The organism is Bradyrhizobium sp. 4, assembly GCF_023100905.1.
Lineage (GTDB): Bacteria > Pseudomonadota > Alphaproteobacteria > Rhizobiales > Xanthobacteraceae > Bradyrhizobium.
Genome location: NZ_CP064686.1, coordinates 3,536,457 through 3,758,317 on the forward strand (window position 1 = coordinate 3,536,457; position 221,861 = coordinate 3,758,317).

218 protein-coding genes and 6 pseudogenes (2 of these 224 cut by a window edge) are annotated in these 221,861 nt (G+C 64.0%); 117 read left to right on the top strand and 107 right to left on the bottom strand.

Going from position 1 to position 221,861, the window contains the following annotated elements; all coding sequences use genetic code 11:
• The 6 genes from IVB45_RS16225 to IVB45_RS16250 all read left to right on the top strand — a co-directional run.
• On the top strand, positions 1-345 hold the 3' end of the coding sequence (locus IVB45_RS16225) for an ArgE/DapE family deacylase (RefSeq protein WP_247360648.1). It extends 933 nt beyond the left edge of the window; 345 of the gene's 1,278 nt are visible here — the last part of the coding sequence; the start codon falls outside the window, past its left edge; it ends in the stop codon at positions 343-345.
• A 253-nt stretch (positions 346-598) separates the two neighbouring features.
• Positions 599-1,408: an alpha/beta hydrolase gene (locus IVB45_RS16230; protein WP_247360651.1), complete on the top strand. Its 810-nt coding sequence runs from the start codon at positions 599-601 to the stop codon at positions 1,406-1,408.
• 33 nt (positions 1,409-1,441) lie between these two features.
• On the top strand, positions 1,442-2,281 hold the full coding sequence (gene kynA / locus IVB45_RS16235; protein ID WP_247360654.1) for a tryptophan 2,3-dioxygenase: 840 nt from the start codon (positions 1,442-1,444) through the stop codon (positions 2,279-2,281).
• 8 nt (positions 2,282-2,289) lie between these two features.
• Positions 2,290-3,492, top strand: coding sequence for a kynureninase (gene kynU / locus IVB45_RS16240; protein ID WP_247360657.1), 1,203 nt, complete (start codon positions 2,290-2,292; stop codon positions 3,490-3,492).
• Between the two features lie 172 nt (positions 3,493-3,664).
• Positions 3,665-4,066 (top strand): PaaI family thioesterase, encoded by a 402-nt coding sequence (locus IVB45_RS16245; protein WP_027569725.1) that lies wholly within the window; start codon positions 3,665-3,667, stop codon positions 4,064-4,066.
• Positions 4,067-4,216: 150 nt separating this feature from the next.
• Positions 4,217-4,846 (top strand): GNAT family N-acetyltransferase, encoded by a 630-nt coding sequence (locus IVB45_RS16250; RefSeq protein WP_007609461.1) that lies wholly within the window; start codon positions 4,217-4,219, stop codon positions 4,844-4,846.
• Between the two features lie 73 nt (positions 4,847-4,919).
• Here the strand turns inward: IVB45_RS16250 and IVB45_RS16255 are convergent, their stop codons facing one another.
• From IVB45_RS16255 to IVB45_RS16285, 6 genes are all read right to left on the bottom strand, one after another.
• Positions 4,920-5,225 (bottom strand): hypothetical protein, encoded by a 306-nt coding sequence (locus IVB45_RS16255; RefSeq protein WP_007591844.1) that lies wholly within the window; start codon positions 5,223-5,225, stop codon positions 4,920-4,922.
• A 95-nt stretch (positions 5,226-5,320) separates the two neighbouring features.
• Complete coding sequence (locus IVB45_RS16260; protein WP_247360661.1) at positions 5,321-6,007, bottom strand: DUF2161 family putative PD-(D/E)XK-type phosphodiesterase; 687 nt, start codon at positions 6,005-6,007, stop codon at positions 5,321-5,323.
• A 440-nt stretch (positions 6,008-6,447) separates the two neighbouring features.
• The gene (locus IVB45_RS16270; RefSeq protein ID WP_027569729.1) at positions 6,448-6,645 is read right to left on the bottom strand and encodes a hypothetical protein; all 198 of its coding nucleotides are present in this window, start codon (positions 6,643-6,645) and stop codon (positions 6,448-6,450) included.
• A 53-nt stretch (positions 6,646-6,698) separates the two neighbouring features.
• Entirely contained in the window at positions 6,699-7,379 is a 681-nt protein-coding gene (locus IVB45_RS16275; RefSeq protein WP_247360708.1) for an SDR family oxidoreductase, read from the bottom strand.
• 40 nt (positions 7,380-7,419) lie between these two features.
• Positions 7,420-8,163, bottom strand: coding sequence for a tyrosine-protein phosphatase (locus IVB45_RS16280; RefSeq protein WP_247360664.1), 744 nt, complete (start codon positions 8,161-8,163; stop codon positions 7,420-7,422).
• A 167-nt stretch (positions 8,164-8,330) separates the two neighbouring features.
• Positions 8,331-8,534: a DUF2735 domain-containing protein gene (locus tag IVB45_RS16285; protein WP_007591835.1), complete on the bottom strand. Its 204-nt coding sequence runs from the start codon at positions 8,532-8,534 to the stop codon at positions 8,331-8,333.
• Positions 8,535-9,071: 537 nt separating this feature from the next.
• Here IVB45_RS16285 and IVB45_RS16290 point away from each other — a divergent pair.
• The 4 genes from IVB45_RS16290 (at position 9,072) to IVB45_RS16305 (ending at position 12,559) form a co-directional block, all read left to right on the top strand.
• Complete coding sequence (locus tag IVB45_RS16290; RefSeq protein WP_007591833.1) at positions 9,072-10,106, top strand: glutamine synthetase beta-grasp domain-containing protein; 1,035 nt, start codon at positions 9,072-9,074, stop codon at positions 10,104-10,106.
• A gap of 195 nt (positions 10,107-10,301) precedes the next feature.
• On the top strand, positions 10,302-11,003 hold the full coding sequence (locus IVB45_RS16295) for a GrlR family regulatory protein (protein ID WP_247360668.1): 702 nt from the start codon (positions 10,302-10,304) through the stop codon (positions 11,001-11,003).
• An 18-nt stretch (positions 11,004-11,021) separates the two neighbouring features.
• Positions 11,022-11,705 (top strand): substrate-binding domain-containing protein, encoded by a 684-nt coding sequence (locus IVB45_RS16300; RefSeq protein WP_247360671.1) that lies wholly within the window; start codon positions 11,022-11,024, stop codon positions 11,703-11,705.
• Between the two features lie 32 nt (positions 11,706-11,737).
• Entirely contained in the window at positions 11,738-12,559 is an 822-nt protein-coding gene (locus IVB45_RS16305) for a tetratricopeptide repeat protein (protein WP_027569734.1), read from the top strand.
• A gap of 105 nt (positions 12,560-12,664) precedes the next feature.
• On the opposite strand, the gene IVB45_RS16310 is transcribed toward IVB45_RS16305, so the two are convergent.
• Entirely contained in the window at positions 12,665-13,123 is a 459-nt protein-coding gene (locus IVB45_RS16310; protein ID WP_247360674.1) for a hypothetical protein, read from the bottom strand.
• Between the two features lie 329 nt (positions 13,124-13,452).
• On the opposite strand from IVB45_RS16310, the gene IVB45_RS16315 reads away from it, so the two are divergent.
• Positions 13,453-14,157, top strand: coding sequence for a GrlR family regulatory protein (locus tag IVB45_RS16315; protein WP_247286332.1), 705 nt, complete (start codon positions 13,453-13,455; stop codon positions 14,155-14,157).
• A 379-nt stretch (positions 14,158-14,536) separates the two neighbouring features.
• Complete coding sequence (locus tag IVB45_RS16320) at positions 14,537-16,300, top strand: HAMP domain-containing methyl-accepting chemotaxis protein (RefSeq protein WP_027569737.1); 1,764 nt, start codon at positions 14,537-14,539, stop codon at positions 16,298-16,300.
• 1,134 nt (positions 16,301-17,434) lie between these two features.
• On the opposite strand, the gene IVB45_RS16325 is transcribed toward IVB45_RS16320, so the two are convergent.
• Positions 17,435-18,298 (bottom strand): helix-turn-helix transcriptional regulator, encoded by an 864-nt coding sequence (locus IVB45_RS16325; protein WP_245287859.1) that lies wholly within the window; start codon positions 18,296-18,298, stop codon positions 17,435-17,437.
• Between the two features lie 306 nt (positions 18,299-18,604).
• Between IVB45_RS16325 and IVB45_RS16330 the strand changes: the two genes are divergently transcribed.
• Together IVB45_RS16330 and IVB45_RS16335 are read left to right on the top strand one after the other, a co-directional pair.
• The gene (locus tag IVB45_RS16330; RefSeq protein ID WP_247501289.1) at positions 18,605-21,703 is read left to right on the top strand and encodes an autotransporter domain-containing protein; all 3,099 of its coding nucleotides are present in this window, start codon (positions 18,605-18,607) and stop codon (positions 21,701-21,703) included.
• A gap of 318 nt (positions 21,704-22,021) precedes the next feature.
• A complete protein-coding gene (locus IVB45_RS16335) occupies positions 22,022-22,708 on the top strand; it encodes an outer membrane protein (protein WP_247361382.1) in 687 nt (228 codons plus the stop codon).
• Between the two features lie 198 nt (positions 22,709-22,906).
• Here the strand turns inward: IVB45_RS16335 and IVB45_RS16340 are convergent, their stop codons facing one another.
• The 3 genes from IVB45_RS16340 to IVB45_RS16350 are packed head-to-tail and all read right to left on the bottom strand — an operon-like array spanning position 22,907 to position 26,825.
• Positions 22,907-23,524, bottom strand: a complete 618-nt coding sequence (locus IVB45_RS16340; protein ID WP_247361380.1) for an Isoquinoline 1-oxidoreductase subunit — start codon at positions 23,522-23,524, stop codon at positions 22,907-22,909.
• An 8-nt stretch (positions 23,525-23,532) separates the two neighbouring features.
• Positions 23,533-24,057: a 2Fe-2S iron-sulfur cluster-binding protein gene (locus tag IVB45_RS16345; protein ID WP_247361378.1), complete on the bottom strand. Its 525-nt coding sequence runs from the start codon at positions 24,055-24,057 to the stop codon at positions 23,533-23,535.
• The gene (locus IVB45_RS16350; RefSeq protein ID WP_247361376.1) at positions 24,054-26,825 is read right to left on the bottom strand and encodes a molybdopterin cofactor-binding domain-containing protein; all 2,772 of its coding nucleotides are present in this window, start codon (positions 26,823-26,825) and stop codon (positions 24,054-24,056) included. Before IVB45_RS16350 ends, IVB45_RS16345 begins: the two co-directional genes overlap by 4 nt.
• Positions 26,826-27,060: 235 nt before the next feature.
• On the opposite strand from IVB45_RS16350, the gene IVB45_RS16355 reads away from it, so the two are divergent.
• Together IVB45_RS16355 and IVB45_RS16360 are read left to right on the top strand one after the other, a co-directional pair.
• A complete protein-coding gene (locus IVB45_RS16355) occupies positions 27,061-28,668 on the top strand; it encodes a multicopper oxidase family protein (protein ID WP_247361372.1) in 1,608 nt (535 codons plus the stop codon).
• A gap of 121 nt (positions 28,669-28,789) precedes the next feature.
• Positions 28,790-30,412: an ABC-F family ATP-binding cassette domain-containing protein gene (locus tag IVB45_RS16360; protein ID WP_247501291.1), complete on the top strand. Its 1,623-nt coding sequence runs from the start codon at positions 28,790-28,792 to the stop codon at positions 30,410-30,412.
• Here the strand turns inward: IVB45_RS16360 and IVB45_RS16365 are convergent.
• Positions 30,409-31,377, bottom strand: coding sequence for a glycerophosphodiester phosphodiesterase family protein (locus IVB45_RS16365; protein ID WP_247361405.1), 969 nt, complete (start codon positions 31,375-31,377; stop codon positions 30,409-30,411). The genes IVB45_RS16360 and IVB45_RS16365 overlap by 4 nt on opposite strands.
• Positions 31,378-31,559: 182 nt before the next feature.
• On the opposite strand from IVB45_RS16365, the pseudogene IVB45_RS39075 reads away from it, so the two are divergent.
• Positions 31,560-32,434 (top strand): annotated as a pseudogene (locus IVB45_RS39075) (MBL fold metallo-hydrolase).
• A gap of 14 nt (positions 32,435-32,448) precedes the next feature.
• Here IVB45_RS39075 and IVB45_RS16380 read toward each other — a convergent pair.
• Together IVB45_RS16380 and IVB45_RS16385 are read right to left on the bottom strand one after the other, a co-directional pair.
• The gene (locus IVB45_RS16380) at positions 32,449-33,501 is read right to left on the bottom strand and encodes a type II asparaginase (protein WP_051462938.1); all 1,053 of its coding nucleotides are present in this window, start codon (positions 33,499-33,501) and stop codon (positions 32,449-32,451) included.
• 286 nt (positions 33,502-33,787) lie between these two features.
• Positions 33,788-34,036, bottom strand: coding sequence for a hypothetical protein (locus IVB45_RS16385; protein WP_035962662.1), 249 nt, complete (start codon positions 34,034-34,036; stop codon positions 33,788-33,790).
• 204 nt (positions 34,037-34,240) lie between these two features.
• On the opposite strand from IVB45_RS16385, the gene IVB45_RS16390 reads away from it, so the two are divergent.
• Positions 34,241-34,705: a cupin domain-containing protein gene (locus IVB45_RS16390; protein ID WP_247361365.1), complete on the top strand. Its 465-nt coding sequence runs from the start codon at positions 34,241-34,243 to the stop codon at positions 34,703-34,705.
• Positions 34,706-34,720: 15 nt separating this feature from the next.
• Here the strand turns inward: IVB45_RS16390 and IVB45_RS16395 are convergent, their stop codons facing one another.
• On the bottom strand, positions 34,721-35,284 hold the full coding sequence (locus tag IVB45_RS16395) for a TetR/AcrR family transcriptional regulator (protein ID WP_256469465.1): 564 nt from the start codon (positions 35,282-35,284) through the stop codon (positions 34,721-34,723).
• A 101-nt stretch (positions 35,285-35,385) separates the two neighbouring features.
• Between IVB45_RS16395 and IVB45_RS16400 the strand changes: the two genes are divergently transcribed.
• Positions 35,386-35,757: a nuclear transport factor 2 family protein gene (locus IVB45_RS16400; RefSeq protein WP_247286317.1), complete on the top strand. Its 372-nt coding sequence runs from the start codon at positions 35,386-35,388 to the stop codon at positions 35,755-35,757.
• 46 nt (positions 35,758-35,803) lie between these two features.
• On the opposite strand, the gene IVB45_RS16405 is transcribed toward IVB45_RS16400, so the two are convergent.
• Complete coding sequence (locus IVB45_RS16405; protein ID WP_247286316.1) at positions 35,804-36,778, bottom strand: alpha/beta hydrolase; 975 nt, start codon at positions 36,776-36,778, stop codon at positions 35,804-35,806.
• 116 nt (positions 36,779-36,894) lie between these two features.
• On the opposite strand from IVB45_RS16405, the gene IVB45_RS16410 reads away from it, so the two are divergent.
• The gene (locus IVB45_RS16410) at positions 36,895-37,572 is read left to right on the top strand and encodes a nitroreductase (protein WP_247286315.1); all 678 of its coding nucleotides are present in this window, start codon (positions 36,895-36,897) and stop codon (positions 37,570-37,572) included.
• Positions 37,573-37,704: 132 nt separating this feature from the next.
• Positions 37,705-37,908 carry a hypothetical protein gene (locus IVB45_RS16415; protein WP_018456356.1) on the top strand — a complete coding sequence of 68 codons (204 nt, stop codon included), beginning with the start codon at positions 37,705-37,707 and terminating at the stop codon, positions 37,906-37,908.
• Positions 37,909-37,934: 26 nt separating this feature from the next.
• Here the strand turns inward: IVB45_RS16415 and IVB45_RS16420 are convergent, their stop codons facing one another.
• From IVB45_RS16420 to IVB45_RS16430, 3 genes are read right to left on the bottom strand one after another with little or no spacing between them, the layout of a single operon-like run.
• Positions 37,935-39,056, bottom strand: a complete 1,122-nt coding sequence (locus IVB45_RS16420; RefSeq protein ID WP_247361361.1) for an HD domain-containing phosphohydrolase — start codon at positions 39,054-39,056, stop codon at positions 37,935-37,937.
• A 50-nt stretch (positions 39,057-39,106) separates the two neighbouring features.
• Positions 39,107-39,427 carry a PilZ domain-containing protein gene (locus IVB45_RS16425; RefSeq protein WP_007591767.1) on the bottom strand — a complete coding sequence of 107 codons (321 nt, stop codon included), beginning with the start codon at positions 39,425-39,427 and terminating at the stop codon, positions 39,107-39,109.
• On the bottom strand, positions 39,424-40,530 hold the full coding sequence (locus IVB45_RS16430) for a DUF2336 domain-containing protein (RefSeq protein WP_247361359.1): 1,107 nt from the start codon (positions 40,528-40,530) through the stop codon (positions 39,424-39,426). The genes IVB45_RS16425 and IVB45_RS16430 overlap by 4 nt, the downstream gene beginning before the upstream one ends.
• A 300-nt stretch (positions 40,531-40,830) precedes the next feature.
• Here IVB45_RS16430 and IVB45_RS16435 point away from each other — a divergent pair, with 300 nt between their 5' ends.
• On the top strand, positions 40,831-41,778 hold the full coding sequence (locus tag IVB45_RS16435) for a helix-turn-helix domain-containing protein (RefSeq protein WP_247361402.1): 948 nt from the start codon (positions 40,831-40,833) through the stop codon (positions 41,776-41,778).
• A gap of 50 nt (positions 41,779-41,828) precedes the next feature.
• On the top strand, positions 41,829-42,419 hold the full coding sequence (locus tag IVB45_RS16440) for an NADPH-dependent FMN reductase (protein ID WP_247361356.1): 591 nt from the start codon (positions 41,829-41,831) through the stop codon (positions 42,417-42,419).
• A 35-nt stretch (positions 42,420-42,454) separates the two neighbouring features.
• Here the strand turns inward: IVB45_RS16440 and IVB45_RS16445 are convergent, their stop codons facing one another.
• The 3 genes from IVB45_RS16445 to IVB45_RS16455 all read right to left on the bottom strand — a co-directional run bounded on the left by IVB45_RS16445 (position 42,455) and on the right by IVB45_RS16455 (position 46,058).
• Positions 42,455-44,536: a methyl-accepting chemotaxis protein gene (locus tag IVB45_RS16445; protein ID WP_247361354.1), complete on the bottom strand. Its 2,082-nt coding sequence runs from the start codon at positions 44,534-44,536 to the stop codon at positions 42,455-42,457.
• A gap of 112 nt (positions 44,537-44,648) precedes the next feature.
• Complete coding sequence (locus IVB45_RS16450; RefSeq protein WP_247361352.1) at positions 44,649-45,434, bottom strand: fumarylacetoacetate hydrolase family protein; 786 nt, start codon at positions 45,432-45,434, stop codon at positions 44,649-44,651.
• Between the two features lie 15 nt (positions 45,435-45,449).
• A complete protein-coding gene (locus tag IVB45_RS16455; protein ID WP_247361350.1) occupies positions 45,450-46,058 on the bottom strand; it encodes a helix-turn-helix domain-containing protein in 609 nt (202 codons plus the stop codon).
• 102 nt (positions 46,059-46,160) lie between these two features.
• Between IVB45_RS16455 and IVB45_RS16460 the strand changes: the two genes are divergently transcribed.
• Both IVB45_RS16460 and IVB45_RS16465 read left to right on the top strand, forming a co-directional pair.
• Positions 46,161-46,643 carry a tautomerase enzyme gene (locus IVB45_RS16460; RefSeq protein WP_247361349.1) on the top strand — a complete coding sequence of 161 codons (483 nt, stop codon included), beginning with the start codon at positions 46,161-46,163 and terminating at the stop codon, positions 46,641-46,643.
• 31 nt (positions 46,644-46,674) lie between these two features.
• Positions 46,675-47,451, top strand: coding sequence for a crotonase/enoyl-CoA hydratase family protein (locus tag IVB45_RS16465; RefSeq protein WP_027569762.1), 777 nt, complete (start codon positions 46,675-46,677; stop codon positions 47,449-47,451).
• Between the two features lie 9 nt (positions 47,452-47,460).
• Here the strand turns inward: IVB45_RS16465 and IVB45_RS16470 are convergent, their stop codons facing one another.
• Positions 47,461-47,898 carry a DUF1810 domain-containing protein gene (locus IVB45_RS16470; protein WP_247361347.1) on the bottom strand — a complete coding sequence of 146 codons (438 nt, stop codon included), beginning with the start codon at positions 47,896-47,898 and terminating at the stop codon, positions 47,461-47,463.
• A gap of 211 nt (positions 47,899-48,109) precedes the next feature.
• Between IVB45_RS16470 and IVB45_RS16475 the strand changes: the two genes are divergently transcribed.
• The 3 genes from IVB45_RS16475 (at position 48,110) to IVB45_RS16485 (ending at position 50,644) form a co-directional block, all read left to right on the top strand.
• The gene (locus IVB45_RS16475; RefSeq protein ID WP_247361345.1) at positions 48,110-49,060 is read left to right on the top strand and encodes a DUF2778 domain-containing protein; all 951 of its coding nucleotides are present in this window, start codon (positions 48,110-48,112) and stop codon (positions 49,058-49,060) included.
• 79 nt (positions 49,061-49,139) lie between these two features.
• Entirely contained in the window at positions 49,140-49,397 is a 258-nt protein-coding gene (locus tag IVB45_RS16480; RefSeq protein WP_007609546.1) for a hypothetical protein, read from the top strand.
• Between the two features lie 155 nt (positions 49,398-49,552).
• Positions 49,553-50,644 carry a substrate-binding domain-containing protein gene (locus IVB45_RS16485; RefSeq protein ID WP_247361342.1) on the top strand — a complete coding sequence of 364 codons (1,092 nt, stop codon included), beginning with the start codon at positions 49,553-49,555 and terminating at the stop codon, positions 50,642-50,644.
• Between the two features lie 122 nt (positions 50,645-50,766).
• On the opposite strand, the gene IVB45_RS16490 is transcribed toward IVB45_RS16485, so the two are convergent.
• The 6 genes from IVB45_RS16490 to IVB45_RS16515 form a co-directional block, all read right to left on the bottom strand.
• On the bottom strand, positions 50,767-51,549 hold the full coding sequence (locus IVB45_RS16490; protein WP_247361340.1) for an ABC transporter ATP-binding protein: 783 nt from the start codon (positions 51,547-51,549) through the stop codon (positions 50,767-50,769).
• Positions 51,537-52,592 (bottom strand): dihydrodipicolinate synthase family protein, encoded by a 1,056-nt coding sequence (locus IVB45_RS16495; protein ID WP_247361338.1) that lies wholly within the window; start codon positions 52,590-52,592, stop codon positions 51,537-51,539. Before IVB45_RS16495 ends, IVB45_RS16490 begins: the two co-directional genes overlap by 13 nt.
• Positions 52,593-52,598: 6 nt before the next feature.
• Entirely contained in the window at positions 52,599-53,420 is an 822-nt protein-coding gene (locus IVB45_RS16500) for a GNAT family N-acetyltransferase (RefSeq protein WP_247361336.1), read from the bottom strand.
• Positions 53,407-54,444, bottom strand: coding sequence for an NAD(P)-dependent oxidoreductase (locus IVB45_RS16505; RefSeq protein ID WP_247361334.1), 1,038 nt, complete (start codon positions 54,442-54,444; stop codon positions 53,407-53,409). The genes IVB45_RS16500 and IVB45_RS16505 overlap by 14 nt, the downstream gene beginning before the upstream one ends.
• 30 nt (positions 54,445-54,474) lie before the next feature.
• Positions 54,475-55,245, bottom strand: coding sequence for an ABC transporter permease (locus IVB45_RS16510; RefSeq protein ID WP_007609553.1), 771 nt, complete (start codon positions 55,243-55,245; stop codon positions 54,475-54,477).
• Positions 55,246-55,330: 85 nt separating this feature from the next.
• Positions 55,331-55,978 carry a TetR/AcrR family transcriptional regulator gene (locus IVB45_RS16515; RefSeq protein ID WP_027569770.1) on the bottom strand — a complete coding sequence of 216 codons (648 nt, stop codon included), beginning with the start codon at positions 55,976-55,978 and terminating at the stop codon, positions 55,331-55,333.
• 100 nt (positions 55,979-56,078) lie between these two features.
• On the opposite strand from IVB45_RS16515, the gene IVB45_RS16520 reads away from it, so the two are divergent.
• The 5 genes from IVB45_RS16520 (at position 56,079) to IVB45_RS16540 (ending at position 59,553) form a co-directional block, all read left to right on the top strand.
• Complete coding sequence (locus tag IVB45_RS16520; RefSeq protein ID WP_027569771.1) at positions 56,079-57,095, top strand: ABC transporter substrate-binding protein; 1,017 nt, start codon at positions 56,079-56,081, stop codon at positions 57,093-57,095.
• 286 nt (positions 57,096-57,381) lie between these two features.
• Entirely contained in the window at positions 57,382-58,080 is a 699-nt protein-coding gene (minC, locus tag IVB45_RS16525; RefSeq protein WP_027569772.1) for a septum site-determining protein MinC, read from the top strand.
• Positions 58,081-58,099: 19 nt separating this feature from the next.
• Entirely contained in the window at positions 58,100-58,915 is an 816-nt protein-coding gene (gene minD / locus IVB45_RS16530) for a septum site-determining protein MinD (protein WP_007591740.1), read from the top strand.
• Positions 58,912-59,193 carry a cell division topological specificity factor MinE gene (gene minE / locus IVB45_RS16535; RefSeq protein WP_247361332.1) on the top strand — a complete coding sequence of 94 codons (282 nt, stop codon included), beginning with the start codon at positions 58,912-58,914 and terminating at the stop codon, positions 59,191-59,193. The genes minD and minE overlap by 4 nt, the downstream gene beginning before the upstream one ends.
• A 174-nt stretch (positions 59,194-59,367) precedes the next feature.
• Positions 59,368-59,553: a hypothetical protein gene (locus IVB45_RS16540; RefSeq protein ID WP_027517632.1), complete on the top strand. Its 186-nt coding sequence runs from the start codon at positions 59,368-59,370 to the stop codon at positions 59,551-59,553.
• Positions 59,554-59,566: 13 nt separating this feature from the next.
• Here the strand turns inward: IVB45_RS16540 and IVB45_RS16545 are convergent, their stop codons facing one another.
• The 4 genes from IVB45_RS16545 to IVB45_RS16560 all read right to left on the bottom strand — a co-directional run bounded on the left by IVB45_RS16545 (position 59,567) and on the right by IVB45_RS16560 (position 62,039).
• Positions 59,567-59,818, bottom strand: a complete 252-nt coding sequence (locus IVB45_RS16545) for a hypothetical protein (RefSeq protein WP_027517633.1) — start codon at positions 59,816-59,818, stop codon at positions 59,567-59,569.
• Between the two features lie 109 nt (positions 59,819-59,927).
• The gene (locus tag IVB45_RS16550; protein WP_247361330.1) at positions 59,928-60,317 is read right to left on the bottom strand and encodes a hypothetical protein; all 390 of its coding nucleotides are present in this window, start codon (positions 60,315-60,317) and stop codon (positions 59,928-59,930) included.
• A 92-nt stretch (positions 60,318-60,409) separates the two neighbouring features.
• On the bottom strand, positions 60,410-60,640 hold the full coding sequence (locus IVB45_RS16555) for a hypothetical protein (RefSeq protein ID WP_007591727.1): 231 nt from the start codon (positions 60,638-60,640) through the stop codon (positions 60,410-60,412).
• Between the two features lie 379 nt (positions 60,641-61,019).
• Positions 61,020-62,039 carry a hypothetical protein gene (locus IVB45_RS16560; protein ID WP_247361328.1) on the bottom strand — a complete coding sequence of 340 codons (1,020 nt, stop codon included), beginning with the start codon at positions 62,037-62,039 and terminating at the stop codon, positions 61,020-61,022.
• Positions 62,040-62,394: 355 nt separating this feature from the next.
• Here IVB45_RS16560 and IVB45_RS16565 point away from each other — a divergent pair, with 355 nt between their 5' ends.
• The gene (locus IVB45_RS16565; protein ID WP_063628391.1) at positions 62,395-63,012 is read left to right on the top strand and encodes a L,D-transpeptidase; all 618 of its coding nucleotides are present in this window, start codon (positions 62,395-62,397) and stop codon (positions 63,010-63,012) included.
• Positions 63,013-63,019: 7 nt separating this feature from the next.
• Here IVB45_RS16565 and IVB45_RS16570 read toward each other — a convergent pair whose 3' ends face one another.
• Together IVB45_RS16570 and IVB45_RS16575 are read right to left on the bottom strand one after the other, a co-directional pair.
• The gene (locus IVB45_RS16570; RefSeq protein WP_247286284.1) at positions 63,020-63,448 is read right to left on the bottom strand and encodes a hypothetical protein; all 429 of its coding nucleotides are present in this window, start codon (positions 63,446-63,448) and stop codon (positions 63,020-63,022) included.
• A 178-nt stretch (positions 63,449-63,626) separates the two neighbouring features.
• Positions 63,627-64,091: a MarR family winged helix-turn-helix transcriptional regulator gene (locus tag IVB45_RS16575; RefSeq protein ID WP_027569777.1), complete on the bottom strand. Its 465-nt coding sequence runs from the start codon at positions 64,089-64,091 to the stop codon at positions 63,627-63,629.
• Between the two features lie 103 nt (positions 64,092-64,194).
• Between IVB45_RS16575 and IVB45_RS16580 the strand changes: the two genes are divergently transcribed.
• From IVB45_RS16580 to IVB45_RS16590, 3 genes and pseudogenes are all read left to right on the top strand, one after another.
• Entirely contained in the window at positions 64,195-66,117 is a 1,923-nt protein-coding gene (locus IVB45_RS16580; RefSeq protein ID WP_247361326.1) for an FAD-binding monooxygenase, read from the top strand.
• Positions 66,118-66,282: 165 nt separating this feature from the next.
• Positions 66,283-67,279 (top strand): annotated as a pseudogene (locus IVB45_RS16585) (SH3 domain-containing protein).
• A gap of 174 nt (positions 67,280-67,453) precedes the next feature.
• Positions 67,454-67,732: a hypothetical protein gene (locus IVB45_RS16590; RefSeq protein ID WP_027517641.1), complete on the top strand. Its 279-nt coding sequence runs from the start codon at positions 67,454-67,456 to the stop codon at positions 67,730-67,732.
• Between the two features lie 19 nt (positions 67,733-67,751).
• Here IVB45_RS16590 and IVB45_RS16595 read toward each other — a convergent pair whose 3' ends face one another.
• Complete coding sequence (locus tag IVB45_RS16595; protein WP_027569780.1) at positions 67,752-68,030, bottom strand: DUF3551 domain-containing protein; 279 nt, start codon at positions 68,028-68,030, stop codon at positions 67,752-67,754.
• 109 nt (positions 68,031-68,139) lie between these two features.
• Between IVB45_RS16595 and IVB45_RS16600 the strand changes: the two genes are divergently transcribed.
• On the top strand, positions 68,140-68,346 hold the full coding sequence (locus IVB45_RS16600) for a hypothetical protein (RefSeq protein WP_027569781.1): 207 nt from the start codon (positions 68,140-68,142) through the stop codon (positions 68,344-68,346).
• Positions 68,347-68,430: 84 nt separating this feature from the next.
• Positions 68,431-68,745 carry a hypothetical protein gene (locus IVB45_RS16605; protein ID WP_027569782.1) on the top strand — a complete coding sequence of 105 codons (315 nt, stop codon included), beginning with the start codon at positions 68,431-68,433 and terminating at the stop codon, positions 68,743-68,745.
• 70 nt (positions 68,746-68,815) lie between these two features.
• Here the strand turns inward: IVB45_RS16605 and IVB45_RS16610 are convergent.
• Together IVB45_RS16610 and IVB45_RS16615 are read right to left on the bottom strand one after the other, a co-directional pair.
• Positions 68,816-69,161: pseudogene (locus IVB45_RS16610) on the bottom strand (multidrug efflux SMR transporter).
• 164 nt (positions 69,162-69,325) lie between these two features.
• Positions 69,326-69,991 (bottom strand): class I SAM-dependent methyltransferase, encoded by a 666-nt coding sequence (locus tag IVB45_RS16615; protein WP_247361324.1) that lies wholly within the window; start codon positions 69,989-69,991, stop codon positions 69,326-69,328.
• A gap of 96 nt (positions 69,992-70,087) precedes the next feature.
• On the opposite strand from IVB45_RS16615, the gene IVB45_RS16620 reads away from it, so the two are divergent.
• The 3 genes and pseudogenes from IVB45_RS16620 to pdxY all read left to right on the top strand — a co-directional run bounded on the left by IVB45_RS16620 (position 70,088) and on the right by pdxY (position 72,327).
• Positions 70,088-70,732, top strand: coding sequence for a TetR family transcriptional regulator (locus IVB45_RS16620; protein ID WP_247361322.1), 645 nt, complete (start codon positions 70,088-70,090; stop codon positions 70,730-70,732).
• A gap of 92 nt (positions 70,733-70,824) precedes the next feature.
• Positions 70,825-71,465: pseudogene (locus IVB45_RS16625) on the top strand (FMN-binding negative transcriptional regulator).
• Positions 71,466-71,514: 49 nt separating this feature from the next.
• Positions 71,515-72,327 carry a pyridoxal kinase gene (gene pdxY / locus IVB45_RS16630; protein WP_247361320.1) on the top strand — a complete coding sequence of 271 codons (813 nt, stop codon included), beginning with the start codon at positions 71,515-71,517 and terminating at the stop codon, positions 72,325-72,327.
• Between the two features lie 10 nt (positions 72,328-72,337).
• Here the strand turns inward: pdxY and IVB45_RS16635 are convergent, their stop codons facing one another.
• Positions 72,338-73,648, bottom strand: a complete 1,311-nt coding sequence (locus IVB45_RS16635) for a hypothetical protein (RefSeq protein ID WP_247361319.1) — start codon at positions 73,646-73,648, stop codon at positions 72,338-72,340.
• A gap of 346 nt (positions 73,649-73,994) precedes the next feature.
• Between IVB45_RS16635 and IVB45_RS16640 the strand changes: the two genes are divergently transcribed.
• The 5 genes from IVB45_RS16640 (at position 73,995) to IVB45_RS16660 (ending at position 76,261) form a co-directional block, all read left to right on the top strand.
• Positions 73,995-74,165 carry a Flp family type IVb pilin gene (locus tag IVB45_RS16640; RefSeq protein ID WP_007609602.1) on the top strand — a complete coding sequence of 57 codons (171 nt, stop codon included), beginning with the start codon at positions 73,995-73,997 and terminating at the stop codon, positions 74,163-74,165.
• 60 nt (positions 74,166-74,225) lie between these two features.
• A complete protein-coding gene (locus IVB45_RS16645; protein ID WP_247286273.1) occupies positions 74,226-74,429 on the top strand; it encodes a hypothetical protein in 204 nt (67 codons plus the stop codon).
• Positions 74,430-74,600: 171 nt separating this feature from the next.
• Positions 74,601-74,855: a hypothetical protein gene (locus IVB45_RS16650; RefSeq protein WP_247361316.1), complete on the top strand. Its 255-nt coding sequence runs from the start codon at positions 74,601-74,603 to the stop codon at positions 74,853-74,855.
• 247 nt (positions 74,856-75,102) lie between these two features.
• Positions 75,103-75,249: a hypothetical protein gene (locus IVB45_RS16655; RefSeq protein ID WP_167552239.1), complete on the top strand. Its 147-nt coding sequence runs from the start codon at positions 75,103-75,105 to the stop codon at positions 75,247-75,249.
• 91 nt (positions 75,250-75,340) lie between these two features.
• Positions 75,341-76,261 carry a DMT family transporter gene (locus IVB45_RS16660; protein ID WP_247361313.1) on the top strand — a complete coding sequence of 307 codons (921 nt, stop codon included), beginning with the start codon at positions 75,341-75,343 and terminating at the stop codon, positions 76,259-76,261.
• Positions 76,262-76,283: 22 nt separating this feature from the next.
• Here IVB45_RS16660 and IVB45_RS16665 read toward each other — a convergent pair whose 3' ends face one another.
• On the bottom strand, positions 76,284-76,469 hold the full coding sequence (locus IVB45_RS16665; protein WP_035962695.1) for a hypothetical protein: 186 nt from the start codon (positions 76,467-76,469) through the stop codon (positions 76,284-76,286).
• Positions 76,470-76,626: 157 nt separating this feature from the next.
• Positions 76,627-76,977 carry a zinc ribbon domain-containing protein YjdM gene (locus IVB45_RS16670; protein ID WP_027569793.1) on the bottom strand — a complete coding sequence of 117 codons (351 nt, stop codon included), beginning with the start codon at positions 76,975-76,977 and terminating at the stop codon, positions 76,627-76,629.
• 200 nt (positions 76,978-77,177) lie between these two features.
• On the opposite strand from IVB45_RS16670, the gene IVB45_RS16675 reads away from it, so the two are divergent.
• The 4 genes from IVB45_RS16675 (at position 77,178) to IVB45_RS16690 (ending at position 79,447) form a co-directional block, all read left to right on the top strand.
• Complete coding sequence (locus tag IVB45_RS16675; RefSeq protein WP_027569794.1) at positions 77,178-77,714, top strand: helix-turn-helix domain-containing protein; 537 nt, start codon at positions 77,178-77,180, stop codon at positions 77,712-77,714.
• 248 nt (positions 77,715-77,962) lie between these two features.
• Positions 77,963-78,616: a cell envelope biogenesis protein TolA gene (locus IVB45_RS16680; RefSeq protein ID WP_247286265.1), complete on the top strand. Its 654-nt coding sequence runs from the start codon at positions 77,963-77,965 to the stop codon at positions 78,614-78,616.
• A gap of 136 nt (positions 78,617-78,752) precedes the next feature.
• Positions 78,753-79,046 (top strand): (2Fe-2S) ferredoxin domain-containing protein, encoded by a 294-nt coding sequence (locus IVB45_RS16685; protein ID WP_035962697.1) that lies wholly within the window; start codon positions 78,753-78,755, stop codon positions 79,044-79,046.
• Positions 79,043-79,447 (top strand): hypothetical protein, encoded by a 405-nt coding sequence (locus tag IVB45_RS16690; protein WP_245287861.1) that lies wholly within the window; start codon positions 79,043-79,045, stop codon positions 79,445-79,447. Before IVB45_RS16685 ends, IVB45_RS16690 begins: the two co-directional genes overlap by 4 nt.
• A gap of 12 nt (positions 79,448-79,459) precedes the next feature.
• Here IVB45_RS16690 and IVB45_RS16695 read toward each other — a convergent pair whose 3' ends face one another.
• Positions 79,460-80,257 (bottom strand): transglycosylase SLT domain-containing protein, encoded by a 798-nt coding sequence (locus IVB45_RS16695; RefSeq protein ID WP_247361310.1) that lies wholly within the window; start codon positions 80,255-80,257, stop codon positions 79,460-79,462.
• Positions 80,258-80,462: 205 nt separating this feature from the next.
• On the opposite strand from IVB45_RS16695, the gene IVB45_RS16700 reads away from it, so the two are divergent.
• From IVB45_RS16700 to IVB45_RS16710, 3 genes are all read left to right on the top strand, one after another.
• Positions 80,463-81,470 carry an acyl-CoA desaturase gene (locus tag IVB45_RS16700; protein ID WP_247361309.1) on the top strand — a complete coding sequence of 336 codons (1,008 nt, stop codon included), beginning with the start codon at positions 80,463-80,465 and terminating at the stop codon, positions 81,468-81,470.
• A gap of 320 nt (positions 81,471-81,790) precedes the next feature.
• Positions 81,791-82,009, top strand: a complete 219-nt coding sequence (locus IVB45_RS16705; RefSeq protein WP_247361305.1) for a hypothetical protein — start codon at positions 81,791-81,793, stop codon at positions 82,007-82,009.
• Complete coding sequence (locus tag IVB45_RS16710; RefSeq protein WP_247286259.1) at positions 82,003-82,221, top strand: hypothetical protein; 219 nt, start codon at positions 82,003-82,005, stop codon at positions 82,219-82,221. Before IVB45_RS16705 ends, IVB45_RS16710 begins: the two co-directional genes overlap by 7 nt.
• A gap of 574 nt (positions 82,222-82,795) precedes the next feature.
• Here the strand turns inward: IVB45_RS16710 and IVB45_RS16715 are convergent.
• Positions 82,796-83,728, bottom strand: coding sequence for a hypothetical protein (locus IVB45_RS16715; protein ID WP_247361302.1), 933 nt, complete (start codon positions 83,726-83,728; stop codon positions 82,796-82,798).
• Between the two features lie 213 nt (positions 83,729-83,941).
• Here IVB45_RS16715 and IVB45_RS16720 point away from each other — a divergent pair, with 213 nt between their 5' ends.
• Both IVB45_RS16720 and IVB45_RS16725 read left to right on the top strand, forming a co-directional pair.
• Positions 83,942-84,238 carry an HdeA/HdeB family chaperone gene (locus IVB45_RS16720; RefSeq protein ID WP_247361296.1) on the top strand — a complete coding sequence of 99 codons (297 nt, stop codon included), beginning with the start codon at positions 83,942-83,944 and terminating at the stop codon, positions 84,236-84,238.
• A 107-nt stretch (positions 84,239-84,345) separates the two neighbouring features.
• On the top strand, positions 84,346-84,909 hold the full coding sequence (locus tag IVB45_RS16725) for a type 1 glutamine amidotransferase domain-containing protein (protein ID WP_247361293.1): 564 nt from the start codon (positions 84,346-84,348) through the stop codon (positions 84,907-84,909).
• Positions 84,910-85,088: 179 nt separating this feature from the next.
• Here the strand turns inward: IVB45_RS16725 and IVB45_RS16730 are convergent, their stop codons facing one another.
• The 3 genes from IVB45_RS16730 to IVB45_RS16740 all read right to left on the bottom strand — a co-directional run bounded on the left by IVB45_RS16730 (position 85,089) and on the right by IVB45_RS16740 (position 91,356).
• Complete coding sequence (locus IVB45_RS16730) at positions 85,089-85,604, bottom strand: ParB N-terminal domain-containing protein (RefSeq protein ID WP_247361290.1); 516 nt, start codon at positions 85,602-85,604, stop codon at positions 85,089-85,091.
• Positions 85,605-85,797: 193 nt separating this feature from the next.
• Positions 85,798-86,694 (bottom strand): hypothetical protein, encoded by an 897-nt coding sequence (locus IVB45_RS16735; RefSeq protein ID WP_247361287.1) that lies wholly within the window; start codon positions 86,692-86,694, stop codon positions 85,798-85,800.
• A gap of 897 nt (positions 86,695-87,591) precedes the next feature.
• Positions 87,592-91,356 (bottom strand): vitamin B12-dependent ribonucleotide reductase, encoded by a 3,765-nt coding sequence (locus tag IVB45_RS16740; protein ID WP_247361285.1) that lies wholly within the window; start codon positions 91,354-91,356, stop codon positions 87,592-87,594.
• A 776-nt stretch (positions 91,357-92,132) separates the two neighbouring features.
• Between IVB45_RS16740 and IVB45_RS16745 the strand changes: the two genes are divergently transcribed.
• Positions 92,133-93,029, top strand: a complete 897-nt coding sequence (locus tag IVB45_RS16745; protein ID WP_247361283.1) for a DMT family transporter — start codon at positions 92,133-92,135, stop codon at positions 93,027-93,029.
• A gap of 161 nt (positions 93,030-93,190) precedes the next feature.
• Here IVB45_RS16745 and IVB45_RS16750 read toward each other — a convergent pair whose 3' ends face one another.
• Entirely contained in the window at positions 93,191-93,970 is a 780-nt protein-coding gene (locus IVB45_RS16750) for an outer membrane beta-barrel protein (protein WP_247286250.1), read from the bottom strand.
• 299 nt (positions 93,971-94,269) lie between these two features.
• Between IVB45_RS16750 and IVB45_RS16755 the strand changes: the two genes are divergently transcribed.
• Positions 94,270-94,608 (top strand): arginase family protein, encoded by a 339-nt coding sequence (locus tag IVB45_RS16755; RefSeq protein ID WP_247361281.1) that lies wholly within the window; start codon positions 94,270-94,272, stop codon positions 94,606-94,608.
• Here the strand turns inward: IVB45_RS16755 and IVB45_RS16760 are convergent.
• The 3 genes from IVB45_RS16760 to IVB45_RS16770 all read right to left on the bottom strand — a co-directional run bounded on the left by IVB45_RS16760 (position 94,605) and on the right by IVB45_RS16770 (position 98,146).
• Positions 94,605-96,857, bottom strand: coding sequence for a CHASE3 domain-containing protein (locus tag IVB45_RS16760; RefSeq protein WP_247361280.1), 2,253 nt, complete (start codon positions 96,855-96,857; stop codon positions 94,605-94,607). The genes IVB45_RS16755 and IVB45_RS16760 overlap by 4 nt on opposite strands.
• Positions 96,854-97,276 (bottom strand): response regulator, encoded by a 423-nt coding sequence (locus tag IVB45_RS16765; protein WP_027569815.1) that lies wholly within the window; start codon positions 97,274-97,276, stop codon positions 96,854-96,856. The genes IVB45_RS16760 and IVB45_RS16765 overlap by 4 nt, the downstream gene beginning before the upstream one ends.
• Before the next feature lie 240 nt (positions 97,277-97,516).
• Positions 97,517-98,146: a BA14K family protein gene (locus IVB45_RS16770; protein ID WP_247361278.1), complete on the bottom strand. Its 630-nt coding sequence runs from the start codon at positions 98,144-98,146 to the stop codon at positions 97,517-97,519.
• Between the two features lie 248 nt (positions 98,147-98,394).
• On the opposite strand from IVB45_RS16770, the gene IVB45_RS16775 reads away from it, so the two are divergent.
• Positions 98,395-98,802, top strand: coding sequence for an NADH:ubiquinone oxidoreductase subunit NDUFA12 (locus tag IVB45_RS16775; RefSeq protein WP_027569817.1), 408 nt, complete (start codon positions 98,395-98,397; stop codon positions 98,800-98,802).
• 413 nt (positions 98,803-99,215) lie between these two features.
• Here IVB45_RS16775 and IVB45_RS16780 read toward each other — a convergent pair whose 3' ends face one another.
• A complete protein-coding gene (locus IVB45_RS16780) occupies positions 99,216-99,902 on the bottom strand; it encodes a DJ-1/PfpI family protein (RefSeq protein WP_247361276.1) in 687 nt (228 codons plus the stop codon).
• A gap of 91 nt (positions 99,903-99,993) precedes the next feature.
• Here IVB45_RS16780 and IVB45_RS16785 point away from each other — a divergent pair, with 91 nt between their 5' ends.
• Complete coding sequence (locus IVB45_RS16785) at positions 99,994-100,935, top strand: GlxA family transcriptional regulator (protein WP_247361275.1); 942 nt, start codon at positions 99,994-99,996, stop codon at positions 100,933-100,935.
• Between the two features lie 184 nt (positions 100,936-101,119).
• Positions 101,120-101,296, top strand: coding sequence for a hypothetical protein (locus tag IVB45_RS16790; protein ID WP_008137831.1), 177 nt, complete (start codon positions 101,120-101,122; stop codon positions 101,294-101,296).
• A gap of 41 nt (positions 101,297-101,337) precedes the next feature.
• On the opposite strand, the gene IVB45_RS16795 is transcribed toward IVB45_RS16790, so the two are convergent.
• Together IVB45_RS16795 and IVB45_RS16800 are read right to left on the bottom strand one after the other, a co-directional pair.
• Positions 101,338-102,354 carry a Na+-dependent transporter gene (locus IVB45_RS16795; protein WP_247361273.1) on the bottom strand — a complete coding sequence of 339 codons (1,017 nt, stop codon included), beginning with the start codon at positions 102,352-102,354 and terminating at the stop codon, positions 101,338-101,340.
• A gap of 13 nt (positions 102,355-102,367) precedes the next feature.
• Positions 102,368-103,315 carry an alpha/beta hydrolase gene (locus IVB45_RS16800; protein WP_247361271.1) on the bottom strand — a complete coding sequence of 316 codons (948 nt, stop codon included), beginning with the start codon at positions 103,313-103,315 and terminating at the stop codon, positions 102,368-102,370.
• A 207-nt stretch (positions 103,316-103,522) separates the two neighbouring features.
• Between IVB45_RS16800 and IVB45_RS16805 the strand changes: the two genes are divergently transcribed.
• Entirely contained in the window at positions 103,523-104,557 is a 1,035-nt protein-coding gene (locus IVB45_RS16805) for a DUF2155 domain-containing protein (RefSeq protein WP_247286243.1), read from the top strand.
• Between the two features lie 33 nt (positions 104,558-104,590).
• On the opposite strand, the gene aat is transcribed toward IVB45_RS16805, so the two are convergent.
• The 10 genes from aat to IVB45_RS16855 form a co-directional block, all read right to left on the bottom strand.
• Entirely contained in the window at positions 104,591-105,271 is a 681-nt protein-coding gene (gene aat / locus IVB45_RS16810) for a leucyl/phenylalanyl-tRNA--protein transferase (RefSeq protein WP_247361269.1), read from the bottom strand.
• A 50-nt stretch (positions 105,272-105,321) separates the two neighbouring features.
• Positions 105,322-106,437 (bottom strand): histidine kinase dimerization/phosphoacceptor domain -containing protein, encoded by a 1,116-nt coding sequence (locus IVB45_RS16815; protein WP_027569824.1) that lies wholly within the window; start codon positions 106,435-106,437, stop codon positions 105,322-105,324.
• The gene (locus IVB45_RS16820) at positions 106,434-106,874 is read right to left on the bottom strand and encodes a response regulator (RefSeq protein WP_027569825.1); all 441 of its coding nucleotides are present in this window, start codon (positions 106,872-106,874) and stop codon (positions 106,434-106,436) included. The genes IVB45_RS16815 and IVB45_RS16820 overlap by 4 nt, the downstream gene beginning before the upstream one ends.
• Positions 106,871-108,388, bottom strand: a complete 1,518-nt coding sequence (locus tag IVB45_RS16825) for an ATP-binding protein (RefSeq protein ID WP_247361267.1) — start codon at positions 108,386-108,388, stop codon at positions 106,871-106,873. The genes IVB45_RS16820 and IVB45_RS16825 overlap by 4 nt, the downstream gene beginning before the upstream one ends.
• 106 nt (positions 108,389-108,494) lie before the next feature.
• Positions 108,495-109,853, bottom strand: coding sequence for an acetyl-CoA carboxylase biotin carboxylase subunit (gene accC, locus IVB45_RS16830; RefSeq protein WP_007609734.1), 1,359 nt, complete (start codon positions 109,851-109,853; stop codon positions 108,495-108,497).
• Positions 109,854-109,913: 60 nt separating this feature from the next.
• Positions 109,914-110,402 (bottom strand): acetyl-CoA carboxylase biotin carboxyl carrier protein, encoded by a 489-nt coding sequence (gene accB, locus IVB45_RS16835; RefSeq protein ID WP_247361265.1) that lies wholly within the window; start codon positions 110,400-110,402, stop codon positions 109,914-109,916.
• A 37-nt stretch (positions 110,403-110,439) separates the two neighbouring features.
• Positions 110,440-110,907: a type II 3-dehydroquinate dehydratase gene (gene aroQ / locus IVB45_RS16840; RefSeq protein ID WP_027569828.1), complete on the bottom strand. Its 468-nt coding sequence runs from the start codon at positions 110,905-110,907 to the stop codon at positions 110,440-110,442.
• Between the two features lie 263 nt (positions 110,908-111,170).
• Positions 111,171-111,980: a DUF1236 domain-containing protein gene (locus IVB45_RS16845; protein ID WP_247361263.1), complete on the bottom strand. Its 810-nt coding sequence runs from the start codon at positions 111,978-111,980 to the stop codon at positions 111,171-111,173.
• 216 nt (positions 111,981-112,196) lie between these two features.
• Positions 112,197-112,964 (bottom strand): DsbA family protein, encoded by a 768-nt coding sequence (locus IVB45_RS16850; RefSeq protein WP_247361262.1) that lies wholly within the window; start codon positions 112,962-112,964, stop codon positions 112,197-112,199.
• Between the two features lie 126 nt (positions 112,965-113,090).
• Positions 113,091-114,494 carry a M48 family metalloprotease gene (locus tag IVB45_RS16855; RefSeq protein WP_027517691.1) on the bottom strand — a complete coding sequence of 468 codons (1,404 nt, stop codon included), beginning with the start codon at positions 114,492-114,494 and terminating at the stop codon, positions 113,091-113,093.
• Positions 114,495-114,714: 220 nt separating this feature from the next.
• On the opposite strand from IVB45_RS16855, the gene IVB45_RS16860 reads away from it, so the two are divergent.
• The 3 genes from IVB45_RS16860 (at position 114,715) to IVB45_RS16870 (ending at position 117,963) form a co-directional block, all read left to right on the top strand.
• The gene (locus IVB45_RS16860) at positions 114,715-115,902 is read left to right on the top strand and encodes an aminotransferase class I/II-fold pyridoxal phosphate-dependent enzyme (protein WP_247361260.1); all 1,188 of its coding nucleotides are present in this window, start codon (positions 114,715-114,717) and stop codon (positions 115,900-115,902) included.
• A gap of 87 nt (positions 115,903-115,989) precedes the next feature.
• A complete protein-coding gene (locus IVB45_RS16865; RefSeq protein WP_027569832.1) occupies positions 115,990-116,544 on the top strand; it encodes a biotin transporter BioY in 555 nt (184 codons plus the stop codon).
• A gap of 84 nt (positions 116,545-116,628) precedes the next feature.
• Positions 116,629-117,963, top strand: a complete 1,335-nt coding sequence (locus tag IVB45_RS16870; protein ID WP_027569833.1) for a dicarboxylate/amino acid:cation symporter — start codon at positions 116,629-116,631, stop codon at positions 117,961-117,963.
• 26 nt (positions 117,964-117,989) lie between these two features.
• Here the strand turns inward: IVB45_RS16870 and IVB45_RS16875 are convergent, their stop codons facing one another.
• The gene (locus IVB45_RS16875; RefSeq protein ID WP_247361258.1) at positions 117,990-118,868 is read right to left on the bottom strand and encodes an SDR family oxidoreductase; all 879 of its coding nucleotides are present in this window, start codon (positions 118,866-118,868) and stop codon (positions 117,990-117,992) included.
• Positions 118,869-118,970: 102 nt separating this feature from the next.
• Between IVB45_RS16875 and IVB45_RS16880 the strand changes: the two genes are divergently transcribed.
• On the top strand, positions 118,971-119,807 hold the full coding sequence (locus tag IVB45_RS16880; RefSeq protein WP_247361256.1) for a helix-turn-helix transcriptional regulator: 837 nt from the start codon (positions 118,971-118,973) through the stop codon (positions 119,805-119,807).
• A gap of 71 nt (positions 119,808-119,878) precedes the next feature.
• Here the strand turns inward: IVB45_RS16880 and IVB45_RS16885 are convergent, their stop codons facing one another.
• Both IVB45_RS16885 and IVB45_RS16890 read right to left on the bottom strand, forming a co-directional pair.
• Complete coding sequence (locus IVB45_RS16885) at positions 119,879-121,111, bottom strand: FAD-dependent oxidoreductase (protein ID WP_247286231.1); 1,233 nt, start codon at positions 121,109-121,111, stop codon at positions 119,879-119,881.
• Between the two features lie 64 nt (positions 121,112-121,175).
• A complete protein-coding gene (locus tag IVB45_RS16890) occupies positions 121,176-124,274 on the bottom strand; it encodes a ribonuclease E/G (protein ID WP_247361254.1) in 3,099 nt (1,032 codons plus the stop codon).
• Positions 124,275-124,976: 702 nt separating this feature from the next.
• On the opposite strand from IVB45_RS16890, the gene IVB45_RS16895 reads away from it, so the two are divergent.
• From IVB45_RS16895 to IVB45_RS16910, 4 genes are all read left to right on the top strand, one after another.
• Complete coding sequence (locus IVB45_RS16895; protein WP_027569837.1) at positions 124,977-126,269, top strand: N-acetylmuramoyl-L-alanine amidase; 1,293 nt, start codon at positions 124,977-124,979, stop codon at positions 126,267-126,269.
• Between the two features lie 273 nt (positions 126,270-126,542).
• Complete coding sequence (locus IVB45_RS16900) at positions 126,543-129,044, top strand: penicillin-binding protein 1A (protein ID WP_247286227.1); 2,502 nt, start codon at positions 126,543-126,545, stop codon at positions 129,042-129,044.
• A 111-nt stretch (positions 129,045-129,155) separates the two neighbouring features.
• Positions 129,156-130,287, top strand: a protein-coding gene (gene prfB, locus IVB45_RS16905; protein ID WP_155809971.1) for a peptide chain release factor 2 whose coding sequence is annotated in 2 segments (ribosomal slippage) — positions 129,156-129,224 and positions 129,226-130,287 — 1,131 coding nt in all. Because the reading frame shifts where the segments join, the coding sequence is not laid out codon by codon here.
• Complete coding sequence (locus IVB45_RS16910; protein WP_247361253.1) at positions 130,287-131,168, top strand: NAD(P)-dependent oxidoreductase; 882 nt, start codon at positions 130,287-130,289, stop codon at positions 131,166-131,168. The genes prfB and IVB45_RS16910 overlap by 1 nt, the downstream gene beginning before the upstream one ends.
• Before the next feature lie 112 nt (positions 131,169-131,280).
• Here the strand turns inward: IVB45_RS16910 and IVB45_RS16915 are convergent, their stop codons facing one another.
• Positions 131,281-132,285: a hypothetical protein gene (locus tag IVB45_RS16915; RefSeq protein ID WP_247361251.1), complete on the bottom strand. Its 1,005-nt coding sequence runs from the start codon at positions 132,283-132,285 to the stop codon at positions 131,281-131,283.
• A gap of 477 nt (positions 132,286-132,762) precedes the next feature.
• Here IVB45_RS16915 and IVB45_RS16920 point away from each other — a divergent pair, with 477 nt between their 5' ends.
• The 3 genes and pseudogenes from IVB45_RS16920 to IVB45_RS16930 all read left to right on the top strand — a co-directional run bounded on the left by IVB45_RS16920 (position 132,763) and on the right by IVB45_RS16930 (position 135,741).
• On the top strand, positions 132,763-133,134 hold the full coding sequence (locus IVB45_RS16920; protein ID WP_197031197.1) for a T6SS immunity protein Tdi1 domain-containing protein: 372 nt from the start codon (positions 132,763-132,765) through the stop codon (positions 133,132-133,134).
• Positions 133,135-133,495: 361 nt separating this feature from the next.
• A pseudogene (locus tag IVB45_RS16925) lies at positions 133,496-134,397 on the top strand (DMT family transporter).
• Between the two features lie 108 nt (positions 134,398-134,505).
• Positions 134,506-135,741, top strand: coding sequence for an ABC transporter substrate-binding protein (locus tag IVB45_RS16930; protein ID WP_247361249.1), 1,236 nt, complete (start codon positions 134,506-134,508; stop codon positions 135,739-135,741).
• A 27-nt stretch (positions 135,742-135,768) separates the two neighbouring features.
• On the opposite strand, the gene IVB45_RS16935 is transcribed toward IVB45_RS16930, so the two are convergent.
• The 3 genes from IVB45_RS16935 to IVB45_RS16945 form a co-directional block, all read right to left on the bottom strand.
• Positions 135,769-136,254 (bottom strand): low affinity iron permease family protein, encoded by a 486-nt coding sequence (locus tag IVB45_RS16935; protein WP_247286222.1) that lies wholly within the window; start codon positions 136,252-136,254, stop codon positions 135,769-135,771.
• 99 nt (positions 136,255-136,353) lie between these two features.
• Positions 136,354-137,712 (bottom strand): peptidoglycan DD-metalloendopeptidase family protein, encoded by a 1,359-nt coding sequence (locus IVB45_RS16940; RefSeq protein ID WP_247361248.1) that lies wholly within the window; start codon positions 137,710-137,712, stop codon positions 136,354-136,356.
• A gap of 110 nt (positions 137,713-137,822) precedes the next feature.
• A complete protein-coding gene (locus tag IVB45_RS16945) occupies positions 137,823-138,515 on the bottom strand; it encodes a peroxiredoxin (RefSeq protein ID WP_247361400.1) in 693 nt (230 codons plus the stop codon).
• A 204-nt stretch (positions 138,516-138,719) separates the two neighbouring features.
• Here IVB45_RS16945 and IVB45_RS16950 point away from each other — a divergent pair, with 204 nt between their 5' ends.
• Positions 138,720-142,517, top strand: coding sequence for a DUF3971 domain-containing protein (locus IVB45_RS16950; protein ID WP_247361247.1), 3,798 nt, complete (start codon positions 138,720-138,722; stop codon positions 142,515-142,517).
• A gap of 96 nt (positions 142,518-142,613) precedes the next feature.
• Here IVB45_RS16950 and IVB45_RS16955 read toward each other — a convergent pair whose 3' ends face one another.
• The 4 genes from IVB45_RS16955 to tyrS all read right to left on the bottom strand — a co-directional run bounded on the left by IVB45_RS16955 (position 142,614) and on the right by tyrS (position 147,891).
• A complete protein-coding gene (locus IVB45_RS16955) occupies positions 142,614-144,308 on the bottom strand; it encodes a methyl-accepting chemotaxis protein (protein WP_247361245.1) in 1,695 nt (564 codons plus the stop codon).
• Between the two features lie 395 nt (positions 144,309-144,703).
• Positions 144,704-145,108 (bottom strand): DoxX family protein, encoded by a 405-nt coding sequence (locus IVB45_RS16960; RefSeq protein WP_027569850.1) that lies wholly within the window; start codon positions 145,106-145,108, stop codon positions 144,704-144,706.
• A 221-nt stretch (positions 145,109-145,329) separates the two neighbouring features.
• A complete protein-coding gene (locus IVB45_RS16965) occupies positions 145,330-146,580 on the bottom strand; it encodes an MFS transporter (RefSeq protein ID WP_247361243.1) in 1,251 nt (416 codons plus the stop codon).
• Positions 146,581-146,637: 57 nt separating this feature from the next.
• The gene (tyrS, locus tag IVB45_RS16970; protein ID WP_247361241.1) at positions 146,638-147,891 is read right to left on the bottom strand and encodes a tyrosine--tRNA ligase; all 1,254 of its coding nucleotides are present in this window, start codon (positions 147,889-147,891) and stop codon (positions 146,638-146,640) included.
• Positions 147,892-148,055: 164 nt separating this feature from the next.
• Here tyrS and IVB45_RS16975 point away from each other — a divergent pair, with 164 nt between their 5' ends.
• The 3 genes from IVB45_RS16975 to IVB45_RS16985 all read left to right on the top strand — a co-directional run bounded on the left by IVB45_RS16975 (position 148,056) and on the right by IVB45_RS16985 (position 150,277).
• Entirely contained in the window at positions 148,056-149,159 is a 1,104-nt protein-coding gene (locus IVB45_RS16975; RefSeq protein WP_247361239.1) for an anhydro-N-acetylmuramic acid kinase, read from the top strand.
• A 106-nt stretch (positions 149,160-149,265) separates the two neighbouring features.
• Positions 149,266-149,943, top strand: a complete 678-nt coding sequence (locus IVB45_RS16980) for a glutathione S-transferase family protein (protein ID WP_247361236.1) — start codon at positions 149,266-149,268, stop codon at positions 149,941-149,943.
• Positions 149,944-149,953: 10 nt separating this feature from the next.
• Positions 149,954-150,277: a multidrug efflux SMR transporter gene (locus IVB45_RS16985; RefSeq protein WP_247361234.1), complete on the top strand. Its 324-nt coding sequence runs from the start codon at positions 149,954-149,956 to the stop codon at positions 150,275-150,277.
• A gap of 121 nt (positions 150,278-150,398) precedes the next feature.
• On the opposite strand, the gene IVB45_RS16990 is transcribed toward IVB45_RS16985, so the two are convergent.
• Positions 150,399-151,046: an alpha/beta hydrolase gene (locus tag IVB45_RS16990; protein ID WP_007591562.1), complete on the bottom strand. Its 648-nt coding sequence runs from the start codon at positions 151,044-151,046 to the stop codon at positions 150,399-150,401.
• Between the two features lie 349 nt (positions 151,047-151,395).
• Positions 151,396-152,400: a LytTR family DNA-binding domain-containing protein gene (locus tag IVB45_RS16995; protein WP_247361232.1), complete on the bottom strand. Its 1,005-nt coding sequence runs from the start codon at positions 152,398-152,400 to the stop codon at positions 151,396-151,398.
• Here IVB45_RS16995 and IVB45_RS17000 point away from each other — a divergent pair.
• The 9 genes from IVB45_RS17000 to IVB45_RS17040 all read left to right on the top strand — a co-directional run bounded on the left by IVB45_RS17000 (position 152,391) and on the right by IVB45_RS17040 (position 161,249).
• Positions 152,391-153,584 (top strand): acyltransferase family protein, encoded by a 1,194-nt coding sequence (locus IVB45_RS17000; RefSeq protein ID WP_247361230.1) that lies wholly within the window; start codon positions 152,391-152,393, stop codon positions 153,582-153,584. The genes IVB45_RS16995 and IVB45_RS17000 overlap by 10 nt on opposite strands.
• Positions 153,585-153,635: 51 nt before the next feature.
• On the top strand, positions 153,636-154,775 hold the full coding sequence (locus IVB45_RS17005) for a cysteine desulfurase family protein (protein ID WP_247361228.1): 1,140 nt from the start codon (positions 153,636-153,638) through the stop codon (positions 154,773-154,775).
• A 116-nt stretch (positions 154,776-154,891) separates the two neighbouring features.
• On the top strand, positions 154,892-156,388 hold the full coding sequence (gene sufB, locus IVB45_RS17010; protein WP_027569858.1) for a Fe-S cluster assembly protein SufB: 1,497 nt from the start codon (positions 154,892-154,894) through the stop codon (positions 156,386-156,388).
• Positions 156,389-156,519: 131 nt separating this feature from the next.
• Positions 156,520-157,269 carry a Fe-S cluster assembly ATPase SufC gene (sufC, locus tag IVB45_RS17015; RefSeq protein WP_247286209.1) on the top strand — a complete coding sequence of 250 codons (750 nt, stop codon included), beginning with the start codon at positions 156,520-156,522 and terminating at the stop codon, positions 157,267-157,269.
• Between the two features lie 11 nt (positions 157,270-157,280).
• Complete coding sequence (gene sufD, locus IVB45_RS17020) at positions 157,281-158,585, top strand: Fe-S cluster assembly protein SufD (RefSeq protein ID WP_247361226.1); 1,305 nt, start codon at positions 157,281-157,283, stop codon at positions 158,583-158,585.
• Positions 158,582-159,829, top strand: a complete 1,248-nt coding sequence (locus IVB45_RS17025) for a cysteine desulfurase (protein ID WP_247361223.1) — start codon at positions 158,582-158,584, stop codon at positions 159,827-159,829. The genes sufD and IVB45_RS17025 overlap by 4 nt, the downstream gene beginning before the upstream one ends.
• Entirely contained in the window at positions 159,826-160,197 is a 372-nt protein-coding gene (locus IVB45_RS17030; RefSeq protein WP_007591551.1) for an SUF system Fe-S cluster assembly protein, read from the top strand. Before IVB45_RS17025 ends, IVB45_RS17030 begins: the two co-directional genes overlap by 4 nt.
• Positions 160,198-160,271: 74 nt before the next feature.
• Positions 160,272-160,682 (top strand): iron-sulfur cluster assembly accessory protein, encoded by a 411-nt coding sequence (locus IVB45_RS17035; protein WP_081747958.1) that lies wholly within the window; start codon positions 160,272-160,274, stop codon positions 160,680-160,682.
• Positions 160,683-160,817: 135 nt separating this feature from the next.
• A complete protein-coding gene (locus IVB45_RS17040) occupies positions 160,818-161,249 on the top strand; it encodes a TfoX/Sxy family protein (protein ID WP_247286203.1) in 432 nt (143 codons plus the stop codon).
• 2 nt (positions 161,250-161,251) lie between these two features.
• Here IVB45_RS17040 and fabA read toward each other — a convergent pair whose 3' ends face one another.
• The 4 genes from fabA to IVB45_RS17060 all read right to left on the bottom strand — a co-directional run bounded on the left by fabA (position 161,252) and on the right by IVB45_RS17060 (position 165,969).
• Positions 161,252-161,782, bottom strand: a complete 531-nt coding sequence (gene fabA / locus IVB45_RS17045; RefSeq protein WP_027569864.1) for a bifunctional 3-hydroxydecanoyl-ACP dehydratase/trans-2-decenoyl-ACP isomerase — start codon at positions 161,780-161,782, stop codon at positions 161,252-161,254.
• A 108-nt stretch (positions 161,783-161,890) separates the two neighbouring features.
• Positions 161,891-162,958, bottom strand: a complete 1,068-nt coding sequence (locus IVB45_RS17050) for a GGDEF domain-containing protein (RefSeq protein WP_247361221.1) — start codon at positions 162,956-162,958, stop codon at positions 161,891-161,893.
• Between the two features lie 166 nt (positions 162,959-163,124).
• Positions 163,125-164,705, bottom strand: a complete 1,581-nt coding sequence (locus tag IVB45_RS17055; RefSeq protein WP_247361219.1) for a DEAD/DEAH box helicase — start codon at positions 164,703-164,705, stop codon at positions 163,125-163,127.
• Between the two features lie 298 nt (positions 164,706-165,003).
• A complete protein-coding gene (locus IVB45_RS17060; protein WP_247361216.1) occupies positions 165,004-165,969 on the bottom strand; it encodes an AraC family transcriptional regulator in 966 nt (321 codons plus the stop codon).
• A 210-nt stretch (positions 165,970-166,179) separates the two neighbouring features.
• Between IVB45_RS17060 and IVB45_RS17065 the strand changes: the two genes are divergently transcribed.
• On the top strand, positions 166,180-167,694 hold the full coding sequence (locus IVB45_RS17065) for a caspase family protein (protein WP_247361213.1): 1,515 nt from the start codon (positions 166,180-166,182) through the stop codon (positions 167,692-167,694).
• Positions 167,695-167,766: 72 nt separating this feature from the next.
• Here the strand turns inward: IVB45_RS17065 and IVB45_RS38915 are convergent, their stop codons facing one another.
• Complete coding sequence (locus IVB45_RS38915) at positions 167,767-167,901, bottom strand: hypothetical protein (RefSeq protein ID WP_256379190.1); 135 nt, start codon at positions 167,899-167,901, stop codon at positions 167,767-167,769.
• A 119-nt stretch (positions 167,902-168,020) separates the two neighbouring features.
• On the opposite strand from IVB45_RS38915, the gene IVB45_RS17070 reads away from it, so the two are divergent.
• Positions 168,021-169,277, top strand: coding sequence for an FAD-dependent oxidoreductase (locus IVB45_RS17070; RefSeq protein ID WP_081747959.1), 1,257 nt, complete (start codon positions 168,021-168,023; stop codon positions 169,275-169,277).
• Positions 169,278-169,456: 179 nt separating this feature from the next.
• The gene (locus tag IVB45_RS17075) at positions 169,457-170,224 is read left to right on the top strand and encodes an outer membrane beta-barrel protein (protein ID WP_027569870.1); all 768 of its coding nucleotides are present in this window, start codon (positions 169,457-169,459) and stop codon (positions 170,222-170,224) included.
• Positions 170,225-170,333: 109 nt separating this feature from the next.
• On the opposite strand, the gene IVB45_RS17080 is transcribed toward IVB45_RS17075, so the two are convergent.
• The 4 genes from IVB45_RS17080 to parE all read right to left on the bottom strand — a co-directional run bounded on the left by IVB45_RS17080 (position 170,334) and on the right by parE (position 174,824).
• Positions 170,334-171,104, bottom strand: a complete 771-nt coding sequence (locus IVB45_RS17080) for a glucose 1-dehydrogenase (RefSeq protein ID WP_027569871.1) — start codon at positions 171,102-171,104, stop codon at positions 170,334-170,336.
• 21 nt (positions 171,105-171,125) lie between these two features.
• Entirely contained in the window at positions 171,126-171,311 is a 186-nt protein-coding gene (locus tag IVB45_RS17085; RefSeq protein ID WP_007591540.1) for a hypothetical protein, read from the bottom strand.
• Between the two features lie 221 nt (positions 171,312-171,532).
• Positions 171,533-172,315, bottom strand: coding sequence for an outer membrane beta-barrel protein (locus IVB45_RS17090; protein WP_247361210.1), 783 nt, complete (start codon positions 172,313-172,315; stop codon positions 171,533-171,535).
• A 466-nt stretch (positions 172,316-172,781) separates the two neighbouring features.
• Complete coding sequence (gene parE / locus IVB45_RS17095) at positions 172,782-174,824, bottom strand: DNA topoisomerase IV subunit B (protein WP_027569873.1); 2,043 nt, start codon at positions 174,822-174,824, stop codon at positions 172,782-172,784.
• 274 nt (positions 174,825-175,098) lie between these two features.
• Between parE and IVB45_RS17100 the strand changes: the two genes are divergently transcribed.
• From IVB45_RS17100 to IVB45_RS17120, 5 genes are all read left to right on the top strand, one after another.
• On the top strand, positions 175,099-175,629 hold the full coding sequence (locus IVB45_RS17100; protein ID WP_027569874.1) for a DedA family protein: 531 nt from the start codon (positions 175,099-175,101) through the stop codon (positions 175,627-175,629).
• A gap of 224 nt (positions 175,630-175,853) precedes the next feature.
• Entirely contained in the window at positions 175,854-176,522 is a 669-nt protein-coding gene (locus IVB45_RS17105) for an FMN-binding negative transcriptional regulator (RefSeq protein ID WP_247361208.1), read from the top strand.
• Positions 176,519-177,517, top strand: a complete 999-nt coding sequence (gene argC, locus IVB45_RS17110; protein WP_247361206.1) for an N-acetyl-gamma-glutamyl-phosphate reductase — start codon at positions 176,519-176,521, stop codon at positions 177,515-177,517. The genes IVB45_RS17105 and argC (IVB45_RS17110) overlap by 4 nt, the downstream gene beginning before the upstream one ends.
• 99 nt (positions 177,518-177,616) lie before the next feature.
• Positions 177,617-178,663, top strand: a complete 1,047-nt coding sequence (gene argC, locus IVB45_RS17115) for an N-acetyl-gamma-glutamyl-phosphate reductase (RefSeq protein WP_247361204.1) — start codon at positions 177,617-177,619, stop codon at positions 178,661-178,663.
• A 14-nt stretch (positions 178,664-178,677) separates the two neighbouring features.
• Positions 178,678-179,265, top strand: coding sequence for a class I SAM-dependent methyltransferase (locus tag IVB45_RS17120; RefSeq protein ID WP_247361202.1), 588 nt, complete (start codon positions 178,678-178,680; stop codon positions 179,263-179,265).
• Positions 179,266-179,267: 2 nt separating this feature from the next.
• Here the strand turns inward: IVB45_RS17120 and IVB45_RS17125 are convergent.
• From IVB45_RS17125 to phaC, 4 genes and pseudogenes are all read right to left on the bottom strand, one after another.
• A pseudogene (locus IVB45_RS17125) lies at positions 179,268-179,369 on the bottom strand (MAPEG family protein); the annotation flags it as partial.
• 83 nt (positions 179,370-179,452) lie between these two features.
• Positions 179,453-180,220 (bottom strand): outer membrane beta-barrel protein, encoded by a 768-nt coding sequence (locus IVB45_RS17130; RefSeq protein WP_247361200.1) that lies wholly within the window; start codon positions 180,218-180,220, stop codon positions 179,453-179,455.
• Between the two features lie 182 nt (positions 180,221-180,402).
• A complete protein-coding gene (locus tag IVB45_RS17135; RefSeq protein WP_027569880.1) occupies positions 180,403-180,801 on the bottom strand; it encodes an MAPEG family protein in 399 nt (132 codons plus the stop codon).
• A 65-nt stretch (positions 180,802-180,866) separates the two neighbouring features.
• The gene (gene phaC, locus IVB45_RS17140) at positions 180,867-182,675 is read right to left on the bottom strand and encodes a class I poly(R)-hydroxyalkanoic acid synthase (protein WP_247361198.1); all 1,809 of its coding nucleotides are present in this window, start codon (positions 182,673-182,675) and stop codon (positions 180,867-180,869) included.
• A gap of 253 nt (positions 182,676-182,928) precedes the next feature.
• On the opposite strand from phaC, the gene IVB45_RS17145 reads away from it, so the two are divergent.
• From IVB45_RS17145 to IVB45_RS17165, 5 genes are all read left to right on the top strand, one after another.
• Complete coding sequence (locus IVB45_RS17145; protein WP_027517741.1) at positions 182,929-183,204, top strand: hypothetical protein; 276 nt, start codon at positions 182,929-182,931, stop codon at positions 183,202-183,204.
• Positions 183,205-183,420: 216 nt separating this feature from the next.
• On the top strand, positions 183,421-184,641 hold the full coding sequence (locus IVB45_RS17150) for an LL-diaminopimelate aminotransferase (RefSeq protein ID WP_027569882.1): 1,221 nt from the start codon (positions 183,421-183,423) through the stop codon (positions 184,639-184,641).
• Positions 184,642-184,670: 29 nt separating this feature from the next.
• Positions 184,671-185,987 (top strand): homoserine dehydrogenase, encoded by a 1,317-nt coding sequence (locus IVB45_RS17155; RefSeq protein ID WP_247286182.1) that lies wholly within the window; start codon positions 184,671-184,673, stop codon positions 185,985-185,987.
• 97 nt (positions 185,988-186,084) lie between these two features.
• Positions 186,085-187,086: a class II fructose-bisphosphatase gene (gene glpX, locus IVB45_RS17160; RefSeq protein WP_007609885.1), complete on the top strand. Its 1,002-nt coding sequence runs from the start codon at positions 186,085-186,087 to the stop codon at positions 187,084-187,086.
• A 124-nt stretch (positions 187,087-187,210) separates the two neighbouring features.
• Positions 187,211-187,930, top strand: coding sequence for a haloacid dehalogenase type II (locus IVB45_RS17165; protein ID WP_247361197.1), 720 nt, complete (start codon positions 187,211-187,213; stop codon positions 187,928-187,930).
• Between the two features lie 30 nt (positions 187,931-187,960).
• Here the strand turns inward: IVB45_RS17165 and IVB45_RS17170 are convergent, their stop codons facing one another.
• The 3 genes from IVB45_RS17170 to IVB45_RS17180 all read right to left on the bottom strand — a co-directional run bounded on the left by IVB45_RS17170 (position 187,961) and on the right by IVB45_RS17180 (position 191,818).
• A complete protein-coding gene (locus IVB45_RS17170) occupies positions 187,961-189,742 on the bottom strand; it encodes a peroxidase family protein (RefSeq protein WP_247501294.1) in 1,782 nt (593 codons plus the stop codon).
• 232 nt (positions 189,743-189,974) lie between these two features.
• On the bottom strand, positions 189,975-190,946 hold the full coding sequence (locus IVB45_RS17175) for an MBL fold metallo-hydrolase (protein WP_247361195.1): 972 nt from the start codon (positions 190,944-190,946) through the stop codon (positions 189,975-189,977).
• Between the two features lie 191 nt (positions 190,947-191,137).
• Positions 191,138-191,818, bottom strand: a complete 681-nt coding sequence (locus IVB45_RS17180) for a GntR family transcriptional regulator (RefSeq protein WP_247361396.1) — start codon at positions 191,816-191,818, stop codon at positions 191,138-191,140.
• Positions 191,819-191,920: 102 nt separating this feature from the next.
• Here IVB45_RS17180 and IVB45_RS17185 point away from each other — a divergent pair, with 102 nt between their 5' ends.
• The 6 genes from IVB45_RS17185 (at position 191,921) to IVB45_RS17210 (ending at position 198,214) form a co-directional block, all read left to right on the top strand.
• On the top strand, positions 191,921-192,715 hold the full coding sequence (locus IVB45_RS17185) for an enoyl-CoA hydratase/isomerase family protein (protein WP_247361193.1): 795 nt from the start codon (positions 191,921-191,923) through the stop codon (positions 192,713-192,715).
• Positions 192,716-192,724: 9 nt separating this feature from the next.
• Entirely contained in the window at positions 192,725-193,984 is a 1,260-nt protein-coding gene (locus tag IVB45_RS17190; RefSeq protein WP_247361191.1) for a CoA transferase, read from the top strand.
• A 46-nt stretch (positions 193,985-194,030) separates the two neighbouring features.
• Entirely contained in the window at positions 194,031-195,023 is a 993-nt protein-coding gene (locus IVB45_RS17195) for a tripartite tricarboxylate transporter substrate-binding protein (RefSeq protein ID WP_247286177.1), read from the top strand.
• 133 nt (positions 195,024-195,156) lie between these two features.
• Positions 195,157-195,639, top strand: coding sequence for a tripartite tricarboxylate transporter TctB family protein (locus IVB45_RS17200; protein ID WP_247434487.1), 483 nt, complete (start codon positions 195,157-195,159; stop codon positions 195,637-195,639).
• 11 nt (positions 195,640-195,650) lie between these two features.
• On the top strand, positions 195,651-197,213 hold the full coding sequence (locus IVB45_RS17205) for a tripartite tricarboxylate transporter permease (RefSeq protein ID WP_247361185.1): 1,563 nt from the start codon (positions 195,651-195,653) through the stop codon (positions 197,211-197,213).
• Positions 197,210-198,214 carry a 4-hydroxythreonine-4-phosphate dehydrogenase PdxA gene (locus tag IVB45_RS17210; protein ID WP_247361182.1) on the top strand — a complete coding sequence of 335 codons (1,005 nt, stop codon included), beginning with the start codon at positions 197,210-197,212 and terminating at the stop codon, positions 198,212-198,214. The genes IVB45_RS17205 and IVB45_RS17210 overlap by 4 nt, the downstream gene beginning before the upstream one ends.
• 20 nt (positions 198,215-198,234) lie before the next feature.
• Here IVB45_RS17210 and IVB45_RS17215 read toward each other — a convergent pair whose 3' ends face one another.
• The 3 genes from IVB45_RS17215 to IVB45_RS17225 all read right to left on the bottom strand — a co-directional run bounded on the left by IVB45_RS17215 (position 198,235) and on the right by IVB45_RS17225 (position 200,653).
• Positions 198,235-198,651, bottom strand: a complete 417-nt coding sequence (locus tag IVB45_RS17215) for a cupin domain-containing protein (protein WP_027569894.1) — start codon at positions 198,649-198,651, stop codon at positions 198,235-198,237.
• 10 nt (positions 198,652-198,661) lie between these two features.
• Complete coding sequence (locus IVB45_RS17220) at positions 198,662-199,405, bottom strand: SDR family oxidoreductase (protein WP_247286172.1); 744 nt, start codon at positions 199,403-199,405, stop codon at positions 198,662-198,664.
• A gap of 237 nt (positions 199,406-199,642) precedes the next feature.
• Positions 199,643-200,653, bottom strand: coding sequence for a formylglycine-generating enzyme family protein (locus tag IVB45_RS17225; RefSeq protein ID WP_247286170.1), 1,011 nt, complete (start codon positions 200,651-200,653; stop codon positions 199,643-199,645).
• 500 nt (positions 200,654-201,153) lie between these two features.
• Here IVB45_RS17225 and IVB45_RS17230 point away from each other — a divergent pair, with 500 nt between their 5' ends.
• Positions 201,154-202,140, top strand: a complete 987-nt coding sequence (locus tag IVB45_RS17230) for a helix-turn-helix domain-containing protein (protein WP_247361180.1) — start codon at positions 201,154-201,156, stop codon at positions 202,138-202,140.
• A gap of 159 nt (positions 202,141-202,299) precedes the next feature.
• Here IVB45_RS17230 and IVB45_RS17235 read toward each other — a convergent pair whose 3' ends face one another.
• Positions 202,300-203,376 (bottom strand): methyl-accepting chemotaxis protein, encoded by a 1,077-nt coding sequence (locus IVB45_RS17235; RefSeq protein WP_247361178.1) that lies wholly within the window; start codon positions 203,374-203,376, stop codon positions 202,300-202,302.
• Positions 203,377-203,654: 278 nt separating this feature from the next.
• On the opposite strand from IVB45_RS17235, the gene recJ reads away from it, so the two are divergent.
• The 3 genes from recJ (at position 203,655) to IVB45_RS17250 (ending at position 207,257) form a co-directional block, all read left to right on the top strand.
• Positions 203,655-205,496 (top strand): single-stranded-DNA-specific exonuclease RecJ, encoded by a 1,842-nt coding sequence (gene recJ / locus IVB45_RS17240; protein WP_247361176.1) that lies wholly within the window; start codon positions 203,655-203,657, stop codon positions 205,494-205,496.
• A 44-nt stretch (positions 205,497-205,540) separates the two neighbouring features.
• Complete coding sequence (locus IVB45_RS17245; protein WP_247361174.1) at positions 205,541-206,350, top strand: glucose 1-dehydrogenase; 810 nt, start codon at positions 205,541-205,543, stop codon at positions 206,348-206,350.
• A gap of 109 nt (positions 206,351-206,459) precedes the next feature.
• A complete protein-coding gene (locus tag IVB45_RS17250) occupies positions 206,460-207,257 on the top strand; it encodes an aldolase (RefSeq protein ID WP_247361171.1) in 798 nt (265 codons plus the stop codon).
• Between the two features lie 6 nt (positions 207,258-207,263).
• On the opposite strand, the gene IVB45_RS17255 is transcribed toward IVB45_RS17250, so the two are convergent.
• Entirely contained in the window at positions 207,264-208,493 is a 1,230-nt protein-coding gene (locus IVB45_RS17255) for a lytic murein transglycosylase (protein ID WP_247361168.1), read from the bottom strand.
• Positions 208,494-208,626: 133 nt separating this feature from the next.
• Here IVB45_RS17255 and IVB45_RS17260 point away from each other — a divergent pair, with 133 nt between their 5' ends.
• The 3 genes from IVB45_RS17260 to IVB45_RS17270 all read left to right on the top strand — a co-directional run bounded on the left by IVB45_RS17260 (position 208,627) and on the right by IVB45_RS17270 (position 209,473).
• Positions 208,627-208,887 carry a hypothetical protein gene (locus IVB45_RS17260; protein WP_027517762.1) on the top strand — a complete coding sequence of 87 codons (261 nt, stop codon included), beginning with the start codon at positions 208,627-208,629 and terminating at the stop codon, positions 208,885-208,887.
• Between the two features lie 72 nt (positions 208,888-208,959).
• On the top strand, positions 208,960-209,211 hold the full coding sequence (locus IVB45_RS17265; RefSeq protein WP_018454404.1) for a hypothetical protein: 252 nt from the start codon (positions 208,960-208,962) through the stop codon (positions 209,209-209,211).
• Between the two features lie 85 nt (positions 209,212-209,296).
• The gene (locus IVB45_RS17270; protein ID WP_247361166.1) at positions 209,297-209,473 is read left to right on the top strand and encodes a hypothetical protein; all 177 of its coding nucleotides are present in this window, start codon (positions 209,297-209,299) and stop codon (positions 209,471-209,473) included.
• A 28-nt stretch (positions 209,474-209,501) separates the two neighbouring features.
• Here IVB45_RS17270 and IVB45_RS17275 read toward each other — a convergent pair whose 3' ends face one another.
• Positions 209,502-210,023 carry a MarR family winged helix-turn-helix transcriptional regulator gene (locus IVB45_RS17275; protein WP_247361164.1) on the bottom strand — a complete coding sequence of 174 codons (522 nt, stop codon included), beginning with the start codon at positions 210,021-210,023 and terminating at the stop codon, positions 209,502-209,504.
• Between the two features lie 54 nt (positions 210,024-210,077).
• Between IVB45_RS17275 and IVB45_RS17280 the strand changes: the two genes are divergently transcribed.
• Both IVB45_RS17280 and IVB45_RS17285 read left to right on the top strand, forming a co-directional pair.
• The gene (locus tag IVB45_RS17280; protein WP_027569905.1) at positions 210,078-210,557 is read left to right on the top strand and encodes a carboxymuconolactone decarboxylase family protein; all 480 of its coding nucleotides are present in this window, start codon (positions 210,078-210,080) and stop codon (positions 210,555-210,557) included.
• A gap of 21 nt (positions 210,558-210,578) precedes the next feature.
• Positions 210,579-211,082 carry a cupin domain-containing protein gene (locus IVB45_RS17285; RefSeq protein WP_247361394.1) on the top strand — a complete coding sequence of 168 codons (504 nt, stop codon included), beginning with the start codon at positions 210,579-210,581 and terminating at the stop codon, positions 211,080-211,082.
• A 30-nt stretch (positions 211,083-211,112) separates the two neighbouring features.
• Here IVB45_RS17285 and IVB45_RS17290 read toward each other — a convergent pair whose 3' ends face one another.
• The 3 genes from IVB45_RS17290 to efp form a co-directional block, all read right to left on the bottom strand.
• The gene (locus IVB45_RS17290) at positions 211,113-212,099 is read right to left on the bottom strand and encodes a DUF808 domain-containing protein (protein WP_027569907.1); all 987 of its coding nucleotides are present in this window, start codon (positions 212,097-212,099) and stop codon (positions 211,113-211,115) included.
• 83 nt (positions 212,100-212,182) lie between these two features.
• On the bottom strand, positions 212,183-213,805 hold the full coding sequence (locus tag IVB45_RS17295) for a M23 family peptidase (RefSeq protein WP_247361162.1): 1,623 nt from the start codon (positions 213,803-213,805) through the stop codon (positions 212,183-212,185).
• Between the two features lie 23 nt (positions 213,806-213,828).
• Positions 213,829-214,395 carry an elongation factor P gene (gene efp, locus IVB45_RS17300; RefSeq protein WP_027569909.1) on the bottom strand — a complete coding sequence of 189 codons (567 nt, stop codon included), beginning with the start codon at positions 214,393-214,395 and terminating at the stop codon, positions 213,829-213,831.
• 162 nt (positions 214,396-214,557) lie between these two features.
• Here efp and epmA point away from each other — a divergent pair, with 162 nt between their 5' ends.
• The 3 genes from epmA to IVB45_RS17315 are packed head-to-tail and all read left to right on the top strand — an operon-like array spanning position 214,558 to position 216,994.
• Entirely contained in the window at positions 214,558-215,622 is a 1,065-nt protein-coding gene (epmA, locus tag IVB45_RS17305) for an EF-P lysine aminoacylase EpmA (RefSeq protein WP_247361160.1), read from the top strand.
• Complete coding sequence (locus IVB45_RS17310; RefSeq protein WP_247361158.1) at positions 215,619-216,746, top strand: lysine-2,3-aminomutase-like protein; 1,128 nt, start codon at positions 215,619-215,621, stop codon at positions 216,744-216,746. The genes epmA and IVB45_RS17310 overlap by 4 nt, the downstream gene beginning before the upstream one ends.
• Complete coding sequence (locus IVB45_RS17315; RefSeq protein ID WP_027569912.1) at positions 216,743-216,994, top strand: hypothetical protein; 252 nt, start codon at positions 216,743-216,745, stop codon at positions 216,992-216,994. The genes IVB45_RS17310 and IVB45_RS17315 overlap by 4 nt, the downstream gene beginning before the upstream one ends.
• A 55-nt stretch (positions 216,995-217,049) precedes the next feature.
• On the opposite strand, the gene IVB45_RS17320 is transcribed toward IVB45_RS17315, so the two are convergent.
• From IVB45_RS17320 to IVB45_RS17345, 6 genes are all read right to left on the bottom strand, one after another.
• A complete protein-coding gene (locus IVB45_RS17320) occupies positions 217,050-218,135 on the bottom strand; it encodes a 3-deoxy-7-phosphoheptulonate synthase (RefSeq protein WP_256469511.1) in 1,086 nt (361 codons plus the stop codon).
• A gap of 235 nt (positions 218,136-218,370) precedes the next feature.
• On the bottom strand, positions 218,371-218,949 hold the full coding sequence (locus IVB45_RS17325) for an HdeD family acid-resistance protein (RefSeq protein WP_247361156.1): 579 nt from the start codon (positions 218,947-218,949) through the stop codon (positions 218,371-218,373).
• 74 nt (positions 218,950-219,023) lie between these two features.
• A complete protein-coding gene (locus IVB45_RS17330) occupies positions 219,024-220,064 on the bottom strand; it encodes a PrsW family glutamic-type intramembrane protease (RefSeq protein ID WP_027569915.1) in 1,041 nt (346 codons plus the stop codon).
• A 578-nt stretch (positions 220,065-220,642) separates the two neighbouring features.
• The gene (locus tag IVB45_RS17335; protein WP_247361155.1) at positions 220,643-220,900 is read right to left on the bottom strand and encodes a hypothetical protein; all 258 of its coding nucleotides are present in this window, start codon (positions 220,898-220,900) and stop codon (positions 220,643-220,645) included.
• A gap of 104 nt (positions 220,901-221,004) precedes the next feature.
• A complete protein-coding gene (locus IVB45_RS17340) occupies positions 221,005-221,631 on the bottom strand; it encodes a pilus assembly protein PilZ (RefSeq protein ID WP_027569917.1) in 627 nt (208 codons plus the stop codon).
• A 165-nt stretch (positions 221,632-221,796) separates the two neighbouring features.
• Positions 221,797-221,861: the 3' end of a hypothetical protein gene (locus tag IVB45_RS17345; protein ID WP_247361153.1), read on the bottom strand. The gene runs 583 nt beyond the window's last position; the window shows 65 of its 648 coding nt (coding positions 584-648); its start codon lies off the right edge, out of view — the gene reads right to left on this strand; the stop codon is at positions 221,797-221,799.

Consider the following 221,861-nt stretch of genomic DNA (forward strand, 5'->3'; position numbering starts at 1 on the left):
GCTGCCGCGCGCAACCATCGTTTCCTCGCCAATAATCCCCCGGAGGTCGAATGGTCGGGCTTCTTGTCGGAAGGCTATGAGCTGACCGACGCCGCCGCGCCGGAAGCCGCGTTCGGCAAGGCCTTCAGCGCCGTCTATGGCGGCCAAATCGAAGACCTCGTCTTCACCGCGCTCACCGACACGCGCTTCTACGGCCTCAATCACGGTATCCCGAGCCTGTGCTTCGGCGCGAGTGGCGCCGAGATGCACGGCTTCAATGAATATGTCGATCTGCAATCGCTGAAGAAGACGACCAAGGCCATGGCGCTGTTCATCGCGGATTGGTGCGGGGTGGAGAAGGGGTAGGGGCCTTCCGTCGTCATTGCGAGGAGCCCTTGCGACGAAGCAATCCGGACTGCCACCGCGGAGGCAGACTGGATTGCTTCCGCCTTCGCTAAAGCTTCGGCGGACAAGTCGCTGCCCTCGCAATGACGGGAGCTGCCCAATCCACCGGCGTTCCAAAATCCTTTAAGCTTAAACTAAAGACTAGGACGCCGCCCGCGCTGGTGGCAGACTGGCGCCAGGTCCACAAGGTCTTGAGTCCGTCGAGGAAGTCACGATGCGCGATTGGGATGACGCTTACGCCAATTCGGCCCATATCCCGGGCTCGGACAAGATACCGGCGCTGTGGGCGGAGCGCGCGGCGGCTTATCGCGCCGGACTGAAGGAGTTTCGCGCCGACATCGCCTATGGCCCCGGCGAGCGCCAGCGCCTCGACCTGATCTTGCCCGACGGCGACAGCAAGGGCCTCGTCGTCTTTGTCCACGGCGGCTATTGGATGCGCTTCGACAAATCGGCGTGGACTGATCTCGCCGAAGGCGCGCGGCATCACGGCTGGACGGTGGCACTGCCAAGCTACACGCTGACGCCGGCCGCGCGCATCTCCGACATTACGGCGGAAATCACCGCAGCGATCGCCAAGGCCGCCGCGCTCGTCGCGGGACCGATCCGGCTCGCCGGCCATTCGGCGGGCGGGCATCTCGTTACGCGCATGCTGTGCGACGACAGCCGGCTGGAGCCCGCCGTCTTCAACCGCATCGCCGGGACGCTGTCCATCAGCGGCCTGCATGATCTGCGTCCGCTGCTCAAGACCAGGATGAACGACACCCTGCGCATGACGATGGAGGAGGCGACGCTGGAAAGCGCGGCGCTGCATCTGCCGCGCGGGCCTTCACCCGTGACCGCCTGGGTCGGTGGCAACGAGCGGCCCGAATTCATCCGCCAGTCCGATCTGATGGCCAATGTCTGGACTGGCTTCGACGTGCCGACGCGTCTTGTCGTCGATCCCGGGCTGAACCATTTCACCGTGATCGACGCCCTCAAGGACCCGTCGTCGCCAATCACCGCGCGCCTGATCGGCCTCGACTGACGAGGCCTTAAAGATCGATCGAAAGGGCATGCCATGACGTCCAGCGAATACGATCCCGCAAGCGAAGGCGCCGAGACCGATTTCGCCCGGCGCATGTCCTACGGCAACTATCTGGCGCTGGACGCGATCCTCGGTGCGCAGCATCCGCTGTCGGAAGCGCATGACGAGATGCTGTTCATCATCCAGCATCAGACCACCGAACTCTGGATGCGGCTCGCCATCCACGAGCTCAGCGCCGCACGTCGTTCGATCGCGAAGGATGAAGTGCAGCCTGCGATGAAGATGCTGGCACGGATGTCGCGTATCTTCGAGCAGCTCAACGGCGCCTGGGACGTGCTGCGCACCATGACGCCCAGCGAGTATACGCGCTTCCGCTCGCAGCTTGGCCAATCCTCAGGCTTCCAGTCGCGGCAATACCGGTTGATCGAATTCCTGCTGGGCAACCGCAACCACGCCATGCTCAAGCCGCACGCGCACGATCTGGAAACCACGCAGCTGCTCGAAGCCGAGCTCGCGACGCCAAGCCTCTATGACGAGGTACTGCGGCTCGCCGACCGCAACGGGCTCAAGATGCCTGCGGCCGCGCTGGCGCGCGATGTTCGCGAGACCCATAGCTTCAACGAAGGTGTGCTGCAGGCCTGGCGTATCGTCTACGAAGCGCCGGAAACGCACTGGATGCTCTACGAGCTGGCCGAGAAGCTGGTCGATTTCGAGGATTATTTCCGGCGCTGGCGCTTCAACCATGTGACGACAGTCGAGCGCGTCATCGGCTTCAAGCGCGGTACCGGCGGCACCGGCGGCGTCAGCTATCTCAAGCGTATGCTGGAGGTCGAGCTGTTTCCCGAGCTCTGGCGCGTGCGCACGATCCTGTAGAGATTTTCATGACCATGCTTCGCGTTTACGACGACACCAAAGCGCTGTTCCATATGCCCGACGGTGTCATCTATCTCGACGGCAATTCGCTCGGCGCGCTGCCGCTTGGCGTGGCCGAGCGCGTCAGTCGCGTCATCACCGCCGAGTGGGGCGATGAGTTGATCCGCGCCTGGAACACAGCGGGCTGGTATGCCCAGCCGCGTCATGTCGGGGATCGCATCGCGCGACTGATCGGCGCGGAAGCCGGCTCCATCATGGTCGGAGATACGCTGTCGCTCAAAGTCTATCAGGCGCTCGCCGCCGCGCTCGATATGAACGCATCGCGCAAGGTCGTCCTGTCGGACACCGGTAATTTTCCGACCGACCTCTATATGGCCGAAGGCCTGATCGCGACGCTCGGCCGTGGCCATCAATTGCGCCTGGTCGCGCCGGAGGAGATCGAGGCGTCGTTGTCGGAGGAGATCGCGGTGCTCTACATCACCGAGGTCGATTACCGCACCGGACGGCGCCACAACATGGCGAAGCTGACTGCAAGAGCGCATGCGCTCGGCATCGTCACGGTATGGGACCTCGCGCATTCGGCCGGCGCGCTGCCGGTTGACCTTGCAGGCACCGGCGCTGATTTCGCCGCCGGATGCACCTACAAATACATCAACGCCGGTCCCGGCGCGCCAGCCTTCCTCTACGTCGCGCTGCGCCACGCCGACAGCGTGCGAGCCGCTTTGTCGGGGTGGATGGGGCACGCAAAGCCATTCGCGTTCGAGCTTGCCTATGCAGCCGCGGGCGGTGTCGAGCGCATGCGCGTCGGCACGCCGCCGGTGCTGGCAATGGCGGCGCTGGAGGCTTCGCTCGACATCTGGGACCGCGTCGATATCAGGGAAGTCCGCGCGCGTTCGCTGGCGCTCGGCGATCTCCTGATTGCCGAGGTCGAACGCCGCTGTCCGTCCTTGAAGCTCGTCACCCCGCGCGCTCATCAGCGTCGCGGCTCGCAAGTCTCCTTCGCCTTCGCAGGCGGCTACGCTGCGATGCAGGCCCTCATCGCCCGCGGCGTGATCGGCGATTTCCGCGCGCCTGACATTATGAGGTTTGGCATCACGCCGCTGTATATCGGCGAGAGCGAGATCGTGCGGGCCGCCGAGTTCATCGAGGAGGTGATCGCGGGCGAGGTGTGGCGGCGGCCGGAGTATCAGGTGGTGAATGCGGTGACGTGAGGTACGAAGGCTGTCTCCCCCGTCCTTGCGAGCGCAGCGAAGCAATCCAGAATCTTTCCGCGGATACATTTCTGGATTGCTTCGCTGCGCTCGCAATGACGACCTCGGACGTCATTGCTTTGCCGCGCGGAGCAATTCACCCTGTGAGCAGAATGATTTGGGAGGAGATCCGATGACGCCGCTCGAGAAACTTAAAGCGATGAAGATGCCGTTTGCCGAACTCAAGGGCGTCGAGTTCGTCGAGGCCGGGAAAGATCGCGTGGTGGCGCGGATGACGGTCAGGCCCGATCTCTGCACGCTTCATCACACCATCCACGGCGGCGCGGTGATGGCGCTGGCCGATTCCGTCGGCGCGGCGGCCACCGTGATCAATCTGCCGGAGGACGCCAAGGGCACGACCACGCTTGAGAGCAAGACCAACTTTATCGGCGGGGCCAAGGAGGGAACCACGGTGATCGCGACCGCCACCCCAGTCCACAGAGGCCGGCGAACCCAGGTCTGGACCACCCGGCTGGAGACCGAGGACGGCAAGCTGGTCGCCGTGGTGACGCAGACCCAGCTGGTCCTCGTATGAATACGGGGGCTTGATTTTGTTAACGAATTAGTCGCCTCCCATGCCCGAAACTTTGGCAGGTTCCCGTCTTGAAAAATTTGTTGCGATGCACAATATTGGAGGCCTAGGGATTCGAACGCCTCCTCGAGGGACACCAAGAGGAGTTTTGACTTGTCACTCGCAGCAGATTTTGGACTTGAAGTAACCAGTCGCCCGAAGTCCGTTCAGGGCTACGTGCGCACGTTGAGCCAGCAGGAAGAATTGCCGCTCTTGCGCGATCACCTGCTGAGGCTTGATGCCGAAAGCCGGCACGACCGCTTCAACGGTTTTCTCGACGACAGTTTCATCGAGCGTTACGCCGCCCGTTGCGCCGAGGACGGCACCGTGATCGTCGCCTATATCGTCGACGGCGTGGTCCGCGGGGCGGCCGAGCTGCATCCGCCCGAGGGCGATTCGCTGCCCGAGGTCGCCTTCAGCGTGGAAGCCTCGGCGCGGCGCCAGAACGTCGGCACCGTGCTGTTCAGCCGCCTGATCGCGGAAGCGCGCTGGAAAGGCTACAAGCGCCTGCGTATTACCACCGGCGCCGAGAATCACGCGATGCGGGCGCTCGCCAGGAAGTTCGGCGCGCATCTGCAATTCCGTCATGGCGAATCGACCGGTACGATCGATCTCGCCAAGGCGCCTGAGGACGAACTCGCTGATCTCGCGGCCTCGCCATTCGCGGCCGGCCGCGCTCTTATCAGCTTCAACTCGACCTGCTGGAAGATCATTTCCAGCATCTATGGCAATCGCGCCGCCTGACCTGAATAAGCCGACTGGAATCAAAAAAGCGGACCGGCAAAACCGGTCCGCTTTTGTATTCAGAATAGCGAGCTCAGGTGCCGGTGCGCTTGTCGTTGCCGAAGCGGCGCACGACACGGCGTTCGACCACCACCGAGCGCTGCGCGCCCTGTTCGCCGGCGATCACGCGGGTCGAGGTGATGCGGCTGTTGGTGCGAACCTGTTTCTTGACCTCGGCCTGGACGACATCGAGCGGCATGCCCATCAGGGCTGCGGCGATCTCGGCCTGCTGCTCCTGATCATCGGTGATGCCGACGGCGGCGAAGATCGCCTCGTCCAGGGTCGGCGGATCGTGGCGCACGCGCCGCGTGCCATATTTCGTATTCCAGTCTGCGTTCATAACGGCCTCGTTTCGATGCCGGGATACCTAGTGCTGTCTATGTTGCATTGCAATATGAAATCGGTGTGGCATCACAGCTATGCACCGGTTGGGTGTCAGGGTGGTGACGCGACACCGGCAACATCCGCAAGCCGCTGTTGTGGCCAGCGTTTCAGCGCCGCGTGGCCAGCTTCCGTCAGCCCGTAGATTCCCCGCTCGGTGCGTTCGAACCAGCCATACACATTGTTAAGCATGATCTTGCCGGCATCGGGACAGCGTTCGCGCAATTCGCTCACCCTCCGCGGGCCTACCGCAAGCTCCGAGGCGCAGGCCAGCGCCTGCTGCCGATAGGCCGTCATGATCGGCGCGCGCGTGCTGCCGCCCAGCACCGGATCGCCCTGGCGGCGCTGATGCTCTGCGACGAGGCGCGAACGGACCTTCGGCTCGCGGCGTGGCGCTGCCGTCGGCGGCTTCACCAACACCTCGACCTGACCGCGGTCGGTCACCCCGAGCATGCCGAAGCCGAGGCGGCGACAGAGATTGCGATAGCGCGCGTCGGTCTCGCGTCCCTTGCCGCGCACCGACATCTTTGCGGCAATCCAGACCTCGTCGCCGGCCGGTGCACGATCGACCGCCTGAAGGATTAGTTCGAGATTGAAGCTCAGCTTGAGCTCGCCGATCACGACTACCGGCGGATCGCCGGCGCTGAGGCCCACGAGATCGCAGCCGCCGATCTCGCCCTTGACCGTGAAGCCGAGCTCTTCGAGGAAGCGTTTGACAGGCAGATAGAGCGTGGTTTCCAAAGAAAGCTTCCGAGTGTCACGTCCGATCGGAGAATCAGTTGCGGCAGTTTAGCCCGGAACGGGCTCGGGGCTCTGCGCCATTTGATCGGGAACAGATGATCCGGCTGTTGGCGAGAAAATCGCACTCACCGGCGAGCAGAGCATCCGTTGCAAAGGCAACCTCCGGCTTTTGGTGCCGGATTGACGCCTTTAGCCTATGAGACGGTCGTAGTCTGCGTGCGAGCCGATCCAGAACCAGACGCAGGCTCCATCAGACTCGATAGCGAGGGCGCGATAACGTAGGCCGACTCTGGCGGACCAAAATCGTCCGACCCGTTTGAATTGAAGCGAGGGATGCGTTGGGTCGTTCTTCAGCAGCTTGAAATTGGCATCGGCGAGCCGCCGAACATTGACGGGCAATGCCTCATAAGCCTTCCAGAATCTCGTGGAAGCCGTGTGCTTCACAAGTCGCGCGTTTGGGCGGCGCGATAATCGCTCAGCGCTTCCTCGGCAAATTGATCGAGCTTACCCGCCTTGATATCCTGCTCCAGGACCTGATCGAAGCGTTCAGCGTCGAACTGCTCGAACCATGCACGAAACCGGGCCAATTCGTCAGGCGTAAGTCGCTCGACCGCTTGCTCGATATCTTCCGTTGTCATGGTTCGAATATAGCAATGCAGGAAGGTTTAGAAAAGATGGGCGGCAGTTGAACCTACACCCGCCCGCCGACCGGGATCAGCGCGCCGGTGACGCCGCTGGCGGCATCGCTGGCGAGGAACAGGATGACTTCGGTGAGTTCCTGCGGTGTCACCCATTTGGCGAAGTCGGCTTTCGGCATGTCGGCGCGGTTCGCCTTGGTGTCGATGATCGAGGGCAGCACCGCGTTCACGGTCACCTTGCCTTTCCACTCGCTCGCCAGCGCCTCGGTGAGCCGATGGACGCCGGCTTTCGACGCCGCATAGGGGCCCATGCCGGAGCCGGCCTGAAGCGCTCCCATGGCGCCGATATTGACGATGCGGCCGGTTGTGGACGCAGCCAGATGGGGCAGCGCCGCGTGCGAGGCGTTGAGCGCCGTCAGCAGGTTGAGCGCATGCATGCGCTGCCATGTCTTGATGTCGCCGTCGCCCACGGTCTCGAAGGCGAAGCCACCGGCGATGTTGATCAACACGTCGACTTTGCCAAAGTGTCTTGCCGCCGCCTCGACTGCCGTCTTTGCTTGTGCTGCGTCGGACAGATCGACGCCGCCGATCTCGATGCGCTCAGGCGTCGGGGAGATTTGCGATGGCGAATGGTCGATGCCGGCCACGCGCGCGCCGCGCGACTGCGCGGTCTCGGCGACGACTTTTCCAAGTGCGCCGAGTGCTCCGGTCACGATCAGAACCTTGCCTTGCATCATTGTTCTCCCGGCATGGCCGCTTAAGATTTATGGCCGCCTACGATTGCAAATAGCGCGCCTTCAGTGCGGTCCGCTCCGCTCTGCCGAGCTTGAGACCGTCGCGCAAGTAGGTTTCGAGATCGCCATACTCGCTACCGACGGCCTCGAAAGCAGCCGCAAGATACGAGGCCTCGACGGTGCCGATCGCGTCGAGAACATCGGCGGGAAGATCGGAGACATTTGATGCGTCGCGCTTGTAGTGCTGGTTGGTCAACAGGTAGTCCTCGGCAACGATTTCGTCGGCCACGCCGAGCGCATGCAGGATCAGCGCGCTGGCAAAGCCGGTGCGGTCCTTGCCGGCGGTGCAGTGAATGACGAGCGGCGCGCAGTCCTCCAGGAGATGTCCGAACAGGTTGCGGAAACTGGCCGTGTTGTGGCGGACGTAGTTGCGATAGGATTCGCGCATGAGTTCGAGCGCGACCGGCGCCGTCAGCCTGCCCCTGGCGAGCTCGGCGCGCAGCGCGGCCACGACCGTCGGCTCGATCGGCAGTGAATGCACGGCGATCTCGCTGACCACGCAGACACCCGCCGCGCGCTCCTCGACGCCACGAAAATCGAAGGCGCTCCGCACGCCCAGCGCGCGGACGATCTCGACATCGGCGGCAGTGAGCTGGCCGAGATGGTTGGAGCGGAAGATGTGCCGCCAGCGCGTGGTACGGCCATCTGCGGTCGGATAGCCGCCGAGGTCGCGAAAATTGCTGGCGCCTTGCAGGGCGAGATGGCGGGTAGGGGAGTCTTTCATGGAGGTGTCTTGTCACGCATCTAAAGCGGTCGGTGACCGCCTGTGCGACCATATGGTCCCGCAATCCAGTCCGGAATCAAAAAGGGCCGAAACACCGTTGTTTCGACCCTTTTTCGACTGACGCCGGGCATCGAGAGACCGCGGCGGTATTGAACCGAACGCAGGCATCAGCGATCCCATTTCGGCTTGGCTTCATCGACTGCTTCCTGATGGTACCAGCTGCCGCTGCAAATCGTCTCGTTCACGGGGAGCGAGGCGTGGTTGGCGGGAAGGCGGGTCTCACCGTTGCGGCGCCCCCCGAGAGCCGAGCGGCCCCCGACAGGGAATTGGTAGATCTGTGCAGATCCGTGACTCAGTCCATTGTTCATCATTGCGGTATCTCCCGAGATCGCAGCGCTGGGCCTCCATGGTGCGCCCGACTCGTTGGCTTGTGGTTACTGGAATCTCCATATCGGCCGTGCATTCCGAAATGCAAAGTGCTGAAAAGGAAATCAGCCTTGGCCTATTTTGTAGGCAGACTGCATTCTGCTTCCTCTAAGGCAGCGCTCGGGTGGCTAACGCGTGGGCCGTTGCGAAGGTTGCGGGCGACGGGCGCAGACTTGGCGAATATTGCCGGACGTTGATGCGCGTTTAGCCGGCAACCTAGACCCGGGCCTGCCTGCTCCAGAATCGGGCGATTCCCGCGGGATTTTTGCGGTGCAGCTTCACGCAAAGGTGCGCCGCTATGACGCACGGCGCACTGGCCGATCCGCCGGGAGGGAGAGGGGGCCGGCCGCGGTGGAAAACCTCCCGCGCTGCGGCCTTTTGGCACGTTAAATGCTTGGAAAGGGTCGGCCGATGTTGGCCGGGTAAACAATCGTGCGGGGGCCTTCGGCCCCCACCTTTCGCATCATCTACAGAGAGGCTCAATGACCAAGTATAAGCTCGAGTACATCTGGCTCGACGGATATACGCCGACTCCGAACTTGCGCGGCAAAACTCAGATCAAGGAATTCGCGTCGTTCCCGACGCTCGAGCAGCTTCCGCTCTGGGGCTTCGATGGCTCCTCCACCCAGCAGGCTGAAGGCCACAGCTCCGATTGCGTGCTGAAGCCGGTCGCGGTGTTCCCGGATGGCGCCCGCACCAACGGCGTGCTCGTGATGTGCGAAGTCATGATGCCCGACGGCAAGACCCCGCACTCGACCAACAAGCGCGCCACCATTCTCGACGATTCCGGCGCCTGGTTCGGTTTCGAGCAGGAATACTTCTTCTACAAGGACGGCCGTCCGCTCGGCTTCCCGGCCTCCGGCTATCCGGCGCCGCAGGGTCCGTATTACACCGGCGTCGGCTTCTCGAACGTCGGCGACGTCGCCCGCAAGATCGTCGAAGAGCATCTCGACCTCTGCCTGGCTGCCGGCATCAACCATGAAGGCATCAACGCGGAAGTCGCGAAGGGCCAGTGGGAATTCCAGATCTTCGGCAAAGGCTCCAAGAAGGCCGCTGACGAAATGTGGATGGCCCGCTACCTGATGCTGCGCCTGACCGAGAAGTACGGCATCGACATCGAGTTCCACTGCAAGCCGCTCGGCGACACCGACTGGAACGGCTCCGGCATGCACGCCAACTTCTCGACCGAGTATATGCGTACGGTCGGCGGCAAGGAGTACTTCGAGGCGCTGATGGCGGCCTTCGACAAGAACCTGATGGACCACATCGCCGTCTACGGCCCGGACAACGACAAGCGTCTGACCGGCAAGCACGAGACCGCGCCCTGGAACAAGTTCAGCTACGGCATTGCCGATCGCGGTGCTTCCATCCGCGTGCCGCACTCCTTCGTCAACAACGGTTACAAGGGCTATCTGGAAGACCGTCGTCCGAATTCGCAGGGCGACCCATACCAGATCGCTTCGCAGATCCTGAAGACGATCGCCTCCGTGCCGGCCGACAAGAAGGCGGCCGCCTAAGATCCTCCCGGCCCGGGCTGGGGGGCTGGCCCGGGTTGGACTTCGATCCGCCGAAGCCGAAAGGCTTCGGCGGATTTTTCATTCCGATGACAGCCGTTGCGGAAGACTCCCCGGATATCATGGCGGGAAATTTGTCCATCGTCGCCGAAAGCGGAGTAGAGTGCGCCTGGATGCGTGTAGGGCCGGGGACGGCTGGTGTTTGAAGGCTTCTACAAGGTGAGATTTCAGCTCGGCGACGGGGTCGGCCGAAGCGTGATGCATGCTGGCAACGGCAAGATGCTCGGCGGTAATTCGGCCTTCGCCCATATCGGCACCTACGCCAAGACCGAAGCCGGCGTCGACATCGTGATCAACACGGTCCGCCACAACCCCGATCCGACCTATCGCGCCATGGCGGGCACGGACGATGCGACCCTGCTGGCCAAGGGCTGGGCCGACGGCGATCTCTATCGCTTCAAGGGCGAGCTCAAGGAGCTGCCCGGCGTACCCTTTCAGTCGTTGATGACGCCGATCACCGAAGACGAGATGCCGATCGCCGGCGGCGTCGGCGAGGCCGGCATCGCCGACGGGCTTTACTCGGTGCATCTGCGCATGCTCGACGGCGTCGACGGCGGTCTCACCGGCGTGATGCTGCTCAACAAGGGCCGCATCCTCGGCGGCGACGCATCATTCTACTATCTCGGCAGCTACACCGCCGCCAACGGGCGCTGGAAGGGCCAGATCCTCAATCAGGAGCACACGCCGGCCAAGGACGATCCGATCTTCGGCGGCCACGAGGTCGGCATCGGCTTCTCCGGCACTTATGATGTCGAGGAGGCGGTCCTGGAGGCAACGGCGCTCGCCGGCAAGCGCAGCCTGCGCCTGACCGCCGCGCTCAAGCTGATGCACCGCGCCTGATCGCCACGGGAATCGCTGATGGAAACAATTCGCATGCTTTCGACGCTCGGCCTGATGGGCGCGATGCGCAGCCTGTCCTCCGCGTACGAGGCCGCGACCGGCGTCCGCATCGACGCCGACTTCGCGCCGACTCTGGCGCTGCTCAAACGGTTGCGGGACGGCGAGGCCGCCGATCTCGTGATCCTCACCCGCGAAGGGCTCGACGAGATGATCGGCGAGGGCCGCGTCGTCTCAGGGAACGCAGCCGATCTCGCGCGCTCCTTCGTCGGCATCGCGGTGCGGGCAGGGCAAGCACATCCCGACATCGCCACGGAATCCGCGCTGCGCAATACGCTGCTGGCGGCGCGATCCGTGGCCTATTCGCGGCTGGGCGCGAGCGGCGTGTACTTCGCCCAGCTGGTCGTCCGGATGGGGATCGCGGCCCAGATCAATGCCAAGGCCACCATCGTCGAGCAGGGCTTTACCGCAGAGCGGCTCGTGACCGGCGAAGCTGACCTCGCCGTGCAGCAGATCAGCGAGCTGAAGCAGGTCGAAGGCATCGAGGTGGTCGGCCCGGTCCCGCACGATCTGCAAACGCCGGCCGTGTTCTCCGCCGGCCGGATGGCCAACGCCAAACATGCCGAAGCCGCTGACCGGCTGCTGCGCTATCTGGCATCGCCCGAGGTCATTCCCGTGCTGCGCCAATCGGGGCTGGAGCCTTGAATTTGCCGAGGCCACGACGCAACCTGGCGTCCATGCGGACTTTCCTCGTTGCCATCCTCCTCACGCTTGCGGCGCCGTTGTCGGCGCATGCGCAATCGGCCGATCTCGTCCTGTGCGACCGGGTCGCCGCCGACCCCAGCGATCCCGACAAGCCGGCCGACATGAGGGGCGTGACGGAGATTGCGGCCTCCGACGTTGCGACCGCCATCAAGTTCTGCAAGCAGGCCGCGCCGTCATCGCGACGCGCGATGTTCGCGCTCGGCCGCGCCTATGCGGCCAACCGGCAGACGGCGGAAGCGATGGCAGCCTGGCGCAAGGCCGCCGACAAGGGATCGAGTGCGGCGATGGTCGAGCTCGGTGTGGCCTACGGCACCGGCTCCGGTGTCGCCAGGGATGAAGCGCAGGCGCGCAAATTGTTCGAGAAGGCGGCGCAGGCCGGCAATCCCCGCGGCATCAGCAATCTCGCCGCGCTCAGTGGTACCGGCGGTGCCGCGCCGGCCGATCCCGCACAGGCGCGCGCATTGCTCGGCAGGGCCGCCGAGACCAATGCCGAGGCGCAGTACCAGCTCGGCGTGATGCTCTCCGAAGGTACCGGCGGGGCGAAGGACGACGCCGCGGCGCGCGCGCTGTTCGAGAAGGCGGCCGCGCAAAACCATCCCGGCGCGCTGGAGCGGATGGGTGCCTTCGCACAGGAAGGCCGCGGCGGGCCAAAGGACAAGGACGCCGCGAAATCCTATTACGAGCGCGCCGCAGCGCTCGGCGATGCGGATGCCAAGCAGGCGCTGGAGCGGCTGCGCTGTCCCTATGCGATCAAGGACAAGCAGGGCAAGCTCGTCACCACGCTGTGCTTCTAAAGCGCGTTGAACGCGCTTTGGATTTATTTGGGAGCATGATCTCTTCGGAAAACCGCTGCGCACTTTGCGCTAACGCGGCCCTGCGGGTCCGGATCATGCTGTAGCTCATTTGTAGTAGTAGGCGACGTTGTTGCGGGCGTCGCGATAGGTCGTCTCGAGGAAATCGGGATATTGCGCGGAGGCCTTCCCCACCGCGCGGACGACGCAGTCCCAGAAATCGCCATCCCAGCTGAAATGCGTGAAGGTCGCGTCCTCGAACCTGACGGCGGTGATGATGGCCTGCCTGATCGCGTCGTCATCGGCACGCGGATGAGCGCGCTTCATATAATCGAACATCGGTCCTTCATGGGCGTGGTCGCGATCCCAGCGGTATTTCGCGCTGATCTGCTCCGGCGTGAGGGTGCGGTTGACGCGGACCTCTTCGGCGGTCGGGCGCCCCTCGACCGAATCCAGCTGGGTGCGTCGGCGCCAAAGCTCGAACGCGGCATCGAGCAGCGGCTGCTTCGCCGCGCTTGCGATGAAGGTTGCGATCTGCACCTCGGCTGATGGCTCCACTTGATCCATGCCGGTTTGTCGCGCGCCTCAACCGGCGGGTTCGACGCCGGCTTGGGGGAGTGCGTAAGGGCGGCTCGCGACCGGCCAAACAAAAAACTCGAAAAACAACCCCATGCACAGTAGCCAAGTGTTTGAAATCGCAGGTCCGCAAATGGTGTGAAATCGCCTCCTGCGGAATTGCCGAAATCTATTGCGCCGTCGGGCAAAACAGGCGCATGATGGCATCATGGCAGGGTGTGGCTTCGCGAATGCCCCTGCGCGAAAAAGCCCGATGGTCTTGGTGCGATGGCGGTGCTAGGTAGCGCGTGCTTTCCTTCTGATATTCCGGGTCAATTGCGTTGCTGGACGGACTCTACAAGGTTGAATACGGGGTCAACGATGCCTTCGGCCGCAGCATCATGTGCATGCATGACGGCAAGCTGCTGGGCGGCAATTCGGCATTCGCGCATCTCGGAAGCTATTTCGAGCGCGACGGCGAGATCATCGCCGAAGTCATCACCGAACGGCATAACGACGATCCCAACTACAAGCCGCTGATGGGGGCCGACGTCGCCTCGATCGGCGCGCGCGGCCGGCTCGTTGGCAACCAGATCCGTCTCGCGGGCAGCGCGGACACGATGCCGGGCGCCGGTTTCTGGGCCAATCTCACCCGGCTCGATGACGAGGGGTTGCCGCCGCAGGGGACGATTGGTCCGGGCGGGGTGGTGAACGGGCTCTATGCGATCCACCTGCGCGCGCTCGACGGCGTCGATGCCGGGCTCTCCGGCGTCATGCTGCTGATGGACGGCCGCATCCTCGGCGGCGATGCGTTCTTCTACTATCTCGGCTCCTATTCCTCGGCCGACGGCCGCTGGAAGGGCGAAATCCTCAACCAGGAGCACACGCCGGCGAAAGGCGAGAACCCCGTGTTCGGCGGCTATGAGGTCGGGATCGGTTTCTCCGGCACCTGCACAACGGACAGCGGCGAGCTCGAAGGCATCGCGCTTGCAGGCAAGCGCAGCTTGCGGCTGGCAGCATCGCTCAAGTTGATGCGACGGGCGTAGGGCGGTTATTCAAAGGTCCGGGGTGTCCGCTTGCGAAGATAAGCAGGCTGGCGTTCCGCTGAGGTCGAGGTCAGCACGTGACCCCATTGCGGATCTCTCGTTGAACTTCCGATAGCGGCGCTTCTGAACGAAGCGTCATTCGGTAATTCCGCCATTGCAGATCATCCTCGATCGCACCACCACCGTGTCAACCTGTGCCGTTCCGGCGAGGACGCCCAAAATTGCGAGCAGGGTGGATCCGTATTTTTACGTAACGGAATGTTAAGACTAACAATACCAGCCGTGCCTCAGATTTAGGCAGAGCACCGCCGCTCGCCCCCAAATCATCAATTGCCGACCGCACATCGTTGATGGGCTGAACACATTTTGAGGAAACGACATGATTGGCATGATCCAGAATTTGCGCATTGGAACCAAGCTTGGGATCGCTTCGGCCCTGAGCATTCTTCTGGTGGGCCTGATGATCTACACCCAGATGTCCGGCAACTTGGCGGTTAAAAGAGCTAATCAGACTGCGACCGAGCAACAGACAATCGCGCTCACTGCTGCAGAGGCGAAGGCGGCGCAGCGCGGCATGCAGATCGGCCTTCGCGACATGCGCCTCGCCAATGGCCCCGAGAGCTTCAAAGCGGCGAGCGAGTACCTTGCGGCCCGGGTGACGCGGGCACACGGATTTGCCGACGCGATGTTGAAGCTGAGCCATTCCCCGGAAAATCGAGGACGCATGGAGAAGCTCAAGGGCGGTATTGGAGAATATGCCAAGGGTGCCCAGCAGATCGCAGCGATCAAGACCGAGATCATTGGGATCGAAGCTAAGCGCGTCGCCGGCGGCGAACTGCCGGCTGATGCTGTTGCAAAGATCGCAAAACTCAACGACGAGGCAGTCCGCGTCGCTCGCGAGGTGACTTTGCCCGTCGCGAACGAAGTTGAGGTGCTGGCCAACAAAATTGTTGAATTTTCGAAGAGCAGCGCCGATGAGGCCAATGTCACTGCCGCAAAGGAAATGGCTTCAGCCGAACTCATGTCGCTGGCGATCGGCCTGTCGGCAGCGTTATTGTTGGTCGCAAGCTGCGTGTTCTCGATTTTCAGCATTGCCCGTCCCATGCGCGCATTGAGCCTTTCCATGGAGAAGCTTGCCGAGGGTGATTTCGGAGTGGTGCTGCCCGGCCTCGGCCGTAAGGACGAGGTTGGCCAGGTCGCTGGAGCGGTCGAGAAATTCAAGGTGGTGTCGGCACAGAAGGCCCAAGCGGAAGCCGAAGCCAAGATCAAGCAGGACCAGGTTGCCGCGCAGCAGCGCAAGGCGGACATGATCAAGCTCGCTGATGGTTTTGAAGGCGCTGTCGGCGAGATCATCGAAACCGTGTCTTCGGCCTCGACCGAACTCGAGGCCTCCGCGGCAACGCTCACTTCCACCGCCGAGCGAGCGCAGGAGCTCACCACCATGGTCGCTGCGGCCTCGGAGGAAGCCTCAACCAATGTGCAGTCTGTGGCGTCCGCCACTGAGGAACTGACGTCGTCCGTCAATGAGATCAGCCGCCAAGTGCAGGAATCGGCGCGAATGGCCAATGATGCCGTCAACCAGGCCCGCACCACCAACGATCGAGTCGGCGAGTTGTCGAAGGCTGCCGCGCGCATCGGCGATGTGGTAGAACTGATCAACACCATAGCCGGCCAGACCAATCTGCTGGCTCTCAACGCAACCATCGAGGCGGCCCGTGCTGGCGAGGCCGGTCGCGGCTTCGCAGTCGTGGCTTCGGAGGTTAAAGCCCTGGCCGAGCAGACCGCAAAGGCGACCGGCGAGATCGGTCAGCAGATCACCGGTATTCAAGCCGCGACCCAGGAATCGGTGAGCGCCATCAAGGAAATCAGCGGCACCATCGAGCGGCTGTCGGAGATTTCGTCAACCATTGCCGCAGCAGTCGAAGAGCAGGGCGCGGCGACGCAGGAGATTTCCCGCAACGTCCAGCAGGCGGCGCAAGGCACCCAGCAGGTCTCCTCCAACATCATGGATGTGCAGCGGGGAGCTAGTGAGACCGGGTCGGCTTCCTCGCAAGTTTTATCTGCTGCGCAGTCACTCTCAGGTGATTCTAATCGTCTCAAGCTGGAGGTTGGCAAGTTTCTTAGCACAGTGAGGGCTGCGTAGTCCTGGGCCCGGATATCTGGAGGCAAATGCACTCGAGCGATATGAAGCCTTCAATAACGAGGCAGACCAAAAGCTCGAAAGCTTCTATGGAGGATGGCTTCTGTTTTCGCGAGCGCATGGTCCCTGCCGGCCGCCGCTAGTTTGCGGCGTCACGGATTTGAATCGTGATCGACGTGCTGACTTCCTCTGTTGGCCCATCGCTTCGGTTGACGCGGTGCGATGCATGTCGGCTCGAGAGGTTAGAGCGGAAGTTTGCAGCCGAGAGCCAGTTCGGCGTGGTGAGATACATGTGGTGAGTTGACACTTCCGGTGTTGGCCCTTCGCATTGCCCGGACGCCGTGCAGCGATCTATCTGCAGTTCGGGTCAGTCCGGAAGTGCCACGACTCCAGTCAAACCGGCTTTGTTGACCCAAGAGGACATGGAGGTTCGCGTTCTATGCCGATTTGTTCTCATTCTCGGCGCGACACCGGGGCTACTTAACCGCCCGCAGCCTCAGTTGAATTCGCGCTCGCCTGGTTCAATCTGCGGAACAATTGTGCACGTTGGAACTTAGTGATTCTCGCAACCTGAGTGCAGTACAGTGGACCGCGATTTCAAAAACGAAGTCTTTTCCAGCTATCAGCCAAATCCGACCAAGCCCTGCAATCACTGTGGCCGAAGGCTGGCCCTCGCGGTGAAGATGCTCAACCCGGATACCGGTGGAATCGTTCGCATGTTCAAGTGCCAGTGCGGCGAGCAAACCTGGACTGAGAACAAAGAGTAAGGCTGCCGCGTCGGCGCGCTCATGCACTGCGACTTCTGCTCTTGGACCATCAGCGAAGTAGCGGCGCATTTCATTGAGGGCCGCGTGGTTATCGCATCGAAGCTCGACTGCTGCGACCGGTGGCGGTTTCGCCGGAAGGCCGGGTCAGTTGCGAAGTCCTGATCTAAGAAATTTCGACCACGCGAGAGCCCGGTGCCGCAGCGGCTCTTTGACTTGCGAGGCGCGCCACAGACCAAAGGGCTTCGGTTGTATAGAACTCCCATCAAACGATTTCCTCGTCGGTCAAGGGGTGCATCGGCCCGCCGTCCGTGTTTGAGAACAGCCTCTACCGACCTGTGTCAGGCCGGGTTAACTGCGGACTTGAGTTCGTTTATTGCAGCTTGCCGAGCCACAGGGCGGCGAGCGACTGGCGACTGCGCACGCCGAACTTGGCGTAGATCGACTTGACGTGAAAATGCGTGGTGTTCGGACTCTGCTCGAGCTTTTGCGCGATCTGCCTTTCCGTGTCCCCTGCGAGCAGTCCGAGCAACACCCGGCGTTCAGCTGGCGTGAGGGGCGCGTTGGCGATGAGCAGACCATGGCTGAGCAATTGTTGACGGTGAAACCATCTCAAGGCACGCATCACGGAGCCCAGACGCTGGCCGTCCTGTGCCGTAAAGCGGGGTTGCTGGGCATCACGAAACACGAACAGGCGAATCCTCAAATCGTCATTGAGTGCGATGCGCACGGAAATGCTGTCGGCGAAGCCGACATCCAGATAGTGCCGACGATAGTGCTTGCCCTCGAACCATGCCGGCGGCAGCGTTTCGAACAGCAGGCGGACGCGGAACGGCTCATCGCCCGACATTGACAGGATCTGCGACAGGTCGACGTCGTCCGACCAGAGCGTATCGTACTGTTTCTGCACGGATGCCGCGACCGCCGGTACCGGGTCCAGCACCCTGACGAGGCGCGGACGCCAGCCGAGCAGGGGATCGGCCCGCTTCGGCGAAGGCAATCGCACGACCACGCCCCACAGCACATTGCGTGCCGACAACATGGTGCGCAGTGCGGACATCAGGTGGGTCAGCGCAGCATCACCATCGGCTACCGAGAAGTCGGCCAGTTGATCCCAGAGTGCATAGACGTCTTGATTTTGCGGATCGATGGGATCCGTGGAGAGAAGCATGTCATTCCCAGTGCGCGTGCAGAGTTTCTCTGACCTCAGAGGTCGCCGACCTGCGCGGGCATACATAAAGCACGGCGAACCACCTTTCTAGGTAGTTCTCAGACCTATCCAGTGGCGCGATATTCGGCGCCGTGACTGGGAAGACGGATTCTCTCAGCGTAGCGACATTGGGAGATCAGCGATGCGTACGACGACGGGCGCGCGCCGGCTTAGATGGCCCGGCGAAGGCCGGACGGACAGGCGATGGCCCGGCTCTTTCTTCGTCCTGTCAGGCGCTATTCCGGCACTCGCAGCTTCCACTGGCCAGGGTGCCGGCGGTGGAGCAATGAAGTGAAGAATACGCCTGCCCGTCGACAGCGCCGCGAGCTTCTGGTGCGATCAACTCTCCTGAGCGGCACGGCTTATGCCCTGATCAGTTGCACCTGTGCGCACGCCCAGACGGTCATCAATGTGTCCGACGGTGCCAGCCTGTCGGCGGCGATCGCGCAGGCCGACAGCAATGCCAGCGCGAGTTATGTCATCAATTTCCAGAACAACATCACGCTGACTGGCGCAGCGGCCGACACGCTGAGCGCCTTCAACACCACCAGCAACGTCACGGTGAATGGCGGCGGCTTCAGGCTGGACGGCGGTGGCGTGCAGCGCGGGTTCTTTGTCTACGCAGGCACTGTCGCCATTAACAATCTGACGATCCAGAACACCCAGGCGCTTGGCGGCGACGGGGGCAACGTTGGATTCGGTAGCGGGGGCGGCGCTGGCGGCCTCGGTGCAGGCGGCGCGCTGTTCGTGGCGAGCGGTGGCCATGTGACCGTGAGCAACGTCGTTCTTTCAGGCAACAACGCAAGCGGCGGCGTCGGCGCTGTCGGCGGTGACGGCGTGCCGGGCGCAGGAACGGCCGGCGGCGCAGGCGGCGGTCTCGGCGGCCATGCAGTGGGCGGGTTCGCCGGTGGCGGTGTCGGACGCGGCGCCGATGGCGACACAGGGGCCGGAGGCGGGGCGGGCATTGTCGTTGGTGCGGCAAGTGGCGGACAGGGTTTCGGCGGCTCCCCCGGTGGCATTAACGGCGGAGGTGGCGGCGATGGAGGTGCCGGCGGGATCGGCGGAAGTCCCATATTCGGCAATGGCCAAGGCGGTTTCGGCGGCGGCGGCACTCATAGTGCTGCGGACGACAGAGGCGGCTCGGGGGGATTTGGCGGCGGCGGCGCAGGGGGTCACTCGATAGCGGGCCATCAGGGAGGCGCTGGTGGCGTTGGTGGCGGCGGCGGCGGCGGCGGCGGGGCAGACCATTTGGGTGAGGTGGCCGGAACCGGCGGGAGTAGAGGATTTGGTGGTGGCGTCGGTGGCAACGGCAGCAGCATCGCGGCGAACGGTGGCAGTGGTGGAGGTGGCGGCGGCGGCGGCGGCGCCGGATTGGGCGGCGCCATGTTCGTTCAGGAGGGCGGCTCGCTAACGATCGCCGGCGCGTTCAACGTCAACGGCGGCAGCGTCGCCGGGGGAGTCGGCGGCACGGGCGGCAACGGTTTTGGCGGCGTGGACAATGGCACGGCGGGTAGTGGCGGTTCTGCTTTCGGAGCCGGCATCTTCCTTCAAGGCAACGGCATCCTCAACTTCCAGCCCGGCGGCGGCGCGACGCAAACGCTTTCAGACGGCATCGCCGACCAGACCGGTTCTGGCGGCACGGGTGTCGAGGCCGGAATATGGGGACTGAACAAGAACGGCGTCGGCACGCTGGTGCTCTCGGCGGCCAACACCTATAGCGGCGCAACGATGGTAGACGGCGGAACGCTGCGCGCCGGACACGCCGCCGCGTTCGGGACCAGCAATCAGTTTTCGGTCGCGGGCGGCGCGACGCTGGATTTGAACGGCTTCAACCAGACATTCGCCGTTTTGCAAGGCGCCGGCACGGTGACCGGCGCCAGCAGCACGATCTCCGGCATGTTTACGCCTGGCAACGGCACGCCGGGTTCGTCGATGGTGATAACGGGCAATCTCGCGTTCCAGGCGGCCGCGCAATATCTGGTCCAAATCGACCCCACGACGGCCTCATTCACGGTCGTCAACGGTACAGCGACGCTTGGCGGCGCTGCGGTGGGCGCCAGCTTTGCGCCCGGGACCTATGTGCAGAAAAAGTACATCATCCTCACCGCGACGGGCGGCGTCAGCGGTGCCTTCGGTGGCGTGATTACTTCCAGTGCGCCATCGAACTTTTCTTCGACGTTGAGCTACGATGCCAACAACGTCTACCTGGACATGGTCTTGAATTTTGGCATTCCAGGCGGCCTCAACCCCAATCAGCAGGCGGTCGGCGACGCGCTGACGAAGTTCTTCAACACCACCGGCGGCATTCCCGCAGTGTTCGCAAACATGTCGCCGAAGGGGCTCTCGCAGGCGGCCGGCGAGACCGGAACGGGATCGCAGCAATCCACGTTCAACGCGATGAACCAGTTCATGGGCGTCATGACCGACCCGTTCATTGCCGGACGCGATGACGGCGGAACTGCCGGCGGCAACGCCCCCGGTTATGCCGACGAGGAAGCGCTCGCCTTTGCCGCGAAGAAGCGCAATCTGAACGATGCGCTGGCGGCGATTTACACCAAGGCGCCAGCTGCGGTGCCGTTCCAGCAGCGCTGGAGCGTGTGGGCGGCCGGCTTCGGCGGCTCGCAAACGACGAATGGCAACAACGTGACCGGCTCCAATGCGGCGACGTCGCAGGTCTTTGGCACAGCTGTTGGCGCTGACTATCGCTTCTCGCCGTTTACCATCGCCGGCTTCTCGCTGGCCGGCGGCGGTACCAGTTTCAGCGTCGCCAATAACGGCACCGGGCGTTCCGACCTGTTCCAGGCCGGCGCGTTCGTTCGGCACACTATCGGCGCCGCCTATGTTTCCGGCGCACTCGCCTATGGCTGGCAGGATGTCACCACCGATCGCACCGTCACCATTGCCGGCATCGATCGGCTGCGCGCGCAGTTCAACGCCAATGCCTGGTCCGGCCGCGTCGAGGGCGGTTACCGCTTCGTGGCGCCCCTGATCGGCGGGATCGGCTTCACGCCCTACGGGGCGGGCCAGTTCACCACGTTCGAACTGCCGGCCTATGCGGAAGGTGTCATCTCGGGCAACAACACCTTTACGCTCGCTTATACGGCGAAGAGCGTGACCGACACCCGCAGCGAACTCGGCGTGCGCACCGACAAATCCTTCGCCATGCAGAGCGCGATGCTGACGCTGCGCGGCCGCGTGGCCTGGGCGCATGACTTCAGTTCCGACCGCGGCATCGGTGCGACGTTCCAGACTCTGCCGGGCGCCAGCTTCTTCGTCAACGGCGCCCCGCAGGCTACCGATTCCGCGCTTCTCACCGCATCCGCCGAAACCAAATGGATGAACGGCTGGTCGACCGCCGCGACTTTCGAAGGCGAGTTCTCCAACGTGACGCGCAGCTACGCCGGCAAAGGCGTGGTGCGATATGCGTGGTGAACTCCTCGGGTGGCAGCGGTGCCGTCGGAAATGATCAGGCCGCGCGATCACGTGATGACGCTCGGCGTGAACTACAATTTCGATTGGACTCCGTTCCCGGGACGGAGTGCGCTTGAGAAATGAGATCGATTGGCGCGCTGTTGAGATCGCGAAGAAGCGGCGGCGCGCGGGCGCCGCCGACCCGAATGACGCTGTCTGCTTGCTACCGAGCGTCATTCTTACTGAAAGACGAGTCGGGAGCGTGACGATGAGGACGCACTGCTACCGTTCTCGAAAGCTATGAATACAGTCGATAACTTAAAAAACAGGTGGGCTTTAATGAAGAAGATCTTGATGGCCTCGGTGGCCTTACTGACTATGGTTGGCTCATCATCGGCCGCTGACTTGTACGCAAAGGCGCCGGCCCATGCCGCTCCGGTTTTCAATTGGACAGGTTTCTACGTCGGTGTGAACGCCGGATATGGCGGCGGTGAATCGGCAATCATCACTGAGTCTCCTTTCGGGAGCGGAGTGTTGGCCCTCAAGTCGAACGGATTTCTCGGCGGCGGCCAATTTGGTTACAACTGGCAGGCCGCACAGTTCTTGTATGGCTTCGAAGCTGACATTCAGGGCACCGATGTGAAAAGCAGCCTCGGGATCCCCGCGCTTTTTGGCGGCGCCGCCGGCACGACGGTGGATTATTTCGGTACGGTTCGCGGACGCATTGGTTTCCTGCCGTGGGAGCGTTTCGTCGTTTACGCGACGGGCGGTCTCGCCTATGGACAGACAACAACCAACAGCGGCGTTCCACTCGGGACGAATACGAAACTCGGTTGGACCGCCGGCGCCGGCTTCGAATACATGATCGCACAAAACTGGTCTTTGAAGACCGAGTACCTTTACGTTGACCTGGGCAAGGACGCATTCAACCTAGATCAATTTGGCCTTCCCCCAGGCACCGGCTTCTCTGTCAGCGAAAAAACAGACATGCACGTCGTGCGCGCTGGTGTGAACTATCATTTCTAAGCGAACGAAGCTTAAGCGAACGAAGCTTTCAGACGTTGGCTGAGAACGAGACGCAAGAGGGGCCCCGGCGACGGAGCCCCTCAGTTATTTTTCACACTGCGTTGGTTTGCATTTTCTCGACGTCGAAGGAGTGAAGCCTCGATGCCCTGTCACCGTACTGCTGCTTCACTGGAGCTTTTTTGTCATGCTTCGGCGTCGTCACGGCGCCGGGCAAGCCGCTCCATTCTTCACCCAGGCCTCCACCAGCGCGCCGGCCTGCTGCTGCGTGCCCGGCACGGGTGAGCGGCCGAAGCCGGGCTTCCAGGCCCAGCCGACGAGGGTGTCCTTGCCGATATGGTCGATCAGGTCTTCCACCTTGCGTCCGCCATTGCGCGCGGGATCCCTGATCTGCTCGCAGATCTCGCCGACGGTCTTGCCCTCCCAGGCCATCTCGCGCGGGGCGAGGTGCCAGTCGGGATGGCCGGGCATGCGGCCGGGCTCGAAATTGGCGTTCTGGTGGCAGGTGTTGCAGCGCATCGCCTCGAGCCCATGGCCGTCAGCGCCGCGCGTGACCGGCGGCTGATGCAGGCGGGCACTGTCGCCCTGGTGCGGCCTGTCGCCGGCCGGATGGCAATTGGTGCAACGTGGATGCGTCAGCACCTTGCCGAGCTCAGTGAAGATTGCGGCCGAACGCTTCTCTGTGTCGCCGACCGAAGCAAAGCTCTCGGGCGAGGCGAGGGCGTGGCTTGCCGTCTCCGACGCCGCGTAGCCCGCACTGAGACTGCCGGCGAGTGCGGCGACCACGGCAATCATCTTGAACCGCACGTCGGAGATCATGATGCGTGTCACTTGGTGGCCATGAGGTAGCGCTTCGAGTCGGCGAGGATCACGTCCCGCACCGCCTCGTGATATTTGACGTAGCCGGTGCAGCGACAGAGATGACCGTCGAGCGCGTCCGCGATGGTCTGCTCCAGCGCCTCGCGCGCGACCGGTGTCCGCGACAGGCGCTCCAGTAAGACCTGGCCCTCATTGAGGAAGCCCGCGGTGCAATAGCCGCACTGAAAGGCGAAATGCGCGATGAACGCGTTTTGCAGGGTCGAGAGCTCGCCGTCCCTCGCGTGCCCCTCGACGGTGCGGATCGATTTGCCGTCGAAATTCATGGCGGGCGCGACGCAGGTCGGGCTGGTGGTGCTGGTGCCGTCGGGCGCGTCGACGATGACGGCGCAGCTCAGGCATTGCGCGGCGCCGCAGCCGAACTTGGTGCCGGTCATGCCCAGCATCTCGCGCAGAAAATCGTTCATCGAGAGATCGTCGCGGACGTCCATCGGACCGTGCTTCTGGCCGTTGATGGTGAGGCTGAGGGTCGTCACGCGAGCACTCCCTTCAATAGGCTTGCGGTGACCGGCAGCGCGCGGAAGCGATGGCCGGTGGCGTCGTGGATGGCGTTGATCAGCGCCGGCACGATCGGGATCATCACGACCTCCGCCATGCCCTTCGGCGCTTCGTCTGGTACTAGCGGCTTCAGCATCTCGATCTCGAGATCGCGGAGCGGCAGGTCGGAGCCGCGTGCGACCAGATAGCGCCCGAGATTCCATTCGCCATTGCCCGGCCCGCCCTCGAACGGGGGCAGGGTTTCGAGCAGCGCGTAGCCGACGCCCATGGCGAAGCCGCCCTGGGCCTGGCCCATCACCACCTCGGGCACCAGCGCGGTGCCGCATTCGAGCACGCTATAGGCCTTGGCGATGCGAAGCGCGCCGGTTGCGCGCTCGATCTCGACGCGGACGACCGTGCCGCACATCGAGGTGTAGGCGGTGCCGATCCGGTTGTTGTCGGTCGGCGGAAACTTGACGCTGCTGCGGTTGATCCGCTCGAACTTGCCGTTGCCTTTGCGGATCGCCAGCGCGTCGATCTCGGCGCGGTATTGCTCGCCGGACAGCGGGAAGCGTGCCCGCGACCACGCCCAGCGCGAGAAGCTGTGCGCAACCGCACCGGTGACGAGGCCGCGCGCGTGAGCTGTCGCCGCGAGCGCAGGGAGGGCGAGCGGTTCGAGGCCGGGCATGGTGAGCTGGCCGTTCTGCCAGCTTGCGCCGGCCCATTGCCCCGCGCGCGGATCGGTCTTTGCGATGCGCCACAGCTCGAGCGCCGCGGGCCACAGGCCGAAGCGGAAAATCACGCGGGCGGCTTCCGCGGCGGAATGCGTGCCGACATGCGCGCCGATCGAGGAGCTCGTCGGCGAGCTGATCGCGGGCACCCAGCGCGGGTTCTTCTCCGCGGCATCCTGGGTCTTCTGGTCCATGGTGGAGGGATCGCCGGATGTGACCAGCCCGAGTACGTCATAGCTGTCGACGCGGGCGACCGAGACCTCATCGGCGATGGCGCCGAGATGGCCGGCGACCCGGTTGGCCAGCGCCGTCCCGATGCCGTTGCCCATCTCGACATGATCGCAATAGATGACGATCTTGCCGTCAGGTCCAAGCTCGACGCGTCCGAGCGAGCCATCCGCACCGGAGCCATAGTCTTTCGTCACGCAGGCAACGCCAGTGCCGACCAGCCGACCCGACGATGTCTGCTTGAACTGCGCCCGCTGCTGCCAGATCGGATGCTTCTCGAGCTTGTCGAGGATTTCGGGCGTGCGCACCGAGACGATGTAGGGATTGCCCGTCATGGTCCGACCGTTCTGCGGCAGCGCGTTACGCCGCCGGAATTCGATTGGATCGCGCTTGAGCTCGGACGCGGCTTCGTCGATCAGGACCTCCAGCGCCGTCATGGCTTGCAGGATGCCATAGCCGCGCATCGAGCCTGCGCTCACGCCGCGCGAGTGCACCGCGACGGTCCTGACGTCGACCTTCGGAATGTCGTAGATGCCGATCGCGCCGGTGGCGGCGACGATTGCGACGCTGGCCGAGAAATGGGCGAGCCCGCCGCCGTCGAGCACGTGATCGGCAGCGAACCCCTTGATCTTGCCGGTCGCGCGATCGATGCCGATGCGCGAGCGCATCTTGATGGCGTGGCGTTTGATGCCGGCCTGAAATTGCTGGTAGCGGTCATGCGCCAGCCGCACCGGCTTGCCGGGAAAGCAGACCGCCGCGAGCGCAACATAGAGAATGAAAGGCGTGTGATCGCGGCCACCAAAGCCGCCACCGACATGGGCGAATTGCGCGTTGATGTGCGCCGGCTTGTAGGGCGCGCGGGCCTTGCCGAACAGATGCGCGATCGACTCCGCCGCCTCGTAAGGTGACTGTACGCCAAGCAGCAGTTCGAGATTGCCGCCCTTGCCGTCGTACCAGGCGAGCCCGCATTCCGGCTCGAGGAACATCGGGTCGACCGATTGCGTCTCGAACTCGCGGTCGAGCACCAGCATCGAGGCGTCATTCGCTGCAAGCTCGGCGCGGATCTGCTCGCCATGTTTCGCCGCCTTGGCGTAATCCGCCGGCATGTCCTTCGCGAGCGGCGACCACACCGGCAGCGCCGCGCTCTGCACCTTCTTGGGCGAGACCCAGCCGGCCTGGAGCGGCGAATAGACATCCGGTTGGTCAGGCGAGGGACCTGCCACGCGGGTGAAGCGGAAGGCCCCGTAATCGGGGACGACGACAGGCCCGGTCTCCTCGCCGAATTGGACGAACGTGCCGTCGCGCAGCGCGAGACGCGCCTGGTCGAAGGCGTCGAACTTTTCGAAGATCAAAAGCGCTACCGGCTGTCCCAGATAAAGCGGCGTCTTGCCGATCGGACAGAACAGGTCGCCCGCATAGAATTCCGGCACCTGCGTCCCGATCCGGTCGAGATCGGCGGCTGTCACCACCACCGACGGCTTGAGCGCGCCGCCGAGGCGGGCGAGGTCCAGTCCGGTATAGACATGCGTGGCGTCGTTGGCGCGGACCAGGATCGCGTGCGAGGTGGTCTGTGGCCAGCCCTGCAGATCGTTGGCGCGGAAGTCGGAAGCGTAGAGCTTTGCGCCGGTGACCTTGGCGACGCCGTCGACACGGCCAGCGCCCGTTGCCGCCGGATTGAACTTGCCGCGTCCGGGCAGCGTCTCGTGCGCTGCGAAGGGCACGCCCGCCGCGGACGCCAGATGTGACAGGCTGACCGAGATGCCTCCCGCCGACAACCACTTCACGAACTCACGTCGCGAAGGCCCCATGATCATATCCTTGTACAGAGTTTCGAGAACATCGGGATGCGGCCAGCATGCGATGTCCGGAGGGCATAGGTCAGCGCCAGCGCGAATCCGTCACGATGCATCATGCGACGATAGAACGGGTGAGAAGGTTTACAACCGCTGAATGTCGTGCGCTCGCAGATCGAATTGTGGTTTCGTGCTTGCTTTGAAATCGAATCGAACGGAAGACGGTCCGGCAACAGGGGGCGCGATTCAAATGCAGCACGATCCGAACGGTGCGTCTTCAGTCACCAGCACCATGGGCACGACGACATTGTCGCGCCGCCAATTGCTGGATTGCGGTCTCAAAGCGGGCGCGTTGTCGCTGTTCGCAGGTGCAGCGAATGCCCAGCACGCCGTGCACGACCATGCAGGCACGTCCCACACCGCGGACATGTCGCCGACCATGGGAATGATCGCTGATACGCCCGTTCCCGCCATGGACCAGCCGCTGCTCGAGCCCGAGGTGCGGCGGTCCGTCAATGGCGTGCTGAGCACGACCTTGCGCGTCGGCTATGCCTATCGCCAGATCGGCGGCGTCCGGCTCTATGTCAGGTCCTATGAGGGCGGCAGCCCCGGCCCGACCTTGCGCATGAAGCCCGGCGATACCCTGCGCATCAAGATGATCAACGATTTGCCGCCGAACCGCGATGGATTGCCGGCCGACATCAGTCATCCGCACCAGTTCAACAACACCAATTTCCATTTCCACGGCGCGCATACCAGCCCGAGCGGGATTTCCGACAACGTCATGCGCTCGATGGCGCCGGGCCGCAGCTACAACATCGAAATCACGCTGCCGGCCGATCACACCAGGGGCACCTACTGGTATCACCCACATCACCACGGCAGCGCTGACATCCAGATGTCCTCCGGCATGGTCGGCGCCGTCGTCATCGAGGGCGATTTCGCCGAAATTCCAGAGATCGCGACCGCCCGCGAACGTCTCATGGTGCTGACCCAGGTGGTCTACGATGCCAACGGCATGGTCGAGAATTTCGAGACGCTGTTTCCCGAGACTGCGACGCGTTTTCTCGCCATTAACGGCCAGCGCCGGCCAATGATCGAGATGCGGCCCGGCGAGGTGCAGCGCTGGCGCATCCTCAATGCCGCCTATCAGGACGACATGCTGCTCGACCTGGAGAAGCACGATCTGCAAGCGATCGCCTATGACGGCATCCAGCTCGGCGCCATGCAGCCGCTCAAGCAGGTCCTGATCGCGCCCGGCCAGCGCGCGGACATTCTGGTGAAAGCAGGGAGCCCCGGCACCTACGCCTTCAACGCGGCGCAGTACGACCAGGGCCATCCTTCGCCAGTGGGACCGCTGGCGCGGGTCGTGGTCTCAGGCGCGCCGATGGACATGAAGCTGCCGCGGGTCCTGCCGCCGGCGCCGCTCGCGACCATCAAGGATTCCGAGATCACCAACCGTCGCAAGGTGGTGCTCTCGGCGACCGCGCCGGAGGCCGATGCCGCCGGCCATTGGCAGGAATTCGAGTTCTTCGTCGACGGCAAGAAGTTCGACCCTGGCCGTATCGATCAACGGGTCAAGCTGGGTGCGGTCGAGGAGTGGACCATCGTCAACACCCATGAGCATGACGACCACGTGTTCCACATCCACACCAACCCGTTCCAGGTGATCTCGGCCAATGGCAAGGCGCTGGCGGTGCCGGAATGGCGAGATTCCGTGATCGTGGAGCGCAAGGGCGGCCAGGTCGTGTTCCGCTCGCGCTTCATCGATTTCACCGGCGTCTACATGCTCCACTGCCACATGATGAACCATGAGGAGATGGGCATGATGCAGACCGTGGAGGTCTACAAGGCCTAAGCTGCGGGTCGAATTGCGCGAATTCGGCGGCGCGCGGGGCTGATCCGGGTCCGGCCGGGCTTCCCCTGGCGGCCGGCATGGCCTATGACGCTGCAACGCAACAATCCCCCAAAAAGACCCCATGATCCGCCTCGACAACGTCAGCAAGCAAGCCGGCCACCAGATCCTGTTCATCGAAGCCTCCGCCGCCCTCAACAAGGGCGAGAAGATCGGCCTCGTTGGCCCGAACGGTGCGGGCAAGACCACGCTATTCCGGATGATCGCCGGCGAGGAACTGCCCGACGAGGGGCAGGTCTCGACCGATCGCGGCATCACCATCGGCTATTTCAACCAGAACGTCGGTGAGATGGCCGGCCGCAGCGCCGTGGCCGAGGTCATGGACGGGGCGGGACCCGTGAGTGCGGTCGCGGCCGAGCTGCGGGAGCTCGAGACCGCGATGGCCGATCCCGACAAGGCCGACCAGATGGACGAGATCATCGCGCGTTACGGCGAGGTGCAGCACGCGTTCGAGGAGCTCGACGGCTATGCGCTCGACGGCCGTGCGCGCGAGGCGCTGTCCGGCCTCGGCTTCAGCCAGGAGATGATGGACGGCGACGTCGGCAAGCTCTCCGGCGGCTGGAAGATGCGCGTGGCGCTGGCGCGTATTCTCCTGATGCGCCCCGACGTCATGCTGCTCGACGAGCCGAGCAACCATCTCGATCTCGAAAGCCTGATCTGGCTGGAGAAGTTCTTGCACGACTACGAAGGTACGCTGCTGATGACCTCGCATGATCGCGAGTTCATCAACCGCGTGATCTCGAAAGTCGTCGAAATCGATTCCGGATCGCTCACCACCTACGCCGGCAATTACGAGTTCTACGAGCAGCAGCGGGCACTGAGCGAGAAGCAGCAGCAGGCGCAGTTCGAGCGCCAGCAGGCCATGCTCGCCAAGGAGATCAAGTTCATCGAGCGTTTCAAGGCGCGCGCATCTCATGCGGCACAGGTCCAGAGCCGGGTGAAGAAGCTCGACAAGATCGAGCGGGTCGAGCCGCCGCGCCGCCGCCAGACGGTGGCATTCGACTTTCCGCCGGCGCCGCGGTCGGGCGAGGACGTCGTTGCGCTCAAGAAGGTGTTCAAGGGCTACGGCAGCAAGCGCATCTATGACGGGCTCGATTTCATGATCCGCCGCCGAGAACGCTGGTGCGTGATGGGCGTCAACGGCGCCGGCAAATCGACGCTGCTCAAGCTCGTCGCCGGTGCGAGCGAGCCGGACGAGGGCACGGTCGCGGTCGGCGGCAGCGTCAAGATGGGCTATTTCGCCCAGCACGCGATGGATTTGCTCGATGGCGAGCAGACGGTGTTCGAGTCACTCGAATACGCGTTTCCGACCGCCGGGCAGGGCTCCCTGCGCGCGCTCGCAGGCTGCTTCGGCTTCTCCGGCGACGACGTCGAGAAGCGCTGCCGCGTGCTGTCAGGCGGCGAGAAGGCGCGCCTGGTGATGGCGAAGATGCTGTTCGACCCCCCGAACTTTCTGGTGCTGGACGAGCCGACCAACCATCTCGACCTTGCCACCAAGGAGATGCTGATCGCGGCGCTGTCGGATTTCGAGGGCACCATGCTGTTCGTCTCGCATGACCGGCATTTTCTCAGCGTCCTGTCGAACCGCGTGCTGGAGCTGACGCCCGAGGGCATCCACCAGTTCGGCGGCGGCTACACCGAATATGTCGCGCGCACGGGGCAGGAAGCGCCGGGGTTGCGGAGCTAGTTCTTGCTCTTTCCCTTGCCCTTGCCCTTGCCCGCGATCGTGGCGATTGCCTCGATCTCGTTGGTCCAGATCCCGCCGGAATAGCCTTGCGGGAGCCGGGCAAAGAGCTCGGGCGTATCGATGCCGGTGGAGAACTCGCCTCCACTGTAGGGACCGAGCACGAACACTGCGCTGTTCGCGCCCTCCATGCGCGCGAGGAAGCGGTCAGGCCAGCCCCATAGAAAGGGCGCGATATTGATCGGCACCAGCACCATCGCGTTCCGACAGGCTGCCGGCACCAAGCCGGTCCAGCCGTAGCCGATATAGCCGATCAGGCAGCTTCGGATTGCCGCGCGCGAGATCGTGCGAACTTCCGGGGTAAGGCGACGGATCATGTCGATGGGCTCGTCGCCGCCATAAACCATGATCGTCCGGCGGCGCTCGGCCGGCAGCGCGTTCAACACCGTGGCAAGTTTCTCGCCTTCGTATGCGTCGCGGCTCTTCACGTTGATGAGCAGCTTCCTGTCAGGGAAGGCGGCGAACACTTCCGACAATTTCGGCATCATCCCGATGCCTTTGCCGCGAAACGGAAATGTCTTGCCGCCGTCGGCGGTGTAACCATAGCCGATGTCGAGCAGCTTCAGCCTCGCCATGCTTTGCTCGCGCGTCGCGCCGTGGCCGTCGGTGCGGCAATCGAGCGTCCAGTCGTGGAAGACGGCAAACTCGCCGTCGGTGGTCGGGTGCACGTCGAGCTCGACCACATCCGCGCCGGCGTCGAAGCTTGCCCGCATCGAGCGAACAGTGTTCTCCAGATAGTCGTGTGTCGCCGGCAACATTTGCGCGGCGGTGCAGGTGTCGTTCTTCACATCGCGCTCATCGAAGCGCTGCGCCATGCCGCGATGGGCGAGTAGCACCGGCTTGCCGTTACGATGAGGCGCCAGCAGACTCGTGTTGTTGACGTAGACGCCCGCGGCGACGGCGATCATGGCTGCCGTCGCGACTCTCAGTTTCGTGCCCACCGATTCTTCCCCCAATTCCGTGATCACCGTCGGCGGCGTTTGGGGTTGATTTGCGGCAATCATCGCGCAAGGGGACGGCTCTGCGCCTTCCGGCTTGAACGCTCCGATGCCGCCCGCTACGCTGCTTTAAAAGCTGGGGTGGAACGCGCATGAAGCAGCTGCGGATCGGCGACATCACCATCGATGCGGTGATCGAGCGGGAGGGGCCGTGGCGGCGGCCGCAGGATTTTTTCCCGGCCTATGACGAGGGTGTGTTCAAGCACCATCTGCCGACGATGGAGCCGGAGGTGTTCGACGCCGCGCGCGGCATGATGGTGATCACCTATCAGACCTTCGTGGTGCGCACGCCGCGCTACACCATCCTGGTCGATACCTGCACCGGCGAGGACAAGGCCATCCGCCGCCGTTCGATTTTCCGGGCAAGGAGCGCTGGCGCAACGAGCTGTTCGCGCTCGGCATCGGCTTCGAACAGATCGATTACGTCTTCTGCACGCATCTGCATATCGACCACACGGGCTGGAATACGACCTTGCGCGACGGCCGTTGGGTGCCGAATTTTCCGAATGCGAAATACGTCTTCCACAAAGGTGAATATGCGGCCTGGGAGGCCGAGCATGCCAAGGGCAGCAACCCGCCCGGCACCGTGTTTCGCGACAATTGCCTACCGATCGTCGAGGCAGGCCAAGCGCTGCTGGTCGATGACGATTACGCGCTCGACGACACCGTCACGCTGACGCCGACGCCGGGGCATTCGCCCTGTCATTGCTGCGTGAACATTTTCTCGAAGGGCCAGCGCGCGGTGGTGGCCGGCGATCTCATGCATCACCAGATCCAGTGCCGCGAGCCGGACTGGTCGGCCAAGCCGGATTGGGATGCGAAGCAGTCGGCGGTGTCGCGGCGAAAGTTTTTTGCTTCCGTCGCCGACACCGACACGCTGATCCTGCCGATTCATTTCCCGGCGCCGACGGTCGGGCTGATCAAGCCGTTCGGCGCCGCCTTCGACTACCGTTTCAAGCGGGAGTAGGGCGACCGGACGGTCTAGTAAGTGAAGAACATCCGCTGGATTTCCTTGGTGTCGGTCGTCTTGGTTAGCGCCAGCATCAGCAGAATACGCGCCTTTTGAGGATTGAGCGTATCCGAGACGACGAAGTCGTGTTCGTCATCCTTGGCCTCGCCATTGCGTGCGACGATGCCGTTGCCGACACGGCTGCTGCGCACGATCACGACGCCCTTCTTGCGGGCCTCGTCGAGGGCCGGTTCGACCGCGGGACGAGCCAGGCTGCCGTCACCGACGCCGGCATGCACGATCCCCTTGGCCCCGGCGGCGACAAACGCGTCGATCGCGACCCGGTTCATGTTGGCGTAGCCGTAGACGATGTCGACTTGCGGCAGGACATCGAGGCTGGAGACGTCGAATTCGGAGTCCGCGGTGTGCCGCCGCGTCGATTGACGATAGAAGAACGGCTTGTTGCCCTGCATGTAGCCGAGAAAGCCGAGTTCAGGCGTGCGGAAGGTGTCTGCCGTCGAGGTGTTGTTCTTGGTCACATCGCGAGCCGCGTTGATCTGATCGTTGAGAGCAACGAGCACGCCCTTGCCGACGGCCTCGTCGCTGCCTGCGAGGATCACCGCATTGAAGAGGTTGATCGGCCCATCCGCGCTGATCGCCGTCGACGGCCGCATCGCGCCGACGACGACGACAGGTTTCTTGCTCTTGACGACGAGATCCAGAAAATAGCTGGTTTCCTCGATCGTATCGGTCCCGTGCGTGATCACAATGCCATCGACGTCGTCCTGCGCGAGCAGCGTGTTGACGCGCTTTGCGAGCTTGAGCCAGTAGTCATTGTTCATGTTCTCGCTGGCGATCTGGAAAACCTGCTCACCCTTGACGTTGGCCACCGTTTTCAGCTCGGGGACGGCGTTCAGGAGCGTCTCAATGCCCACCGTCGCGGCGGTGTAGCCGACCACGGTGGTGCTGCTCGCCCCGCTGCCGGCGATCGTGCCGCCGGTTGCGAGCACCATGACGTTGGGAAGTCCCGGGCCCCTCGCATGCGCGACATCAAAACTGATGAGCAACGCGAAGAGCACGCTCATTATCGCCATCGTGTAATCACGCACTCGAAACTGCAACATCTCGACCACCCTTTGCTGGAAGATTCGTTGGTGCGCCCCGGTTCGCTCAGCGCTGCATGTTCCGCTAGCCGAGGCACTCTGTCTAGGGTGGCGACGATTTTGCTCTGCGCGCTCGGTGCGTGCGAGAAGAGGCAAACGGTCTTTGCCTCTGTTATTCAGAGACAAAAACGTGGATGCCCGGGACAAGCCCGGGCATGACGAGTTTGTGGAACCGTTGCTCGCTAAATGAGCACCAAAGTCGCAGCGGTCAGGCGCCGACTTCGCACTTCTTCATAAAGCTGTTCTTGGCGGCGCCGGCGAGCGGCTTGCCCTCGGCGCTGACGGCCTTGGGCGCGCAGGCGTCGGCCTTGCACTTCTTCATGAACGAGGTCTTGGCGGCACCAGCCAGGGCCTTGCCGTCCTTGCCGACGGCCTTGCTTTCGCAGGTGTCCTCCGCGAAGGCCGAACCTGCCGCAAACGTGGCAACGATCGCAGCCAGGAAAATCCGCTTCATCATGATTGTCTCCCTAAACCAGAAATGGCGCGCGGATTGGAGCCGGGAATCGTGGCGCAATCAAGCTGGATGAGCGCCTGCCGTCCGGTCTTCCTGGCGATTTTTCGAGCGCGGGTGCGAAGCGGCCGACGGCCTGCTGCACTGCTCGCTGACCGGGACGGGCGATCCTGCTAGCTTCGGGAGAGTTTAGCCGAAGGGAGCATCGTGATGGAGACCCTGATTGCGAACATGCCGGATGCCGCTGCTGACCGGCATTCTCACCTGGTTCGGCCGCAAGAGATGGAATGGCAGAAGACGCGCTTTCCCGGCTGCGAGGCCAAGACGCTGCTGTTCGATCGCAGCAGCGGTCTGATGACGGCCTTGATGCGCTTTGCGCCGGGCTCGGTGCTGCCCGATCACGAGCATGTCGGCGTCGAGCAGAGTTATGTCATCGAGGGCGCTCTCGTCGACAACGAGGGACCGGCCAAGGGGATTGCCTGCAAGGCCGGCGAGTTCATCTGGCGCGAGGCGGGCAGCCGGCATGCCGCCTGGTGCCCGGAGGGCGCCCTGATCCTGGCGATCTTCCAGGTGCCGAACAAGTTCTTCGAAGCCGACGGCCGCGTCGTCGATGCCGCCGGTCAGGATTGGGACCAGACGTGGGGGCACACCGACGCGCAACGGGCGGGGAGATAGGCGGCTGTTCGCAGCTCAAACGCTGTCATCGATGCTTCTGACGAGCATGGTGACCTGAACGGCGATCAGCCGCCGCATCTCCTTGCCGGTCCTGGCGGTTTCGCGCAGCCCCCGCATGCCGAACACCAGGCATCGCGCCAGTACTTCCGGCTCGTCCGCTATCGCAGCGGCCTTCACCTGATCGCGGATGAGGGCGGCGACCAAAGACTGGAAGTTGTCGTAGACGTTTCGGACTGCCGGGAAACGGAGGTCGAACAGATCTGCTGAATCGGGATACGCCTCGATCAGGTCGAAGCCATGGGATCCCCAGGATTTGCAGGCGTGGAGCAGCTTGGCATGGAGACCGTCGAGACGCGCGATTGCGGCCTTAATGTCGCGACGCTTCTGCTCGTCCATTCTCTGGATCACCGCCGCGAACACGGCATCCTTGTCGGGGAAGAGCAAATAGAGCGCCGGCCGCGACATGCCCGCCTTGGCGGCGATATCGCCCATCGTCGTACGGGCATGGCCGTAGCGGGAGAAGACCTCCGTCGCAGCCTCGATCGCGAGCTCCTCTTTCGAAATGCTGGAACGAGCCATGAGCCTCACCGGCGTCGGAATTGAACCCCGGTCATATTGACAAAAGAACAAGAATTGTCAATTTGCCGGAAGCGGCATGAAGCCATGAGAGGGTCTGCGAGATGAACGATGAAGCGCGACTGAAGACCTGGAACACCTATCAGGCGGCGTGGGGACCCGTCGATGAGGACGAGCGGCGTCGGCTGCTCGAGCAAAGCGTCGCCGCGGACTGTGTGTATACCGATCCGGGCTCTCAGATTGAGGGACGCGACGCCTTGATGGCGCGCATCGGTCAAACCCAACTCAAGTTTCCTGGCGCGCATTTCAGGAACGACAGCTTCCTCGAACACCACGAGCAGGGGCTTTTTCGCTGGACTATGTATGATGGCGCCGGTCGCGTGTTCGTCACGGGTGAGAGTTTCGGCCGCTTCGGCGGCGACGGCCGGCTCGTTCAGGCGACGGGCTTCTTCGAGGTGCCCGCTGCCAAGGCCTGAACGCCGGCCGGCGTGGCGGCCGATCCTGCCGCTCCCGATATCACCCTCAGGCGCCGCGCGCGAGAAGCGCCTTGAAGTCGGCGCGTGCGCGCTGCGCTTCGGCTCGCGCCACCTCGGAGGCGTCGCCGAGACCAAAATAGCCGTGGATCAGGCCGGGGCCTTCATGGTGCTTTACCGGCACACCGGCGGCTTCCAGCGCGCGCGCATAGGCTGTGCCCTCGTCGCGCAGGGGATCGAACCAGGCGGTGGTGACGATCGCGGGCGCGACGCCGGCAAGCGAATTCGCGCGCAGCGGCGAGACGCGCCAGTCGGTGGCGTGCGAGGGATCTGCGAGATAATGACCGCAAAACCACTCCATCACGGCGCGTGAAAGAAAGTAGCCCTCGGCGTTCTCGGCGCGCGAGGGGAAGCGTGCGTTCTCGCGCGCGTCCGCATAACTCCCGAGGACGTCGGTCACGGGGTAGACCAGCAGTTGCGCGGCGAGCTTGATGCCGGCGTCGCGGCAGGCGATCGCGGTGGTGGCGGCGAGATTGCCGCCGGCGCTGTCGCCGGCAACACCGAGGCGTTTTGCATCGCCGCCAAATTCCGTGACGCGGCCAAACACGTCGCTGACCGCGGCAAAGGCGTCCTCGAACGCGCCGGGAAAGCGCGTTTCGGGCGGGCGGCGATAGTCGACGGAGACGACGACCGCGCCGGTCTCGATCGCAAGGTTGCGGGCCTGCCGGTCGTGGGTCTCGAGGTCGCCCGCGACCCAGCCGCCACCATGGAAGAACACCACGGTCGGTGCGGGCGTGGTGCCGACCCGGTAGACCCGTGCATCGAGCGGTCCGGCGCCGCCTTTCACCTTGATATCCGCGACAATGTCGACGGGTGGCGGCGGTATGGCCGCGCGCGAGGCAGCCAGTGCGCGCAAGGAATCGCGGGCGCTCTGTGGCGTCATCGTCGTGGCATCGCGCATCGGCAGCAGCGGAATGATCTGGGCGATGACGGGATCGAGCGGTGCGGCCACGTTGGCTTTCATGGGATCCTCACAGGGTTCTTGGTCTTGCTTGCGGGTTAGCATAGATATGGCGCGCCGCGTCGGCAACCGCTCGCATGTGGCAATGCCAGGGAATGAACGGGCAGGGAGGTCTTGAGGTGGAATTCGAAACGCTGGTCCAGTCGCGCCGCAGCGTGCGCGGCTTCAGGAACGAGCCGGTGCCGCGCACGGTGATCGAGGCGATCATCGACAGCGCCAAACGTGCACCGTCGTCGATGAACACCCAGCCCTGGCATGTCCACGTGCTCACAGGCAGTCCGCTGGAACAGCTGCGCCGACGCAATATGGAGGAGATGGTTGCCGGCGCCAAGGTCAAGCGCGACATCGTCAGCCACGGCGAATACCAGGGCGTGCACCGGACGCGGCAAGTCGACGTCGCCAAGAAATTGTTCGGCGCGATGGGAATCGCGCGCGACGACAAACCGATGCGCCAGGACTGGGTGCTGCGCGGCTTCCGCCAGTTCGACGCGCCGGTGTCGCTGGTCTTGACCTATGACCGCGTGCTCGATCCCGGCGCGGTCTGCCATTTCGACCTGGGCGCGCTCTGCTACGGCATCGTGCTCGCGGCCTGGGACCGCGGGCTCGGTTCGGTGATCAACGGGCAGGGCATCATGCGCTCCGACATCGTGCGCGAGGTCGCAAACATTCCGGAGGACGAGGTGATCATGACCTGCGTCGCGATGGGCTATCCCGACGACAACTTTGCCGCGAACGCCGTTCGCTCCGATCGCGAGGGCAACGACGATTTCGTGCGCTACGTCGGATTCGCCGAGTAGCGCAGGCAGAGGAGATTATTCTCTCGCCGAATTTTTTTGGTGCGGACCGCTTGGCGGCCTCTTGCAATCTCGATCGTGCAGGAGGAACAATGTACGGACTGAAAGGTTTGATGCTGGCGCGAGGGAATTGACATGCGGCGGCTCGCTAGCCTGGTTCGACGGTTCTTCGGCCCGCGAGTGCGGCGTCCGATCGATGATGATCCAAGTCTTCCTTTCACACCCGAAGAGTTCGGCCGGCTGATCCGCAGCGGCCGGCACGAGGACATGAAGCTGCTGGCCGAAGGGCTCGCGTGCCGGACCGTTCCGCGCCGCACCAGACATCGCGCCGCGCACTAGACTGGGGTCGAGACGGGTTGCTGCGCTCATCTCGTGAGCGCGACCTGTCTGAACGCGGTCAGCAGTGCCTTTTCCAGCTTTCCACTCATTCCGCAGAGAATGTTATAAGCCTCTGCCCGCGGCATCGTCGGCTTGTAGTGCCGGTGCTCGATCAGGGCAGCGAAGATGTCCGCGATCGTCAGGATGCGCACGACATCACCGATGTTCCCGGCGCAAAGCGCATCCGGGTAGCCGCTGCCGTCGAGAAATTCGTGATGATGCCGCACGGCATCAAGGATCTCTGGCGAGATATTGTCGTGGTCTTTCAGAAAATCGTAGCCCGCCACCGGGTGCGTCTCGATTATGGCACGTTCCTCCGGATCGAGACGGCCGGGCTTGTCGAGGATGGCAAGCGGAATCCGGGCCTTGCCGATGTCGTGGAACATGGCCGCCGTGTATAGCCGCTCCAGATCTGGCCTGCCGACGCCAAGGCTCAGGCCGAAGTCGATGGCGACGCCGGTGACGAGGAGGCAATGCTGATAAGTCCCCTCGTGATGGCGCCGCACCGTGGTGAGCCACTCCGACAAGCCATGCTGGGTGATGCGATCGGCGATCTGGCGGCCGGCTTCCTTCGTGCCGTCGACGTCGACAGGCTCGCCGAGCGTGACGGCCGTGAACATCGACGCGATGGCGATCGCCGCGGTCTCGACGGCGTTGTCCGGCTGCGGCGCGTGACCTGAGGAACCAGACGCCTCTTCGGCGGGATGAGCCAGCGCTGCCAGGAGCTTGATCTTGTCGATCGTCCCGGGAAGGACGAGCGTGGCCCCGAGCGCGTACGCCTGCGAGATACTCATATGAGAGGAGTGCTCGACCAGGAAGATGCGTTTCGTTGCCTTCGCGAGCTTTAAGGCTCGTTTCTTGATGGCCGCAATGGTGCGGACGTCACGCAATTCCGCACGGATCACGATCGCGAACGGCACCTGGGACAGCTTGGCTTCCGCGTCGAGCCGTTCGCCTGCGACGGCAAACTGCTGCTCGAGAATCGAACAGACGCTCGACAATTTGTCCGAGGAATCAGCCAGCACATGCACGAACGGCCGTGCCGCTTCCTTCTCTCGGATGCCGCCGTCGCCTTTGACGGGGCGGGATATAATTCGCGCGTTCTGCACGGTTGACCTGAATCATGCTGGAGTTAATTGGGGCTGATGAATCCTTGGGGCTATTTGCTCTGAGCGGCAGTCTGCGCGGCGGCTGCCGGTTTCCTCTTTCCGTCTGCGGTGACGAAGTGCACGCCGGCGGTGGTGCCGTCGATCCAGACCAATTCGCAGCGCCGGTAGGCGAGCCCCGTCGACGATAGCAGCAGGAAGAATTCCTTTGCCCGCAGCACGTCGAGCGTGCCCTCAACTTCGATCTTCGCACCGCTTTGCGATATGTCGAGCAGAACGCAACTGCGCCGCCACGTGCCGTCCGAGCCCATCAGATTGACCGGCTGCTTGTGATCCATTTTTACGCGCTGCGCTTTGCGACCGTCGAACTTCATCGGTTAACCACCATCTTCGAGCCGCGATCTACCGGATCGCGCGTGTTGGCGCTTGCTGCTATTTCTCCCCATCGCACTGCCCATTGGCTGGTGGACAGAAGCAGCGTCTCGAAGATGCGTTGCGCGCGCTCGCGCTCGACAAAGGAGAGCCTTTTCCCGCCGCGGTTGCTCAGGATGGTAAGGGTGGTCTGCCAGTTCAGCCGCGAAGCCCGGCACGCCATGACCAGCCCTTCGCAATCGTCGTCGCTCACGACACGCTCGATGATCTCGAGCGGCGCCCCTGAAAGCACCGACAGCGCCGTGAACAAATTGGCCGTCTCGCCGCGGATCGCAAAACGGTTCACCGTGGAATCGTTGAGCTTGCCGATGCGGTTGAGGACGACGATCTCCGGCCTCGCGCTTGCGTAGTCGGCCCTGCAAGGCCGCTTTGGCGGAGCCGGCTCCGCTTCCGGCACCGGCGCCGCGGCGGGCGGGTTGGGTGTGGCCGGTGCCTTCCGGGCTGGTGGGGCGGAGAGCAGCTTGCGCACGACCAGGTCGGGCGTGCCGGGCCGGAGCACCAGCGCCTTCGCGATCTCGCCGTCCTGGTCAGCCTTGGCAATCAGCGCTGCATAGGCTGCGTCGGAGAATTTCGTTCCCGGGTTCTTGATCAGGGCAAGGCAGATCGGGCCGCCGTGCTTGATCAACGCCTCGGTCACGGTCGGCGCGATCTCGCTCCGGGCGGCGATCGCGCGTCGATGCCGCTCGCCACGGGAGTCAATGACAGCCTCGAGGTCTGCCGCGGAGAGTGCCTGCGATTTGAGCAACACCGGACGCGCCACGTCGGGATCGTCGTGTGAGGCCAGACGCCACAATGTTTCGGGAGGCGCAACGTCAAGCTCAGCCAGTGCCGTGCTGAGCTGAACCAGCGCGCTGGCATCGACCCGTTCCGTCAAGCGCAGCAGAACACCGTCGACCACGTTGACGAGCAATTCCCGGCACTGGTCGTGGCTGCCAATGAGCAGCTGCACCATGCCGGAGAGAATGCGGTCGCAACGCTCCGCCGGGCACGCTGCGACCGCCTCTTCCAATTCAGCGAGAATATCAGCAGGCGAATTTGCCATCATGGCAGGGGCCTGACTCAAAATTGATTTTGACTATCGAACAGTGCTCATTCCGCCCGACAGACGTTAATTTGAAATGTTGCTTTCGATCGTTTGGGTATTGCAGCACCGCTGACACGGCAGGAAACGCTATCGAAAATTGGCGAGATTTGATGCGCCGGGTTGTACTTGGACTTCAACGCTCGCCAACTGGTCGGCATAGTTCGAAGTGATTCTTTCAGACTGAGGGGACACCGGAACGGGGAGTTGGGTCGGCACCGCTGCCGGACGCGCGTTTGTTGCGACGCGAAGTTTCACATTGCCATGAACAGAACTGATGATGCGCCGACGCTGGCGCCAAAGGTATTTCGTTTCTCTGACGTCGATGAATTTCGAAATGCCATACGGGGCCTGAACTTCGAGTTCACGCCTTTCGTACGGAGGATTTTGGCCGAGCAGACCATTCTGTCGCTGCCCGGCTGCGACGTGAATTTGACGCGGGCATTTCCGCGGGTCGTCGACGCACAGCTCGTCGAGAATTGCACCGCGATCGGATTCACGATGGACGATTTGGACGTGCCGGTTCGATTCAACGGCACGCAGCGCACACGACCCGTCATCGTCATCGGCAGCGGCGGCGCGGCCTACACCACCGTCGAGGAGGTTCAGCGGGAAATCGCCTCGGTGGTGTTCAGGCCGGAGGTGACGGATCGCGGCTGGCCACAAGCAGCCCTCTGCTTCAAGATCTTCGAAACGACCGCCGCGGGCTTGAACCGGCTCCGCGTTGTGGTTCGGGAGGTGTTGGCAGCCGCGTCGGAGCCGGTCGACGCGCCCGACGTGCCGCTGAAGGCGGCCGCCATGAAGGAGACCCTGCTCAGCGCCGTGGACGCAATTTTCCAAAATATGGGTCCCGCGCGATGGACCCTGCACCCCAATGACGAGCGGAACTTCAAGGTCTTTCAGGACATCCGCGCGCTGCTTTCCGACGACCTCTCTCAGCCCATCTACAGCGACGAGATCGCGCGCAAGCTTGGCCTGCCGGTTCGCACCATGCACGACGTCGTCCGCCGCTATCGCGGCATGAGCCTGCACCGCTATCTACGCCTGCGGCGGCTGTGGCTGGTGCGCCAGCGGCTGCTCGCGGGTGCCGACAGCGTCAAGGCCGTCGCGCTGGCGTTCGGGTTCTGGCATTTCGGCGACTTCTCCAGAAGCTATCGCGACCAGTTCGGCGAGACACCGTCGCAAACGCTCGAGCGCGGACGGCGAACCTAGCGCGTCAAAACGTTGAGGCCGGCTTGCTGATCCGTGCTATACTACCGGTCATGAGCAATCGCATCCTTGTCCTCTACGGTTCCTACCGTTCCGACCGCATGGGCATCCGCCTCGCGAATTTCGTCATCGATCGGCTGCGCGCCCGCGGCGACGACGCCGTGTTCATCGACGCCAAGGCGATCGGCCTGCCGATGCTCGATCGCATGTACAAGGAATATCCCAAGGGCTCCGCACCCGAGGCGCTGGAGAAGCTGGCCGGAGAGATCCGCGGCGCGGACGGTTTCGTCTTCGTCACTGGCGAATACAATTGGGGCATCCAGCCGGGCCTGAAAAATCTCACCGACCACTTCCTCGAGGAGTGGTTCTGGCGTCCGGCCGCGATCGTGAGCTATTCGGCCGGCCGCCTGTCCGGCGCGCGTGCCTCGACCGCCTGGCATGGCACGTTGTCGGAGATGGGCATGGTGGTGGTGTCGAGCACCATCGGCGTCGGCCCGATCGCACAGACGCTGTCGGAGGCGGGCGAACCGAGCGGCGAGGGCGGCAAAGCGCTCGAACGTTCATTCCCGCGCTTCGCCGACGATCTCGCCTGGTGGATCGAGGCGGCCAAGACGCAGCGGGCGCGCAAGGCACCGCCTTATTGACGGTCCCGGACTACGAAGCTGCGCGTTTGCCGCGCTTACGCGGCCCTGACTTCACCGAGAAAGCGATCGAACTGTCCGGCGAGATCGCGTGACTGGGTCGAGAGCTGCTCGGCCGCGCCCAGCACCTCTCTTGCGGCCGTGCCGGTATGGTCGGCGGCGCGCTGCACGCCTGATATGTTGGTGTTGACCTCCTGGGTGCCGCGCGCGGCCTCCTGGACGCTGCGGGCGATCTCCTTGGTCGCCGAGCCCTGCTCCTCGATCGCGGCCGCAATGGCGGTGCCGATCTGGTCGATCTCGCCGATGACGTCGGCAACGTTGCGGATCGCGGTCACGGTCTCGTCGCTCGCGGCCTGGATCGCCGAAATCTGCTCGGAGATTTCGGTGGTGGCCTTGGCGGTTTGGCCCGCCAGCGACTTCACCTCGGCAGCAACCACCGCGAAGCCACGGCCGGCGTCGCCGGCGCGGGCGGCCTCGATCGTCGCGTTGAGCGCCAGCAAATTGGTCTGCTCGGCGATGCTCTGGATCAGCGTGACGACGTCGCCGATCTTCTGTGCGCCCTCGGCCAGCGCTCGGGCGGTGTCGCCGGTGCGGCGGGCGTTGTCGACGGCGCGGGCCGCGATCTCGGTAGACTGGGCCACTTGACGGCCGATCTCCGAGATCGAAGAGGTCAGCTCTTCGGTGGCGCTCGCGACGGTCTGGACGTTGCTCGATGTCTGCTGTGAGGCGGCGGCAACGACCGCGGCCTGGCTGTTGGTCTGGGCCGCCGTCGAGGTCATCGACTGCGCCGTGCTTTCCATGGTGGATGACGCGCGGGACAGTCCGCCGACGAGCTCGGTGACCTTGGCTTCGAACGCGCGGGTGATCCCGTCGAGCGCCTGTGCGCGGCGCATCTTGCCGTCGTTCTCGGCCTGCTTCTCCGCCGCAAGGCTGTCGGCCCGGATCATGTTGTCCTTGAACACCCGGACGGCCGCGGCCATGGCACCGATTTCATCGGAACGCTCGGCGCCGGGAATCTCTTCCGCAACCTCGCCATCGGCAAGCCGCGACATCCGGGTCGTCAGGTTGACGATCGGGGCGCAGACGCGGCGGCGGACCGTGACGATGAGGCCGGCGCTGGCGATCAGCACGGCGAGGAGGCCCGCGAGTGCGATGGTGAAGCTGGTATGGGCGGCCGTGGATGCACCGGCGAGAATCTGCTCCGCGTTGTCGTAGAAGGCATCGCGGACGTCGATGATGGTGCTGAGGCCGCGCTGCGTGGCGGTGTAATAGGTGTCCATGTCGTGTTCGTACTTGCCGCTGACCGCACCCTCCTTCACCAGCTTGAGCTCGCGGCCGAACTCGTCGATATAGATCGCGTTGAATTTCTCCAGTGCGGCGGCAACGTTCGCCGGCGTTGCGGGATTGCCGCGCAACTCCAGCAGCGACATCACGATCTGGTCGTTGCGGCCCTGCGAGCGGCTGATCTCGGCCTTCTCGGTATCGGTCGCCGGCTTTTTGCCCCCGACGAGATTCTTGTGCAGGCTGGAGTTGAAGCCGCCCACGTCGCGCAATGTCATGGCGATGTTGGCGTAGCTGGCCTGCCGGTAGGCATCGCCGTTGAGGATTGCCATGCGGCGGACCTGCTCGTTGAGCAGCGCGGTCACGCCGGCGTTGAGCACGGCGTTGTCGGCGACGATCTTCTTGGCCGCGTCCTTGCGCGCCTCCGGCGGGCCCGACATCGCCTTGTCGATGGCCTCGCGCAGCGCGGTGAACTTCGAATTGACGGCGTCGATGTTGCCGCCGGTGGTGTTGCCGTCGTCGAACGGGCCGGGCAGGTCCTTGCGCAGCGCGTTCATCCTGTCGCGGGCGGCATCGGTCTGCTTGCGCAGCTTGTCCTGCTCGGCAAGCAGCGCCGGGTCGACGGCGGGAGGGCCATAGAGGATGTTGGTGGAAAAGCCGCGCTCGGGATTGAGGTAGCGTGGGATGTCGCTGACGGCGCGAACGATCGCCAGCCGCCCCTGGGCCTCGGTGATCCGCTCCATGGTCTGGTATTTCGTCACGGCGACGTAGACGGCGAGGCCGCCGCCCACGGTCGAGAGCGAGACGATGGCGGTGGTCAGGAGCGTACCGATTTTCATGATTCTGTCCGGCAACTGGCGCGGGAGATTATTTGCAGCGACAATAGGCAGGCGATGTTAATCCCGGGTTTACGCTGGTGGCCGCGGGCAGCCGCGCGCTGAGTCTGTCCGTCTAGGCATAGGTCGCGCTTACGGTTCCGAGCGGACCGAAATCGGCGACGTAAGTCTCGCCCCGCTTCGGCCGCAGCATGCCCGTCAGCGTGCCGGTGGAGATGGTCTGGCCGGCCTTGAGGCCGATGCCGGTTCGTGACAGCTCATTGGCGAGCCAGGCGAGCGGCACCAGCGGATGATCGATCGCCTCTGCAGCGCTGCCGCGGCGCCTCTCGGCGTCGTTGCAGTTCAGGACGACCTCCTGATTGGCAATGTCGCGTTTGCGCCAGTCCGCGATGGGCTCTCCAAGCACGATCGTTCCCGATCCGGAGCCGTCGGCCATGATTGCGGGCATCGGGGGAAACGCCGCGTCGTGGACGAAGCGGCATTCGGCGAGCTCGATGCCGGGATGCAGCGAAGCGACCGCATCGTCGACCTCTTCCACCGTATAGGGCTTCGCGCGCGGCGGCAGGTCGGCGCCGAGCCGGGCCTGGTACTCGACCTCCGGAATCGGACTACATTGTTTGACGTGTTCCACGCTCGCGGGCGAGGTCTTGATCAGTGGCGCGAACACCCGCCCATAGATCGGCGTGGAAATGCCAAGCTGGCGCTGGAGCCCGGGCTTCATGCCGGCGATCTTCCAGCCGACGACGTCCCAGCCCAATTCTTCTTCCACCATCCGCGCGATGCGGTACGCCGTGTCGGCATCCGGCGGCACCAGCCGCTGCTCGAGGCCGCTTTGCTGCCGGCCCTCGCGGCGCAAATCGGCGAGATGGCGGGCGAGTTCGCGTTGTCGGGAGAGATCCATCGGTGCGTCTCCATTCTATCCTGGTGTGCGGGCGAGGGCGGAGGACAGGACCGTCTCCAGCTCCTCTTGCACCTGATCGAGCGTGTCGGCGCTGCGATTTGCACGGCACATTGCGACCGTGCCTTCGATCGAGGCGACGACCAGCGTTGCAAGCCGCTCCGCGCGTTCGGCGGCCACTCCCTCGCGCAGGAGGGCTGAGCGCATGATCTGTCGCCAATCGGCGAACACGCCGTCGGCAAGATCGAGCAGGTGCTGCTGCGCCGTCTCGTCGTCCCTGTCGGAGGCTTCTCCGACATAGCGGTCGACGGCGACCGCGAGCACGGGGCAGCCGGCCTCGAAGCCGGTCGCTTCCAGCTGGCGGCGCCACGATGCGACGAAAGCTCGCAAGCCACCGATCACGCCGCGTTCGTTCATGGCCCTCTCCAGGGGAATGGACACCTGCTTGCCGGCAAAGGTTACGGCCTCGGCGATCATCTGCTGCTTGCCGCCGGGGAAGTGGTGACTGATCGAGCCGCGTGGCGTCGCCGTATGGCGGACGACGTCGCGCATGCTGGTGGCGTTGACGCCGCGCCGGCTCATCAGGTCGGCGGCGCCGGCGATCATCTTGTCGCGCGTGGTGGTCATCGGAACTTCCGCAATTGGCTGTGCTTTATCTAAACTATGACGATTGACATAGGCAAGCGGCACTGCGATATGACGTGCGTCATAGTCGCAGAAAGGAATAGGTTGACCATCATCACCGTGACCGCACCTGCCGGCCGGCTCGGTCTGGCGCAGCGCCGCTGCCTCGCCGAAAGCCTGACCGACGCCGTGCTCGCGCCCGAGATCGGCCAGCATGCGCCGGCGGCGCGAATGGGCTTTCAGGTGCATTTCCATGACCTGCCAGCCGACTGCATGGCGATTGGCGGCCGGCTCCTGTCGGACCAGGAAACGCCGCGCGACGTGATGACCGTCAATATCGCGGTGATGAACGCAGCCTGGCCTGCCGAGGTGCGAGCGGAGGTGATCCGCAATGTGCTGGCGCGGCTTGCGGAGGCCTGCGGCATGCAGGCGCCTGCGCCAACCTGGTGGGTCAATTTCGAGATCATCGAGGAGGGAAGCTGGGGATCGCGCGGCGGCGTGCTCTCGATCCTCCAACTCCTGGATTCCGGTGTGTTCACGCCGCAGCGGATCGAGGCTATCCGCGCGGCAATTCAGCCGCCGGCCTGATTTGCCCACCGACTATCCGGAGAGAAGCGAAATGAGCGAAGGTCAGATCCGCACCGAGGTGCACGGCCATGTCTTCAAGATCATCATCGACAACGCCGCGAAGAAGAACGCGTTCACGCCGGCGATGATGGAGCAATTGTCCGATGCGCTGACTGAGCTGCACGACAACGATGCCTATCGCGTCGGCGTGGTTTGCGCCGAGGGCGGGGATTTCACCGCCGGTCTGGACATGCCGAAATTCTTCGGCCCGACTGCGGAGAAGCGCAATATCAGGGAAGGCAATGTCGATCCGTTCGGCCTTGCCAAGCGCTGCCGCAAGCCTGTTATCACCGCCGTGCAGGGCATCGTGTTCACGATCGGCATCGAGCTGATGCTCGCCGGCGACATCGTGGTCGCCGCCGAGGATGCGCGCTTCTGCCAGATGGAGTCCAAGCGCGGCATTGCGCCGCTCGGGGGCGCGCATTTCCGCTTTTTGTCGCGCGCCGGCTGGGGTGACGCGATGTATCATTTGTTCCTCTGCGACGAGTTTTCAGCCGAGCGCGCCCACACAATCGGTCTCGTCCAGGAGGTCGTGCCGGCGGGAGAGCAGGTCGAGCGGGCGATGGCGCTCGCCGCCATCATCGCGCGCAATGCCCCGCTCGGCATCCAGGTCACCAAGGAAGCCGCGGCCAAATATATCGAAGGCGGCGAGGCGGCGGCGATCGCCTATATCCCGATAATCCGCGATCGCGTGCTTGCAAGCGCCGACGCGAAGGAGGGCATTCAGTCCTTCATCGAGCGTCGCGCGGCCGTCTTTCAGGGGCGCTGATCCGACGCGCTATGTCGGCCGATCCAGCTTCGACAGGATCTCCAGCGTAGCGCCGTCGCGCTCGCCGGAAAAATATTTGGCGAGCGCCTCGTCGAAAACGGGCTCATTGGACACCGCGTCGAACAGCGTCATCGACGACCGGAATTTGGCGTCATCGGGCGCGCCGAGGATGGCGTTGATGGTTCGACCCTCGATGGCAAGCACGAGGCGGGTGCATTCGATCAGGCGCGGACCGAGGATGGGGTGGGCGAGATAGGCCTTGGCCTCGGCGCGGGAGGCGATGGCGTAGCGCTGCGACATGGCGCTGAAGCCGAGGCCGGCGACCTGGGGAAAGACGAACCACATCCAGTGGCTCTGCTTTCGGCCCCGGGTCAGCTCCCCCTGGATGTCGCGGTAGACCGGGTCTTGGGCCCGGACAAAGCGTTTGAGGTCGAAAGGATCGGTCATTGGATACCTTAGGATACCCTGGAATGGCTTGCCGGAGCCTTGCCGGCCGCGATTATGCCTAACTTTTGGCTCCCAATGTGGTAGCTGGTATAGAATCTCCGGGTGGGGGTGGGTCCCCCCGGGGATCGATTTTGGGGAGCTGATGGTTTCCGACCGGGCACAAGCCGAGAGGCTATTGTCGCGCCGCCGTATTGGGCGAGCCGAGACGATATTGCTGTCTCTGGCCGCTGTCGCGCTGGCACTGGGCGCCGCCGCCTGGGTCGCGGATATCGGCGGTTCGGCCTCGCTGGTCACCGTCGCGCTGCCGCCGTCCAATGCGCCTTCATTCGATGATCGTTTCGCTTCTGCTTCCAGCAGTCCGCCCGCCCGCGAGCTCGGCTTGCGGACGCTGGAGCGCTCCGCGGTGAGTGCAGTCCAGCTCAAATTGCGCGACGCCAAGGCGATGCTTGCCCAGAAGCTCCAGGGCGACGACTGGCGCTCGACCCTGACCGACGACGACCGGCATATGTCGGAGGAGACGAGACAATCGCAGCGTGCTGACGCCATCCCGATGCCGCGCTCGCGCCCGCCCCAGGCCGACATCTCGGCCCAGATCGCCTCGAGCCAGGCTTACGCGGAGACCAACCCCAGGGTCGACAACCGCAACTTCTTCGAAAAATTCACCGACAAGATCAGGCTGGCCTCGCTGACGCCCGACAGTGGCCTGTTCGGCAAGGCGCCGGACCTCGCCGCGCTCGGTTACGATTCGCGCACCGCGGTCTACGACATCTCGGCCAAGGCGCTCTACCTGCCGAGCGGCCTCGCGCTCGAAGCGCATTCCGGCATGGGCGCGCTGATGGACGACCCGGAGCACGTCGACCAGCGGATGGTTGGCGCGACCCCGCCCGCGACCTACGATCTCAAGCCGCGCGAAAAACTGTTCCACGGCGTCCGCGCACTGCGCTTGACGCCTACCGAAGGCACCAGCGCGCTCGGCCGCGTCGGTCTGCTCACCCACAATTACATGCTCGGGCCCCGTGGCGACTCCAACGGTTGCGTGTCGATCAAGGACTATGATCGGTTCATGAAGGCCTACGACAACGGTGAGTTCAACCGTCTGGTCGTGGTGCCCAGGTTGACCCCATCGGCGACCGCCTCGCAGCGCGCGAGCACTGAGTCCTGATATCTGCTCCTGATATTTGCCTGCCGCGGCGGGGCTGCCGTTTTCCCTTCGTTAAGCCGTCATCGTCCAGAAGCAGCCCATGAGTGATCCGCAAAGTTCCGAGACCCCGCTGCGCACGACGTTCAAGATCAAGCTGAACGGCGACACGCTGGCGATCGCGACCGTCGGCCAGGCCTATCAATTCCTCACCAATTTCAAATCGGTCGAGTGGATGGAATTCCGCTCGCTGCACGAAGACGCGGTCGCGGCGCTCGAAGGCGCCGCCGAGAACGCCATGCTCGTCGTGCAGGCGACCAACGCCGTGCGCGCGCTGTTCGTCAGCGCCAAGCTGCTCTGAGAGCGATACGGCAGATATTGGGGAGATTCCCGGATTGCGCTGCGCTCCATCCGGGCTACCGCTCACGACTTGAATTCCGCTATAGGAACGGCAATAGCTCGCGAAGATCGCGCTCAAGCCGATACATTGAAACGTAGTTCAGGGAGAGACCCATCATGAAACGCCGTACATTTCTCAAGGGCGGCGCGGTCGCCGGCGCGACGACGCTGGTTGCCGCACCCGCGATCGCGCAAGGCGCGCCCGAGATCAGATGGCGCCTGACGTCGAGCTTCCCGAAGTCGCTCGACACCATCTACGGCACCGCGCAGACGTTTGCGAAATATGTTGCCGAGGCCACCGACAACAAATTCCAGATCCAGACCTTTGCGGCCGGCGAGCTCGTCCCCGGCCTGCAGGCGCTCGATGCGGTCAGCACAGCCTCCGTCGACATGGCGCAGACCCCGCTCTATTTCTACATCGGCAAGGAGCCGGCGCTGGCCTATGCGACCGGCGCGCCGTTCGGCATGAACCATCGTCATCAGGAGTCCTGGTGGCATTTCGGCGGCGGCGCCGACCTCACCAACGAGGCGCTGAAGCCGTTCAAGGCGCATGCCATCCTCTGCGGCAATTCCGGCACCCAGATGGGCGGCTGGTTCCGCAAGGAGATCAAGACCGTCGACGATCTCAAGGGCCTGAAATTCCGCATCGCCGGCATGGGCGGTCATGTGCTGGCGCGGCTCGGCGTGGTCCCGCAACAGATCGCGGGCGGCGACATCTATCCGGCGCTGGAGAAGGGCACGATCGACGCGGTCGAATTCGTCGGCCCCTATGACGACGAAAAGCTCGGCTTCCAGAAGGTCGCCAAATACTATTACTTCCCGGGCTGGTGGGAAGGCGGCGCCATGCTGCACATGATCGTCAACGACGAGAAGTGGGCGTCGCTGCCCAAGCAGTACCAGGCGATCGTCAACCAGGCGGCGTCGGCCGCGGGCGCCTGGATGCTTGAGAAATACGACAGCGTCAATCCGGCGGCGCTGAAGCGGCTGATCGCCAATGGCGCGGAGCTGAAGGCTTTTCCGCAGCCGGTGCTGGAGGCCTGCTACGCCGCGACCCAGGAGCATCTGAACGACCTCGCCACCAAGAGCGACCTCTTCAAGCGCACCAAGGAAAGCCACGACGCCTATATGAAAGAGCTGCTGTTCTACACGCAGATTGCGGAGAATTTTTACGACAATTATCTGCTCGGCAAGATGCGCAACAAGACCTGATCGCGCAAACTCCCGCAGGGTGGGCAAAGGCGCACTTGCGCCGTGCCCACCACTGCTTGCTCGACTCGCCATGGTGGGCACGCTTCGCTTTGCCCACCCTACAGCATCTATCGTGCGGTGAATTAAGCCGCGCCCAAACCCAGCTTCTCGTAAATGCGCCGTGCATAGGCGCCGAACGCGTCCGTCGTCTTCAGCGGCAGAGCCCGCGGGAAGGGCAGATCGATCGGGAAATAATCGGCCATCTTCGCCGGGCCGGCGGTCAGCACGGCGCAGTGCGAGGACAGGAACACGGCCTCCTGAATCGAGTGCGTGATGAAGATGATGGTCTTGCCGCTCTCGCGCCAGATCCGCAGCATCTCCAGATTCATCTGCTCGCGCGTCAAGGCGTCGAGCGCGCCGAACGGCTCGTCCATCAGGATCAGTTTCGGGTCGTGAATGAAGGCGCGCGCGATGGCGGTGCGCTGCTGCATGCCGCCTGACAGCTCTCGCGGATATTTCTGCTCATAGCCGGCAAGTCCCACCAGATTGAGCAGATCGCGCGCCCGCTCGCGCGCGGCCTTCATGGGAAGGCCGACGATCTCCGCCGGCAGCAGCACGTTGTCCAGGATGGTCCGCCATTTCAGCAGCAGCGCCTGCTGGAACACCATGCCGATGTCGCGGGTCGGATCGAACGGGCTTTTCGTGTTGCCGATCTTCACCGTGCCGCCGTCGGCGTCGTGCAGGCCGGCCAAGATCTTCATCACCGTTGTCTTGCCGCAGCCGGACGGGCCGACCAGCGAGACCAACTCGCCCTCCTGCACGTCCATGGTGACGTCGGACACCGCGAGGAATTCGGCTCCGCCGCTGCGATAGACCTTGCGGACGCCGTGCAGGCTGATGAAGGGGGTTGAGCTCATGCCAGCCATTTGTTCAAGTTTGCGGCCACGAAGGCATCGTCGCTGAGATCTGTATGCTCGCGAGTGACGCGGTCGATCTCATCCTTCTGGCCGGGGCTCAGGCCCTCGTTCGGATCGAGGCACCATAGGCCCTGCATCAGGCCCTGCCGTCGCAGCACCTCATGGCAGCCGGCGATGCAACCGTGAAAATCGTTGGCGACGTCGAAGAAGGCGCTGTTGCAATCGGTGACGCGGGCATCGAGCGCGAGCAGTTCGGCCGGGACGCTGTCCTTGTGCCGTGCCGCCTTGCAGCGCTCGAACTGTTTGATCGCGCTCGCCGTCCACACCGACCAGTGGCCGAGCAGACCGCCCTTGAAGTAGGTCCGCGTGGTGACGCCGTTGTCGCGCAGATCGAACGGCAGCATCAAATCGAGCAGGATGTGATCATCATTGCCGGTGTAGATCGCGACGCGGTCGAGCGCGCCGGCCGCCGCGACGCCGCGCAGAACATCAAGGGTCCTGTAGCGGTTGAACGGCGCGATCTTGATCGCGATGACATTGTCGATCGAGGCAAAGCGCTGCCAGAACCGGCTCGACAGGACCACGCCGCCGACTGCCGGCTGAAGATAGAAGCCTACCAGCGGAATCTCGGCTGCGACCGCTGTGCAATGCGCGATGATCTCGTCTTCGGATGCGCTCTTCATCGCAGCGAGACTGAGGAGCCCTGCGTGGTAGCCGATGTCGCGCGCGGTGCGAGCTTCAGTGGTGGCCTGCCTGGTCGGACCGGCGAGGCCCGCGACCAGCGCCAGCGGACGCTTGGTCCAGTTCGCCGCAGTTTCGGCGGCGAGCTCGAGCACGGGACGATAGAGGCCGACATCGCGGATCGCAAACTGCGTGGTGTGCACGCCGACTGCAAGGCCGCCGGAGCCGGCGTCGATGTAATAGCGCGCCAGCGCGCGCTGATGCTTCTTGTCGAGCTGGCGTTCAGCGGTGAGCGCGAGGGGATGCGCCGGCAGCACGGTGCCGTCGGCGATCAGCTTGCGGATCTCGCTGTTGATTTGGCTGTGGTGCATGATGTCCTATCCGAATTCAGGGCCGGCGACGGCGAATGGCATGTCTTCACCGGCGGCAGTGGCGGGGCCGAACCGCATGCGCTGGAACGGCCGTTCGATGCTCCAGCCCGATGCGGTCAATCCTTCAGGGAACGCGGCTTGCGACGCGACGGCGTCGAGGAGCAGCGGCCCGGTCTCCGATCGCGCGATTGCCTCGACGAGGGTCAGCGCGGCTGCCGTGTCGTCGGCAAACAGCGGGCCGATATGGCGCGCGGTGCGTCCGTCGCGAACCAGCGCGATGGCGCCGTTCGCGGCGACGATGCGTGAGCTGGGACGCTGAGCGAAGTTGGAGAGCAGGGCGGTTCGATCGAGGCCCGTAGCCCGCCGGTCACGCGCGCAGAGCGCGTCGAGCGTCGCGGATGAAGGTGGCTGCGCGAACGCGAACGCGGATTTCACCAGCTTGAGACGGCGCAATTGCAGCGTCGGCGTGAACCCGAGCGGTCCATAGACGGCAGCACCGTCGGGTGTTGCGTCGAGCCAGCTCGTCAGGCCGTTCCTGCGAGCGGTTTCCAGGCAGGCATCGACGAGGCGCGTTGCAATGCCGCGGCGGCGATGGGTGCCTGATACCAGCACCATGCTGATCCAGGCGTTTTTGCCGGAGTAGGGCAGCAGGGCCGCGGTTGCCACCAGCCGTCGGCCGTCGCGGATGCCGAACACGATTCCATCGTGCAGGAAGATACGCCAGTCCTCCTCGGTCTGATTCCAGTGCGCTTCCGTCGACAGCACGAGCCCGGCGGTCGCATCGTCGACGCCGAGCTTGATGATGGCCGGATCGTCAGTAGCGTCCATCGCGCACCTCGTATTTGGTGGGCTTGCCGAGGCTCGGCATGGCGCGGGACACCCAATCCGCGGTCCAGGCGATCAGCTGCTCGGTGTCGACGACCGGCAGGCCGAACAGCTCGACGGCCTTGGACGTGTCGGTCAGCCACGCCGTCGGCTGTTCGTTTCCTGTCAGCACCGGGGCGCGGCCGAACCTGGTGCCGAATCTTGCTGCGAGGTCGCGTACCGACAAAATCTCGTGGCCGCTGACATTGACTGGCGAGGTCGGCGTCGTGCAATGCCCGAGACAGCGCAGCGCCTGGGACGAGGCATCGCCTTGCCAGATGAAATTGACATGGCCGATGCTGACGTCGATCGGCGTGCCCGTGAGCACTTTCGATGCGATGTCGTGGAGCACGCCATAGCGCATGTCGATCGCGTAGTTGAGGCGGAACAGCCGCCCGGGCGTTCCGAACTTGCGCGAAAAATACTCGAACATGCGCTCGCGGCCGACGCAGGACTGGGCGTACTCGCCGGGCGGGTTCGGCGCCATGTCCTCGCGCGAGCCTTTGCCGTCGACGGGGACGAAGGGATAGATGCAGCCGGTCGAGAACGCCACGATCCGCGACGACGGGAAGGCCTGTGCGACCAGCGCCGGCACGTGCGCATTCATCGCCCAGGTCAGCGAGAGGTCGCCCTCCGCGCCGAATTTGCGGCCGGCCATGAAGACGATGTTGGGCGCCTTCGGCAGCGCCTGAATCGCTGCTTCGTCCATCAAATCGCAATTGATGGTCTCGACGCCACGCGCGTGCAGCCAGTCCTTGACGCCGGCGTCGCTGAAGCGGGCGACGCCGATGATGCGGCGATCGGGTGCTGCGGCTTTGGCGAGCCCCGCCAGCGTCGGCCCCATCTTGCCGGCGACGCCGAGGATCATGATGTCGCCATCAACCCTGGCGAGGTCGTCGACCAATGCCTGCGTCGGCTGGCACAGCAGATCGTCTAGCGCGGCGATATCGGGGATGGTCTTCGGCAGTGTCTGGCGGGTGAGGAGCATGGTTGTGGTCCTTGGTCTTGGCTTTGCCGTTCAAGTCGGTGTTGCGTCACCGACCACGAACATGCGTTCGAGGACGAGCACGAAGCCGTAAAGCGCGACGCCGAGCAGCGTCAGCAGCACAACAGCCATCACCATCGCGGGCGTGTCGAGCGACGACTGCACCTGGATCATGAGGTAGCCGAGCCCGCGCTCGGAGGCGATGAACTCGCCGACGATGGCGCCGGCCACCGCGAGGATGGCGCCGACCTTCATGCCGGAGAAGATGTAAGGCAGCGATCCCGGCAGCTGGATCTTGCGGAATAGCGTCCAGCGCGAGCCGCGCAGCGATTTGACCAGATCGAGCAGATCCGGCTCGACCTCGCGCAAGCCCCGCGCGGTGGTGAGCAGGATCGGAAAGAAACAGATGCTGAAGGCGATCAGGATGTTCGGCACGATGCCGTAGGAGAACCAGACGATGAGGAGCGGGCCGAGCGCGACCTTCGGGATCATGTTCAGCGTCACGAACAGCGGCAGCAGCACGAGGCTGATCAGCGGCGCCCAGCTGAAGATGACGGCCAGCGCCACGCCGACAAATGCGCCGAGCGCAAAGCCGCCGAGGATCTCGATCGCCGTCACCAGCGTATTGGCGCCCCAGGCGTAGCTCGCGGTTCCCAGCGTCTGGATTGTCGCGAGCGGCGAGGGCAGGATGAACTTCGGCACGTGGAAGGCATCGACCAGGACCTGCCACAGCACGAGCACGGCGAGGTGCACGATCAGGACGATCGCAAAGCTGCGCGTATTGCGGGCGCCGTCTCCTGTCACCGGTTGCTCCCTGTTGCCGCCGGCCACCTTGCCGCCTAGTCTGAAGCCTAACCGTCCTTGAGGGAAGTTTCAACCAGTTGGTTGATTACGGACGGAGCGAATGCAGCACGAGATCGGCGACGTGCCGGCGGCGGGCGCGGCGCGCGGCCCGGCTCGACAGGTCCTTGCCGAAGATCGCCGATAGCGTCGGCGTGTTCGAGAGATAGAAATAGCTGAGGCCCGCGATGGAGATATAGAGCTGGATCGGGTCGATCCCCTTGCGGAACATGCCGGCGCGGACCCCCTCGTGGAGGATGTGGGACACGCTCTTCACCAGCGGCGAATGCATCGCCTCCAGCCGCGTCGAGCCACGGACGTGGCGGGCGCCGCCGCGGTTCTCGTCGTTCAGAAGCACGATAAAATCGGGGTTTGCCGCAAGGTAATCGAACGAGGCCTCGATCAGTTTCCGGATCGCCTTCTCCGGCGGCAGACCTTCGAGATTGAGCTGGCGCTCTTGCTCGCGAATATCGGCGTAAACCCATTCGAGCACGGCAAGATAGAGCGCGTCCTTGTCGCCGAAATAATGGTAGACGAGTTGCTTGTTGACGCCGGCGCGCTCCGCGATCTCGTCGACGCGGGCACCGGCAAAGCCGTGCCGGGCGAACTCCTCGCGCGCCGCGGTGAGCAGCTTCCTGCGGGTTGCGACCGGGTCGCGCCGCTGCGGCACGGTGTCGCCTGAACGTTTTGCGGGCATTTCCAACCAAACAGTTGACAAGTTGAGGGCGGCCTTGTTGCATTGGTATCCTCACAGGGGGAGAGCGACAAGCCGGTCGCGGGCAACGAGGAGAGATGCGATGAAGCGTTTGCAGGCGGCGGGCTCGGCCCTGGCTGTGGCCCTGATGCTCGGATTACCAGTCGTGCCGGCGACCGCGGGCGAGGCGGTCAATCTGATCCTGAACTGGGCACCGACGGCCGATCACTCGCCGTATTATTACGCCAAGGCGCAAGGCTGGTACGAGAAGGCGGGCATCGATCTGACCATCGAGGTCGGCAAGGGCTCCGGTGTCTCCGCCGCCAAGGTCGGCTCCGGGGGCTCGCCCTTCGGCGTCGCCGATCTTGCCACCATGCTGGTGGCGAAGAGCAAGGGGGCTGACGCCGTTGCCGTGATGAGCGTCTACGCCAACACCGGCCAGACCTTCTACTGGCTGAAGAGCTACGGCGTGAACGGGGTGAAGGATTTTGCCGGCCACAAGATCGGCAATCCGCCCGGGGACGCCTCGCGCGTGATGTGGCCGGCCTTCGCAAAGGCTGCAGGGCTTGCCCCCGACTCCGTCGGCTTCGTCAATGTCGGACCGACGGCGAAGATCGCCGCGCTGAAGAGCCATACCGTCGACATCATCAGCGACTTCTACAACGAGCACGATTTGAAGGTGATCGAGTTCGGAGCCGATCTCGGCTACGTCAACTGGAAGGACATCGGGCTCAATCCTTACGGCAATTCGCTGATCGTCAACGGCGGCTATCTGCAGAAGAACCCGAAACTGGTCGAGGAGTTCGTCCGCGTCACGCAAAAGGCGTTCGCGACTTGCGTTGCCGACGCCGCGCCCTGCCTGAAGGCGCTGCTCGACCAGGTCTCCGGTCTCGACAAGGAGAACCAGGAGCGCCAGTGGGAGCGCATCAAGTTCCTGATGACGGACGAATTCACGACGACGAAGGCGCTCGGCTGGATCGACGGCGAGCGGATGAAGAAGGACTACGATCTGGTCCAGACCTATCTCGGCATGGAGAAGCCGTTCGACGTCACAACGGCGTTCACGACCAAGATGCTCGATCCGACCATCAAGATGGATGCGAGCAAGGTGAAGAAGTAGGGGGGCAAGCGCTCGCCCCGCATGTCGCTGTCATGCCCCGCGCAGGCGGGGCATCCAGTACGCCGCCGCCTGTCGATTGCCCACTACCGTCTCGGAGTACTGGATCGCCCGCCTTCGCGGGCGATGACAGCAGTGCGTTGGGCGAGAGCGTCTGCCTGACGCTCGCCCAATGCCCGCCGGCTCATCGCGGCCCACCACTCACGTAACCGCACGGAGAAATTAACCAGCCATTAACCATATCGGCGGCATCGTTAACCATTCAATAACAGGGAACGAGTCGGCCGCTATGGAGGCTGCAGTAAAACCTCAACGCCAAATGGTTCGCCTGCGCGGGCGCTCCTATGTGGCCTTCGTGTTCGTGCCGACGGTTCCCATCCAGGACTGGCTGCAGGAGATCGACACCACCATCGCGCGCTCGCCGGGCTTCTTCGCCGGCCGCCCCGTGGTGATCGACCTGTCCTCGGTCGATCTCAGCCAGTCCGGCATCGGCCATCTGCTCACCAGCCTTCAGGACCGCAACATCCGCGTGCTCGGGATCGAGGGCGTGGAGGAGGGCCGGCTGACCCCCATGATGCCGCCGCTGCTGTCAGGCGGGCGGAGCTGCGTGGTCGAGCCGAGTGCACCCAAGAAGGTTGAGGCAAAGGTCGAGACCAAGCCGACTTCGCTGCTGCTCGAAAGCCCCGTGCGCTCCGGCCAGACCGTGATCTTCCCCGAAGGCGACGTCACCATTTTGGGTTCTGTGGGCTCCGGCGCCGAGGTCGTTGCCGGCGGCTCCATTCACATCTACGGCGCGCTGCGCGGCCGTGCCATGGCAGGCGTGAACGGTCACACGAGCGCACGCATCTATTGTCAGAAGATCGAGGCCGAACTGCTTGCAATCGATGGTTTTTACCAGACCGCCGACGATATCGACGCGGCCCTGCGCGGCAAGCCGGCTCAGGCCTGGCTCCAGGGCAACACCATGCGAATTACTGCGCTGAACTGACCAGAAGGAGATTTGAGAGATGGCCAAGGTACTGGTCGTGACGTCAGGCAAGGGGGGCGTCGGCAAGACCACGACGACCGCCGCGCTGGGAGCTGCGCTCGCGCAACGCGGCGAAAAGGTCGTGGTCGTCGATTTCGACGTCGGCTTGCGCAACCTCGACCTCGTGATGGGGGCCGAACGCCGCGTCGTGTTCGACCTCATCAACGTGGTGCAGGGCGTCGCAAAGCTGCCGCAGGCCCTTATCAAGGACAAGCGGCTGGAGAACCTCTGGCTGCTGCCGGCCTCGCAAACCCGCGACAAGGACGCGCTGACCGAAGAGGGCGTGGGCAAGGTCATCGACGATCTGCGCAGCCGTTTCGACTGGGTGATCTGCGACAGCCCTGCCGGCATCGAGCGCGGCGCCTCCATGGCGATGCGCTTTGCCGACGAGGCCGTGATCGTCACCAATCCGGAAGTCTCCTCGGTGCGCGATTCCGATCGCATCATCGGCATGCTCGATTCCAAGACGGTGCGGGCCGAGAAGGGCGAGCGGGTCGAGAAGCACATTCTCATCACCCGCTATGATCCCTCGCGCGCCGCGCGCGGCGAGATGCTAACCATCGAGGACATCCTCGAGATCCTCGCAACGCCCTTGCTCGGCATCATCCCGGAGAGCCAGGACGTGCTGCGCGCCTCCAATGTCGGCACGCCGGTGACGCTGTCGAACGCGGAAGGTGCTCCGGCGCGGGCCTATATCGACGCGGCGCGGCGGCTGTGCGGCGACACCGTGCCGATGCAGGTGCCGACCGAGCGCAAGGGCTTCATGGACCGCCTGCTGCGAAGGAGGGCCGCATGAGCATGGGTTTGCTTCGGCTTCTCCGCGGCAACAAGGCCTCTGCACCCGTCGCGCGCGAACGGTTGCAGATCCTGCTTGCCCATGAACGCGGACTGCGCGGCCAGCCCGATCTGCTCGGTGTGCTGCGTGAGGAAATTCTCGCGGTCGTCTCCAGGCACGTCACGCTGGACCCGACCAAGGTCATCGTCCGGCTCGATCGCGGCGACGAGGTCTCGACCCTCGAGGTCGATATCGAGGTGCCCAACGATTTCGAGCGCAAGCGCGTGGCGGTCGGGTAGGGACCTCGGCCGGGACGCTTCGATTTGGGGTGGGTGATAAGGCGGTCCGCTGGGCATAGCGGGCCGCCTTTTGCGCGTCGAGTGAACGCTACGGAACGAGGTCCGGGGCTCAATCGTTGTGAACAACCCGCGGCGGCGCGATGCACCGCGGTTTCGTCAAACGGGAGAACGCCCATGATGACCGAGGTCCAGGTCCACACCGTCGCGCGCCAGATGTTGGAACAGCACGGTTTTGCGGCGATCGCGAAGGCCGCGGAACAGGCCAGGGCTTGCGAGGGCCGCGGCGAGGCCGATGAGGCCAAAGAGTGGCGTCACCTCGCCGACGCGATGAAGATCATTCGCGGTCCGCACCAGAGCTGACACTCCCGCGCGTTCAACGCTCCCCGCGGTCGGCGCCCTGCGGCGACGTACGATGCTGCGTCTGCGGCTGGGAGCGCTCGCCCGTTTCCTTGCAGGGCAGCGGCTCCCACGAGCCGTCCGGCGCCTGCTGATAAGCGCTGCACGATGACGACGAGGTCGATTTGTCCTCACCCTTCTGGGCGTCGGAATTCTTCGCCAGCACGGGCGCAGTCAGGATCGTAGCGACGGCAAACGCCACGGCGAGAAGGACATGGTTGATCCGCATGGGGCTCCCTTGTTCGAATTCGAAGAGAGCCGCATGCTGGCGAGGATTGTGACGATTATTGGCCGAAGCAAAAGTTCCGGCGCGGCGTGCTTAACGCCGCGCGACAACGCTAGCCGCCCTTGCTGCGGATCAGGCCGGCGAGGTTGGTCTTCTGGGCCTCGCACCAGCTGGGCATGCCGAGGCGGCGTTGGTTGAGGTCGGTCGCCTGGGTGGCCACCGCGACCTCGGCCATCAGATCGTCGTCCTGCTTCTCGCCCAATTTGCCGCCGGTGTGCATCCACGCGATTGCCTTGCGGACCTTCTCGGTGGTGCCTTCGGGCAGCTGCATCTGCTCCGCCTTCTGCACCAGATCCTGGTAGACGACATCCGTGCCGGGACATTCGACCTTGGCGGCGAAGGCCTGCAAGACCAAAGTGACATAGGTCGAACGTGGATGGTCGGCCGCTTGGGCCGGCGCCGCCAGCAGCAACAGGGCCGCCATCAGAAAACCAGTGCGCATCCTTGGTACCTCCCCGAATTTTCGGGAAGGCTAGCGGCTGCCGCGCCGCTCCGCAATGGGGATAGCGTGCGGCTGCGAAGACGGCCCGCGGGCTAGCGCCGCCAGGCCGGCACCGGATCGAGCGGCGTGCGATAGACCTCTTTGTGATCGCGGTCGGTGACGCGCACAGCGCAACCCTTGCTTTGCAGCTCGGGCTTCACCTGCGACAGCTCGGTGGCCAGTTGAACGGCGCGATCGGAGGCGACCTCGATGTCTTCGAGGATGATGCCGCCCTGGTTCTTGAACTCTTCACCAACCACGAGATCGAAGGAATAGTAGGGCATCCGAATTCCCCGGTGTGACGAATTGAGCTTCGGGTGGACGTTTCAACACATGATAGATGGTACCACTGAGTCGATGTTTATCGAATGAACGGCGCGCGCAATCTCTGTGCTTATGGCGCAGAAATGATGTGCAGCATTCAAGCGTGTTAAGATTTTATTAAATATGTCGGCGTGATCATGAGGCATGGAATTGCAGCAGAACCGGGCTCCGGGAACCGGCAGCTGCAAGAGAAGGCCGCCGGCATAAATCCCGACGGCCTTTTCTCTTGATCGAGAACGATCGAAGCGCCGCGTCCCGTAGTCATCCGGAGTCAACGCATCATATCGACTCGGACAGCATCGCTGGCGCGACGCTTTCGTGTCATCGCGTGACGATCGTTCAGCGCAGCGGCATTGGCGGGCGTACGACAGGTCCGTCGTCGTCGGCAACGGCTTGCGTCGTCATGGCAGCTGGCGGTGGGACTGCGGCAGCCTGCGAAGGCGGCGGCGGAGCGAGCGGCGCGGGCGAATAAGCCGGCATGTAGGTGTGCGACACGACCGGCTTGGGCTTGCGAACCGGCGGCGCCGCGGGTCGCGGCGGCAGCGCAGACATTTGCGCGCGCGGATCGATGCGCGGCTTGGCATCGGCCACCGGCTTCGGCGCGGGTGGCTTCGCCATCTCGCGTGCCATCTGCTCCTGCCCGGCCTTCAACTCGGCGATGTTGGCCTTGAGCTGCTCGATCTGTTGCGCCATCGCGGCGAGATCGCGCGTCATCGACTGCACCGATTGTACAGGATCGGATTGTGCTGCCGCGGGCACCGCTGCTGCAAGCTGGGTTGCGGGCGGAGCCGCAGATTGATCGGTTGCTTGGTCCGTTGCGGCTTGATCCGTTGCAGCCTGGTCCGCAGGCGCCGCGGCTTGTGCGGCGGCGACCGGTGCCGTGTGCGAGGTCGACGGCAGCAGCGACGACAATGCCGGGGTCCATTCGGCGAGCATCTGTCTTGCGGTGTCGCCATGTTTCTCCCAGGCGACAGTGGCGGCCGCGCTTCCGCCCGCAAACAGCATCGTGACGAACGCGCCGCGCAGCCATTTGCCGGCTGAGGAGCGCTTCTGCCGGCTGAGACCGTCACTGGCCGCGACGCGCACGGCGGTGTCGACCGAGGGCGCTGCCGCCTGCGGCTCCACGAGGGGACTGAACTTCGGCTCCGGATTCGTTCTGGACTTCAGCGTGAACGCCGGATCTATCTTGGCCTCCGGACGGGCCGTAATCTCAGGCGCGAGCGCGGGCGCGACGCTGAGAGGGCGCGAGGCCAGCACAATGTCAGGCGAAATCTGCACGGCGTCGTGCGGGTCGTTGTTCGTGACCGTGTCCTTCACGATCTCATCGACGATTTGCCGAGAGTTCAGCGTCGCGAGCATCGCAGCTCCTTTGAAGCCTGGGTGTTTTGAAGCCCAGTTGTTGAGTAGTTGAAGCGTTGGCCGTCCGCATTCGCGCGAGCAGATCCGTGAGGTGAGCCCATCCAATTCCCCGAGGCCCGAGCACATGACGCACGAGTCCAGCCGGGTTTGACCAAAGCAAGGCGAGGGGATGGAGACTGTGCGACGCTCTTGCGCCGTTTGTGGTGATGGAACCCGGTTGATCAAACACGCGCAATAGTTCCGCTATGCCTTGTTTTCAGCACGATTTTGGCAGCATCTGGTGTTGCTGGGGGTGCTGCTATCGCTATCGGGGCCGGCGGTGCCAAGATCCTTATTCGTTCTATTCGTCCTTGCCATGCTTCCGTTGGGCGGCTGCATGCAGACAACGCTTTCGCCATCGACAGATGCGAGCATGACGCCGCGCGACCGGCAGTTGCTGGCGCATACGCCGTACGCGCAGGCGAACGTGCCCGAGCAATATCTCCGTCACATCGTCGATTATCCGCGCAAGGAGCAGCCGGGCACGATCCTGGTCGATACCGATGCGCGCTATCTCTATTTCGTGCTGCCCGAAGGCAAGGCGATCCGCTACGGCGTTGCGGTCGGCGAGGAAGCCATGGCGTTCTCCGGGGTCGCGCGGGTCGGTCGTCTGGCGGAATGGCCGGACTGGGTTCCGACGGCGGACATCCAGGCGCGGCTCGGACCCTATCCGGCGCGCGTGCCCGGCGGTCCCGCCAATCCGCTCGGCGCGCGGGGCATCTATCTCTATGCCGGCAACAAGGACACGCTCTACCGCATCCACGGCACCAACCAGCCGGAATATATCGGGCAGGCGATCTCGTCCGGATGCATCCGGATGCGCAACGAGGACGTGATCGATCTCTATGACCGCGTGAAGCTCAATTCAATGGTCGTGGTGCTGCCGCCCGGACAGAACGCGCAGGTCGAGGCGCGGCCCAGCTGGCGCGGGTGAGGTCGCCCTAGTTCTCGGGACGGGCGATGCGCCATTGCAGCGTCGTGGCATTGCCGTTGGCCTCGCCCGGCGCCTTGTCTGCCGGCGAGGTGTAGAGCGGACGATAACGATATGCCCACATCTTGCTGCCGTCGTTGCGGTTGATCACGGTGAAATCGCCGATCGCCTTGGCATCGGCTGTTGCGGAGAGCGGAATCCAGCTCTCGACGCATTTCCCGTTGCAGTTCGACGTCTTGCCCGTGGTATCGCGCTCGTAATAGTAGAGCGTCATGCCGTTGAGGTCGACGAGCGTGGGGCCCTGCTTGGTCAGGATCACTTTCGCCGGTGAGGTCGCGGGCTTCGGCGGAGGAGGGGCATCGCCGCCGCCATGGCCATTCGCGAGCGCCGGAGCGGCCGAGAGCGCGATCGCCGCCGCCGCAATGAGGAACCTGAACATCCGAAACTCCAGACCGGCAAAGTTAATCGCGCGTTAAACGCCGAATGCCGCCGACCGTAACAGCCGAAGGTTAGTTCCTGGTTTCGCGATACTGCGACAATGAGGGGTAGAATTACGGGGCATTCTGTCGTGGCGCGCTTTCTTGACGCGAAGCGGTGCCCCTTCGCTCGAAAACGCTCTATGCCTGCACCTCGCGTAACGGGGCGCGGCTGAGCTCGTTACCGGCGGCAATGGCCTTGTGCAACAGCCGCATCAGATCCTCACCTTCCTTCGCGCTGAGGCCACGCAACATGATGCGTTGCGCGGATTCGACGGCCGGCGTGATCTTGCGCAGGGTGCGGCGGCCTTCGTCGGTGATCTCGAGCTCGCGGGCACGACGGTCGCGGCGCGAGGCGCGGCGCTCCGCGAGCCCCTTCTGCACGAGGCGGTCGATCACGCCGGTGATGGTGGTGCGGTCGTAGGCAATCAATCCTGCGAGCGTCACCTGGTCGAGCCCCGGATTGGCCTTGATGGTCGCGAGCGCGGCGTATTGCACCGGCGTGAGGTCGAAGCCGGCATCCTCGACCTCGGCCAGAAACACCGCGACCGCGATCTGCTGGAAACGGCGCGCCAGATGTCCGGGCATGTCGTTGTTGTCTTTCACCGAATTTCTCCGTTGGGGTAGGACGGCCGGGATCGTTGACAAGTATACTGATAGTCAGCATACTGAGCAATATCCAAACAGAACATCGGCGGGAGAGGTGCTCATGCAATTCCATCTCAATGGATTTCAGCCGGGCGACCCTGAAATCGCAGATCCCGCCGCGCGCATTCAGCCTTCTGGCGCAACGGGCGCCGTGCCTGAAGAGGTCGATGTCCTCATCGTCGGCTGTGGTCCTGCGGGCCTGACGCTTGCGGCCCAGCTTGCGCAGTTTGATGACATCAAGACCTGCATCGTCGAGCAGAAGCCGGACCGCTTGCTGGTCGGGCAGGCCGACGGCATCGCATGCCGCACCATGGAGATGTTCCACGCCTTCGGATTCAGCGAGCGCGTCCTCAAGGAAGCCTGTTGGGTGAACGAGACGACATTCTGGAAGCCGGACGAGCGGCTGCCAGAACATATCGTCCGCAGCGGCCGGGTGCAGGACGTCGAGGACGGCTTGTCGGAATTCCCGCACGTCATTCTCAACCAGGCGCGCATTCATGACGGTTTTCTCGACGTCATGCGCAAAGCGCCCGCCAGCCTCGAGCCCCATTACGGCCGGCGCCTGCTCGACCTTCAGGTCGATCCGGCCGCGGGTCCCGCCGACCATGCCGTGACGGCGCGGCTCGAACGGCTCGATGCCGAGAACGAGGGCAAGATAGAGACGATCAAGGCGCGCTACGTCGTCGGCTGCGACGGCGCCCGCAGCACAGTGCGCAAATCGATCGGCCGCGAGTTGCTCGGCGATTCCGCCAATCATGCCTGGGGCGTGATGGACGTGCTGGCGGTGACCGATTTTCCGGACATCCGCTTCAAGGCCCTGATCCAGTCGGCGAAGGACGGCAGCCTGCTGATCATTCCGCGCGAGGGCGGTTACATGGTCCGCCTCTATGTCGAGCTCGCCAAGCTCGACATCGGCGAGCGCGTCGCCAATCGCAACATCACCGCCGATGACGTGATCGCGAAGGCGCAGCGGATCCTCGAGCCGCACACGCTGGATGTGAAGGAGATCGCGTGGTGGTCGGTCTACGAGATCGGCCAGCGACTGACCGACAAGTTCGACGACGTGCCGGGGACCGAGATCGCTAGGCGTCTGCCGCGGATCTTCATCGCCGGCGATGCCTGCCACACCCACAGCCCGAAGGCGGGGCAGGGCATGAACGTCTCGATGCAAGACGCCTTCAATCTCGGCTGGAAGCTCGCTGCCGTTTTGCGGAAGCAGTCTGCGCCAATCCTGCTGCATTCCTATTCGGCCGAGCGCCAGGCCGTTGCGAAAGAGCTGATCGATTTCGACCGCGAATGGGCTGGGATTCTTGCGTCCGCCGCCAAGGCCGGCGGCGCCGATGCCGCCAGGACGCAGGACTATTTCGTCAGGCACGGTCGCTACACCGCGGGCACGGCGACGCATTACCGCCCGTCGGTTCTGACCGGAGCGACGTCCCACCAGCAGCTCGCGCAAGGCCTCGTCATCGGCACGCGCTTTCATTCCGCACCCGTGATCCGGCTTGCGGATGCCAAGCCGGTGCATCTCGGTCACGCAGCGTCCGCGGATGGCCGCTTTCGCATCTACGCTTTCTCCAGCGCTGAGAATCCGGCAACAGCCGGCTCGGCTATACGCGCATTGTGCAATTTTCTCTCCGAGGCGCGGGAGTCGCCGGTCCGGCGTTACACGCCCGTGGCCGCCGACATCGACAGCGTGATCGACCTGCGGGCGGTCTTCCAGCAGGATCATCGCGAGCTCGCCGTCGAGGCGATGCCCGCGCTGTTGCTTCCGCGCAAGGGCCGGTACGGCCTGATCGACTACGAGAAAATGTTCTGTCCGGACCCCAAGAATGGCCAAGACGTTTTCGCGATGCGCGGTATCGATCGTAAGGCTGGCTGCATGGTCCTGGTGAGGCCGGATCAGTATGTCGCGACCGTGCTGCCGCTCGATCATTTTGCTGCGCTTGCTGCGTACTTCGACGGTTTTATGCAGCAAGTGAACTGACGGGACGGCGGCGCACACACTCGCGCGTGCGCGCGATGTCGATGAACGGCGAATGAATATTGAACCGCGCGCGGCATTCGTCTCGATCTTTCGACGGATGAGACCTTCGTTCGCGGAACGCCTGTTCCGCTTGCGCGTTCCGACTCGAAAGAGGAGGACTACGCCATGAAATTCCGAAGCGTGTTGTTAGCCGCATTGCTGCTCGCCCCGACGGCCGCGCTGGCCGCTCCGGGTATGGTCACCGTCTCGACCGGCCTGCGCGCCGGGCCGGGTTCGGGCTTTCCGCTGGTCGATCGCGTCCCCGAGCGGCGCCCGCGTCGATATCCATGGTTGCCTGCGCGGCAAAGCCTGGTGCGACGTGAGCTTCTCGGATGACCGTGGCTGGGTGTCGTCGCAATATCTCGAATATCTCTACCGCAATCATTACGTCTATCTCCCCGACTATGTCGACGAGATCGACGTGCCGATCGTCCCCTTCGTGCTGACCTCGTACTGGTCAAGTTATTATGAGGGGCGGCCCTGGTATCGGCGGCATGCCCACTGGAATAGCTACTGGACCTCGCATCAGCGCGAAGCGACGCGGATGACGATCGATCCGCGCGCGGCTCGCATCGGCCGCGCGGCAACGCGCGATGCGGCGGTCGCACTCGGGCGCAACAGTGCGAATGCCAGGGAAAATGCGAAGGAAAGTGTCAAGGGCGCGGCCGCGGTCTCCGGTCGTGATGCCATAACTTCACGGCCCGCCGCCGCGATGGCCAGGCACGAGAGTGCGACTGCGACGGACCGGAGCCGTGCGGGACGAAGCGACCGCATCGCGCATGAGCGGACCAATCTTCAGGGCCGCAATCCGCACGATGCACAGGCCCGCATCATGCACGAGCAGGCCGCACACCGCGCGGCCCTGCATGCCCAGCCGATGGTGCGCCCGCATGAGGCGCCGCGTGTCTCAGCAGCTCCCGCAAGCCGGCCCGCGATGCCGCATGTGGCCCAGCCTAATGTGAGCCACGGCTCCCCGATGAACGCTCATGCCCAAATGCCGGCGCCGCGCACGGCTGCGCCTGCGATGCCTCATGGCGGTGGCGGCGCTCCTCACATCAACGCCGCGCCGCGCGGCGGCGGTGCGCCGGCCGGCGGTCCCGGTGGCGGGCACCAGAAGCACTAGCGTTGCCAACGAAAGCCCGGCCCTCGCGCCGGGCTTTCTGCTGAGGCCCGAGCGGGTTCCTTGCCCATACAATTTAAGAAGTTTCTTCGCGGGCAGATTTCATCGATCGTAATATGTCTACTCAAAGCTGTAAGCATTCCACTCGGGGCAGCGGGGCACGGGAGGATGACGACGATGAGACAGAACCAGGCGGAGACGCGCCGCCATAATGTCGCGAAGAGGTCGATGACCAAGGAAGCCAAGCAGCTGTCTGGCCTGATTGCCGGATTGCGCCAATCTCTCGAGGTGATTCACAAGGAGCGATCGAGCACCAAACTCTCCGGCGCCGAGATGGGCCTTCTCGACGAACGCCGCAACAATCTGTTGCTGACCATCGCAGCCCTCGACGACCGCCTCTCCGCGGTGCAGGGGCTGATCGATCTTGGCCGCCCCCACATCATTCGCGTCCACTGATCGGAGCGCAGACCTGATGCTATCGGCTTCGTCGCGGCGGCGACGGAACCGGGCTCAACTGCCGGCTCTGCGTCGCATAGGGATTGGCGTAGCACTGGGCGGATTGCCCGGAGGCGGTCGCGGCGCACTGCGCGATCGTCGCAAAGCTGCAATCGATGCTGCGGCCGTCGATGGTGTAGATCTCGATGCAGACGGGATGGCGCGGATCGTAGGTCTGAGCCGCTGTGGGCGCCGCGCCAAGCAGGCCCGCACCAAGGCAGCCCACGACAAGCAGGATCGCATTCATGATGCGGCGCACGAAAAGCTCCTTTCGTAATCGGAACCAGGCACAATGCTGCCGCGGATGGCACCAAATTGCCACGCTCCCGGCGAATTGCCGCCAAAGCCCGCTGCCACGACGAGAGCGGGTGCAGGCAACGCTAAGGGGATGCGCATTGGCCTACAAGATGATCGCAGAACGCGACAATGAGAAGTGCAGTTTTGCCCGCGAGAGCCGTTTGCTCATCGTGGCGAAGGCAAAGGTTTGGGCAAGCGAGGGGTGGAAGGTCGTTATCACCGACCAGGACGGCAAGGCCTACGCGCCACCCGAGTTCGATCAGCTATTGGCGGCCTGACCGCAAGACGGGCTGGGCAAGACATTGATTTCGCCATTTCGATTGGGGCGCGGCGTGATCGCGCCCCTTATGACTCTTCCAACGATGACTCTTGCGGCGGCCGCCGTTCTGACGGCGACGGTTGCCGTGGCGCAAAATCTCGATGCCGGCAAGTCGCCGCAAAAGCTTTTCGCCGATGGGTGCGCGACCTGCCATCGCAGCCCGCGCGGTCTTGCCAAGGGGCGCTTCAACCTGACGCTGTCCTGGTTTCTGAAGGACCATTACGCAACCAGTTCGGACACAGCCAAGGCGCTTGCCGCCTATCTGGAATCGGTCGACACGGCGCCGCCGCGAGCTGCGGCCAAGCCTGGCGCGAAGCGATCCGGGCCGCGTGCGCCCAAGCCGTCGCAAAGCCAGTAGGCGTGGGTCGGCTGCCGGAAGGGCGTCGCGAAGCCGAAGGCCTTGCCGGTGAACACCGTGCTTGCCGGCATCAATGCACCGTGGTCGCCGAGAACAGGTTGATGACCACCACTCCGGACACGATCAGCGCGATGCCGACGAAGGCCGCAGCGTCGAGCATCTGGCGAAACAGCACGAAGGAGATCGTTGCAGTCAGGATGATGCCGACCCCGCCCCAGATCGCATAGGCGATGCATCAGGGGGATGACCCGGATCGCGACCGACAGCGCGTAGAACGAGGCCACATAGAACAGCACCATCGCCAGTGTCGGCCACAGCCGCGTGAACTGCACGGATTGCTGGAGGAAGGCGGACGCCGTGACCTCGAGGACGATAGCGAGGGCAAGCGCTGCGTAGGCATTGAAGGCGGAAGTCATCACGGGCTCGGGCGTATTGTGCAAAGAAAGATACCGCACGGTACGGGGAATATGACGTTTGCCCGGGTCCAGCTATCACGTGTCAGTGACGAGCCTGCGACACGAAGGAGCGCCGCACGAAACCGCCGCGCGATGGTTCGCGCGGCGGCTCATTGGTCTTGGCGTTAGTTGATCCGCACGGAGAGTTCGACGTCCTCGGCAAAGGCCGTGGACATGTAGCCGCTTCTGGGCATCCGCATGCGCGCCAGATAGTCAGGGCTGTCGTCGGCGTTGTCGGCGACGATGATCGCGCCTGGCCGGAGATGGCCTTCGACCAGATCCAGGACATCGGGGTAGAGCGCCTTGGCGCCGTCGAGTAGCACGAGATCGATCGTATCAGGCAGATCGACTTGAAGCGTCTTCAGCGCGTCGCCTTCGCGGATTTCGACGAGATCCAGCAGCCCGCCGGCCGCGAGGTTCTCGCGCGCCCGGGCCGCCTTGGACGGTTCGAATTCGCTGGTGATGAGGCGGCCGCCGCCATTGTCGCGCAAGCCCGCGGCAAGGTGCAGGGTCGAGATGCCGAACGAGGTGCCGAATTCGACGATCGCTTTGGCGCGGGAGCTGCGTGCGAGCATGTAAAGCAGGTGACCGGTCTCGCGGGAGACCGCGAGCGGTGCGTCCTTCAGCCGCCCGTAGAGGTCGCGGTAAGCAGTCTTGCTCCGCATCATCCGTGCGCGGTCGGCGTCGGTCACATCGGCGAAGGCGGCTCGCATCGCGCCGCGCGCGGCTTCGTCCTGGTCGAACAGACGATCGAGCAGTGGCGCAAGTGATGTGATGGTCGGGGTGGTCATGTGTACTCTCCAGATGTTGCCGAGAGGCGAGTGCTTGCGTGAGAATTGAAATACGACTAATTCGTCGCATTCGCTATTCGCATTGTCCGAGGGCCCATGGCCGATCGCCGAAGCCGTTCAGTTTCCTCACGAAAACAGCCGCAGCAGGCCCGCTCGAACGAGCTGGTGGCGGCCATTCTGGACGCGGCTGTTCAGGTCTTGGCAAAGGAGGGGGCACAGCGCTTCACGACGGCGCGGGTGGCCGAGCGAGCCGGGGTGAGCGTCGGGTCGCTTTATCAATATTTTCCGAACAAGGCGGCGATCCTGTTCCGCCTCCAGAGCGACGAGTGGCGGTGCACGAGCGAGCTCCTGCGCGGCATCCTGGCGGACCGGGCGAAGCCGCCACTGGTGCGGCTGCGCGCGCTGGTCCACGCCTTCATTCGCTCCGAGTGCGAGGAGGCTGCGATCCGCACGGCGCTCAGCGACGCCGCGCCGCTCTATCGCGATGCGCCCGAAGCTCACGACGCGCGGGCCGCCGGTAAGGGCATCGTCGCGGCCTTCATGCGGGAGGCCCTGCCCAAGGCGCCGGATGCGACGCGGGAGCTTGCCGGCGAGCTGATCAAGACGACGCTGAGCGAGGTCGGCAAGCAGTTCTCGGAGACACCGCGCAACGAGGCGGAGATCGCGCGTCATGCCGACGCAATGGCCGACATGTTCTGCGCCTATATCGATGAGCTTGCGCGGCGGCGAGATCATTCCTGACATCCGCGTTTGCGGGCCAATATCGCTTCTGATCTGACCGGATCATGAGTTAGCCTCGATCTGTCCTCCAGCCCGCTAACGAGCGCCCCGCCATGCATGTCCTCCGCCCCCAATTCCGCATCGAGGAGCAGCAAGCGCTGGAATTCGCGACCCAGCGCGGCTTCGGCATGATCGTCGCGGCGGATGAGCGCGGTCCGCGCGCCTCGCATGTGCCCTTCGTGCTGGAACAACGTGAGGGGCGCGCGATCGTCCAGATCCATTTCACCGCCAGGAATCCGCTCGTTCCGCTCGCGGATGGCGTGCGGCGCTTTCTGCTGATCGTTGCCGGCGATGACGCCTACATCTCCAACGACTGGTATTCTTCGCGCGACAACGTCTCGACCTGGCTGTACGAGGCCGTGCACCTGTCGGGCGTGGCGCATGTGCGCGGGCTCGACGAGAACCGGGGCACGGCGATGCGCTACTCGCGGTCGCCGAAGCGCGGCTGCCGAAGGCGCCCTGGGACCTGACGCAGATGGAGCCGGACAAGCGCGAGACCATGTTGGCCACCATTCGCGTCATCGATCTCGTGGTGGATACCGTCGAGGGGCAGGCCAAGCTCAACCAGCACAAGAGCGATGCGGATCACGTCGCGGTCGCCGGCCGGCTGGCGCGGTCGGAGGAGAGCGGGCGTCGGCGGCTGGCGCGGAAGATGCAAGCGCTGCGGCCGGGGCTTGGATATGATTTTTCGTGATCTGGGCGACCCTTGTCTCGCTTGACGATTACTCCTACGGACCTCCTTCATGCTCGTCATCTCCATTCAAAGCCAGGTGGTCCACGGCCACGTCGGCAACAGCGCCGCCGCTTATGCCATGCAGGCGGAAGGCGTGAATGTCGCCGCGGTGCCGACCACGCTGCTGTCGAACCATCCGCGCTATCCGACCCTGCGCGGGCGGGTGCTGGAGACCGAGCTCGTTGCAGATCTGCTGAGAGGCGTCGAGGAGCGTGATCTCGTCGACGAGGCCGCGGTCCTCGTCACCGGCTATCTCGGTTCGTCCGGCAATGCCGCTGTCATTGCCGATTTCGTCGAGCGGGCGCTGACCCGCAATTCAAAACTGGTCTATCTCTGCGATCCCGTGATCGGTGACGATGGCCGCGTCTACGTCGCCGACGGCATCCTGGACGTGGTCCGGCACCGGCTGCTGCCGGCCGCCAATCTGACCACGCCGAACCAGTTCGAGCTCGGGCTGCTCGCAGGCCTCGACATCGCGGATGCGCAGGGTCTGCGCGCGGCGTGCGCAGCGCTGGCCGGGACCGGCCACATCGACGTGGTCGCCACCGGTTGCACGCTCACTGATACGGCGGAAGGGCAGGTGGAAACGATTCTGTGCGCCGACGGTCAGTTGTCGCGCTTTGCGACGCCGCGCCTGCCGATCCGCCCCTCAGGCACCGGCGATCTTCTCACGGGCCTGATCGCGGCGCATCTGGCCAAGGGCACAGCGACCGAGGCGGCGGTACGGCTCGCGGTCGAAACCATCTTTGCAGTGCTGGTGCGGACACAGGAGGCGGGCACCGTCGAGATGCATCTCGTGCCGCTGCCGACGCCGGGACGATAAGGTGTGATACTCAGGTCGCGCGTTTCGCGGCCGATTGCGCTGATTTCTGCGGCTTTGCCGGAACCTTCTGCTCGCGCGTCGCCTGTGCCTTCGCCTTTGGCGGCTTTGCGCTTGCCACGGCCCGCGCCTTCCTCGGCTTGACGCTGGCTTCCTTACGGTCCGACGTGCCTCGGCGCGAGACATATTCCGTACCGTCGACCGGGCCGACATGCGGGGGATCGCGGCCGAGATAGGGTCGGCCGATACCGAGCGCCTTGCCATTGGCATCGACCCACTTCCACAGCACCTCGGTCGAGACCCAGCGTTGCGCGCGGTTGTCGCCCTTGGTGCTGACGATGTCGGCCGCCATGCCGTGGCCGTAGCCGCCGCGCGTGCTGCCGCCGTGATAGGAGCGGTCCGAGGCAGCCTTCAGGCCACTCGCGATCGACTGGCGATAGTCGTCGCGGAACGCGCTGGTGATGCCCGGCGAAAGTCCGGCAGCCTCAGCCGCGAGCAACGTGCGAAACAGCTTTTTCTTGAAACTCTTGTCCATGCCGCCGATGACGTAGTCCATCATCGACATGCCGGCGCGGTCGGCCGCCTTCGGATCCTTCCAGCCAAAGTCCTCGTCGACCAGTTTCGTGAAGCTGCGCATCACGGTCACCATCTTGCCCTTGCGCTTGACGGTGACAGCGCGGCGATCCTCGACCTTGACGGAATCTTCCTTGGGCGTGCGCTGGTAGAGCGCCCAGAGATAACGGTCGATGCAGGCCTCCATGACGTAGCATTCGTCGAGGACCGCGGTCGTGTCCGCGGACGGCGAGGCCTTGCTCGGCGCGGGCGCGGGGCCGGTTACGATCGTCGCGGGCGACAGTGCGTCCGTCGTCACGATCTCGGTGGGATCGGCCGAGGCGAGTTTGATCACGGGCTCCGGCGCGGGAGCCGGAGCAACCTCGCTGGCGACTGGTGTCGGCTCAGGCGAAATCTGCGGCGCGAGCGGCGCTTCGGGCGACAAGATCAGCAGCGGGTCGGCCGAGGCGAGCTTGATGGCCGGAGCTGGCGCCTCGGGCGCTGCCACTTCAGTGGTTACGATCGACGGTGTCGCGGCGACAGCGGCCGCGATATCGGCGGTCAGGGCGACGCCGTCCTCGATGGCCGCAGCGTGCGGGATGTCCGCGAGGTCAAGCCGGCTGAGATCCTTCGCGCGCGAGACGGCGGAAGCATTCGCGCCGCTGTTCTCGATAAGGGCAGGGGCATAGGCGGACAAAGAGAGCGCCAGCCAGCCGGCGAGAACCGCCGAGGGGCAGGAGACCGCCACCAGAAGAGACCGCCGATCATTCATGATCCCTGCCTCCAAACGGTTCTGTCGAACCTCGTCTTCTCCGAACAGTCTTGACCAGACAGTCTTGGCCAAACAGTCTTGCACGAAAAGGCACGCCGTGCGTCGATTGTTCGGAGGACGGTGTGGCGGCGCAATGGCGCAATTCGGCGAAATCGGGCTTTTCGAGCGGGTGTTGCGCGCGGGCAACGCGGGTTCCATTGTGGTTCCAGGGGCCGTAGTCGAAAGGGCCCGCAAAAGCGGCATTCATTGTCATCAACTTGAGGCGACTGAATTTACTCAATCTTGGATTGTGGCTGTGCAAGTCTCCCGCGTCGGCGATTCCGGCAGAGTTGGGAAGGACACGCACATGAAACTGAAATGCAAATGGGCCGAATTCGCTGCCGATGAATCCGGCGCTACCGCGATCGAATACGGCCTAATCGCAGCCGGCATCGCGCTCGCGATCATCGAGATCATCTACGCCCTCGGCACCAACCTCGTCGCAAAGCTGCAATCGCTGGCGACGGCGTTGAAATGAGCTGTGCTGTGCGGCGCCCGACGCTTCGCAACCTTGGGCCGGTTGGCGCGTTGGGCGGCCATGACGCATTCCTCGCTTCGTCCCATGGACGCCTTCGACCCCACCGAGCCCGCCATCCTGCACGACCAGCTCTCCGATACGATCATCACGTGGACCGCCGAGCAGGCTGACGATTTCAGGCGTGCCAGCCAGCCGGGACAGGACGGAACCGTGATCTGGAAGACCTACGTCTTCGACGGCTGGGGACACGTGCTCGGCGGCTGACCGCCGCTTATAAAAGTGGCATGTCGCAGTCGGCGGTGATTCGGCCAAAGCCTTGTGCGCATTAAACATATTGCTATGCACCGGGCGCGTTGTTGCAATGCAGCAACGCATGTCGCAACGCAGCAAAATGAGCTTAGATGTGCTCCGAACCTTCCATCAGGAGCATCACCCATGAACAAGAAGAGTCTGTCGATTGCCGCCGCCATTCTGACGATCGCGGGCAGCACCGCGGCTTTCGCCGCCGAGCTGCCGACTTATGAGGTCAACGGCTTTCCGGTCTCCCCGATGCAGGTGCGCGTGCTCGGTGCAGCGCATGTCGAGCAGCAGGCCTCGGCGCCCACTACTGTCGCTTCGGTCCACCAGACCCGCGTTCTGTCGCCGCGCAAGGTGAAGACGGCTGACGTCACGACGGGCAGCGCCCGCTGATCTGGGGACGCCACAAGCCAACATCAAGCCAAGGTGATGCAGGCTCGTTTTCTCCGAGCCTGCCTGGACCGCGTTCCCTTTCGGGAGCGCGGTCTTTTTTTTGGCGCAGCGAGTCATGATCACGTGCGGTTGTGTACGGCCGTTCAAAGCGAGTGTGATCTCTTTAATAGTTGCTTTGCAGATCGCGGCGCTTGATGCGGGCGCCGCTTATTGAGCAGCCAAGAATCATTTTCATAATGGAGTAGTCATGCCCGTTGCACAGAAAGCCGTTGTTGCAAGCGTCTCGCCGCGCGCGTTCATTCTCAGGCATCTCGCCTTGTTCGCAGCCGCCGCGCTGTTCGTGTTCGTGCTCAGCCTGACCTATGGGCTCGATCTCAGCCCCGGGTTTTTCTGAGAGAAAGGCGCGCTGGCGTCTCTCGCTTGCGTGCCAGCCTTGCAGGCACATGGGTTGAGCCATGGCCTCTGTCGGCGTACCGCTTTGTCCCATGGATCAGCGGACGAGCGGCGCCGACGCTCTCATTCGGAAGAACGATCAGGCGCCGGCGCTTGTCGGCGTGCTCTGCGGCCTTGCCGCGGCGGTGTTCTGGGCGCTCGGCTTTGCCGGCACGCGGCACGGGCTCAAGGTCGGCTTCACGCCGGTCGATCTGCTGGTGCATCGCTATGTCTGGTCCGGCATCGCGTTCCTGCCGCTGGTGATACGCGGCGGAATCTCCGATCTCTGCGGCATCGGCTGGGGCAGGGGCCTTGCGCTGATGGTGCTCGGCGGCCCCGTGATGTCGCTGATCTCCTACACCGGTTTTCTGTTCGTGCCGCTCGGCCATGGCAGCGTGATCCAGCCCTCCTGCGCGACGCTCGGCGGCCTGCTGCTCGCGGCCTTGTTTCTGAAAGAGCATGTCTCCGCGTCGCGCATCGCTGGCGCCCTCGTCATCGTCGCCGGGCTCGGCGTGATCGGCGCGGAATCGATCGGTCATATCGGCGTCGATGGCGTGCTGGGCGATCTCACCTTCGTGCTGACCGGATTGATGTTCGCAGGTTTCGGCGCGCTGGTGCGCCACTGGCGTGTCTCCGCCGTGTCGGCCGCGCTCGTCATCAACGTGCTGTCGCTGCTGCTGCTGCCGATCTACCTCATGACCGGCGGCCTCGCGCGGATCGCGGCGATCGGTGTCGGTGAGAACGCCATCCAGGCGCTGGCGCAGGGCGTGCTTGCGGGTCCGGCTGCGCTTTATCTGTTCGCCGTCTCGGTCCAACGCCTCGGCGTTGCCCGCGCCGCCGTTGTCCCCGCCTGCGTGCCGGCGCTGACGGTGCTCACCGGCTGGCTCCTGCTCGGCGAGCCGCCGACACTATTGCAGACGGCGGGATTGGTGACGGTGCTGTGCGGATTCTATCTGGCGCAGAGGCAGCAATAGACCGCAAGCCTCCGCACGGCGCTTACCATTCGATGGTGGTGAACTTGACGCCGCGGCCGGTCAGCTCCCGCCCGAGCCGCTCGGCGCGCTCGCTGGCGGATTTGCCGAGCAGCCGATACCTGCCTCCGAGAGCCTTGTCGGCGACAACCTGATGCCGGATGTTTTCGTACAATCGCAAGACGGCCTGATCGCTCAGATTGTCGAACATGTCATCGGTCGGGTTTGGTTTGGTCGCGTCGCTTGTTGGCGGTCCTCGCAGAGCGGCCTCCCAAGTCTTGTTCGTACGGATGTCGGCTCATGGGTAGCGGTCCGGCGCAGCAACGTATGTCCACTTCTGAACATTGCGACGCGCGGCCTGCCTCGGCTTACGCCTTCCTCACGAACTCCGATTTCAAATTCATCGCGCCGATGCCGTCGATCTTGCAGGCGATGTTGTGGCCGTCGGTCGCGTCCTGCAGGCGGATGTTGCGGACCTTGGTGCCGCCCTTGACGACGGAGGAGGAGCCCTTGACCTTGAGATCCTTCATCACGATGACGCTGTCGCCATCAGTGAGCGCATTGCCGTTGGCATCGCGCACGCCGGCCTCCTGCGCGGCGTCCGCGGCGGCCTCCGCCGTGCCGCTCCATTCATGGCCGCATTCCGGGCAGACCCAGAGGCCGCGATCCTGATAGGCGTGCTCGGAGTTGCAGGTCGGACATTTCATCGCGTCGGTCATCGTTTGCCTCGTCGCCCGTCACGGGCGCGCCGCACGCTTTCCGCCGGAAAAGATGGATTGGGAGCAAATCCTTTACCATGGCTTTCAGTCCTGGTCGAACCCCTGGAAACTTAGGAGTTCAGGAAAAACTCTGCGGTATCGAGGTCCGGAATTTGTGGCTGCGCCGGTTCGACGTCGCGGCGGAAGGGAGTGTTCTGGTCATGAGCGAGCATCGCGCCGCAGTCAGACATCACACGCTGCGCACCGGCATTGTCGAATTCGACAACGGTACCGGCAAGATCATCAGCGCGCCCTGCACGATCCGCGATGTCTCGGGCACCGGCGCGCGCCTTGGCCTCAACGCCTCGCTCTGGGTCGCCGAGCAGTTCACGCTGGTCTTCAGCAGCGGACTGCGCAAGGACTGCCGCGTCGCCTGGCGCAAGGGCCGGCTGATCGGCAGCGCATTCGCGGACGGCTATGCGAGCGCGGACGAGCAAGCCGTGATGATGACCGCGGACGAGCAGTCCCGCCACCGGCTTGGGATCGGTGCGCGCCTCAGGGCTGCGCGCGAAAAACGCGGCTACACGCAAGGCCAGCTCGCCGAACTCATCGGCGCCACGCCGGCCTTCGTCTCGCTGGCCGAGCAGGGCCTGGCGGACATTCCGCTGTACCAGCTGATGCACATCGCCGATCTGCTGATGGTCGGTCTCGATGGGCTCGTCGCAGGACCGGCGCCCGAGGACGTGGACGCGGCGTAGGCGGCACCGCCTCAAAACAAAAACGTCGAAAACAACCCCATGCACAGTAGAAATCCCGAGGGATTTCAAAGTGTTGGAAATCCGAAAAAGCGGTGGTGTTGAGCCGTAGCACGGATGGAGCGCAGCGGGCTACGGGCCTCGCGCCGACTTCGGCGATACCGAATCGAATTTGACTCGTCGGGCAAAACAGGGGCAGTATGGCATGATGGCGCCGCTGGAAGCTGGTGGCTCGCCAGCTGCGGAGCGACATGCCGAAGACACCAAAAAGAAAACTGAAGACCTACCAGACCTCGCTCGGCTTCTACGACCAGGCGATCGCCGCGCCCTCGATGAAGGCGGCGCTGGATGCCTGGGGCGCCAGGTCCAATCTGTTTCACCAGGGCGCCGCGAAGGAGACCGACGACCCTGACATCGTCGCCGCGACGATGGAGAAGCCGGGCGTGGTGCTCCGGCGTCCGGTCGGATCGGACGGGGCGTTCACCGAGCATTCCGAGTTGCCGACCGATCTCGCTGACGACGAGGCCACGCCGAAGCGCAAGGCCAAGTCCAAAGTAAAGTCCAAGCCGGAAAAGCGTCCGTTAAAGGCTGCAAAGCAACCAGCCCGCAAGATCGACGATCAACAGGCGCGCAAGGCCGCCGCGGCGTTCGAGAAGGAAGAGCGGCGGCGGGAAGCCGAGCGCCGCAAGGAGGAGGCCGCTCGCGCCAAGGAGCGCGCGCGCCGCGACAAGGCGGTTGCGAGCGCGCAGGCGGCGCTGGACGAGGCAAAGCGGGAGCACGAATCGCGGGCAGAGGCGATTGAAGCCGAGCGCGCTGCACTCGACGAACGCGCCGAAGCGGAGCAGAGCCGGTGGGACAAGCAGAGGATGAAGCTGGCGGAGGCTGTGCGTCGCGCGCGGGAGTAAATGCCCGGCCATGCGCGCCGCGTCGTCGTCCTTGGCGGCGAGGTCGCGGTTCCATGCCTATATGGACTGATGTCCCACATAGGTTGCCATGTCTGAAAAGCCGTCGGTTTCTAAAAGCCCCAATTCCAAAAGCCCGATGATCGTGCGCTCGCGCCGCGCGGCGCCTGTCCTGGTTTGCCGCAAGTGCCTCAAGCGCAGCGACGACGGCCGCGACGTCAGGCGTGCGCTGAAATCCGAACTGAAGGCGAACAAGCGCGACGGCACCAAGCCGGCCAAGCTGATCGTGACCGGATGCTTCGGCCTGTGCCCGAAGCAATCGATCGTGATCGCGAGCGGCGCCAGCTTGGCGCGGCAGGAATATGTGCTGGTTGCGGACCGCGATCAGGTGCCGCGAGCGCTCGCGCTGTTGGATGGCAAGCCCGGCGCATGATGGTCGGTCTGCGCTGCGCCGAAACGGCGGAGCGGCCGGCGTCGGTCATTCCGGCAAAGCTTGATCGCAAATTCGCTTGCCTTGCCTGGCGTCCTTTTGCACTCTGGCGGCAAGGAGACCAACGCATGAAGATCATGACTGTCGCGTGTGCGCTCGGAACCGCCCTGGTGCTGGGCAATCTCGGGATATCGGATGCCGAAGCCCGGACGCGGAAGGCTCGCGTGGTGGATGAACAACGGCTGAGGGTGGATGTCCCCGTGCTCAGGCCAACGCCATGGGATTACAATATCGTTCCGCGCTATCGTTATCGCCCGGAAGACGACCGGGTCGACCCCTACGGCCCGCCGCTGGTGTCGTCGTATGTCCGCTACGAGGGCTGGCGCTGGCCGTATTGGTGGTGAAGGGCGACGTTCCTAACCGCCATCCTCCGCCGCAAGCCGCAGAAACTGCCGCTTCATTACGTTGACCCTGGCGACATGGCTCGCGACGAGGTGATCGCCGCAGCGCTCGTCGGCGATCATCTGGAACTTGCGGCGCGCATAGGCCGTGGCGGGGCCGGCGCCGCAGAGATGGATGAAGGCGGCGAGATCCTGCCGCTCGCGCGCACTCGCCTTCACATCGCCTGCACGGGTGAGCACATCGGCGACATTGCGATCGAGATAGACCGATGCCAGCTCGATGGCGTGGCTCGGGATTGCGCGGATATAGAGGAAGGGAGAGCCGCAGCCGGTCTCCGTGACCGCGTTGCCACGAACGCAGAACCGCGCGGCGTCGGAATAGGCTGCGTCCAGCATCTGGAAGAGGCCGACGGCGCTGGAGGCGGGCCGGTAGATCGCGAGCGGATTAAAACTCCATCGCCAGCGCCAGTAGGTGCGCGCGAGCGGATTGCCCGATGTCTCGACCTGCGCCAGCGCGGCCAGCAATTCGGGCGTGATCGTCGCGGTGGCATGCTTGCGGAATAGCGGCCCGTATTGCCGCCAGGTCTCCGGTGGATCCTTGTCGAGCGCGTGGCCGACAAGGACGAACAGCTCGGTCGGCTTGCGCATTGTTTGATAGGCGATGTTCACGAGCACGACGACCGCCAGCAGCATCGCCACGCCACCCGCGATCCGGACCATCCGCGGTGCGCGCGCAAAGGTCTTTCGCATCCATCGTGCGCGTCGCCTGAGCTTGCGAAGGCGAGGGAGGAGGGGCTTGCTTCGTCCTGGCATCGGTCTTCTGGGAGTGCATTGCGGAGGCTTTGCACCTGGTTAACGCTGCCACCAGGCCTTGAAATCCGGCTTCTTTTCGCTCTGGTCGCGTCCTTTCAAGCCGCCGGTCCGTACTCCCACGGCAGTTCGCATCCTTGATGGAAATAACCCGAGGTTGTACTGTGCGCCGCAACAGGGTTAATTTTGTGTGAATGGATCGGCTGGAATGTCCGTAATCGAAAGCGTGGTGTCGGCGGAAGGCGCGGAGCGGAAAATGCCGCCGGGCGTGCTGGTCGAAGGGCCGGTGGTCGAGGCCAAGTTTCGCGACTCCTACATCTCCTTCGTCATCATGATCGGCGGTTCGATCGCGGCGCTGGTCTGGGCCTTCTGGCAAGGCATCGGCCGGGTTGAGGTTTCGGTCTTCGCCGGGACGTTCGCGTTGTCCACGGTCGGGATCGGCTTCATGCATCGCTACTTCGTCCACCGCAGCTTTCGCTGCGGTCCAGTGATGCGGACGCTGTTCGCGGCTATCGCCACCATGGCGGTGCAGGGCTCGATCCTGAAATGGGTGAGCAATCATCGCCGGCATCATCTGCACTCCGACAAGCCCGGCGACGTCCACAGCCCTTACTATGACGGCGACGGCAACCCCTATGTCACATTCGCCAAGGGGATGATGCATGCGCAAGGCGGCTGGGTGTGGGACCAGGCCACCACCGATGCCGGATACTACGCCAAGGATATCCTGGCCGATCCGATCGCGATGTTCTTCACCAGGACACGCTGGTACTGGTACGCGCTCTCGGCGGTGATCATTCCGGGCGCGATCGGCTACGCCTTCGGCGGCGTGCACACGATGACCGGCTGCATCCTGTTCTCCGGCCTGTTCCGCAGCTACCTCATGACCATGGCCACCTCGATGGTCAATTCGGTCTGCCACAGCGACGGCCGCTACGGCTACCGCCGCTTCGATCTCGACGACGGCACCACCAACGAGTTCGTGACCACGATCCTCACCTTCGGTGAAGGCCTCCACAACAACCATCACCGGTTTCCGCGCGACGCCTACATTTCGCACGCCTGGTACGAGATCGATATCAACGGCCTGATCATTCTCGGGCTGGGGAAGCTCGGATTGGTGCACGACATTTTCGCGGCGGGAAGCAGGGCTGTTCGCTCTGGAGACTCGGAGGACGGAAAGCGTCCAGTGGCAGATACCGAAGCGATGGTCTGAAGCAGGTAGGATGGGTCAAGCGGAAGCGAAGCCCATCAATTGCCATTATGACGCGATGGGTTTCGCAAGTGCTCTACCCATCTCACGTGCGTGAGGCGCGGGCCAAAACCGCATCTATCCCGCGTTGGCTTGGACGCCATCCGTGAAATCCAAACATAAGTTGTGTTCAGAGGGAACTCTGGCCCAAGGGAGCCGTTGAGCCTGTGATCCCCGAGCGTAGCGAGATCGAACCTCCGATCCTCGCCTGAACAAGACCGCAGTCGCGTTGTGAGAGCGGCTCGGCGCGAAGCGTCCTCCGTGCGTATCAACCGGAAACCTTCATGAACAGCCCCGATGTTCGCAATGCCATTCAGATCGACCGCGGCTCCAGCCTGGCGATCTGCAATGAAATAGGCGACCGCCTGCGGATCAAGCTTGGCGGCGAGCACGACCCATTGCCGCGACATCTAGCGGCCCTGGTCGACCGGATCGCGCATATCAGCAGCCATTCGAACCAAGCGACGCCCGTGATGACCTCCAGATCGGATCCAGCATGTTAGACTTTTCGAATGCATCTTTTACGCCTGAAACCATCGGCGTCATGAAAACCGCGCTGGACACGGCGGTTGCGTCACTGCCGGCCCCGGTCAGCTCTGCGCATGTTCGCTCGATCGCGGAAACAATCCTTCGCACGGCGAAGGAGGGCGAGCGAGACCCCGCTGTCCTGGAGCGCATGGCGTTGATGGAGCTTCAGATCTCGCCGCGTGATTGATGCCGGCTCGCCAGCTTGTGTGCTGGCGCAGACTTGCTCGCGTTGATTGCCGTGCCCGGATGCCTCGATGGAACTCTGGGGCCGCGGAAGCATTCACATCTGCAGCCGCGATCACGCGGCTCCTGGAGAATCCCCAACATGATACGTCATTTGTTGATCGGCGTTGCCGCGTGCGCAATCGCGGCAATGTCGACACTATCCGCTTCTGCCATGCCCCGGGTTGCGGCGGAGACGCTGGTCGCTGGCTCCGACAGTCCGGTGATTCTCGCGCGCGGCGGTAATGGACACGGCCACGGTCACATGGGACGTGGCGGCCACGGTCATCACTATGGCTGGAGCAGGGGCCGTCATCGCGGCTGGCGCTAAACGCAATCCGACTCAACATCCGGGGCCGCCTTCGATCGGCGGCTCCGTAAAGTCGGCTCATTCGCCCAGCGGGCTCACCAATCCGGATCGCCGTAATAGGGATCGACCATATAGGGCGGGGGCATCCAGGGCCCTCGCGACGGCCTGGGCCGCCGAGGTGCGGCCGCTTGAGCGTGCGGCCGTGCAGGCGCAGCGGTCTCGTTGTTCATCACGCTCCGCGCGGCCGGCTTCCCGGATGCAGGTGCGGATGCGGTGAAGTCGTCAGCTCCTTTTGCAGCGTCTGGACCTGTGCGGCGAGGCGCGCATTGGCCGCCGCATCCTTCTCCTGCGCCGCCTTGAGCTGTTGAATGGTGTCGGCCTGCTCGCGCAGCGTCTGCTCGCTGCGGCTTTTCAGTTGCTCGAGCTTTCCGTTGATGTTCGCGAGCTCGCTGCTGATGGTCTTGAGCGATTGCGCGAGATCAGACGACGACGGATCAGGCGTTGTGGCGCCGGTTCTTGAGGCGTCGGATCTCGAGGCATCGGGTCTTGAAGCGTCAAATCCTGCGTTGCTCTCCGTGTCCTTGGCGACCGGCGGCGCTGGCACCGTGCCGGGCTCATCCGCGGCAGCCAGTTGCACGGCCCGCGGTGGCGCCGGACTTTCGACAGCGGAGGCTTGCGGAGGCGCCTTCGCGACCGGCGGAGCCCATCGCGCCATGATCGACCTGCTGATCGACCTGGCCTCATCGCGATATTGCGAAGCGAAGGCGACACCGAGAATGCCGATTGCCAGCACGAGGCCGATCAGAGCGCGCAGCATGGGGCGATCTCCCATCAGGCCTTGATCGCGAACTTGGCTGTCCGGCGCCGGCGCCGCGGCCTTGGGAAGCTCGTCCTTGGGAGGCTTCTCCTTGGGAATCTCGTCTTTGGGAGGCTGGACAGCCTCCGCGGCGGCGCTTGCTCGCGGGGCCCGTGGGCTTTCGCTGCTGTGTTCCATTCCGGAAACCAGCCGGTCAAGCCGCGCAAGGTCTTGCTCCGCGCTCTTGATCCGGTCGTAAGCCCGCGCCAGCCCGCCCTCGGCGCGCCCCACGTCCGGCTTGGGGGCCTCAGGTTTGGGCGCGTCTGCCTTGTGGTCGTCAGGCTTGGGGTCGTTCGTCTCGGGCACCGATGCGCTCTCGATCCAGTCGGGCGTCAATGGGGGTGCGGCAGTTCAATCGGAACGATAGGTCTCGCCGCTGTCCCACACAACGCGCGTGCGAAGGAGAAATTATGGCGGGCTCGGAGGAGGGCGGGTCGCGGGGTAGCGGGCCCCTTGATCTGGATCAAGCAGGCAGCGCCCGACCGCCTCCAGCGTGCAGGCATTCATCGGAAGGAAAACATGGTTCAGACAAGAGTGATCGTCCTTGGTGCCTTCGCCGCCCTGCTGCTGGCCGCGCCGGCCAAGGCCCAGGTGCTGGTCGATGTTTCCAAGATCAGCTGCGACCAGTACATCACCCAGCGCATTACCCACATGCAGACCGTGAACGTCTGGCTCGCCGGGTTCTACGCCGGCCGCCGCAACAATCCCGTTGTGGACACCCAAGCGCTGAACAAGAACGGCAACAAGCTCTCGCGCTTCTGCGAGTCGCATCGCGAGATGCCGCTGCTGGATGCGGTCGAGGCCAATACGAAGTAGCGCCTCGCTCGTCCACCCGACGAGCTCTTACCGTAATGTTGGGCTTGGGAACCAAATGCAAAATCATTCGATTGATGAGCATCACCCCACGATCAACGGAGACACGGATGGAACTGTCCGGGAAAAAGATTGCGATTCTTGCGACCAACGGCTTCGAGCAATCGGAGCTCGAAGTGCCGCGTGATACCCTCAAGGCGGCCGGAGCGACCGTCGAGATCATTTCGCTGCAGCCCGGCGAGATCAAGGGCTGGGACGAGAAGGACTGGGGCCGCCCCGTCAAAGTCGACAAGACCCTCGATCAGGCCAAGGCCGGCGATTATGACGCGCTGGTGTTGCCCGGCGGCCAGATCAACCCTGATCTCCTGCGCGTCGAGCCCAACGCGCTGGCCTTCATCAAGAGCATCTTCGATGCCAAGAAGGTCGTTGCCGCGGTCTGCCATGCGCCCTGGCTGCTGGTCGAAACCGGCATCGCGAAGGGCCGCAGGATGACCTCCTACAAATCGATCAAGACCGACATCGCCAATGCCGGGGCGAAGTGGGAGGATTCCGAGGTCGTCGTCGACCAGGGCATCATCACCTCGCGCAACCCCGGTGACCTCAAGGCCTTCAGCGCCAAGATCATCGAAGAGGTGAAGGAAGGCCGCCACACCCAGCGCAGCAACGCGGCGTAAGGGTGGTGGCGGTGCGCGAGGCGATGCCATCCAACCCCGGTTCACGTGGCGCTATCGAATGACATTGGCGTAGGGTGGGTTAGCCGAAGGCGTAACCCTCCACGACTTGCCGTAGAAAACAAAAGAGGTCGGTTACGCTTCGCTAACCACCTCACGCGCCAGAATTCTGGAGCCAGCAATCAATAGCGGCTGCCGGTGCCCTTTTGCTGCGTGATCCAGTCCGACAACGTTTTCGGTCTGGCTTTCTCGGTCCGGCCCGGTGGTGCCTTTGGATTGTCGCGGGTGCCTTTGGTCGAACGGGACCGCGGTGCATCCGTTGCGTGGACGCTCCTCAAGGCAGTCGTCGATGCCTCAGCGGCTTCCTTCTCCAGGCGCAACTGCTTCAGTCGCGCCATCTTGAGGCGCTCTGCCTCGACTTCGGGTCGTTCGGCGAGCCCTGGCTTGTGTTGAGCAAGCTCGGCCGGGACCAGGACGCCGAGAATGGTCGCCTCGCCGAGCGCCTTGCAGGCTTCGAGCCGATGCAGTCCATCGACCAGAACGAGGCGGTCTCCGTCGAGCCGAACGGAAATGGGGGCCTGTTGTCCGATCTCCAGCATGCTTTCCGCGATCTCCCCGACGATCTCGGGCTTGAGGGCTTTCTTGATTTTCGTGGGAACGAAAATCTTCTCGATCGGGAAGCTTTCCGATTTGGGCATAACTCGACTCCGCTTTTACCGGGCCCGTCGGAACCCAAGCCGGTGGTGTCGGGAGTTTAGGAGGGAAGGGCTCGACCGCAAAGGCAATTCGGAGGAAGGGTATGGGTTAGCCGAAGGCGTACCCCACCATTTGTTGTCTACGGAAGACGAAAGAAGGGTTGCGGCTTCCCTACGTGCTCTACGAAGCCCATTATCAAATGTACAATTTAGAGATTGCGTGGATGCACGCCGAGGCAATTGCGTCGGCGATCAAGTTGTATGACTTTATGTCCAACGATGCGGCGGGCCAGACGAGGTTGTGCCCAAGCATATTCCTGACTTGTCCGGTCGTCACCACAACATCGCGAATGTTTTGATTGGGGGTGAGCGAACTAGCCAGCGCCTCTAGGGTAGTATTTCCGAGGCGCAGGTTCGCCTTTGAAAGTCCCAGTTCAACCTTGAGACGCTTCAGAACTGTTTCGATTGATCCTCCTCGTGCCCTCGAGGCTGAACTCTCCTTCAGTAGGGTCTCAAATAGCAGGCATCCCTTGAACAAGTGCATAAAGAATATCTCGTGCGAGGCAATGGTAGCAAGTTCGATTAGTCGAGCCCTATGATCCCATTCGAGAATAAAGGAAATCAGTGCGGTTACCATCGTGCGTCGATGAGGATTAGAATCCCGAATAGTCTTGTCGAGGAACCTCGCGCGAAGTTCATCGAATGTGAGAGGCTGATGGTTATCACGGGCATTGTAGCTGTCGATCACCGCTTGGAGCTTGTTTGCCGCTGTATTGACAAGGACGTGAGCGCGCTGATTGGGGTTTGTGTGAACGAGGCGCATAAATAATAGTGCGGGTGTATCGTTCCTCTCGGGGTAATGCGCCAAATCCTCAGAGACCGCAGCGTCAAAATAGAATGCGGCCGACTGATAGTCGTGACAGGCTGCCGCTGCAGCTCCCAACACATAAAAAGGAGTTCCTTTGGCGCTTGAATCGTACAACTTTCGATTGGCGCCTCGCATTATTTGTAGAAGTAGAATTGCATCATCAATGGCCTCCGCTTGCCTGCCGGCGTTCAACAATGCCGCATATGGGTGGTAGATGTCGAACATTGATGTCATGCCAGCACGTCCCCACGTCTTGTCGCTGATCCATCCGCAGCCAGCGTTTGGCTCTCTGCCCCGCTATCGCGCGAACGGATCGAGAGGATCGATATTCGGGATGAGAAGTTTACTTCGAATTTCAACGGTGGAAGTTTCTGGCCGTCGTCCTTCCGGCAAGAAGTAGGATCCGGCACATCCAGTGCGCGGCAGATGGGTCTTACCCAAATCCTTCCAGGAGTATACGTCCAACGCGAATGTGCAGAACCATTGTCCGTCGTCGGCACGAACCCAAACGCACTCATAAACGAGCTTGTCGTTGTTGCATTGAAGGCTGTCTAGATTGTTTCGCGCGCGATTGCTCTTGATTGCTTCTACGAACAATTGGTGTTGTGGGGGAGTGAAGAATAGACTCCGTCCTTCAAATCGGCACGAGGGAAGGGGGTTACGAGAGAGCCCCGGCGCAGCCGCGGAAATGGCTCAAGGTATAGGGCTGCATGAAATCCTCGCATCCATCGCCATACCGCCTCATCGACATTGAGGTTTGTCACCGCGCCTACTCCCGGGATGGGCGAGCGAATAAACTTCAAACGATGGTGATTGGGATCGGAAGGGGTCTGTCGGTGTTTCAGTCCAATCAATTGCCCAATTTTCTCGTCGAGCAGTTCGAAAGATGCGTTACATTTTAAGTGGGATTTCAATTTTAGCGGGATGCGGTCGACCTTCGCGAAGACAGACTCTGGCGGAACGTGGTCGTAATTCGTGATGTCGTCCGTCTCAAAGGTCTTCCCGCAAAGATAGCAAAACGGCAGATTGCGGACTGCTCTAAACTGCTTTTGTGTCCTGAGCGAAACCATGGTCGTCAAGCCTAAGAAAAGGGGCCGCTCAAAGAGCGGCCCCTTCGAAGTATCACGAACACCCTGTCGTGCTTCCGCACGTATCGCACTTCATGCAGGTCCCATTCCGCACCAGCGTGAAGTTGCCGCACTCGCCGCACATCTCGCCTTCGTAACCTTTTGCCTTCGCTTCCGCGCGGCGTTCGGCCTTGGAGGGCACCATGGTCTGCGCGGTGCCGGACTTGCTCCACTGCAGGGCCTCCAGCTTCTCGGTGGGCGAGAGGTCGTGCTGGACTTCCTGCTTCAGCGCGACCGCGCCTTCCAGGACGTCGCCGGCACGGCCTGCGCCGTGCGAGGCCAGCGAGGTGACCTTGCTGCCGCCTGATGGTGCGCTGTCGTTGCCTTGCGCGACCGCGGTCGAGCCGCCGCGCATGACAACCAGGTTGTCGGTGCGGGAGCGGGTGAGGCCGCGCGACACCAGCTTGGAGGCGCGCTGGCCGTGATCGTCGGGCTCCTTGCCTTCCTCGACGCCCTTGCCGAGCACGTCGAACCCGGTCTCGCTGGGATCGACATGGGCGAGGTCGAAGCGGCTGAGATAGCTCACCGCCAGCTCGCGGAAGACGTAGTCGAGGATCGAGGTCGCGTACTTGATGCTGTCGTTGCCCTGCACGGGGCCCGCCGGCTCGAAGCGGGTGAAGGTGAAGGCGTCGACATATTCGTCGAGCGGCACGCCGTACTGGAGGCCCAGCGATACCGCGATGGCGAAGTTGTTGATGAAGGAGCGCAGTGCCGCGCCTTCCTTGTGCATGTCGATGAAGATCTCGCCGATGCGGCCGTCGTCATATTCGCCGGTGCGCAAATAGACCTTATGTCCGCCGACGACCGCCTTCTGGGTGTAGCCCTTGCGGCGATCCGGCATCTTCTCGCGCTCGCGCATCACGATGATGCGCTCGACCAGTTTCTCGACGATCTTTTCCGAGACCTGGGCGGTGCGTGCCGCCATCGGCTTGTCGTAGAGATGCTCGATCGCATCGTCCTCGTCCTCATCGTCGGCGATGAGCTGCGAGTTGAGCGGCTGGCTGAGCTTGGAGCCGTCGCGATAGAGCGCGTTGGCCTTCAGCGCCAGCTTCCACGACAGCATGTAGGCGGACTTGCAGTCCTCTACCGTCGCGTCGTTCGGCATGTTGATGGTCTTGGAGATCGCACCCGAGATGAAGGGCTGCGCCGCCGACATCATGCGGATGTGGCTCTCGACCGAGAGATAGCGCTTGCCGACCTTGCCGCAGGGGTTGGCGCAGTCGAACACCGGATAGTGCTCGGCCTTGAGGTGCGGAGCACCTTCCACCGTCATCGCGCCGCAGATGTGGACGTTGGCCGCCTCGATCTCGCGCTTGGTGAAGCCCACGGCCTGGAGCAGGTCGAAGCCGGGGGTCGCGATCGCCTCGGCGCCGATGCCGAGCTGGTCGCGGATGAAGTCCTCGCCGAAGGTCCATTTGTTGAAGGCGAACTTGATGTCGAAGGCGGTCGGCAGCGCCTTCTCGACCTTGGCGATGGCTTCATCGGTGAAGCCCTTGGCCTTCAGCGTCGAGGCGTTGATGCCGGGCGCGTTGGAGAGCGAGCCGTGGCCGACGGCGTAGGCCTCGATCTCCGCGATCTCGCTCTCGCGATAGCCGAGCGCGCGCAGCGCGGCGGGGACCGCGCGGTTGATGATCTTGAAGTAGCCGCCGCCGGCGAGCTTCTTGAATTTCACCAGGGCGAAGTCGGGCTCGATGCCGGTGGTGTCGCAATCCATGACCAGGCCGATCGTGCCGGTCGGCGCGATCACCGTGGTCTGGGCATTGCGATAGCCGTGCTTTTCGCCGAGCTCGAGCGCCGCATCCCAGGCCGCTTGCGCATGGGTGACGAGGTCTCCTTGCGGGCAGGACACCAAGTCCATCGGCACGGGGTTGACGCTCAGCCCTTCGTAGCCGTTGGACTGGCCGTGGGCGGCGCGGCGGTGGTTGCGGATCACGCGCAGCATGTGCGCGGCGTTCTTCTTGTAGCCGGGGAAGGTGCCGAGCTCGGACGCCATCTCGGCCGAGGTCTTGTAGGTGATGCCCGTCATGATCGCGGTCAGCGCGCCCGCGATGGCGCGGCCTTCCTTCGAGTCATAAGACAGACCCATGGTCATCAGGAGGCCGCCGATATTGGCATAGCCGAGGCCGAGCGTGCGGAACTCGTAGGAGAGCTCGGCGATCGACTTCGACGGGAACTGCGCCATCATCACCGAGATTTCGAGCACGATGGTCCAGAGCCGGCAGAGGTGCTCGTAGCCCTCGACGTCGAAGCGCTTGGAGGGGATGTCGTAGAACGTCAGCAGATTGGCGGAGGCGAGGTTGCACGCCGTGTCGTCCAGGAACATGTATTCCGAGCACGGATTGGAGGCGCGGATGTCGCCGGACGCCTTGCAGGTGTGCCAGTCGTTCATGGTGGTGTTGAAGTGCAGGCCGGGGTCGGCCGACGCCCAGGCGGCGTAGCCGATCTTTTCCCAGAGGTCGCGCGCCTTCAGCGTCTTGGTGACCTTCTTGGTGGTGCGTCCCACGAGATTCCAGTCGCCGTCGGTCTCGACCGCGCGCAGGAAGTCGTCCTTGAGCGAGACCGAGTTGTTGGAGTTCTGGCCGGATACCGTGAGATAGGCTTCCGAATCCCAATCGGTGTCGTAGACGTCGAACTGGATGTCCTTGTAGCCTTGCTTGGCGAACTGGATGACGCGCTTGATGTAATTGTCGGGCACGAGCGAGCGACGGGCCAGCTTGATCTCGCGGCGGAGCGCCGGATTCTTCTCGGGATCGAAGCAATCGTCGCCCGAGCCTTCGCAATTGACGCAGGCCTTGAGCACGGCCTTGAGGTGCTTCTGGTTGATCTTGGATCCGGTGACGAGAGCCGCGACCTTCTGCTCCTCCTTCACCTTCCAGTCGATATAGGTCTCGATGTCGGGGTGATCGACGTCAACGACGACCATCTTGGCGGCGCGGCGCGTGGTGCCGCCCGACTTGATCGCGCCCGCGGCGCGGTCGCCGATCTTGAGGAAGCTCATCAGGCCGGACGAGCGGCCGCCGCCGGAGAGGCGTTCGCCTTCGCCGCGCAGGCGCGAGAAGTTGGAGCCGGTGCCGGAGCCGTATTTGAACAGGCGGGCTTCGCGGACCCAGAGGTCCATGATGCCGCCCTCGTTGACGAGGTCGTCACCGACGCCCTGGATGAAGCAGGCGTGCGGCTGCGGATGCTCGTAGGAGGATTTCGAGCGGGTCAGCTTGCCGGTGAAGGGGTCGACGTAATAATGGCCCTGGCCGGGGCCGTCGATGCCATAGGCCCAATGAAGCCCGGTGTTGAACCATTGCGGCGAGTTCGGCGCGACCATCTGCATGGTCAGCATGTAGCGGAGCTCGTCGTAGAAGGTCTGGGCGTCCTCGTCGGAGGAGAAATAGTTGCCCTTCCAGCCCCAATAGGTCCAGCAGCCGGCGAGACGGTCGAACACCTGCTTGGCCGAGAGCTCGCTGACATAGCGCTCTTTCTCGGGCAGGAGGGCAAGCGCCTCGGTATCGGGCACGGAGCGCCACAGGAAGGAAGGAACGGACTCTTCCTCGACCTTCTTCAGGCGCGCGGCAACGCCGGCCTTGCGGAAGTACTTCTGGGCCAGGACGTCGGAGGCGACCTGCGACCACGCGGTCGGCACCTCGACGTTCTCGAGCTTGAACACGACAGAGCCGTCGGGATTCCTGATCTCCGACGTGGTCAGCCGGAAATCGATGCCGGCGTAAGGTGACTGTCCCGAAGTGGTGTGGCGCCGCTCAATCCGCATGGTCTTGCCCCGTCCTATCTTTGACCGGACCGCCTCCGTTCAGGCGTGCCGGGTCATCATTTCATTTCGCGGTGCTCGGCGGCCGCCTGGCCCCTGGCATCGCAGTTCAGCCGGTAGACCCGGCCCGTTTTCTCCCGACGCGATTGTTCGATGCGCGCACCGATCATCCGCCGGCACGTCCAGACCCATCCGCCCAAAGGGATGAGCCCGACATGCGTTCAACGCCCCACACATCAAGTCTTCAACCACTGCACGTCTTCAACCATTGCCATCCGGGCCTGTTTCCAGCCCGTTCAGGCGCCCGAAAAGTCCGCTCTCGCCGGGCAGACAAGCCCGTATCCCGCTGCCTTTGTCTGGCTTGGCGGAGTGCTGTTTTGCAGACCCTTTGGGGGAGTGCCGGCGGGACGCAAACACACTCGCGCCGAACGGATCGAAAACTAGGACTCTCCGTTACGCCCGTCAAGAACTAGTGCGAGTTCCTGAATCAAATACTAAATATGGTGGATTGCGGGGGATAACAGGGGGCAAGCCCGCGCCTGTTGTTGAGCCAAGTATCAGTGAGTCCTCAGGGATTCCCAACTGAAAAAATTTACGTCTTGGGGGGCCGCGGAGGCTTCACCCCGCTGTTCACAGGGCAGGTATATTTTTAACTCGCGGGCTTGCCTCCGGGGGACTCACGTAGGGCTACGGAAGGTGAGGGCAGGCATGCCCGCCGGGGTGGTGGTGGGAGGCGCGAATCCGCGCCAAGCTGAGCCCGATTTTGCCGGACTGCCCACATGCTTGATTCGACTCGGCCGGTGCTGCGAGCGCGCATCGCCCCGGCCGGCCTGATGTTCCTCGCCATCACCTCGGTGGGCTGGGGCTTCAACTGGCCGGTGACGAAATTCCTGCTCTCCGAGCTGCCGCCGCTGACCTTGCGCGGGGTCACCGGCGTGCTCGGCGCGGTGCTGCTGGCGGCGCTGGCGCTGATCCGCGCTGACAGCCTCAGCGTCCCGCGCGAGATCTGGCCGCGGCTCGTGACCGCCGCGATCCTCAATGTCACCGGCTGGATGGTGCTGATGGGGCTGGCGCTGCTGTGGCTGCCGGCGAGCGAAGCGGCGCTGATCGCCTACACCATGCCGGTCTGGGCCTCGCTGATCGCCTGGCCGGTGCTCGGCGAGCGGCCGACCTTGTTGCGGACCATCGCACTGGTGATGGCCTTTGCTGGCCTTGCCTCGATCATGGGCGGCAACGGCTTTGCCGCCACCGCGGACAAGCTGCCGGGCATCATCATGGCGCTGTGTGGCGCGATCGGCTTCGCCGCCGGCACGGTGTTTTCGAAGAAGTACCCGATCCGTCTGCCGCCGATCACGGCCGCGGCCTGGCAGATCGGGATCGGCTGCCTGCCGATCACGATCATCGGCCTCGCCATCGAGACCACGCATCTGGAGCTGGTGACGCCGGTCGGATGGTGGCTCCTAGTCTATTCGACCGTGGTGCAGTTCTGCATCGCCTATGTCAGCTGGTTCGCAGCCCTCGCGCGCCTGCCGGCCTCCGTCGCCGCGATCGGCACCATGGCGGTGCCTGTCATCGGCGTCGTGGCGTCCGCGATTGCGCTCGGCGAGCCGCTGGGAGCGGGGCAGATTGCCGCGCTGATCTTCACGCTGGCGGCGGTGGTGCTGGCGACGCGATAGAGATAGTCCTCATGAAGCGGCTGGCCGGCGGATGTCCGGCTTACCGCCAACATCCGCCGGCGAGCGGAAGGCTTCCGAGGTCGCGATGGACCGATCGGCGACATGCTGAGCACACAAAAAAGCCCCGGAGGATGCCGGGGCTTTCGCAGTGCTCTTAAGGATCAGTACCTGGCGACGACCGGACCGCCGAAGTTGAACTTGTAGTTTACGCCGACCGTCGCGGTAGATACCTCCAGCCGAGTCGAGATGACTTCGGAGGGAAGTCCCGCCACGAAGCCACTGCCGGTAACGGCCGAGATGTGCTGAACGTCTCGACGGCCGAAGTCCATATAATTGTACTCGGCAAAAGCCGACCAGCCCGGAGCGAACATCCACTCGAGACCGCCACCCACTGTCCAACCAGAACGGTTCACACCCAGAGCCGTTTCGGAAAGAGCTCCGCTGGGCTGCACGACGATATTGTCCTGCCGGGTCCAAGCGCCACCGCCCTTGATATAGCCAAGCAGCTGCGGAACGAATAAATAGCCGACGCGGCCCGTGACAGTCCAAACGTCTTTGGTCTCGTTAACGGAGGTAAAGGTCGGGAACGCTGGCAAAGCGTGCGAGCTGCCGATGCGAGCATAATCGTACATGCCTTGGATGCCGACCACCCAATTTCCAGCAAATTGGTAATCGCATCCGATCTGACCGCCGCCAATGACCTGGCTGTTATCGCTAGAACCATAGTCCGCCGGAAACAGTACACCGAGTCGCGACACTCGGGTTTGATCAGTCCGGGCCCAACCACCGCCGACGTTGCCGCCAACATAGCAACCCGTCCAGTTATAGACCGTGACAGGTGCGGGGGGTGGAGCCTTCGCATAACGAGGAGCCATATCTGCGGCGATAGCTGATCCGGTGAATGCTGCTATAGCGGCGATAGAGATCACGATCTTTTTCATGTCCACTCTCCCATGGCGCATCCGAAATCGTGGCCCGAAAGTAGCGCTATTCTGGCAAATTACTGTCCCCGGAAAGCCACACTCGCCTGTTGTCGCGACGATTGGTAGGCATCGAAACACTGCGAAATGTGCGAAGAGCGACAAGTCGGCTATGGGGCCGATTGCAGGAGTCTATGTTGTTGACGGGCCACCGCCGGGGCAGGAAGGAACGACGACCTTGGTGTACGCACAAAAGCCGAGGTGTCAGATGTCATTGCGTGGAGTGATCCGCAAAATCGAACCGGACTGCACTGGGCAGCGTGGCTGACGTTCAGCTGCAGCTCAGTCGGGTTTTTCCTGGGGTTCGGTTTGTCTACCTGGCCGAGGAACCGCCGGGTGCGATCGAGACGCGAAAACACATGCCTCTTACGCTGCGGCTATGGCTTATGTTGTTCGGAGTAAAAACGCACGCTACCCCTGCGGGCCTGTCCTATTTCGACGTCATAGACCTGATCGCGGGCGTCGCCTCGAAGGCCAGAATTGTCGGTCTCGATCTGGTCGAATTGGTGCCGGAGCGTGATGTGCAGACTATTCGGGCGATCTGCGCAGCGCGGATCATCTGCAACGCCATTGGATGTGCCGCCAAGCAGAAACTCTAGCCGGCCACCCCGCCACCGAGCGCCTTCCTGATCATCTCGGCGAGCTGGTTGCGGCGGTAGGGTTTTGTCAGAAGCATGACGCCGTCGTCGAGCTTGCCGTGGTGGACGATGGCGTTGTCGGTGTAGCCGGAGGTGTAGAGCACCTTCACCCCGGGGCGGATCGTCGCCACCTTGTCGGCGAGCTCGCGTCCGCTCATGCCGCCGGGGATGACGACGTCGGTGAACAGCAGATCGAACGGCTGGCCGGCCTGGATCAATCCGAGCGCGGCCTTGCCGTCGGGCGCGGCGACGGTCTGGTAGCCGAGGCTCTGGAGCTGCACGGTGACGAAGTTGCGCACCAGCGGGTCATCCTCGACCACGAAAATGGTCTCTGCGCCGCCTTCCGCCTGCGGCGTCGTGGTGGGAGCCACCTCGGCCATGCCTTCGCCCGGCGGCAGATAGAGCTTGATCGTGGTGCCGTGGCCTTCCTCGCTGTAGATCTTGATGTGGCCGCCGGACTGCTTGACGAATCCGTAGACCATGGAAAGGCCGAGGCCGCTTCCCTTGCCGACCTCCTTGGTGGTGAAGAACGGCTCGAACGCCTGCTGCTGCACCTCCGCCGGCATGCCGGTGCCGGTGTCGCTGACGGCGAGCATCACGTAAGGACCGGGCCGTACGTCGGGATTGTTTTGCGCATAGGCCTGGTCGAGCACGACGCGGTGGGCCTCGAGCAGCAGCTTGCCGCCGTTCGGCATGGCGTCACGCGCGTTGATCGCCATGTTGAGCAGGGCATTGGTGAGGCGGGACGGATCGATGTGCGCGGTCATCTGCCCCTGTTCGAGCACGGTCTCGATCTCGATCTGCTCGCCGAGGGTGGGGCGCAGGAGTTTCGCGATGTCGGCGACCGCGGCGTTGATCTCGACGTTGCGCGGCTGCAGCGGCTGCCTGCGTGCGAAGGCGAGCAGATGCTGGATCAGCTCGGCGCAGCGTTCGGCGGCCTCGTCGATCAGGCGCGCCACGCGCTGGAGCTCGGGCTGCTGCTTCAGGCTTGCCACCAGCGTCTCGGTATTGCCGGAGATCACGGTCAGCATGTTGTTGAAGTCGTGCGCGACGCCGCCGGTGAGCTTGCCGATCGCATCCAGCTTCTGCGACTGGTACAATTGCCGCTCGGTCTCGCGCGACATGGTCGCGTCGTGATAGACCAGCACCGCGCCGGAGACGTTGCCTTGCCCGTCCAGCATCGGCCGGCCGCTGATCATGAGATGACGGGGAGCATTGCCGCTGTGCGGGCGGACGATCATCTCCATATTCTCGAACGGCTCGCCGCGCAGCACGCGTGCCGACGGCAGTTCGTCCGGCTTGAGCGGGGTGACGCCGTCGCCGTGAAGCACGTTGGACAGCGCCCGCAGATTGCGCAGGTTCATGCCGGTCCGGTGCAGCAGCATGCGCTCGGCGGCGGGATTGGACAGAAGGACGTTGCCCTCGGCGTCGATGACCAGCACCGCTTCCGCCATGCTGTGGAACGTGCTCTGGAGCACGTTGACCGACAGGCGGAGCTCGTCATGCGCGGTGACCAGATGCTCGGTGCGCTCGGCCACTGCGGTCTCGAGCTGCTGGTTGGCGGCCGTGGTCTCCAATAGCGTGCTCTTGAGTGCGCCCTCGGTGCGCCGGCTCTCGCGCATCATCATCACGACCAGCAGCAGGATCACCAGCGCGCCGGCGACGTCGATGCCGAGCAGCACGATGCCGGTGCGGCGCGAATCCTGGGAGCGCGCCGCGAGCAATCGTTCTTCCTCTGCGCTCAAATGATCGAAATTGCCCATCACCGTGTCCATGAGACCACGGCCCTCTCCCTTGCCCTGGAGCGCGGCAATGCCGGCCTGGTCGTTTCCGGCGCGCAGGCGCATCACTTCGGCCGCGATCTCGATCCGGCGCAGCGCCAGCGGCTCGGTGCCCTCGAGCAGCGCGACGTGTTCGGGAGTGTCGCGCACGCTGCGCTTGAGGTCGGCGAGTGCCGGTGCGATCCGGGCGTGCACCGCCTGGAATTCCTCGCTGAAGCTCGGGTTGCGATAGATCTCGTAGCCGCGTGCGGCACTCTCGGCACTGCGCATCAGCACGCGCAGGTCGGAGATCTTCTTCAGCACCTGGACGGTGTGATTGACCCAGGCCGCGTCGGACCGCGACTTGACGTCGAGGCCGATCGAGGCTGCGGTGATGATCAGGAGGATGGCAAGTCCAGCACCGAGAATGACGCGCTGCGTTGGGATCAAGGGGCTTCTTTCTTGTCCTTCGGCTGCGAGCCATCGCCCGGCGCGGCGATGCATTCCCGGATCGTGGTCAGCAGCGCGTCCGGCGTGAACGGCTTGCGCAGGCAGCGGGTCGCGCCAAGCTCCAGCGCCATTCGGAGGAAGTCGGGAGAGGGCGAGGCGGATGACGCGAAGGCGTAGCCGGACATCGCGATCAGCGGAACCGCCGGTGCGCGCTCGTGAAAGATGCGAATGGACTCGAAGCCGCGCATATGCGGCATGAAGATGTCGACCAGCATCACGTCGAAACTCTGGGTTTCGAGCGCAGCCAAACCCGTTTCTCCGCCGTCAGTCAACGTGACGTCGAAGCCCTGACGTTGGAGGAGGACCTCGATGGTCGCACCGACCATCGGATCGTCATCGACCACGAGAATACGCGGCATGACACTTCCCAGTCATCGAAGTCCCCATAGCCAAGTTGATACAGGTGAATCGCGCGTCGGGTCAATTTGGGATTGGATAAGGGTAGGTATGCACGGTGCGGTGAATAAAGGTCCGCGCATCGGTTGTATGCGACAGTCGCCGATGGCGAACATGAGGCGAGCGAAACAGGTGAGGCGCCTGAATGCGAAAAAGGCGCCGCATCGCTGCGACGCCTTCTTCTTCACGTGTTGCAGGTCGTGTTACGGGCAGGGATGGCGCTGGCCGTCATAGCCGAGATAGGTGCCGGACGCCGGATCGTAGGACTTGTAGCGCTGCGCGCAGTAACCCGCGGAGTCGCCGCCGCTATCTGGGACCACGGCTACTGACGGCTCATCATAATAGCTGTCGTCGCCATAGTAGTAGGGGTCGTTGTAATAGCCGCCGCCGTAATAGGCGTACGAGCCGAGGCCGCCGATCGCAGCGCCTGCCGCGACACCGGGCCAGAAGCCGCCGCCGCGATGGCGCCAGCCGCCGCCGTGCCAATGACCGCCGCCGCCATTCCAGTGCTGACCCCCGGCTGCTGCGAAGCTGCGGCCGCCGCCGCCGTTGAAGGCAGCTCCGCCGCTGGGACGCATGGCTGCACCTGCTGCGAAATTGCCACCGCCGCCACCGATCCTCGCGCCGCTGAAGTTGCCGCCGCCCATGCGGGCGCCGCCACTGCCAAAGTGAGCGCCACCGCCGCCGCCGCCGAAGTGGGCACCGCCACCTCCGCCGAAATGGCCACCGCCGCCACCGCCATGTCCGCCGCGACCTTGCGCGAAGCTTGGCGTCGCCAACGGGAGAACCAGCGCCACGGCCGCAGCCGCGCTCAAGACTTTCAGACTTCTCATGATCAAAACTCCTTTTCCCGGAAGCAAACCCGATGAAAGGGCTGTAGTTCCTGGGATCACGGCGGTTTGCGTGCGAGGACAAGTTTTCATGGCGACGCTGTATCCGGCATGAACGGATCGCGTCCGATTTGCGGCAGAGTCAGTGTGCCCGGCGACCGCATCTGCAGCAGGGCACCGCCGCCCCCGCCGAACTGGACATTTCGCCGTCCGGATGGCATCAGGACCCGACGAAGCAGGGCCCTTGCCGCATGAAACAATTCTTCCTCAAGTTCTTCACCTGGTGGAATGGCCAGACGTTTGGCACCCAACTCTGGACCAGGCGCTATGGCGAGCTGGTCGGCCAGGACGAGCAGGGCAACCTCTATTATCGCACCCGCGGCGGGGCGATCGATCCGGCCCTCGGCTTCGAGCGGCGCTGGGTGGTCTATAACGGCTACGCCGAGGCCAGCCGTATCCCGCCGTCCTGGCACGGCTGGATGCATCACACCGTCGACGTGCCGCCGACGCAGGACAACTACCAGCCGCGCGAGTGGGAAAAGCCGCACCAGCCCAATCTCACGGGCACGGCCAACGCCTACCGTCCCTCGGGCTCGACGCTCGCCAGCGGCAAGCGACCCAAGGCGACCGGCGACTATCAGCCCTGGACGCCCAGCTAGGCTTCCGATTCCCGTCTCAACCCTTGTCGTTGGAGTGGATGCACCCGCATCCGCCTCGTTCTGCTGTGGACAGCGGGAACAGCGGGGATGAGTCCTGCGCGGGCATTGCAGCCACGCGGGCGATGCGGCTCAATGGTCGCATCTTACGGAGATGGGAGACCATCGCGTTCGGTTCGGGCAACAGTTCGCGACTGTCCCGAAATGCAGCGGCCGCCGACCAGGACTCGATCGGGAGATAGGCCCCCGGTTTGGAAGCTCCGAAATCGCCCGATGAAATGTGCAGCCGCCGTAAGACAGGAAAGGCCGCTCGGGAAACCGGGCGGCCTTTTTCTTTCATGGAGGCACAACTGGATGTCGCGTCCGTGCGCAGCACCGCTACGCGCTGCAGCGCGCCCGGGACACGAGAGCGGAGACTAGGTCATCCTTTCAGCCGCGCGCTTCACCGCCTCTAGCCGCCGCGCCTGACCCTGCGCGCCACGCTCTTTCAGCAACGCCAGCACCTCGGCGGGCGCGGTATCCGGCGAGCCTGCATTGAACGGCGGGGCCGGATTATATTCGAGCTGAAGCTGGATCGCTTCCGCGGTGGTGCGATCGACCATGATCGACACCAAGGTCAGCGCGAAATCGATTCCCGCGGTGACGCCGCCGCCGGTGATGCGGTTGCGGTCGACGCAGACGCGCGTCTTGGTCGGCGTCGCGCCGAACTGAGCGAGCATCTCCATCGCGCTCCAGTGCGTGGCGGCGCGGTAGCCCTTCAGGAGGCCGGCGGCGCCGAGCGCCAGCGATCCCGTGCAGACCGAGGTGACGTATTTGGCGCCCTCGGCCTGCCGGCGCAGGAAACCGAGCACCTCCTCGTCATTGAGCAGATCGTTGGTGCCGCCGCCGCCGGGCACGCAGATCACGTCGAGCTGCGGGCAGTCGGCGAACGTTGTGGTCGGCGTCAGCGTCAGCACGGAATCGCTCGGCACCGGCTCGATCCGTTTCCAGATCAAATGCAGTTTTGCGCCCGGCACGGAGGAGAACACCTGCAGGGGACCCGTAAAATCGAGCTGGGTGACGCGCGGAAACACCAGGAGACCGATCTGGAGCGGGGACGACATGAGAGCCTCCAATTTTGAGCTTGACGGACGCAGCCTCTCATGATGCCCTTCTGTCCAAAATGGCGTATTTCCCTCGCTTTCGGACATGACCATGATCGGCATCCTGATCTTCCCGGACTTCCAGTTGCTCGATGCGGCCGGCCCGATCTCGGTGTTCGAGATCGCGGCGCGCTGCACGGGCAAGACGACACCCGGGATCCGCGTGCTGGCGGTGAACGCGGGGCCCGTGCGCAGCTCGTCCGGCGTGGAGATGATGGCGCGCGACTTCAAGTCGGCGAATGCGATCACGACGCTGGTCGTGGCGGGAGGCGCGGGCGTGACGGATGCCGCGCGCTGCGAGGTCACGCGCGCCTTCGTGCAGCGGCTGGCGCGGCGCGGCGTGCGGGTCGCCAGCGTCTGCTCGGGCGCCTATGTGCTGGCGGAGGCGGGATTGCTCGACGGCCGTCGCGCCACCACCCATTGGGGACGCACGCGGGATTTCGTCGCGCGCTATCCCAAGGTGAAGTTCGAGCCGGACCAGATTTTCACGCGCGACGACAATGTGTGGACGTCGGCAGGCATCACGGCGGGCATAGACCTCGCGCTCGCGATGGTGACCGAGGACCACGGTGAGCAGATCGCGCAGGACACCGCGCGGCAGCTCGTGTTGTATCATCGCCGCAGCGGCGGCCAGTCGCAGTTCTCGTCACTTCTGGAATTGAAGACGCCGAACGGGCGCTTCGGCGCGCTGCTGTCCTGGGCGCGCGAGAACCTCGACGCTCGCTTGACGGTCGAAGATCTCGCCGACCGCGCTGGCATGAGTGCGCGGCATTTTGCCCGCGCCTTTGCCGCCGAGACCGGCACGACGCCCTCGAAGGCCATCGAGCGCTTGCGCATCGAGGTCGCGCGCGAGCGCGTGCAGTCCTCGCGCGAGGCGATCGAGCTCGTCGCGGAGACAACCGGCTTCGGCGACCCCGAGCGCATGCGGCGCGCTTTCATCCGCGCCTTCGGCCAGCCGCCGCAGGCGCTGCGGCGCGCGGCAAGGGCCGGGTAGGGAGAATTCACCGATTTGGAGAGGCCGCTTGAGCGGGTGAGTAGACTTGGATATTTGAGCAGACTTGCATATTGCGCGGCATTTCGCCTTTTGGACCCGGAACCGACCTCCCTCAAGCGAATGCAGCCGTTGCGGACGATCTGTACAACACGTACCGTCGCCGAAACCGATGCAAGGAACCCCAATGACCGATCGAGAAAAGATTCTGATTGCCCTTCGCGAAAAACCTCTGAAGACTTTCGACATCATGAAGCGCGTGAACATCAAGAACCAGGACGACTGCCAATCGCTCCTGTTGAAGATGCGTGACGACGGTGCCGTGAAGTTCGACATTCACAAGGGACATTGGCGCGCTGCGTGACCACGTTCGCTTGGTCACCAGCGGTTGACTTGCGGATTGGTTCAGCCCGATGCGGCCTTGCCGCCGGTCGCCGCGGCGCTCGAGGCCTGTGCGCGCGCCGTCAAGCGCCGCGCGATCGGCATCAGCATGTAGGGCGCCAGGTGAATGGGAAATTGCGTCATCGCGAAATAGAGCCAGGTGGTGGGCGGCAGCGCGCCGGCGGTCGCGGCGAGCATCAGGCCCAGATTGCGCTGTGACACCATCAGCCCGAGCGCCAGCGCGCGCTCATAGCCGATGCGGCGGAACAGCAGCGTGGTCACGGCGAGCAGCGTGAAATAGATCGCGAAGGCGAGAGCTGCGAAGCCCAGGGTGGAGACCGGCCGGGCGACGAGATCGCTTGCGACATCGCCCATGATCGCGGTCGCGAAGACCAGCAGGATGACGATGTTGAAGCCGTCGATCGGCTGCCTGTGGCGCTGGATCGCGGCCGCGCCGAAGACCTGCCGGATCACGGTCGCAGCCAGCAGCGATGCTGCGAGGATGCCAAGCAGCTTCAGCCCCAGCGCAGGCGGCGAGATGCTGAGCATGTCGCCGAGGAACAGGCTCGCGAACAGCGATGCCGTGAACGGCACCAGCGCGGTCGCGCTCACCAGCGTGACCAGCACCAGCGTGGCGTCGAGGCCCATCAGCGCGGCCAGCGCCGGCGCGGCCATCATCGGCGAGGCCATGCTCTGCAGCATCAAGGCCAGGGCAAGGTCGGGCGCGCGCGCCGTGAGCCCGGTGACATGGACGATCAGCCCGACGATCACGGGCACGCCGATCATGGTCCAGACGGTGGCGGTCCCGACCAGCGCCGGCCGGCGCAGATGGCCGGTGAGCGCGGCGAGATCGACCCGCATGAAGGAGATGCAGAGCAGAACGAAAATCGCCTCGGTGACGAAGGGGCGCAGCAACACCCCGAGCGGCGGTACCGCGAGCGCGATGAACACGACGGCGGCGACCGCGCGGGTGCCTTGGCCGCCAAGCCATGTCAGCCCGCGCAGGGGGAGGACGAATATGCTTTGAAGGACGGGCGGCATCGGGAACGGCGTTTCAGCCCAATCCTTTCAGCCACGCGCCGATCTCGCTCACGGCGACATTGGCCTCACGCAGCAATTTTCCCATCGTGATGAAGCCGTGGAACTGGCCGGGATAGTGCTTGGTAGCCACGGGCACGCCGGCCTGCTTCAGGCGCTGGGCATATTCGTCGCCTTCGTCGCGCAGGGGATCGGCACCGGCGGTGAGCACATAGGCCGGCGGCAGCCCGGCCAGGTTTGTCGCCCGTGCCGGCGAGGCGCGCCAGTCGTGGATATCGGCGGCGCCGTTGAGATAATGGTCGCGAAACCAGCGGATCACCGAATGCGTCAGCAGCACGCTGGTCTCGGGCTCGCGGTGAGAGCCATGCGTCATGGCGAAATCGGTCGCCGGGTAGATCAACAACTGGGCCGCGATCGCGGGACCGTTGCCGTCGCGCGCGGCGAGCGCGACGACGGCGGCGAGATTGCCGCCAGCGCTGTCGCCGCCGATCGAAAGCCGGGAGGCGTCGATGCCGAGCTCGCGCGCGTTGGCGGCGACCCATTTGGTCGCGGCGATCGCGTCATCAATGGCGGCGGGAAATTTGTGCTCGGGCGCGAGGCGGTAATCCACCGAGATCACGATCAGCGCGCCGGCGTCGGCGAGCTGGCGGCAGACGACGTCATGGGAATCGAGATCGCCGATCACCCAGCCGCCACCGTGGAAGAACACCAGCGCTGGCGACAAACCATCATGCCGGCGCGGCTCCTTCGGAACATAGAGACGCGCGGGAATGGCGCCGTGCGGTGCCGGGATCGATAGCGGCGTGACGCGCGCGAGGTCCGGTGGCTCGGGATTGGTCGCAAAGCGTGCCTGCGCGTAATAGGCCCGCGCTTCCGGCGCGGTCAGAGTCTCGTAGGCGGGCCGGCCGGCCTCCTGGAAGGCCTTGTAGACGGCGGCGGCATCGGGATCGAGCACGACGGGCATGGGGGAGCGACCTTGCGGGTTTCTGATTGTTCGTTGGACGTCGTTTTCGGGGGCGATGCCCGCCTGACCCCTGAGAGGAGTGCTCGACTATCCCATCCGGGGGCCGATCTGGCCAGACCGGGCCGGGAAGGGCAGGGATGCCGCCCTTCCCCCGCCGTATTCGCCGTGTTAACCGGATGGCCTGCGAGCGGCGGTATCCCCTGTAGAATGTCCAGCAAGCCCGATTCGCTGTTGAAGCCGCGCGAGATGTTTCGAACATTTACTCTGACAGGTCTTGCGGCGCTTCTGGCCGCCACCGCACTGACGGCTGCGACGCCCGCGCAGGCGCAGATCGGTACGATCTTCTCCGATCCGCCGCCGCTGCGGCCGCCCGGCAACATTCCGCGTGGCCAGCCCCAGCCGCAGCAGCAGATGCCCGACGACGACGAAGAGGTGCCGGAGCTGCCGCCGCAGGGCCGTGTGCTGCCGTCGCGTCCGATGGCGCCACCGCCGGGTCGGCAGGGCAATGTGATGCCGGGGCCGGTCGAGACCCAGCCTCTGGCGCCGCCGCCAGGGTCTAGCGCAGCTCCGCCAAACCAGCCGCCGTCCGTCGCGGTCGCTCCACCCAATCCGCAAGGCGCGCCGGGTCAGCGCCAGCCGCAGCAGAAGGGCGCGCCCGGAGGCGCAGTCCCGCAGACGCCGGCGAGCCTTCAGCCGGGCGACGAGGTCGTTACCGAGCCGCCGGCCCAGAAGATCGTGAACAAGAAGGCGACCTTCTCCGGTCTCGACAAGATCACCGGGCGCATCATCAATTTCGACGAGGAGATCGGCGAGACCGTGCAGTTCGGTGCGCTGCGCGTCAAAACCGACGCCTGCTACACGCGGCCGGCGACCGAGGCCGCCAACACCGACGCCTTCGTCGAGGTCGACGAGATCACCTTGCAGGGTGAGGTGAAGCGCATCTTCTCGGGCTGGATGTACGCGGCAAGTCCAGGCCTGCACGGCGTCGAGCACCCGATCTACGATATCTGGCTCACCGACTGCAAAGAGCCGCAGCAGACGATTGCGACCGCGGCACCGGATCCCGGCACCAAGCCGCCACCGCCGCCGCCCGCGCAGAAGAAGGCCGCGCCCAAGCAGGTGCAGCAGCGTCCGCCGCAGCCGCTGCCGCCGATCCAGCAGCAGCAGCCGGCACCGCCGCCACCACCTCCGCCGCCCGAGCAGCGCCCGGGTCTGTTCGGTATCCCCGGGTTCGGCCGCTAGGCCAAATCCCCGGGGGTTGGCTAATATCCCTGATTATTGCCGCGCGGCGATGATCTCGAGCGCGCGTGCGCCCGGCATCGCTTCGCCGGCGGAGAGCCTCAGGAAATCGCCGGGCTCGCCCGCGAGCGCCTTGTCGAGCAGCGCGGTGTAGCGCCGCCGCGAAATCTCGGCCGCGCCAAAACTCTTCAGGTGCTCGGTGACGTACTGGGTGTCGAGCAGCTCGAAGCCGCCATGGATGAGCCGCGCGACCAGATGCACCAGCGCGACCTTGGAGGCATCGCGCGCGGTGTGGAACATGCTCTCGCCGAAAAAGGCCCGGCCCAGGCTGACGCCATAAAGCCCGCCGACGAGGTCCTCGCCCTGCCAGGCCTCGACGCTGTGGCAATGGCCGAGCTCGTACAGCCCGCCATAGAGGTCGCGGATGCGCTTGTTGATCCAGGTGTCCTCGCGCCCGGCCTGCGGCGCGGCGCAGCCGGCGATCGTTGCCTTGAAGGCGGTGTTGACGGTCACACGGAATGAATCCGAACGTACGGTGCGCGCAAGCCGCGAGGCCACGCGAAATCCGTCGAGCGGGATGACCCCGCGCAACTCCGGCTCGACCCAGAACAGGGTCGGATCATCGGCGCTTTCGGCCATCGGAAAGATGCCGCAGGCATAGGCGCGCAGCAGAACGGCCGGCGTGATTTCAGACGGGGCAGAGTCGCGCGAAGTCATGGCTCGCCATAATAGCAGGATCGCAATGCGGTTGCGATGGGCGGTGCAGATCAGTTCGCTGCGGCAGCAGCCGGCTTGCCGGCGGCAACTGGGACACGGCGGAACATCAACATGACGCGGGTTCCGGAATGGGTGGGGTCGCGCTCGACCGAAGCATCGAGCTTCGTGGCCATGGCTGCGACGATGCGCTGGCCCATGCCGGTGGAGCGCGGATCGGCCTTGACGTTGTCGCCGACACCATCGTCGCTGATCGACAGCAGGAGATCGTCGCCCTGCGAGGTCAGCTCCACATGAATCGGGCCGGCGCCGTCAGGGTAGGCGTATTTCACCGCATTCATCACCAGCTCGTTGACGATGATGCCGACGGCGACCGCACGGTCCGGATCGATCTCGATCGGTTCGGCCTTCAGCGTCAGGCGCGACATCCGATTGCCCTCGGCCGAGCGGCGCAAATCCTCAAGCAGCGAGTCCAGATACTGGTTCAGGACCACGCTCTTCAGGTCCTGCGAGGTGTAGAGGCGGCGGTGCACCTGCGCGACCGCGGCGACGCGGCCCATCGCATTGGTCAACGCAGCCTTGACCTCGTCCTGCGCAGCGGAGCTTGCCTGCAGATGCAGCAGGGAGGCGATGATCTGGAGCGAGTTGCCGACGCGGTGGTTGACCTCGCGCAGCAGCATTTCGCGTTCGGCGGCAAGGGCCGCGTAGCGGTCGCGCGAGGCATGGATCTCGGCTTCGGCTTCCTCGCGCGCCTTCTGCATTTCGGCCTGGCGCAGCGCGCCCTCGGCCGCGACGTGAAGCAGGGGGATGAAATCGCCCTTGACGTCCTTGACGAGATAATCGGCCGCCCCCGCCTTCAGCGCCGTCACCGCAATGCTGGAATCCTGCGACGCCGTGACGAAGACCACCGGCGGCGCGCCCGGGATCGCCATGATCTGCTCAAGCGTCTCCAGCCCGTCGAGGCCGGGCATGTACTGGTCGAGCGCCACGACGTCGATGCCGCGGTCAATGCTGTCCTGCGCGCCCGCGCGGCGGATGAGCTCGAGGCCTTCCTCGCCGCTTGCGGCGTGAACGACCTTGTAGCCGCGCCGTGTCAGGCCGCGATCGACCAGACGCGCAAGCGCCCCGTCGTCGTCGATGTAGAGCAGTGTGGGCATGCGCTGGTTCATGGGGCGGCGGGCGGGACCTGGATGACCGAGAAGAACAAGCCGAGCTGCCGGATGGCATTGGCGAAATTCTCGTAGTTCACGGGCTTGGTGATGTAGACATTGCAGCCGAGCTCGTAGCAGCGCTTGATTTCCTGGGAATCGTCGGTGGTGGTCAGCACCACGACGGGCGAGGCCTTCAGATATTTGTTCTCCTTGATCTGCTTGAGAATGTCGATCCCGGTCATGTCGGGAAGGTTGAGATCGAGCAGGATCAGGAGCGCATTACCTTTCTGCACGAGCCCGCTGCCGTCGGGCCCGAACAGGTATTTCATCGCATCCGTGCCGTTGGCAAAGGAGATGATCTCGTTGTTGACGCCGGATCTTCGGATGTTCCGCTCGATCAGCCGCGCGTGCCCTTCGTCGTCCTCGATCATGATGATGCTGACGGGTTGAGTCATTGATCCGCGTTCCGGTTGCTGGTGTTCCAGGTGATGGGCAGCGTGATGGTGAAGGTACTGCCCGTATTCAGTTCCGATGATACCGACATGGTGCCGCCGAGGCGACGCACAAGTGCACGCACATGCGCAAGACCGATGCCCTGACCGGGCTTGTCCTGGGTTCCGGCGCGGCGAAACAGGTCGAAGATCCGCTGGTGGTCCTTGGGGTCGATGCCGCGGCCGTTATCGCTGATTTCGAAGATTGCGTAGCCGAGCTTGGTGCGCCCGCGGATTTTGATCTCGCCGGGGACGCCGGGCTTGAGATATTTGATGGCGTTGTCGATCAGATTGGAGAAGATCTGCTCCAGCGCCAGGCGGTCGCTGACGAGATTGGGCAGGGGGGCTACTTGGATCTCCGCCTGCGCCTCGGCGGCCTGATGCGCCAGCGTCGATACGATCGCTTCGATCAGCTCGGCCGTGTCGATCTTTTCCGGCTGGAACTCGCGCCGGCCCTCGCGGGTGAGATTGAGGATCGCCGAGATCAGGCGGTCCATTTTGGCGATCGACGACTTGATGAAGCCCAGCGCTTCGGAAAAATCCGCTGAGAGCTGCTTGTCGGGACCTTCGAGCGCGATCTCGCCGTCCGGCAGCGGCGGCCCGTCGGCCGGGACGTGGGTAAGGCCGCCGATACGGCGGAAAATGTCGCCGCCGAGCTCTTCGAGTTCGCTGGTGAAGCCCATGATGTTGACGAGTGGCGAGCGCAGATCGTGGCTGACGATATAGGCAAAGCGCTGGATCTCGTTGTTGGCTTCGCGCAGATCGGCCGTGCGTTCGTCGACCACGGCTTCCAGGTTGACGTTGGCATCGCGCAGGCGCGCCTCGGCATCGTCACGGGCGCCGGCCGAGCGCCGCACCAGCCAGATCGATATCAGCGCCAGCAGCACGACGAGGCCGGAGCCGATGCCGGTCATCGACGCGGCGAGGGTCTGGCTGCGATCCGAATTGACCGTTCGGAGCCGGAACAGCCGCTCCTCCTCCTGAATCATCCCTGTCGCGACATTGGCGATCACGGCTGTTGCGTCCGTGGAGGCGATCTCACGGACCAGCGCTGCGGCCTTCTCCGGCTCACCCCGCCGGATGAAATCCATCTCCTGCGCGAACTGCCCGAGCCGGGTCTCGATCGCCGCGCTCAGCTTCTCGATGCTTTGGCGTTGCGCCGGGTTGTCGCCGATCAGGCGCGTGAGCTTGTCGAGAGCGGGGATGACGGCCGCCACGGCCTTGTCATGCTCGACCTTGAAATCCGCCCCTTGTGTCAGAAGGTAGCCGCGGGCGGCGCTCTCGGCCCGCCGGATTTCCAGCAGGAGGGCGTTGATCTGGTTCTCCGCCTCGATGGTGTGAACCACCCATTTGCTGTCGTCTCTCGCCTTGTTGACGAGATAGACGGAGCCGGCGCTGATCACGGTCAGCACCAGGAGTCCCGCTGCGAACAGCAGGATCTGCCAAAATGTACGCCGTCGCTGCGCGTCAGCGGTCACGACGGTCTCGCTCGATCAGGATTGCCGGACTTCAAAACGCCCCCTCGGAACTGTCCCCATCGTCCCAAACGCGATTGGGGCCAAAGGGTTCCATGCGGAGGGACGGCTACTTCGGGGCGGGTTCCGCCTTGCCGGCAAGATATTGTTCCAGCCAGTGGATGTGGTAGTCGCCGTTGATGATGTCGTCTTCGCGCACCAGAGCGCGGAACAGCGGCAGCGTGGTCTCGATCCCCTCGACCACCATCTCGTCCAGCGCCCGGCGCAGCCGCATCAGGCACTCGCCGCGGGTCTTGCCGTGCACGATCAGCTTGCCGACCAGCGAGTCGTAATAAGGCGGGATCGTGTAGCCCTGATAGACGGCGGAATCGATCCGCACACCGAGCCCGCCGGGCGGGTGATACTGCGTGATGCGGCCGGGCGAAGGACGAAAGGTCTGCGGATTCTCGGCGTTGATGCGGCACTCGATCGCGTGGCCGATGACCTGGACCTCTTCCTGCCTCGCCGGCAGGTCGCCGCCGGCGGCGATGCGGATCTGCTCCAGCACGAGGTCGATGTCGGTGATGCTCTCGGTGACGGGATGCTCGACCTGGATGCGCGTGTTCATCTCGATGAAGTAGAACTCGCCGTCCTCGAACAGGAATTCGATGGTGCCGACGCCGAGATATTTCATCTCGCGCATCGCCTTGGCGCAGGTCTCGCCGATCTTGGCGCGTGCAGCCGCGGTCAGCACGGGCGAGGGGCCTTCCTCCCAAACCTTCTGGTGGCGTCGCTGCAGCGAGCAGTCGCGTTCGCCGAGATGAATCGCGCCGCCGCGGCCGTCGCCGAGGATCTGGATCTCGATGTGACGCGGCTTCTGCAGATATTTCTCGAGGTAGACGGAGGCATCGCCGAAAGCGGATTTGGCCTCGTTGGCAGCCGTCGACAGCGCGACCTGAAGATCGGCCTCGCTCTCGGCCACCTTCATGCCGCGGCCGCCGCCGCCCGCCGCGGCCTTGACCAGCACGGGGAAGCCGATCTTCCTGGCGATCGCCATCGCGTCGTCGTTGGGGCCGACCCCTCCGTCGGAGCCGGGCACCACGGGAATGCCGAGCTTCTTGGCAGTCCTCTTGGCCTCGATCTTGTCGCCCATCAGGCGGATGTGCTCGGCCTTCGGGCCGATGAAATGCAAATTATGCTCGGCGAGGATTTCGGCGAAGCGCGCGTTCTCCGACAGGAAGCCGTAGCCGGGATGCACGGCATCGGCGCCGGTGATCTCGCAGGCCGCGAGCAGCGCGGGCACGTTGAGATAGCTGTCCTTGGACGCCGGCGGCCCGATGCACACGCTCTCGTCCGACAGGCGCACATGCATGGCATCGGCGTCGGCGGTGGAATGCACGGCGACGGTCGCGATCCCGAGCTCCTTGCAGGCCCTGAGGATGCGAAGGGCGATCTCGCCGCGATTGGCTATGAGGATCTTGTCGAACATGGTGTCCTTATTGGACTGACGCGCGGAAAGCGGCGAGGGCGATGAGACCGCCCTCGAACGTCACTCAATGATCACGAGTGGCTCGCCGTACTCGACCGGCTGGCCGTCCTCGATCACGATCTGCGTCACCGTGCCGGCGCGCGGCGAGGGAATCTGGTTCATTGTCTTCATGGCTTCGATGATCAGCAGCGTCTGGCCGACCGAGACCTTGCTACCAACCTCGATGAACGGCTTGGCGCCGGGCTCCGGCGCCCAATAGGCGGTGCCGACCATCGGCGAGGTTACGGCGCCGGGATGCTTCGACAGGTCGGCAGCGGCAGGCGCGGCGGCAGCTGCAGCCACCGGGAGCGCGGCGGGGGCGGCCGCCATCTGCATCGGCATGGTCGCGGCGACGCTGATGTTGCGGGCGACGCGCAGGCGCAGGCCGGCACGCTCGATCTCGATTTCGGTGAGGCTGGTCTCATCGAGCAGCAAGGCGAGCTCGCGGACGAGGGCGGAATCCTCGCTGGAAAACTTTGCGGCTGCTTTGTCGTCTGGCTGGCGCGCCATGTTGTTTGATCCGAATGTTCTGTGTGAAGGGGGAGCGTCAGGCTTTGGGCTTGATGCCGAGCTTGGCGGCAAGGCCCTGGATGGCGAGGCGGTAGCCCTCGATGCCGAAACCGCAGAGCGAGGCGAAGGCCGCGCGCGCGGTGTAGGAGTGATGTCGGAAATTCTCGCGGGCGTGGATGTTGGTGACGTGCACCTCGACCGTCGGGATCTGCACCGCCAGCAGCGCGTCGTGCAGCGCGATCGACGTGTGCGAATAGCCGCCGGCATTGATGATGATGCCCTTCATCTTGCGGGCATGTGCCTCGTGGATGAAGTCGATCAGCTCGCCCTCGCGGTTGGACTGCCGGCAGTCCGCCTTGAGGCCGAACGTCGTTGCCGTCTCCCGGCACAGCGCCTCGACGTCGGCCAGCGACGCATGCCCGTACTTCTCGGGCTCGCGTGTCCCCAACATGTTGAGGTTCGGCCCGTTCAGGACAAGGATCGTGTCGGTTGCTGGTTCGGCCATTCCAATCCCGCAAGAGGTGCTTCGGCGTGGCGGGGGTTATAGGTAACAAAGCGCGTGAGGGGAAGCCTTGAAGGACCTCCGAGCTGGCTTCAGATGCCTCATCCGGGGTGCAAAAACCTGTGCGCAAGCTACGGAAATTGCTTGTTAACCAGTCCGAAGCATGGCTGCCGCAGCGCCAGAGGGGCTGGGTCTCCCGAGAGACCGAAAGCCCCCGCCGATCTCTCGGCGGGGGCTCGTGCGGACGGGTCGGTCAGGCTCCCGGCTTACCCCTCGATGACGTACACGATCTCGCGCGTCTGCGGACGAACGATCACGTACTGGCCGTGCACGAAGATCACCTCGTAGCCGCGCCACTCCGGATAGATCTCGACGATCCGCGGCGGGAGCGGGTGGAAATGAACGCTGGCAGGGATCGTCGTGCCGACCGAGATGTTGAAGTTGACGTTGGTCGTTTCCTCGATCTTGGTCGACTTGATCGCGGATGTGATCTCGGTCCGCTTCTCGGGCGGCGGTGCAGAAGCGGTCGCGGAGGCCGTGCCGGTCGTGGTCTGAGACTTGGTATCGGCAGCCTTGTTGTCCGCACCCTTGGTCTGACTGTCTGCGCCCTTGGTCTGGGCGTTCATATTGCCGCTCTTGGTGTCAGTCTCCGTGCTCTTGGACTTGTCCGTCTGGGACTTGTCCATCGTGCTCTTCGACTTGTCCTGCGCTGCCTTGTCCTGCGCGGACTTATCCTGCGCGCCTTGGGCGTGCTCACCCTTCGCCGCGCCGGCCTTCTCGTCGGCCGCGTTCTTGTTCATCGCGCCGGACTTGTCCATCCCACCCGACGACTTCTCCTCGGCTGCACCGCCGGGCTTCATGGCGCCGCCAGTCTGGCCGACGGTGCCCTTCTCCTGAGCGGATTCACGGCCCATCGAGCCGCCGCGCTCGGCGGCGCCGGAAGGCTGCGAGTGCTGCGTCGGCTGCGCGCCAGCGCCGCCACCGCTGTCGCGGTTCATGGTGCCCTGTGCGTTCGCCAGACCGGTGCCGGCGACGAGCGCGAGCGCGGCGACCGAGATCATAAAGCGGTTAGACATTGAATTCTCCTCACGTGTTTCTCTGCGTCATTGCCCGCGCCGACAACGAAAGGAGGTATCAGGAGTTCCGGAACATTGGCGGTTCCGCGGCATTTGTTTGTTGAACGCCAGATGAACGCGCGCGCCAGATTTCGGCGCAATGAAAAGGCCGGCGTTTCAGCCGGCCTTTTGCATGCGTGAGTTGTAGAGCAGATCCCTGATCAGCAAGTCGCCTTGTCAGCAGGTCGCTTTGCCGCAGCGGGCCATAGCGATCTTTTCCTTCAGGCTATCGACACCGACGGCGCCGACAACGATCTGCTTGCCGATCACGTAGCTGGGCGTGCCGTTCATGCCCATCGCTTCGGCGAGCTTGAAGTTCTCCTCGATGGTGCTGCGCACCTCGGCGCCGCCGATATCCTTCTCGATCTTCGCGACGTCGAGACCGGCTTCCTTGGCCGCCTGAAGCGCGCGCGCCTTGTCTGCCGCGCCACGGCCGCCGAGCAGCTTCTGATGGAAATCGAGATATTTCTTGCCGGAGGGATCCTGCATGCGCACCGCGACTGCGACCTGGGCTGCTTCCACCGAACCCTGGCTCAGCACCGGAAACTCCTTCAGCACCACCTTCAGCTTCGGATCAGCCTTCATGAGGGTGAGCATGTCGTCCATCGCGCGCTTGCAGTAGCCGCAATTGTAGTCGAAGAACTCGACGAAGGTGACGTCGCCGTCCTTGTTGCCGAGCACGACCTGGCGTGGCGAGTTGAAGATCGCATCGGAATTCTGCGCGACGCTGGCCTCGTGTTTCTGCGTCTCGGCCGCGGCCTGGCGCTTGGTGAGCTCGGCCATCGCTTCCTCGAGCACCTCGGGATGGGTGACGAGATAGTTCTTGATGATCACCTCGATGTCCGTGCGCTGGGCATCGGAGAAGCTGTCGGCCGACGCGGGCGCGGCTGCGCCGAACATGGCGAGCGCAAACAGCGCGGGAGCAAGCAGGCGCAGCGAAGGCATAGGCAAATCCTCTTATCCAAAGCAGGTTTCGGAAAACGTCCCGGCGGACTTAAGCTCGGTGTCGTGACGTCGTTTCGTAAGGCGTCGTGGCGTAAGGCGTCGTCCTGTAAGGTCGTCTTGGTCTTGTCAGTTGCGCGGCGGTTTCGACGCCACGATGTCGTCGGCCTTGACCCATCCGGGCGTGCCGACGGCGAAACGGGTTTTCGCGCGCGTCGCAAGCTCGCGGGCGGTCTTGTTGTCGCCGCGCAGATAAGCGGCCTGCGCCGACGCCAGATCGGCCTCGGCATAGTCGCCCTTCCGGCCATAGGCCATCGCGAGCTGCATGTAGCCGAGAATGGCCTCCGGTTCCCGTGCGACCGCGGCCCGGAGAATCCGAACGGCGTCATCGGTGTAGGCCTTATTATCGGACCCAACCAGAGCCTGCCCAAGTAACATCTCGATGAGGGGCGCGTTGTTCGAAAGTGCGACAGCCTTGCGCAGGGCAGGGATCGCCTCGGCCGGCTTGCCGCCCTCCAGCAGGGCCTGGCCGCGCACCTCGTAAAAATACGCATTGTTGGGCTGGACCTGGATCAGCGCGTCGATCTGGGTGAGCGCGCTGCGCAAATCCCCGTGCAGATAGGTGCTGATGGCGCGGGCGTAGCGCGCCGGCATGCTGTCATTGGTCAGGGGATAGCGGCGATACACCGTCTCCGGCCGCTCCATGAAGGCGGAGATCTTGGCGCGCACCATGTCGTGGCGGAGCTGGAGCGCTGGATCGTCCTTCTTGTCCCAATAAGGGCTGGAGCTGGCGAACTCTTGCAAGGAAGCGACGCGCTCGGCCGGCATCGGGTGCGACTGGAGATAGGGATCGGCGCCTCGTGCGGCGAACAGGCTCTCGCTGGTGAAGCGCTTGAACGTCTCGTACATGCCCTTCGGCGACTGCTGGGTCGCAGTCAGGAATTTCACGCCCGCGCGGTCGGCGTTCTCCTCCTGCTGGCGCTGGTAAGACAGCAGCGTCCGGCGGATCATCTCCTGGGGACCGGCGAGGGCGGCGGCTCCTGCATTGGCAAGGCCATTGTTGCCGGCGCTGCCACTGCCGCGGGTGCTGCCTACGGCCATCGCGCCCGCGCCGAGCAGCATGGCGATGATCATCTGGGTCTGGGCATTGGCGAGCTGCTCGCGCAGCTTGGACAGATGGCCACCGGCCAGATGCCCGGTCTCGTGCGCGAGCACGCCGATGATCTGGTTCGGCGTCTCCGACTGGAGGATCGCACCGTAATTGACGAAGATGCGGCGGCCATCGGCGACGAACGCGTTGAACGAGCCCTCGTTGACGATCACCATCTGGATGTTCTGCTTTTCCAGACCGGCGGCGCGCAGGATCGGGCGCGTGTATTCGCGCAGCAGCTGCTCGGTCTCGGTGTCGCGCAGGACCGGCGGCCCCTTGGCCTGCGCATGCGCGGCCGAGAACGGCGTCAGCGCGATCGCAGCCGCCGCGACGAGGGAGGTGAGGGCGGTGGCCGTCTTGCGCAATGCGATCTGGAACAACATCAAGCGGTCTGGGTCAAACGGTCTTGTCAGCAGGCTTGTCAGGCATTCCTGGTCAAGCAGTTCAGTGATTGGTTTTGGCGATTGGCGGCGGACCGGATACGCGATATGCCCCTTTGAGCCGTACCCCTTATGAGCCGTACAATGCGGCCAGTCTGGGGCGCAAGCACCCCGTTTTGCCCGGGTCGGACGGATCGGCCCCGCCAGCGAATAGCAGAAATCGATGCACGATGCGACATTGAGGAACCGATTGGGAGAGTGGCTTGCGCCCTCCCGCCGCAGCGATGTTCCCCCGTTCATGGTGATGGACGTGATGGCCGCGGCGGCCCGGATCGAGGCGGCCGGAGGCCATGTGATCCACATGGAGGTTGGCCAGCCCGCCGCCGGCGCGCCGAAGACTGCGATTGCGGCCGCCCATGCGGCGCTCGAGGCGGGGCGGATTGATTATACTTCCGCACTCGGCATCCCCTCCTTGCGCGCGCGCATCGCGCGGCATTATCGCGATGCCTATGGCTGTGACGTCAGCCCCGAGCGGATCGTGGTGACCACCGGCTCCTCCGGCGGGTTCATTCTGGCATTCCTCGCGATGTTCGAGCCGGGCGACCGCGTTGCCGTAACGGTGCCGGGTTATCCGCCTTACCGTCATATCCTCACCGCGCTCGGCTGCGAGCCGGTGCTGATCGAGACCACGAACGAGACGCGCCATGCGTTGACCGGCGAGGCGCTGCTGGCCGCCCATCGCAAGGCGCCGCTGAAGGGCGTGCTGGTCGGCAGCCCCGCCAATCCAACCGGGACCATGATGTCCCGCGAGGCGCTCGCCGGTCTGATCGCGGCGGCGGAAGACGCGGGCATCCGGTTCATCTCGGACGAGATCTATCACGGGCTCGATTACGCGTTTCCCGCGGTGACGGCTGCGGCGCTGTCGGACCACGCGCTCGTGATCAACTCGTTCTCGAAGTATTTTTGCATGACGGGCTGGCGCGTCGGCTGGATGGTCGTGCCCGAGATTCTGGTGCGGCCGATCGAGCGGCTGCAGCAGAACCTGTCGATCTCGGTGCCATCGCTGTCGCAGATCGCAGCCGAAGCGGCCTTCGACGGCGCGGCCGAGATGGAGGAGATCAAGCACGGCTATCAGGAAAACCGGCGCATCCTGATCGAGGGATTGCCCAAGGCCGGCCTGACCAGGTTTCTGCCGGCCGACGGTGCATTCTATCTCTATGCGGACGTCTCGGATTTCACCTCCGACAGTTTCGAGTTCGCCAAGCAGATGCTCGAACAGGCCCATGTCGCGGTCACGCCGGGGCTCGACTTCGATCCCATCCATGGTCGTTCATTCATAAGGCTCTCTTACGCGCGTTCGGCTGCGGAGATGCGGGAAGCAGTTGACCGGATCGCCCACTGGCTTAAATAGCCGCCAGTTTTCGACAGTCTTCTGGAGTGCAACTTGTCTGACCGTTCCGTCCCGTCTACCGCCACGCATTCTCCTCTCGCCGCATTGATGTGGCCGATCCGGCCGGGTGAAACCGTCGGCGCCTTGCGCGCCGTCGTGCTGATTGCGCTCGGCACCGCCTTGATGGCGCTGTCAGCCAAGGTGAACCTGCCACTGCCTTACGTGCCCATGACATTGCAGACGCTGGTCGTGTTGATGATCGGCGCCGCCTATGGGTGGCGGCTTGGCAGCGCAACCATGATCGCCTACCTCGCCGAGGGCGCAATGGGCCTGCCGGTGTTCGCCGGTCCCGTTGGTGGAATCGCACCGTTGGTCGGCCCGACCGCAGGCTATCTGTTCGGCTTCATTGGCGCCGCGTTCGTCACCGGCTGGCTCGCCGAGCGCGGCTGGGATCGCAGCGTAATGCTGCTGTTTGCGGCCATGGCCGTCGGCCACATCCTCATTCTGGCCGCGGGCTTTGGCTGGCTGGCCTTCGGTCTCGGCCTCGGCGCCGCAAAGGCGTGGCAGGTCGGCCTGATGCCGTTCGTTGCGGCCTCGCTGGTCAAGAACGCGCTGGGCGCGACGTTGATGCCGGCGATACGCCGGGTGGTCGACCGCGGGTAAAGCGCGCAATATCGAGCAGTTCCGATTGACAGGGCCGGCCAAGTTGATCTTGGCTGGCCTGGCGTTTTGAGGGGGAGTGAAACAATGACGACGACAACGATGGTGGGGGCGCCGGTCGCGCCGCCCGCCGCCAAGCCGTGGTACAAGGTACTTTATATCCAGGTGCTGATCGCGATCGTGCTTGGCGCCATCGTCGGCTGGCTCTGGCCGTCAGTCGCTACCAATGAGTGGATCAAGGCACTCGGCGACGGCTTCATCAAGCTGATCAAGATGGTGATCGCGCCGATCATCTTCTGCACCGTTGTCTCGGGCATTGCCCATATCCAGGACGCCAAGAAGGTCGGCCGCATCGGCGTCAAGGCGCTGGTCTATTTCGAGATCGTCTCGACCTTCGCACTGGTGATCGGACTCATCATCGGCAATCTGGTGAAGCCGGGTGCGGGCTTCGGCGGCGCCGCCGCCAACGCGCAGGCCGTCGCCAACTACGCCAAGCAGGCTGAAGGCCAGAAGTCGGTCGACTTCGTGCTGCACATCATTCCGGACACCGTCGTCGGCGCCTTCGCGCAAGGCGAGATCCTGCAGGTGCTGCTGTTCTCGGTGCTGTTCGGCTTCGCCATCATGGGGCTCGGCGAACGCGGCCACACCATCCGCAGCTTCATCGACGACGCCGCGCATGCGGTGTTCGGCGTCATCTCCATCGTGATGCGCGCAGCCCCGATCGGCGCCTTCGGCGCGATGGCCTACACCATCGGCAAGTTCGGCACCGGGGCGATCCTCAACCTCGTCGGCCTGATCGCGACGTTCTACGTGACCGCGGCGCTGTTCGTGTTCGTCGTGCTCGGAACCATCGCGCGCTTCGCCGGCTTCTCCATCTTCAAGTTCCTCGCCTACATCAAGGACGAGCTGCTGATCGTGCTCGGCACCTCGTCCTCGGAAAGCGCGTTGCCATCCTTGATGGAAAAGCTCGAGCGCCTCGGCTGCTCCAAGTCGGTGGTCGGCCTCGTGGTGCCCACGGGCTATTCGTTCAATCTTGACGGCACCAACATCTACATGACGCTGGCGACCCTGTTCATCGCGCAGGCGCTGGGCTTCGATCTCACCTTCGGCCAGCAGCTCACCATCCTGGTGGTGGCGATGCTGACCTCGAAGGGTGCCTCCGGCATCACGGGCGCGGGCTTCATCACGCTGGCGGCGACGCTCGCCGTGGTCGATCCGCGCCTCGTGCCGGGCATGGCGATCGTGCTCGGCATCGACAAGTTCATGAGCGAGTGTCGCGCGCTGACCAATCTGTGCGGCAACGGCGTTGCCTGCGTGGTCGTCGCCTGGTGGGAGGGCGAACTCGATCGCGACAAGCTCAACGCCAACCTCGCCAGGCAGATCGATCCGACTGACATGGAAACGGCGGTCACGACGGACTGATCTGCATTTGGCGGTGCCGAGCGCCGTCAGATCTTGAAGTAATAGGGCTGGTCGAGATCCTCGATCAGCCCTTTTTCTTTGGGCGACCAGCCGAGAGCGGCACGCGTCTTCGCGCTCGAGGTCGGAACGTCGGCGGCCGCGAACTGTGCGAACCAGCCGAAATGCGCGGTCGCTTCCTCGGGCGATTGGGACACCACGGGCACGCCGAGCCGCCGGCCGATCACCTCCGCAATCGCCTTGAACGGCACGCCTTCCTCGGCGATCGCGTGATAGTGCTTCGCGGTTGCGCCTTGCTCCAGCGCCAGCCGGTAGACGCGCGCAGCATCGACGCGGTGCGCGGCGGGCCAGCGGTTGCCGCCATCGCCAACATAGGCCGATATGCCTTTCTGGCGCGCGAGGTCGATCAGGATCGGGACGAAGCCGTGGTCGCCCTCGCCATGCGTGGACGGCGGAAGACGTACCACGGCTGCGCGGACGCCAGCCAGCGACAGCGCGGTCGATTCCGACACGCGTGGAAAGCGGTGCGATGATTCATCGTCCTCGGTGGCGAGGCGTCCGGGCGCAAGCAGCGCGACGCCGGAGGTGACGATGAGAGGGCGACTGGAGCCCTTGAACTCCTCGCCGATCGCCAGGATCGCGCGGCGGTCGAGCTCGCAATTGTCCAGAAACTTCGAAAAGTCGTGGTTGAAACCGAGGTGCAGGACGCCGTCGGAGGCGGCCGCGCCGCTGCGCAACGACGCGTGATCCTCCAGCGACCCGCGATGGACCTCGGCACCCATCGCGGCGAGCGCCGCGGCTCCCGCGTCGGAGCGGGCGAGGCCCGTGACTCGGTGGCCGGCGGCGATCAAGTCGCGGACGACGGCGGAGCCGACGAAGCCGGTGGCGCCAGTGACGAAAACACGCATGAGCAGTCTCCAGGGATCAAGCAAGGATTGGTGGAGACGACGATCTGCGCTAGAATTATCCGGGTAAAGTAGTGACATTATCAGGGTATGATTGCTAACAGGATGAGCGAGAGCGCGACAGCTGAGAACCTCTTGGGGACCTACCTCAAGGACCGCCGCACCCGGCTCGATGCCGCCGCGTTCGGCTTCGCGGGTAGCCGCAGGCGCACGCCCGGGCTGCGCCGCGAGGAGGTGGCGCAGCGCGCCAATATCAGCCCGACCTGGTACACTTGGCTCGAGCAGGGCCGCGGCGGCGCGCCATCGCCCGATGTGCTCGACCGCATCGCGCGTGCGCTGATGCTGACCGACGTCGAGCGCGAGCACCTGTTCCTGATTGGCCTCGGCCGCCCGCCCGAGGTGCGCTACCAGGCGAACGAAGGCGTCTCGCCGCGGCTGCAGCGCGTGCTCGATGCGCTCGAATTCAGTCCGGCCCTGGTGCGGACCGCGATCTGGGACGTCGTCGCCTGGAACAAGGCCGCAAGCGCCGTGCTGACGGACTACGGCGCGATCCCGCCGGAACAGCGCAACATCCTGCGCTTCATCTTCTGCGATCCGCGTGTGCGCGCCGCGCAATACGACTGGGACAGCGTGGCGCGCTTCGTGGTCGCGGCGTTCCGGGCGGACGCCGCGCGCGCGGGCGCGGTCTCACATGTCGCCGACTTCGTCGATGAGCTTTGCCGCACCAGTCCGGAATTCGCGGCGCTCTGGCGCGACAACGACGTGCGCCATCATGGTGATGGCACCAAGCGGCTGCGGCACCCCGTTCACGGCACGATGTCGTTCGAATATTCGAGCTTCAATGTCGAAGGCCGCTCCGACCTTAGCATGATCGTCTACAACCCCGCGACTCCCGAAGACGCCGGACGCATCCGGACACTGCTCGCCGAGCGCGCGGACTGACGGAATTTGCGAACTCCCGCGTTCAACCTGCATCTCGCGACGCGCGCGGTGCTTGCCGTCAACACCGGGGGTTAGAACCGCTCCGGCCGGTACGGCGTCGGATCGATCGCGGGCGTTTCGCCGCTCATCATCTCGGCGAGCAAGCGCCCGGTCGCGGGTCCCAGCGTAAAGCCCTGGTGGCCGTGGCCGAAGTTCATCCAGAGGCCGGGATGGCGTGGGGCAGGGCCGAGCACCGGCAGCATGTCGGGCGTGCAGGGCCGGGTGCCGAACCACGGATCGGGCTCGACCCGCTTGCCGAGGTCGATCAGCTCGCGCGCGGAGGCTTCCGCGCTGGCGAGCTGCACGGGCGTTGCGAGCGCGTCCAGGCCCGTCAGCTCCGCGCCGGTGGTGATGCGGATACCCTTCGCCATCGGACCCATGGCGTAGCCACCGGCCTTGTCGACGAGCGGCAGATCGAGCGAGGCGCCACCGCTGTAGTGCATATGGTAGCCGCGCTTGCGCACCAGCGGGATGCGATAGCCGAATTTGAGCAGGAGATCGGGCGACCACGGCCCGAGCGTAACCACGGCGTGGGCGGCGTCGATGTGTCCAACGTCGGTCCCGACCGACCAGCCGGTCGCGGTTTGCCGCAAGCTCTGGGCATCGCCAAGCACGATGCTGCCGCCGAGGCGCTCGAACAGATCGGCATAGGCCGTGACCAGCGCACCGGGATCAGACACGGTCCAGGTGTCGAGCCAATGGATCGCGCCGGGCAGGTCGTCGCGCAGGACAGGTTCGGCCTTGGCGAGCTCGGCGCCTGAAAGCGCACGAAACCTCACGCCGAATTCGCGCTGGTCCTCTTCCGCCGCCTTGACGGCGAGATCGAACGAAGCTGCGTCGCGATGCAGGTGGCGGTATCCCGCGCGGCGGATCAGATTGTCGGCATGGGCTTCGCGAATGAGGATGTCGTGCTCCGCCGTCGCGTAGGCGATCAGCCGCGCCCAGGCGTCGATCGCCTCGCGATGCCGCTTCGGCGCCGAATGCCACCAATACCGGAGCAGGGGCTCGATATGGAGATGAAGCGACGACAGGCTGTAACGCACGTCGTTGGTGCGGCCGGTCGCGATCTTCAGGAGCGTGGCGAGGTCGCGTGGCATCGGATAGGGGCGCACCGCTTCCGCCTGGATCATGCCGGCATTGCCGTAGCTGGTCTCGCGGCCCGGCTCCCTGCGGTCGATCAGCGTGACGGACCAGCCGCGCTGCTGGAGGTGCAGCGCCGCGCTGACGCCGATCATGCCGCCGCCGAGGACGATCACGCTTTGCATCGAACTGACCTCGCAAATCAAAACCGCCCGGTTTGGCCGGGCGGTTTCAACAGTTTTGTTCGCTTTATTCGCCGCCGCCGAAGCGGCGCGACCACCAGCCGGCACGACGCGGTGCGGCCGACGTTTCGCTTGCCGCTGCGGGCGCGGGCTCCGGAGCCGGTGCGGCAACCGGCTCGGGCGCCTGAGCAACCGGCGCCGGTTCACTCTGGCTGCTCGACAGGAAGCTCACCTTTTCCCGAACCGTCGAACGGCGTCGTGCGGCCTTGTCGTCGGCATGCTCTTCGTCCGCGGCAGCAGGAGCCGGCTCAGGCCGGGTCGTTGCCTCGATGCTTGCCTCGATCTTTGCCGCGGCGCGCGGCTCTGGCTGGGCGACCTGCGGCTGCGAGGTGTGCTCGGCCTGCGCGATCGAGGGCGCAGCCTCGCCGCTGAAACCGTCGAAATCGGCGACTGCGTCGGTCGCTTCCGACGGCGCATTGGCCGCGAGCTCGTCGCCGATGGAGCCGGCGAGACCTTCCTCGCCAGGACCACGCCGGCGGCGTCCGCCACGGCGACCACGCCGGCGGCGGCGGTCCGCGCTGCCCTGCTGCTCGCCACGGGCTGCCTGGTCCTCGCCTTCCTCGCCGTCCGGCTCGGCCTCGGCATCCTCTTCGCCTTCGCCGGCCGCCATGGCCGTCTCGGCAAGAGCGGGAGCGCCATCCTCGCGCGTCTCCTCGTCGCGCGGGCCACCGCGACCGCGGCGACGACGGCGACGCTTGCGGCGCTGGCTGTCCTGCTCGGTAGCGTCGCCTGCGGTCTGCTCGCCTGCGGTCTGCTCCTCGGCGAGACCTTCGGTCTCCTCGGTCTCGACCTCGGATTCGGTCTCCGGATCGAATTCCTCGTCGTCATAAGCCTCTTCGACCAGGGGCGGCGGGCTTGCGGCCGCCTGCGCCGCCAGCAGAGCCTTGGCGGCTTCCAGCGTATGCACCTGCTCGCCGCGGTCGATGACATAGGCCTGAGGTCCGTTGACGCTCGGGTCGGCGATGACCGCCAACGTGACCTTGAAGCCGTTCTCGAGGTCGCGCAGATGGCCGCGCTTGTGGTTCAGCACATAGAGCGCGACGTCAGTGCGGGTGCGGACCACCAGATTGTGGGTCGCGCCCTTCATCAGGATCTCTTCGAGGCCGCGCAGCAATTGGAGCGCAACCGAGGACACCGAGCGCACATGGCCGGTGCCGCCGCAATGCGTGCAGGGATCGGTCGAGGACTCCAGCACGCTGGCGCGGATGCGCTGGCGCGACATCTCGAGCAGCCCGAAATGCGAGATGCGTCCGACCTGGATCCGCGCGCGGTCCTGCCGGAGGCAATCGGACATCTTGCGTTCGACCGCGCGGTTGTTGCGCTTCTCGTCCATGTCGATGAAGTCGATGACGATCAGGCCGGCGAGGTCGCGCAGCCGAAGCTGACGGGCGACCTCCTCAGAAGCCTCGAGATTGGTCTTGAGCGCGGTGTCCTCGATATGATGCTCGCGCGTCGAGCGTCCGGAGTTGACGTCGATCGAAACCAGCGCTTCGGTCTGGTTGATCACGATGTAGCCGCCGGAGCGCAGCTGCACGGTCGGCGAGAACATCGCATCCAGCTGGCTTTCGACGCCCATGCGCGAGAACAGCGGCTGGCCGTCGCGATACTGCTTCACCGCGCTCACATTGGCGGGCATCAGCATCTTCATGAAGTCGCGCGCTTCGCGGTAACCGGATTCACCGGCAACTGAGATCTCGTCGATCTCCTTGTTGTAGAGGTCGCGCAGCGAGCGCTTGATCAGCGAGCCTTCCTCGTAGACGAGGGTCGGGGCCTGCGACTTCAGCGTCATGTCGCGCACCGTCTCCCACATCCGGATCAGGTACTCGAAATCGCGCTTGATCTCGGGCTTGGTGCGGGCGGCACCCGCGGTGCGCAGAATGATCCCCATGCCCTCGGGCACGTCGAGATCCTGCACCACTTCCTTCAGGCGCGAACGGTCCTGCGCGCTCGTGATCTTGCGGCTGATGCCGCCGCCGCGCGCGGTGTTCGGCATCAAGACGGCATAACGGCCGGCGAGCGAGAGGTAGGTCGTCAGCGCCGCGCCCTTGTTGCCGCGCTCTTCCTTGACGACCTGCACCAGCATCACCTGGCGGCGCTTGATGACTTCCTGGATCTTGTACTGGCGGCGGGGACGGAAAGTGCGCTCCGGCACTTCCTCCAGCACATCGTCGCCGCCGACGGATTCAACGACGTCCTCTTCGGCTTCCTCGTCGTCCTCGTCTTCGTCGTCATCCTCGGCCGTGGCTTCGAATTCGTGATGCGGAGGCTCCGCACTCTCGCCTGCGGCGTACACGGCGTCGGCAGGCTCAGCAGCCGATGTCACGGCCTCGGCAAGGTCGTCGGCGTGTGCGTCGGAGGCAACCTCCTGCGGCTCGGCAACGGCCTCGGTGGCGACCGCGGGCTCGGCGGCGATCGCTGCGACAGGCGCCGGTGTCTCGTCGGCATGATCATGGTCGTGGTGGTCGTGCTCGCCATGATGATCGTGCTCGTGATGATCATGGGCGTGATGATCGTCACCATGGGCATGATGATGGTCGTCGTGGTCATGCCCTTCGTGGTCATGTGCTTCGTGGCCGTGATCATGATGATCGTGGCCTTCGTGCTCGCCGTGATGCTCTGCGCCGGCGTGCAGGTGCTCGCCCTCGTGCGACGCGCCCTCGGGCAGGGCCTCGCCCTGGACCTGCCGGGCCGCGGGATCGCTGCCTTCGACGATTTCGCTGCGGACGCGCTCGCCATGACTACGACGGCGGGAATTGCGGTGGCGGGAGCGACGGCGACCCTGGGAGCGGTTCTCGCTCTCTTCCTCGGCCTCGCGATGGGCCTGCTCCTCGGCTTCGATCAGCGCCTGCCGGTCGGCAACCGGGATCTGGTAGTAGTCGGGATGGATTTCGCTGAAGGCGAGGAAGCCGTGGCGGTTGCCGCCATATTCGACGAAAGCGGCCTGGAGCGAGGGTTCGACCCTTGTGACCTTGGCGAGGTAGATATTCCCGCGCAGTTGCTTGCGTTGCGCGGTCTCGAAATCAAACTCTTCGACGCGATTGCCGCGGACCACGACGACCCGGGTCTCTTCCGGGTGGGTGGCATCGATCAACATCTTGTTGGGCATGTCTTAACTCTTGGCGGCGGCGGGCGCGATTCACCGTGGGCGCCATCAGCGCTGCCGGGTGACGCGACGGTCCACCTGATTCGGGGGTGAGGGGAAGGCCGAAACGCCGTCTCTCGCGCCTTGCCGAACCGGAAGCCGGAGGACCAAAGCGGCGCGCGGAATTTTCACTCCGCAGCGTCGCGAATGGTCCTTCGGAATTGGTCGGCACAGTCTGGCGCATCAAGCGTCGGCCCGTATGAAACATTGGGCGGCGGGGCCGCCCCTCAATCAGTTGCTGTTGGCCAGGCATGGCGCGAGCGCGCTCGCCTTGGGTATTACGAACCGTTCCCTTGGGATTAAGGGACCGGGTAACGGGTCGCGCCGCTGTCAGAACCGTCCCGGAAACGTGGTGGTAACCGGGGACCGTCCGCCGCCGGAGCTTGCCCCGTCCACCTCGCTGCCGCGCACCGCGCTGGACTTAGAGGGGAACGGAAAACGCTGGAATTCCCAAACCTTGAGAGTTCCGGCGCTGCACCGGGAGGCTGAATGCGACACAACCGGAAATATCGGCCGTCAGCATTCCGTACATACGTGGATTGGGCCATCCGTGCAAGGAGCGTCGCACGGCGGTCACAGTCAGCGAGTTTCGCGTGTCCGTCATTAAGGATCGTTTAACCCTGTGGTTCTATTGCGTTAAAGAGGCTGCTCGGAGGCACGGAATCGGTGGCGAGCCGCGCAAATCAAAGGATCCTGCTGGGATGCGTGCTGCTCTGCGCGGCGGCATTGCCGTGTGCTGATTCCTCGCGCCTGAAGGCTGCGGAAAGTCAGCCTCAACTCCCTGTTGCATCAGCGAATTTCCCGACGGCCTCGGCCGCCCGGCTGGCCGGCGACGGCCGGCAAACGCGCTTTGTCCTCGACATCGACCAGACCGTGACCTTCCGCGCCGTCACCTTGGCTGACCCGTACCGGGTGGTGGTCGACGTGCCCCAGCTTAATTTTCAACTTCCCGCCGGCACCGGTTCCGGCGGACGCGGACTGGTCAAGGCCTTCCGCTATGGGCTGGTGATGCCCGGCGGCTCCCGAATCGTGTTCGACCTGACCGGCCCGGCCAAGATCGCCAATTCCTACGTGGTGGAGGCTGCCAACGGTCAGCCGGCGCGGCTGGTGCTCGAATTGGAGGAGGTCGAGCGCACCGCCTTCGTGGCGTCGTTAGCTCCGGAAAACCGCCCTGAGCTGCGGCCGGCAATTGCCGATCCGCCGCCCGCGACGGTTCCGGCATCTGCGCACCCTGAAGCCGGGCAGAAGGCCGATGGCCGCGCGGTGGTCGTCATCGATCCCGGCCATGGCGGCATCGACAACGGCACGCAGTCGAGCGGCGAGAGCGAGAAGAATCTGGTGCTGGCCTTTGGCCTGGCACTGCGCGAACGGCTGGAAAAGACCGGCAAATATCGCGTGGTGATGACCCGAGACGACGACACCTTCATCCCGCTTAACGACCGGGTTAAAGTGGCTCGCAGCCTCAAGGCGGCGCTGTTCGTCTCGATCCATGCCGACGCGCTGCCGCGCGCCGAGGGCGATGCGCAGGGCGCGACCATCTACACCTTGTCCGACAAGGCCTCCGACGCCGAGGCGCAGCGGCTGGCGGATGCGGAAAACCGGGCCGACGCCATCGCCGGCTTCAACCTCGCGGAGGAGCCGACTGATGTCGCCGACATCCTGATCGATCTCACCCAGCGGGAAACCCGCACCTTTTCAAGTCGTTTTGCGCGCCTGTTGATGGGCGAAATGAAGTCGACCGTGCGGATGCACAAGCATCCCCTGAAGTCGGCCGGCTTCCGGGTGCTGAAGGCGCCCGACGTGCCATCGGTCCTGGTCGAGATCGGTTACGTCTCCAACAAGGGCGACCTCGAGCATCTGGTCTCCGAGGGATGGCGTTCGCGTGCCGTGGGCTCGATGGCGCAGGCGATCGACGGGTTTTTGGCCAAGCGGATGGCCACGGCCGGATCGTCCAATTGACGACCGGAGGATCGTCGAATTGAGAGTGATTTTCCGTCCCGCCGCAAAAGCCCTAGTTTGGCCACAGCGGGCGCTTTATAAAAACGCCGCAGGGGGTTCCGGAATCGGCGAGAACCCCGCTCGGCAAGCGTCGTGGGTCCGGCACTGATAGTATTGAGTAAGGCCGGTGAATTCGCGATGGTTTGGTGCCTGTTTTCGGTGCCAAGGGCTGATCTTAAGCTGGTCTTGGGCTGATCTTTGGGCTGATCCAGAGTTTGAACGGATAAACAGATAATGCGCTTGCTGGTGCGGTTCATGGGCTTCCTGTTCGCCGCGGGAACGGTGTTGTTCCTTGTCGGGGTCGGTGCCATCGCAGGCCTGATCTGGCATTTCTCCAAGGACTTGCCGGACTACTCTCAGCTTCAGGATTACGAGCCGCCGGTGATGACCCGCGTGCACGCGACCGACGGCTCGCTGCTCGGCGAATACGCCAAGGAGCGGCGGCTTTACCTGCCGATCCAGGCGGTGCCGAAGCTCGTGATCAACGCTTTCCTCGCGGCCGAGGACAAGAATTTCTACGAGCATGGCGGCATCGACTACACCGGCATGGCGCGCGCCGGCGTGGTCTACATCCAGAACTACGGATCCAATCGCCGCCCGCAGGGCGCTTCCACGATCACCCAGCAGGTCGCCAAGAACTTCCTTCTGACCAACGAAGTCTCCTTCGCCCGCAAGATCAAGGAAGCCTTGCTGGCGATGCGGATCGAGAAGACCTACTCGAAGGACAAGATCCTCGAGCTGTATCTGAATGAAATCTATCTGGGCCTCGGTGCCTACGGCATCGCGGCTGCGTCGCTGGTTTATTTCGACAAGTCGGTGAACGAGCTGACGGTGGCAGAAGCGTCCTATCTCGCGGCGCTGCCGAAGATGCCCGCGACCCTGCATCCCGTCCGCAACCGCGACCGCGCCATCGAGCGCCGCAACTACGTCATCGATCGTCTGGTTGAGAACGGCTGGGTCAAGCAGGCCGACGCCGACAAGGCGCGCAAGGAGCCGCTGGCCGTGACCAGCCGTTCCAACGGCGCCCACACCTTCGCCGGCGAGTATTTCGCCGAGGAAGTGCGCCGCGACATCTTCGAGCGTTATGGCGAGAAGAAGTTGTACGAGGGCGGTCTCTCGGTCCGCACCACGCTCGATCCGAAGATTCAGGTCATGGCGCGCAAGACCATGGTCGCCGGACTCGTGAACTATGACGAGCAGCAAGGCTATCGCGGTGCCATCAGCAAGCTCGACATTTCGGGCGACTGGGGCGTGAAGCTCGCCGAGATCAAGTCTCTGTCCGATATCTCGCCATGGCGCATGGCGGTGGTGCTGGAGACCAGCGATCAGTCGGCGCGCATCGGCTTCCAGCCTAGTCGCGAACTCGGCGGCGCCATTAGCAAGCAGCGCGAGACCGGCCTCATCACGCTCGACGGCATCAAATGGGCAAGAGCGGCGTCCGGGGCTGCGAAGGGCAGGGCGGCGAGCGCGGTGTCGCAAGTGCTTCAGCCCGGCGACGTGATCTACGCCGATCCGCTGTACAAGGACGCTCAGCCTGTCGAGGGCCAGTACCGGCTGCGCCAGATTCCCGAAGTGTCCGGCGCGATGGTGGTGATGGACCCCTGGACCGGCCGCGTGCTGGCAATGGTCGGTGGCTTCTCGTTCGACCAGAGCCAGTTCAACCGCGCCACGCAGGCCTATCGGCAGCCCGGTTCGTCGTTCAAACCGATCGTCTATTCGGCCGCGCTCGACAACGGCTATACGCCCTCGACTGTCGTGCTCGACGCTCCGATCGAAATCGACCAGGGCCAGGGCGCCGGCGTGTGGCGGCCTGAAAACTTCTCCTCGGGCAAATTCCAGGGGCCGGTGACGCTGCGCAATGCGCTGCGGCAGTCGCTCAACACGGTGACGGTGCGCCTCGCCCAGGACATCGGCATGCCCCTGATCGGCGAATATGCCCGCCGCTTCGGCGTTTATGACGAACTGCCGAACTATCTCTCCTACGCGCTCGGCGCCGGCGAGACCACGGCGATGCGCATGGTCACGGCCTATTCGATGCTCGCCAATGGCGGCCGCCGGGTGAAGCCGACTCTGATCGACCGGATCCAGGATCGCTACGGCCACACCATCTTCAAGCACGACCAGCGCGAATGCCGCGGCTGCGACGCGCCGGGTGGTTGGAAGAACCAGAACGAGCCGCAGCTGATCGATCGCCGCGAGCAGGTGCTGGATTCCATGACCGCCTATCAGATCACAGAGCTGATGGAAGGCGTGGTCCAGGCTGGTACCGCGACCGTGGTCAAGCAGGTCGGCAAGCCGATCGCCGGCAAGACCGGCACCACCAACGAGGCCAAGGACGCCTGGTTCGTCGGCTTCTCGCCCGACGTCGCCGTCGCCATCTATATGGGCTACGACAAGCCGCGTCCGCTCGGCAAGGGTAACGCCGCGACCGGCGGCCATCTCGCAGCTCCCATCGCACGCGACTTCCTCCAGCTCGCGCTCGCCGACAAGCCGGCGGTCCCGTTCAAGGTGCCGGCCGGCATCAAGCTGGTGCGGGTCGTCGCCAAGTCCGGCATGCGCGCCGGTCCGGGCGAGACCGGCGGAACCATCCTCGAAGCCTTCAAGCCGGGTACGGCGCCGCCGGATAATTATTCCGTCATCGGCGTTGCCGATGCAGACGGCCGCATGCCGGCATCGCAGCAGCAGCAGCCGGATTCCGGTTTCTTCATGCGGCCGGGCACCGGCGGGCTGTACTAGGGCTTAGGACAAGACAGATGTTCGTCGCCCCGGCGGTTGCGCTTTGCAGCAGCCGCCGCTACATCCCGTTGTCATTAGACGCGGAACAATCCCGCGAGATCCGAGAATCACATGCGCGCCGAAATCGAACGGTTGGTAGAAGAGATCAAGCAGTCTGTCGGGCTGCTGAGGAGGCATCTTTGACGTCGAGAAATCGACGGCGCGCCTCGCTGAGCTGAACAAGCTCGCAGAAGATCCCAATCTCTGGAACGATCCCCAGAAAGCCCAGAAATTGATGCAGGAGCGCACCTCGCTCGAGGATGCGCTCTCCGGCATCGGCAAGGTCGAGCAGGAGCTCGAAGACGACATCGGCATGATCGAGCTTGGCGAAGCCGAGGGCGATGAGGGCGTCGTCAAGGAAGCCGAAGCCGCGCTGAAGACCCTCAAGAAGGAAGTCGCCCGGCGCGAGCTCGAGGCGCTGCTGTCGGGCGAGGCCGATAGTTTCGATTCCTATCTCGAAGTGCATGCCGGCGCCGGTGGCACCGAGAGCCAGGACTGGGCGCAGATGCTGCTCCGCATGTACTCGCGCTGGGCCGAAACCCGCGGCTTCAAGGTCGAGATGCTGGAAGAGTCCGAGGGCGAAGAGGCCGGCATCAAGTCCGCGACCATCCAGGTCTCTGGCCACAATGCCTATGGCTGGCTCAAGACCGAGGCGGGCGTGCACCGCCTGGTGCGGATCTCGCCGTTCGATTCCAATGCGCGGCGGCACACCTCGTTCTCATCCGTAGCTGTGTTTCCGGTGATCGACGACACCATCAAGATCGACATCAAGGAATCCGACGTTCGCGTCGACACCATGCGCTCCGGTGGTGCCGGCGGCCAGCACGTCAACAAGACCGAGTCCGCGGTACGGCTGACGCATATCCCGACCGGCGTCGCCGTGGTCTGCCAAGCCGGCCGCTCGCAGCACAAGAACAAGGCGCAGGCCTGGGACATGCTGCGCGCCCGGCTTTACCAGATCGAGCTGAAGCGGCGCGAGGAGAAGGCCGCCGCCGACCAGGCCGCCAAGACCGACATCGGCTGGGGCCACCAGATCCGCTCCTACGTGCTGCAGCCCTACCAGATGGTGAAGGACCTGCGCACGGGTGTGCAGACCTCGGACACCTCAGGCGTGCTCGGGGGCGATCTCGACGAGTTCATGGCCGCAACCCTGGCGCAGCGCGCCTTCGGCACTCCCGGCGCCGACATCGAGGACGTCGACTGATGCTCCGCATCGCCTTCATCGGGCTTGGGCGGATGGGCCATGGCATGGCCGGCCGCTATCTCGATGCCGGTTTTACGGTGACGCTGTGGAATCGCAGCAAAACAAAAGCGGAAGACCTGATCGCGCGCGGCGCGCTGTGGGCGACCTCGCCCGAGGACGCGGCGATCGACGCCGACGCCGTCGTGACCATGGTCGCCGATGACGAGGCCGCGCGTGCGGTCTGGCTCGGGCCCGAGGGCGCGGCCAAGACCGCGAAGGCCGGCACCATCGCGATCGAATGCTCCACCGTCTCCTATGACCATGCGCGCGAGATGGGCCGCGAAATGAACGCGCGCGGTCTGATCTATATCGATTGCCCCGTGACCGGATTGCCGGATGCGGCCGCGAGCGGAAAGCTGACGCTGCTCGTTGGCGCCGATGCGGCCGATCTCGAACGCGCGCGGCCCTATCTGACACCGATCGGTTCGACCATCCGCCATTTCGGCTCGGTCGGCTCCGGCACGGTCTACAAGCTGATCAACAATCTGATGGGCGCGATCCAGATCGCCGGCCTCGCCGAGGGACTTGCCATCGCCGAGCAGGCCGGGCTCGACATGAATCTGGTGCTGGACTCGATTCAGGCGGGCGTAGCCGCAAGCCCGCAGGTGCAACGACACTCCAAGCGCATGGTCGCCCGCGATTTTTCCGGCGCAACGTTCACGGCGGCGCTGCGGCACAAGGATGCCGCCTACGCGGTGAAGCTCGCCGAGAGCCTGCTGGCCGACAAGCCGCTGGTCGCGCGCGCCGCGGTGGAGGCCTACGCGCAGGCAAAAGCTGCGATGCCGGATGACGATGAAGGCAAGATGATCGAGCTGGTGTCGCGGCCGAAGAAAACGTCCTAGGTGTGGACTCATAAACTTCAGCTTAGCAACGCAAAGCGGAAGTCTCCGACCTTGAAGGTGTTCGGCGGCTTGTGACCCAATTCGGACCTGGACGGGCGCCGCTGTGGTTCAACTACGGAAGTCCTTTTGTCGCCGTAAAGGGATTGAACCCCCGTTCTGCAAGAGCAGCCCACGAAGCAGCTCCTAGGTGTGGCAATCGGAAATAGAGTCGTGGCTTGGCCGGATCGGTATCCAGCATGAACCCGGTCGGTAGCGCTCCAACACTTGTGGCGTAGAACCCGCCATCCGGCGACCTCTGGGATTCGATGACAGCGACCAACGATTTTGCCTCCGCAGTCCTGCCGAGCAATTTCAGCAAGAGAGCCATTTGGCTTGTCCCTTCGGTCCACACACCGTCTCGGTCTTCTCCGTAAGAAAAGCCCTCGTCGACCTTCATCCGCTGGTCGGCGGTATTAATGGCCGATGCAAATCTCATGGCCGCTCCGGGGAGCGCCGTTAAAGGCCAGACTTGAGCATCAAGGGCCAAAATCGGATTGCGCGTGACGCCATCTTCGGCGGTGCCTGCGGCGAAACAGCCGCATGCCGGATCCCACATCGTGTCGACGAAGAGCTCAGCAGCTTTTGCCAGGTCGCTCCAGTGCGGATCGCCTGTACGGGTTGCAAGAAGGCCAAACGCGGCGGCGAGGTCAGTGTTGTGTTCAGTCGATTTCCATGTCCGCAACTCGGGCGTCGGTTCGTGCCCAAACGTACCGCCCGTGAAACCGCCAGTCCCGCGCCTGTCGGCCCATTGCGCGACCCAGGTGCCAAGCCTTGCTGCACCATCGCGGAATCGAGAGCCGGTGTTCACATCATCAATCGACAGCAACGCCAACATGGCCCACGCGATGTTACCGTTATCGCTGCCCACCTGATATCGATCCTCTAACCACTTGTTGTGCGTGCTGTCCCACCACCCCGGAAGTTTGACAGGGCCATTCGCCACCACACCCGCGGCGTAAGCGTTCCGGAGCCGCCCATCATTCCAGGTCCGGTCGTTGTCGATGGCCCAGAGAACCGCCGCGCCGATCCGACGTGCTTTATCTTGCTCACCGCAACCGACCAATGCGATGGCGGCCACCGCATTATCATAAAGGTATGCGGCTCCATGCAGAGGCCCGGAGTCCACGGTCGGATAGCTGGGCAAGAACAGTGGCCCCGGCGGTGCCTTATCGATTAGACCAGCGAGATACCCGCATGCAGACGCTTCTGGTGTTGCTAGAGCCCGTCGTGGAGTGGCGACCACAATGATTATGAAAGTCGTTAGAATCCATACGAAGGATGCTGTTCGGGCCATTTGCCGTTCTCGGGGTGGACGCTGATCCTATACCCATTGGCGAGGTGTGGAAGTGGCCCGTTCGAGACCTGCCGGCCCGATCTGACCACGTCCGCTTATCTGGATAGACCGGAAGTCACTGCCTCTCGGGCAAACCGGCGCGAATGACCCGAACGAGACATTGGCGGGTGACCTTCACACCTATAGTATGATGCGATGCACATCCTTAATGAGATAGCTGATGCTTGGGGTTGGCGGGGGGGACGGCCACGTGCATTTGTCATGCAGAATGAATTTGGCAATGTGATCTTCACTGATGAAGACGGGCAATATTGGCGCATCTGCCCAGAGGAATTGACTTGCGAGGTTGTCGCGATCAACGGAGAGAACTTTGCAAGGCTGCAAGATACGGACGAATTCTTGAAAGATTGGACTATGCGCGAACTCGTTGAACAAGTTCGCACAACGTTGGGAATGCCAGATGCTCAGCGATGCTACTGCCTGAAAATCCCGGCCACCCTGGGCGGTGCTTACGCGCTCGCCAATATTGGAACTATCGATAGAGCAGAACTGATCTCATTCTCGGGCCACGTTGCGAAACAGATCAATGATCTTCCCGACGGTGCCCAGATCCGGCTAAAGATCACCGATTAAGCTTCAGAGTGTGGTACTCCCTTGTGCACACTTCTACTGTTCTCCAAACGCCAGCCGTCGCTGAACGAGAAGCGAAAGCGCGTTTCCCATGGCTCCAATAAGTCTGCATTTGGCCCTTAGCCGACCAGTTGGGGCGACCTCGCTGTGTCCGCAATTGAAAACTGAACGGACAAGGCGCCGCCTCCGCGGGCTGATCGGGTTTATGAGTTACGCGTCCTGGCCGGTCAGCATCGCGTGGGAGAAATTCGATCGCCCCATTCATTGTCGGGATCGGTTTCATAAACCGGCATTCATCGGAAATCGGGTGGCAATGTCCGCCATGTCGTATAAGCGACCGCCTTGGTCACTGATACGAGACACCATGCCCCCGAACCACAAACGGATCGACGCGCGCGACTGGTCGCTGCTCGCTGTGCTCTCGGTCCTCTGGGGCGGCTCGTTCTTTTTCAACGGCGCTGCGCTGCGGGAATTGCCGCCGCTCACGCTGGTGCTTTTGCGAGTTGCACTCGGATCGGCCATTCTGCTGCCGCTGCTCCGCATGCAGGGCATCAGTTTCCCCCGGGGCATAGCCGGCTGGAAGCCGTTCATCGCGATAGGGCTCCTCAACAATGTCATCCCGTTCTCGCTGATCGTGATCGGCCAGACTTTCATTCCAAGCGGGCTGGCGTCGATCCTGAATGCCACCACGCCGCTGTTCACGGTGATCGTGATGGCCGCGGCAGGCGAAGAGGCCTTACGGCTGCGCCGCGTGGCCGGCGTTGCCCTCGGGCTTGCCGGCGTGATCATCCTGCGCGGATGGGGCGTTGAAACACGGGCAGGGCAGGGGCTCGGCATCCTGCTCTGCCTCGGCAGCGCCTTCAGCTATGGCTTTGCGGCGCTAGCGGCGCGGCGGTTGTTGAAGGACGCAGCCCCGCTGGGGACGGCAGCATTTCAACTGATGGCTTCCACGGTGATGATGGCGATCGTCGCCGGCGCGATGGAGCAGCCGTGGCGTCTCCCGATGCCGGGCGCGACAACGTGGCTCGCTGTGCTTGGCCTTGCCGGCTTGTCGACGGCCCTCGCCTACATCGTCTTCTTCCAGATCCTGCGGCGCTCAGGCGCGACCAATGTGATGCTGGTGACGCTGGTCATTCCCGTCACCGCCATTCTTCTGGGATGGCTGGTGCTGGGCGAGCCGATCTCGATGCGCGAGATCGCGGGCGCGATCGCGCATTGCTGGTGATTGATGGGCGCGTTCTGAACCTGTTGCGGCGCGGCACATAGTTCCAGAGCCGCCGTTTCACCTCGCGGAAAATCGCGGCGCTTGCCAGCCGAGAGCCACCTTGCGACACTCCCAGCAAAACAAGACTACAAAACACAGGGGAGAGAACGATGCCGGGTCGTCGCAATAATTTTGCTGCCCTCGCCATTTTTGCTGCCGGCGTGCTCGTCACGACACCGGCCCTGGCGCAGAAGAAATACGATCCCGGCGCCACCGACACCGAAGTCAAGCTCGGCAATATCATGCCCTATAGCGGGCCGGCGTCGTCCTATGGCGTGATCGGCAAGACCGAGGCCGCGTTCTTCAAGATGATCAACGACCAGGGCGGCATCAACGGGCGCAAGATCAATTTCATCAGCTATGACGACGCCTATTCCCCGCCGAAGGCGATCGAGCAGGCGCGCAAGCTGGTGGAGAGCGACGAGGTGTTGCTGATCTTCCAGCCGCTCGGCACACCCTCGAACTCCGCGATCATGAAATACATGAACGCCAAGAAGGTACCGCAGCTCTTCGTTGCCTCCGGCGGCACCAAGTTCGGCGACCCCAAGAATTTCCCATGGACCATGGGATTTCAGCCGAACTACCAGAGCGAGGGGCGGATCTACGCGAAGTATATCCGTGACAAGTTTCCGAACAGCAAGATCGCGGTGCTCTGGCAGAACGACGACGCCGGCAAGGACCAGTTCAAGGGCCTGAAGGATGGGCTCGGCGACAAAGCCAATATGATCATCGCCGACAAATCCTATGAGGTCAGCGATCCTTCGATCGACTCGCAGATCGTTGCGCTTCACGATTCCGGCGCCGACATCTTCTTCTCATGGGCCGCGCCGAAAGGCTCGGCGCAGGCGATCCGGAAGGTCGGCGAGCTCGGCTGGAAGCCGAAATTCTTCCTTGCCAATACGGCTACGTCGATCGCCTCGGTGCTCAAGCCCGCCGGGCTCGACTATTCCAAGGACATCATCTCGACCGCATATCTGAAGGATCCGACCGACCCGACCTGGGACAAGGATCCGGCGGTCATCGCGTGGCGCACCTTCATGGACAAGTACTATCCCGAAGGGGACAAGACCAACGCCAACAACCTTTACGGCTACGTCCAGGCGGAGGCGATGGCGCAGGTGCTGAAGCAGTGCGGCGACAACCTCACGCGAGACAACGTCATGAAGCAGGCCACGAACCTGAAGGATTTTCACACCGACCTGATGCTGCCCGGCATCATGGTCAACACCTCCGCCGACGATTATTTTCCGATCGAGCAGATGCAGCTGATGCGCTTCAACGGACAGGCCTGGGAGCTGTTCGGCGACGTCATCACGGGCGAGGTCGGCCACGAGCGCGGACAGTAGTCAGCCCCATTTTCGGCGTCCCCCCGCTTATTCGGTGACGAGATCGGCGGCGCGTTTCGCCTTCTTGCCGGTATTCTTGACCGTCTCTTCTCCGGCCTTTTCGGCGTTGGCGCGAAGCTCACATTTGGTGCGGATCTCGTCGAGCTCGTCATCGGTCAAATGCTCAATTCCGACGAAGGAATTCTGCACCGCGCTCACCCGGATCAGTTCGTCAAGCTTCACCTGGATCGCCGCGCTATCGCGATTCTGAGAATTCTGAATCAGGAAGACCATCAGGAACGTCACGATGGTGGTGCCGGTGTTGATCACCAACTGCCATGTGTCGGAGTACTGGAAGATGGGACCGGTGACCGCCCAAACCAGGATGATGCCGGCTGCAATCATGAATGTTAGCGCGCGCCCGGCCGCTTGAGATGTTCGGTTAGCAATATCGCTGAAGAGTTGAGCCGCGCTGTTACGTGGCTGGTTCGCTTTGCCCTTGGCCGGACGAGCTTTGGTATCGGTCTGTTGCATCGGAAGATCGCGCTGATAAGGGAGCTGCGATCTAACGTCGAGGGAACTCCGAAGTTCCGCGATGTAAACAGGAACTAGGCGAGCGGACTCTCAACGAGCCTAGCCCGCGCTCAGGCGCACGCCGGCGCGCAGGAATTTCTGCGGATCGACTGCTTCGCCGTCGATGCGGGTTTCGTAGTGCAGGTGCGGGCCGGTGGAACGGCCGGTCGACCCGACGAGCCCGACGACCTGGCCGATCTTCACGATCTCGCCGACCCGGACATTGATCTCGGAGAGATGGCCGTAGCGGGTCGCAAGGCCATTGCCGTGATCGACCTCGATCATGCGGCCGTAGCCGCCGGACCAGCCGGCGGAGACGACCTTGCCGTTGGCAGTGACACGAACGGGATCGCCGCTCGCGGCGCGGAAGTCGAGCCCGGTGTGCATCGCGGGCCGGCCGAGGAACGGATCGCTGCGCACGCCGAAGCCCGACGTGAACTCGACCTCGCCGATGACGGGCTTGCGATAGGGCACGAGTGCGAGCGTGCGATTGAGCCGGTCCATCTCGGCGCGGGTGCTGTTGATGCGATAGAGCTGCTTCTCGAACGGCCCCGAACTGGCGGTGAGCTTGACGGGTACGAAGGGCCCGCCCATTGCCGTGCGCGGTACGGCGGCTTCGAGATTTGCGAGGTTCAGGCCGAGATCGCTGACGACGCCGCGCATCCGGCGCATGCGTGAATCCATGCCTTCCTCGACGGCGTTGAGCGCCGCCATCTGGCGACGCTCGACCTGGTCGAGTGAGGTCGTGAGCCGAACGACGACGTTGTCGAGCCCTTGATTCTTGGCGAATTGATTGACGGGCGGAGCTGCGAGGGTCGGCGCGCGCGACTCGAGCCGCGCCTCGCGATCCGGCGGCGCCACGAAGATCACGGTGTCGCTGATCGGTGAGGGCTTTGTCGTGCCCTGCGTCGTCTGGCTGGCATCGCCACGCTGCGGGCTGGAACGGGGAATCGATCCGGTCACGTCCGGCATGGACCCGAGCGCCGTGGCACGGGACTCCAGCGCCGTCTGGCGCTTCATGATCTGGTCGAGCTTCTGGTCGAACTGCTCCTGGTCGAGCAGTTGCCGGCTGGTGGTGCGGTCGACCTTGGCGCGGAGCTCGGCGATGCGGTCCTCATAGGCGTATTGCATCTCGGCCTGCCGGGCGATCAGCCGGGTGAGGACGTCGTCGCGGAAGGCGAAATAGGTCGCGGTTGCGGCCGACCAGAGCCCGAGCAACACGATCGTGCCGACCACGATCCAGAACACCACAGGCCCCAGGCGAACCTGCTTGCCGTGATGCACGATGGTGTAGGCGTCGTCGATGTCCGGAAGGGGAAGTGCGGTTGCCACCGCGGCGGCACGGCGATGAAAGGCTCGGCCGTGGTCGTGGGGGTGATGTTGGGGGTACTGCGAGAGTTGGGCAGAACTTTTCGACATCGGCACTCCCGCGCCGATCGGATGAGTCCGTGCGGCCTAATTGCCGCGGCAATCTGGGCCGGTCATGGTTAATTTTCCGGAAACGGAACCGCTTGAATTTAAATGATTGGTTAAAGGCTCCTTGCGGCTTCCAGCACCTCGTCGACGTGGCCGTCGACCCGGACATTGCGCCAGATCCGGGCGATCTTGCCGTCGGCGCCAAGCAGCATCGTAGTGCGAAGAACTCCCAGGAAGCTCTTGCCATACATGGACTTTTCGCCCCAGACGCCGTAGGCCTCCAGCATCTCGTGCGTCTCGTCCGAGATGAGGGGCACGCCGAGACCGTGCTTGTCGCGGAACTTTTCCTGAGCCTTGACTGGATCGGCGGAGATACCGAGCACGGCGGTGCCAGCCTTGGCGAAGGCGCCGGTCAGCCGGGTGAAGTCGATGGCTTCCCTGGTGCAGCCCGGCGTGTCGGCGCGGGGGTAGAAGAACAGGACCAGCTTCTCGCCGGCATAATCCGACAGCGCGACGACACCGCCACCGTCGCGGGGCAGGCGGAAGGCGGGGGCCTTCTGACCCTCGGCCAAGCCGGCCTTCGCAGCTGTTTTGGGCGCTGATGCCGATTTGGAAGAATTTAACCGTTTCGGTGCGGCCTTATGCGATGCTGTCTTTGCTATGGTCCCAGTTGATTTGCTCGCCGGTGTCCGCTGTGTTTTCGCGGACTTAGTTTGAGTCGCAGCCCGCGCTTTCACGGGCGTCTTTTTAGCCGTCGGACTGACGGAGGGCGTTTTGGACGATTTCTTTCGGGATTTCTTGGACATACGCCTTCCTTTCGTCGCTTTCGGCGGGTCAACCAAAGCGGTATTGCAGCCCTTTTCCGGTATGCCGGAATCGTGCCCTCGGCTGGATGAGTCTGACGACGGCGAAGTCTGGTTACAAGGAATTACACGGACCACCCCACTGCTCGTTGAACGCGCTCCCGGGGCGACATGACGAACAGAAGAAATATTCGAGGTATGGCGGCAATGCCGGCGCGGGAAGCTTCGCTTCCCGTCGACGGCTGCGGCCCCGGCGGCGCTCAATCCCACGACGGGCGCCTGTATCGAGAGGCAATGGCAAGGAATACGTCGCCCCAGGATTACAATCGGGATTCGGATCGGCGCGGCAGCCAACCAGAGCAGCAGCAATGGGACGACGCCGATTGGGATCCGGATCAGGAAGCGGCGGCGGGCTATCGGGCGCGCCGGCTGTTGTCGCGTTCCAATTCGGGCTTCCATCGCTTCGCTGACGGGTTTGGACCGCTGCGCCGCTGGCTGGGCGGCGGTCGCTGGCTGAAGCGCGTGGCCGTGGTCGCCGGTGCCCTGGTTGTCATCTTCGTCGGCTGTTTCGGCGCGCTGTGGTGGCGGCTCGGCGCCGGTCCCATCAATCTCGACATTGCGACGCCGTGGCTCGCGGCCGCGATCGAGGACAATATCGGTCACGGCAACACCGTGGAGGTCGGCGGCACGCAGATCGAACGGGCCGGGCGGATCCGAATCGCCGTGCGCATCCGCGATATCGTCGTGCGCGACCACGATCACGTCATTGTCGCCACCGCACCGAAGGCCGAGGTGAAGCTGTCGGGTGCAGGCCTGCTGATGGGGCATCTGCGCGCCGAAAGCCTCAACCTCGTCGATGCCGAGCTCGCGATCCGGATCGCGCCTGACGGCACCGTCACGGTATCGGCTGGCGACACCGCAAAGCCGCTCGCAACCGGCGTCGCATCCAAGAAGGACGCGGGGCTGCCGCCGACTTTCCCGCGGAACGGTGTGCCACCGCCGCCATTCGCCACCGGGCCTGCGACCCCCGACGGATCGCAAGCCGCGACCCAGGCCACGGCCCCGACCGGCATTCTTCAGGGCCTCGACTGGCTCGACAGTCTGAGCATGACCGGCCTCGACGGCCAGAACCTCAACGAGATCGGCCTGAAGAACGGCAATCTGATCGTCGACGACCAGCAGCGCGGCAGCAAATGGACGTTTGAGAACATCACGCTGAGCCTGCGCCGACCCAGCCGTGGCGGCGTCGCGCTCAGCCTCGGTGAGGAGGGCGCGCGTCCGTGGTCGTTGCGGGCCACGATCGGCCCCACCGAGAACGGCGTGCGCTCGGTCGATATTCGCGCCGACAAGGTTTCGACCGCCAACATCCTGCTGGCGCTGCGGGTGAAGGATCTCACCTACACCGCCGACCTGCCGCTGACCGGCGAGCTCAAGGGCGAGCTCGGCCGCGACGGCGTGCCGACCTTCTTTCGCGGCAAGATCGCAGTCGGTGCGGGCAACATCATCGACACCGATACACCCGATTATCCGATGGCGATCGACTCGGCCGAGATCAATGTCGAGTGGGACGCCAATCGGCGGGTGCTGGTCGCTCCGTTCAAGGTCCTCTCGGGCGCGAACCGTCTGACGCTTCTGGCTCATGTCGAGCCGCCCAACGGCACCGTCAATGACTGGCAGCTCGGTTTCAGCGGCGGTTCGATCCTGCTCGGCGGCATCGACAACGAGCCGCCGCTGGTCTTCAACCGTATCGCGATCGGCTTCCGCTTCGATACCGACCACAAGAGGCTGCTGTTGACCCAGGCCGATATCTCCAACGGAGAGATCGGCGTCGCCGGCACCGGTGCCATCGACTATTCGGGCGAGCCGCGGCTGACATTGGGTTTTGCGGGGACGCCGATGTCGGCCTCGGCGCTCAAGCGGATGTGGCCGACACTTGTCGTTCCCGAATTGCGCGAATGGGTGATCGAGCGGATCGAGCGTGGAACGCTCCAGCGCATCGAGATCGGCGTTAACTCGCCGACGAAGAATCTTCCGCGCAAGGGCCCACCCATTCCCGATGACGGTCTGTCAGTCAATATCGTGGCGAGCGGTGTCACGGTTCGCCCTGTCGATGGCCTGCCGGTGGTGCACGATGCCGATTTGAAGGCGCGCGTGACCGGCCGCACCGCGACGGTGAACATCGGGCAGGGCATTGCTGATACGCCGGCGGGCCGCAAGGTCACGATTTCCGACTTCGTCTTCGAGGTGCCCGATATGGCGCCCAAGCCGTCGCCGTCGCGGACCCGGTTTCGTGTTGAGGGTCCGGTGCCCGCAGCCGCCGAAATGCTTTCCAACGATCGCCTGAGCGATCTGTCGTCGACCGTCATCGATCCCAACACCAGCAAGGGGACGTTCTCGGCGAACGTCCAGCTTGGGCTGCCGGTCAAGGGCGAGCTGACCAAAGCCGACACTACCTACAGCGTTACCGCCGATCTCAACGGTTTTGGTGCCGACAAGCTGGTGATGAACCAGAAGCTGGAGGCCAACAACCTCAAGATAGTCGCGAGCAACCAGGGCTATCAGGTCAAGGGCGACGTCAAGATCAACGGGCAGGCGGCCTCGCTCGACTACCGCAAGCCCGCCGAGGGCGATGCGGACGTCAAATTGCAGACCACGCTGGACGATGCGAGCCGCGCGCGCCTCGGGTTCGATCTGGGCCCCGCCGTCAGCGGATCGGTGCCGATCAAGCTGTCGGGCAAGATCGCCGGGGGGCCCGACCAGACGACGAAGCTCGGCATCGAGGCCGACCTGACCTCGGTCAAGCTCGACAACATCCTGCCCGGCTGGGTCAAGCTGCCGGGCAGAGCGGGCAAGGCCAGCTTCAAGGTGGTGCCGACGGCGCAATCGACGCGCCTGGAGGAGATCGTCATCGAAGGCGGCGGCGCCTCGATCAAGGGGTCGATCGAGGTCGATGCCAACGGCGATCTCATGAACGCGAACTTCCCGACCTACGCGCCGTCCGACGGCGACAAGGCTTCGCTGAAGGTGGAGCGCAGCCAGGACGGCGTGGTCAAGGGCACGATGCGCGGCGACGTATTCGACGGCCGCGGCTTCCTGAAATCGGCGATCTCAGGCAATTCCAAGGACGACGCCAAGAGCAAGACGAAGAACGTCGATTTCGACATGGACGTGAAGCTCGGCGCCGTCATGGGTTTCAACGGCGAGGCGATGCGCAGCGTCGAGGCCAAGATGTCGCGGCGCAATGGTGCGGTCAAAGCCTTCACGCTGAGCGGCAGGATCGGAAAAGACACGCCTGTGGCCGCCGATTTGCGCGGCGGCCGCGCCCAGGGCAACCGCGAGGTGATCTATCTCCAGACCAGCGATGCCGGCAACTTCCTGCGCTTCACAGACACCACCAACAAGGTCTTTGGCGGCCAGATGGTGGTGGCCATGGAGCCGCCGACGTCGGAGCCCACGACCCGGGAAGGCCTGATCAATGTGCGCGACTTCTCGGTCAAGGGAATGGATCAACTCGATCGCGTCGCGGCGGGCGCTCCCAACGGGGCGCAGAGCGGCGTGGCCTTTACGGCGATGCGTGCGGAGTTCACGCGGCAGAACGGCGCGCTCACGATCCGCGACGGCGTGGTCAAGGGGCCGATGATCGGCGCCACCATCGAGGGCTCAATCGACTTTCCCGGCAATCAAGTCTGCATGAGCGGCACATTCGTGCCGATGTATGGCGTCAACAACATCTTCGGCCAGATCCCGTTGTTCGGCATCTTCCTCGGCGGCGGCAACAATGAAGGATTGATCGGCGTGACCTACGAGGTCGTCGGCACCCCGGCCGCGCCCGTGATGCGCGTCAATCCGATTTCGGCGATGGCACCCGGTCTGTTCCGCAAGATCTTCGAATTCAACACCGGCAAACAGAACTCGCCGTTCGAGGAATTCCCGTCGCAGTCGAACGATGGTTCGACCGGAACGACGCGCCAGCTCTCGAGCGGCTGCACCCTCGCGCGGCGATAGCGGCGAGGCTGCCGAGCTCCTTCCAATAAGCGCGCAGAACGTGGATGGCCGGGACAAGCCCGGCCATGACGACGTGCTGGGTTTGATGCCGGCCGCTTACGCCGCGCGCACGCCGGCCAGGAAGGTTCCGACTTCGCCGGAGAGCTGCTCGGCCTGCTTGGACAGGTTTGACGCAGCTGCGAGCACCATGCCTGCCGCATTGCCGGTCTCGTTTGCTGCCGTGCTGACGCCGCCGATATTGGTGGTGACTTCCTGGGTCGCCTCCGCCGTCTGCGAGACGCTGCGGGCGATCTCGGCGGTGGCGGCGCCTTGCTCCTCGATCGCGGCGCCGATCGAGGAGGCGATCCGGCTGACCTCCTCGATGGTGGCGGTGATGCCGCCGATGGCGTCTACCGCTTCCTTGGTCGCGCCCTGGATCTGGGCGATCTTGTCGCCGATCTCGCGGGTGGCTTCCGCAGTCTGGCTCGCCAGCGACTTCACCTCCGAAGCGACGACAGCAAAGCCGCGGCCGGCTTCACCGGCGCGCGCGGCCTCGATGGTGGCGTTGAGCGCGAGCAGATTGGTCTGCGCCGCGATGCTGGAAATCAGCTCGGCGACGTGCTCGATCTGCTGGGCTCCGTCCGAGAGGGCGCGCACGATGGTGTCGGTGCGGCGTGCGCTGTCCACGGCACGGCCGGTGACCACGGCGGACTGCGCGACCTGACGGCTGATCTCGGTGATGGACGAGGAGAGCTCCTCGGCGGCGGCCGCGACCGTCTGGACGCGCTGGCTGGCTTCGGTGGCGGCCGAGCCCACGACGGCGGCGCGGCGGTTGGTGCCTTCCGCGGTCGACGACATCGACTTGGCGGTGACCTCCAAGTCGCCGGAGCCCGAGGCCATCAGGCCGACGAGCTGACCGACGGAGGCATCGAAGCGATCGGCCAGCGAGATCAGCGCGTCGCGTTTCTCCTGTTCGCTGCGGGTCTTGGTGGCGACCTGCTCGGCCTCCAGCTTACGCGCCGTCAGCGCGGTCTGCCTGAGCACTTCGAGGGTTTCGGCCATGCGGCCGATCTCGTCGCCGCGACCGGTCTCCTCGACCGCCGCATCGATGGCGCCTTCGGAAATGGCCTGCATGCGGTTCTTCTGGCGGTCGAGCGCGCCGAGCACATCGCGCGCAATCAGCCAGGACAGCGTCGCCATCAGCAGCATCAGGCCGATGCCGATCGCCCCCAGCTCCAGCGTCAAGGCTCGCACGTCGGCGTCAATGTCGTCGACATAGAGGCCGTAGCTGATCGTCGCGTTCCAGGGCGCGAATTTGCGCGCGAACACGGTCTTGCGGACGGGCTCCGTCTGGCCGGGGCGGGGATAGAGATAGGAGGTCACGCCGCCCTGTGCGGTCTCAGCGCCAGCCTTGATAATGGCGTCGGCGATCAGGACGCCATTGGAGTCCTTCGCACCGGTGATCTTGCCCTCGAGCTGCTGGTTGGCGCCGTTGACGATGAGGGACGTATCGGCGTTATAGACCACCGGATAGCCTTGGCCGCCATTGAAGCTCATGCGGCGGCCGCGCTGGTGGAACTGGACCTTCGCTTCGGCCTGCGTCAGCTTGCCGGCGCCGACTTCTTCTTCAAGTGATTGGGCGAGGTTATGGAGCATATCGACCGCGGTCCGCATCTGCTGGACGCGGTCCTCAAGCATGCGGCTCTTGCTGAGCACGGACGACACCCCGATGATGGCCGTGACCGTGAGTGCCGAAAGACAGACCATGCTGGCGAGCTTGGTGCGGATCTTGAGGTGGCTCAGCAGCTTCATCACGGCCTCGACGGAATGGTTATTGTTGCTCGCGTCGGTAGCATGAAATTCTTACCAATCATGAATGGACGCGTGCGACGGCTGCCGCGCAAGCGGCGTCCGCGAGCCGCATGCGCAAACATCCATGCGGAAAAGCGCCGTGTCGGCGCATGGCAAGTCAACTGGGAGAAAGATTGTGTGGGTCTTTAGTCCCGACCGAATCCGGTGGGAGCGGACATGAACCGATTCGTTCATCGCCTCATCATGTCGATGCTGCTGGTCGCGGTCCTCGTCCTCGTCTGGAACGTGCTGGGCTCGCGCTGAGATGGCACCCGTAAATGTTCGGGTGCCATCCCTTTATTCGCGAATCAATTGCTGCCATCTCAGCGCCGCGCGACGCGACGCCGGTTGTGCCGCTAGTCCTTGCCCATCGCCGCATCGGCGCTGACCGAGCCGCCGCCGGCTGCCGAGAGATAGAGGCAGGCGAAGCAGAACAGGATCGCCGCGGTGCCACCATTGAGCAGCGGCAGGAACACCGGCGTCTCGCCCTTGAACATGTGGCCCATGAAGTAGGCGAAGGCCATCTCACCCGACAGGATGAACGCCGCGAGGCGGGTGAACAGGCCGATCATCAGCAGCGCGCCAAGCACGAGCTCAAGCGTACCGGCTGCGTAGATGAGCGGCGGGATGTTTGCGAAGTAGGGAAGCACCGGAAACTTGAACAGCTTGGCGATGCCGTACTGGAGCAACAGGAGTCCAGTGATGAAGCGAAACAGGCTCAAGAGAACCGGTTGAAAGCGAACGAGATAGGGAAAGTTCATTGGTTTGTGCCCTCCATCCAATGCTTGCGACTAGGACCGCATTCAGTTCTGCCCTGCAAGCCGCCCAAGGGCAATTTGCGCTGACATTTTTGTCATGTCGGACAAAACACCGCAGGAGGGACTTTCACCCGCGCGCCATCCACATCTTTTGCAGCTGTTCGCGTCGTGCCCATCCGTAATTTCCCGGTGACGCGAATGCCCGCAGGTTACCTTCGGGAGACCTAGCGCCGCAAGGCGGGCACGACCAGGAACGGGATCATCCCGAGCACCACGCTGGCAAGCGCGAAGGCGAGCAGCGCGTTGTAACCGTGGGTCGCGTCATGGATCAGGCCGCCGCTCCAGGAGCCGAACGCCGAGCCGAGTCCGCTGCCGATCGAGATCGTGCCGTAGATGGTGCCGACGCGCTTGCCCCCGAAGATCTTCATCGCGGTCGCCGTGATCAGCGGTCCACGTGAGCCCATCATGCTGCCGAAGCAGACCACGAATCCGGTGAGCAGGAGGAGATTGGCGGAGTATTGCAACAGCCACAGCAGGAAGATGCCGAGGATCGAGATCGCGTAGCTGAGCAGCACCGACGGCCGACGTCCGATCAGGCCATCGAGCGCGGACACGCCGAGCATGCCGAACACCAGCACGACGCCGGAGAAGCCCCAGGCGGTCGCGGCCTGCAACGGTGGAAAGCCGGCATCGATCAGATAGGCCACGATCTGGGCGGCAATCGCGTACATGCCGACCGCGGTGAAGAAGAAGGTCGAGAACAGCGCCCAGAAGGCGTGATGGCGCATCGCGCTCGGAAGGGTCCAGCCGTGATCGACGAAATCCGGGTCGGTCTTCTTCGCGATATGCGGCGAGCCCGAGGCGAACAGCCGCCATGGCAGCAGCATGAGCGGCACCAGCAGGCCGAGCGCGGCGAAGCCGAACAGCTGGTAGGTTTCGCGCCAACCGAGATGATCGATCAAAAGCTGCGAGGCCGGCAGCAGCGCCAGCACGCCGCCACCCATGGCCGAGTAGACCACCGCCATCGCGGTCGGCAGCTTTGGGCCGAACCAGCGGCCCAGTAGGATCGAGTTCGGCACATTGCCGATGAAGGCGACGCCGACGCCAACGCAGAGTCCGATCGAGAGCTGGAACTGCCAGAGTGACTGCGCGTGCGCCGCAATCAGGAAAGCCGAGCCGAGCAGCAACAGGCCGAGTGCATAGACGATGCGCGGTCCGGAATGATCGAAAAGCCGTCCGACAAACGGCGCAGTCAGTCCGCTGATGAGCCAGGTCAGCGAATAGATCGAGACCACTTGGGCGCGATCCCAGCCAAAATTTTCCGAGATCGGCTTCAGGAAGACGGTGAAGCTTTCGCTGAGGCCGCGGCCGAGCACGGCGAGTGTGAAGCAGAGCGCGAGCACCACGAGCGCGGTGCGCACGACGCCCTGCGGCGTCGCCGTGACGCGTTCCCTGGTCGCTTGCTTCTGGTCCATTGCCGATCAGGGAGCGCGCTTCAGCGCGCCCTGACAAGCAGCGAAAAGCTCATACGCCTATGCAGGCCTGAGCAGGATGTGCTTCTTCTTGCCGAACGACAGCTTGATCACGCCTTCCGGCGTCAGGTCGGCCGCCGACAACGCCATCTTCTCGTCGGTGACGGGCTCGTCGTTGACGCGCAGGCCGCCGCCCTTGATCTGGCGCCGTGCTTCGCCGTTAGAGGCAACGAGGCCCGCCTTGACGAAGGCGTTGAGCACGCCGAGACCGGCGTCGAATTCGCCGCGTGGAATTTCCACGGTCGGCAGGCTCTCGGCCAGCGCACCTTCCTCGAAGGTGCGGCGCGCGGTCTCGGCCGCCTCGTTCGCTGCGTCGCGGCCATGCAGGAGCGCGGTCGCCTCCGTGGCGAGCACCTTCTTGGCCTCGTTGATCTCGGAGCCTCCGAGCGCCTCGAGCTTCCTGATCTCGCTCATCGGCAGCGTCGTGAATAGCTTGAGGAATTTGCCGACGTCGGCATCCTCGGTGTTGCGCCAGTACTGCCAGAAATCATAGGCCGAGAACTGGTCGGCGTTGAGCCAGACCGCGCCTTGCGCGGTCTTGCCCATCTTGACCCCCGATGCCGTCGTCAGCAGCGGCGTCGTCAGCGCATACAGTTGATGGGTGCCCATGCGGCGGCCGAGATCGACGCCCATGATGATGTTGCCCCACTGGTCGGAGCCGCCCATCTGCAAGTTGCAGCCGGTCCGCCTGGCGAGTTCGACATAGTCGTAGGCCTGGCAGATCATATAGTTGAACTCGATGAAGCTCATCTCCTGCTCGCGCTCGAGGCGTAGGCGCACGGAGTCCATGGTCAGCATGCGGTTGACCGAGAAGTGCCGGCCGATGTCGCGCAGCATCTCGATGTAATTGAGCTTTGTCAGCCACTCGGCATTGTCGAGCATGATGGCGTCGCTCTTGCCCTCGCCATAGCGCAGCACTTTTGCGAACACGCCGCGGATCGATTCCTTGTTGGCCTCGATCTCGGCGACGGAGCGGATCGCCCGCGTCTCGTCCTTGCCGGAGGGGTCGCCGACCATGGTGGTGCCGCCGCCCATCAGCGTGATCGGCTTGTTGCCGGACTGCTGCAGCCAGTGCAGCATCATCATGGTCAGGTAATTGCCGATATGGAGCGAGCGGGCGGTGCAATCGTAGCCGACGTAGCCGGTCACTTCGCCCTTGGCGGCGAGGGCGTCCAGCCCCTCGAAATCGGAGCACTGGTGGACGAATCCACGTTCCTGCAGCGTGTTGAGGAAATCCGATTTGAATGCAGTCATTTGTCGGCGCGCCTGACAATTCTTGGTTTACTGTTTTGGGAGCAATTTAAGGGTCTTCTATGGGAACTCGATTGCTGCCCGCTACTTTGGCCTGTGGCATTATAAGATGTGTCCCTCTGGCACAAGATCGGCATGCCGGAAGGGTCTCTTGAGGACGCTGATCCATGATGTTGACGGCACTCGGTTTGATGAGCGGCACCTCGCTGGATGGGGTGGATGTTGCGCTGATCGAAACCGACGGAAAGCAGGTGAAGGCGTTCGGGCCGTCCGGCTACCGGCCTTATAGCCCGGCGGAGCGCAACCTGCTGCGTCAGGCGCTGAGCGAGGCGGTGCACCTGCCGCAGCGCGATGCCCGGCCGGGAGTTCTGGCCGACGCCGAACGCGCGGTGACGCTCGCGCATGCCGAGGCGGTTGCCACCTTCGTCGCCCAGAACCGGATGAAACCGGAAGACATCGACATCGTGGGCTTCCACGGCCAGACCGTGCTGCACCGCCCCGAGAAGCGACTGACCGTGCAGATCGGCGATGCGCCGGCGCTGGCCAAGGCGATCCATATCCCGGTGATGCATGATTTCCGCGCCGCCGACGTCGAGGCCGGCGGGCAGGGCGCGCCATTCGTGCCGGTCTACCACCGGGCGCTCGTCCATTCGCTGGAGCGCGAAGGGCCGATCGTTGTCGTCAATATCGGCGGCGTCTCCAACATCACCTATATCGACGGCAACGACACGCTGATCGCCTGCGATACCGGGCCCGGCAACGCGCTGCTCGACGATTTCATGTACCGCACCATGAATCAGGCGTTCGACGCGGACGGAAAGTTCGCAGCGCTCGGCAAGGCCGACGAGGCCTGGATTGCACGGGCGCTGGAATTGCCGTTCTTCGCAAGCCCGCCGCCGAAATCGCTCGACCGCAACGATTTTGCTGCCCTCAAGCTGGGCGATATCGCGCCGGCCGATGGCGCCGCGACGCTCACCGCCTTCACTGCGGCGGCCATCGCCCGCATCGTCCCGCTGCTGCCACGCAGGCCGCGAAGCTGGATCGTCTGCGGCGGCGGCGCCCGCAACCGGACCATGCTGCAGATGCTGCGGGAGCGCGTGGGGTCCGCCACTGTCGAGGCCGCCGAGACAGTCGGCTGGGCCTCCGACGCCATCGAGGCGCAGGCCTTCGGCTTCCTGGCTGCCCGCGGCCTAAAGGGCCTGCCGCTGTCGTATCCCGCGACCACGGGCGTGCCGATGCCGATGACAGGCGGGGTGATCGCGCGGCCGTGAGGTGATCCTACATCGATACCGGTCGATGCAAATGCACGAACTTGACGAATGTATGCAACTGCATCTATATTGGATGCAGTTGCATCCAACCGCCGGGATCTTTGCCATGACCGCTTCACTCAAACTGATCAGCCACAAGCTTTGTCCATACGTGCAGCGGGCCGTGATCGCGCTCAACGAGAAGGGTGCCCCGTTCGAGCGGGTCGACATCGATCTCGCCAACAAGCCGGACTGGTTTCTCAAACTGTCGCCGCTCGGCAAGGTGCCGGTGCTGGTGGTTGCGACCGACAAGGGCGAGGTCGCGCTGTTCGAGAGCAACGTGATCTGCGAATACATCGAGGAGACGCAAGGCGGCGGAAAACTGCATCCGACTGATGCGCTCGAGCGTGCCGAGCATCGCGCCTGGATGGAGTTCGGCTCGGCGATTCTCGGCGATCTCTGGGGGCTGGAGACCACGACCGACCCGGCGACGTTTGAGAGTAAGCGCCAGGCACTCGTGGCGAAGTTCGCGCGTGTCGAGGCCGCGCTCAGCGCAAGCCCATTCTTTGCCGGCGATGCGTTCAGTCTCGTCGATGCGGTGTTCGCTCCCGTCTTCCGCTATTTCGATGTGTTCGATGAAGTGACCGAACTCGGCATCTTCAAGGATCTACCGAAGGTGCGCGCGTGGCGCGCCGAGCTGGCAAAGCGTCCAAGCGTCCGTACTGCGGTGGGCGCGGACTATCCGCAATTGCTGCGCGCCTTCCTCGTGCGCCACGACGCGCATCTGCTCAAGCTTGCGGCCTGAGCCCACGCCGATGTCGCAATCCATGGCCTGGCTGATGCTGGTGATCGCCGGCGCACTTGATATCGGTTGGGCGATCTCGATGAAATATGCGGAGGGCTACACGCGCGCTGGATGGAGCATCGTCTCGCTCGTGCTGCTCGCAGCCTTCGTTGTCCTGCTCGGGCGTGCCTTGAAGGTGCTCGAGGTCGGCGTCGCCTATTCGGTGTGGACCGGCATCGGCGCGGCCGGCACCTTCGTCATGGGCGTCGTGCTGTTCGGCGAGACCTTGAGCGCGATGAAACTAGCGGGCATCGCGCTCGTCTTGATGGGAATCGTCGCGCTCAAGCTGGCTTAAAACCGAGCTTTAGTTTGGTAGCCCGGATGGAGCGAAGCGCAATCCGGGGCCTTGTCTCAGCAGATGGAGCTTCCCGGATTCGCTTCGCTCCATCCGGGCTACAAGGCTCAGCGACGAGGCCTCAGCGCACGTTGGCGAGGCGCATGTCGAGATAGGCGGTGATGGTTTCCATCAGCGGCTCGAGCTTGGCGTCGAAGAAATGATTGGCGCCGGGGATGACCTGTTGGTCGATCACGATGCCCTTCTGCGTCTTCAGCTTTTCAACCAGCGTGTTGACGTCCTTGGGCGGCACCACCGCGTCCTTCTCGCCGTGCACGATGAGCCCAGAGGACGGGCAGGGCGCGAGGAACGAGAAGTCGTAGAGGTTGGCGGGCGGCGCGATCGAGATGAAGCCCTCGACCTCCGGACGGCGCATCAGCAGCTGCATGCCGATCCAGGCGCCGAAGGAGAAGCCGGCAACCCAGCAGGCGCGCGCTTCGGGATTGATGGTCTGCGCCCAGTCGAGCGCCGCGGCCGCGTCCGACAATTCGCCGGTGCCGTGGTCGAACGAGCCCTGGCTGCGGCCGACGCCGCGGAAATTGAATCGCAGCACCGAGAAGCCACGATGCGCGAACGCATAGTAGCACTGGTAGATGATCTGGTGATTCATCGTGCCGTGGAACTGCGGATGCGGGTGCAGGACCATCGCGATCGGCGCGTTCTTCTGCTTGGCCGGATGGTAGCGGCCTTCGAGACGGCCGGCGGGGCCGGTGAAAATAACTTCAGGCATGATGATCTCTTGATTGATCCCTTGAAGACGCTCTTCAACAATCAACCGATTGTGCGGACTTCGTCGGCTGCTGGGCCGATCAAGCCGCGAATGGAAGGGTGGAGCGGCGCCCTCGGATGATGCGCGAGCGGCGCGCGGCGAACTGACGCGCGCGTTCTAACATGAGGCGAGGGTCAAAAAGCAAGCATCTTGAACATCGCCCAATGAGCTCAAGAGCTTACCCGGTCATGCCAGTGTCGTGCCGACGGCTGCCGGGACCCAACCAGGTGACGGCCAGGATCGGTGGTGTGGCAACAACCAATTGGAATCACGATTGTTTATCGTTTGTCGGGCGATCGCCGGTGGCGATTCACACCGGCTCGGTGCGATCTCCCAGGGAGGCGACCGCGGGCCGATAGCGGCGGCTGCCCCCAAGCGTCTGCCCATTGTCGAATGTGAGCTCGAAATCCCCTGACGGCTTGAAGTCCACGGCGCTCACCCGGTCGAGATTGGCGAGCCTGGTCCGGTGCACGCGCACGATGGCGAAGCGGGCGAGCTCGCTTTCGGTCGCGGCCAACGTGCCGCGGATCAGGTGCTGGATGCCGCTGGCGAGGTTGTATTCGATGTAATTGCCGGCAGAGGCGACCCACAGGATGTCGCGCGGCACGACGCGAATGCGGCTGGTGCCGTCCCGGAGCCAGATCAGATCGGGGGACGACTGCTCCAATGGAACGGCCGGGATGGGCATCGCCGCCCGCACGGCCTTCCGCAGCTCGCGCCGGCTTTCGAGCAGCCAGAGCGTTGCTCCGAGCAGCAAAGCGGTCACGGCATCCTTGCGGAACTCGTATAGGACCGCCGCCAACGAGAAATGGAAGTCGTAGGCACTTCCCGCGAGCCAGAGCAGGAATTTCCGGACCGCTACCATTCCGGTGATGTGGAGGGCCGAGAAGCCAAGCAAGGCGACCGCGGCGATTCCGATCCGAATTGCCAGCGGCCGTGTCTGGCGCATGCGCCGGACGGCCAGCACCAGGATCGGCACCAGCAGCAAGATGACGATGATGCTCGACAGCTCCCAGAACAGTCGCCGGCCAATGTCATAGCTGTCGCCACGCCAGGCGGCGTCCTGCGCGCCGGAGAGCGCATTGACGATCCCGATGGCGAGCGAGACGGCGGCGATGGCGGCGAACATCGTCCCGTCGCCACTGATCCCGCCGGGCCAACCGCTCGTCCCGGACCCCGACGCCTCGTCCCCTCGCGCCCGGTCCTGATCCCAAACCGTCTCGACACGCTCCGTTTCGGGGGCATTTTGGCCGTCAGCCATGGCCCAAAACCCGTGTTTGCCGTCCCGCCGAGGAGCAGAGAACCATGTCAACACCGCAACAAATTTCGACTTCGGAACGACGCATCGATCTGGATTGGGTGCGGATTTTAGCGTTCGGGCTCTTGATCTTCTACCACGTCGGCATGCTCTACGTGTCCTGGGGGTTTCACATCAAGAGCGAGCACCGGCTGACTTGGCTCGAGCCCCTGATGCTGGTCATCAATCCCTGGCGGCTGTCGCTGTTGTTTCTGGTTTCCGGCGTCGCCACCCGTTTCATGCTGGGCAAGTACAACCTCGGTGCCTTCGTCCGCACGCGCTCGGCACGACTCCTGATCCCACTGATCTTTGGCATGTTCGTGATCGTGCCGCCGCAGTCCTACCTCCAGATCGTTGAGAGCCTCGGTTACCCCGCCGGCTTCGCCGATTTTTACGTCCGGCACTATCTGGCGTTCGGAGCGCAATTCTGCCCGAACCCCTGTATCGTGCTGCCGACCTGGAACCATCTCTGGTTCGTAGTCTATCTATGGGTCTACACCGTCGCGCTGGCCGGCGTGCTCTGGCTGCGGCCCATGCTGGCCGATCGGCTCGGCCCGAGACTGGCTGTCCTCCTCACCGGACCCGGGCTGCTGGTCCTGCCGTGCCTTTTGTTCGCGGCCTGGCGCTTGTTCCTGTTTCCGGCCTTCCCGTCGACGCACGCGCTGTTCGGCGACTGGTACAACCATGCGGACCATGCGACCGCGTTCCTGATTGGCTTCCTGCTGGCGAAAGAGGGCGGTATCTGGCGCGATATCGAACGGCAGCGCTGGATTGCGCTCGCAGTTGCCGCAAGCCTGTTCGTCCTGTTCATTCTGCTTCGTGCCGGCCTGGCCGAGCCATCGCCGATGCTGAGATGGTTCGCGAGCTCGGCCTATGGCTGCTACCAATGGCTGGCGATGGCGGCGGTGCTCGGCTTTGCGCGACGCCACCTGACGGCCGACGGCCCCGTGCGCCGCTATCTGACCGATGCGATCTTTCCCTATTACATCGTGCATCAGACCGCGATCATCATGATCGCGCACGCATTGCAGGGCAGCGGGCTATCAGCCGGAAGCGAAGCCGCCATCGTAATATCAGGCACCGCGCTCACTTGCCTCGTCGCCTACGAGATCGCGCGTCGGATCGCCTGGCTACGGCCACTGTTTGGCCTCCGGACAGAGGTCCGATCCTCGGCCGGAATTGCGCAGCAACAGCCGGCCTGATGTGCGGCGGCTGCCGATTGGCGCGAGGGTAAAAGATGCTAAGAGGGCGCCATGCCGAGCCGCGTCTATCTCGACTGGAATGCGACCACGCCGCTGCGCGCCGAGGCGCGCGCAGCGATGCTGGCCGCCTACGAGCTGATCGGCAATCCGTCCTCGGTTCACGCCGAGGGGCGCGAGGCGCGACGGCTTGTCGAGGGGGCGCGGGCCGTCCTTGCGACCGCAGTAGGCGCGCTGCCGCGGAACGTCGTCTTCACCTCCACCGGAACCGAAGCCAACGCGCTGGCGCTGTCGCCGGGCCTGCGGGGGCCGTCGGGAGGGCCTGTCGAGCGGCTTCTGGTCTCGGCCGTCGAGCATGCTTCGGTAATGGCAGGCGGCCGGTTCCCGGCGGATGAGATCGGTCAGATCAGGGTCACACGCTCCGGCGTGATCGACCTCGATCATTTAGAGGCGCTGCTCAGCGATGGCCCGCCGGCGTTGGTCTCCGTCATGGCCGCCAATAATGAGACGGGCGCGCTGCAGCCGGTCACTGACGTCGCGGGAATCGTTCACGGGGCCGGCGGCCTCCTGCACGTCGATGCAATCCAGGCGCTTGGAAAAATCCCTTTTGATATCAAGGTGATCGGCGCGGACCTTGCGACCTTTTCTGCGCACAAGATCGGCGGCCCCAAGGGGGTCGGCGCGCTGGTCGTGGCCGACGGCGTGGCCGGACTTGCGCCGGTGCTGCGGGGCGGCGGGCAGGAGCTGAACCGGCGCGCCGGAACCGAGAATGTCGCCGGCATTGCCGGCTTCGGGGCATCCGTGCGGGTTGCCCTTCAGGCTTTGCCGGAAGATGCGGAGCGCATGGCAACCCTCAGAGATCGCTTGGAAAATGGCATTCGCTCCATGGCCGGCGCCACGGTCTTCTCAGACGACGTCAAGCGGTTGCCAAATACCGTTCTTTTCACGGCTCCCGGCTTGAAAGCCGAGACCGCGGTGATTGGCTTCGACCTCGAGGGCGTCGCCGTGTCCTCGGGCTCTGCCTGTTCCTCGGGCAAGGTGCAGCCGTCCCACGTGCTGTCGGCGATGGGGTATGATCCCACCGTCGCGCAGGGAGCGGTGCGTCTAAGTCTGGGCTGGTCCACGGAGCCGGATGACATCAACAGGGCGTTAGAGGCTTGGCGAAAGCTCGGTAATACCCTACTTAAGGGATAAGCGATGAAACACGGCTTGAACGGTTCTAAGCGCGTGCGTCCCGCCAAGAAACATCGTAATAGTCGTCCGAGTTTGATGATCCACCGCGGTCCTTGAAACCGCGAGCGGAGGATAGAATGCCAGCCGTGCAAGAGACGGTCGAGCGCGTGAAGCGCATCGACGTCGATCAGTATCGTTATGGATTTGAGACCCTGATCGAGTCCGACAAGGCCCCCAAGGGGCTGTCGGAAGAGACCGTCAAGTTCATCTCCGAGAAGAAGAACGAACCCGCCTGGATGCTCCAGTGGCGGCTCGAAGCCTATCGGCGCTGGCTGACCATGACCGAGCCGACGTGGGCCCGCGTCGACTATCCTAAGATCGACTTCCAGGACCTCTATTACTATTCGGCTCCCAAGCCGAAGAAGACGATCACCTCGCTCGACGAGATCGATCCCGAGATTCTGAAGACCTACGAGAAGCTTGGCATTCCCTTGCGGGAAGTCGCCATGCTCGAAGGCGTCGAGCCGAAGCCCGGCGAGGAAGACCCCAACAGGCGCAAGATCGCGGTCGACGCCGTGTTCGATTCGGTCTCGGTTGCGACCACCTTCAAGGCCGAGCTGAAGAAGGCCGGCGTGATCTTCATGCCGATCTCAGAGGCGATCCGCGAGCATCCCGAGCTGGTGCAGAAATATCTGGGATCCGTGGTGCCGACCTCGGACAATTTCTATGCGACGCTGAACTCGGCGGTGTTTTCGGACGGCTCGTTCGTCTACGTGCCGCCGGGCGTGCGCTGCCCGATGGAGCTGTCCACCTATTTCCGCATCAACGAACGCAACACCGGCCAGTTCGAGCGCACGCTGATCATCGCCGACAAGGGCTCCTACGTCTCCTATCTCGAGGGCTGCACCGCGCCGCAGCGCGACGAGAACCAGCTGCACGCGGCCGTGGTCGAGCTCGTCACGCACGACGACGCCGAGATCAAATATTCGACGGTTCAGAACTGGTATCCGGGCAATTCGGAAGGCAAGGGCGGCATCTACAATTTCGTCACCAAGCGGGGTGACTGCCGCGGCAACAATTCCAAGATCTCCTGGACCCAGGTCGAGACCGGTTCGGCGATCACCTGGAAGTATCCGAGCTGCATCCTGCGCGGCGACAATTCGCGTGGTGAATTCTACTCGATCGCGATCTCGAACGGCTATCAGCAGGTCGACTCGGGCACCAAGATGATCCATCTCGGCAAGAACACGTCGAGCCGCATCATCTCCAAGGGCATCGCCGCCGGCAAGTCGCAGAACACCTATCGCGGGCTCGTCACGGCGCATCGCAAGGCGACCGGCGCGCGCAACTTCACCGCCTGCGATTCGCTATTGATCGGCGACAAATGCGGCGCGCACACCGTGCCCTACATCGAAGCCAAGAACTCGTCGGCGACGTTCGAACACGAGGCCACCACGTCCAAGATCTCCGAGGACGTGCTGTTCTACTGCATCCAGCGCGGCCTCACGCAGGAGGAGGCGGTCGGCCTCGTCGTCAACGGCTTCGTCAAGGACGTGCTGCAGCAACTGCCGATGGAATTCGCGGTGGAAGCGCAGAAGCTGATCTCGATCTCGCTCGAAGGATCGGTCGGCTAGCGCCGGCCTCATCCTGAGGAGGCCACGTAAGCGGCCGTCTCGAAGGATGGATACGGAAAGATTGTTGGCCTCAATCCTTCGAGACGCGCCTGCGGCGCTCCTCAGGTTGAGGAGATAGATGGAAACAAGATATGGCTTTGCTCGAAGTGAAAGACCTGAAGGTTCGTGTCGAGGAGCGTGAGATCCTCCATGGGCTGACGCTGACCGTGAACGAGGGCGAGATCCACGCGATCATGGGGCCGAACGGCTCCGGCAAGTCGACCCTGTCCCACGTCATCGCCGGCAAGCCTGGTTACGAGGTCACCGCCGGCGAGATCCTGTTCAAGGGCGAAGACCTGCTCGCGATGGCCCCGAACGAGCGCGCCGCCAAGGGCGTGTTCCTGGCGTTTCAGTATCCGGTCGAGATTCCCGGCGTCTCCACCATGAATTTCCTGCGCACCGCGCTGAACGCGCAGCGCAAGGCGCGCGGCGAGAGCGAATATTCGACGCCGGACTTTTTGAAGAAAGTCCGCGACGTCTCGAAGTCGTTGAACATCCCGCAGGACATGCTCAAGCGCGGCGTCAATGTCGGCTTCTCCGGCGGCGAGAAGAAGCGCAACGAGGTGCTGCAGATGGCGCTGTTCGAGCCGAGCCTGTGCATCCTCGACGAGATGGATTCCGGCCTCGACATCGACGCGCTGCGCATCGCAGCCGACGGCGTCAACGCGCTGCATTCGCCCAAGCGCGCGATGGTCGTCATCACCCACTATCAGCGGCTGCTCAACTACATCGTGCCTGACGTCGTGCACGTGATGTCGAAGGGCCGTGTCGTGAAGAGCGGTGCCAAGGACCTGGCGCTGGAGCTGGAGTCGTCCGGCTACGCCCAGTACGAGGACGCGTAAGGAATTTTGCGATGAACGTTGCTGTGGCAAAGACCGGAAACGGCCGCGCGGTGAGCGATCTGTTCGCCAGCGCCGAAGGCCGTCTGCCGGGTTCGCCTTCCGTGATCGCCGTGCGCCGCGAGGCGTTCGAGACCTATGAGCGTCTCGGCCTGCCGCACCGCCGGATCGAGGAATGGAAATACACCGATCTGCGCGCGCTGGTCGGCGAGGTGCTGCCGCTTGCGGCTGCACCCGATGCGGCTGCGTTGAAGCGCGCCGCGGACGCCGTGAAAGCGCACGCGATCGCGGGCGCCCGCAAGCTGGTGCTGGTCGACGGCGTGTTCGCTGCCGACCTCTCCGACCTCAAGGCGCTGGCCTCCGAGGTGAGCGTTAAGACCTTGCGGGAGACGCTGGACAAAGATTCCGGTCTGTTGAAGACCGCGGCAACCGATGCGGTGATCGCGCTGAACGCGGCGATGGCCACCGACGGTGTCGTGCTTGATATCGCCGACGGCGTGCAGCTCTCCGCGCCGATCCAGATCATCCACATCGCGATCTCGTCTTCCGCGTCGACGTTCACCCGCTCGCAGGTCGCGGTCGGGAAGGGCGCTCGTGCCACCATCATCGAGAGCTTCGTCGCGGCCGGCGCCAAGGCTTACCAGGTCAGCGATGCCGTCATCCTCTCGGTCGGCGACAACGCCGACGTCGCGCATATCCGCCTGATGGATGATTCGCCGGATGCGGTGAACATCACCTCGCAGTTCGTCGCGATCGGTGCGAACACGAAGTTCAATTTCTTCAACATGACCACCGGTGCTGCGGTCAGCCGTCTGCAGGGCTTCATCACGCTGGCGGGTGAGGGCAGTGAGCTCTCCGTCAACGGCGTGAACCTGTTGCAGAAGACCGAACATGGCGACACCACGCTGGTGGTCGACCACGCCGTGCCGAATTGTGTGAGCCGCGAGGTCTTCCGCGCCGTGATCGACGACCGTGCGCATTCGGTGTTCCAGGGCCGCATCATCGTTCGTCCCGATGCACAGAAGACCGACGGCAAGATGATGATCCGCGCGCTGCTGCTCTCGGACGAAGCGGAAGCCGACAACAAGCCCGAGCTCGAGATCTTTGCTGACGACGTCTCCTGCGGTCACGGCGCCACCGCCGGCGCGCTCGACGACAGCCTCCTGTTCTACCTGAAGGCGCGCGGCCTGCCCGAGAAGCAGGCCCAGGCGCTGCTGATCCAGGCTTTCGTCGGCGAGGCGATCGAGCAGATCGCCGACGATGATCTGCGCGAGCACGTGATCGGCATTGCCGAGCGCTGGCTGGAGCGGCGCCAATGAGCACGCATCCGGCAGTCAAGAACGGTTCTTACGACGTCGCGCGCGTGCGCCAGGATTTTCCGGCGCTGGCCATGCAGATCTATGGCAAGCCGCTGGTCTATCTCGATAACGCGGCTTCCGCGCAGAAGCCGAGCGTCGTGCTCGACCGCATGACGCAGGCCTACACCTCCGAATACGCCAACGTGCACCGCGGCCTGCATTATCTCGCCAACGCCGCGACCGAGGCCTATGAGGGCGGCCGCACCAAGGTGGCGCAGTTCATCAACGCTGCCCGGACCGAGGAAGTGATCTTCACCCGCAATGCGACCGAGGCAATCAATCTCGTCGCCTCGTCCTGGGGTGAACCGAACATCAAAGAAGGCGACGAGATCGTCATCTCGATCATGGAGCACCACTCCAACATCGTGCCCTGGCATTTCCTCAGGGAACGCCATGGTGCCGTGATCAAATGGGCGCCGGTCGACGACGAGGGCAATTTCCTCATCGAGGAATTCGAGAAGCTCCTGACATCGAAGACCAAGCTGGTCGCGATCACGCAGATGTCGAATGCGCTCGGCACCATCGTTCCGGTCAAGGACGTCGTGAAGATCGCCCACGCCCGCGGCATCCCCGTGCTGGTCGACGGCAGCCAGGGCGCCGTGCATCTGCCCGTCGATGTCCAGGACCTCGGCTGCGACTTCTACGTCTTCACCGGCCACAAGGTCTACGGTCCGACCGGCATCGGCGTGCTCTGGGCCAAGTACGACCACCTCGTCGCGATGCGTCCGTTCAACGGCGGCGGTGAGATGATTCGCGAAGTCTCGCGCGACATCGTCACCTATGGCGATCCCCCGCACAAATTCGAGGCCGGCACGCCGGCGATCGTCGAGGCCGTCGGGCTTGGCGCCGCCATCGACTACGTCAATTCGATCGGCAAGGAGCGTATCGCCGCGCACGAGCACGATCTCGTCACCTACGCCCAGGACAAGCTGCGCGAGATCAACTCGCTGCGGCTGATCGGCACGGCACAGGGCAAGGGCCCGGTGATCTCTTTTGAGCTCAAGGGCGCCCACGCCCATGACGTCGCCACCGTGATCGACCGCCAGGGCATCGCGGTGCGCGCCGGCACCCATTGCGTGATGCCGCTTTTAGAGCGGTTCAACGTCACAGCCACATGCCGGGCGTCGTTCGGCATGTATAATACGCGGGAAGAAGTCGATCATCTGGCACAGGCGCTGTTGAAGGCGCGGGATTTGTTCGCATGAGTGACACGGCCGAAATCAAAGCCAATCCGATGGAAACCCAGTCGGCACTGCCGCCTGAGGAGACCGAGCGTTTGACCACCGAGATCATCGCCGGGCTCAAGACCGTGTTCGACCCGGAAATCCCGGCCGATATCTACGAGCTCGGCCTGATCTACAAGGTCGAGATCAAGGACGATCGTTCCGTCGACGTGCAAATGACCCTGACGACGCCGAATTGTCCGGCCGCCGGCGAGTTGCCGACGATGGTCGAGAACGCGGTCGCCAGTGTCCCCGGCGTCGGCGTGGTCGACGTCAAGGTGGTCTGGGAGCCGGCCTGGACGCCGGAACGCATGAGCGACGAGGCCCGCCTCGTGCTCAACATGTGGTGACGCGTAACCCTGGCTTTAGATTCTCGTTAGATCCTTGGCATTGAATTCGCTCGGCAACGGACCACATCACTGACATGACACAGATATCGTCGGGTTCAACACCAGCATCCACTCCGAAGCCGCGGCGGCCGCGCCCGCAGGTGATGCGGCTGACGGACGCTGCTGCCCAGCGCATCAACGAGCTGACCCAGCGGGCCGATTCCGAGATCGTGGGCCTGCGCGTCGGCGTCAAGAACGGCGGCTGTGCCGGTCAGTCCTACACCGTCGAATACGCCCATGATGTTCGTCCGACCGACGAGGTCGTCGAGGACAAGGGCGTCAAGATCCTGGTCGATCCGAAGGCCGTGCTGTTCCTGCTCGGCACCGAGATGGACTACAAGGCCGACAAGATGCAGGCCCAGTTCGTCTTCAACAATCCCAACCAGATCTCCGCTTGCGGCTGTGGCGAGTCGGTCGAACTGCGCCCGGCGCAGATCGACGGGTAGTTTTTCCGTCGTTGCGAGGAGCACTTGCGACGAACAATCCAGACTGTCTCTGCGGCGACAATCTGGATTGCTTCGCTTCGCTCGCAATGACGGCGGTGGTATGAAGGCTGGGCTGCTCGCCCCGGGAAGCCTGCCATGGACCGCGAATTCCTGATCGACCTGTTCGCCGATTTCGGCCCCGTCGCCATCCGAAAAATGTTTTCCGGCTACGGCATCTCCGCCGACGGCATCAATTTCGCCCTGTCTCTGCGTGCCGGCTTGTTCTTTCGCGCCGACGAGATGACCATCCCGGACTTTGAAGCGGAAGGCTCGAAGCCATTCCAATACGCGACCCGCGCCAAGACGGTGCTGGTGAACTCCTACTGGGAGCTGCCGGCCCGCCTGTTCGACGATTCCGAGGAGCTTGCGCAGTGGGCGAAGGCGGCTCTCGCCGCCGCCCAGCGCGCCAAGGTGAAGAAGCGGCCCAAGGTCAAGAAGGCGGCGAAGAAGGCCGCCAAGCCTGCGAAAGCGCGGAAGAAGGCGAGCAAAAAGAAAGCGGTTGGGAAGCGCGCCAGGCGACTGGGTTAGGCTCAGTCCACGGCCTTTGTCAGGCCAACCCTCATGTCTTTGGCGATGTAAACGCAGACACCGTCAGCCAGCACGCGGCCGTCGGCAAATCCCAGGACCAGCCTGCCGCGCCTCACCTGGCGCATGACGACCTCGTAGCGCACGCATCGTGTGTCCGGTGTGATGGAGCCCGTGAACTCCACCTCGCCGACGCCGATCGCGCGGCCCTTGCCCGCTGAGCCCGACCAACCGAGCCAATAGCCGATCATCTGCCACATGGCATCCAGTCCCAGAGACGCCGGCATCATGGCATCGCCGCGAAAGTGGCAATCGAAGAACCAATGGCCTGGCGCGATGTCGAGCTCGCCGACGATATGGCCCTTGCCGAACTCGCCGCCGTCCAGGCTGATCTCCGTGATGCGGTCCATCATCAGCATTGGCGGCGCCGGCAATTGCGCGTTGCCGGGGCCGAAATAGCTGCCCTCGCTCGATCTCAGCAGGTCGTCCCTGGTGTAGGACGGTTGCGGCGTGTGAAAATCATGCGGGTTGGGCAAGACGACAAGTCCTCCGGATGCTCGCAGTCGGACGCCTCGAGACGGCGAGGGAGATGTCGTTCGTCAGGCCAGAATGTCAAGCGCAGGTGGCGGTGCGCGGCTTCGGCGTCACGCCACCCGGTTGTGCGTCTCGACCGCGAATTCCGGATCGGCCTCGCAGATCACGCGGTTGCGGCCGTTGCGTTTGGCGGCGTACAGGCAGGCATCCGCGCGTTCGATCAGCGCATCGGTGTCGTCGCCCTGCTTCAGCATGGAGACGCCGATGGAGATGGTGACGCGGCCTAGGATTTCGCCGGTGGACTTCTTTTTCAGTTCCTTGGCCATCACGGCGCGTCGGATGTGATCGGCCACCGTGAGGGCCTGGCGCAGCGCGGTGTTGGGCAGCACGACCGCGAATTCCTCGCCGCCATAGCGCGCGGTGATGTCCTGGCCCTTGATGGTTTGCTTCAGCGACAGGCCGACCAGCCGCAGCACCTGGTCGCCGGTGAGATGGCCGTAGGAATCGTTGAACGACTTGAAATGATCGATGTCGACCAGCAGCAGCGACAGCGGATCGCGGGAGGCGAGCGCGCCTTGCACGGCCATGTCGATCATGCGATCGAAATATTTGCGGTTGCCGAGCCCCGTCAGCGGATCGGTCAGGCTCTCGGCGCGGATCGCCTCCAGGCTCTGCTGGAGGTTGCTGATCTCGCTCTTCGACAGCGTCAGCCGGTCTTCCAGCGCCTTGTTGGTCTCGCGCATCTCGCTGGTCGAATGCAGCAGCGTCTCGACGATCGACTTGATCTGCTCGCGGCTCTTGGCCGATGAGAGCTTTTCGGTCGCGCCCGACAGGCTGGCATCGTAGGAGCCGGTCATCCCGAGCGCGTCACCGAGTACCTTCATCACGTCGTCGATCTCGCCGATGACGCGCGCGCCGACCTTGTCGATGCGGTCGGTGGTCTTGATGTGGGAGAGGTAGGTCTCGTAGATCTGATCGAGATCGGCTTCGGTCAGCGTGCCGCTCCGCGCCAGTGTCTCGTTGATGATCTTGTTGAGCGGGGCATTGTAGCCGGTGGCGTAGACGAACCAGATCTCGTAATTGCGGGGAATTGCGGTCTGTCGTAGCGATCGGATCTGACCGAGCGCCACCTCGGCGAACGCCATCGTGCGTTCGTGTTCGTCGAGCACCTTGACCACGGAACATACCCCACAGCGATCGGCGTGCCGTCGACCGCAGCAATACTTAGTTTATGTTCGTAGGCTAACGGACGATCGTGAACGCCCCGTAAATATACGTCCACGAATACGTCCAGAAAAGTGCGCGCAAGCTTTATTTCAACCAAAGCCGGGCGCGCATCGGGCTTCAGGCGCCGGCTGGGGAGCGAACCGGACGCAGCAGAAAGGCCGGCAGATGCGAGTGGTCGCCCGGCTCGCTGTCGGCCTCGCGTTGGCGGCGCGGCTCGGGACGGCCGATCGACGGCACATGCGACGGATTGGCCTGCTCGCGCGCACCGTCACGCGGCTCGGATGATGGCTTGGCTTCGCGCGGAGGCCTGGCTTCACGCGAAGGTCTGGCTTCACGCGAAGATCTGGCTTCACGCGGAGGCCTTGCCTCGCGCGCGGGCCTTGCTTCGGAAGCGGGCCTTGCTTCGGGAGCGGACCGTGCTTCGGCTGAAGGCTGTGCCTCGCCACGCGCTTCGCGCGGCTCCTGGCTGCGCTCGCGACCGCGTTGCGGCTTGCCGCGTCCGCCGCGTGAACGTTCACGGCCGCGCTGCTCGCGCGGACGCTCGCTCGCATCGGAAGCATCGGTGCGGACTTCGAAATCGCCTTCGGCGCGCGGAATGCTCTGTCCGATCAGCTTCTCGATCGCCACCATCGACTTCTGGTCGGGCGGCGTGACGAGCGAGATCGCCATGCCGGACCGGCCTGCGCGACCGGTGCGGCCGACGCGGTGGACATAGTCGTCGGGATGGTGGGGAACGTCGAAATTGAAGACGTGGCTGACCTCGGGGATGTCGAGGCCGCGGGCGGCGACGTCGGATGCGACCAGCAGCGGCAGCTCGCCCTTGCGGAACTGTTCGAGCGCCGCCGTGCGGGCCGACTGATCCATGTCGCCGTGCAGCGCGCCGACGCTGAAGCCGTGCTTTTGCAGCGATTTATGAACGACGGCGACATCGCGCTTGCGATTGCAGAAGATTATCGCGTTCTGGAGATCCTTGGCCTCGCGGAGCAGTCGGCGAAGCAGCTCGCGCTTCTCGTGCGCCTCGCGCCCGGCCGGGACCTGACACTGCGTAACCGTGACAGCGGTGGTGGCGGGCTTCGATACCTCGATCTTCTGCGGATTGTGCAGGAAGGTTTCGGTGATGCGCCGGATCTCCGGCGGCATGGTCGCGGTGAAGAACAGGGTCTGCCGCGTGAACGGGACGAGCTTGCAGACGCGCTCGATATCGGGAATGAAGCCCATGTCCAGCATGCGGTCGGCTTCGTCGATGACGAGCAGCTCGACGCCGGTGAGCAGCAGGCCGCCGCGCTCCGTGTGGTCGAGCAGGCGGCCGGGAGTGGCGATCAGCACATCGACACCGCGCGTCAGCTTGGCATCCTGGTCGCCGAAGGAAACGCCGCCGATCAGGAGGGCGACGTTGAGTTTCTGGCCCACGCCGTAGCGGTCGAAGTTTTCCTTCACCTGCGCCGCGAGTTCGCGGGTCGGCTCAAGGATCAGCGTGCGCGGCATGCGCGCCCGGGCGCGGCCCTTTTCGAGAATGGTGAGCATCGGCAGCACGAAGGCGGCGGTCTTGCCGGTGCCGGTCTGGGCGATGCCGAGAACGTCCTTGCGAGCAAGGACGTGAGGGATCGCCTGTTCCTGAATGGGGGTGGGGGTGGTGTAACCGGTGGCCGCCACTGCGGCGAGGACTTTTTCGGATAGTCCGAGATGGGTAAAAGACATTGAGCCTCTGGTCGAAACCGCCGTTCGGATTCGAGGGTAATAAGGCTGTCGCGTTCCACCCCAAAACGGCGCGCTCTCAAAGAAGCTGGGGGTGCTGACTCACGCGAACAAAGCGCCAAGCTCAGGAATCGCTCTTCGATACCGAGCCGCGTCGACCCGGAACATAGGGCGGAATCGGCCAAAGTCAATGGAGCAGCCGCGGGAAGGCCCTAAAAAACCTGAGGTTTTCGCTCAAATAGCGGGCGAGGCTGCGGTTTTCCGCCCAATCCAGCGGTCGGCCGGAGCTGTCCAACGTCGGCTAACGCCCTTCCGGACCCTGGGCGCGGAAGTCGCCGGGGGCCATCCCATAGGCGGCGTTGAAGACCCTATAATAGGTCGCGAGGCTGTCGAAGCCGCAGGCGGTCGCGATGTCGGCGATCAGCCGGTCCGGGGCTTCGCGCATCAGGCGGCGGCTCTGGTTCAGGCGTTCGTCCGTCACGGTTTGCGAAAAACTCTTGGCCGCGGTTTCGAACAGCATGTGCAGGTGACGGACCGACACGCCGAGAAGGTCGGCCACCATCGTCGGCGCCATATCCGGGTCTTGCAGGTGACGCGCGATCAGGCGTCGTGCCAGCGAGAGCCGGGCGGTCCGCAGCGCGGCCTGCCCGAGGCGGCTGCCGGGCCGCAGGATGCCGCGCTCGATCAGTGCCAGATGGGCTAAAGCCTGGACGAGGGGGGCGGCATCGGCGGCGCCGTCATCACCCGCGGCAACCGTACCGAGGTCGGCAAAGCAGGCGTCGAGTAGGGGCGCCAGGCTGGGATCGACGAACGTCCGGGGCGCAAGCTCGCGCATGCGCTTGTCCTGCGTGGAGAGACCGCTCACGGGAATCTTCAGGATCCGCAGGTGGAAGCCTCCCGCGCCCAGCGGCGCGGCGCGGTAAGGCTGGTCGGTATGGCTGGTGGCGAAGCTGCCGTTGGCGATTGTGAAGTCGCTGCCGCGCATGCCGCCGAACCAGGCTCCGCTGCCGAGTTGCTGATAGACACAGAGGCTGTCGCCCGGCGCGTCAGCGATGTCGGTCATGCTGCGCTCGACCGTGTAATGCGAAGCCTTCAGCTCGACGAGGCCGGCTCCGCCAAGCTGACACAGCGAGAATTCGCCGAAGAAGTCCGCGCGGCGTTCGCGCTCGAGTTCGACGGTGACGCCGAACAGGCCCTTGGCGCGCACCTCGCGCCAAAAGTCGAAGCGGTCGTGCGGCTCGACCTCGTCGGTGCACCAGCGATACACGGCGTCCCCTCGCTTCCAGCGGAATTGCCCACAAGAATTGACCGAGAAAAAGCAAATTCCGGTGGCATCTACCATAGGCTAGACGACAGACCTGAGTCCTCAGGGCTGTTGAACCAGCGCTATGGCTGGGCCGACTATCACATCAACGATGCGGTTCCCATGAACCGCTGTTCGAAGGAACCGGCGTGGGCCGTGCTTGAGGGATTTTCGATGACACGTCGGCTTTTCAGAGTACTGGCAGCGCTTGGCCTCGCGGCCGGCCTCAGCGGTTTCGCGCTTCCCGCCTGTGCCGAGAAGCGCGTCGCGCTCGTCGTCGGCAACAACGACTATAGGAACGTTCCGAAGCTGCTCAAGGCGGTCAACGACGCCCGCACCATGGGCGATACGCTGAAGCAGCTCGGATTCTCGGTGATGCTCGCCGAAAACCAGAGCCGGCAGCAATTTTCGGAGACGCTGCTTGCGTTCGATCGGACGATCGAGCCCGGCGACACCGCGTTCTTCTTCTATGCCGGCCACGGCTTCGAGATCGCAGGCCAGAATTACCTGCTGCCGACGGACGTGCCGGCAGCGACGGAAGGGCAGGAAGAGCTGGTGCGTGACGCCTCCATCCTGGCCGATCGCATCGTCGAGCGCCTCCAGAACAAGAAGGCGCGAACCTCGATCCTGGTGTTCGACGCCTGCCGCAACAACCCGTTCGAGCGCAAGGGTACCCGCGCCGTCTCCGGCGGTGGCGGGCTTGCCCCGATGGTGCAGCTGCCCGAAGGCGTGTTCTCGGTCTTCTCCGCGGGCCCGCGCCAGACCGCGCTCGACCGCCTCTCCAACGACGACGCCAATCCCAATTCGGTGTTCACGCGCACCTTCGCCAAAGAGCTGCTCCAGCCCGGCGAGAACCTGGTGCAGGTGGCGCAACGTACGCGCCGTCTCGTCAGCGAGATGGCCGACACCGTCAAGCACAGGCAGGTGCCGGTCTATTTTGATCAGATGGTCGACGACGTCTTCCTCAGCGGCATCGCCAAGGATGTCGCCGCGCGCCCGGCCGATCCGCCGGCGCAGAAGCTCGCGGTGCTGCCGCCAGTGTCGGTGCCGCGCGTGCCGAAGGAGGAGACCGCCAACGCGCCGATCGCGAGCTTCTCGCGCCACAATGGCGGCTGGAGCGTGGTGTTCTCCTTTGCCGATCCGACGCTCGGCGTTTCCTGGCGCATGGCCGGCAATGGCGATTTCCGCGAAACCGGCTTCATCGATACGCTCGACCCGCGCACGCGCAAGAGAATGCCGAACCCGTCGATCGAATTGCCGCCGGATGCGCAGGCCGGCACCATCGAGGTCCGCTATGTCGACCAGTCCGGTGACATGCAGGGCCCATTCCCGATCAGGTTCGATCCCGAGGCCGCGCTGATCCGCGACCAGCGCAAGATCCTCGACATGACCGCGACGAGCTGGCTGTCATTCCGCGAGTTCAACGGGCTGCTGGTCTACTACACGCACCTCGTGTCTTACCGCTGCGCCATCCGCGAGGTGCGCATCGGCATCGACACCGCCGTTCCGAACCAGGTGTTGAAGATGCCGGGCTGCGACATGCGCGATCCCAGTGCGATCAGCGCCGGCATGCCGCTCTACATGAAGCTCGCGCCGGCAACGCAGTTCATCTCGGTGGAGCTGACCTATCGCGACGGCAGCGTGTCGGAGATCAAAAGCTTCCGCAGCGCGAACCGCAGCAATAATTGATGAGGCGGCCGAAGGCGTCGCGCGCGCTTCTTGTTACCCGCGGCGCTTCCTGATGAAGCTCTTGAGCTTCTCCTACTCCTCGTACGGATAGCCGTTCCGTTCGATGCGCACCGGCGCAAGCGGCGGCCTGCGCGGTGCGATCATGATCAAGACGAAAAGCACGTTGATCAGGATCCAGACGCCGAGCAGTATGAGGATTGTCTGCACTGCAATTTCCTGAATGAGTCGGAATTGGCGTAAAGGCTAACGGCCATTCACAATCGCGGCAAATGAATCTTGCTTGCTGCACTGCACAGAAACCTTGACCCTAAATGAGAACCCCGGCCGTGAAACCCGATACGTCGCAGAATCTCCAAGGCGCCTCGCTGAAAGTGCGGTGTTGCATCGTCGGCGGCGGACCGGCGGGCATGATGCTCGGCTATCTTCTGGGGCGCGCCGGCATCGATGTCGTGGTGCTGGAGAAGCATGCGGATTTCTTCCGCGACTTCCGCGGCGACACCGTGCATCCCTCGACGCTCCAGGTGATGGACGAGCTCGGCCTGATCGACGGATTCCTGAAGTTGCCGCATCAGCGCTTGCAAAAGATGGACGGCCTGTTCGGCGGTACCCCCGTTCGCATCGCCGATCTCAGCCGCCTCCGCACCAAGTACCCCTTCATCGCCTTCATGCCTCAATGGGATTTCCTGAATTTCCTGCGCGAGGCCGGCCAGCGCTTCGCCTCGCTGAAGGTGATGATGAACACGGAAGCGGTCGATCTGATCCGCCGCGGCGAGACCATCGCCGGCGTGCGGGCGAATACGCCGGACGGCATCGTGGACATCGAAGCCGATCTCACCATCGCCTGTGACGGCCGGCATTCGACCGTGCGCCAGCGTTCCGGCCTCGAGGTCGAGGAGATCGGCGCGCCAATGGACGTGCTGTGGTTCCGCGTCGGCCGCAAGGCGAACGAGACCGAGAACGTGTTCGCGCGCGTCGAGCCCGGCAAGATGATGATCACCTTCGACCGCGGCGACTACTGGCAATGCGCCTATGTCATCGCCAAGGGGCAATACGACGCGGTGAAGGCGAGGGGATTGCAGGCGCTGCTCGACGACGTCGTTCGCATGGCGCCGATCCTGAAGAGCGGCATTGCCGATGTGAAGAGCTTCGACGATTTCAAGCTGCTCACCGTCGCGATCAACCGCCTGCCGCGCTGGACGCGGCCCGGCTTGCTTCTCATCGGCGACGCCGCACATGCGATGTCGCCGGTCGGCGGCGTCGGCGTCAATCTCGCCGTGCAGGATGCGGTCGCGACCGCAAATTTGCTGGCGGACAAGCTGCAAAACGGCGCCCCGTCGGAGAACGAACTCGATGCCGTGCGCCGTCGCCGCGAATTCCCGGTGAAGATGACGCAGCGAATGCAGATGATCGTGCAGAACAACATCATCAGCGGCGCCTTGCAGGGCGGCGACCGGCCGCTGAAAGTGCCGCTGATCGTGCGCCTCATCACCGCGCTGCCGTGGCTCCAGGGCATTCCGGCGCGTCTGCTCGCGCTCGGCGTCCGGCCCGAGCACGTGCAGTCGAAGGCTGCGCCGGCACGGTAGCGCAAGGACTCGGTAGGGATAACGCGGCGTTAAATCGCGCTCAGCGCGTTGCCTGCGTACAACAGTTCAGATGGATTGAAGGCGCGCTGCTTGCCAATTCGGCGTCTTAACTGTCTTGATTCAAATTTGAGTAAGAACTGCGTGTGAGCGTGCACCCATCAAAGGACACGGGGTGTACCATGCGTAACAAGTTGATTGCCGCCTTCGCCTGCACGACCGCTCTGGTTTCGACCGGCGCCGCTTCCGCCGCCGATCTTGGTGCGCGCTACACGAAGGCGCCCGCCTATGCGGAGCCGCTGTTCAACTGGACCGGCTTTTATGTTGGCGGTCACATCGGCGGAGCATGGACCAACGAGCAGTTCATCAACAACGGGACCGGCGCGCCGTTCGGCGATCTGACCCCGGGGCAGGGCTACCGTCAGCGCAACTCCGGCATCCTGGGCGGCGCCCAGATCGGCTACAATTGGCAGGCCAACAACTACGTGTTCGGTATGGAAGGCACGATCTCGGGCCTCGACAACAAGGGCTCGTTCTTGAACACCGCGTTCGGCGCGGGTGACGACGTGTTCTCCTGGCGCGCCAATGTGCTTGCCACCGTCGTTGGTCGCGCGGGCTTCGCCGTGCAGAACAACCTGTTCTACATCAAGGGCGGCTATGCCGGCGTGAACAACCGTCTGTCGGTCACCGATACGGTCGGTCCGGCCACCGGTTCTGGCGGTCAGACCCATTGGGCCAACGGCTGGACCGTCGGTGCCGGCTGGGAATACGGCATCACCCGCAACTGGATCGTCGGCCTCGAATACAATTACGCAGCTTTCGGTAGCCAGACCTATCAGCTCGGCGGCACCTCGGGCAATTACAGCTTCGATGCCAAGCCGCGCGACCTCCAGTGGGCCGTCGTGCGCGCCAGCTACAAGTTCGACGCGCCTGTGATCGCCCGCTACTGAGTGGGTCAACGAACGACCAAGCAACCATAAAAGACGATCACTGCCCAAATTCAAAAGCCCCGGCATTGTCCGGGGCTTCTTTTTTGTGTGCAGGTTTCTGGCGTACGGCCTACGCCATCACCGAGAACCCGCCATCGACGGGGATCGCGGTGCCGGTGACGAAGTTAGACGCGGACGAGGCAAGAAACACCGTGATGCCGGCGAAGTCGTCGATGTCGCCCCACCGCCCCGCCGGCGTGCGTGCCAGCACCCGCTCGTGCAATCCCGATACCTGCTGCCGCGCACCGCGGGTCAGGTCGGTGTCGATCCAGCCGGGAAGGATGGCATTGACCTGGATGTTGTCGGGCGCCCACGCATTGGCGCAGGCGCGCGTGTACTGAACGATGCCGCCCTTGCTCGCCGCATAGGCTGTTGCGAAGCTCGCGCCGAAGATCGACATCATCGAGCCGATGTTGATCACCTTCCCGTTGCCGGACGCCTTCAGCGCCGGATAGGCCAGCTTCGAGCACAGGAAGGCGCTGGTGAGGTTGGTGTTGATCACCGTATTCCATTCGTCGAGTTCGAGCTCGTGCGGCGGCTTGCGGATGCTCATGCCGGCATTGTTGATGAGGATGTCGATGCGGCCGAGATCCCCGACGACACGCTCGACCATCGCGGCGATGGCCGCCTTGTCGGTGACGTCGGTGGCAACACTGATCGCCTTCACACCGCGTTGACTGAGATCGGCCACGGCGGCGGCCGATTTGGTTTCGTTGCGTCCGACCACGGCGATGTTGGCGCCGGCATCGGCGAGGCCGCGGGCCATGCCGAGCCCGATGCCGCCATTGCCTCCCGTGACGATCGCGACCTTGCCGCGGAGATCGAACCGACTGGATGTCATGCTGCTGTTCCCTGGTTTCTTCTATTGGTTACTCTGCCAGATCAGCACCAGCCCAAAGCCGGCCATGGCTGCGCCATAGCCGGCCCATTGCAACTGGTTGACCATGAAGCTCGATCGCGGCCACGCGACGGTGCCCGTGCCCTGTCCGATCCAGAGCAGCCCGACGGCAAGGGCAAACAGGCCTGCTACAAGCAGAAATCTGCGCACGCATTCCTCCCACGGGTCCGCTTCTGTCGTGACGCGGCATGACCATTGCCGCGGCCCGAAAACTTGCCGGGAGACTAGCCGTAGCCGTGGTTCGGATACAATGGCCGCTGATGCAGGCCGCAGGGCGGATGCATGTCCATACGCAAGGTCCGCTGAAGCACCGTACAACGAAAAAGCCCCGGACGATGCCGGGGCTTTGACGTCTGAAAGATGAGATCAGATCAGTACTTGGCGACGACCGCACCGGTCCAGTTGAAGCGGTACACCAGCGAAGTGGAGATCGTCTGGTTCCAGGTGTTGGCGCGGATGCTGTTGCCGGTCGGGAGGTTGGTGCCGTCGAACAGTTCATTCTGCGTCTTGGCGTTGTAGTATGCCGAACGATACTCGGTCTTCATGAACCAGCCGGGCGACTGGATGCCGAAGATGTTCAGGTTGTTCTCGACGCCGCCGCCGACGAACCAGCCGTTGCGGTTGTAGCTGTTGAGGTGGGCACCAGCGGGAACGCCCGCCAGTGTCAGGAAATTGGTCTGGCCGAAGTGAGCGCCAGAGTAACCGCCGTTGACATAGGAGAGAACGTTCGGGGCAACCAGATAGCCGAGGCGCACACCAGCGGCCCAGGAGTCTTCCAGCTTCTGCGAGCCAGTGATGCCGAAGATCGGATCCTGGATCGTGGCGCGGATGCTGCCGAACTGACCATCAGCGAACACGCCGGCGACCCAGGTGCCGCTGAACTGCCAGTCGTAGCCGAGACCGACGGTGCCGAACCAGCCCGAGCCACCCTGGCGCTGATCGATCGTCAGGGGAACTGCGCCAACCGTGGTCTGCACGCGCTGGTCAGAGGCCGAGAGGCCGCCGCCGGCGCCGCCGAAGATGTAGAAGCCGGTCCAGTTGGCGACGGGAGCCGCCATCGGCGCCTTCACGTAGGGACGGGCGCCAAGGTCAGCGGCCGAGGCCGAACCGGTCATCGCGGCAACCGCGGTCAGTGCGAGCAAAATCTTCTTCATCTTAAAATCCCCAAGCTTTGGTCTGTCTGGAAGGCGCGAGCGCACTGAAGTCCGTGTGATCTGATGTCCCGGACTATACCTGCTTCTCTCCGAAATGCTGTTGCAGAGCAGGCACACTCGCCGGGAAACGCCGCACGGCAGGGATTCTGAGTGCCGTCGTTGGAATGTGAAATAAGCGCGCAATATCAATGCAGTACGTCGAATTTTGCGATTTGTATTTTGGTAACTTCTCGTTAGTAAATCCGGCTTTGTCCGAAATGGAGGCAATCGTGCATCAGCCCGGCTGGGTGAGTCGTTGACCGAGTCGCGATGCGACGAGGCAGGGAATCACGAAGCCGTGGCGGACCGTTGGCAGGATCGGCGGGCAGGATCGTCGGGAAATGGCGGTTGTCGTCCCCAAAAAACAAAAGAGCCCCGGGCTTCATGCGGGGCTCTTGATGGGTTGCGACCGGGCAGCGCCTGCGGATCAGACGTCCAGCAAATCGTCATTGGCGAATTCGGCCTTGTCCGAGATGAACGCGAAGCGCGCTTCGGCCTTGGTGCCCATCAGGCGCTCCACCGAATCCGCCGTGGTGTCGCGGTCGTCGGCGAGCAGAACCACTTTCAGCATGGTCCGCTTGGCCGGATCCATGGTGGTTTCCTTGAGCTGCGCCGGCATCATCTCGCCGAGGCCTTTGAAGCGATTGACCTCGACCTTGGCGTTGGCGTTGAACTCGCTCTTAATCAGCGCTGCCTTGTGCGCGTCATCGCGGGCGTAGACCGACTTGGTGCCGTTGGTCAGCTTGTAGAGCGGCGGCACGGCTAGGAAGAGATGGCCTTCGTCGATCAGCCGCGGCATCTGCCGGTAGAAGAAGGTGATCAGCAGCGAAGCGATATGGGCACCGTCGACATCGGCGTCGGTCATGATGATGATGCGCTGATAGCGCAGATCCTCCTCGCGATACTGCGCGAGCATCCCGCAGCCGATCGCCTGCACGAGGTCGGCGAGCTGCGTGTTCGCCGTCAGCTTGTCCTTGCCGGCGGACGCGACGTTGAGGATCTTGCCGCGCAGCGGCAGCACGGCCTGGGTCTTGCGGTCGCGCGCCTGCTTGGCGCTGCCGCCGGCCGAGTCTCCCTCGACTATGAAGAGTTCTGAGCCGTCCAAACCGGCATCGCTGCAATCGGCGAGCTTCCCGGGCAGGCGCAGCTTTTTGCCGGCGGTCTTGCGCGCGGTCTCCTTCTCTTGCCGGCGGCGCAACCGCTCCTCGGCGCGATCGACCACGAAGTCGAGCAGCCTGTTGGCCTGGTTCGGATTGCCCGACAGCCAATGGTCGAACGGATCCTTCATCGCCTGTTCGACGATGCGCTGCGCTTCGGCCGTGGCAAGGCGATCCTTGGTCTGGCCCTGGAATTCGGGCTCGCGCACGAATACCGAGAGCATCACGGCTGCACCGACCATCACGTCTTCAGACGTAATGGACGACGCGCGCTTGCCCTGGCCGACGCGCTCGGCGTGATCCTTGAGACCTCGCAGCAGCGCGCTTCGCAGGCCGGATTCATGCGTACCGCCATCGGGCGTCGGCACGGTGTTGGTGTAGGACGACAGGAAGCCGTCGGCATCCGCAGTCCAAGCCACCGCCCATTCGCAGGCGCCATGCGCGCCGTTGCGGCCCGACTTGCCGGAGAAGATGTCGGGATGCACCAGCGTGTCGGCGTGGATCGCCGCCGCCAGATAATCCTTGAGGCCACCGGGGAAGTGGAACGTCGCTTCGGCCGGCACGTCGTCGACGCCCTTGAGCAGTTCAGGCGCGCAATTCCAGCGGATCTCGACGCCGCCGAACAGATACGCCTTCGAACGCGTCATCTTGAACAGGCGCTGCGGCTTGAACGCTGCCTTTGCACCGAAGATGTCGGTGTCCGGCTTGAAGCGCACGCGGGTTCCGCGGCGGTTGTTGATCTTGCCGAGATCCTCGAGCTTGCCCTTCGGGTGCCCGCGCTCGAACGTCATGCGGTAGAGTTTCTGGCTGCGCGCGACCTCGACCTCGAGCAGCGAGGAGAGGGCGTTCACCACGGAGATGCCGACGCCGTGCAGGCCGCCCGAGGTCTCGTAGACCTTGGAGTCGAACTTGCCGCCCGAGTGCAGCGTGCACATGATGACTTCGAGCGCCGACTTCTTCGGAAATTTTGGATGCGGATCGATCGGGATGCCGCGGCCGTTGTCCGTGACGGTCAAAAAGCCGTCCGCGCTCAACTCGACTCCGATGAAGGTCGCATGCCCCGCGAGCGCCTCGTCCATTGAGTTGTCGATGACTTCGGCGAAGAGGTGATGCAGCGCCTTCTCGTCGGTGCCGCCGATATACATGCCGGGCCGGCGGCGCACCGGTTCCAGGCCTTCTAGGACCTCGATGTCGGCTGCGGTGTAGTCGGCCTCGGCACCGCCTGCGCGCGGGGTCGCCTTGGCGGCGCGGGGCTTCGGCTCATCGCCGCCGAAAAAATCGTCTTTTGCTTTGGGCTTCAACTGCTTGGACATATATCTTTATGCGTTTTGAGGGCCGCATGAGCGGCGAATCGGTTGGGCCGACTATGCCACTTCTGACCTGGAAAGGTTATCGCAGGGCGGGCCGGGCGGTGTGGTTGGGAGCCAATCCCGGCGATTTTACGCCGCACCCCCAACGAATTCCCGGCAATGTGACGGTCCGGTCCGGTCTGGACCGGACTTTGTGACTTGATGTCACACAAGTCCTTGGCTTACCAGTCCTTTTCATCGAGCGGCACCTTCGGGCAGGGCGGAAAGGCTATTTTGAATGGAGCAGTTTGCGCACGCGCTGGCGGATTTTGTGCGCGCTCACCAGACATGGGCAGCTCCCATCGTGTTCGTGCTCGCCTTCGGGGAGTCGCTCGCCTTCATCTCTCTGCTGATCCCGGCCTGGGGCGCGTTGGTCGCGATCGGCGCGCTGATCGGCGCGAGCGGCATCAGCTTCTATCCGGTCTGGATCGCCGGCGGCATCGGCGCCGCGCTGGGCGACTGGGTCTCCTACTGGTTCGGCTACCGCTACAAGGAGAAGGTCGCGCAGATGTGGCCGCTCTCGCGCTATCCGGAACTCCTGCCCCGGGGCGAGGCCTTCGTTCGCAGCTGGGGCGTGCCGAGCATCTTCATCGGCCGTTTCTTCGGTCCCTTGCGTGCCTCCGTGCCGCTCGCAGCCGGCATTTTCGAGATGCCCTATTGGAGCTTCCAGGCGGCCAATTTCGTCTCGGCGCTGATCTGGTCGGCGGCGCTCCTGCTGTTCGGGGACGTGATCGCGAAGATCATGGAATGGATCTGGCGGGTGGTGTGACGTCCGAACCTTGACGCGAACCGCAACTGGCCCTATAGCCCCGCGCCATGATCAACGCCGCGACCATTTTGTTCGCCCGTCGCCGCCGCCGCTTTTTAGCGGTTTGGGCGGTCGATCGCGTTTGAGATCATCGTCTTTGCCGCTGGATCCGATCCGCGGCATTCTCTCTCCTGTCAGCGCGATCTGATCCGGCGGCCCCCAAGGAGGCCCAGCAGGAGACAACGATGTACACGCCACCCTTTTTCAAGCAGGACCGCGCCGCGAGCCTGAAGTTCGCCGACACGCGCGGCTTCGGCACCATGTGCGCGTTCGACGGCCACAAGCCGATCGCCTCGCCAATTCCGTTCTATTTGACCTATGCCGCCGACGGCACGCCGCAGGCCGCCTTTCACGTCGCCCGTCACAATCCGCTGCTAAAGCTTGCGGACGGGACGGCCTCGTGGCTGCTCGCGGTCAACGGCCCCGATGCCTACGTGTCGCCGGACTGGTACGTCTCGCCGGATCAGGTGCCGACCTGGCTCTACCAGTCGGTCCATCTGACCGGGCCGGTGCGGTTGTTGTCGGATGGTGAACTGGCCGTGCAGATCGACACGCTCAGCGACAAGTTCGAGAGCTGGCTGTTGCCGAAGAAGCCGTGGACCTCAGCCAAAATGACGGCGGGGCGGCTCGAGGCGCTGAAGAAGGGAATCGTGGGTCTGGTCATGACGGTTGAAGAGGTCGAAGGCAGCTTCAAGCTCAATCAACACAAGTCCGACGCCGATTATACGGCGATCGCCAACGCGCTTGGCGCGCAAGCCCATGCCGACGCCAGGGAGATCGCGGAATTGATGCAGGACGTCAGGCCGGAGGCCTTCGCGTCCGAAACCAACACGCTCGAAAGGAGCGCGCCATGACCTTTTCTGAAGCCAGCCTCGTTGACACCAAAAATGCCCCGAAGACCGGCGCTGCGACAAAGCCCGCCACCGTCTTTGTCGACGGTGGCTCCGGCACCACCGGGCTCGGCATCAACGAGCGGCTGAAGCTGCAGAACGACGTGGTCGTGAAGACGATCGCCGACGACAAGCGCAAGGATCCCGCGGCCAAGAAGGCGCTGATGGAGGAGGTTGACCTCGTCATCCTCTGTCTGCCGGACGATGCTGCCAGGGAAACGGTTGCGCTCATCGACAGCATGGGGCCGTCGGGCCCGAAGGTGCTGGATGCATCGACCGCGTACCGGGTCGCGCCCGATTGGGCCTATGGCTTTCCGGAACTGACGCCGGATCAGGCTGGCAAGATCAAGGCTGCGAAGAAGGTCTCCAATCCCGGCTGCTATCCAACCGGCGCGATCGCGCTGCTGCGACCGATCGTCGATGCCGGCCTGCTGCCTGCGGACTATCCCGTCACCGTCAATGCGGTGAGCGGCTATTCCGGCGGCGGCAAGTCGATGATCGCGAGTTTCGAGGACGGCAGTGCGCCGTCCTTCGAGCTCTACGGCCTCGGCTTCGAGCACAAGCACCTGCCGGAGATGCAGCTCTATTCGAACCTGACGCGGCGACCGATCTTCATCCCGTCGGTCGGCAACTATCGGCAGGGCATGCTGGTGTCGGTGCCGCTCCAGCTCGACACGCTGCCCGGCAAGCCCAGCAGTGCCGATCTCCAGGCCGCGTTGGCAAAGCGTTACGCCGGCTCAAAATACGTCTCGGCGATGCCGCTGCAAAACGAGGCGACCAGGGGCGGCCGAATCGAGCCGGAAGCGCTCAACGAGACCAACACGCTCGAGCTCTACGTCTTCGCCAGCGACAAGTACCACCAGGCGGTGCTGGTTGCCCGGCTCGACAATCTCGGCAAGGGCGCGTCCGGCGCGGCCGTGCAGAACATGCGGCTGATGCTGGGCCTTGCCGAGGAGTAGCCGATGAGCGTTGCCTGCCAGACCGGTCCGGTGGCCGAAGCGACGCTGCAACTTTCTACTCCGGCAAGACGATCCAGCGACGCCTGAAAGGAACGTGTGATGAGCTTGAAGAAAATCGGCATTCTCGGTGCCTCCGGCTACACCGGCGCCGATGCGGTGCGCCTGCTGGCGCGGCATCCGAATGCGGAAATCACGGCACTCACCGCCAACACGCATGCCGGCAAGGCCATGAGCGAGGTGTTTCCGCATTTCTTCATGCTGGATTTGCCCCAACTCGTGGAATGGGAAAAGGTCGACTGGACCAAGCTCGACGCGGTGTTCTGCGGACTGCCGCACGGCACCACGCAGCAGATCATCGCGGCCGTGCTGAAGGCCAACCCGAAGATCAAGGTCCTCGACATGTCCGCCGATTTCCGGCTGCGCGACAAGGAAACCTACGCGCAGTGGTACGGCCACGAACATCAGGCGCTCGAGTTGCAGGGCGAAGCCGTCTACGGCCTGACCGAATTCTATCGGGAGAAGATTACCGCGGCGCGGCTGGTCGCCTGTCCCGGCTGCTATCCGACGGCAGCGTTGTTGGCGCTGGTGCCACTGGCGAAAGCAAAACTGATCGACGTCGATGACATCCTGATCGACGCCAAGTCAGGCGTCACCGGCGCCGGACGCGGCCTGAAACAGAACACGCTGTTCAGCGAGGCGGGCGAGGGGATGTCGCCGTATTCGGTCGGCACGCACCGGCATGCACCGGAGATCGAACAAGAGATCGGCGTCGCGGCGGGCGCGAGCGTGACCGTCAATTTCACGCCGCATCTCATACCGATGTCGCGGGGCGAACTCTGCACGTCCTACGTCAAGCTCAACGGCGCGACGCCGGACGATTTGCGGGCGGCCCTCGAGCAAGCCTACGCGAACGAGCCGTTCGTGCATGTCGTCAAGAAGGGCGTGCTGCCGCAGACCCAGAACGTACGCGGCTCGAACTATGTCCAGATCGGCGTCATCGCCGACCGGATCAAGAACCGCGCCATCGTGATTTCGGTGCTCGACAATCTGGTGAAGGGCTCGGCCGGTCAGGCGATCCAGAACATGAACCTGATGTTCGGATTCCCCGAGACCGCTGGACTGGAGCAGATCGCGCTGTTTCCCTGATCGGAGTGATCGCCGTGGACGAAGGGACTCTGCAATTCTATCGCAGCAACGCCCGGTCCTATGCGGACTGGGCGAAGGCGCCCTCGACGCGGCTGCGAGGCTTTCTTGCTCTGCTGCCGTCCGGCGGCTCGATCCTCGAGCTCGGCTGTGGCGCCGGCAATCATTCGGCGGTGATGCTGGCCGAAGGTTTTTCGGTGCGCGCCACCGACGGCTCGCCTGAAATGGCCGAGATCGCGTCGCATCGGCTCGGTCATGCCGTCGAGGCGATGCGGTTCGACCAGCTTGACGCGCACGAGGCCTATGACGGCGTCTGGGCGAGCGCCTGTCTCCTGCACGTGCCGCGCGACGAACTCACCGGCATCCTGGCGCGGATTCATCGCGCGCTCAGGCCGTCAGGCGTGTTCTATGCCAGCTACAAGATGGGCGAGGGCGACGGCCGGGACAGTCTCGGGCGCTATTACAATTATGCGTCGCCAGAATGGCTCGAGGCGACTTACGCCAGCGCAGGCCCATGGATCACGCTGTCATCGGACAGGAACGTGATCCAGAGCTTTGACGAGACGCCGGCGAACATGCTGCATCTTGTCGTTCGCAAGGCCTGATCTCAAACCACCTTGAAGATCGCGACGGTCAGCACGGCCTGCGCGATGAAGCCGACGGTGAAGGCCACCGTGCGGAACACCGGGATCCCGAGCGCATAGACGATCGGTTGCGCTGACGAGTAGCAGCAACATTCGCTGCTCGTCATGGCCGGGCTTGTCCCGGGCATGACGGTTGCGAGACGCTTCCTCAGTACTTCGCGATGATCGGGCCGCCGAATTTGTAGTTGATGCGGGCGGTGATCAAATCGACGTCCTGGCCGATGCGGTCGGTGCGTGAGAACGTGCCGACCGGCGTCAGCGCGCCGTTGGAGGTGAGCGTGACGTCGTGACGGCCCATGAACAGATGGTCGTATTCGAGGCCGACCGACCAGTTCGGGGCGAAGCCGTATTCGATGCCGATGCCGACCGTGCCGCCCCAGCGGGTGTCGTCGGCACGATCGAACTCGGCTCCGGCCAGACCACCCGTTCCGATACCGCGGTAGCGATCGCGGGTGACGGCGGCGCCGCCCTTCACGTAAAGCAGTGCGTTATTCCAGGCGTAGCCGACCTGGCCCGTGAACAGGCCGAAAGCATCGACGCGGGTGCGGTTCGCGACGCCGGCTACGGTGCTGGTGTTCCGGCCCGAGAGATCGGCCCAGTCGCCCTGTGCTTCGAGGCCGAACACGAAGGCGCTGTTCTGCCAGCGATAACCGATCTGGCCGCCGGCGACGGCGCCCGTCGCGTCATGGCAGCCTTCCGCAACGCCGGGCGCGAAACCAACAGTCTGGTCCCAGCAATTGCGCGACGAGCCATAGCCGCCGTTGGCGCCAATGTAGAAGCCGCTCCAATCATAGATCGCCGCGATCATCGGCGGCGCCTTGGTGTAGGGACGGGCGGCGAGATCTGCGGCACTGGCCTGGGTCGCGACGGCCGCGAGCGAGAGGCCGGCGAGCGCGGATGCAATCTTCCAATTCATGTTTGCCCCGAATCATCAATGCGATGGGCAAATATACCTGTGGATGGGTGATCCTTCGTGTCAGCCTAGGGATCGCATCCCTGTTTTTGTCGCACTGTCATCCTTTGGCAACACCGGCGGCCGCGGCAGGCCTTCGAGCATTTCACCCCTTTGTTGCAGGCGCTAAGCCATCGGAGATCCGATCAAACCACCTTGAAAATCGCGACGGCCAGCACGGCCTGCGCGATGAAGCCGACGGTGAAGGCCACCGTGCGGAACACCGGGATCCCGAGCGCATAGACGATCAGATGCGCGACGCGCGACCAGAAATAGACGGCGCAAGCAAGCACCGTCCATTGCGAGGAGTAGTCGATCGCGTTCAGGATCAGCACCAGCGGCGCGAACAGCACGAGGTTCTCGACGGCGTTGTCATGCGCGAACATCAGGCGGTTCGCCCATTCCGATTGCGGCTTGTCGGTGCGCGAGGGATTGGCCATCGCGCCACCGAGACCGCGAATCTGGCAGCGGTTGATGGTGTAGGGAATCCAGAGGATTCCGGTCAGGACCACCGTCAGTGTCAGCCAGAACAATTCACGCGTCATAACCCGGTCCCCTCATCAATTTCTGCTGCAGGCGTGGAGCTTATACGAAAGCGCGGAAGATTCTGCTATGCGCGAACCCTGACATAGCTGCCGGGCGCGTCCTCGATCGGGGGAAACGCCTCGCTGCCGACCGTGCGGGCCGGGACTTCCTCGGGATCGAGTGCGCCCAGCCATTGCCGCCAGTCCGGCCACCACGAGCCCTTGTGCTCGACCGCGCCCTTCATCCACTCGGCGACGTTGGCGGACTTCGCGTTGTCGTTGGTCCAGTACTGGTATTTGTTCGAGGCGGGCGGATTAACCACGCCGGCGATATGGCCCGAGCCGGACAGCACGTATTTCACCGGGCCGCCGAAGAACTGGGAGCCGTACAGCACCGATTCCGCCGGCGCGATATGGTCTTCGCGGGTTGCGAGATTGTAGATCGGCACCATGACCTTGGAGAGATCGAGCAGGGTGTTGTCCAGCACCAACGTGCCGGTCGAGAGCCGGTTCTCCAGATAGCAATTGCGCAGATAGTAAGAATGGTTCGACGCCGTCATGCGCGTCGCGTCCGAATTCCAGTGCAGCAGGTCGAACGCGCTCGGCTGCTGGCCCTTGAGGTAATTGCTGACGACATAGGACCAGATCAAATCGTTGGAGCGCAGCATGTTGAAGGCCATCGCCATCTTCGAGCCTTCGAGCACGCCCGCCGCCTTCATGTCCTGCTCGAGGGATGCGATCTGCTCCTCGTCAACGAACACGAGCAAATCACCGGCATGGGTGAAGTCGACCTGTGCCGCGAAGAACGTCGCGGAGGCCACGCGCTGGCGGCGCTTCTCGGCGAGCCAGGCCAGCGTGGTCGCGAGCATGGTGCCGCCGACGCAATAGCCGGCGGTGTGCACCTTCATCTCGCCGGTGACCTTCTCGATCACGTCCATCGCCGTGAGCGGGCCTTCCTTCATGTAGTCTTCCCAGCTCTTGGCACCGAGCCGCTTGTCGGGATTGACCCATGAGATCACGAACACGGTGATGCCCTGATCGACGCACCACTTGATGTAGGATTTCTCCGGCTTGAGATCGAGGATGTAGAACTTGTTGATCCAGGGCGGGATGATCAGGAGCGGCGTGCGCAGCACGTTCTCCGTCGCCGGCGCATACTGGATCAGCTGCATCATCTCGTTCTGGTAGATCACCTTGCCGGGCGTCGTCGCCATGTTCACGCCGACGACGAGATTGTCCGGATTGGACTGACGGATCTTCAGCGTGCCCTTGCCGGCGGCGATGTCCTCGGCCAGCATCTTCAGCCCGCGCGCAAGATTTTCGCCGCTGCTGGCCACCGTCGCGCGCAGCACTTCCGGATTGGTCAGCACGAAGTTGGAGGGCGACATCGCGTTGGTGAGCTGCTGGACGTAGAACTCGGCCTTGCGGCGGGTCAGCGGATCGAGCCCCTCGGCGTCGCGCACAAGCTCCTGCGCAAATTTGGTCGTGAGCAGGTAGAGCTGCATCAGGAAATCGAAGAACTGGTTCGACTTCCATTCCGGATCGGCAAAGCGCTTGTCGCGCGGCGACGGCGCGATCGCGGGCGGGGCGTCCTGACCGGCCATGCGGCGCGCCGCCGAGCCCCAGAGATCGAGATAGTCCTTGGCGAGCTTGGTCTGGAGTACGGAGGACCGCGACGTATCCGACAGCCAGTATTCGGCGACGGCAGTGAAGGTCTTGACGACCTCGGTAAGCTCCGCCGGCGGACGATCCTGCACCTCGCCGCTCTCGCGCGGCTTCAGGTACGCGGCGAGCGCCTTGCCGCCGCTTTCCATCGCCCGCGCGACATTTATCGCGAAGGCTTCCGCATCGAACTTCGTCTCGGGTTTGGGCGTATCGGTCGTGGCCATACTCATGAGCAGAACAGTAACGATTCATTCCGTATTCGTCACCGCGAAGCTCGCATGTTTGGCATTAAACACTCTCGAAGATGTGTTGCAGTGCGATAAATTTTCTTGGTTCCGTCACAATCGAGCCGCACCGCTCGGCTTGATGGACCGGGGCTATTTTCTCGCTCGGACCATTTGGGCAGCAATGGTTTGAGCTTGGGCGCGGACTTGGGTAAGGTTGCCCGGGGCCGTGCTTTGGGACGAAGTGGGGATTTCCCTGGTGTTGGCGTTGAGGGACCTGCAAAAGTCGCGACGGATCTGTGGCGCGCTGCTGATGGCGACGCTCGCCCTGGGCGGCTGCTCGAGCCAGCTCGCGGATATGACGCCTTCCGATGCGCAAGCGCATCCCAGGGAGGCCGGTAGCTATCTGCCGGTGCACGATCTGCCGCCGGATCGCGATCAGGCGGTGATGCCGCCGGACCAACGCGCCAAGATCGAGGCCGAACTTGCTGCCGCGCGCGACCGTCAAGCGGTTGCCACCAAGGACGCGAAATAGGGCGCTGCAAGGTAATCGCTGGCGCCTCCGCCTCGCCGTGCTAAAAGACCTTAGTTCAGCCGAGAGTCAGGGCGAACGACTTCAGTCAACGTCGTCGATAATTGCTCTAAGTATTTGATCTTGAGTAATTTTCGCGAGGGATGCGGGCGCCTTTCCGCCTGGTCTTTTATGGCCTGTCGATTCTGTCCTGACCGGTTGCCCGGAGCCGAGAGAGCCATGGAAGAGTTTTACCGCATCCGCCGCCTTCCGCCTTATGTGTTCGAACAGGTCAACCGGGCCAAGGCAGCCGCGCGGAATGCCGGCGCCGACATCATCGACCTCGGCATGGGCAATCCCGACCTGCCGGCGCCGGCGCACGTGCTGGAGAAGCTGAAGGAGACGCTGGGCAAGCCGCGCACCGACCGCTACTCGGCCTCCCGCGGCATTCCCGGGCTGCGCCGGGCCCAGGCCGGCTACTACGCCCGCCGCTTCGGCGTGAAGCTCAATCCCGACACCCAGGTGGTGGCGACGCTCGGCTCCAAGGAGGGGTTTGCCAACGTGGCGCAGGCGATCACCGCGCCCGGCGACGTCATCCTTTGTCCGAATCCGAGCTACCCGATTCACGCCTTCGGCTTCTTGATGGCGGGCGGCGTGATCCGCTCGGTGCCCTCGGAGCCGACGCCGCAATTCTTCGAGGCGGTCGAGCGGGCGATCGTGCATTCGATCCCGAAGCCGCTGGCGCTCGTCGTCTGCTATCCTTCGAACCCGACCGCCTATGTCGCGAGCCTCGACTTCTACAAGGACCTGGTCGCATTCGCGAAGAAGCACGAGATCCTGATCCTGTCCGATCTCGCTTATGCCGAGGTCTATTTCGACGAGAACAACCCGCCTCCGTCGGTGCTCCAGGTGCCGGGCGCGATGGACGTCGCCGTCGAGTTCACCTCGATGTCGAAGACCTATTCGATGGCTGGCTGGCGTATGGGCTTCGCGGTCGGCAACGAGCGCGTGATTGCGGCACTCGGCCGCGTCAAATCCTATCTCGACTACGGTGCGTTCACGCCGATCCAGGTCGCAGCGACCGCCGCGCTGAACGGACCGGACGATTGCATCAAGGAGATGCGCGACACCTACCGCAAGCGGCGCGACGCGCTGGTGGAATCGTTCGGCCGTGCCGGCTGGGAGATCCCGCCGCCGGAAGCGTCGATGTTTGCCTGGGTGCCGCTGCCGGAAGCCTTCCGCAGCGTCGGCAGCATGCAGTTCGCGACCCTGATGGTTGAGAAATCCGGTGTCGCGGTCTCGCCCGGCGTCGGCTTTGGCGAGCATGGTGAAGGATATGTCCGCATCGCCATGGTGGAAAACGAGCAACGGATCAGGCAGGCCGCGCGCGGCGTGCGCCGCTTCCTTGAAAGCGGCATCGAAACGTTGCACAACGTCGTTCCGCTCGCCACTCGGCGTTAAGTTCTCTTCCGCAGGTTTTCCAAGGCATCATGGTTGCACCCCTGAAAGTGGGCATAGCGGGGCTCGGCACCGTGGGCGCCGAAGTTGTCCGTCTGATTGAAACGCAGGCGCGCGTGCTTGCCGGCCGCAGCGGCCGCGGCATCCGGGTGGTCGCCGTCACCGCGCGCTCGAAGGCGAAGAAGCGCGGCGTCGATCTGCGCGGCATCGAATGGGTCAAGGATCCGCTTGCCCTCGCCACGCATCCCGGCATCGACTGCTTCGTCGAGCTGATGGGTGGCTCCGGCGATCCCGCGCTGGCGGCGGTGGAAGCTGCGCTGAACGCCGGCAAGTCCGTTGTCACCGCCAACAAGGCGTTGCTGGCAAAGCACGGCCTCAAGCTGGCAAAGGCCGCCGAAAAGCACGGCGGCGCGCTGAATTTCGAGGCAGCTGTCGGCGCTGCGATCCCTGTCATCAAGACGTTACGCGAAGGTCTTGCCGGAACCGGCATCAACCGGGTCTACGGCATCCTCAACGGCACCTGCAATTACATCCTGACCCGGATGGAGCAGGAGGGCCTGTCCTTCGCCGAATGCCTGAAGGACGCGCAACGGCTCGGCTATGCCGAGGCCAATCCGTCGTTCGACGTCGACGGCCACGATACCGCGCAAAAGCTCGCCATTCTCGCCAGCCTCGCTTTCGGCACGAAAGTTGCTCAAAGCGCGGTGTATGTCGAAGGTATCTCCTCCATCGCGCCGGAAGATCTCCGTGCCGCCGACGATCTTGGTTACCGGCTCAAGCTGCTCGGCGTCGCCGTTCGCACCGCCAAGGGCATCGAGCAGCGCGTCCATCCGACCATGGTTCCGAAATCCTCGTCGATCGCGCAGGTGATGGGTGTCACCAATGCAGTCACGATCGATGGCGAAGGCATCCCGCCGATCACGCTGGTCGGCCCCGGTGCCGGGGGAGCGGCGACCGCATCCGCCGTCGTGGCCGACATCGCCGACGTCGCGCGTGGCATCCGCGCCAATCCGTTCGGCCGGCCGATTTCGCAGCTGCGCGATACCAAGAAGGCGCCGATGGAGCGCCACGAGGGCGGCTACTATATCCGCCTTCTGGCACGCGATTTCCCGGGCACCGCGGCTGCGATCGCGACCCGGCTCGCGGAACAGAAGATTTCGATCGAGTCGATCGTGCAGCGCCATCCCAATGGCGGCGCTGCGCCGGCAGACGGGAAGGCGGTCCCGGTGCCCGTCATCCTCATCACCTATGCCACGCACGAGGACGCCGTGCGCCGCGCGCTCGCGGCCGTGCAGAAGGACAAGGTGATCAGCGGACGGCCGCAGGTGATACGGATCGAGAAGAACTGAGCATGCTTAAGCAATGACACGGTTCGAACGAACTGTGGGTGTTACGAGTTGATGCGGCGGAGATGTCCGTCCAAAACTGTTTCGAAGGAGTGAGCCGATGTCGACCCATATTTCAGTCCCGCCGCAAGCATTGCTCGAGCGCATTCTCACGCTGGAGATCGTGCGGGTGACGGAGCGGGCGGCGGTGTCTTCGGCGCGTCTGCGCGGGCACGGCAACGAGAAGGCGGCCGATCAGGCCGCAGTGGATGCGATGCGGCGCGAGCTCAACAAGCTCCCGATCGAGGGCACGATCGTCATCGGCGAGGGCGAGCGCGACGAGGCGCCGATGCTCTTCATCGGCGAGAAGGTCGGCATGAACGCCGGCCCGCAAGTCGACATCGCGGTCGATCCGCTCGAAGGCACCACGCTGTGCGCCAAGAACATGCCGGGCTCGATTGCCACCATGGCGATGGCCGACGGCGGCACGCTGTTGCACGCCCCCGACGTCTACATGCAGAAGCTCGCGATCGGTCCCGGCTATGACAAGGGCGTCGTCGAGCTCGATGCGACGCCGGCCGAAAACGTCCGCCGCCTCGCCAAGGCCAAGGGCGTCAAGCCGGACGGCATCACCGTTCTCGTGCTCGACCGGCCGCGCCATGCCAGCATCATCGAGAGCGTGCGCTCGACCGGCGCCGCCGTGCGCCTGATCACCGACGGCGATGTCGCCGGCGTGATCCACTGCGCCGACCCTGATAATACCGGCGTCGATATGTATCTCGGCACCGGCGGCGCGCCGGAAGGCGTGCTCGCGGCCGTGGCGCTGCGCTGCATCGGCGGCCAGATGCAGTGCCGTCTCATCCTCGACTCCGACGAGAAGCGGGAGCGCGCCGCCAAGATGGGCGTAAACGATCCCAAGATGATCTACGGCATCGAGGACATGGCGCGCGGCGACTGCCTGTTCGCCGCCACCGGCGTCACCACGGGCTCGCTGCTGTCAGGCGTCAAATTCCGCAAGGACGGCGTGATCGAGACCGAGACGGTGGTGATGCGTTCCGTCACCGGCACCGTACGCTACATCAAGGCCGAGCACCGCGAACTGGCGAAGTTCCATTTGGACTGATTTTCTCCGTCATTCCGGGGCTCGCAAAGCGAGAAGCCGGAATCTCGCGCCACAACTTTTGGATTCCGGGTTCGCGACTTCGTTGCGTCCCGGAATGACAACAAAAAAAATCAGGGGAGCGCCCATGTCTGATCTGTCCGTCGTCAAAGCGCTCGTCTTCGATGTGTTCGGCACCGTCGTCGACTGGCGCACCAGCCTGATCACGGACTTCATGTGGTGGGCGAAGGGCCGCGGCATCTCCGCCGACTGGACCGCACTGGTCGACGGCTGGCGCGGCATGTACATGGCTTCGATGGATGACGTGCGCAAACATCCCGAGCGCGGCTATGTCATGCTCGATGATCTGCATCGCCGCTCGCTGGAAAAGCTGGTCGCGCAATTTTCGATTCGAGGCCTGACCGAAGCCGATCTCGATCACCTCACCAAGGGGTGGCACCGGCTGCACCCGTGGCCCGACAGCGTCGCGGGCCTGACGCGGTTGAAGGCGAAATTCGTGATCTCGCCGCTGTCGAACGGCAATGTCGCGCTGCTGACCAACATGGCGAAGTTCGCAGGGCTTCCCTGGGACCTCATCATGTCGGCCGAGCTGTTCGAGCACTACAAGCCCGATCCCGAAACCTATCTTGGCGCCGCGCGCCTGCTGTGCCTCAAGCCGGAAGAGGTGATGATGGTCGCCGCCCACAACGGCGATCTCGCCGCCGCGCAGAAGAACGGGCTGAAGACGGCCTTCGTGGCGCGGCCAACCGAATACGGTCCGCTCCAGAAAGTCGATTTCGAGGCCACCGGCAATTGGGACATCGTCGCCAGGGATTTTGGCGGAATCGCCGACAAGCTCGGGTGCTAGGGCGGCTGCGACTTTGCAGAGGGCCAAGGCTCAGCGTCGCAGCACGTTCCACGGCGCGAAGGCGTTGTTGACACCCTCGAGCGCCGGTCCGAGTTGCGGCATATGCCGCAGCAGCACCGATTTCATTCCGTTGTTGTGGATCCAGTCCATACCGAAATTGGTGTAGACTTCCGCCCGGTAGTCATCGGTGAAGAACCGGTCGCTCTTCAAACGCCGCGATGCCATCAGGATGAAAATGCGGAAGGCGGTATCGCTGAAGCCAAAACCGTCCGGCAGGTCCTCGGCCAATAGTCCGACCATCAGATCAACGCGATCGACGTCGCCCTTGTAGATCGCGCGCATCTTCCCGGCCGCGCCGGGGATGCTGGTGATTTCCTCGAACGTCTTGACCCGCTTTTTGCCGACCAGTTCGCGGAACCGATTGTAGCGCGGCACGCCGCGCTCGCGATCACGCATAATGTCGATCGCCGCCACGTCGAGCAGCGGCTGGTCGTCTTTCGTGAACCGGCGCAGAAAGTTGGGATAATTGTGGAGGCGAATGGCGCCGGGATGAGCGGTGCCGAACGAGTACAGCAGGTCGACGAAGCCGTGAGTCTGCATGAACTCCCGGGAGGCGCGCCCCTGCATATTGACCAAGTCGCTAGGGGTAATCTCTGTGCTATCGAGCCGCCGTACATCCATCGTTTCGGGGATCAGCGGGTGCAGGCGGTACACGGCGGTGAATTCCTCGGTCATCGCATAGGGCGCGCTGTGCTGATCCGTCGGAGAGCCGATGATGCCTAAGGCGGCTTCGCTGTTCTTGCCGAGCACGGCGCGCAGCACCCGGCACGGGATCCCCGACCAGTTGGCGTGCATGCCGAAGTCCAGTGCGGGATGGCCGAGGATGCCTGGCGTCCATTCGACGGTGTGGATCTTGGCGATCAGGGCCGCGTTGATCAGGCGAGCGCGCTGGAATAGCTCCTGGTCCTTCCAGGTCGGATACCGCGCCTTCAAGCCGTCGCAGATGACATTGTGCTCGCGTGCGAAGAGGTTGTGCAGCAGGCTGAGCCCCACCCACCAATTGTCGTTGAAGCCGGTGAGATCGGCGCCCGGATGCACCGGATCGGCTGGAAGCATCCCATCATTGCCGACTGCGATCTTCCCATCTGCCCGCGAACGGATCTGCATCTGCCTCGCGCGGTCGCTGCCGTAGATCTGTCCGGCATCCCACCAGTGCGAGTTGAGGTTGCGGAACGTGGGGGTCGCGCCGAGCCATCGTTCACGTGGCGTCTCGTCGCAAACGGTCCGACGGATCTTCATACAGCCGTCGATCCGCTCATCCGCAGGCCATTCGTCGTTTGGCTTCAGCGGAATTTTGAACTCGTTTCCCGACTTAGGGGCCCCATGGCTGAACCAATTATGGGTTTCGAACTGGATCCAGGCGGCGGCCAGCAGATTGAGGCTGGTCGCGGGAATGAACTCGCGGCGCGCCAGCAACTCCTCCGAGATCACGCGCGGACTGGGTTCGAGCAGGTCGTCCAGGCGGTCCGGCACGCATTCGGGCAGCGCGAAATTGCGTCCGAACCGAGCGCCAGCCATCCCCATGCGCGGATGGTCGAGGCTGTTGAACGAGCCGTCGGCGGAACGCCAGCGGTCATTGCCCGTGCTCCAGCGAGGCAATGTCGTGCCGTAGCCGGTATGGTGCAGATTGTGCTCCCGCAGCCGATCGCGGAACGCCGAGAGATTGGCAGCTCCGAGCAGCCTCGGCAGTTTGTCCCATCTGACAAAGAAGTTGATGGCCCGATAGACAACATCCGGGACCCATTGGAGCAGGCCACGATGGAAGACAAAACCATCGTTCTCGCGGGACATTGACGCTCCCAAACAAATTCACGTCAATAAATTCGATTTGCAATTAGTAGATGTAGTTCAATAACACCAAAATGTCCGCTTGCCAACGCCGCCGGAGACATTGCGGATTGTAGTTGCTTGCCGGTCATCCGGACGGCGGTGATCGTTCGGATGGTCCGGGCGGCGCTTGCGTCACCCGGACCTGATCCGGCGATTACAACGTCATCTGCATCGGTTCGGGATAATAATGGAATCCTTCGCCGGCCTTGGCAACGTGACCATAGCCCGGCCAGGCGAAGTGATACGACATCACCGGCACCTTGTTCGCCGCAAGCATGGTCAGCAGTTTCACGCGCGACTCGGCCGCCTGCTTGGGATCGGTGTCGTAGGAGAATTCCATCCGCGGCCGCTCCAGTAGCAGCACCGAATGATGCGAGAGGTCGCCCATGAAGGCGAAGGACTTGCCGGCCGACGAGACCATGAAGATGGTGTGGCCGACGGTATGACCGGGGGCCGAGATCGCCTGCACGCCCGGCAGGAATTCCTGGCCGTCCTTGAAGAACACGATGCGGTCGCGCACCGGCAGCAGGTTCTTGCGGGCGTGAACGACGAAATCCTTGGCGTCGCTGCCGAGCTTGCCTTCGTCGGTCCAGAAGTCGAAATCGGTCTGCGAGATGTAGATCTGCGCGTTCGGAAACAGCGGCTTGCCGCCGTCGTCCACGATGCCGCCGATGTGGTCGATATGGGCATGTGAGCAGACCACCGCATCGATGTCCCCGGGCTTGATGCCGGCCTCGGTCATGCTCTTCTGCTGCCGGCCGGTGGTGGCGCCGAACAGCTTGGAGCTGCCCATGCCGGTATCGAACAGGATGAGCTTGTCGCCGGTGTTGACGATCGGCGAGTTCTGTTCGAGCACGACATTGTCCGGCGACAGGAAATTGTCGGCGAGCATCTTCTTCACCTCTTCCTTGGGAACGCCGGTGAAGGTCCCGGAGGGGTCGCCGAGCGGAAGCGGTCCGTCGGAGACGATCGTGACTTCGGCATCGCCGAGAACGAAGCGGTGCCAGTAAGGCGTCTGGGTGCCGAGCTTGGGAGCGCGCCCCATCGCGCTGCTGCCGAGCATTGCGCTGGCACCAAGGCCAGCCCCGAGGGCAAACAAGGACCGACGTGAGACATCGATTGTCATGCGTTTCCTCCGCTTTTGTGTTTTGTTTTGCGCAATTGTTCGCGCGTTACCTTCGGCCTGCGCCGATCGCCTCGCATCAGCACGATCCGACCGATGCAGTCAAATGCAATCAATGATTGTGTCGCGATTGTGTCTCTTGACCGAGCGTTGTGGCGGGACCGCAGGTTTCTTTCTGCGTGGCGAATGCCGTCTCACGCAATCCGCGGCACCAGGTCACTGCCTTCCGTTTCGGCAAAGCCCGCCTGCAAAACCTCTTCGCGCTTGTGGCGTAGATGCGCGCGCAGGATATGGGCGAGGCCGACGCCGTCGCGCCTCTGCAGTGCATTCAGGATGGCGTCATGCTCCTGCACTGCGACCGCCCAGCGCTCGGGCGTCATCGGCGTGACATAACGCGCGCGCCGGATGCGCGCGGTCACGGACGCATACAACCCCGCGAGCACCGGGTTGCCGGCCGCAGCGACGATGCCTTCGTGAATGGCGCGGTTGCCGCGATAGTACTGGATGAGGTCGCCATCACGATAATGCCGCACCATGTCTGCGTGCGCGGCGGCGATCGCGTCGATCTCGGCATCGGTGATGCGTTCGCAGGCGAGTTCGCCGGCGAGCGCCTCGAGACCCTGGCAGACCTCGAACAGGTCGCGCATGTCCTTGTCGGTCAGTTTTGCCGCACGCGAGCCACGGTGGGGCAGGAGCTGCACGAGCCCTTCGGCGGCGAGCACCTTGAGCGCCTCGCGTAGCGGCGTGCGCGATATCTGGAGCCGCTCGCACAGCTCACGCTCGGGAATCCGCGCGCCCGGCGGGATTTCGCCGTCGAGCAGGATGGCCCGGATGCGGCCGACGACTTCCTCATGAAGCATGGGCCTGAAGTCCATTTGAATGCAAAAATGAAGATATATGCGGATTAAGGCAAGTTCCAGCTTGTAAATCGTCAATTTTGCATTCAAAAATGTAGAAAAGCAGAAGGACATGAGGAAATGGACCAGCAGGTGGTGGCGGAAGACCTCGTTTTCGAGTGCCAGGACGGTATCGGGCGGATCACCTTCAATCGTCCGCAGGCCCGCAACGCCTTCACCTTCGCGATGTACGAGCGGCTTGCCGCGATCTGCGAGGAGATCAACGACGATCAGTCGATCAAGGTGCTGGTGCTGCGCGGGGCAGGCGAAAAGGCGTTTGCCGCGGGCACCGACATCAATCAGTTCCGCGATTTCAAGTCGCCGCAGGACGCGGTCGACTACGAGAACCGCATCGATCGGGTGCTGACCACACTCGAACAGTGCCGCGTGCCGACGATCGCCGCGATCAACGGGTTCTGCACCGGCGGCGGCGCCGGCATTGCCGCGGCCTGCGACCTCCGCATCGGCACCCAAAGCGCGAAAATCGGCTTTCCCATTGCCCGCACGCTCGGCAATTGCCTGTCGATGTCCAATGTCAGTCGTCTCACCGCGCTGATCGGCGCTGCCCGTGTCAAGGATCTGATCTTCACCGCGCGCCTGGTCGACGCGACGGAGGCCGCCAGCGTCGGGCTGCTCGGCGAGATCGTCGAGGATCTCGCCGCGCTCGACCGGCGCGCGGATGAGGTTGCCCGGCTGCTCGCCAGCCACGCGCCGCTGACGCTGAATGCGACCAAGCAGGCCGTGGCGCGCCTGCAAAGGCGGCTGACGCCGGACGAGGGCGAGGACCTCATCCTGATGTGCTACACGAGCCAGGATTTTCGCGAAGGGCTCGATGCTTTCCTCACCAAGCGGGCGCCGCAATGGCGCGGCCAATAGGAGGCCCCGATGCAAAGAGATCGATCGCAATCAACCTCCGCCCGTTCGGGGCCGCTTGCCGGCCTCAAGGTCATCGACCTCACCCATGTCATGGCAGGGCCGACCTGCACCTTGATGCTGGCCGACATGGGCGCCGACGTGATCAAGATCGAGAAATCGCCGAACGGTGACGATACCCGCCATTCGGTGCCGCCTAAGATTGGCGACGAGGCGGCCTCCTTTCTGATGATGAACCGCAACAAGCGCGGCATCGTGCTGGATCTGAAGACCGATGGCGGCAAGCAGGTGTTGCGGCGGCTGATCGCGGGCGCCGACGTGCTGGTCGAGAACTTTGCGCCGGGCGCCATGGAGCGCCTCGGCTTCGGCTATGAAGACCTGCACAAGCAGCATCCAGCGCTGATCTATTGCTCGCTGTCGGGCTTCGGCCGCACCGGGCCCTACAAGCATCGCCGCGGCTTCGATCTGGTCGCCCAGGCCATGAGCGGCATCATGAGCTTCACGGGCGAACGTCCCGATGGTCCGCCCGTGAAATGCGGCCCGCCGCTGTCCGACATCACCGCCGGCCTGCTGGCGAGCATGGGCATCCTCGCAGCCTACACGCACCGTCTCAAGACCGGCGAAGGGCAGTGGGTCGAGACCTCGCTCTATGAGGCCGCGCTGGTGCAGACCTACTGGCAGTCGACTATCGCGCTCGCCGCGGGCACCGCGCCGCGCGCGATGGGTTCGGCCCATCCGCTCAACGCGCCATATCAGGCCTTCGAGGCCTCCGACGGCTGGCTGGTGGTCGGCGGCGCCAACAAGAAGCACTGGCTGTTGATGCTGGACGCGCTCGGTGCGAGCGAGCTCGCATCCGATCCGCGTTTCATCAACGGCGCCGACCGCATGGCCAATCTGAAGGAGCTCGAAGCTGTCCTGAGCGAGCGCTTCCGCACCCGGACGCGGGCGCACTGGCTTGCTGCGCTGGACGAGAAGGGCGTGCCGTGCGGACCCGTGCACGACATGCTGGAGGCGCTCAGTGATCCGCAGACGCTGGCGCGCGAGATGGTCGTCGAGGTCGAGCATTCCACGCTCGGTCCGGTGAAGACGATCGGCTTGCCGGTCAAGTTTTCGGAGACCCCAGGCAAAGTGCGCACGGGCGCGCCGGTCTACGGTGAGCATACAAGCGAGGTGCTGGTCGAGCACGGGTTCGACCAGAAGCAGATCGAAGCGCTCGAAAAAGAAGGCGCAATCGTGCTGGCATCGGGAAGACGCGAGGAACGCGTCGCCTGACCGGACGTCGAAAAGAACAAGAGACAAAAATCAGCTGGAGGACATCATGGGTCGGACGTCAAAACTTCTGCTCTCCGCCGCCGCAACCGTGCTCGCCGGCACGGTGCCGGCGCTCAGCGCCTGGCAGCCGCAAAAGCCGATCGAGTTCGTGGCGACCGCCGGGCCCGGCGGCGGCACCGACAATCTCGCGCGCGCCGTGCAGAACATCATCACCAAGCACAAGCTGGTGGAGCAGCCGATCGTCGTCGTCAACAAGGGCGGGGGCAGCGGAGCGGAAGGCTATGTCTACGGCAAGGCATCCGCCGGCGATCCCTACAAGGTGATCTTCGGCACGTCGAATGCCTGGCAGCAGCCGCTCGTCTCCAAGGTCGCCTTCAACTACACCGATCTCACTGCCATCGCGGCAATGGCGCAGGACGAGTTCCTGCTCTGGGTCAAGCAGGACGCGCCCTACAAGACGGCGGGCGACTATCTGAAGGCGGCCGCATCGGGCGAATTCAAGATGGGCGGCGCGCAGTCGAAGGATACCGACGAGGTGCTGACCCGCATGATCGAGAAGGCCGGCCACATCAAGCTGACCTACATCCCCTTCAAAAGCGGGGCCGAGACTGCCGTGCAGCTCGCCGGCGGACACCTCGACTCCCACGTCAACAATCCCAGCGAAAGCATCGGGCAATGGCGCGGTGGGACGCAACGGCCGCTTTGCGTTTTCAGCCCGAAGAGGCTGCCGCAGGGCGCCAAGGTCACCGCGACCGAAGGCTGGGGCGACGTTCCGACGTGCGTCGAGCAGGGTCTCGACATCAAGCAATATGAGCAGCCGCGGACGGTGTGGCTTCCCGGCAAGGTCACCCCGGACCAGGCCGCGTTCTATGTCGACCTGATGAAGAAGGTGCAGGCGACACCGGACTGGAAGGATTACATCGAGAAAACCTCCCAGGTCGACACGTTCCTGACCGGCGCCGATTTCGACAAGTTCATCAAGGAGGACCTCGAGCACGTCAAGCAGGTCGCGGGCGAGCAGGGCTGGTTGGTCAAGTGAGGCGGCGCAAGCCTCCAACCCCTCCGTCGTCCCGGCCTAGTGCGCAATTGCGCACTAGGCCGGGACGACACCGAGCGTTGGGGAACATGTGCGCCATAGCCGGCCATTGTACTTAGCCTGACCGGAGCCTCCCATGATATCGCGCCGCGCCCTCGAACTTGCGACCGCAATCCTCACCGGCAGCTTTGGTGTGGCCGTCGTTGTCTCCAGCCTCGATAACGGTATCGGCTGGTCGAGCGCGGGCGTGGACGCCGGCACGTTCCCGTTCCTGACCGGCATCATCATCTTGCTTGGAAGTCTCTACAATCTGGTGCGCGGTTTGATGCCGGTTACGTCACTGGCGAATGTCCCCATCGCGATCACGTCGATTGAGTTGCGCCGCCTTGCCGGCCTGTTCGTGCCGGCGGCAATTTTTGTGGCTGCGATCCCGTTGGCCGGGATGTACGTCGCCTCAGCCCTGTACATCTTCGCGGTGCTGGCGATCCCCCGACAACAATCCGTGCCGCGCGCGCTTGGCATGGCGGCGGCGACGGCGCTCGCGCTCTACATCGTGTTCGAGCGCATGTTCCAGGTGAGCTTGCCGCACGGCGCGCTCGCCGCGGCCTTCGGCTTCTGACGGAGAGGCCGATGGACAATCTCCAGGAACTCCTTCACGGCTTTAGCATCGCGATCACGCTGCCGCATCTGGCGCTGATGGTGATCGGCGTGCTGCTCGGCATTCTTGTCGGCGTGCTGCCCGGGCTGGGTGCTCCGAACGGGGTGTCGCTGCTGCTACCGCTGACCTTCGGCATGCAGCCGGTCTCCGCCATCATCCTGCTCTCCAGCATGTATTGGGGCGCGTTGTTCGGCGGATCCGTGACCTCGATCCTGTTCAACATCCCGGGCGAGCCGTCGTCTGTCGCCACCACCTTCGACGGCTACCCGATGGCGCGCGACGGCCGTCCGACCACGGCCCTCGCCACCGCGTTCGGCTCGGCGGCTTTCGGCGCGCTGATCGGCGTCATCCTCATCACCTTCCTCGCATCATGGGTGGCGCAGGTCGCACTCGCCTTCGGGCCGGCGGAATATTTCGCGGTCTATTTCCTGGCCTTCGCCAGCTTCGTCGGCATGGGCGGGGCGGCGCCGATCAAGACCGTCGTCGCGCTGGCGATCGGCTTCGCCATTGCCGCCATCGGCATCGACACCGTTTCCGGCAGCGTGCGTCTCACCATGGGCGTCGACGAACTGGTCAAGGGCGTGAACTTCGTTGTCGCGGTGATGGGGCTGTTCGGCATTGGCGAGCTGCTCGTCGCCGTCGAAGAGGAGTTTCATGCCCGCGCGGTCTCGTCGAAGATAGAGTGGCGCGAGGTATTTCGCGCGATCGGCCGCCTGCCGCAGCATAGTGTGGCACTGCTGCGCAGCGCGGCCATCGGATGCTGGATGGGGATCACGCCAGGCGGCCCGACCGCGGCATCCTTCATGAGCTACGGCATCGCCCGCCGCTTCTCGCGCCGCGGCCGATACTTCGGCACCGGAGAGGTCGAGGGCATCATCTCGCCGGAGACGGCCGATCATGCCGCCGGCACCAGCGCGCTTCTGCCCATGCTCTCGCTCGGCATTCCCGGCTCGGCCACTGCGGCCGTCATGATGGGCGGGCTGATGATCTGGGGCCTCAATCCCGGGCCGATGCTGTTCGTGGACCAGAAGGACTTCGTCTGGGGCCTGATTGCCTCGATGTACGTCGGCAACATCGTCGCCGTCGTGCTGGTGCTGCTGACCGTGCCGGTCTTCGCCGCCCTGATGCGGATTCCCTTCGTGATCATCGCGCCGCTGATCGTGATCATCTGCGTCGTCGGCGCCTATTCGGTGTCGAACTCCTATCTCGATGTCGTCATGATGCTCGGCTTCGGCATCGTCGGCTACCTCTTCAAGAAGCTGTTCTATCCGCTGGCGCCGCTCGTGCTCGCGATCGTCATCGGCGACAAGGCCGAGGATGCGTTTCGCCAGTCGATGCTGATGTCCAAGGGATCGCTCGGGATATTCTTCGCCAACAAGCTCGTGACGTGCCTGATCGTGGCCGGCATCGTGCTGTTGCTGCTCCCGCTCGTGCTGCAGCTTGCGCGCCTGGTGCGCAAGCCTGCGCCGTCCGCTGACGAGATTACAGCCCAAGAGAGAGCTCAAGAGACCGCTCGGGAGAAAGTGATCATATGACCGCACAGCCGCTCATTGCATTGGCAATGGGAGATCCCGCCGGCATCAGCCCGGAATTGACCGCCAAGCTCGTGGTGCAGGACGACATCCGCGCGCGCAGCCGGATCGTCGTGATCGGCGACCGCCGCATCTTCGACGAAGGCGCGCGCATTGCCGGCGTCAAGCCAGAGCTGACAACAGTGGAGCAGGGGGCCGATCTGCGCCTGGCGGAGGGCGAAACGCTGTTCGTCGATCTCGGGCACCTCGATCCCAGCGACGTCCAACAGGGGGTCGCGAGCCTCGCCGGCGGCAGGTTCGCGCTTGCCAACTACAAGCAGGCGCTCGAGCTCGGCCGCGACGGCAGGGTCGATGCCGTCTGCTTCACGCCGTTCAACAAGCAGGCGATGCGGCTGGCCCGCGCCGAGTATGACGACGAGATCGCGTTCTCCGCGGAAGTGGTCGGGCTCAAAACCCCCGCAAGCGAGTTCAACGTGCTGGACCGGCTCTGGAACGCCCGCGTGACGTCCCATATCCCGCTCAAGGACGTCGCCGCGCGACTGTCCGGCGAACGCATCCATCGCGCGCTCAAGCTGACCGATGTGTGCATGCGCAATGCCGGCTTCGCCCGGCCGCGCATCGCGGTCGCCGGTCTCAATCCGCATGCCGGCGACGGCGGCAATTTCGGCCGTGAGGAGATCGATGTCATCGCGCCCGTGGTCGCGGCCGGCCAGCGCGAGGGCATTGCCGCCGAGGGGCCGTTCCCGGCCGACACGGTGTTCCTGCGCGCCAAGGGCGGCGCCTTCGATGCGGTGCTGACGATGTATCATGACCAGGGCCAGATCGCGATGAAGCTGATGGGCTTTGATCGCGGCGTGACGTTGCTCGGCGGCTTTCCGTTCCCGATCTGCACGCCCGCCCACGGCACCGCCTATGACATCGCGGGCCAGGGCATTGCATCAATCGGTGCCAGCCGCGCCGCGGTGTTGCTCGCCGCGGAGATGGCCGCTCCGCGAGCCACCTGATTACACGCGATGACCTGGCGTTACTTCGCGACAGGCGTCACGAGCTCCTTGTCAGCAGTATCCACGACAAAGACCGCCAACAGCTTCGCGGGCTCGGTGTCGCTGGCATTGGCGCTGACGGCGTGGCGGTCGCCGGGCTTTTCAGAAAAGTTCTCTCCCTTGTGATAAACCTTGGCAGGCTCGTCATTGACCTGGCTGCGGATCGCTCCTTCCAGGATTGTGGCATAGATGAATGCGGAGCGCGGGTGCATGTGGGCGGGCGAGGAGCCTCCTGGGCCGTACTCGACCAGCACGCCCTTCATGCTCTTGCCGGGGACGTTGGGCAGCGCCTGGTCGAACACGACGGTCACCTTGGCCGTGGGTGTCGCCGTCTCGGCGGCATGGGCCGTCAGGAATGATGCGGCATAAACAGCGGTTGCGATCAGCAATCTGCGCATGGGAGTCTCCTCAAAGTTTCGCGAGCCAGGTTGCGAGCGACGTTTTCCCGAGCCGCGCCTCGCCGAGAGGGTTCAGCGACGTGTCGTCGATGGGAGCGCCGTAGTACGGCGCCCTTGGGTCTCCCACCACCGGTCGAGCGTCGCCGGACGCCTTCAGGCGCCGTGCGATGAAGTCATTGAAGGGCGCCTTCTCAGGTCCTGCGATATCGATGGTGCCGTTGAGCGGCTGGCCCATTGCGACCTCCGCGAGGTGATCGGCGACGTCCTCGGCGGCGATCGGCTGAAACAATGCCGAGGGAACGACGATCCGGCCATCGGCCGCACCCATATCGCCGATGGCGCCGAGGAATTCGAAGAACTGGGTGGCGCGGACGATCGAGTAGGGGACCGGAGATGCCTTGACGATGGTCTCCTGCGCCAGCTTGGCCCGAAAATACGCGATGTCGGGCGAACGCTCGGTCCCGACGATCGAGAGCGCCACATGATGCTTCACGGCCGCAGCCGCCTCGGTCGCGGCGAGGTTCTTGCTCGAACGCTCGAAGAATTCGAGCACGGCGGCGGGCTCCCACGACGGCGCGTTGGCAACGTCGACCACGACATCCGCGCCCGCCAGCACTGCTGCGAGGCCTTCTCCGGTGACGGCGTTCACGCCCGATTTCGGCGAAGCCGCGACGGCGTCGTGGCCTTGTTGCTTGAGCTTCGCTACGAGCTTGGATCCGATCAACCCGGTCCCGCCGATCACGACGATCTTCATGGCATATCTCCTCGGGGCGTTGCGGGCGCGAGCGTTTCAGGGTCGACGGCGCGCGCGTCGCGAAAGCGATGAGGCCACTCTTACCGGGGAAATGGGGCAGGCTCTTGCCTGTAACCGGCCCGCCTTGTCCAAAAATGCTGAAGACGTCTGTCGGATCGCCGATAGATAAAGTTGCATATCGAAATCATCCGACGCGCGGAGCGCACCGCTGATGCCGGCATCCGCCAGCGGCGCTCGCTAGATTGCAGCGCGTCCTTGTTGGTGTTCGGTCACAGACGGCATTCGCACCACGCAGCGGAACCCGACATGGCTGGTCGAGGTGTCGACCGGTTCGGCGTGCCGCGCGGCCGGGCGATATCGGCGGCAATAATTCGGCGCGCAGAGGTGCGAGCCGCCCTTGAGGACCTTGCGCGGAATCTGGATGTCGGGGAGGCGCGGGTCGTAACTTGTGTGCTCACCGCCGCCGCGAGGATTCTTGGGGATGCAGCAGGGTTTTGCGGCGTCGGCGGCGTGCTTTGACGACCACCAGTCGGAGGTCCACTCCCAGACATTGCCGATCATGTCGTAGAGGCCGTAGCCGTTCGGCGGGAAGGCCATGACCGGCGAGGTACGCTCGTACCCATCCTCGCCGAGATTCTGGACGGGGAAGTTGCCCTGCCAGATATTGGCCATGTGCTTGCCGCCCGGCATCAGCGCGTCGCCCCAGGCGTATTCCTCCGCCTCGAGGCCGCCACGCGCCGCGAACTCCCACTCCGCCTCCGTCGGCAAGTCCTTGCCGGCCCAGCGGGCATACGCTGCCGCATCGCTGAAGGAGACGTGGACGACGGGATGGTCGTCGAGGTCCTTGATGTTGCTGCCGGGACCATAGGGATGGCGCCAGCTGGCGCCGCGCAGGAAAGTCCACCACTGGCTCCAGTCGGTGAGATCGGTGATGCGCGGCAGCGGGGAGAACACTAGCGATCCCGCGTAGAGCATCTCCGCCAGCGCGCCTGGATAGTCCTTCGGATCGGGAACGACCTGCGCCTCGGTGACATGGCCGGTTGCGTTGACGAACTGCTTGAACTGCCGGTTGGTCACGGGCGTGCGGTCAATCCAGAAGCCGTCGACAGCGACGCGATGGCTCGGCGCCTCCTCGGGATAATGATGGTCCGAACCCATGCGAAAGGTTCCGCCGGGAATGAAGACCATCTCGCCGCTCTTCAAATCATCCGGCAACCACTCGCAGTGATCCAGATCCGCTCGCAACATGGTGGAAGCTCCGATACGCGCATTCCACCCGATGCTACTGCGCCAACTCTGGGAGACTTCGACGATAGCTCTTTGCCCTGCTCATTAGACGCATTGTCTGGTCCCCTCTTTTTGGCGCTCGGGGGAGAGGCGGACGCTTGCGTTGCGTCAACATCTCTTTCCTTTGCACGCACGTCTTGAGCACACGGCAAATCCATGCCGCATGCGCTCTGCCATCCGCAGAGCGTGTCCGCTCATCTCGCTAAGGTTGCAAACGGTATCCGAAGATTGGACGGCTGTGATGTGCAGTTTGTGCCAGTCTGCGCAGGCAGTTGGTGAGATCTAATGTCCCATGCCGCAAATCCCTCAATCGAAGGCATTTCACGCGCAAATCTTGCAACAAATGCGGCGATGATTTGCTCAAAAACGCGAAGTCGGCTTGTCGCACCCACCTCGCGTTGTGGTGGTATTTCGCTGCTGCCTGCCGCAGAATTGTCGCGCTTCAGTAACAGGGTACAGCCATGGGGCAATTCCTTCTGGTTGATTCGCGCAAGCTGGACGGTTTCGAAGGACTTCAGCAGGCCGTCCACGGCTCGCATGTCGATGTGATGCAACTCGGCCGCGGTCGGTTGCGCGGAACGTTATCCCATGTCGGCATCGGCGACTTCTCGCTCAGCATTGGTGCTTTCAACGTCGGCATACGCACGCAGCGGGTTTCCAGCGACGACAAGCTGATCATCGGGATGCTGCTCGTGGCTGAAGAGCGCGTCGCCCACTGGTCGTTCGACATGCAGATCAACGATGTGCTCGTCATTCCGCCGCGGCTCGAACATGACGGTGTTTTTCACGGCGGCTCCGCCTACGCCGCCATGCGGTTCGACCTCAACGAGGTCGCGACGCTGTTCGGCGGAGAAGCGCGCCTGAGCGACCCCGACACATGGCGAAGTCGCGGGCATTTCCGCGCGGACCTCGCGACCGGCGCGGTCGCCTCGCGCCGCCTGGTTCGGGTCATGTCGCACCTGCGCGACAACAAATATGGGCTGACGCCGTCAACTGCCGATTTCTGGAAACGATCGATCGCCGAATGCATGGTTGCCAACGTCGCGTCGTCGCTGCCACCTGACGGCAACGGCTGGCTCCCTTCCGCCCGACGGCTGATCCGCAAGGTCGAGGAGTATCTCGACGACGCCGGCACGCGTCCGGTGCACGTGTCGGAAATTTGCGCGGCGCTGGGCGTATCGCGGCGCACCCTCCACCGCGCCTTTCAGGAGGTATTCGGCCTCGGCCCGGTCAGCTTCCTAAGGCACAAGCGTCTATGCGCTGTTCATTCCATCCTGCACCAGAGCGCACCCGGTTCGACCACCGTGACAGCCGTCGCCATGCAACAGGGCTTTTACGAACTCGGCCGGTTTTCTCAGTATTACTTTGCAATGTTCGGGGAGCGTCCGTCGCAAACGCTTGGAATTACGACGCCGCACGCAGTCGAAGACGACATCGCCAGAGCCTAGCGCTCCGGGTCCGGACCGCGAACGGTGCCATGATCGCATGCATGCCGGCGTTTTGCCCGCGTCAACGGCGAAAAAAACCGTCATGAAAACAACCAGATGGCTACTGTGCATGGGGTTGTTTTCACGGTTTTGAGTTGGACAGGCAGGCCGCCTCCCGCTTCACGCCCGGCAGACGATCACGCCATACCAGCCCAGCCCGCGATAGGTCTCGTAGCCCGGCGTCGCATGGAACGCGACCAGCGTGCCGGAGCGGTCTTGATAGAAGCCGGAGCGCCGACCGTCCAGCGACAGCGAGATGCGTTCGCTGAGAATGCCTTGTCCGTCGGAAGCGGCGATCACGCGAAGATTGGAGTCGACCAGCAGCACGCGCGCCTTGTCGCTGTCGCCGACGCGCACGCCTTGCACGATGGCGCGGGCCTGTGCCTCCCAGTCGAAATGGATGGCGAGCACCCCGATCGGCGCGCCGTTGGCCTGGCCGCCGGCGCGGACGCTGGCGCAATAGGTCGCGACCTGGGCATTGCCGAGCAGCGGCTGGTTCTCGACGTCGCCCGCGACATAGTCGTCGCCGGAGCGCAGGGTCTTGGCCTCGCGAAACCATTTGGTGTGGGCGACATTCTGGCCGACGGCGTGAAAGCGGTCGGCGCGGCCGTTGGCGATGACGTTGCCCTCGAGATCGCAGAGCCAGAGGTCGAGATAGACGGTGTAGGCGCCCAAGATCACGCCGAGACGCTGCGAGGCATGGGACACGGCCGCGGCGTCGGGCGAGGCCGCGCAATCGACCAACGCTGAATCGGTCGCCCACCAGCGCACGTCGCAGGTACGTTCATAGAGGTTGCGGTCGATCAGCTCGATGGCGTTGAGCGAGAGGTCGACCATGCGCTCGCCGCGCGAGCGCTGGCTCATCCGGTCGATCGAGGAGACGAGATCGCCGGTCCGTTTCGTCAGCTGGCTTTCGAGCTCGCGAGCGATGGTCTCGACCTGCTGGCCGACGCCGCGGACCTCCTGCGCCACCACCGCGAAACCCGCGCCCTGCGCGCCGGCCCGCGAGCTTTCGATCAGTGCGTTCAGCGCCAGCATCTTCATCTGGTTGGTGATCTGCTGGATCGCCTTGGTCTTGTCGACTGCGATCTGGTTGACCTCCGCCGTGAGGCGGTTGATCAGCGCGGAGATGTCGGAATCATCATCAGCGGGTTCATTTGCGATCGGCTTGGCTTTGAGACCCAGCGCAGCAGACATCGGGGGCTTCCCTTGGCAATGAGGTCTGATCTGCAACGAACCCGGAACAATCACTGACAGATCGAATACGATTCTTTTTCGAAGATTCCGCCTAACGCCTGCTTAATTTGCTGTTTTGCGGAATGCTCAAATGATAGTCAGTCCGCGTAGCAAAACGGCAATCCACCGCTTTGTGCCGCGCAGACGTTGCAAATCCCGGGGGATTGCGGGCCAATCGTCCCGTCGGCCGGACGATGCAATACTTCCGGCTCCCAGGTTCCTCAAACCGACCGTTGTTCATGACGCCGCCCGCCACCACCTTGCCCGTCGAAGCGCCCCAGGCATTCCTGGGGGTGGCGCGCTCGCTCACTGACAAGCTTTGGCGCGACCGGCTGGATGCGCGCGGGGCGGCCAAAGCGCTTGCCATCGTGCAGCGCCACCAACTGCCCGAGCTGCTGGCGCGGGTGCTGGCAGGCCGCGGTGTCGACAGCGATGCCGTTGTCGATTTCCTCGATCCCACCATCCGCAAGCTTCTGCCGGACCCGTTCACGGTGACAGAGATGGAAGCCGCCGCGAAGCGGATCGCGGATGCCGCGGCGAACGGTGAGAAAGTCGCGATCTTCGGCGACTACGATGTCGACGGCGCGACCTCGGCGGCGCTGCTGACCTGGCATCTGCGCCATTGCGGGCTTGATCCGCTGATCCACATTCCCGACCGCATCTTCGAGGGCTACGGGCCCAACACGGAAGCCGTGCGTGCGCTGGCCGCGAAGGGTGCCACCCTGCTCGTCACCGTCGATTGCGGCACCACCAGCATCGAGCCGCTCGCCGAAGCGAAACGTCTCGGCATGTCCGTCGTCGTGATCGACCATCATCAGGCCGGCACGGAGCTGCCGGAGGTCGATGCGCTGGTCAATCCGAACCGGCTCGACGACCTTTCCGGCCTCGGCCATCTCGCCGCGGTGGGCCTCGTGCTGGTGACACTGGTCGCGGTCAATCGTGAATTGCGCCAGCGCGGCTTCTGGAATGCGGAGATGCCCGAGCCGGACCTGCTCGGCATGCTGCATCACGTTGCGCTCGGCACAGTAGCCGATGTCGCGCCGCTGATCGGTCTCAACCGCGCTTTCGTCGCCAAAGGCCTGATCGCGATGCGGCGGCGCGACCATGTCGGCCACACCGCGCTGATGGACGTGGCGCGGCTCAACGGCCCGCCGGAGGCTTGGCATCTCGGCTTCATGCTGGGGCCGCGCATCAATGCCGGCGGCCGCATCGGCCGCGCCGATCTCGGCGTGCGGCTGCTTTTGGAGGGTGACAGCGTCGAGGCCGCGCGGATCGCAGCCGAACTCGACCGCCTCAACGGTGAGCGCCGTATTATCGAGCAGGCGGCCGAAGCGCAGGCCGAAGCCGAGGCGCTCGCCTCGATCGGGCTCGAGGACAAGATCGGCGTGATTGTGACGGCCTCCGAAGGCTGGCATCCCGGCGTGGTTGGTCTCGTTGCGTCCCGGCTGAAGGAGAAGTTCTCGCGGCCCGCCTTCGCGATCGCGCTGGAGCCCGGCGGGATCGGCACCGGCTCCGGCCGCTCGATTGCCGGCGTCGATCTCGGCAAGGCCGTGCGGCAGGCGGTCACCGACGGCATTCTGCTCAAGGGCGGCGGCCACGCGATGGCTGCGGGCGTCACGCTGCGGAAGGAAAAGCTCGCCGAATTTCGCGCCTATCTCGAGCATGCGTTGGCGCGCGACGTTGCCGAGGCGCGCCACGTCAACGAGCTCTACATCGACGGCGCGGTTTCCGCGCGCGCGGTGACGACCGAGCTTGCAACGACGCTCAACCGCGCCGGTCCCTTCGGCAGCGGCAATCCGGAAGTCGTGTTGGCGCTGCCGGCGCACCAGCTCGTCTATGCCGACGAGGTGGGACAGGCGCATTTGAGGCTACGCTTCAAGTCGGGCGACGGTGCCATCGTCAACGGCATCGCGTTCCGTTCGATCGGACAGAAGCTTGGCAACGCGCTTGTTGCCAATCGCGGCCAGCAACTGCATGTCGCGGGATCATTGTCGGTCGATCGCTACCAGGGCGCCGAGCGTGTGCAATTCCGGGTCATGGATGTCGCGCTACCCGACCAGGGACCATCCATGATTAGATAGGCCCGGCAAACAACAAAAAAACGTATAGAAAAAAGGGAGTGAGCATGGCAGGGCAGGTTGAGGGTAAAGTGGCGCTGGTGACGGGCGGCGCCTCCGGCATCGGCGAAGCCGTCGTCGAGCTGTTCGCGCGCGAGGGCGCCACCGTCATCGCCACCGACATTGACGAGCTGCGAGGTCCAGAACTCGCCGATCGCATCACCAAGGCCGGCGGCAAGGCGATTTTCCTGGAGCAGGACGTCACCAGCGAAGAGCGATGGATCGAGATCGCAGCCGAGATCGCGAAGCGCTTTGGCCGGCTCGATATTCTCGTCTCCAACGCCGGCATCGGCATTGCCGTACCCTCGATCATCGACATGACGCTCAGCGACTGGCGCAAGCAGAACGCGATCAACCTCGATGGCGTCTTCCTCTCGGTCAAGCATTGCCTGCCCCTGATGCGCAAGACCGGCGGCGGCTCGATCGTCATGATGTCCTCGCTCGCGGGCCTGCGCGGCGCGCCCGGGCTGTCGGCCTATTCGGCGACCAAGGGCGGCGTGCGGCTGTTCGCAAAGTCCATCGCGATGGAGTGCGCGGCCGCCTGTGACGGCATCCGCGTCAACTCCGTCCACCCCGGCATCATCGACACGCCGATCTGGGGCAAGATCCCGACCGGCGCGACCGGCAACCAGGGCAACGCGCCGATCGACCCAGACGAGCGTGCGCGCGTCGTCACGCCGCTCGGCCGCGCCGGCCAGGCTGGTGAGATCGCCTCCGGCGTGCTGTATCTGGCCTCCGATGCCTCGCGCTACGTCACCGGCAGCGAGCTCGTCATCGACGGCGGCATGAATGCCGGCGGCGTGCCGCGGCGGCAATAGCCCGCCGCGCGGGCTGCGAAGGGCAGGGTGGCGCCCGCGGGGGCTGACGCGCAGGCGTCGGACCTGTACAACGCGGGCGTCTTCCGGCCGACAGAGGTGTCCTTCCGCCATGGCGCACAGCCTTCACTCGTCGTCATCTACGCCAGCAACGTTCCGCTCGAACCGTCCGGACCTCGTGACCGACGCGATCCGCGGCGCGCGCGAGGATCTTGCCGCCTGCTTCCGCATGGCTGCGCGCAACGGCTTTGAGGAGGGCATCTGCAACCACTTCTCGGCCGTGGTGCCGGGCCATGACGATCTCTTCCTGGTCAACCCTTACGGCTACGCCTTCCGCGAGCTGACCGCGTCAAAACTGCTGATCTGCGACTTCCACGGCAACGTGCTCGACGGCGAGGGCGTGCCCGAGGCGACCGCGTTCTACATCCATGCCGAGATGCACAAGCGCCTGCCGCGCGCCAAGGTCGCCTTCCACACCCACATGCCCTACGCCACGGCGCTGTCGATGACCGAGGGTGATCCGCTGATCTGGGCCGGACAGACCGCGCTGAAATTCTACGGTCGCACGGCCGTGGACCGCGACTACAACGGCCTCGCGCTCGACAACCGCGAAGGCGCGCGCATCGCGTCCAGCGTTGGGAATGCCGATATCATCTTCATGATGCATCACGGCGTGATGGTGCTGGCACCGACCATCGCGGAGGCCTGGGACGATCTCTATTATCTCGAACGCGCCGCCGAGGTGCAGGTGCTGGCGATGTCGACGGGCCGGAAAGTGCTGCCGGTCGATCCCGCGATTGCGGCCGAGACCTACAAGCAGATGCGCGAGGGCGATTCCGAATCTGCGCAACTGCATCTTGCTGCGATCCGCCGCCAGCTCGATGCGGAAGAGCCGCAGTACCGACATTGAGGCGCGTTACGACCCCTGGCGCAGCTTCGCCAGCACCTTCAGCCCGCCATAGCCATCGGCCGGTGTGATCCCCGCGCGCTGCTGAAAATCCTTGATTGCCTTCATGGTGTCGTTCCCGACACGGCCATCGGTGCCGCCGGTGTCGAAGCCGGCCTTGGTCAGCCGCGTCTGCATTTCCTGCACCTCGGCGAGCGTCAGCGCGCGCTCGGAGCCGGGGAATGGCTGGATGAAAGGCGGGGCGCCGAGGCAGCGGTCGCCGAGATGGCAGATCGCCAGCGCATAGTTCATCGAGGGGTTGTAGCTCTTCACCGCGTTGAAATTCGGCCCCAGCAGAAACGTCGGCCCGCCCGCAACCGGGGTCCACATTTGCGCGGATGCGGAGGCTTGCGGGAACGGCTGGCCGTCGGCACGGGTGACGCCGGCTGCCTGCCAAGCCGCATAGGTCCGGCTGCCGCTCATCTCGCCGGGCGCGCGCACCTCGTAGCCCCAATGCTCGCCGCGGTGCCATTTGCCGCGGTTGACGAGATATTTTGCGGTCGAGCCCAGCGAGTCGTCGGGCTTGCCGAACGGCGACACCTTGCCGTCGCCGTCATAGTCGATGCCGACATTGAGCCAGACCTCCGGCATCCATTGCGAATGCCCCATCGCGCCGGCCCAGGATCCCTGCATCTGCTCCGGCGTGCTCCAGCCCTTGTCGACGATGCGTAGCGCGTTGATCAGCTCGGTCTCCCAATAGGCTTTGCGCCGCGGCTCGTTCCAGGCGAGGGCGGCGAGCGAGGGAAACACCGGCGTCATGTGGTTCTGCTGCACCAGCGGATCGCCGTAGGCGGACTCGACGCCCCACAGCGCCAGCAGCGTGCCGCGCTCGACGCCGAAATCGCGCTCGATGCGCGCGAGCAGCGCCTCGTTGTTCTTCAGGGCGATCTTGCCGTTGATGATACGCCAGTCGGAGACGCGACGGTTGATGTATTGCCAGACCTGCTCATGGAATTCGGGCTGGTTGCGCATCTGCTTGAACACGCTCATGTCGGGCTCGACCCGCGCCATCGCGCGCTGCCAAGTCGCGGCCGAAATGCCTTTCGCCATGGCACGGGCGCGAAAACCCTCACGCCATTCCTCGAAGCCTGGAGGCGCGGCCAGGATGCGCGTTGGGACTGCGACGAGTGCGGCTGCGCCGAGCGTGGATCGAAGCAGAGCGCGGCGGCTACGAGAGGCTATGGAATCAGCGTGTTTCATGGACCCATTCTAGCGGGAAACATGGTGGCTGTGACCAGTTCCTGGAACTGCAGGAACAGACGCGGTCCCGCGTTCCCCGGAACAAACTGTCGCACTCCCGCATTCCCCCAGCATCACGTTTGAGGAGGAGAAGATGAGGAAATATCTGTTTGCCGCCGCCATGGTCACCGCCATCGCCGCGCCTGCGTTGGCCGACGAAGTCGGCGTTCACGTCGGTCCGGTCGGTGCCGGTGTGACCGTCGGACAGTCTCACGAATATCGTGAGCGGGACCGCGATCGCGACCGCACCACCGTCATTAGGGAGCGCGAGCCCGCCGACCGCACCACGGTGATCAAGAAGGAAGATGAATTCGGCAATCGCAGCAAGACCGTGATTCATCACGACAACGACTGATGGAGTGGGGCCCCGGCCGATCGCCGGGGCCCTCCGTCGGTCGCAGTCCGTTCATCGAGAATTCGGGGTGGAATGAAGATACGCGCGCACGCGGAGAGCCATGTCGTCGAACTGGACGACGGATCGCAATGGCAGATCTTTCCCGGCGATCTCGCGACCACGCTGAGCTGGAAGCCCGAAACCGATCTGCACCTGGAGCGAAGCGGCGAGCGGGTGAGTTCGCATGAGCTGGTGAATGACGCCGATCAAAGCCGCGTCCGGGTGATCGCAGCGGGCGAGACCTGGCCTGATGGCGAGGTTAAGAAAGTGTTGAAGGGCGGGTAGGGCGCGCCTGCAACAGGTCGGATATCCCCAATTTTGAGCCTGTCACTTTACGGTCGGTTTGCCTCCGTCTGCGCACAATGCGTGAATGCAGGAGCTGTTCGACATTATCCGCGCCAATCCCTGGCCGTTCGGGGCCGGGTTGTTCGTCGTCATCCTGATGATCCTCGCGGAGAACTTTGGGCGCGGTATTCAAGCCGACGGCGCAGTCAGTGACTTTTCGGATTCGGACGGTGGCGGCTGCGGCGACGGAGGAGGCGACTAGGGCTGGTCAGCGGCCGAACGCGCTTCGCCTAGTCCTCCTGCAAATCGGCTGCGATGCCTGCGAGCCAGCGGCGAATGCTTGCTTCGGCCTTGGCGTCGAGCCCGTCGGCCAGGCGCTTCTCCAACGCAATCACCCGTTCCCGGCACGCCTTCAAAAGCGTCGTGCCGCGCGGCGTCAGCTTCCATTGCTGGATGCGGCCGTGGACGGGATGGGGCGTCATCACAATCGCATCGTCACGTTCAAGATTGCGGATGATGACGCCGACGGTCTGGGGCGTCAGAAAGGTGAGGCGGGCAACGTCGGCCCCTGACAGTCCCGGATAAGCATTGAGCATGGTCAGCACCGCGAATTGCGGAGAGGTGACACCGAGATCGGCCAGCGACCGCTCCATCGTCAGACGGACTGCGGCGTGGGCCTGGCGCAGCAGATAGCCGAGATAGCCTTGCTCGCCGCGCTTGCCTTCCCCTGGGGCGGGGACGCGCACCGGGGCGGCCGTGGCTGCCTGCCGCCGCGGTTGCGATCTCGTGATATCAGGCGGCTTGCGCGTCATGTAAGTGCTCTTATAATATGTCAGCACTCTTACAATACCACGAGGTGAACGGCAATGTCACACGCCCGCAGCGAATACGAGGATTTCAAGAGGATCGCGCCCGACGCGTATGAGCTGGTGCTGGCGCTCGGCCAGGTCGCGGCCAAGGCCGGCCTCGACAAGCAGCTTCTCGAACTGGTCAAGCTGCGCGCATCGCAGATCAACGGCTGCGCCTTCTGCCTGCAGCATCACATCCTGCTTTCGGAGCGGATCGGCGTCCCAGTGGACAAGCTCAATTTGGTCGTGGTCTGGCGCGAGGCGCCGATCTTTTCCGCGCGGGAACGTGCCGCGCTGGCGTGGACCGAGGCGCTGACCTGCCTGCCCGACGGAGTCGGCGAAGACGTGTACGCCGAGGCGAGCCGTGAATTCTCGGAGACCGAGCTGACATACCTGACCTCGGCGGTCGCCTCGATCAACGTCTGGAACCGTTTTGGTGCGGCGTTTCGCTGGACGCCGGCGAAGCGGCCGGTCGCAGCGAATGCGGCGGCATCCTGATTGCAACGAAGGGAGATCATGATGACAACGATGAGTCTGCCCACCACACCGCGCCCGTTGCCGTCGCGCTCGATGGCGATCGCCGTTATCGGCGGGCTCGCCTGCGCGCTTGGGATTGGCAAGGCGCTGCCGGTAACGATGGATACCATATCCGGCGCACTCTCGCCGCTCTGCGCCACAGCTGCCGAAAGCTCGCTGCTCGACAAGGTCGAACCGATTGGCTCCTACGCGCTGCCGAACGTACCGGGCAAACGCGTCACCATCGTGCGCGTGTTCTACGGTCCCGGCGGGTTCTCGCGGCCGCATCGTCACGCGGGATCCGTCACCGCCTACATCACCAAGGGCGAGATCCGCTCCCAGCTCGGCGGCGGCCCGGTCGAAACGTTCGGCGTCGGCCAGTCCTTCTTCGAGCCGCCCGGCTCGACCCATCTGGTCTCGGCCAATGCGAGCACCACGGAGCCGGCGGAATTGATCGCGGTGTTCGTGGCGGACGAGGGCGCGCAACTCACGACGCTGTTGGAGTAGCTGGCACTCACAATCCGAAGCCGCTTTCGTTCAGGTCGGCTGCGATCGCTTAAGACGCTTCCATAGTGGTGAAAGACCGTATGTGACGGCCGGTATCGCAACCGCGCCGACAAGGAGGCCAACGACGCCCGAGATGGCTGCCTCGACCGACCATTCGACGATGCCGGCAATGGAGGGAAGGAAATGCGCGGCGGCCTCGGCGGCGGCATGAACCGTATGACCGATCACTGGTGGGCCGTATTGTTCGATGCCGTGCAGGATGATGCCGCCGCCGACCCAGATCATGGCGGCGGTGCCGATGGTGCTCAGCACCGCAAGGAAGGCCGGCATGCCGCGGACGAGCGCACGTCCAAGCAAGCGGATTGCGCCGCCAATGACTGAGGCGCCGCTATACCGCGCAAGGGCCAGGCCGACATCGTCCGCCTTCACGATCAGGGCGACCACGCCGTAGACACCAACTGTGATGAAAATGGCGACGAGGGCCAGCACGAGCGCCTGCGTCCAGATGCTGCCCGCCGGGACGGCTGCCAACGTGATTGCCATGATCTCCGCTGACAGGATGAAATCCGTCTTGATGGCGCTCGCGACCTTCTCGTCCTCGACCGACCTGGCATTCAACGCAATCGGCTGGGGCTGAGCTTCGTGGTCGTGCGCATGATGCGGCATCACGGCCTCGAGCACCTTCTCGGCACCCTCGTAGCAGAGAAAGGCGCCGCCCAGCATGAGCAGCGGCGTGACTGCGGCGGGAAGGAAATAACCAAGCAACAAAGCGATGGGCAGCAGGATCAGCAATTTGTTGCGGAGCGACCCGACCGCAATCTTGCCTACGATCGGCAGTTCGCGTTTCGAGGCAAAGCCGATCACGTAATTCGGCGTGACGGCTGCATCATCGATTACCACGCCAGCCGCCTTTGCTCCCGCCTTGGCCGTTTGGCCCGCGACATCGTCGAGCGAGGCTGCCGCCACCTTTGCGATCGCTGCGATATCGTCGAGAAGACCAATCAGTCCGACACTCATCAACCCAGTTCCTTCGGCCTTCCAGCGGGCGGTGTGTGCGACAACACGCTGTTGCACTACTTGGCAATGGAAGGAGCAAGCCGTTAGTTCTCGTCGCCGCCCGATCCCTCGCGCAGGTCCGGCTTGAGCACGTCCTCCGGCAGCGCATGCGCCACGGGCTGTGGCGTGCCGGCGATCTCCGGGCCGACCTCGCGGCCGCGGGCGCGAATCAGGCGCTCGTACGCCGAGACCAGCGTGACGTAAGGACTGACCCAGATCCAGCCGTCGCGGGTGAACACCTGCACGTCGAAATGCAGGTGCATCGAGGTGCCGGCGGGATGATCGAGATAGTTCGAGACCACGCCGATCTTCTCGCCCTCCGATACGATGCGGCCATTGAGCAGGCCATCGGCGTTCAGCGCCTGCGGGTTCATATGCATGTAGCGGAAACGGATGTGCTCGCTCCGGCTGTTGATTTGCAGCGTCACAGCCTGGTCCTTGGAAGCGCGTATGACCCTCGCATCGCGCACGGCGACGACGGCGCGCTGCTTGGGATCACAGGCTTGGCGGCCTTCACCGGGCGGTGGGCACTCAGCCGCGCGGATGTCCTCGCCTTGATGGCCATAACCGCCGCCGCATTGCCAGACCTCGAAACTGCGGGACTCGCAGAAATTGTCCCGCCAGGGATAGGCGGTCGTGCTCTCCATCTTGTCGCGCTTGGCATAGGATTGCGAGTGTACGAAGGCGGGCGCCTTCTCAAGAGGAAAGCGGATCTGTGCGTAGGCCATTACGTCGGGATGGCCGCCCTGCTTGCGATAACCGGTGTTCGGGATGATGTCGCCGCTCGGCCGGTAGGTGAAGTCCGGGGAACGTACCGCAGGACGATCGAGAATGTTGGAAGCGATGTCCGTTAGCGGCCGCATGCGCTGGCCGCCGGCCACGCGCAGCGCCTTCAGGAAGCGTTCGGCGACCGGATAGGCCTCCTTGCAGGCAAGCCGCCGCGGCTTTGCGACGCTGTCGAGGCATTGGATCGACACCACATAGGTGACGCCGAAACGGGTGAAAGCGTAGCGTACATAGCCTTCCCGGATGAACTTGCGCAGGTCCGGGTAGAGCGCCGAGAGCGTTTTGACCGGCTCGCCCTTGCCGCCCGAGGGATCGGCAATGTCATAGACGAGCGCCGAACCCGTAATCTGCACCTCAACCGGCCTTGCGAAGACTCGGCTCGGCATGCCGTCTCCGGTACCAGGCTCGAACGAAAAGGTCGCGCTGTAGCCGGCGGGCCCGGCATCGAACATGTCGACGGAATTGAAGTCGGCCTGGTAGCGCGACAGCGCGAGGGCCGCCGGCGCGCCATTGCGCCGTGCTTCGAAATACGCGGCAGCGTCGAACGGCAGCAGCACGGGCACGGAGCTCCGGGCGATGCCGGTGAAGAATTGCGAGGAGATCGCATTGAGCTGCACCAGCGCCGGCATTGCGCGGGAATCATAGCGCGGCACCGAACGACGGGGGGCGAAGATGAAATCGTCCGCCGCCCGGGGATGGGCATTGATTTCGGTGCGGAGCTGGTCGAGCGCCGCGCGCCAATCAACGCGCAGCGCCGTGAGCGAGGGGCTGCGGAACTCATCCGCGGCCAACGGAGAGGCAATGAAGAGCGAAAGCGACGCCAGAAGTTGCGAGACGAAGCGGAAACTTTTCCCAACCACTGTCTCGCCCCCCGGCGGCACCTGTTGCGCTCGCTTTGGCCCCGTCAGTCCTTGGCGCGCTCGGAGTAGGAGCCGTCTTCGGTCATCACGACGATTCGGGTGCCGACGGCGATGTGCGGCGGCACGGTGGTGCGCACGCCGTTGGACAAAATCGCGGGCTTGTAGGACGAGGAGGCGGTCTGGCCCTTGGTCACGGGCTCGGTCTCGACCACTTCGAGCGTTACGCGCTGCGGCAACGCGATCGACACCACATTGACGTCGTGCGTCGACAATTTGACCGTCATGCTCTCCTGAAGATAGGCCGCGGCGTCGCCGATGACGTCCTTCGACACTTGGACCTGGTCATAGGTTTCAGGGTTCATGAAGTGGAAACCGTCACCGTCTTCATAGAGATAGGTGAAGTTGCGCTCTTCGATCGTGGCCTTCTCGACCTGGTCGGTGGTCTTGTAGCGCTCGGAGATCTTTACCCCGTCCGAGATTCGGCGCATTTCGATCTGGCTGACCGGGGTGCCCTTGCCGGGATGGATGTTCTCGGCGGTCACGACGACATATAGCTTGCCGTCTTGCTCGATCACGTTGCCCTTGCGAATAGAACTGGCGATGACTCTCAAAGCTGTATTTCCTGCTTGCTTGGCCCGGCTCGGGCCAGGAGGTGGTCAAATTGATGGGGGACCTGGGGCCCCAAATCAGATCGCGGCACCCGTTTCGGGCCGCAACATACTGGTTTTGCCGTTGGATGCCAGCGTTTTGCTGGCCAACGGAGCAGTCGGCTAATGGCTGGGGACAAGCCGATGTCGCCGTTCTGGTCCCCCTCGCGGCATCTCGACCGCCGGCCGTTCCTTCAGGCCAGGGGGGCCATCACAGGGGCTCTACGGGGATTTTTCGCCGAGCAGGGCTTCATCGAGGTCGAAACCTCCGTTCTCCAGATCTCTCCGGGCAACGAAACCCATCTGCATGCCCCCCGGACCGAGATCATGCGACCCGACGGCAGCCGTGTGAGCCGATATTTGCGGACTTCGCCGGAATTCGCCTGCAAGAAGCTGCTGGCGGCCGGAGAGACCCGGCTTTTCGAGTTCGCCCGGGTGTTCCGGGACCGCGAGCGCGGCGACCTGCATTTGCCCGAATTCACCATGCTCGAATGGTACCGGGCAGACGCCCCCTATGACGCCATCATGGCCGATTGCGTCGTCCTCATCGCCCGCGCGGCCCAGGCGACCGGTATCGGCACGTTCGCCTTCCGCGGCCGGACCGCCGATCCCTTCGCCGAGCCGGAGCTCGTAACGGTGGCCGGCGCCTTCGAGCAGCTTGCGGGAATCGACCTGCTTGCGACCATTTCCGGCGGCGAGGGCGACCGCGCCTCGCTCGCCCGGGCCGCTGCCGGCAAGGTCCGCGTCGCCGAGGATGACACCTGGTCCGACATCTTCAGCAAGGTCCTGGTGGAGCATGTCGAGCCGCATCTGGGGCATGGGCGTTTGACCATTCTGTTCGAATACCCATCTCCAGAGGCGGCACTGGCGCGCTTGAAGGCGGGCGATCCTCGCGTTGCCGAACGGTTCGAGGTCTATGCCTGCGGTGTCGAGCTCGCCAACGGCTTTGGCGAACTGACGGACGCCGAGGAGCAGCGCAAGCGCTTCACGCAATCCATGGCGGAGAAGCAACGCCGCTACGGCGAAGCCTATCCGCTGGACGAGGACTTTCTGGACGCGGTCGCGGCCATGCCGGAGGCAAGCGGCGTCGCGCTCGGCTTCGACCGGCTGGTGATGCTGGCGAGCGGCGCATCGCGAATTGATCAGGTGGTCTGGACGCCGCCTGCAAATGAAACGTTGAGCGAGACATGATGAAGAGCAATCTTGCGCGCACATTGCGCGAGCCGGCCGAACTTGTGGCCGAGCAGCTGGTATCAGCCGAAGCGCTGCCGGCGCTCGAACGTGTTGCCGCGCGCTACGCAGTTGCGATCACCCCCGCGCTGGTCGATCTGATCGACAGGTCCGATCCCGACGATCCCATCGCGCGGCAATTCGTTCCGACGGCCGCGGAGCTGGAGATGCAACCGGGCGAGAACGCAGATCCAATCGGCGATCATCCGCACTCGCCGGTTCCCGGGATCGTGCATCGCTATCCCGACCGCGTGCTGTTCAAGCTCGTTCACGTCTGTGCGGTCTACTGCCGCTTCTGCTTCCGCCGCGAGATGGTCGGACCCGGCAAGGAGAACGCGCTCTCGGACGCCGCCTATCGCGCGGCGATCGACTACATCCGCTCGCACGGCGAGATCTGGGAGGTGATCCTGACCGGGGGCGATCCCCTGATGTTGTCGCCGCGGCGGATGAGCGAGATCATGGCGGATCTTGCCGACATCGATCACGTTAAGATCATCCGCCTTCATACCCGCGTGCCGGTGGCCGATCCCGCGCGCATCAGTGACGAGATGGTCGCGGCGCTCAAGGCCGAAGGCGCCACCACCTGGGTAGCGCTGCATGCCAACCATGCGCGCGAACTGACAGGGCCGGCGCGTGCCGCCTGCGCGCGGCTGGTCGATGCCGGAATCCCCATGGTAAGCCAGTCCGTGCTTTTGCGCGGCGTCAATGACAATTTGACCGCTCTGTCGGATTTGATGCGAGCTTTCGTCGAATGCCGGATCAAGCCCTATTATCTGCATCACGGCGATCTCGCGCCCGGCACGGCGCATCTGCGAACGACGCTCGCCGAGGGGCAGGATTTGATGCGGCAGCTGCGCGGACGGGTGTCCGGACTGTGTCAGCCCGACTATGTCATCGACATTCCCGGCGGCGCCGGCAAGTCGCCGGTGGGGCCGAATTACTTGGTGCCGATGCAAAATACCGCACCTGATGCGGGTGATGCGGCATCGGAAACGCGCTATCGTATTGTGGATTATTGCGGCGACATTCATGTCTATCCGCCGAGACCTGAAGATGCCGGCTTGAGAAATGGAGAGGTAAAATGAGAAGCATCATTTTGGCACTGTCGCTTCTGACGGTGTTCGGCAGCGCCGGCTTCGCGCAGACGGGAAGCAAGGGATCGACGACCTCGGGACAATCGGCGGGTTCTTTGCCGCCTGCGCCCGTGGGCCATCGGCAGCCGCGCGTCGGCGACGTGCCAAACGAGAAAAACCTGAGCGACCCGAACGATCCCCTCAGCAAGGAAAATCAGGCGCTCGACAAGAAGATCAAGAGCATCTGCCGCGGCTGCTAGGCGCCGTGGAAAGCGGGCAGGGTGCGACAGCCTCACCCCGCCCGCGATCGTTCGGTCAGGCGGAGCGCTCGTGCAGCCCTGCGCGCTTGGTGTTGCGCCGGATCTCGACCGCGTCAGCGAGCTGCTTGAGCACGGTTGCTGTGGTCGCCCAGTCGATGCATCCGTCCGTGATGCTCTGGCCATAGGTGAGCGGCTTGCCTGGCACCACGTCCTGGCGCCCGGCGACGAGATTGCTTTCGACCATCACCCCCATGATGCGGTTCTCGCCGCCGGAAATCTGGCCGGCGATGTCGGCTGTCACACGCGGCTGGTTTTCCGGCTTCTTGCTCGAATTGGCGTGGCTCGCATCGACCATCACGAGCGGTGCGACGCTCGCTTTCGCCAGATCGTTGCAGGCCGCTGCGACGCTCGCCGCATCGTAATTCGGCGTGCTGCCGCCGCGCAGGATGATGTGACAATCCTCGTTGCCCGCGGTTGAGGCGATCGCCGAGCGGCCGAGCTTGGTCACCGCCATGAAATGATGCGGATTCGAGGCCGACTTCACCGCGTCCGCCGCGATGCGCACATTGCCGTCGGTGCCGTTCTTGAACCCGACCGGGCAGGACAGCCCCGAGGCCAGCTCGCGATGTATCTGGCTTTCGGTCGTGCGCGCGCCGATCGCGGCCCAGGACACGAGGTCCGCAATGTATTGCGGCGTGGTCATGTCGAGGAATTCGGCGCCGGCGGGCAGGCCGAGATTATTCACCGCCGAGAGCACGTTGCGCGCCAGCCGCAGGCCCTTGTTGATGTCGAAGCTGCCGTCCAGATCAGGATCGTTGATCAGGCCTTTCCAGCCGACCGTGGTCCGCGGCTTCTCGAAATAGACCCGCATCACGATCTCGAGCTGGTCGGCAAGCTCTTCGCGCAAGCTCGCGAGGCGCTCGGCGTAGTCGAGCGCGGCCCTGGGATCATGCACCGAGCAGGGGCCGACCACGACCAGAAGCCGGTCGTCCTGGCCATTGAGGATTGAATGGATGGCGTTGCGTGCCGCCATCACCACGCGCGTCGCCGTGAGCGTGCGCGGGACTTCCCGCATCACCTCTTCGGGCGTGCTCAGCTCTTTCAGTTCGCGGATACGAAGATCGTCGGTCGTGCTCAGCACGGCGGGCTCCTGTCATTTTGAGAACCTGCCGGCCAATAAAAAAGCCGCCAGGTCTGGCGGCTGTTCGGACTAGATGCTGCAATTTGTCAGATTGAGCGTGATCCTCCCACCGCCAGCGAGCTGTCGTAGCTAAAATACCAATAAAAGCTGGTCGTGGCGGTGATCATGGCCGGTCATATAGCGCGCGGTCGGCGGCTTGTCACCCCCCGAATGGACGTGACGGTCACGGGGCGCCTCAACTGTTGCTTTTGCGTGCCGCCAGCGCCATGCCGATCAGCGTGGCGCCGCCGAACAGCAGGTTGATCCCGACGAGGATGCCGATCGCCCATTCCGCCGAGCTCGGCAATCCCGTGATCACCATGAACGAGATCGCGATGTCGACGAGGCCCGAGATCAGGAGCCACGACCAGCGGCCGCCCGGCTCGCGACGATGCTCCAGTGCGTACATGATGGTGGCGACGCCCTCGGCGAGGAAATAGGCGCCGAGCACGATGGTCAGCGTCAGCACGGCCTGCATCGGCCGCGCCAGCAGCAGCATGCCTGCGAGCACGGCGAGCGCGGCCGAGATCAGCGACCACCAGAAGCCCGGCGTGCTGCGTGCCCAATAGGTGGCGATCAATCCGCCGATGCCGCTGATCAGGAACATCCAGCCGAGGAAGATCGCAATCGCAAGGCTTGCGAGCGGCGGCAGGATCAGCGCGGCTACGCCGAGCACGGAAAGCAGGATCCCTTCGAACAGGAAGGCCTTCCAATGCGCCTTGACCGTCCGGCTCATGGCGGATTGCAGCCGGGAAAGATCCTCAGGCGATGTCATGGGCAGGCTCCGGATCGAGACGTGTGTGCTCGATCTAGTCTAGTACGTGCGCACCGCGCTCGCCACCCCGCGGCTCAGCCGCCGCCGTGCGCCGACGAAAAACCTTCGCCGCTGGTGCGGATGCGGTTGCGGCCGAGAACATAGATCGCGGTCGTGACGATCAGAAGTGCGAGGCCGAGCAGGATCGAGACCAGGCCGATCGGGATCAGGGCCAGCGTCAGATTGCGCTCGGGGTTGATGAGCCAGTGATGGATCGAGGTCAGCACGAAGGCGAGCCCGAGAAAGCCGACGCCGCCACCGGCCAGCAGCAGCGCCCACATCCGGCGGAGCTGGCTGAGGCGCTCCCGCGCGACGTCGGTTCGGGGTGCATGATGGCGCGCGACGCGCCGTACCAGTCGGATGGCGAAGGCGATCGAGCTGAAGCCGATCAGCAGGCTCGCGCCGCCCAACCACATCCGCAGCGTCGGATCCAGATCCGGCATGCGCTGGAGTGTGAGCAGCGGGAAGTCGAAGGCCGAATGCAGGGCGAGCGGGCCTGCGAAGATCAGCAGGCGGCTGGAGAGACGGGCCCAGTCGCGATGATGGCGGTTCGCACCCAGCGCCGTGCCGGCGCGCGCGATGGTCAGATAGGCGCCGGCGATGATGCCGAGCGCGCCGTGGAACGGCACCGTCAGCACGCTGCGCAAGGCGGCCAGCGAGCGCCACATTTCGGCGTGCTGGACGAGATAGGCGAGGTTCTCGTAGGCGGCGAAGCCCAGGCCGACCGCGGCGCCATAGACCACGGTGTCCATCGGATTGGCGAAGGTCCGCCGCTTGGTCGAGGCGACCAGCACGATGGCGATCACCTTGACCGCTTCCTCCGGCAGCGCGACGCCGAAGATCGAATGCATGGCCAGCGCCGCCCACGGGTTGTCCGGGGCCGCGACCATTTTGGCGAAAGGGGCGCGGGCCAGGCCCAGCAGCGAAATGCTGGCCGCGCCGAGCAGGAACGCGGTCCAGACCTGGGCCGGCGGTCCCGGGCGTTCCTCGGCGGCAATGACAAGCCACAGCATCAGCAGCGCCGGTGCAATGGCGGCCGTTCCGATGACGGTGGGTAACGCTTCAATCAGGTACATCGGCGCCGAAAATAGGTTCCCTTGATCCGCTTATCCACATCGTCCAATGCGACCTTCTGTCATGCGCTTGCTGTCGCGTCTCTTAACAAGCGTGACAGCCTGCGTTCATCAAGACGGTCGCCGAAGTGTAGAATATGGAGTGCAATCAATCGCATGACAGAACCACCTCGTCATCCCTGACAACGGTCGCACGCCCGTCGTCGGATCGCGATTGGTAAGTCAGATCGCGGCAATGTGCAGGTTTCTTCGATTCACGCATGAACGTGTCGCCGCGGCAAGTCCAGAGCCGGGATAGCCCCTCCGGGCGAGGCATGGCTTGGCAAGCCGGCCTAGTCACGCTTCGTCGCACGAGAGGGTGACGAGATCCGGTGTGCCCGGATCTGCTCCAGCTCCCAAAAGGCGCGTATGAGGCACGTGCCGAGACAGAGCACGATGAGCAACAGCAGGAAGGCCTGGTCGACGGCAGGGATGTGAGTGGGGATGGGAGTCATGGCAATGATAAAGCAACGCCCGTGCCACGCGTTCCCGCCGCGGCCTGTGCTATCTGCAAGGGCCGCCGCTCCCAAGCCCGCTTTGACTCAATGCGTGGTGAACGGCGGCGGTGCGTCGGGCGCGACGTCGAAGGCGCCGAGATGGAATTCCTCGCCGATGGACGCGTCCGGCTCGGAATGCTGCGCCATCAGCGTGAACGCGGCCTGCGGGTATTGCTTCCAGATGTCGAGATCGCCGGTGGTGATGGTGAGCCAGCCGAAGGTGTACATGTAGCGTCCGGGCTCGGTGACCCGGCCGACCCTGTCCCAGGTGATCTTTTCGACTGTGATTTTCTCGACTGCCATTCGGTCCCCCGATCGCAAGTCTGCAGATGATGCCCGGCAAGAGCCGCGGACCTTCAAAAGCTGACCCCGGAATGGGGCTGCGATAGGGCGGCGCGGCGCGAGGATCAGGCCGATTGCAGCATGGGCGTGCGGACGATCAGCCGGACGACGTCATCCCGCGACTGCTTTTCCGCGAATTTGACCGCGAACCCGTTTTCGAATTTGCGGATCACGCGCCCGACGCAAGCGCCGACCGCAAGCGGAGTTCCCACTGGCGGATCGTACTCGCAGGATATCGCAACACCGGCCGTGGAGACGTCGATGATGAAGCAGGCATGGGTGCTGCCGTCGGCGAGCGTCAGGAAGGTGTGCGCGACCTGCGGAACGAAGCGCGCGTCATTCCGCAGCTCCTGGACGCTGGCGTCCTTCTGCTTCTTCTCGAGCCAGGTCAGCTTTTCCGACATCCAGGCGCGCCGGGCCCGCGTCATGTCGAGCTCCATCAGGAAGCCCGACTTCAGCGTCGCGCTGATGGTGCACTGGAATTCGCCAAAATCTTGGAAGTATGAGGTCACGCGCTCGCCGACCTTTCCGACCACGGGAACGTCGACCATCATGCGGAACGGTGAGACGCGGCTGGTGCGGCACGCGAAGGTGCGCAGCTTGCCCTCGCAATCGTACCAGCGCGGCAGCGAGTAGCTGCCGCTCACGGTGACTTGCACGGCACGCTGTCTGAGGAACTCTGCGACGGACATGGGCGCCAATCGTGTTTCGGAGGTTTTCCGTAATTCCACGGTAGCAATCAAATTCTAAGCAAATGATACCGGCGCTCACGAGCAGGGGTAAATTTTTGGTAAACGCGCGGGTCGGGATGGGCGGCATAGCGCCGCGATTAGCAGGCCCGCGATCTCACGATTGCGTCATCCGAGCAGCACCAGCAGCGCCAGCACGCCAATGGCCATGACGAGCTTGATCGTCGCGCAGG

Bases quoted from the DNA above. Each gene is read 5' to 3' on its own strand.
- IVB45_RS17285 (WP_247361394.1), top strand. From the start codon at position 210,579: ATGACAACGATGAGTCTGCCCACCACACCGCGCCCGTTGCCGTCGCGC.
- IVB45_RS16745 (WP_247361283.1), top strand. From the start codon at position 92,133: ATGCTTGATTCGACTCGGCCGGTGCTGCGAGCGCGCATCGCCCCGGCC.
- IVB45_RS16795 (WP_247361273.1), bottom strand. From the start codon at position 102,354: ATGCCGCCCGTCCTTCAAAGCATATTCGTCCTCCCCCTGCGCGGGCTG.
- IVB45_RS16920 (WP_197031197.1), top strand. From the start codon at position 132,763: ATGCAGAATGAATTTGGCAATGTGATCTTCACTGATGAAGACGGGCAA.
- IVB45_RS17105 (WP_247361208.1), top strand. From the start codon at position 175,854: ATGTACACGCCACCCTTTTTCAAGCAGGACCGCGCCGCGAGCCTGAAG.
- IVB45_RS17290 (WP_027569907.1), bottom strand. From the start codon at position 212,099: ATGAGTGTCGGACTGATTGGTCTTCTCGACGATATCGCAGCGATCGCA.
- IVB45_RS17075 (WP_027569870.1), top strand. From the start codon at position 169,457: ATGCGTAACAAGTTGATTGCCGCCTTCGCCTGCACGACCGCTCTGGTT.
- IVB45_RS16255 (WP_007591844.1), bottom strand. From the start codon at position 5,225: ATGAACGCAGACTGGAATACGAAATATGGCACGCGGCGCGTGCGCCAC.
- IVB45_RS16685 (WP_035962697.1), top strand. From the start codon at position 78,753: ATGATCGTGCGCTCGCGCCGCGCGGCGCCTGTCCTGGTTTGCCGCAAG.
- IVB45_RS16960 (WP_027569850.1), bottom strand. From the start codon at position 145,108: ATGAACTTTCCCTATCTCGTTCGCTTTCAACCGGTTCTCTTGAGCCTG.
- IVB45_RS17325 (WP_247361156.1), bottom strand. From the start codon at position 218,949: ATGACATCGCCTGAGGATCTTTCCCGGCTGCAATCCGCCATGAGCCGG.
- aat (WP_247361269.1), bottom strand. From the start codon at position 105,271: ATGACTTCGCGCGACTCTGCCCCGTCTGAAATCACGCCGGCCGTTCTG.
- IVB45_RS16485 (WP_247361342.1), top strand. From the start codon at position 49,553: ATGAAACGCCGTACATTTCTCAAGGGCGGCGCGGTCGCCGGCGCGACG.
- IVB45_RS16730 (WP_247361290.1), bottom strand. From the start codon at position 85,604: ATGCCCAAATCGGAAAGCTTCCCGATCGAGAAGATTTTCGTTCCCACG.
- IVB45_RS16350 (WP_247361376.1), bottom strand. From the start codon at position 26,825: ATGGGGCCTTCGCGACGTGAGTTCGTGAAGTGGTTGTCGGCGGGAGGC.
- IVB45_RS17195 (WP_247286177.1), top strand. From the start codon at position 194,031: ATGGGTCGGACGTCAAAACTTCTGCTCTCCGCCGCCGCAACCGTGCTC.
- IVB45_RS16725 (WP_247361293.1), top strand. From the start codon at position 84,346: ATGGAACTGTCCGGGAAAAAGATTGCGATTCTTGCGACCAACGGCTTC.
- IVB45_RS16440 (WP_247361356.1), top strand. From the start codon at position 41,829: ATGAGCAATCGCATCCTTGTCCTCTACGGTTCCTACCGTTCCGACCGC.
- IVB45_RS16550 (WP_247361330.1), bottom strand. From the start codon at position 60,317: ATGCGCACTGGTTTTCTGATGGCGGCCCTGTTGCTGCTGGCGGCGCCG.
- IVB45_RS16435 (WP_247361402.1), top strand. From the start codon at position 40,831: ATGAACAGAACTGATGATGCGCCGACGCTGGCGCCAAAGGTATTTCGT.
- IVB45_RS17270 (WP_247361166.1), top strand. From the start codon at position 209,297: ATGCAGGAGCTGTTCGACATTATCCGCGCCAATCCCTGGCCGTTCGGG.
- IVB45_RS16280 (WP_247360664.1), bottom strand. From the start codon at position 8,163: ATGAAAGACTCCCCTACCCGCCATCTCGCCCTGCAAGGCGCCAGCAAT.
- IVB45_RS16750 (WP_247286250.1), bottom strand. From the start codon at position 93,970: ATGAAAAAGATCGTGATCTCTATCGCCGCTATAGCAGCATTCACCGGA.
- IVB45_RS17155 (WP_247286182.1), top strand. From the start codon at position 184,671: ATGGTTGCACCCCTGAAAGTGGGCATAGCGGGGCTCGGCACCGTGGGC.
- IVB45_RS17130 (WP_247361200.1), bottom strand. From the start codon at position 180,220: ATGAATTGGAAGATTGCATCCGCGCTCGCCGGCCTCTCGCTCGCGGCC.
- IVB45_RS16690 (WP_245287861.1), top strand. From the start codon at position 79,043: ATGATGGTCGGTCTGCGCTGCGCCGAAACGGCGGAGCGGCCGGCGTCG.
- IVB45_RS17310 (WP_247361158.1), top strand. From the start codon at position 215,619: ATGATGAAGAGCAATCTTGCGCGCACATTGCGCGAGCCGGCCGAACTT.
- IVB45_RS16930 (WP_247361249.1), top strand. From the start codon at position 134,506: ATGCCGGGTCGTCGCAATAATTTTGCTGCCCTCGCCATTTTTGCTGCC.
- IVB45_RS16855 (WP_027517691.1), bottom strand. From the start codon at position 114,494: ATGTTGTTCCAGATCGCATTGCGCAAGACGGCCACCGCCCTCACCTCC.
- IVB45_RS16405 (WP_247286316.1), bottom strand. From the start codon at position 36,778: ATGAAAGCCAACGTGGCCGCACCGCTCGATCCCGTCATCGCCCAGATC.
- IVB45_RS16450 (WP_247361352.1), bottom strand. From the start codon at position 45,434: ATGGATCTCTCCCGACAACGCGAACTCGCCCGCCATCTCGCCGATTTG.
- IVB45_RS16900 (WP_247286227.1), top strand. From the start codon at position 126,543: ATGCGCTTGCTGGTGCGGTTCATGGGCTTCCTGTTCGCCGCGGGAACG.
- IVB45_RS17040 (WP_247286203.1), top strand. From the start codon at position 160,818: ATGGACCGCGAATTCCTGATCGACCTGTTCGCCGATTTCGGCCCCGTC.
- IVB45_RS17315 (WP_027569912.1), top strand. From the start codon at position 216,743: ATGAGAAGCATCATTTTGGCACTGTCGCTTCTGACGGTGTTCGGCAGC.
- minE (WP_247361332.1), top strand. From the start codon at position 58,912: ATGAGCATGGGTTTGCTTCGGCTTCTCCGCGGCAACAAGGCCTCTGCA.
- IVB45_RS17080 (WP_027569871.1), bottom strand. From the start codon at position 171,104: ATGACATCCAGTCGGTTCGATCTCCGCGGCAAGGTCGCGATCGTCACG.
- IVB45_RS16740 (WP_247361285.1), bottom strand. From the start codon at position 91,356: ATGCGGATTGAGCGGCGCCACACCACTTCGGGACAGTCACCTTACGCC.
- IVB45_RS16985 (WP_247361234.1), top strand. From the start codon at position 149,954: ATGTCGCAATCCATGGCCTGGCTGATGCTGGTGATCGCCGGCGCACTT.
- IVB45_RS16935 (WP_247286222.1), bottom strand. From the start codon at position 136,254: ATGCAACAGACCGATACCAAAGCTCGTCCGGCCAAGGGCAAAGCGAAC.
- IVB45_RS16320 (WP_027569737.1), top strand. From the start codon at position 14,537: ATGATTGGCATGATCCAGAATTTGCGCATTGGAACCAAGCTTGGGATC.
- accB (WP_247361265.1), bottom strand. From the start codon at position 110,402: ATGGCGCGCCAGCCAGACGACAAAGCAGCCGCAAAGTTTTCCAGCGAG.
- IVB45_RS16580 (WP_247361326.1), top strand. From the start codon at position 64,195: ATGCAATTCCATCTCAATGGATTTCAGCCGGGCGACCCTGAAATCGCA.
- IVB45_RS17200 (WP_247434487.1), top strand. From the start codon at position 195,157: ATGATATCGCGCCGCGCCCTCGAACTTGCGACCGCAATCCTCACCGGC.
- IVB45_RS16465 (WP_027569762.1), top strand. From the start codon at position 46,675: ATGAGCGAAGGTCAGATCCGCACCGAGGTGCACGGCCATGTCTTCAAG.
- IVB45_RS16890 (WP_247361254.1), bottom strand. From the start codon at position 124,274: ATGCCCAACAAGATGTTGATCGATGCCACCCACCCGGAAGAGACCCGG.
- IVB45_RS16520 (WP_027569771.1), top strand. From the start codon at position 56,079: ATGAAGCGTTTGCAGGCGGCGGGCTCGGCCCTGGCTGTGGCCCTGATG.
- IVB45_RS17205 (WP_247361185.1), top strand. From the start codon at position 195,651: ATGGACAATCTCCAGGAACTCCTTCACGGCTTTAGCATCGCGATCACG.
- IVB45_RS16785 (WP_247361275.1), top strand. From the start codon at position 99,994: ATGATCGGCATCCTGATCTTCCCGGACTTCCAGTTGCTCGATGCGGCC.
- IVB45_RS16780 (WP_247361276.1), bottom strand. From the start codon at position 99,902: ATGTCGTCCCCGCTCCAGATCGGTCTCCTGGTGTTTCCGCGCGTCACC.
- IVB45_RS16645 (WP_247286273.1), top strand. From the start codon at position 74,226: ATGACGCATTCCTCGCTTCGTCCCATGGACGCCTTCGACCCCACCGAG.
- IVB45_RS16430 (WP_247361359.1), bottom strand. From the start codon at position 40,530: ATGATGGCAAATTCGCCTGCTGATATTCTCGCTGAATTGGAAGAGGCG.
- IVB45_RS16505 (WP_247361334.1), bottom strand. From the start codon at position 54,444: ATGCTCCTCACCCGCCAGACACTGCCGAAGACCATCCCCGATATCGCC.
- IVB45_RS17210 (WP_247361182.1), top strand. From the start codon at position 197,210: ATGACCGCACAGCCGCTCATTGCATTGGCAATGGGAGATCCCGCCGGC.
- IVB45_RS16275 (WP_247360708.1), bottom strand. From the start codon at position 7,379: ATGCAAGGCAAGGTTCTGATCGTGACCGGAGCACTCGGCGCACTTGGA.
- IVB45_RS16355 (WP_247361372.1), top strand. From the start codon at position 27,061: ATGCAGCACGATCCGAACGGTGCGTCTTCAGTCACCAGCACCATGGGC.
- sufB (WP_027569858.1), top strand. From the start codon at position 154,892: ATGCCAGCCGTGCAAGAGACGGTCGAGCGCGTGAAGCGCATCGACGTC.
- IVB45_RS16860 (WP_247361260.1), top strand. From the start codon at position 114,715: ATGCACGATGCGACATTGAGGAACCGATTGGGAGAGTGGCTTGCGCCC.
- IVB45_RS17275 (WP_247361164.1), bottom strand. From the start codon at position 210,023: ATGACGCGCAAGCCGCCTGATATCACGAGATCGCAACCGCGGCGGCAG.
- IVB45_RS16425 (WP_007591767.1), bottom strand. From the start codon at position 39,427: ATGAAGTTCGACGGTCGCAAAGCGCAGCGCGTAAAAATGGATCACAAG.
- IVB45_RS17185 (WP_247361193.1), top strand. From the start codon at position 191,921: ATGGACCAGCAGGTGGTGGCGGAAGACCTCGTTTTCGAGTGCCAGGAC.
- IVB45_RS16640 (WP_007609602.1), top strand. From the start codon at position 73,995: ATGAAACTGAAATGCAAATGGGCCGAATTCGCTGCCGATGAATCCGGC.
- IVB45_RS16675 (WP_027569794.1), top strand. From the start codon at position 77,178: ATGAGCGAGCATCGCGCCGCAGTCAGACATCACACGCTGCGCACCGGC.
- IVB45_RS17225 (WP_247286170.1), bottom strand. From the start codon at position 200,653: ATGTTGCGAGCGGATCTGGATCACTGCGAGTGGTTGCCGGATGATTTG.
- IVB45_RS17005 (WP_247361228.1), top strand. From the start codon at position 153,636: ATGCCGAGCCGCGTCTATCTCGACTGGAATGCGACCACGCCGCTGCGC.
- IVB45_RS16870 (WP_027569833.1), top strand. From the start codon at position 116,629: ATGACGACGACAACGATGGTGGGGGCGCCGGTCGCGCCGCCCGCCGCC.
- IVB45_RS16495 (WP_247361338.1), bottom strand. From the start codon at position 52,592: ATGCACCACAGCCAAATCAACAGCGAGATCCGCAAGCTGATCGCCGAC.
- IVB45_RS17030 (WP_007591551.1), top strand. From the start codon at position 159,826: ATGAGTGACACGGCCGAAATCAAAGCCAATCCGATGGAAACCCAGTCG.
- IVB45_RS16565 (WP_063628391.1), top strand. From the start codon at position 62,395: ATGCTTCCGTTGGGCGGCTGCATGCAGACAACGCTTTCGCCATCGACA.
- IVB45_RS16805 (WP_247286243.1), top strand. From the start codon at position 103,523: ATGTCCAGCAAGCCCGATTCGCTGTTGAAGCCGCGCGAGATGTTTCGA.
- phaC (WP_247361198.1), bottom strand. From the start codon at position 182,675: ATGAGTATGGCCACGACCGATACGCCCAAACCCGAGACGAAGTTCGAT.
- kynA (WP_247360654.1), top strand. From the start codon at position 1,442: ATGACGTCCAGCGAATACGATCCCGCAAGCGAAGGCGCCGAGACCGAT.
- IVB45_RS16655 (WP_167552239.1), top strand. From the start codon at position 75,103: ATGCCCGTTGCACAGAAAGCCGTTGTTGCAAGCGTCTCGCCGCGCGCG.
- IVB45_RS16650 (WP_247361316.1), top strand. From the start codon at position 74,601: ATGAACAAGAAGAGTCTGTCGATTGCCGCCGCCATTCTGACGATCGCG.
- IVB45_RS16455 (WP_247361350.1), bottom strand. From the start codon at position 46,058: ATGACCACCACGCGCGACAAGATGATCGCCGGCGCCGCCGACCTGATG.
- IVB45_RS17180 (WP_247361396.1), bottom strand. From the start codon at position 191,818: ATGGACTTCAGGCCCATGCTTCATGAGGAAGTCGTCGGCCGCATCCGG.
- IVB45_RS16615 (WP_247361324.1), bottom strand. From the start codon at position 69,991: ATGACCACCCCGACCATCACATCACTTGCGCCACTGCTCGATCGTCTG.
- IVB45_RS17175 (WP_247361195.1), bottom strand. From the start codon at position 190,946: ATGACAATCGATGTCTCACGTCGGTCCTTGTTTGCCCTCGGGGCTGGC.
- pdxY (WP_247361320.1), top strand. From the start codon at position 71,515: ATGCTCGTCATCTCCATTCAAAGCCAGGTGGTCCACGGCCACGTCGGC.
- IVB45_RS16665 (WP_035962695.1), bottom strand. From the start codon at position 76,469: ATGTTCGACAATCTGAGCGATCAGGCCGTCTTGCGATTGTACGAAAAC.
- IVB45_RS16635 (WP_247361319.1), bottom strand. From the start codon at position 73,648: ATGAATGATCGGCGGTCTCTTCTGGTGGCGGTCTCCTGCCCCTCGGCG.
- IVB45_RS17065 (WP_247361213.1), top strand. From the start codon at position 166,180: ATGACACGTCGGCTTTTCAGAGTACTGGCAGCGCTTGGCCTCGCGGCC.
- IVB45_RS17090 (WP_247361210.1), bottom strand. From the start codon at position 172,315: ATGAAGAAGATTTTGCTCGCACTGACCGCGGTTGCCGCGATGACCGGT.
- IVB45_RS17340 (WP_027569917.1), bottom strand. From the start codon at position 221,631: ATGTCCGTCGCAGAGTTCCTCAGACAGCGTGCCGTGCAAGTCACCGTG.
- minC (WP_027569772.1), top strand. From the start codon at position 57,382: ATGGAGGCTGCAGTAAAACCTCAACGCCAAATGGTTCGCCTGCGCGGG.
- IVB45_RS16545 (WP_027517633.1), bottom strand. From the start codon at position 59,818: ATGCGGATCAACCATGTCCTTCTCGCCGTGGCGTTTGCCGTCGCTACG.
- IVB45_RS16290 (WP_007591833.1), top strand. From the start codon at position 9,072: ATGACCAAGTATAAGCTCGAGTACATCTGGCTCGACGGATATACGCCG.
- IVB45_RS16390 (WP_247361365.1), top strand. From the start codon at position 34,241: ATGGAGACCCTGATTGCGAACATGCCGGATGCCGCTGCTGACCGGCAT.
- IVB45_RS17190 (WP_247361191.1), top strand. From the start codon at position 192,725: ATGCAAAGAGATCGATCGCAATCAACCTCCGCCCGTTCGGGGCCGCTT.
- minD (WP_007591740.1), top strand. From the start codon at position 58,100: ATGGCCAAGGTACTGGTCGTGACGTCAGGCAAGGGGGGCGTCGGCAAG.
- IVB45_RS17215 (WP_027569894.1), bottom strand. From the start codon at position 198,651: ATGCGCAGATTGCTGATCGCAACCGCTGTTTATGCCGCATCATTCCTG.
- IVB45_RS16620 (WP_247361322.1), top strand. From the start codon at position 70,088: ATGGCCGATCGCCGAAGCCGTTCAGTTTCCTCACGAAAACAGCCGCAG.
- IVB45_RS16660 (WP_247361313.1), top strand. From the start codon at position 75,341: ATGGATCAGCGGACGAGCGGCGCCGACGCTCTCATTCGGAAGAACGAT.
- parE (WP_027569873.1), bottom strand. From the start codon at position 174,824: ATGTCCAAGCAGTTGAAGCCCAAAGCAAAAGACGATTTTTTCGGCGGC.
- IVB45_RS16885 (WP_247286231.1), bottom strand. From the start codon at position 121,111: ATGCAAAGCGTGATCGTCCTCGGCGGCGGCATGATCGGCGTCAGCGCG.
- IVB45_RS16950 (WP_247361247.1), top strand. From the start codon at position 138,720: ATGCCGGCGCGGGAAGCTTCGCTTCCCGTCGACGGCTGCGGCCCCGGC.
- IVB45_RS16400 (WP_247286317.1), top strand. From the start codon at position 35,386: ATGAACGATGAAGCGCGACTGAAGACCTGGAACACCTATCAGGCGGCG.
- IVB45_RS16940 (WP_247361248.1), bottom strand. From the start codon at position 137,712: ATGTCGAAAAGTTCTGCCCAACTCTCGCAGTACCCCCAACATCACCCC.
- IVB45_RS17035 (WP_081747958.1), top strand. From the start codon at position 160,272: ATGACACAGATATCGTCGGGTTCAACACCAGCATCCACTCCGAAGCCG.
- IVB45_RS17055 (WP_247361219.1), bottom strand. From the start codon at position 164,705: ATGTCTTTTACCCATCTCGGACTATCCGAAAAAGTCCTCGCCGCAGTG.
- IVB45_RS16800 (WP_247361271.1), bottom strand. From the start codon at position 103,315: ATGCCCGTCGTGCTCGATCCCGATGCCGCCGCCGTCTACAAGGCCTTC.
- IVB45_RS16975 (WP_247361239.1), top strand. From the start codon at position 148,056: ATGATGTTGACGGCACTCGGTTTGATGAGCGGCACCTCGCTGGATGGG.
- IVB45_RS16230 (WP_247360651.1), top strand. From the start codon at position 599: ATGCGCGATTGGGATGACGCTTACGCCAATTCGGCCCATATCCCGGGC.
- IVB45_RS16880 (WP_247361256.1), top strand. From the start codon at position 118,971: ATGAGCGAGAGCGCGACAGCTGAGAACCTCTTGGGGACCTACCTCAAG.
- IVB45_RS17165 (WP_247361197.1), top strand. From the start codon at position 187,211: ATGTCTGATCTGTCCGTCGTCAAAGCGCTCGTCTTCGATGTGTTCGGC.
- IVB45_RS17025 (WP_247361223.1), top strand. From the start codon at position 158,582: ATGAGCACGCATCCGGCAGTCAAGAACGGTTCTTACGACGTCGCGCGC.
- IVB45_RS17235 (WP_247361178.1), bottom strand. From the start codon at position 203,376: ATGTCTGCTGCGCTGGGTCTCAAAGCCAAGCCGATCGCAAATGAACCC.
- accC (WP_007609734.1), bottom strand. From the start codon at position 109,853: ATGTTCGACAAGATCCTCATAGCCAATCGCGGCGAGATCGCCCTTCGC.
- IVB45_RS16765 (WP_027569815.1), bottom strand. From the start codon at position 97,276: ATGCCGCGTATTCTCGTGGTCGATGACGATCCGATGGTCGGTGCGACC.
- IVB45_RS17280 (WP_027569905.1), top strand. From the start codon at position 210,078: ATGTCACACGCCCGCAGCGAATACGAGGATTTCAAGAGGATCGCGCCC.
- IVB45_RS16395 (WP_256469465.1), bottom strand. From the start codon at position 35,284: ATGGCTCGTTCCAGCATTTCGAAAGAGGAGCTCGCGATCGAGGCTGCG.
- IVB45_RS16910 (WP_247361253.1), top strand. From the start codon at position 130,287: ATGCTCCGCATCGCCTTCATCGGGCTTGGGCGGATGGGCCATGGCATG.
- IVB45_RS16990 (WP_007591562.1), bottom strand. From the start codon at position 151,046: ATGCCTGAAGTTATTTTCACCGGCCCCGCCGGCCGTCTCGAAGGCCGC.
- IVB45_RS17330 (WP_027569915.1), bottom strand. From the start codon at position 220,064: ATGTACCTGATTGAAGCGTTACCCACCGTCATCGGAACGGCCGCCATT.
- IVB45_RS16570 (WP_247286284.1), bottom strand. From the start codon at position 63,448: ATGTTCAGGTTCCTCATTGCGGCGGCGGCGATCGCGCTCTCGGCCGCT.
- argC (WP_247361206.1), top strand. From the start codon at position 176,519: ATGACCTTTTCTGAAGCCAGCCTCGTTGACACCAAAAATGCCCCGAAG.
- IVB45_RS17135 (WP_027569880.1), bottom strand. From the start codon at position 180,801: ATGACGCGTGAATTGTTCTGGCTGACACTGACGGTGGTCCTGACCGGA.
- IVB45_RS16360 (WP_247501291.1), top strand. From the start codon at position 28,790: ATGATCCGCCTCGACAACGTCAGCAAGCAAGCCGGCCACCAGATCCTG.
- IVB45_RS16560 (WP_247361328.1), bottom strand. From the start codon at position 62,039: ATGCTCGCGACGCTGAACTCTCGGCAAATCGTCGATGAGATCGTGAAG.
- IVB45_RS16850 (WP_247361262.1), bottom strand. From the start codon at position 112,964: ATGCCTTCGCTGCGCCTGCTTGCTCCCGCGCTGTTTGCGCTCGCCATG.
- IVB45_RS16515 (WP_027569770.1), bottom strand. From the start codon at position 55,978: ATGCCCGCAAAACGTTCAGGCGACACCGTGCCGCAGCGGCGCGACCCG.
- IVB45_RS16380 (WP_051462938.1), bottom strand. From the start codon at position 33,501: ATGAGCGTGCTCTTCGCGTTGCTCATCAGTTTTGATGTCGCGCATGCG.
- IVB45_RS16605 (WP_027569782.1), top strand. From the start codon at position 68,431: ATGACTCTTGCGGCGGCCGCCGTTCTGACGGCGACGGTTGCCGTGGCG.
- IVB45_RS16945 (WP_247361400.1), bottom strand. From the start codon at position 138,515: ATGTCCAAGAAATCCCGAAAGAAATCGTCCAAAACGCCCTCCGTCAGT.
- IVB45_RS16710 (WP_247286259.1), top strand. From the start codon at position 82,003: ATGTTAGACTTTTCGAATGCATCTTTTACGCCTGAAACCATCGGCGTC.
- IVB45_RS16490 (WP_247361340.1), bottom strand. From the start codon at position 51,549: ATGGCTGGCATGAGCTCAACCCCCTTCATCAGCCTGCACGGCGTCCGC.
- IVB45_RS16445 (WP_247361354.1), bottom strand. From the start codon at position 44,536: ATGAAAATCGGTACGCTCCTGACCACCGCCATCGTCTCGCTCTCGACC.
- IVB45_RS16340 (WP_247361380.1), bottom strand. From the start codon at position 23,524: ATGATCTCCGACGTGCGGTTCAAGATGATTGCCGTGGTCGCCGCACTC.
- IVB45_RS16245 (WP_027569725.1), top strand. From the start codon at position 3,665: ATGACGCCGCTCGAGAAACTTAAAGCGATGAAGATGCCGTTTGCCGAA.
- IVB45_RS16590 (WP_027517641.1), top strand. From the start codon at position 67,454: ATGAGACAGAACCAGGCGGAGACGCGCCGCCATAATGTCGCGAAGAGG.
- glpX (WP_007609885.1), top strand. From the start codon at position 186,085: ATGTCGACCCATATTTCAGTCCCGCCGCAAGCATTGCTCGAGCGCATT.
- IVB45_RS16385 (WP_035962662.1), bottom strand. From the start codon at position 34,036: ATGATGAAGCGGATTTTCCTGGCTGCGATCGTTGCCACGTTTGCGGCA.
- IVB45_RS17245 (WP_247361174.1), top strand. From the start codon at position 205,541: ATGGCAGGGCAGGTTGAGGGTAAAGTGGCGCTGGTGACGGGCGGCGCC.
- IVB45_RS16845 (WP_247361263.1), bottom strand. From the start codon at position 111,980: ATGTCTAACCGCTTTATGATCTCGGTCGCCGCGCTCGCGCTCGTCGCC.
- IVB45_RS16270 (WP_027569729.1), bottom strand. From the start codon at position 6,645: ATGACAACGGAAGATATCGAGCAAGCGGTCGAGCGACTTACGCCTGAC.
- IVB45_RS16680 (WP_247286265.1), top strand. From the start codon at position 77,963: ATGCCGAAGACACCAAAAAGAAAACTGAAGACCTACCAGACCTCGCTC.
- tyrS (WP_247361241.1), bottom strand. From the start codon at position 147,891: ATGACTGCATTCAAATCGGATTTCCTCAACACGCTGCAGGAACGTGGA.
- IVB45_RS16815 (WP_027569824.1), bottom strand. From the start codon at position 106,437: ATGAACCAGCGCATGCCCACACTGCTCTACATCGACGACGACGGGGCG.
- recJ (WP_247361176.1), top strand. From the start codon at position 203,655: ATGACGCCGCCCGCCACCACCTTGCCCGTCGAAGCGCCCCAGGCATTC.
- IVB45_RS16555 (WP_007591727.1), bottom strand. From the start codon at position 60,640: ATGCCCTACTATTCCTTCGATCTCGTGGTTGGTGAAGAGTTCAAGAAC.
- IVB45_RS16980 (WP_247361236.1), top strand. From the start codon at position 149,266: ATGACCGCTTCACTCAAACTGATCAGCCACAAGCTTTGTCCATACGTG.
- IVB45_RS17000 (WP_247361230.1), top strand. From the start codon at position 152,391: ATGTCAACACCGCAACAAATTTCGACTTCGGAACGACGCATCGATCTG.
- IVB45_RS17255 (WP_247361168.1), bottom strand. From the start codon at position 208,493: ATGAAACACGCTGATTCCATAGCCTCTCGTAGCCGCCGCGCTCTGCTT.
- IVB45_RS16335 (WP_247361382.1), top strand. From the start codon at position 22,022: ATGAAGAAGATCTTGATGGCCTCGGTGGCCTTACTGACTATGGTTGGC.
- IVB45_RS17100 (WP_027569874.1), top strand. From the start codon at position 175,099: ATGGAGCAGTTTGCGCACGCGCTGGCGGATTTTGTGCGCGCTCACCAG.
- IVB45_RS17260 (WP_027517762.1), top strand. From the start codon at position 208,627: ATGAGGAAATATCTGTTTGCCGCCGCCATGGTCACCGCCATCGCCGCG.
- IVB45_RS16865 (WP_027569832.1), top strand. From the start codon at position 115,990: ATGTGGCCGATCCGGCCGGGTGAAACCGTCGGCGCCTTGCGCGCCGTC.
- sufD (WP_247361226.1), top strand. From the start codon at position 157,281: ATGAACGTTGCTGTGGCAAAGACCGGAAACGGCCGCGCGGTGAGCGAT.
- IVB45_RS16285 (WP_007591835.1), bottom strand. From the start codon at position 8,534: ATGATGAACAATGGACTGAGTCACGGATCTGCACAGATCTACCAATTC.
- IVB45_RS16875 (WP_247361258.1), bottom strand. From the start codon at position 118,868: ATGCGTGTTTTCGTCACTGGCGCCACCGGCTTCGTCGGCTCCGCCGTC.
- epmA (WP_247361160.1), top strand. From the start codon at position 214,558: ATGGCTGGGGACAAGCCGATGTCGCCGTTCTGGTCCCCCTCGCGGCAT.
- IVB45_RS17335 (WP_247361155.1), bottom strand. From the start codon at position 220,900: ATGGCAGTCGAGAAAATCACAGTCGAAAAGATCACCTGGGACAGGGTC.
- IVB45_RS16770 (WP_247361278.1), bottom strand. From the start codon at position 98,146: ATGAGAAGTCTGAAAGTCTTGAGCGCGGCTGCGGCCGTGGCGCTGGTT.
- IVB45_RS16305 (WP_027569734.1), top strand. From the start codon at position 11,738: ATGCGGACTTTCCTCGTTGCCATCCTCCTCACGCTTGCGGCGCCGTTG.
- IVB45_RS16310 (WP_247360674.1), bottom strand. From the start codon at position 13,123: ATGGATCAAGTGGAGCCATCAGCCGAGGTGCAGATCGCAACCTTCATC.
- IVB45_RS16470 (WP_247361347.1), bottom strand. From the start codon at position 47,898: ATGACCGATCCTTTCGACCTCAAACGCTTTGTCCGGGCCCAAGACCCG.
- IVB45_RS16300 (WP_247360671.1), top strand. From the start codon at position 11,022: ATGGAAACAATTCGCATGCTTTCGACGCTCGGCCTGATGGGCGCGATG.
- IVB45_RS17250 (WP_247361171.1), top strand. From the start codon at position 206,460: ATGGCGCACAGCCTTCACTCGTCGTCATCTACGCCAGCAACGTTCCGC.
- IVB45_RS16820 (WP_027569825.1), bottom strand. From the start codon at position 106,874: ATGACTCAACCCGTCAGCATCATCATGATCGAGGACGACGAAGGGCAC.
- aroQ (WP_027569828.1), bottom strand. From the start codon at position 110,907: ATGGCCGAACCAGCAACCGACACGATCCTTGTCCTGAACGGGCCGAAC.
- IVB45_RS16700 (WP_247361309.1), top strand. From the start codon at position 80,463: ATGTCCGTAATCGAAAGCGTGGTGTCGGCGGAAGGCGCGGAGCGGAAA.
- IVB45_RS16415 (WP_018456356.1), top strand. From the start codon at position 37,705: ATGCGGCGGCTCGCTAGCCTGGTTCGACGGTTCTTCGGCCCGCGAGTG.
- sufC (WP_247286209.1), top strand. From the start codon at position 156,520: ATGGCTTTGCTCGAAGTGAAAGACCTGAAGGTTCGTGTCGAGGAGCGT.
- IVB45_RS16540 (WP_027517632.1), top strand. From the start codon at position 59,368: ATGATGACCGAGGTCCAGGTCCACACCGTCGCGCGCCAGATGTTGGAA.
- IVB45_RS16965 (WP_247361243.1), bottom strand. From the start codon at position 146,580: ATGGACCAGAAGCAAGCGACCAGGGAACGCGTCACGGCGACGCCGCAG.
- IVB45_RS17230 (WP_247361180.1), top strand. From the start codon at position 201,154: ATGGGGCAATTCCTTCTGGTTGATTCGCGCAAGCTGGACGGTTTCGAA.
- IVB45_RS16695 (WP_247361310.1), bottom strand. From the start codon at position 80,257: ATGCCAGGACGAAGCAAGCCCCTCCTCCCTCGCCTTCGCAAGCTCAGG.
- kynU (WP_247360657.1), top strand. From the start codon at position 2,290: ATGACCATGCTTCGCGTTTACGACGACACCAAAGCGCTGTTCCATATG.
- IVB45_RS16775 (WP_027569817.1), top strand. From the start codon at position 98,395: ATGAAACAATTCTTCCTCAAGTTCTTCACCTGGTGGAATGGCCAGACG.
- IVB45_RS16325 (WP_245287859.1), bottom strand. From the start codon at position 18,298: ATGTATGCCCGCGCAGGTCGGCGACCTCTGAGGTCAGAGAAACTCTGC.
- IVB45_RS16480 (WP_007609546.1), top strand. From the start codon at position 49,140: ATGAGTGATCCGCAAAGTTCCGAGACCCCGCTGCGCACGACGTTCAAG.
- IVB45_RS17220 (WP_247286172.1), bottom strand. From the start codon at position 199,405: ATGAAGATCGTCGTGATCGGCGGGACCGGGTTGATCGGATCCAAGCTC.
- IVB45_RS16670 (WP_027569793.1), bottom strand. From the start codon at position 76,977: ATGACCGACGCGATGAAATGTCCGACCTGCAACTCCGAGCACGCCTAT.
- IVB45_RS16500 (WP_247361336.1), bottom strand. From the start codon at position 53,420: ATGGACGCTACTGACGATCCGGCCATCATCAAGCTCGGCGTCGACGAT.
- IVB45_RS16955 (WP_247361245.1), bottom strand. From the start codon at position 144,308: ATGAAGCTGCTGAGCCACCTCAAGATCCGCACCAAGCTCGCCAGCATG.
- argC (WP_247361204.1), top strand. From the start codon at position 177,617: ATGAGCTTGAAGAAAATCGGCATTCTCGGTGCCTCCGGCTACACCGGC.
- IVB45_RS16705 (WP_247361305.1), top strand. From the start codon at position 81,791: ATGAACAGCCCCGATGTTCGCAATGCCATTCAGATCGACCGCGGCTCC.
- IVB45_RS16365 (WP_247361405.1), bottom strand. From the start codon at position 31,377: ATGATCGCCGTCGCCGCGGGCGTCTACGTCAACAACACGAGTCTGCTG.
- IVB45_RS16720 (WP_247361296.1), top strand. From the start codon at position 83,942: ATGGTTCAGACAAGAGTGATCGTCCTTGGTGCCTTCGCCGCCCTGCTG.
- IVB45_RS16735 (WP_247361287.1), bottom strand. From the start codon at position 86,694: ATGTTCGACATCTACCACCCATATGCGGCATTGTTGAACGCCGGCAGG.
- IVB45_RS16790 (WP_008137831.1), top strand. From the start codon at position 101,120: ATGACCGATCGAGAAAAGATTCTGATTGCCCTTCGCGAAAAACCTCTG.
- IVB45_RS17150 (WP_027569882.1), top strand. From the start codon at position 183,421: ATGGAAGAGTTTTACCGCATCCGCCGCCTTCCGCCTTATGTGTTCGAA.
- IVB45_RS17265 (WP_018454404.1), top strand. From the start codon at position 208,960: ATGAAGATACGCGCGCACGCGGAGAGCCATGTCGTCGAACTGGACGAC.